The 185,392-nt window shown below is 43.8% G+C and carries 162 protein-coding genes and 1 riboswitch (1 of these 163 running past the window's edge); of the genes, 93 read left to right on the plus strand and 69 right to left on the minus strand.

Going from position 1 to position 185,392, the window contains the following annotated elements:
- Both K6Y31_RS07410 and K6Y31_RS07415 read right to left on the minus strand, forming a co-directional pair.
- Positions 1-531: the 5' portion of a PP2C family serine/threonine-protein phosphatase gene (locus K6Y31_RS07410; protein ID WP_233052171.1), read on the minus strand. Its footprint begins 249 nt before the window's first position; only the first 531 of its 780 coding nucleotides appear in the window; its start codon is at positions 529-531; the stop codon falls past the left edge of the window.
- Between the two features lies 1 nt (position 532).
- Positions 533-1,204, minus strand: coding sequence for a vWA domain-containing protein (locus tag K6Y31_RS07415; protein ID WP_232799846.1), 672 nt, complete (start codon positions 1,202-1,204; stop codon positions 533-535).
- 194 nt (positions 1,205-1,398) lie between these two features.
- Between K6Y31_RS07415 and K6Y31_RS07420 the strand changes: the two genes are divergently transcribed.
- Positions 1,399-2,133 (plus strand): substrate-binding periplasmic protein, encoded by a 735-nt coding sequence (locus tag K6Y31_RS07420; protein ID WP_233052172.1) that lies wholly within the window; start codon positions 1,399-1,401, stop codon positions 2,131-2,133.
- A 52-nt stretch (positions 2,134-2,185) separates the two neighbouring features.
- Here the strand turns inward: K6Y31_RS07420 and K6Y31_RS07425 are convergent, their stop codons facing one another.
- A complete protein-coding gene (locus tag K6Y31_RS07425; protein WP_233052173.1) occupies positions 2,186-2,872 on the minus strand; it encodes a type 1 glutamine amidotransferase domain-containing protein in 687 nt (228 codons plus the stop codon).
- 155 nt (positions 2,873-3,027) lie between these two features.
- On the opposite strand from K6Y31_RS07425, the gene K6Y31_RS07430 reads away from it, so the two are divergent.
- On the plus strand, positions 3,028-3,924 hold the full coding sequence (locus K6Y31_RS07430; protein ID WP_233052174.1) for a LysR family transcriptional regulator: 897 nt from the start codon (positions 3,028-3,030) through the stop codon (positions 3,922-3,924).
- 237 nt (positions 3,925-4,161) lie between these two features.
- Here the strand turns inward: K6Y31_RS07430 and K6Y31_RS07435 are convergent, their stop codons facing one another.
- The 3 genes from K6Y31_RS07435 to K6Y31_RS07445 all read right to left on the minus strand — a co-directional run bounded on the left by K6Y31_RS07435 (position 4,162) and on the right by K6Y31_RS07445 (position 8,660).
- Entirely contained in the window at positions 4,162-6,510 is a 2,349-nt protein-coding gene (locus K6Y31_RS07435; protein WP_233052175.1) for a glycosyl hydrolase family 18 protein, read from the minus strand.
- Between the two features lie 611 nt (positions 6,511-7,121).
- Complete coding sequence (locus tag K6Y31_RS07440; RefSeq protein WP_233052176.1) at positions 7,122-7,646, minus strand: RNA methyltransferase; 525 nt, start codon at positions 7,644-7,646, stop codon at positions 7,122-7,124.
- Positions 7,647-7,697: 51 nt separating this feature from the next.
- Complete coding sequence (locus K6Y31_RS07445) at positions 7,698-8,660, minus strand: alpha/beta hydrolase (RefSeq protein ID WP_233052177.1); 963 nt, start codon at positions 8,658-8,660, stop codon at positions 7,698-7,700.
- Positions 8,661-8,792: 132 nt separating this feature from the next.
- Here K6Y31_RS07445 and K6Y31_RS07450 point away from each other — a divergent pair, with 132 nt between their 5' ends.
- The 4 genes from K6Y31_RS07450 (at position 8,793) to K6Y31_RS07465 (ending at position 13,171) form a co-directional block, all read left to right on the plus strand.
- Positions 8,793-8,951, plus strand: coding sequence for a hypothetical protein (locus tag K6Y31_RS07450; protein ID WP_233052178.1), 159 nt, complete (start codon positions 8,793-8,795; stop codon positions 8,949-8,951).
- A complete protein-coding gene (locus tag K6Y31_RS07455; protein ID WP_233052179.1) occupies positions 8,952-9,608 on the plus strand; it encodes a cupredoxin domain-containing protein in 657 nt (218 codons plus the stop codon). It begins immediately after the preceding gene.
- Positions 9,609-9,610: 2 nt separating this feature from the next.
- The gene (locus tag K6Y31_RS07460) at positions 9,611-11,965 is read left to right on the plus strand and encodes a bifunctional diguanylate cyclase/phosphodiesterase (RefSeq protein ID WP_233052180.1); all 2,355 of its coding nucleotides are present in this window, start codon (positions 9,611-9,613) and stop codon (positions 11,963-11,965) included.
- A 78-nt stretch (positions 11,966-12,043) separates the two neighbouring features.
- Positions 12,044-13,171 carry a methyltransferase gene (locus K6Y31_RS07465; RefSeq protein ID WP_233052181.1) on the plus strand — a complete coding sequence of 376 codons (1,128 nt, stop codon included), beginning with the start codon at positions 12,044-12,046 and terminating at the stop codon, positions 13,169-13,171.
- 3 nt (positions 13,172-13,174) lie between these two features.
- Here the strand turns inward: K6Y31_RS07465 and K6Y31_RS07470 are convergent, their stop codons facing one another.
- Positions 13,175-13,702 carry a DUF1543 domain-containing protein gene (locus K6Y31_RS07470; RefSeq protein ID WP_233052182.1) on the minus strand — a complete coding sequence of 176 codons (528 nt, stop codon included), beginning with the start codon at positions 13,700-13,702 and terminating at the stop codon, positions 13,175-13,177.
- Positions 13,703-13,945: 243 nt separating this feature from the next.
- On the opposite strand from K6Y31_RS07470, the gene K6Y31_RS07475 reads away from it, so the two are divergent.
- The 3 genes from K6Y31_RS07475 to K6Y31_RS07485 all read left to right on the plus strand — a co-directional run bounded on the left by K6Y31_RS07475 (position 13,946) and on the right by K6Y31_RS07485 (position 16,197).
- Positions 13,946-15,073 (plus strand): immunoglobulin-like domain-containing protein, encoded by a 1,128-nt coding sequence (locus tag K6Y31_RS07475; RefSeq protein WP_233052183.1) that lies wholly within the window; start codon positions 13,946-13,948, stop codon positions 15,071-15,073.
- Positions 15,074-15,288: 215 nt separating this feature from the next.
- Complete coding sequence (locus tag K6Y31_RS07480; RefSeq protein ID WP_232799836.1) at positions 15,289-15,912, plus strand: bifunctional 4-hydroxy-2-oxoglutarate aldolase/2-dehydro-3-deoxy-phosphogluconate aldolase; 624 nt, start codon at positions 15,289-15,291, stop codon at positions 15,910-15,912.
- Positions 15,913-16,014: 102 nt separating this feature from the next.
- Positions 16,015-16,197, plus strand: coding sequence for a hypothetical protein (locus tag K6Y31_RS07485; RefSeq protein ID WP_233052184.1), 183 nt, complete (start codon positions 16,015-16,017; stop codon positions 16,195-16,197).
- Positions 16,198-16,274: 77 nt separating this feature from the next.
- On the opposite strand, the gene K6Y31_RS07490 is transcribed toward K6Y31_RS07485, so the two are convergent.
- On the minus strand, positions 16,275-18,194 hold the full coding sequence (locus K6Y31_RS07490) for an ABC transporter ATP-binding protein (RefSeq protein WP_233052185.1): 1,920 nt from the start codon (positions 18,192-18,194) through the stop codon (positions 16,275-16,277).
- Positions 18,195-18,302: 108 nt separating this feature from the next.
- On the opposite strand from K6Y31_RS07490, the gene K6Y31_RS07495 reads away from it, so the two are divergent.
- From K6Y31_RS07495 to K6Y31_RS07510, 4 genes are all read left to right on the plus strand, one after another.
- A complete protein-coding gene (locus tag K6Y31_RS07495) occupies positions 18,303-18,509 on the plus strand; it encodes a YheV family putative zinc ribbon protein (protein ID WP_233052186.1) in 207 nt (68 codons plus the stop codon).
- 12 nt (positions 18,510-18,521) lie between these two features.
- Complete coding sequence (gene slyD, locus K6Y31_RS07500; RefSeq protein WP_233052187.1) at positions 18,522-19,049, plus strand: peptidylprolyl isomerase; 528 nt, start codon at positions 18,522-18,524, stop codon at positions 19,047-19,049.
- 284 nt (positions 19,050-19,333) lie between these two features.
- Positions 19,334-20,005, plus strand: a complete 672-nt coding sequence (locus K6Y31_RS07505; protein ID WP_233052188.1) for a hypothetical protein — start codon at positions 19,334-19,336, stop codon at positions 20,003-20,005.
- Between the two features lie 203 nt (positions 20,006-20,208).
- The gene (locus tag K6Y31_RS07510) at positions 20,209-20,925 is read left to right on the plus strand and encodes a hypothetical protein (RefSeq protein WP_233052189.1); all 717 of its coding nucleotides are present in this window, start codon (positions 20,209-20,211) and stop codon (positions 20,923-20,925) included.
- 54 nt (positions 20,926-20,979) lie between these two features.
- Here the strand turns inward: K6Y31_RS07510 and K6Y31_RS07515 are convergent, their stop codons facing one another.
- The 4 genes from K6Y31_RS07515 to K6Y31_RS07530 all read right to left on the minus strand — a co-directional run bounded on the left by K6Y31_RS07515 (position 20,980) and on the right by K6Y31_RS07530 (position 25,742).
- A complete protein-coding gene (locus K6Y31_RS07515) occupies positions 20,980-22,410 on the minus strand; it encodes a metallopeptidase TldD-related protein (protein WP_233052190.1) in 1,431 nt (476 codons plus the stop codon).
- A 2-nt stretch (positions 22,411-22,412) separates the two neighbouring features.
- Positions 22,413-23,876 (minus strand): TldD/PmbA family protein, encoded by a 1,464-nt coding sequence (locus K6Y31_RS07520; RefSeq protein WP_233052191.1) that lies wholly within the window; start codon positions 23,874-23,876, stop codon positions 22,413-22,415.
- A 662-nt stretch (positions 23,877-24,538) separates the two neighbouring features.
- Entirely contained in the window at positions 24,539-24,760 is a 222-nt protein-coding gene (locus K6Y31_RS07525; RefSeq protein WP_233052192.1) for a SlyX family protein, read from the minus strand.
- Positions 24,753-25,742 carry a WD40 repeat domain-containing protein gene (locus K6Y31_RS07530; RefSeq protein WP_233052193.1) on the minus strand — a complete coding sequence of 330 codons (990 nt, stop codon included), beginning with the start codon at positions 25,740-25,742 and terminating at the stop codon, positions 24,753-24,755. The genes K6Y31_RS07525 and K6Y31_RS07530 overlap by 8 nt, the downstream gene beginning before the upstream one ends.
- 131 nt (positions 25,743-25,873) lie before the next feature.
- On the opposite strand from K6Y31_RS07530, the gene fkpA reads away from it, so the two are divergent.
- A complete protein-coding gene (gene fkpA / locus K6Y31_RS07535; RefSeq protein WP_233052194.1) occupies positions 25,874-26,701 on the plus strand; it encodes an FKBP-type peptidyl-prolyl cis-trans isomerase in 828 nt (275 codons plus the stop codon).
- Between the two features lie 86 nt (positions 26,702-26,787).
- Here the strand turns inward: fkpA and rsd are convergent, their stop codons facing one another.
- Positions 26,788-27,267, minus strand: coding sequence for a sigma D regulator (rsd, locus tag K6Y31_RS07540; RefSeq protein WP_233052195.1), 480 nt, complete (start codon positions 27,265-27,267; stop codon positions 26,788-26,790).
- A 138-nt stretch (positions 27,268-27,405) separates the two neighbouring features.
- On the opposite strand from rsd, the gene nudC reads away from it, so the two are divergent.
- The 3 genes from nudC (at position 27,406) to K6Y31_RS07555 (ending at position 30,092) form a co-directional block, all read left to right on the plus strand.
- On the plus strand, positions 27,406-28,221 hold the full coding sequence (gene nudC, locus K6Y31_RS07545) for an NAD(+) diphosphatase (RefSeq protein WP_233052196.1): 816 nt from the start codon (positions 27,406-27,408) through the stop codon (positions 28,219-28,221).
- 94 nt (positions 28,222-28,315) lie between these two features.
- Positions 28,316-29,380, plus strand: coding sequence for a uroporphyrinogen decarboxylase (hemE, locus tag K6Y31_RS07550; protein WP_233052197.1), 1,065 nt, complete (start codon positions 28,316-28,318; stop codon positions 29,378-29,380).
- 199 nt (positions 29,381-29,579) lie between these two features.
- A complete protein-coding gene (locus tag K6Y31_RS07555) occupies positions 29,580-30,092 on the plus strand; it encodes a GNAT family N-acetyltransferase (protein WP_233052198.1) in 513 nt (170 codons plus the stop codon).
- Between the two features lie 136 nt (positions 30,093-30,228).
- Here K6Y31_RS07555 and K6Y31_RS22305 read toward each other — a convergent pair whose 3' ends face one another.
- The 4 genes from K6Y31_RS22305 to K6Y31_RS07575 form a co-directional block, all read right to left on the minus strand.
- Positions 30,229-30,351 carry a hypothetical protein gene (locus K6Y31_RS22305; protein ID WP_282560156.1) on the minus strand — a complete coding sequence of 41 codons (123 nt, stop codon included), beginning with the start codon at positions 30,349-30,351 and terminating at the stop codon, positions 30,229-30,231.
- Between the two features lie 317 nt (positions 30,352-30,668).
- On the minus strand, positions 30,669-33,044 hold the full coding sequence (locus tag K6Y31_RS07560) for a glycosyl hydrolase family 18 protein (protein WP_233052199.1): 2,376 nt from the start codon (positions 33,042-33,044) through the stop codon (positions 30,669-30,671).
- Positions 33,045-33,536: 492 nt separating this feature from the next.
- The gene (locus tag K6Y31_RS22310; protein ID WP_282560157.1) at positions 33,537-35,912 is read right to left on the minus strand and encodes a glycosyl hydrolase family 18 protein; all 2,376 of its coding nucleotides are present in this window, start codon (positions 35,910-35,912) and stop codon (positions 33,537-33,539) included.
- A gap of 286 nt (positions 35,913-36,198) precedes the next feature.
- Positions 36,199-37,140 carry a D-2-hydroxyacid dehydrogenase gene (locus K6Y31_RS07575; RefSeq protein WP_233052200.1) on the minus strand — a complete coding sequence of 314 codons (942 nt, stop codon included), beginning with the start codon at positions 37,138-37,140 and terminating at the stop codon, positions 36,199-36,201.
- Positions 37,141-37,171: 31 nt separating this feature from the next.
- Between K6Y31_RS07575 and K6Y31_RS07580 the strand changes: the two genes are divergently transcribed.
- Positions 37,172-37,753 carry a YjaG family protein gene (locus K6Y31_RS07580; RefSeq protein ID WP_233052201.1) on the plus strand — a complete coding sequence of 194 codons (582 nt, stop codon included), beginning with the start codon at positions 37,172-37,174 and terminating at the stop codon, positions 37,751-37,753.
- Positions 37,754-37,799: 46 nt separating this feature from the next.
- Here the strand turns inward: K6Y31_RS07580 and K6Y31_RS07585 are convergent, their stop codons facing one another.
- Complete coding sequence (locus tag K6Y31_RS07585) at positions 37,800-38,858, minus strand: CNNM domain-containing protein (protein WP_427901895.1); 1,059 nt, start codon at positions 38,856-38,858, stop codon at positions 37,800-37,802.
- Positions 38,859-39,220: 362 nt separating this feature from the next.
- Between K6Y31_RS07585 and hupA the strand changes: the two genes are divergently transcribed.
- Positions 39,221-39,496 carry a nucleoid-associated protein HU-alpha gene (hupA, locus tag K6Y31_RS07590; RefSeq protein WP_119910462.1) on the plus strand — a complete coding sequence of 92 codons (276 nt, stop codon included), beginning with the start codon at positions 39,221-39,223 and terminating at the stop codon, positions 39,494-39,496.
- A gap of 462 nt (positions 39,497-39,958) precedes the next feature.
- Here hupA and purD read toward each other — a convergent pair whose 3' ends face one another.
- The gene (gene purD, locus K6Y31_RS07595; RefSeq protein WP_233052203.1) at positions 39,959-41,251 is read right to left on the minus strand and encodes a phosphoribosylamine--glycine ligase; all 1,293 of its coding nucleotides are present in this window, start codon (positions 41,249-41,251) and stop codon (positions 39,959-39,961) included.
- A gap of 114 nt (positions 41,252-41,365) precedes the next feature.
- Positions 41,366-42,958, minus strand: a complete 1,593-nt coding sequence (gene purH / locus K6Y31_RS07600; RefSeq protein WP_233052204.1) for a bifunctional phosphoribosylaminoimidazolecarboxamide formyltransferase/IMP cyclohydrolase — start codon at positions 42,956-42,958, stop codon at positions 41,366-41,368.
- A 300-nt stretch (positions 42,959-43,258) separates the two neighbouring features.
- Between purH and zntR the strand changes: the two genes are divergently transcribed.
- The 4 genes from zntR (at position 43,259) to arfA (ending at position 46,461) form a co-directional block, all read left to right on the plus strand.
- Positions 43,259-43,678: a Zn(2+)-responsive transcriptional regulator gene (gene zntR / locus K6Y31_RS07605; RefSeq protein WP_233052205.1), complete on the plus strand. Its 420-nt coding sequence runs from the start codon at positions 43,259-43,261 to the stop codon at positions 43,676-43,678.
- Positions 43,672-44,937, plus strand: a complete 1,266-nt coding sequence (locus tag K6Y31_RS07610; protein WP_233052206.1) for an SO_0444 family Cu/Zn efflux transporter — start codon at positions 43,672-43,674, stop codon at positions 44,935-44,937. The genes zntR and K6Y31_RS07610 overlap by 7 nt, the downstream gene beginning before the upstream one ends.
- A gap of 207 nt (positions 44,938-45,144) precedes the next feature.
- Positions 45,145-46,143 carry a DUF6929 family protein gene (locus K6Y31_RS07615; protein ID WP_233052207.1) on the plus strand — a complete coding sequence of 333 codons (999 nt, stop codon included), beginning with the start codon at positions 45,145-45,147 and terminating at the stop codon, positions 46,141-46,143.
- A gap of 87 nt (positions 46,144-46,230) precedes the next feature.
- Entirely contained in the window at positions 46,231-46,461 is a 231-nt protein-coding gene (gene arfA / locus K6Y31_RS07620; RefSeq protein ID WP_233052208.1) for an alternative ribosome rescue factor ArfA, read from the plus strand.
- 109 nt (positions 46,462-46,570) lie between these two features.
- On the opposite strand, the gene fis is transcribed toward arfA, so the two are convergent.
- From fis to K6Y31_RS07640, 4 genes are all read right to left on the minus strand, one after another.
- Positions 46,571-46,870, minus strand: a complete 300-nt coding sequence (gene fis, locus K6Y31_RS07625; RefSeq protein ID WP_232799810.1) for a DNA-binding transcriptional regulator Fis — start codon at positions 46,868-46,870, stop codon at positions 46,571-46,573.
- A 26-nt stretch (positions 46,871-46,896) separates the two neighbouring features.
- Complete coding sequence (gene dusB / locus K6Y31_RS07630) at positions 46,897-47,856, minus strand: tRNA dihydrouridine synthase DusB (RefSeq protein WP_233052209.1); 960 nt, start codon at positions 47,854-47,856, stop codon at positions 46,897-46,899.
- Between the two features lie 178 nt (positions 47,857-48,034).
- Entirely contained in the window at positions 48,035-48,916 is an 882-nt protein-coding gene (gene prmA, locus K6Y31_RS07635) for a 50S ribosomal protein L11 methyltransferase (RefSeq protein ID WP_233052210.1), read from the minus strand.
- A 256-nt stretch (positions 48,917-49,172) separates the two neighbouring features.
- Positions 49,173-49,595 carry a hypothetical protein gene (locus K6Y31_RS07640; RefSeq protein ID WP_233052211.1) on the minus strand — a complete coding sequence of 141 codons (423 nt, stop codon included), beginning with the start codon at positions 49,593-49,595 and terminating at the stop codon, positions 49,173-49,175.
- A gap of 320 nt (positions 49,596-49,915) precedes the next feature.
- On the opposite strand from K6Y31_RS07640, the gene K6Y31_RS07645 reads away from it, so the two are divergent.
- On the plus strand, positions 49,916-50,554 hold the full coding sequence (locus K6Y31_RS07645; protein WP_233052212.1) for a response regulator transcription factor: 639 nt from the start codon (positions 49,916-49,918) through the stop codon (positions 50,552-50,554).
- Here K6Y31_RS07645 and K6Y31_RS07650 read toward each other — a convergent pair.
- The 5 genes from K6Y31_RS07650 to K6Y31_RS07670 form a co-directional block, all read right to left on the minus strand.
- Positions 50,525-52,342, minus strand: coding sequence for an ATP-binding response regulator (locus K6Y31_RS07650; RefSeq protein WP_233052213.1), 1,818 nt, complete (start codon positions 52,340-52,342; stop codon positions 50,525-50,527). The genes K6Y31_RS07645 and K6Y31_RS07650 overlap by 30 nt on opposite strands.
- Before the next feature lie 194 nt (positions 52,343-52,536).
- Positions 52,537-52,989, minus strand: coding sequence for a type II 3-dehydroquinate dehydratase (gene aroQ / locus K6Y31_RS07655; protein ID WP_233052214.1), 453 nt, complete (start codon positions 52,987-52,989; stop codon positions 52,537-52,539).
- A 242-nt stretch (positions 52,990-53,231) separates the two neighbouring features.
- Entirely contained in the window at positions 53,232-55,181 is a 1,950-nt protein-coding gene (gene acs, locus K6Y31_RS07660; RefSeq protein WP_233052215.1) for an acetate--CoA ligase, read from the minus strand.
- Between the two features lie 314 nt (positions 55,182-55,495).
- Positions 55,496-56,119 (minus strand): 3'-5' exonuclease, encoded by a 624-nt coding sequence (locus K6Y31_RS07665; RefSeq protein ID WP_233052216.1) that lies wholly within the window; start codon positions 56,117-56,119, stop codon positions 55,496-55,498.
- 2 nt (positions 56,120-56,121) lie between these two features.
- Positions 56,122-57,927: a DUF294 nucleotidyltransferase-like domain-containing protein gene (locus tag K6Y31_RS07670; RefSeq protein ID WP_233052217.1), complete on the minus strand. Its 1,806-nt coding sequence runs from the start codon at positions 57,925-57,927 to the stop codon at positions 56,122-56,124.
- 220 nt (positions 57,928-58,147) lie between these two features.
- Here K6Y31_RS07670 and K6Y31_RS07675 point away from each other — a divergent pair, with 220 nt between their 5' ends.
- The 6 genes from K6Y31_RS07675 to K6Y31_RS07700 all read left to right on the plus strand — a co-directional run bounded on the left by K6Y31_RS07675 (position 58,148) and on the right by K6Y31_RS07700 (position 66,151).
- The gene (locus tag K6Y31_RS07675; RefSeq protein WP_233052218.1) at positions 58,148-58,714 is read left to right on the plus strand and encodes a GspH/FimT family pseudopilin; all 567 of its coding nucleotides are present in this window, start codon (positions 58,148-58,150) and stop codon (positions 58,712-58,714) included.
- Positions 58,705-59,403, plus strand: coding sequence for a prepilin-type N-terminal cleavage/methylation domain-containing protein (locus K6Y31_RS07680; RefSeq protein ID WP_233052219.1), 699 nt, complete (start codon positions 58,705-58,707; stop codon positions 59,401-59,403). Before K6Y31_RS07675 ends, K6Y31_RS07680 begins: the two co-directional genes overlap by 10 nt.
- Complete coding sequence (locus K6Y31_RS07685; RefSeq protein WP_233052220.1) at positions 59,400-60,530, plus strand: pilus assembly PilX N-terminal domain-containing protein; 1,131 nt, start codon at positions 59,400-59,402, stop codon at positions 60,528-60,530. Before K6Y31_RS07680 ends, K6Y31_RS07685 begins: the two co-directional genes overlap by 4 nt.
- Entirely contained in the window at positions 60,517-61,386 is an 870-nt protein-coding gene (locus tag K6Y31_RS07690; protein ID WP_233052221.1) for a type IV pilus modification PilV family protein, read from the plus strand. The genes K6Y31_RS07685 and K6Y31_RS07690 overlap by 14 nt, the downstream gene beginning before the upstream one ends.
- Before the next feature lie 86 nt (positions 61,387-61,472).
- Positions 61,473-62,612, plus strand: a complete 1,140-nt coding sequence (locus K6Y31_RS07695; RefSeq protein WP_233052222.1) for a 3-phenylpropionate MFS transporter — start codon at positions 61,473-61,475, stop codon at positions 62,610-62,612.
- A 74-nt stretch (positions 62,613-62,686) separates the two neighbouring features.
- A complete protein-coding gene (locus K6Y31_RS07700) occupies positions 62,687-66,151 on the plus strand; it encodes a hybrid sensor histidine kinase/response regulator (protein ID WP_233052223.1) in 3,465 nt (1,154 codons plus the stop codon).
- 52 nt (positions 66,152-66,203) lie between these two features.
- Here the strand turns inward: K6Y31_RS07700 and K6Y31_RS07705 are convergent, their stop codons facing one another.
- From K6Y31_RS07705 to K6Y31_RS07720, 4 genes are read right to left on the minus strand one after another with little or no spacing between them, the layout of a single operon-like run.
- Positions 66,204-67,814, minus strand: coding sequence for a glycoside hydrolase family 3 N-terminal domain-containing protein (locus tag K6Y31_RS07705; protein WP_233052224.1), 1,611 nt, complete (start codon positions 67,812-67,814; stop codon positions 66,204-66,206).
- A 27-nt stretch (positions 67,815-67,841) separates the two neighbouring features.
- On the minus strand, positions 67,842-68,825 hold the full coding sequence (locus K6Y31_RS07710) for an ABC transporter permease (protein ID WP_232799794.1): 984 nt from the start codon (positions 68,823-68,825) through the stop codon (positions 67,842-67,844).
- A 26-nt stretch (positions 68,826-68,851) separates the two neighbouring features.
- Positions 68,852-70,342 (minus strand): sugar ABC transporter ATP-binding protein, encoded by a 1,491-nt coding sequence (locus tag K6Y31_RS07715; protein ID WP_233052225.1) that lies wholly within the window; start codon positions 70,340-70,342, stop codon positions 68,852-68,854.
- A gap of 28 nt (positions 70,343-70,370) precedes the next feature.
- A complete protein-coding gene (locus tag K6Y31_RS07720; RefSeq protein ID WP_233052226.1) occupies positions 70,371-71,450 on the minus strand; it encodes a substrate-binding domain-containing protein in 1,080 nt (359 codons plus the stop codon).
- A gap of 381 nt (positions 71,451-71,831) precedes the next feature.
- Between K6Y31_RS07720 and K6Y31_RS07725 the strand changes: the two genes are divergently transcribed.
- On the plus strand, positions 71,832-72,614 hold the full coding sequence (locus tag K6Y31_RS07725) for a helix-turn-helix domain-containing protein (protein WP_233052227.1): 783 nt from the start codon (positions 71,832-71,834) through the stop codon (positions 72,612-72,614).
- A 127-nt stretch (positions 72,615-72,741) separates the two neighbouring features.
- Here the strand turns inward: K6Y31_RS07725 and K6Y31_RS07730 are convergent, their stop codons facing one another.
- From K6Y31_RS07730 to cutA, 6 genes are all read right to left on the minus strand, one after another.
- The gene (locus K6Y31_RS07730; RefSeq protein WP_233052228.1) at positions 72,742-73,539 is read right to left on the minus strand and encodes a hydratase; all 798 of its coding nucleotides are present in this window, start codon (positions 73,537-73,539) and stop codon (positions 72,742-72,744) included.
- 65 nt (positions 73,540-73,604) lie between these two features.
- On the minus strand, positions 73,605-74,243 hold the full coding sequence (locus K6Y31_RS07735) for a response regulator (RefSeq protein WP_233052229.1): 639 nt from the start codon (positions 74,241-74,243) through the stop codon (positions 73,605-73,607).
- 194 nt (positions 74,244-74,437) lie between these two features.
- Positions 74,438-75,049 (minus strand): LysE family translocator, encoded by a 612-nt coding sequence (locus K6Y31_RS07740; RefSeq protein ID WP_232799788.1) that lies wholly within the window; start codon positions 75,047-75,049, stop codon positions 74,438-74,440.
- A gap of 116 nt (positions 75,050-75,165) precedes the next feature.
- A complete protein-coding gene (locus K6Y31_RS07745; RefSeq protein WP_233052230.1) occupies positions 75,166-76,089 on the minus strand; it encodes a LysR family transcriptional regulator in 924 nt (307 codons plus the stop codon).
- A 14-nt stretch (positions 76,090-76,103) separates the two neighbouring features.
- Positions 76,104-77,897 carry a protein-disulfide reductase DsbD gene (locus tag K6Y31_RS07750; RefSeq protein WP_233052231.1) on the minus strand — a complete coding sequence of 598 codons (1,794 nt, stop codon included), beginning with the start codon at positions 77,895-77,897 and terminating at the stop codon, positions 76,104-76,106.
- Between the two features lie 79 nt (positions 77,898-77,976).
- Entirely contained in the window at positions 77,977-78,297 is a 321-nt protein-coding gene (gene cutA, locus K6Y31_RS07755; RefSeq protein WP_233052232.1) for a divalent-cation tolerance protein CutA, read from the minus strand.
- A 173-nt stretch (positions 78,298-78,470) separates the two neighbouring features.
- Here cutA and K6Y31_RS07760 point away from each other — a divergent pair, with 173 nt between their 5' ends.
- The 8 genes from K6Y31_RS07760 to wecC all read left to right on the plus strand — a co-directional run bounded on the left by K6Y31_RS07760 (position 78,471) and on the right by wecC (position 92,008).
- Positions 78,471-79,772, plus strand: coding sequence for an anaerobic C4-dicarboxylate transporter (locus K6Y31_RS07760; protein ID WP_233052233.1), 1,302 nt, complete (start codon positions 78,471-78,473; stop codon positions 79,770-79,772).
- Positions 79,773-80,164: 392 nt separating this feature from the next.
- Complete coding sequence (locus K6Y31_RS07765) at positions 80,165-80,683, plus strand: FxsA family protein (RefSeq protein WP_233052234.1); 519 nt, start codon at positions 80,165-80,167, stop codon at positions 80,681-80,683.
- 434 nt (positions 80,684-81,117) lie between these two features.
- The gene (locus K6Y31_RS07770) at positions 81,118-81,351 is read left to right on the plus strand and encodes a DUF1107 domain-containing protein (protein WP_232799783.1); all 234 of its coding nucleotides are present in this window, start codon (positions 81,118-81,120) and stop codon (positions 81,349-81,351) included.
- 229 nt (positions 81,352-81,580) lie between these two features.
- Positions 81,581-81,874, plus strand: a complete 294-nt coding sequence (locus tag K6Y31_RS07775; protein ID WP_232799782.1) for a co-chaperone GroES — start codon at positions 81,581-81,583, stop codon at positions 81,872-81,874.
- Positions 81,875-81,933: 59 nt separating this feature from the next.
- Complete coding sequence (groL, locus tag K6Y31_RS07780; RefSeq protein ID WP_232799781.1) at positions 81,934-83,571, plus strand: chaperonin GroEL; 1,638 nt, start codon at positions 81,934-81,936, stop codon at positions 83,569-83,571.
- Positions 83,572-83,945: 374 nt separating this feature from the next.
- Positions 83,946-87,284: a glycosyl hydrolase family 18 protein gene (locus K6Y31_RS07785; RefSeq protein ID WP_233052235.1), complete on the plus strand. Its 3,339-nt coding sequence runs from the start codon at positions 83,946-83,948 to the stop codon at positions 87,282-87,284.
- Between the two features lie 340 nt (positions 87,285-87,624).
- On the plus strand, positions 87,625-90,555 hold the full coding sequence (locus tag K6Y31_RS07790; protein ID WP_233052236.1) for a glycosyl hydrolase family 18 protein: 2,931 nt from the start codon (positions 87,625-87,627) through the stop codon (positions 90,553-90,555).
- Positions 90,556-90,769: 214 nt separating this feature from the next.
- Positions 90,770-92,008, plus strand: a complete 1,239-nt coding sequence (gene wecC, locus K6Y31_RS07795) for a UDP-N-acetyl-D-mannosamine dehydrogenase (RefSeq protein ID WP_233052237.1) — start codon at positions 90,770-90,772, stop codon at positions 92,006-92,008.
- A 77-nt stretch (positions 92,009-92,085) separates the two neighbouring features.
- On the opposite strand, the gene K6Y31_RS07800 is transcribed toward wecC, so the two are convergent.
- Positions 92,086-93,159 (minus strand): calcium-binding protein, encoded by a 1,074-nt coding sequence (locus K6Y31_RS07800; protein WP_233052238.1) that lies wholly within the window; start codon positions 93,157-93,159, stop codon positions 92,086-92,088.
- A gap of 497 nt (positions 93,160-93,656) precedes the next feature.
- Between K6Y31_RS07800 and wecB the strand changes: the two genes are divergently transcribed.
- The 11 genes from wecB (at position 93,657) to K6Y31_RS07855 (ending at position 105,891) form a co-directional block, all read left to right on the plus strand.
- On the plus strand, positions 93,657-94,796 hold the full coding sequence (wecB, locus tag K6Y31_RS07805; RefSeq protein WP_233052239.1) for a non-hydrolyzing UDP-N-acetylglucosamine 2-epimerase: 1,140 nt from the start codon (positions 93,657-93,659) through the stop codon (positions 94,794-94,796).
- A gap of 79 nt (positions 94,797-94,875) precedes the next feature.
- Positions 94,876-96,252: a UDP-glucose dehydrogenase family protein gene (locus K6Y31_RS07810; protein ID WP_233052240.1), complete on the plus strand. Its 1,377-nt coding sequence runs from the start codon at positions 94,876-94,878 to the stop codon at positions 96,250-96,252.
- Positions 96,252-97,256, plus strand: a complete 1,005-nt coding sequence (locus K6Y31_RS07815; RefSeq protein WP_233052241.1) for an NAD-dependent epimerase — start codon at positions 96,252-96,254, stop codon at positions 97,254-97,256. The genes K6Y31_RS07810 and K6Y31_RS07815 overlap by 1 nt, the downstream gene beginning before the upstream one ends.
- Before the next feature lie 21 nt (positions 97,257-97,277).
- Positions 97,278-98,366 (plus strand): glycosyltransferase, encoded by a 1,089-nt coding sequence (locus K6Y31_RS07820; protein WP_233052242.1) that lies wholly within the window; start codon positions 97,278-97,280, stop codon positions 98,364-98,366.
- Positions 98,366-99,472 carry a glycosyltransferase gene (locus tag K6Y31_RS07825; RefSeq protein WP_233052243.1) on the plus strand — a complete coding sequence of 369 codons (1,107 nt, stop codon included), beginning with the start codon at positions 98,366-98,368 and terminating at the stop codon, positions 99,470-99,472. The genes K6Y31_RS07820 and K6Y31_RS07825 overlap by 1 nt, the downstream gene beginning before the upstream one ends.
- A gap of 31 nt (positions 99,473-99,503) precedes the next feature.
- Positions 99,504-100,724: an O-antigen ligase family protein gene (locus K6Y31_RS07830; RefSeq protein WP_233052244.1), complete on the plus strand. Its 1,221-nt coding sequence runs from the start codon at positions 99,504-99,506 to the stop codon at positions 100,722-100,724.
- The gene (locus K6Y31_RS07835) at positions 100,714-101,643 is read left to right on the plus strand and encodes a glycosyltransferase family 2 protein (protein ID WP_233052245.1); all 930 of its coding nucleotides are present in this window, start codon (positions 100,714-100,716) and stop codon (positions 101,641-101,643) included. Before K6Y31_RS07830 ends, K6Y31_RS07835 begins: the two co-directional genes overlap by 11 nt.
- Positions 101,636-102,613 carry a glycosyltransferase family 2 protein gene (locus K6Y31_RS07840; protein WP_233052246.1) on the plus strand — a complete coding sequence of 326 codons (978 nt, stop codon included), beginning with the start codon at positions 101,636-101,638 and terminating at the stop codon, positions 102,611-102,613. Before K6Y31_RS07835 ends, K6Y31_RS07840 begins: the two co-directional genes overlap by 8 nt.
- Positions 102,613-104,112, plus strand: coding sequence for a lipopolysaccharide biosynthesis protein (locus tag K6Y31_RS07845; protein WP_233052247.1), 1,500 nt, complete (start codon positions 102,613-102,615; stop codon positions 104,110-104,112). Before K6Y31_RS07840 ends, K6Y31_RS07845 begins: the two co-directional genes overlap by 1 nt.
- A gap of 1 nt (position 104,113) precedes the next feature.
- Positions 104,114-105,181, plus strand: a complete 1,068-nt coding sequence (locus tag K6Y31_RS07850) for a polysaccharide pyruvyl transferase family protein (protein ID WP_233052248.1) — start codon at positions 104,114-104,116, stop codon at positions 105,179-105,181.
- 2 nt (positions 105,182-105,183) lie between these two features.
- Positions 105,184-105,891 carry a WecB/TagA/CpsF family glycosyltransferase gene (locus K6Y31_RS07855; RefSeq protein WP_233052249.1) on the plus strand — a complete coding sequence of 236 codons (708 nt, stop codon included), beginning with the start codon at positions 105,184-105,186 and terminating at the stop codon, positions 105,889-105,891.
- 37 nt (positions 105,892-105,928) lie between these two features.
- Here the strand turns inward: K6Y31_RS07855 and K6Y31_RS07860 are convergent, their stop codons facing one another.
- Positions 105,929-108,217 carry a LamG domain-containing protein gene (locus K6Y31_RS07860; protein ID WP_233052250.1) on the minus strand — a complete coding sequence of 763 codons (2,289 nt, stop codon included), beginning with the start codon at positions 108,215-108,217 and terminating at the stop codon, positions 105,929-105,931.
- A 217-nt stretch (positions 108,218-108,434) separates the two neighbouring features.
- Positions 108,435-108,513, plus strand: a riboswitch (cyclic di-GMP riboswitch).
- A gap of 37 nt (positions 108,514-108,550) precedes the next feature.
- On the opposite strand from K6Y31_RS07860, the gene K6Y31_RS07865 reads away from it, so the two are divergent.
- From K6Y31_RS07865 to K6Y31_RS07890, 6 genes are all read left to right on the plus strand, one after another.
- Positions 108,551-109,567 carry a calcium-binding protein gene (locus K6Y31_RS07865; protein WP_233052251.1) on the plus strand — a complete coding sequence of 339 codons (1,017 nt, stop codon included), beginning with the start codon at positions 108,551-108,553 and terminating at the stop codon, positions 109,565-109,567.
- 73 nt (positions 109,568-109,640) lie between these two features.
- Positions 109,641-111,338 carry a type I secretion system permease/ATPase gene (locus K6Y31_RS07870; RefSeq protein ID WP_233052252.1) on the plus strand — a complete coding sequence of 566 codons (1,698 nt, stop codon included), beginning with the start codon at positions 109,641-109,643 and terminating at the stop codon, positions 111,336-111,338.
- The gene (locus tag K6Y31_RS07875) at positions 111,331-112,659 is read left to right on the plus strand and encodes an HlyD family type I secretion periplasmic adaptor subunit (RefSeq protein WP_233052253.1); all 1,329 of its coding nucleotides are present in this window, start codon (positions 111,331-111,333) and stop codon (positions 112,657-112,659) included. Before K6Y31_RS07870 ends, K6Y31_RS07875 begins: the two co-directional genes overlap by 8 nt.
- Positions 112,660-112,751: 92 nt before the next feature.
- Positions 112,752-114,185: a mannose-1-phosphate guanylyltransferase/mannose-6-phosphate isomerase gene (locus tag K6Y31_RS07880; protein WP_233052254.1), complete on the plus strand. Its 1,434-nt coding sequence runs from the start codon at positions 112,752-112,754 to the stop codon at positions 114,183-114,185.
- Entirely contained in the window at positions 114,182-115,597 is a 1,416-nt protein-coding gene (locus K6Y31_RS07885; RefSeq protein WP_251080788.1) for a phosphomannomutase, read from the plus strand. Before K6Y31_RS07880 ends, K6Y31_RS07885 begins: the two co-directional genes overlap by 4 nt.
- 340 nt (positions 115,598-115,937) lie before the next feature.
- Complete coding sequence (locus K6Y31_RS07890) at positions 115,938-117,323, plus strand: MBL fold metallo-hydrolase RNA specificity domain-containing protein (RefSeq protein ID WP_233052255.1); 1,386 nt, start codon at positions 115,938-115,940, stop codon at positions 117,321-117,323.
- A gap of 57 nt (positions 117,324-117,380) precedes the next feature.
- On the opposite strand, the gene K6Y31_RS07895 is transcribed toward K6Y31_RS07890, so the two are convergent.
- Entirely contained in the window at positions 117,381-117,755 is a 375-nt protein-coding gene (locus K6Y31_RS07895; protein WP_232801676.1) for a hypothetical protein, read from the minus strand.
- 246 nt (positions 117,756-118,001) lie between these two features.
- Here K6Y31_RS07895 and dusA point away from each other — a divergent pair, with 246 nt between their 5' ends.
- The 4 genes from dusA to K6Y31_RS07910 all read left to right on the plus strand — a co-directional run bounded on the left by dusA (position 118,002) and on the right by K6Y31_RS07910 (position 120,493).
- A complete protein-coding gene (gene dusA / locus K6Y31_RS07900; RefSeq protein WP_233052256.1) occupies positions 118,002-118,994 on the plus strand; it encodes a tRNA dihydrouridine(20/20a) synthase DusA in 993 nt (330 codons plus the stop codon).
- 281 nt (positions 118,995-119,275) lie between these two features.
- Entirely contained in the window at positions 119,276-119,407 is a 132-nt protein-coding gene (locus tag K6Y31_RS22315; RefSeq protein WP_282560158.1) for a hypothetical protein, read from the plus strand.
- A gap of 98 nt (positions 119,408-119,505) precedes the next feature.
- Complete coding sequence (locus tag K6Y31_RS07905) at positions 119,506-120,096, plus strand: DUF4136 domain-containing protein (RefSeq protein WP_233052257.1); 591 nt, start codon at positions 119,506-119,508, stop codon at positions 120,094-120,096.
- 1 nt (position 120,097) lies between these two features.
- A complete protein-coding gene (locus K6Y31_RS07910) occupies positions 120,098-120,493 on the plus strand; it encodes a hypothetical protein (RefSeq protein ID WP_232801679.1) in 396 nt (131 codons plus the stop codon).
- A gap of 776 nt (positions 120,494-121,269) precedes the next feature.
- Here the strand turns inward: K6Y31_RS07910 and panM are convergent.
- Positions 121,270-121,683 (minus strand): aspartate 1-decarboxylase autocleavage activator PanM, encoded by a 414-nt coding sequence (gene panM, locus K6Y31_RS07915; protein ID WP_233052258.1) that lies wholly within the window; start codon positions 121,681-121,683, stop codon positions 121,270-121,272.
- 136 nt (positions 121,684-121,819) lie between these two features.
- Here panM and K6Y31_RS07920 point away from each other — a divergent pair, with 136 nt between their 5' ends.
- The gene (locus K6Y31_RS07920) at positions 121,820-122,068 is read left to right on the plus strand and encodes a YkgJ family cysteine cluster protein (RefSeq protein WP_233052259.1); all 249 of its coding nucleotides are present in this window, start codon (positions 121,820-121,822) and stop codon (positions 122,066-122,068) included.
- Here the strand turns inward: K6Y31_RS07920 and K6Y31_RS07925 are convergent.
- The 3 genes from K6Y31_RS07925 to gpmM are packed head-to-tail and all read right to left on the minus strand — an operon-like array spanning position 122,065 to position 125,563.
- Positions 122,065-122,856 (minus strand): divergent polysaccharide deacetylase family protein, encoded by a 792-nt coding sequence (locus K6Y31_RS07925; protein ID WP_233052260.1) that lies wholly within the window; start codon positions 122,854-122,856, stop codon positions 122,065-122,067. The genes K6Y31_RS07920 and K6Y31_RS07925 overlap by 4 nt on opposite strands.
- 1 nt (position 122,857) lies before the next feature.
- Positions 122,858-124,012, minus strand: a complete 1,155-nt coding sequence (locus K6Y31_RS07930; protein WP_233052261.1) for a murein hydrolase activator EnvC family protein — start codon at positions 124,010-124,012, stop codon at positions 122,858-122,860.
- Between the two features lie 24 nt (positions 124,013-124,036).
- Entirely contained in the window at positions 124,037-125,563 is a 1,527-nt protein-coding gene (gene gpmM, locus K6Y31_RS07935; protein ID WP_233052262.1) for a 2,3-bisphosphoglycerate-independent phosphoglycerate mutase, read from the minus strand.
- A 238-nt stretch (positions 125,564-125,801) separates the two neighbouring features.
- On the opposite strand from gpmM, the gene K6Y31_RS07940 reads away from it, so the two are divergent.
- The 3 genes from K6Y31_RS07940 (at position 125,802) to gpsA (ending at position 127,896) form a co-directional block, all read left to right on the plus strand.
- On the plus strand, positions 125,802-126,230 hold the full coding sequence (locus tag K6Y31_RS07940; protein ID WP_233052263.1) for a rhodanese-like domain-containing protein: 429 nt from the start codon (positions 125,802-125,804) through the stop codon (positions 126,228-126,230).
- A gap of 176 nt (positions 126,231-126,406) precedes the next feature.
- Positions 126,407-126,889: a protein-export chaperone SecB gene (gene secB, locus K6Y31_RS07945; protein WP_233052264.1), complete on the plus strand. Its 483-nt coding sequence runs from the start codon at positions 126,407-126,409 to the stop codon at positions 126,887-126,889.
- Positions 126,890-126,894: 5 nt separating this feature from the next.
- Entirely contained in the window at positions 126,895-127,896 is a 1,002-nt protein-coding gene (gpsA, locus tag K6Y31_RS07950; RefSeq protein ID WP_233052265.1) for an NAD(P)H-dependent glycerol-3-phosphate dehydrogenase, read from the plus strand.
- Between the two features lie 70 nt (positions 127,897-127,966).
- On the opposite strand, the gene nfuA is transcribed toward gpsA, so the two are convergent.
- Entirely contained in the window at positions 127,967-128,548 is a 582-nt protein-coding gene (nfuA, locus tag K6Y31_RS07955; protein ID WP_233052266.1) for a Fe-S biogenesis protein NfuA, read from the minus strand.
- Positions 128,549-128,640: 92 nt separating this feature from the next.
- Positions 128,641-129,411 (minus strand): ComF family protein, encoded by a 771-nt coding sequence (locus K6Y31_RS07960; RefSeq protein WP_233052267.1) that lies wholly within the window; start codon positions 129,409-129,411, stop codon positions 128,641-128,643.
- Positions 129,412-129,418: 7 nt separating this feature from the next.
- Here K6Y31_RS07960 and bioH point away from each other — a divergent pair, with 7 nt between their 5' ends.
- From bioH to K6Y31_RS07975, 3 genes are all read left to right on the plus strand, one after another.
- On the plus strand, positions 129,419-130,186 hold the full coding sequence (gene bioH, locus K6Y31_RS07965; RefSeq protein WP_233052268.1) for a pimeloyl-ACP methyl ester esterase BioH: 768 nt from the start codon (positions 129,419-129,421) through the stop codon (positions 130,184-130,186).
- Between the two features lie 73 nt (positions 130,187-130,259).
- Positions 130,260-130,562: a flagellar basal body rod C-terminal domain-containing protein gene (locus K6Y31_RS07970; protein ID WP_233052269.1), complete on the plus strand. Its 303-nt coding sequence runs from the start codon at positions 130,260-130,262 to the stop codon at positions 130,560-130,562.
- Between the two features lie 94 nt (positions 130,563-130,656).
- A complete protein-coding gene (locus K6Y31_RS07975; RefSeq protein ID WP_233052270.1) occupies positions 130,657-131,580 on the plus strand; it encodes a putative metalloprotease CJM1_0395 family protein in 924 nt (307 codons plus the stop codon).
- A 285-nt stretch (positions 131,581-131,865) separates the two neighbouring features.
- Here K6Y31_RS07975 and K6Y31_RS07980 read toward each other — a convergent pair whose 3' ends face one another.
- From K6Y31_RS07980 to hslR, 5 genes are all read right to left on the minus strand, one after another.
- The gene (locus K6Y31_RS07980; protein WP_233052271.1) at positions 131,866-134,190 is read right to left on the minus strand and encodes a Tex family protein; all 2,325 of its coding nucleotides are present in this window, start codon (positions 134,188-134,190) and stop codon (positions 131,866-131,868) included.
- A 42-nt stretch (positions 134,191-134,232) separates the two neighbouring features.
- Positions 134,233-134,706 carry a transcription elongation factor GreB gene (gene greB, locus K6Y31_RS07985; protein WP_232801694.1) on the minus strand — a complete coding sequence of 158 codons (474 nt, stop codon included), beginning with the start codon at positions 134,704-134,706 and terminating at the stop codon, positions 134,233-134,235.
- A gap of 177 nt (positions 134,707-134,883) precedes the next feature.
- Entirely contained in the window at positions 134,884-136,512 is a 1,629-nt protein-coding gene (pckA, locus tag K6Y31_RS07990; RefSeq protein ID WP_233052272.1) for a phosphoenolpyruvate carboxykinase (ATP), read from the minus strand.
- 137 nt (positions 136,513-136,649) lie between these two features.
- Positions 136,650-137,558, minus strand: coding sequence for an Hsp33 family molecular chaperone HslO (hslO, locus tag K6Y31_RS07995; protein WP_233052273.1), 909 nt, complete (start codon positions 137,556-137,558; stop codon positions 136,650-136,652).
- A gap of 15 nt (positions 137,559-137,573) precedes the next feature.
- Positions 137,574-137,972 carry a ribosome-associated heat shock protein Hsp15 gene (gene hslR, locus K6Y31_RS08000; RefSeq protein WP_233052274.1) on the minus strand — a complete coding sequence of 133 codons (399 nt, stop codon included), beginning with the start codon at positions 137,970-137,972 and terminating at the stop codon, positions 137,574-137,576.
- Positions 137,973-138,307: 335 nt separating this feature from the next.
- On the opposite strand from hslR, the gene gspC reads away from it, so the two are divergent.
- From gspC to K6Y31_RS08060, 12 genes are all read left to right on the plus strand, one after another.
- Positions 138,308-139,204 (plus strand): type II secretion system protein GspC, encoded by an 897-nt coding sequence (gene gspC / locus K6Y31_RS08005; RefSeq protein WP_233052275.1) that lies wholly within the window; start codon positions 138,308-138,310, stop codon positions 139,202-139,204.
- 26 nt (positions 139,205-139,230) lie between these two features.
- A complete protein-coding gene (gene gspD, locus K6Y31_RS08010) occupies positions 139,231-141,279 on the plus strand; it encodes a type II secretion system secretin GspD (RefSeq protein ID WP_233052276.1) in 2,049 nt (682 codons plus the stop codon).
- Between the two features lie 2 nt (positions 141,280-141,281).
- On the plus strand, positions 141,282-142,820 hold the full coding sequence (gene gspE, locus K6Y31_RS08015) for a type II secretion system ATPase GspE (RefSeq protein WP_233052277.1): 1,539 nt from the start codon (positions 141,282-141,284) through the stop codon (positions 142,818-142,820).
- A gap of 4 nt (positions 142,821-142,824) precedes the next feature.
- On the plus strand, positions 142,825-144,045 hold the full coding sequence (gene gspF, locus K6Y31_RS08020; protein WP_233052278.1) for a type II secretion system inner membrane protein GspF: 1,221 nt from the start codon (positions 142,825-142,827) through the stop codon (positions 144,043-144,045).
- Between the two features lie 87 nt (positions 144,046-144,132).
- A complete protein-coding gene (gene gspG / locus K6Y31_RS08025; protein ID WP_233052279.1) occupies positions 144,133-144,591 on the plus strand; it encodes a type II secretion system major pseudopilin GspG in 459 nt (152 codons plus the stop codon).
- Complete coding sequence (gene gspH, locus K6Y31_RS08030; protein ID WP_233052280.1) at positions 144,592-145,188, plus strand: type II secretion system minor pseudopilin GspH; 597 nt, start codon at positions 144,592-144,594, stop codon at positions 145,186-145,188.
- Positions 145,185-145,565, plus strand: a complete 381-nt coding sequence (gene gspI, locus K6Y31_RS08035) for a type II secretion system minor pseudopilin GspI (protein WP_233052281.1) — start codon at positions 145,185-145,187, stop codon at positions 145,563-145,565. Before gspH ends, gspI begins: the two co-directional genes overlap by 4 nt.
- A 1-nt stretch (position 145,566) precedes the next feature.
- The gene (gene gspJ / locus K6Y31_RS08040; RefSeq protein ID WP_233052282.1) at positions 145,567-146,337 is read left to right on the plus strand and encodes a type II secretion system minor pseudopilin GspJ; all 771 of its coding nucleotides are present in this window, start codon (positions 145,567-145,569) and stop codon (positions 146,335-146,337) included.
- Entirely contained in the window at positions 146,337-147,326 is a 990-nt protein-coding gene (gspK, locus tag K6Y31_RS08045; protein ID WP_233052283.1) for a type II secretion system minor pseudopilin GspK, read from the plus strand. The genes gspJ and gspK overlap by 1 nt, the downstream gene beginning before the upstream one ends.
- Positions 147,323-148,552, plus strand: a complete 1,230-nt coding sequence (gene gspL / locus K6Y31_RS08050; protein ID WP_233052284.1) for a type II secretion system protein GspL — start codon at positions 147,323-147,325, stop codon at positions 148,550-148,552. The genes gspK and gspL overlap by 4 nt, the downstream gene beginning before the upstream one ends.
- The gene (gene gspM / locus K6Y31_RS08055; protein WP_233052285.1) at positions 148,549-149,022 is read left to right on the plus strand and encodes a type II secretion system protein GspM; all 474 of its coding nucleotides are present in this window, start codon (positions 148,549-148,551) and stop codon (positions 149,020-149,022) included. Before gspL ends, gspM begins: the two co-directional genes overlap by 4 nt.
- Positions 149,019-149,774, plus strand: coding sequence for a type II secretion system protein N (locus tag K6Y31_RS08060; RefSeq protein ID WP_233052286.1), 756 nt, complete (start codon positions 149,019-149,021; stop codon positions 149,772-149,774). The genes gspM and K6Y31_RS08060 overlap by 4 nt, the downstream gene beginning before the upstream one ends.
- Before the next feature lie 293 nt (positions 149,775-150,067).
- On the opposite strand, the gene K6Y31_RS08065 is transcribed toward K6Y31_RS08060, so the two are convergent.
- The 3 genes from K6Y31_RS08065 to yrfG all read right to left on the minus strand — a co-directional run bounded on the left by K6Y31_RS08065 (position 150,068) and on the right by yrfG (position 152,921).
- Complete coding sequence (locus K6Y31_RS08065; protein ID WP_233052287.1) at positions 150,068-151,030, minus strand: MBL fold metallo-hydrolase; 963 nt, start codon at positions 151,028-151,030, stop codon at positions 150,068-150,070.
- Positions 151,031-151,121: 91 nt separating this feature from the next.
- Complete coding sequence (locus tag K6Y31_RS08070) at positions 151,122-152,183, minus strand: DKNYY domain-containing protein (RefSeq protein WP_233052288.1); 1,062 nt, start codon at positions 152,181-152,183, stop codon at positions 151,122-151,124.
- A gap of 84 nt (positions 152,184-152,267) precedes the next feature.
- Positions 152,268-152,921 carry a GMP/IMP nucleotidase gene (gene yrfG, locus K6Y31_RS08075; protein ID WP_233052289.1) on the minus strand — a complete coding sequence of 218 codons (654 nt, stop codon included), beginning with the start codon at positions 152,919-152,921 and terminating at the stop codon, positions 152,268-152,270.
- 79 nt (positions 152,922-153,000) lie between these two features.
- Between yrfG and nudE the strand changes: the two genes are divergently transcribed.
- Entirely contained in the window at positions 153,001-153,570 is a 570-nt protein-coding gene (nudE, locus tag K6Y31_RS08080; RefSeq protein WP_233052290.1) for an ADP compounds hydrolase NudE, read from the plus strand.
- Positions 153,571-153,598: 28 nt separating this feature from the next.
- Positions 153,599-154,405, plus strand: a complete 807-nt coding sequence (cysQ, locus tag K6Y31_RS08085; RefSeq protein ID WP_233052291.1) for a 3'(2'),5'-bisphosphate nucleotidase CysQ — start codon at positions 153,599-153,601, stop codon at positions 154,403-154,405.
- 231 nt (positions 154,406-154,636) lie between these two features.
- Here cysQ and K6Y31_RS08090 read toward each other — a convergent pair whose 3' ends face one another.
- The 4 genes from K6Y31_RS08090 to K6Y31_RS08105 form a co-directional block, all read right to left on the minus strand.
- Entirely contained in the window at positions 154,637-155,182 is a 546-nt protein-coding gene (locus tag K6Y31_RS08090; protein WP_233052292.1) for a TFIIB-type zinc ribbon-containing protein, read from the minus strand.
- Between the two features lie 114 nt (positions 155,183-155,296).
- Positions 155,297-156,649 (minus strand): sodium-dependent transporter, encoded by a 1,353-nt coding sequence (locus K6Y31_RS08095; RefSeq protein WP_233052293.1) that lies wholly within the window; start codon positions 156,647-156,649, stop codon positions 155,297-155,299.
- Between the two features lie 433 nt (positions 156,650-157,082).
- Positions 157,083-160,163: an efflux RND transporter permease subunit gene (locus tag K6Y31_RS08100; protein WP_233052294.1), complete on the minus strand. Its 3,081-nt coding sequence runs from the start codon at positions 160,161-160,163 to the stop codon at positions 157,083-157,085.
- Between the two features lie 191 nt (positions 160,164-160,354).
- Positions 160,355-161,452, minus strand: a complete 1,098-nt coding sequence (locus K6Y31_RS08105; RefSeq protein WP_233052295.1) for an efflux RND transporter periplasmic adaptor subunit — start codon at positions 161,450-161,452, stop codon at positions 160,355-160,357.
- 124 nt (positions 161,453-161,576) lie between these two features.
- On the opposite strand from K6Y31_RS08105, the gene K6Y31_RS08110 reads away from it, so the two are divergent.
- Positions 161,577-162,185, plus strand: coding sequence for a TetR/AcrR family transcriptional regulator (locus K6Y31_RS08110; protein ID WP_233052296.1), 609 nt, complete (start codon positions 161,577-161,579; stop codon positions 162,183-162,185).
- 242 nt (positions 162,186-162,427) lie between these two features.
- Here K6Y31_RS08110 and sthA read toward each other — a convergent pair whose 3' ends face one another.
- A complete protein-coding gene (sthA, locus tag K6Y31_RS08115) occupies positions 162,428-163,861 on the minus strand; it encodes a Si-specific NAD(P)(+) transhydrogenase (RefSeq protein ID WP_233052297.1) in 1,434 nt (477 codons plus the stop codon).
- Positions 163,862-164,290: 429 nt separating this feature from the next.
- Here sthA and K6Y31_RS08120 point away from each other — a divergent pair, with 429 nt between their 5' ends.
- Positions 164,291-164,668 carry a YijD family membrane protein gene (locus tag K6Y31_RS08120; RefSeq protein WP_233052298.1) on the plus strand — a complete coding sequence of 126 codons (378 nt, stop codon included), beginning with the start codon at positions 164,291-164,293 and terminating at the stop codon, positions 164,666-164,668.
- Between the two features lie 151 nt (positions 164,669-164,819).
- Positions 164,820-165,188 carry a sirohydrochlorin chelatase gene (locus tag K6Y31_RS08125; protein ID WP_233052299.1) on the plus strand — a complete coding sequence of 123 codons (369 nt, stop codon included), beginning with the start codon at positions 164,820-164,822 and terminating at the stop codon, positions 165,186-165,188.
- A 19-nt stretch (positions 165,189-165,207) separates the two neighbouring features.
- Here the strand turns inward: K6Y31_RS08125 and K6Y31_RS08130 are convergent, their stop codons facing one another.
- The gene (locus K6Y31_RS08130; protein WP_233052300.1) at positions 165,208-165,792 is read right to left on the minus strand and encodes a GreA/GreB family elongation factor; all 585 of its coding nucleotides are present in this window, start codon (positions 165,790-165,792) and stop codon (positions 165,208-165,210) included.
- A gap of 63 nt (positions 165,793-165,855) precedes the next feature.
- Here K6Y31_RS08130 and K6Y31_RS08135 point away from each other — a divergent pair, with 63 nt between their 5' ends.
- Positions 165,856-166,794 (plus strand): LysR family transcriptional regulator, encoded by a 939-nt coding sequence (locus tag K6Y31_RS08135; RefSeq protein WP_233052301.1) that lies wholly within the window; start codon positions 165,856-165,858, stop codon positions 166,792-166,794.
- A gap of 26 nt (positions 166,795-166,820) precedes the next feature.
- Here the strand turns inward: K6Y31_RS08135 and K6Y31_RS08140 are convergent, their stop codons facing one another.
- The 7 genes from K6Y31_RS08140 to yddG form a co-directional block, all read right to left on the minus strand.
- Positions 166,821-169,061, minus strand: a complete 2,241-nt coding sequence (locus tag K6Y31_RS08140; protein WP_233052302.1) for a S41 family peptidase — start codon at positions 169,059-169,061, stop codon at positions 166,821-166,823.
- 486 nt (positions 169,062-169,547) lie between these two features.
- Positions 169,548-170,573 (minus strand): L-threonine 3-dehydrogenase, encoded by a 1,026-nt coding sequence (gene tdh, locus K6Y31_RS08145; protein ID WP_233052317.1) that lies wholly within the window; start codon positions 170,571-170,573, stop codon positions 169,548-169,550.
- A gap of 2 nt (positions 170,574-170,575) precedes the next feature.
- Positions 170,576-171,772 (minus strand): glycine C-acetyltransferase, encoded by a 1,197-nt coding sequence (locus tag K6Y31_RS08150; RefSeq protein WP_233052303.1) that lies wholly within the window; start codon positions 171,770-171,772, stop codon positions 170,576-170,578.
- Between the two features lie 240 nt (positions 171,773-172,012).
- On the minus strand, positions 172,013-172,804 hold the full coding sequence (locus K6Y31_RS08155; protein ID WP_233052304.1) for an avidin/streptavidin family protein: 792 nt from the start codon (positions 172,802-172,804) through the stop codon (positions 172,013-172,015).
- A gap of 14 nt (positions 172,805-172,818) precedes the next feature.
- A complete protein-coding gene (locus K6Y31_RS08160) occupies positions 172,819-173,994 on the minus strand; it encodes a pepsin-like aspartic protease (protein ID WP_233052305.1) in 1,176 nt (391 codons plus the stop codon).
- A gap of 56 nt (positions 173,995-174,050) precedes the next feature.
- On the minus strand, positions 174,051-175,022 hold the full coding sequence (locus K6Y31_RS08165) for a sensor domain-containing diguanylate cyclase (RefSeq protein WP_233052306.1): 972 nt from the start codon (positions 175,020-175,022) through the stop codon (positions 174,051-174,053).
- A 228-nt stretch (positions 175,023-175,250) separates the two neighbouring features.
- Positions 175,251-176,186: an aromatic amino acid DMT transporter YddG gene (yddG, locus tag K6Y31_RS08170; RefSeq protein WP_233052307.1), complete on the minus strand. Its 936-nt coding sequence runs from the start codon at positions 176,184-176,186 to the stop codon at positions 175,251-175,253.
- A gap of 706 nt (positions 176,187-176,892) precedes the next feature.
- On the opposite strand from yddG, the gene K6Y31_RS08175 reads away from it, so the two are divergent.
- The 8 genes from K6Y31_RS08175 (at position 176,893) to K6Y31_RS08210 (ending at position 184,708) form a co-directional block, all read left to right on the plus strand.
- A complete protein-coding gene (locus tag K6Y31_RS08175; protein ID WP_233052308.1) occupies positions 176,893-178,128 on the plus strand; it encodes a site-specific integrase in 1,236 nt (411 codons plus the stop codon).
- A gap of 50 nt (positions 178,129-178,178) precedes the next feature.
- Complete coding sequence (locus K6Y31_RS08180) at positions 178,179-179,729, plus strand: AAA family ATPase (protein ID WP_233052309.1); 1,551 nt, start codon at positions 178,179-178,181, stop codon at positions 179,727-179,729.
- Positions 179,730-179,732: 3 nt separating this feature from the next.
- Positions 179,733-180,863 (plus strand): hypothetical protein, encoded by a 1,131-nt coding sequence (locus K6Y31_RS08185; protein WP_233052310.1) that lies wholly within the window; start codon positions 179,733-179,735, stop codon positions 180,861-180,863.
- Between the two features lie 168 nt (positions 180,864-181,031).
- Positions 181,032-181,448 carry a DUF6228 family protein gene (locus K6Y31_RS08190; protein WP_233052311.1) on the plus strand — a complete coding sequence of 139 codons (417 nt, stop codon included), beginning with the start codon at positions 181,032-181,034 and terminating at the stop codon, positions 181,446-181,448.
- Positions 181,449-181,591: 143 nt separating this feature from the next.
- Positions 181,592-182,539 (plus strand): hypothetical protein, encoded by a 948-nt coding sequence (locus tag K6Y31_RS08195; RefSeq protein WP_233052312.1) that lies wholly within the window; start codon positions 181,592-181,594, stop codon positions 182,537-182,539.
- A gap of 71 nt (positions 182,540-182,610) precedes the next feature.
- The gene (locus K6Y31_RS08200; protein ID WP_233052313.1) at positions 182,611-182,841 is read left to right on the plus strand and encodes a helix-turn-helix transcriptional regulator; all 231 of its coding nucleotides are present in this window, start codon (positions 182,611-182,613) and stop codon (positions 182,839-182,841) included.
- Complete coding sequence (locus K6Y31_RS08205; protein WP_233052314.1) at positions 182,841-183,110, plus strand: hypothetical protein; 270 nt, start codon at positions 182,841-182,843, stop codon at positions 183,108-183,110. The genes K6Y31_RS08200 and K6Y31_RS08205 overlap by 1 nt, the downstream gene beginning before the upstream one ends.
- On the plus strand, positions 183,101-184,708 hold the full coding sequence (locus tag K6Y31_RS08210; protein WP_233052315.1) for a replication endonuclease: 1,608 nt from the start codon (positions 183,101-183,103) through the stop codon (positions 184,706-184,708). The genes K6Y31_RS08205 and K6Y31_RS08210 overlap by 10 nt, the downstream gene beginning before the upstream one ends.
- The last annotated feature ends 684 nt before the right edge of the window (positions 184,709-185,392 follow it).

Consider the following 185,392-nt stretch of genomic DNA (forward strand, 5'->3'; position numbering starts at 1 on the left):
GACTCGCAGGTGAGACTGCCAATCGTCTAAGGTAAAGAAATACGTGGTTTCGGCAAAATCGCCATTTTCAGGCTCACTGACAATAAAGTCCTGCCAATCATCTGGGTTAATACCAATGATCAAGCCATCACCGAGATGAAATACTAAGTTTTGTTGTTGATGTTGCACTAAGCCACAAAGCGTCGCGTGATAGTCATTTAATGGACCTTGATTGGCTAGCGCTTTGCGACATTGTGCGAGGGTATCGCACAGTTGATTGACTAATTCTGGCTCTGCAATCACCGCCGAGGGTTGCGCCAATACATAATTTAGCAAGTTATCACAGACCATTTGGCTGAGTTTTTTTGCGCCTTGATCTGAGTGTTTAGCTGAGCCTGCACCATCGCAAACGCAGGCCACGGTTGCACCAGCCTCGCTGGCAACTTGCCAAGCATCTTGGCATGGTTGATTGGTTTTAAGGTGGCCCTGACCGCGCACTGCTGCGCCAACAAAGTGTACCGTTTGCGCTCGCTTACTGGTTGTTTGCGTCATGTTAGATTTCGACTTCGGCCCATTCATTGGTACTTGGTAGTTGTACTTTTTGTCCCGGTACACTTGAAGATACCGTGGTCATGCTGCGGCTGAGCCAAACAAAAAGTTCGTTAAAGGCAAGGCCCTTTAGTTTTTTCGGTGTTTTATTGGAAAATTGACCAAGAGCGTCAAAATCTGCGCCTTCAGTGCCGATGGGAAATATCACCGCGCGTTTGTTTTGCTCAGCTTCACGACAAGCTTGTGCGGCTTCTTCCCAGCCATAGTCATTGGGCGAGCCATCAGAAATCATGATGATCCAAGGGCGGGTGCTGGAGATACCATTGGCGTCGTATTGGGCTTTTTGGTTTTGTACTTCTTCAAGGGCGTATGACATGCCTTTGCCCAAGGGCGTTAGACCCGAAGCTATTATTTCTGGCGCTTTAAAGTCAATGGCATCGACCCATGGCTGCACCACAGTCACATCGTCGTGACCGCCTACGGTGATCACTAATACTTGGACGCGCATAGCGGTGGAAACATCGCCTTTAAGCTGCTCTTCAAATACGCGGAGGCCGTGGTTTAACTGTTCAATGGGAGCTCCATTCATCGAGCCCGATGCATCCAAAACCAAAACACAAGGAGTTCGCTGGTTGGTGTTATCGGCAAATTCTACCCCTGGAATAGCGTGTGACATGATATCTCCTTGTTGGCTATAGTTGATGTGTATTTGACATTTTATGGCATGTTAGCGTCTTTTATTTAAAAGGTAAAACCTAGAGGAAAAGGTGAGGGGGTAAATGAGCAGAAAAAGCATAGAACTGATAGCTAATAATGAGTATAAAAACGCGCTATAATTAGCTCATTCTTACTTGTTAGCAAGGCACTTCAATGAAGCTTGGGTTGGTTCTATTTATCTGCATCATTTGGTTTGAAACCGCGTTAGCTAAGCCGCAACTAGTGGTGAATTATGCGCCCAGCGATAATGCTCCCTATGTATTTTTAGGCCCGCGCGGGGCTGAATCTGGCATTATTGTTGAGCTAATGGACGAGCTTGCTCGGCGTGCAGACGTTGATGTGAGTTATCAACAAGTGGCGCGTAAGCGTTTAGAGTACAGCCTGCAGAACGGTAAAATTCATGTGGTGGTAACGTCAAACCCTAAGTGGTTGGCTGAGCCTGATAAGGTGGATTGGGCGCTGCCCATATTTGATGAAAAGAATGTGATAGTGATCCGTCGTGATTCTCCTAATATCATCAAGGTTGAAGATCTCATCGGCTTAACCTTAGGGACGGTGCTTGGCTACGCATACCCTGAAATAGATAATGAGTTAACCAATGGTTTGGTGGTACGTTCGGACTCACTTGAGGTAATGCATAATTTAACTCGGTTAAAGGCAGGGCGGTTGGATGCGGTAGTTACATCCGATATTCAGGGGGCTTGGCTGATAAAGGAAAGCGGTTATCAAAACGATCTTGTATTTGCTAGCTTTTTGGTGAGTGAACAAAAGATAACACCTGCGATTTCTAAGCTTAGCCCGGTGCCATTAGAGCAGGTAAATCAAATACTGCAAAGTATGTTGGATGATGGTTTTATTGCTAAGTTATTGCAGAAGTATTCGGATTAAAAAATGGGTGCAATTACCCTAGCAGGCAATGTTGCCTGCTAGTGACGTTAAATTATTGGTTTAAATGCGCCAATAGTTTTTCTGCAGCCAGTACTGAGCTGGCTGGGTTTTGTCCGGTAATAATTAAGCCATCTTGTACTGCAAAGGCGCTCCAGTCATCGCCTTTTTGATACTCGCCACCGCGCTTGATTAACTCGTCTTCCAGTAAGAATGGCACCACATCGGTTAACTGTACTGCTTCTTCTTCACTGTTGGTAAAACCGGTGACCGCTTTGCCTTTTATTGCATACTCACCCGATGCCTGTTTCGCATTAAGTAGCGCGGCACCAGCATGACATACCGCTGCTACGGCTTTGTTTGCTTTCAGTAAGTTTTCAATTAATGCAATTGAGGTTGGGTTATCCGTTAAATCCCAAAGTGGGCCGTGACCGCCGGGATAAAACACGGCATCAAAGTCGTCGGCATTGATATCCGCTAATTTAGCTGTGGTGGCAACGAGTTGTTGTGTGCTTTCGTCGGCGTCAAAGCGCTTGGTTGCTTCGGTTTGAAAGTCAGCTAATTCACTTTTAGGATCGATGGGCGCTTGGCCGCCTTTAGGACTTGCTAGTGTGACTTGTGCGCCCGCATCAATAAAGGCGTAGTAAGGTGCGGCAAATTCTTCGATCCAAAAACCGGTTTTTTCACCGGTGTCGCCAAGTTGATCGTGTGATGTTAAGACCATTAAGATTTTGTTAGACATGCTGGATCCCGTATTTATTAAAAGAATGAACGTTGAGAGCTTAGCTCATGGAATGAGTATAAGGAGAGGCGCTGTTGCTAACAATGCAGATAAAGTGAACTACATTGTTTCAATAGTTGATACAATAGGCGTGAGTTTTAGTAAAAGGTAAGTCAATGGACGTCTCATTTGAGCAGTTAAAGAGCATGGTGGTTTTTGCCAAGGTGGTAGAGCAAGGTAGCTTAAGCGGCGCGGCTAAGCAGATTGGTTTGTCGCGTGCGGTGGTTAGCTATCATCTGAAGAAGCTAGAAGCTCATCTTCAGGTTAAATTACTTAATCGTTCGACGCGCTCCATTAGTCTCACGGAAGCAGGCCGAGTGTACTATCAGTGCTGTCATGCTATTGCCGAGCAGGCCAGTCAGGCTAATCAACAAATTGAAAGTTTAAAAAATGAGCCCGAAGGTTTACTTAAAATAACCTGCCCCGTTAATGTCGGGTTACAGCTTATCGTGCCTGCGCTAAATGCATTTCGCGGCCTGTATCCGAAAATCGAGTTGGATGTAAAGTTGAGTGATGAAGTAGAAAATATTATTAAGGGCGGCTTTGATTTAGCCATTCGCGGTGCACCATTGCAAGACTCAGGATTACAGGCCAGCAAGCTTGCTACTTTACCGACTTGTATTTGCGGTGCGCCGAGTTATTTTGTCCGAAAGGGGTTGCCAACTACACCGAGCGAGCTATCGGGGCATGATTGGGTTATTTATCAGCAGACATCGCCGAACCTTAACCTTACTAAAGGAAGCCGTTCTTTTAGTATTATTACCACTGGCAGTGTAAGTACTAACAACGCTGCCGCGCGCACTGCGTTTGTTGAGGCGGGGCATGGGCTGGCGCGCATTCCTCTGTACGATGCGTTACCAAAAATTAATGCCGGGCGTTTGGTCAGGGTGCTAGAAGATTATCAGCTAGCGGATATTAATATTTTTGCAGTATTTCCACCGGGTACGGCTGATACCAAGAAATTGCGCTTGTTGATTACTTTTTTAAAAGATTTTTTTAAACGTCAACTTTGAGTCAGTATTGCTTCGCTAATGTAAAAAAGAGGCGCTAGGCGCCTCTTTGGGTCAAAGGAATGTTAATGACTTATTATACTAATCTAAATAACTATCTGGTCATTATTGTTGGTTAAAATGGCCGTTAACGTCGTTATAGTTTTTGTAGCTAGAACAACTAGCTAGCGTCAAACTATGCCTAGTTATCAACCATTTTTCCTGCACAAGTATCTGATCATCTAATTATCCAGATTGGTATTATTGTGCAGCCCAAGGGCCACCATCGGCAGGGTTATTGCCTTTGGTCCACCATTTAGCTTTGTAAGTTACGCCATTGAGGGTAACTAACTTACCACCGGTATAAACCTTGTCTGCGCGCCACTCTTGAGTTGAACCGTCATCAAATTCAGCCCAGACTGCAGAAGTGCCTGGTTTTTCGCCTTTAGTCCACCATTTCGCGGTGTACTTAACGCCATTTACCATTACAGAGTCACCTGTATTGTAAATTTTGTTAGCATCCCACTCGTTGCCAATAGGGGCTGGTTTAACGTTAACTAAAACAGTCTGTTTAACAGTATCAGTACCATCTGAAACTATCACCTCGATGCTAACCGTCGTGTCAGCGGTGACTTTTTCAGCGGTGTAATTGATTACCGCATTGTTGCCAGACTGAGTCAGCTCACCCATGTTACTAGTTATGGTGAGTGTATCTGCCGCGTCTTGGTCCGCAGCGCTAACATTAATCGCAACTGTGTTTCCAGCGACAACCTCAACACTTGCTGGCACAGTTAATGTAGGAGCATTGTTTTCGATAGTGCTGTCGCCGATAACCTTGATCACAACCGCTTTGCTATCTATTTTCTTACCATCACTGACTTTGATGTTAACCGTTAAGGTTTGATCTACTTTAGACGTTGGTGCGGTATAGCTTAGCGTCGCGGTTTTATCGCTCGTTGCTACAACTGTGCCCATATCAGCGCTAAATCTCAGCTTTTGCGTGTCAGCATCGGTAGCACTTAGCAATAATTCAATCGTTGCACCGCTATCGACCGTTTGTGCGCCGGGCACAGTTAATACGGGCGCTGCGCTTGGTGTTGTGTTGTTAAATACATTGTCTACCACGGTGGCTAATGGTAGCGATAGATTGGTACATTCTTTTAGGTAGCGGCCACGAGGTACGTAGCTGCCTTTACATTCAAGATCGCCTGCTACTTGCCAAACAATGACACCGCCTAGGTTGTTATCAACCACGTATTCTGCTTTTAGACCAACTGACTTTTCATTGTCGTAGCTAAGGAAGTAATTACCTTTGGTAAGGTAAGGTACTTTTGCGACATCATCCCAATGTTCAGTCCAGCCTGCCATTTTTTGCTTGATGTAAACATAGTTCGGCTGGCCTTCGTAGTTTTTCCAGTTAGTGAGATCGGCTGCAGATTGCAGCGGACCATCAACGGTAAAGGTCACTTGGCGTTTGTTGGTTTTAGCGCCAACGTCAGCTGGCTCAGACGTTTGTACACCGCGGCCATAGTAGGCAAGACCCATGTTGATTTTACTAGACGTCACATTCTTAGCGGCTAAGAATTGCGCCATTGAATGCCAGTTAAAGTCTTGCGCCGATGCCGTTGGATAAGCATAAAGTGGTGAGTTATGTCCCGCTTTTTCAGACCAGCCACCTTCGTAGTCGTAGGTCATCATGTTGAAGTAGTCCATGTACTGGTCTAGCTTCGGCCAATCAAATCCTTCCAGTTTGGCTGGACTGGCTGCAAACGCGGCAGAGATTTTCTTATCTGGGCCAATCACGCGGCGAATTTCTACTACTAAGTCTTCAAAGTTTTTAAAGTCATCAGGGCGACCATCGAAGTTCATACCACCAAAGCCTGGGTATTCCCAATCTAAGTCAATCCCGTCAAAGCCCATGTCCATTAGACGTTTAACGTCTTGTAGAAAGCGCTCTCGTTTTATGGGGTCGGCTGCCATTTCAGGGAAATGCTTAGACATACTCCAACCACCGATAGAGGCCATCACTGTTACGCCTTCTTGCTCTGCTTTATCAAGCAAACCTAGGGTGCCACCTTCTTTTTTCAGTGGAATAGGCATTTTGCCAGATAGACCCGTTGGTTCGTGAAGCCATTTACCATTAGCGGTTGGGTGTGGCACAAAGCCTTGCGCTGCAATGCGCGCTTTTACTTCTTTGTTACCCCACTCACCTGGGAAGTCGCTGATCATGTCCAGCTCACCCCATAAAATGTGGTAGTCCCAGCTGCTGTAAAGATCTTCGTGTAGTAATGGAGCAGGCTCTTGAACTGAATCTTTTTTATAGATGGCTTTGTTGCGGTAATCACCTGAGTGCAGCGAGCCATCTTTTGCCACGCCAAAGAATGAGAAGTTCAAGATTGAGTACTTGCTCATATCAACGTTTAAGTGAGTGGCTGCGCCTTTTTCAATGCCGTGGTTTGGCATGGTTTTCCAGGCTTCCCATTGGGTGATGTAACCAATGACGGTTTTGTCATGAGCGGGGGCTGCCGCTGCGTAATTAGCTGTTCCAACAATAGCGAGAGCTGCTAGTGCGCAGGCGATTTTTGATTTTTTAAAAACGGTGAAACTCATTAGTTCGTTCCTTGACCAATGTGATTGTTATTGCGAAATCAGCATGATGGCAAGAAAGGCGCAGGTGAGCAGGAAGGGCGCACGAGGTGAGCAAGCATCCGTTATCATCCTAATAAATTGTCGCCATTCCTTGGCATTGTTCGGCAATAAACAGCAGGTCTCCTTGACCACAAATTGCTTTGTTTTGATTTCGCTCTTTGTCCGTAATTTTCAGACAAACTCAATATAGTTAGGCTGAAACTGACATGCAATCAGTCTGAATGTGCTGTTTGAAAGTGGGAAATACTATTAAAGTTAAAATATCATGCTAACTTTAGTGTTAATGTTGGATGTTAGTGGTGGTTTGTTCATTTAACTTTGATGATTTTTATTTTGTTTGTTTTTTATGCTTTTTATTAAGAAATTATTGTTTGTTAAAAACGTTACACTTTTCATGGTTTTTAATGTTAACTATCTTAAATACAAGGTGTTGGCATGTTACTTGGCGAGTCTAAGACTTGATCTAAGACTGTTTGAGTTTAGGAATGAGCTGATTTAATAAACAAAGAAAAGTAGCGTCAGAAGAAAGTAGCAAGGTGGTTTAAAAATATCGTCCAGCCTTGCCAAAGTAGTTATTTATGTTGTATTGGTTTTACCTTGACCTTGTTGTTGCGGTCTCGGCTATTGTGTATTAACTCGTCACTGGCATTTAGCTGCGCCAATTTCGTGCTTCTGTCATACAAGAGCACATTAACTGAAGCGGCGAGATTTAAACAACCTATGGTGGGGATATAAACCACGGCATCGGCTTGATCGATCACTTGTTGACTAATGGTGCCATCTTCAGGGCCAAAAATATAAAGGGCTTTTTCAGGGTGTTCAAATTCGGGCAGTGGTGTTGCCCCCACGACTAAGTCAACACACACCAGTTTTACATCTGCAGGTTTATTGTCTAACAAGCAATTTTGCTGAGTGAGAGGAATACTTGAGCGGATTTTCTTGGTGTCGGTGTTAAGCTTTAAAGTGCGATCGTAACGCTCGCCACTGTAAAGTACGCGGTCAACTTGAAAGCAGCCGGCGGCGCGCATCACCGCGCCAACATTAGTCGCACTTTTTGGGTTGGTTAAACCGATGGTGACGTCTGTGTTTTTCGTCATATTAAGTAAATAGTAGTAAGTCGAGAATGGTGCTCAGTTTACCTGATTTTATCAATCTGTGCTTGTTAGCGCACGACTAAGCCAAGGTAAAACGTAAGCAAGGCTTTTTCCCATATGGTCGACGTGACCACCATCAAATTCAAACAGTTCAACGGCCACTCCCGACTGATTAAACTGTTTCACTAAATTGAGACAGCTTTGGTGAGTATCTTCTTGGCTGCCGATATCAATGGCTATGTTGACGTCTTTTAAATGTTGGCCGTGAGTGGGAATAACGCAATTAAAGGCGTGAGTAGCCAGTTGCTGCCAATCACTTTCTTGTTCAGGAAAGCGGCAATATAGCGGTGGGTTATTCACATCGGGCAGTGCATGTTGTAAGCGACAGATTATAAGGTGTTGCCAGACATCAAGCTGCTCTATGGCAAGCTCGCCTTGAGCGGCTTGCATTAAGGCCGCGTGGTTGTCGCTGAATAACTGTTTAAAAAAAACGGCGTCATCACTGTGTAGGTTGGCTGGGCTCATGGCAAAGGCGTGTTGGAAAAAGCCGGGTTTATAAAAAAGGGTTTTCAGTACGGCGTCTGCTCCTGAACTATGCCCCATCAGCGCGCGATGCTTGGCGCCGCCCAAACACCGATATTCCGTTTCAATGGCATTGACTAAATCATGACAAATAAAGTCAAGCCAGTGGCCCTGAACGTCATTGTTGTTATAGCCAGTGCAGGTAAAGCGAGTACTGTTTTCTGGCACGACTATAATCATCTCTTCAACTTGTTTTGTCGCTATTAGCTGCGCCATGGTCTGGTGCAAACTAGGCTCGCCCGGTTGTTCGGAAAACCAGCCTTTGGCCGTGCCACCAAAACCATGGAGTAAGTAAATCACTGGATAGCGTCGATCGGGTTCTGTTTGATAGCTAGAAGGCAAGTAAACAAGCGTCTCTCGTTCAGGCGTATCTTGCAGTAAGTTGTAGGCTAGCGACGGGCTATGTAAGTTGAAGTGTTGATAGGGTGAAGGCATGATTTTATCGCTCGAATAAATAACAAATAGATTAACTTACCAGCTGTGTTTTGTAATTGATTAATCTTTTATTTATCTGCCTTTGCGTTGGCGAAATAGCCATTCTTATCGCATAGTCTATGGACGAGTTTAATGAATTTTGACGCCGCTTTTTATCGCGCTGGTCGTGGTGGTTTTAGCGTAAGGTTTGGTTTAGAAAGATTTGTTAGGAAGGTATTGGACCACGAAAAATATCATTCCGAGTTAGAAAGCTTTAAATTCTTTGCAGCGGTTTTTTTATGGGAGTGTTAAATGCCTATTGTGTCGCGATATCTTGTTGCGCTTTTGATGGCTACTAGCGGTATTACTTTTAACGCTTATGCTGCCTCGTTGTCGGTGCAAGTGACGGATCAAACGGGGCAGCCACTAAAGGATGCGGTGGTTGAGTTGATTGCCCCTCAAGGCATTGACGTACCCGCGGCGGTTGAACTGAATTACAAGATGGTGCAGCAGAATAAATCCTTTGTGCCATTTGTATTAGCGGTGCCACGCAATGCCGTGGTTGATTTCCCCAATCTTGATGCAACTCGCCATCATGTTTATTCCTTTTCGCCGGCTAAAACCTTTGAAATAAAACTGTATAAGGGCAGGCCTCACGCACCTATTATCTTTCAAAATCCGGGCTTAGTGGCGCTTGGCTGTAATATTCATGACAGCATGCAGGGGCATATTTATGTTGCAGACTCAAGCTTAGTAGCCGTCACCGACAGTAAGGGACAGCTTCATTTTTCTGACATTAATACTGGGTCTTATCAGGTTAAGTTATGGCATCCATGGCAAAAAAAGCATCAGGATCGCGAGACGCTAAAGCTCACCGATAAAGCCGTTTCATTGCGTTTTATGTTACCGATTAATCTGCCTAAGCCGGTGACTAAGCCAGCCAGCTATCCCAATTATCAAGAGAGATAACTATGTTTAAAAGCTACCGAACGCGGTTAGTGGTGGTATTTATTTTGGTGTTAACGGTTGTGCAGTTAGGCACCGCTGTGTCGGTGTTAACGGCGATGCACGAGGATAGATTAAAGCAGCAACAAAAAAGTTTAGACGTGGGGATTAATGTATTTTTAGATGTATTAAAAAACCGCTCGAAAGAACTTAATAAAAGCTTATCGGTACTCGCGGCAGATTTTGGTTTTCGCCAAGCCATTGCAACGGGCGAGCAAGAAACCATTGCGTCGGTGCTGGAAAACCAAGGTAATCGGATTGATGCTGATATTGTGGTGTTGCTTTCTCCTAGCGGTGAGTTAATCAGTGCTAGCCTACCTAGGGTGGATGAGCCCGAAATTAAGGCGTTAAACACCTTAGCCGAAGGGGCAAATAACTTTAGTTCTTCGACTGTACTTGACGTTGATGGGGTGAGCTATCAATTTGTGTTACAGCCCGTTAAAGCGCCTCTGTTAATTGCTTGGGTCGGAATGGGGTTTGTCTTGGACCAAAAAGTTGCGCAAGATGCGCAAGCCATTACTGGGGTGGATGTGAGTTTTATTCATTTTTCACCTGACCAGTCGCCAAGTATTTCTTCTACGCTGGCGAAATCAGAGCAAGCAGACTTTTTGAACGGACTGGCTGAGCTACCGAATATGGCTAAGATGGCTAAAGAAGGCCTACCCAAAAACTACCTGTCGTACTCTATTTTACTTAATGAGAAAAGCAATGATCAGTGGGCAGTCTTGCATTTATCAAATTTGCCGTGGGAGTTGAGTTATATTCAACTGCGCAATAGTTTGTTGCTGATTTTTACTGTTACCTTATCTCTTGCGTTACTGGTTTCCCTTTGGTTGTCAGGCAGTTTAAGTCGCCCGATTATGAACTTAGTGCGCTATGCGCAGGAGATAGGTAAAGGCGAACACCCAGAGCCAATTGTTGACGCGCCCACCGAACTACAGAGTCTGGCTAGCAGCATGAATGAAATGCAAAGCCATGTGGCTTCGCGCGAGGCCGATCTCAAGTATCAATCTTGTCATGACAGTTTAACGGGGCTACACAATCGCGAGTCTGCTAAGCAAATGCTGCGTGAAGTTAATGGTGATTTAGCCGGGCATTTGGTGCTGCTAGACCTTCAGCGTTTTCGCCATATTAACGACATGATAGGTTTTGCTAACGCCGATGCTTTGTTAGTGCGCTTTGCTCGGCGCTTGGAAACGATTACTCCTGCAGCAGATTTTATTGCGCGTGTGGATGGAGATGCGTTTCTCTTGCTATACAAAAACGGAATAAATCGCGAGCAATTGTGCGACACCTTAGATGAGCTTGAGCAGCCATTTCCAGTACGAGGCTCTAATATTGTGCTTACTGTGCGCGCCGGTGTGCTGGACTTAATTCAACATGGCGGCTCGGTTGATGTGATCTTACGCCGCGTTGAAATTGCGCTGGCTAAAGCCTGTCTTGAAAATAAAGCTTTAGCGACTTATTTAGCTGGGGAAGATGAGCAGTATCAACGTGAATTAACGATTATTAGTGATTTGACTGCGGGGTTGGCACAGGGGCAATTTCATTTAGAGTTTCAACCTAAGGTCAATATTCAAACCAATGTTTGTCGCGATGCTGAAGCGTTGATCCGCTGGCAACATCCCGATTTAGGCTTTATTCCACCCGATGAGTTTATTCGTTTGGCCGAGCATTCTGGCAATATTGGCTTAGTCAGTGAGTGGGTATTGCAACAAGCTGTGGTGCAAATAGCTGATTGGCGTAAGCAGGGCTTAGAGCTGAAAGTTGCGGTGAATTTATCGGCTCATGATTTACTTAATTTACAGTTGCCAACCCTTATTCAAGATTTATTGCAACAGCATCAAGTGCCAGCTAGAGCGCTCGCCATTGAGGTGACAGAGGGCGCAGTAATGAAAGACCCACAAACGGTGATTGCAGTATTACAGGTATTTAAAAACCTTGGTATTTCAGTTGCCATTGATGACTTTGGTACGGGCCAATCATCCCTTGCCTATTTAAAAGTGTTGCCAGTGAACGAAGTTAAGATTGATCGCTGTTTTATACAAGACATGCTTTATAACCAAAACGATACCATGATAGTAGAAACGACCATCGCGCTGAGCCACGGCTTAGGTTACAGCGTGACAGCTGAGGGGGTTGAAGAGCAAGAAGGTATAGCTTACTTACGTGAGCGGGGTTGCGATGTGATCCAAGGTTATGTTTATTCTAAGCCGCTTAAAGCAAATGAGTTTTCGAATTGGTTACAGGCTTTTAATCAGGCAAATTCAAGCGCTCCAAACGAGAACCACTCCAAGCCACTGCACAGCTCGTTGTATTAATGTGATGGGTGTATTTCGATCTTGGCGTACTTCTGCGACAATGACCGACTTCACTCGGCCTGTCAGTATTTAGTAGTTATGATAAAACCTTCACTTACATTGCATCAGCGCACCCTGATCCTAGAGCGTTACCCCGTTCGCAACAATGAAACATTACAAGCGTGGGACGCTGCGGATGAATATCTAATTAATCACTGTGAAGAGATCGCATTAGATCCAGAGCGGCCAATATTGATTATTAATGATGGTTTTGGCGCGCTAAGTAATTGGTTTGCAGACAAGGGCAAGGTAAGTAGCGTGACCGACTCCTTTATTGCCAGACAAGCTTGTATTGAAAACCTTAAACAAAACCAATTACCCCATATCAGCATTCAAGACTGCTTGGCCGAGCTGCCGAACAATGTTCAATTGGTGCTGATTAAATTACCGAAAAACAACCGACTACTGACTTGGCACTTGCAGCAGTTGTGCCAATCTTTGCCGGCAGACTGCATAGTGATTGGGGCGGCAAAGGCAAAAGATATTCATAGCTCGACGTTGCGCTTGTTTGAAAAGCATTTAGGCGAAACCAAAACGTCGTTAGCGGTAAAAAAAGCGCGCTTGATATTCTGTTCGCCCAATGCAGATTTGGCGAAGCCTTTACCCCAGCCAATACAATGGTCAGTACCTGAGCATGGTTTAACCTTAAGTAATCATGCCAATGTGTTTTCTAGTGATAGCCTAGATATTGGCGCGCGCTTACTACTTGAGCATATCCCGCAAGACTCAAGCTTAGAGCAGATTATTGACTTAGGCTGTGGTAATGGTGTTATCGGCATCAAGGCGGCACAGTTGAACCCGCAGGCGCATATCACCAGTGTTGATGAAAGCTACATGGCGGCACAATCATGCCAAGAAAATGTGCTGTTAAATGGCTTGGCGGCTGAGCAATTTACCGTGATGGTTAACAACTGTTTAGACGGCCTTAGCGCTAATACTGCCGATTTGATTTTGTGTAATCCACCGTTTCATCAAGCTAATACCATTACCGACCACATAGCATGGCAAATGTTTAATGATTCTCGTCGCGTGCTAAAGCCTAAGCAGTCTCTGATCGTGATCGGTAATCGCCAGCTTGGCTACGGCGAGAAGCTGAAACGCCTATTTGGTAATGCCACCGTGGTGGCGCAAAACAACAAGTTTATTATATATAAATCTGTTAAATAAGCCCTACAGCTTGTGGTAGCCAAACCAATCTGGTTGTAACGGTTGAGATTGTGATAAATGTTCGCCCTCGTAACTCAAATGTATTTGCAATGGGCTGTCTATCAAAGAAACCGGAAAGCAGTCGTCAACGGCTATAAGGTCGTCTTTATGGGCTTGTTGCCATATTGGTTGCATCTTTTTCAGTAACTCATGCCAAGCTCGTTGCTTGGCCTGGTCTGGGCTGGTGGCGACAAATACTCCAAAGCAATGCTGTTCCGCCATGAGTTCTGGATGGTAGCCACCTAGATTCACAAAATACAATTTAAGATCATTACTTGGCTGCTGTGCTAATAATTGAATGCGGTAGCCATTGATGTGGTTAAGCAGTACATAGCTGTCGAGATGGACGCTGCCTTTGTCACCAATCCATTGCTGTTTAAGTTGTTCATAGGTGGCGGTAATATTTTCCCCGTGTACAAATCGCACATCATGAATTTCAATGTGCCCACCACTGATCCGCCCACCTAAATAAGCTAAAAATAGTCGATGCATTAATTCTTACCCACATAAATAAAAAATGTTACGAGAAAAGTGATGAGCTAGCTCTTATTGCTTCAAGTTATTTCATAGCAGGAGTGTGCTTGAAAAGACCGGTAAGGTCGAATAAAGGTTAATAAAAACATGGTCTTTATGTTTTTGTGACTTAAGTGGTTTTTTTTATTTAGATGATCGGCAAAATGAGAACAAATAGCTACCTAATTAGAGGTGTTATTTTTATCAAAGGAATGGATTGAGATGTCATTATTAGATCGAATCGTTATTTGTAGTTCGCTTGGATTATTGTTGTCGGGTTGCGGTGGTGGCTCATCGAGCTCTGAAATCGCGGCAGTGGGCAGCTCTGGAGACGTATGTCAGGTTGCATTGCCTACTTATGCTCAGCAAGCAGGTCAGCCGAGTATTCAATTACTGGGTGATAAAGTGATGTTGCTTAATGTGGGGGACCAGTATGTAGAGCCGGGTGTCGAGGCATTTGATAACGAAGATGGTGAGTTGTCTTCTGCTGTACAAGTACAAGGGTTAGATAAGCTAGACACAGGAAAAGTAGGGGATTATTTACTTAAATATAGTGTTGCAGATAGTGAGCAAAACCTTTCATTGAGTGAGTACCGCATGGTGCGGATCCTTGATGGCGATCGAGTGGCGAGATATAGTCCGCGCTTTTTTACTGAAATGGATGCTATTTGGGAGTTTTATGAACAGCTTCCCGCTAATTTTGGCGAGGATCCCAAAGCCCGCTATCCACTATTAATCAGTAATCATGGTTATGAGCATTCTAAAACCTTTGATACTGATGGCCGCAGTATGAGTGGAATGGATAAAACCAATGTGGTGAAAATGTTTAAAACGGATCAATGGGATAATCAATTGCCCTTTATTGTATTAGCACCACAACGCTGCCAGAGTGCTTTAGGGGATAGTGTAACGGCAAGGCTCAATAGTTTTGTTGAATGGGCAGAGCGCAATTACCCGATCGACAAAAGCCGGATCTACATGACAGGTTTTAGTAATGGCGGTTATATGACGTGGGATTATGCACAGAAGTATGGCCATAAACTTGCAGCTGCAGCGCCGTTGTCTATGGGGTATTGGCTCGATATCTGTCCGGTAAAAGAAGTCCCGATCTGGGCGTTCACTGCTGCTGATGATAACGTGATTCCTAGTGATAATGTCATTAGCGCAGTCGCTACCCTCAAAGCCTGTTCAGGCTCGGTCTCCGAAACCAAGTTAACGGTTTTCCCTAGTGGCGGCCATTTGATTGATGATGATGTTTATAGTCTAGGGTTTATGGGGGAAGGCGCTACAAATTACGATGTTTACGACCAAAGTCTGTTCCAGTGGTTATTACAACATCAAAAAATGTAGTCTTGTTTAGCTCTTATCTCGAAGGGCTTTAATTGAGCCTTTCGGGACCTATCGATAGACCTTCTTAGGTTGAGCTTCTTGGGTTAAACCTTTCGGGTCAACCTAATAGCAGCAGTTCACTATGAAATTGTTTACCATATTAAAGCAATACTGCTAGCAAGTCGGTACTATACGATTTGATAATGGTAAATATTTTAATTTTCATAGGAAGTGACATGAGCTCAATTAACGAAAGATTAAAACAGTTAAAAGTGGTACCAGTGATTGCGATTAATAACGCGGATGATGCCGTGCCACTGGGTAAAGTGTTAGTAGAAAATGGCCTGCCATGCGCTGAAATTACTTTTCGCACCCCCGCTGCAGCGCAAGCGATTAAAAATATGCGCGCAGCTTTTCCTGATATGTTAATTGGTGCGGGCACGGTATTAAACGCGGCCACTGTGGATGCGGCGATTGATGCGGGCGTCGATTTTATTGTCAGCCCTGGGTTTAACCCAACCACGGTGAAATATTGCCAGCAGCGCAATATGCCGATTATTCCTGGCGTAAACAATCCTTCATTGGTTGAGCAAGCTATGGAAATGGGGCTAGATACGTTAAAGTTTTTCCCTGCTGGCCCATCTGGCGGCGTGGGTATGTTGAAAGCGTTAACGGCGGTTTATCCCGTTAGCTTTATGCCGACGGGCGGCGTGTCGGCTGCCAATATTAATGATTACTTAGGCGTTAAAGCGGTATTGGCTTGCGGTGGTACTTGGATGGTGCCGGGCGATTTAATTGATAATCAACAGTGGGATGAGATTGCTCTTTTGGTAAAAGAAGCAGTCGCGGCATTGGCTTAATGTTTGGTGCGTTGATTTAATTAAAACGACTTAAAGTGTTAACTATTTTGTCATGCTTTCGGCTTAATCTTTGTTATATTCCCAACAAGAGATTAAGCCAAAATGAAAAAGCTATCCCACTTAAGCAAATTACCTTGGTTAGAAGTGACAGCGCTGTTATTAACCATCGTGTTTGTGTCTTATGTTAAAGCGTCATCTTTTTCGACTGACGAACGGCTAGAGTTAATGAAGCCTGCGGCAGAAAAGCAGGCTTGGTATATGTTAGGTGAGCGCAAAGCAGGCTAACTAACGTTAAATGTAAATTAAATGAGTAGGCTTGTTTTATTAGCAGCCTACTCATTTAGTCACGACTAAAAGGTGATTTAGGCCAAATTAAGTTCCGCCTCTAACGCTTCCAATTGCTCTTGGGCATCCATCCATTCCATCTCTGCATCTTCAATATCGGCTTTCAGTTGGCGTTGCTGCTCTAATACTTTGGTCAATTTAGCTTTTTGTGCGATGTCGTAAAGGGCACTGTCGTTAAGTTCTAGCTCTACTTCTGCCAGTTGCGCGCTTAACTTATCCATTTGTTTTTCCGCTTTTTCCATTGCTTTTCTGAACGGCTGGGTTTTCTTACGGATCTCGGCTTCTAAGCGCTTTTGCTCTTTGCGATTGACGGCGCTATTAGCGCTCTTTTCCCCGTTATCAGGCGCGGCTTTTTGTTTATCAATTTTCTGCTGTTCGCCAAGCCACTTATGATAATCCTCTAAATCACCATTAAACGGCTCCACTTGGCCATCATGCACTAGGTATAAATCATCTGTGGTGGTACGCAGTAAGTGACGATCGTGCGATACCACGACCATCGCGCCTTCAAAGCTTTGCAGCGCAACGGTTAACGCGTGGCGCATTTCTAAGTCTAAGTGGTTGGTTGGCTCATCGAGTAATAATAAGTTCGGTTTTTGCCATACGATCAGCGCTAATACTAATCGCGCTTTTTCACCGCCCGAGAACGGTGCAACGGGCTCTAGGGCTTTGTCGCCTTGGAAACCAAAGCTGCCTAAATAGTTACGTAATTCTTGTTCGGTTTTATCTTTAGCTAAACGCGCTAAGTGCTCAAGTGGCGTGTCGTCTAAGCGCAAAAATTCAAGTTGGTGCTGGGCAAAATAACCGACTTTGGCATTAGGGTTAAGCTCAAAGTTGCCGCCTTGGGCTTTGATTTCGCCTGCCAGTAGTTTGATTAAAGTGGATTTACCGGCGCCGTTGCGACCGAGTAAACCAATACGGCTGCCGGGCACAAGGTTAAATTTTATTTTTTCTAAAATCAGGGTATCACCGTAACCAGCATAAATCTCTTCCATGGTTATCAATGGCATTGGCAGTGCGTCAGGAGCAAAAAATGAGAAGTTAAATTGGCTGTCGGCGTGCGCTGGCATCGCCAGTTCCATTTTTTCTAGGGCTTTGATGCGGCTTTGTGCTTGGCGCGCTTTTGATGCTTTGTAGCGAAAGCGGTCAATGTAGCTTTGCATATGTGCCACTTGCTTTTGTTGTTTTTCATAAGTGGCTTGTTGTTGCATTAGTTTTTCGGCGCGCTGCCTTTCAAAGCTGGAATAATCACCTGTGTATTCGAAAAATTTATTTTGCTCGATGTGAATTATTTTACCCACGATGTCGTCGATAAAGTCACGGTCATGAGAAATCAGAATTAAGGTGCCAGGATAAGCGTTTAGCCATTTTCCTAACCAGATTACTGCGTCTAAGTCTAAGTGGTTGGTTGGCTCATCCAGTAGCAATAAATCTGAGCGGCAAAGCAGGGCTTGTGCCAAGTTTAGGCGCATACGCCAACCACCAGAAAAATCACTGACGGCGTGCTGCTGTTTTTCATTACTAAAGCCCAAGCCGGCTAATAGCTCAGCGGCGCGGGCTTTAATGGTGTAACCACCAATGGTTTCAATTTGGCCATGCAGGAGGGCGATTTTATGGCCATCTTCGGCGGCTTCTGCTGCGGCAAGCTCGGCTTCATGACGGCGAAACTCACGATCGCCATCAATCACGTATTCAATGGCGCTTTTATTTAATGCTGGAGTCTCCTGCGCCACACTGGCGAGTTGCCAGTTACTGGGAAAGCTTAACTCGCCATTATCGGCATGGAGTTCGCCTTTTAATAAAGCGAAGAAGCTGGATTTACCTGTGCCATTGGCACCCACTAATGCCACTTTTTGGCCGGGGTTGATACTGGCGGTGGCATTTTGTAGCAGCGGGCGTCCGCCGCGAATAAGTTCAATGGCACTGGCTGTGATCATAATTTACTTCAACATTAAAAAATAAGCCGCGATTCTAACACAGGTGTGATAGCAGAAGAAAAACCCTGTTTGATCGGTTACACTGTGGCAAAAATAAAGGGGAGCAATATGAGTAAGAGAAAACGTTTTATTGCTGGCGCAACCTGCCCATCGTGTAACGAGCAAGACACGATAGTGGTGTTTGTTGATCAAAACGTCGAGAAAGTGCAATGCGTTAAATGTGACTACTTGCAGTCCCAAGCCCCAGGTGAAGTAAGTGGCGCCACACGTCAGTTTGAACAAGTGATTGGCGTGTTTAACCCAGACGAAAACTAATTGGAAATTAAGATGAAAGTTGAAAATGATTTAGTAGTATCCATCCATTTTTCTGTACATGATGCAGACGGCGTTGAGCTCGGTACAACCGAAGGCGGTGCTCCTCTTGAATTTATTCAAGGCAGCATGTTTTTAGTACCGGGTCTTGAAGCTGAGCTTGATGGCAAAGACGTGGGTTACAAGTTTGATTTAACCTGTGCGCCAGAAGACGCTTATGGCGAGCATCAAGAAGGCCTAGTACAAGAAGTGCCACGCGAGCTGTTTGAAGCTGAAGGTGGTGTTGAAGTAGGCATGCGTTTTACCGCTGAAACCGACCAAGGCCCACGCCCAGTTGAAATTACTGATGTGAAAGAAAACACAGTAACCGTAGACGGCAACCATATGCTAGCGGGACAAACCTTGATCTTTAAAGGTGAAGTATTATCGGTGCGCGCTGCGACTGATGAAGAGCTCGCCCACGGCCACGTACACAGTGCGGGCGGTTGTGGTCACAACCACGGTGAAGAAGAGCACGTTCACGGGGAGCACTGCAAGCACTAAGTAGTGACCTAGCGTGAGTTAGTGTGAATCAAGAAACCAAGGCTGAGCCTTGGTTTTTTGCATTTAATATCCATGCTTATATGGCGCTTAAAAATGATTTTATGCAACAGCATGAAAAAATTAGCTATTGAGTGGTTTGGAAGCTAACCGATAAGAATAGCTGCCGCGCAGTCGACAGCTTATTTATTCGCTGAATGCGTCAATAACAGAAAGGAATTAGCAAGCCAAAGGATTTATCACAAGTGTTTAACTACAATACTAAAAAACATTTTTAGGTAAGTCTGATGCCGTTAATTTTCTTCGCCTTGTTAGCGTTGCTTTGCTTCTCCCGTCAAGTCACTGCTACTGAAAAGGTATCGGTGCTGGCGCTTGAGTACCCGCCTTATACCAGCCAGCAAAGTGAAGATCTTGGCATTTCATTTGTTGCGTTACGTAATAAGCTTGCGCCACTGGGTGTGGAGCCTGAGGCTATCTTTTTGCCACCAGCCCGAGCGGGTATGCATATGGAGTCGAATGAGTGGTGTTTTAGTTTTTATCCGCCGAAAATGAAAAGTGATAACTATCAGTTTATCCAGTTAGATACTAAGCCTATTGCGTTGTCATTTTATCGTTGGCGTCAGCCTGAGGTCTTTGATTGGCAAGCGTTAAATGAGTTGGTTGGGCTGCGTGTTGCCATGTTGCGCTCGTTTAATAAAGGAGGCTTGTATAAGGTGATTCAGGATGCGGGCTTAGAGGTAAGAGATGTTAATAGTTTAAGCCAAGGCTTTTCTTTACTGGCTAAACGAAGAGTTGATTTGGTGTTTGCTGATAAATATGGCGGCGCGTACATCATGGCGCAATTAGGTATGGATGTGAAAAAGGTTCAATTCGCGCAAACGCCCATTACTGAAACCTTCTTACATGCATGGGGGAATGTAAACTGCGCCGCAGCCAAGCGGCTCGCTTCTGCAGGTTAATTATTTGGCTTAGCTACCTCATCCATGCGGCTGGTATGCGTCTAATAACTTATCACTTGGTATTTGAAAAATGCTCACGATCTCACCCTGAGTTGTAGCCTGTGTGATATTACTCTCCTATTTAGCATTATCTAAGATTGATATGATTCCCAATCTATTGAATAATTTAGATGGTTATTTTTATATTTTTCAAAGGAATGAGTGTGAAAAAGTTGATTTTTATCCCCTTAGCGGCGAGCTTTTTATTTGGTTGTGAAACGCTGCCGAGTAAAGATGTTTCAATGGCTACCTTGTCAAATGATTTACCGCAGAAACAAATTGACGTGGTTTATACCAGAACGCAAATGATCACCACATTTCCTGAAGATGGCTTAGAGCAATTTGATGGTTTATTTGGCTTAGCATTACAGGCCATGGTGGGTAATCCTAAGTATGAGTTAAAAACGATTGAGGAAGCAAAAGACTTACCATTGTGGCAAAAAATACTCATAGTGCATGATAAACAGCCAATGCCAGATCGCATCATTCCGGTTTTGTTTAACCAAGACAATATACGTCTATCTGAAACGCCACTGAAACTTGCAAATAGTCGTGAAGAAACCTTAAACCAAGTGATCAAGGCTTCTCAGGCCGATTACATCGCCCTTGTTGAAAATAGTGGTATTTTTGGCCCAAGAATACTCAGTCCATTAACCCAATACATTACCTATGCCAGTGAAGTAAAACTCATAGAAACAGCCTCAGGTGCCGTAGTTTGGCAAGACAAGTGTCATATTGGCCCTGGTGAAGGGGACGGACAAGAAGTACATCGTGATGATGTTTTTAAAGGGGAAGGTAAGCAACTAGAGTCTGCGATGCAATTTGTCGCAGAGGCTTGTATTGCAGAGTTAAAACCTAAACTGGCAACGATTGGTTTGTGACATTTTTACTAAGAAAGCGGTATCAACCGCTTTCTTAGTTTAATTCGCTCTTTATTATCCCTTACCCGGCGCACTCGAGCCGGTTATTTTCACCTTGTTCACTTTTACAAACCGCGGGCAAGCTATGCTGCTGGCGCTGCGCATGCCATAAGTGCTCGACATGTTAACGTGATGGAGTTGACTCGATAACCATTCGATTTGATTAAAGATACGATGGTAAGAGTCATTGATACGTTGATTGTATAAGTGCGCTTTGATTTCGCCGTTTGCAATTAAAAAGGTGCCAAAGCGGCTGCTGCCGGTGAACTCACCCTTGGCGGCGTTGGTTAAATTCATGTAATGAATAAATGAAATAAATAAGGTTGGTTTAGCGCAGCTTTTTACCATGGCGGCAAAGTCAGCGGGGCCGTTGCCTGTGGCCACTTTAATGCTGGCCACATCCATATCATTATTGCGCGCAATGCCAAAGCGATCGCAGTCGTCTTTATCACTGTAAAACTGATTGCTTAATACGCCATTACTGATCAGGGGAAAGGGCTGACGCGCTATACCATTTTCGCCAACGGGACGAGCAAATAACACCTCGGGATCGGTTGGATCATCAGTGATAGTAAAATTATTGCCAAACAGCTGGCTGCCGATTTGATGTTTGTCTTGTTGTAACATGCCCATGCCGTATTGGTAAGTTTCACCGTGTAGCGCCATGTAACCGAGATAGTTAATGAGATCGCCAAAGGCATCGGCATGGAAGATGACATCATATTCACCGGGCTCGATATCTTGACGGGGCGTATTGGTGAGCAGTTGGTAGCTGGCATCTAGTTGTTTAATCAGCGAGTTAGCGTCGAACTGATTTAATGCCTCACCAACATCGGCGACGCGCAGTTCTTTTTTGTCGTGGTCTAGTAGTTGTAACACTAGCTCGACGTTGTAATCACTGCCTTGGTAAGCTACTGGCGCGTCGACTAAGGTGTTGATGATTGCGTAGCTGTAAACACCGGCAGAAAAGGCACCTGATACTTCAACGTTGCCATGGGCAAAGTGCTCACCGCAGCGTCTAAAGAGATCCACCATCACTTTTGAGTCGAGGTTAATCAGAGCCCCATCAGCATTAAAGCGGTTGAGGTCGCCTTGGACAATCGCCGCCATCGGGCTCATATGGGGTACTTCTGGCATCAGTTTAACCCGTTCATTCAGGGTTGATACCAGTGTTTTGAGTTTATCGCTGTCGTTGGCTTGGGCGGTGGTACTGCCTGAAATTTTACGCTTACCGGCTTGGATCTCGACAAAGTATTTCTCACCTTCTTCTGACACGTTAAGGGAGATTTGACTGCGGCCGCAGCGCACCATGTGTGAACTTTCTTGGCGGTACGTGATACTGCCAGTGATCCCCTCATTTTTCATAAAGGTGTTGATCTCTGTGAGTAACTTCAGCACAGGTTGCATGGTGGTGTGCATCGCTTTGTGGGTAGATTGTTTGCTCATGATTATTCTCCTACCTGAACGTTTTTAAAGCGGCAGGCGGGAATGCCGTGGGCTAAGCGCATTATTTGATTGGGCTGGCCTTTACCGCATTGAAACACCGGTTGCAGCTGCCAAGTTCGTTCATCACCTACCATATCGAGGGCGTTCCAGAAGCTCAGGCTATCACCGCGGTAGGTAGCATTGCGCACCATATGGGTGATCTTGCCGTGTTTAATTTTCCACGCAACTTCGGTAGCAAAATGGAAGTTTTCACGGTTAGAGCCAATCGACCATGAGCGCGGGGTTTCCATTAACAAGCCGTTTTCAGTGGCGGCAATGATATCGGCCAGACTGCCATCTTGGCCGGGATCGATGTTGATGTTGTTCATGCGCTCGATGGGCAGGTTACTGTAGTTTTGCGCACGGCTGGTGGCGCCTGACGCACTAAAAATAGTACGGCCAGCTTTGGCGTTGGCTTCCATGATCATTTGACGTGAGGTGATGGCATCTTGCAACACACCGTTTTTGATTAAGGTGACATTGCGCGCTTTAACGCCATCGTCATCATAACCAATAGAGCCGGGTGAGTTAGCCACCGTGCCATCGGCGCGCGCCGTGAGCTTGTGACTGCCAAACTGCAGTTGACCAAAGTCGGCTAAATCCACGTGTGAGCCGCCGGCATACGACAACTCATAGCCTAAGATGCGGTCGAGCTCTAAGGCGTGACCGATGGTTTCGTGGGTTTGCAGTGCCATCATCTCAGGCAATAAAATCACATCGCATACTTCTTTTTCACACTCAGGGGCATCGAGTAATGCCAGTAACTCTTCGCGGATGCGGGCGGTGTGATCAAATTGAGCATCGTTGATGATGTTTTCCCAGCCAGTAGTGCCGTTGGCGTCTTGTGGTAAGTTGAAGGTGCGACGACATTGCTCACCGTTTTGGTCTTTGGCGTAGGCAAATAGCTCGGCATCGAGTTCAATTAGGTGGCGACGAATCTCACTGCCTTCACTGTCAATATAGAGGATATCGCGCTTGTAGAAGCTGGCCGATACGCCCCAATAATCAAAGCGCTTATCAGCCAGCTGGCTATCGAGTTGTAATAAGCGTGCCAGTTTGTCTTGAGTAGAAACGGTAAAGGGATCGATTTGACAAGGTGAGGTGTAGCTATCTTGAATAACCGCTTTTGGCGCAAGGCTGACTTTTTGTTGGATATAGTCGCTAGCGGTTTTCGCCTTTGCAATGGCTTGCACGCCAGCTTGCTGCATCGCCGTTAAGGTCATCACTTCACTGGATGCAAAGCCCCATGCGCCATTAACTAATACGCGAATGCCATAGCCTTGCTTGCTGGCGAGGTTGTATTTGTCGATATCGCCTTTCATGGTAGAAATGCTTTCTTCTTCATCTTGTTGATGAATGCGAATATCGGCGTAGTCAGCGCCTTGGTCTTTTAGATAAGCGATGACCTGTCTAGCGTGATCGAACATATCACTGAGCCTCTTTATTTTTAGGTAGCGTGTCGGGCATAAATTAATCCATGCTAGCTACTTGTGAGTGGTAGGGTGAGAAACAGAGCATGGTTTTAACTATCTATACCCAATCAATCCGCTTTTATTTTAGATTTACGTTACTAGGCGTGCGGTTGAGCGCACTTAAAAACTTTCTCACTTGCTATGTCGATTGATTATACAGCAGTGATTTTTAGGTGGCTGATTTTTCATGGGTTAATACGCTAGGTTTGTTATTTCTAGGCAGTATTTGAGTCCGACAGTGTCAGTGTGCGAGACGATCGGGTTGTTAATTAACCCTGATCTTGGATAAGCGAAATAGTATGCTTTACTGCAAAAACGCGGTGAATAGACCCAAACAATATCCAGTAAATAACGTTGAGCGCTGTATCATGAGATTGTTTGGGTGTATGTCCCTATACGCTTTTTGTTTTCATCTCTGAAAACGAAATTTTGCCGTAAACCATACTTTATCTTTAAGAAGCCTTAAATCGGCATGGTGAAGTTATTTGGTTTTAGCCATTGATGGCCCAATATTTTTCGGTCTAGTTTCACTAGCGCGCAAATATTGATGCTGAGTGTCAGCGGTAACGCTGCTTTAAAAATCCATGACCGCTGTTCAGTTAAGTCTAGCGCTTGTGTTAATAGTGAGGAGGAGGGGTTTCGTCTTCTTCGCGAGCGATTTGTCCACTTTGTACATCTTTGACTTTATTGACTAGGTACTTCATTTGTTCGCGTTGTAATTCAAGGCGGTTTTGCATCGATGCGATTTCAGTGTTTAACGCCTCAATGGTATCGTCTTGAAACGCGACCTTGGTTTCTAAATATTCTAGTCGAGTAATCACTTCTTCAAGGTTATTCATGGGGTACGCTCTTGTCTAAAGTCCAAGTTTCAAAAAAACCAGCTGAGCTTTCACTGAGGATTTGCCCATCTGCTAAAGTGGCTGAGTATACAACAGCGCTTTTCGGTCGGCTGTTTTTTCTTGGACTAACATGCCATTTTTGTAATTGTTGGCCAGTTTGACTGTCCCATAATGCTAGCATGCGGGCTGGTGACCCTGTTAGTAGATATTTGCCTTGCTCAACAAAGCGTACGGTACTGAAAATTTCTTGGCGGGCGATAAATTTTAGTCGACTAACAGGCTGGCCCGTTTGCATGCTCCAGATATTGGCTTGTTTTTGGTTGTCAGCGGTAAAAATATACTTACCTTCGCGCTCTAGTTTAACCATGGTCACTCGGCTGGGATGAGAAAAGCGATGCAGTACTTGTGCGGTGCGGGTGTCCCAGAAGTAGGCGGTATAATCATTACCGCCAGTTAATGCATAATGTCCGTTGGCCGACATATCTACCGCGTTTATTTTTTCGGTATGGCCGAGAAACTCAATGCGTCTTCCTGTTTCTAAATCAATGTGTACCGCTTTGCCTGTTGCTAAGCCATACAGCACGTAACGTCCTTGTGCTGAGATCACTATGTCTCGAATATTAGATTCAGGAATTTTGTAATAGCCTTTGGCTTCACCTGTCGCAACGTCCCAGACCACGAATTCGTCGCTACTGGCGGTGACCACATGGCTGGCATCATCAGAAAATTTAGTCAAAAATACGCCATTTTGCGTATCATTTTGATGGCTCCATTGATATTTAAGCGCATTTTTTTTATTGTCCCATAGGCTAATGCCGTGGTGAATGGACGAAATAACGCTGTAATGTCCATCTGTTGAAATATCAGCGTCATACGCGCCTTCAGCCGCGTGTTCGATTTTTGTGGCTGACAGTTGCTCACCGCTGCATGCAGTTAACAAGACTGCCGAGATCACAGATAGAAAGATTGCACCTTTTGTCATCTTTATAGTCTACTAATTTTGTTTTGTTTGCTGCGTGATAGCGTTAGTATAAATGGATTTATTACGCTAAGCCCCTCTTTGTGTTTTGATTATGCGCGATGAGGCGATTTTTTTTTGGGAGAGTTATTTACATGAACAATATTTTTAAGATATCGCTACTTGCTGGTGCTGTACTCGCTGCTGCGGGTTGTAATGATAAGTCAGCAGAAACAGCCCCTAAAGTGGCTGAAGTTGAAGCGGTATCTGCAGCAGTTGAAACTGCCCCTTCAGCAGCACCTGCTGTAGAATTTGAGAATGAAAATGCAAAAGCAGCATATGCGATTGGTGCATCGGTTTCGCGTTACATTGAAAAGACGTTAGCTGAGCAAGAGCAACTAGGCGTGACATTAGATAAAGAGCAAATTATTGCGGGTATCTCAGATGCACTGCGTGGTGAGTTAAAGCTGAAAGACGAAGATGTGATTGCAACACTGCAAGCGTACGACAAAAAGCTAAGTGAAATTGCGCAAGCGAAACAAGCTGAAGCGACTGAGAAGGCTAAAACTGAAGCAACGGCTTACTTAGCTGAGAATGCTAAAAAAGAAGGCGTAACAACAACGGCTTCTGGTCTACAGTACCAAGTATTAACGGCTGCTGAAGGCGACAAGCCAAGTGCTGAAGATACAGTAACTGTTCATTACGAAGGTCGTTTGTTAAACGGCGAAGTATTTGATAGCTCTATCACTCGTGGTCAGCCAGCTACTTTCCCGCTTAACCGCGTTATTGCAGGTTGGACCGAAGGTGTTCAACTTATGTCTGTTGGCTCTAAATACCAGTTCACTATTCCTGCTGAACTAGCATATGGCGAGCAAGGTGCGGGTAATATTCCTCCTCACTCTGCGTTAATCTTTGATGTTGAGCTAATCTCAATTGAAAAGGCGGAAGCTGAATCTGCGGTTGCAGAAACGCCAGCTGAATAAGTTTCTTTGATAACAAAACAAAAGGGCGCTCAGTGAGCGCCCTTTTTTATTTATTAGCGGTAACGATTAACGTGTCTAGCTAAGTATTATGCTTCTGGCTGCAGGTGCTTTTGGTGCAATGTGGCTAATAGTTGGTCTTCTAGCTCGAATCGCTGTTCCATGATTTGTCCTAGTTGTGACAAGTCATGATCAAAGTCCTCGGCTGCCTCATCATCAATCTTATCAGCGTATTTATCGTTAAACTCAAGTGCTGAGTCGGTCGTATCTGAAATTCGCGGGTAAATGTCTTGGGCTAATTTGGCGCTTTGCTCGCCGTGACTTTCACATTCAGAAACCACTTGGTCATACACTTCAAAGTGGCCTGTTGACATGTAGTCAACTAAAGATTGGCAAAATGCTTGTATTTGCTCAAGGCTCGGCAGCGAATGCTGCTCTTTGTTATATGGCGGTAAGCCAGCCAGTTCGCAGTACTCAACTAATACTTTTTGGCGGTCATTTAACCAATTGTCAATAATATGAGATGTACCACCCCACTCCTGTTTTGCTTGTTCAAGTTTGGTTAGCATATTATGTCCTTGGTTTTTATTTTTATTGCCATATTGATATAAGTAATGAAAAGCACGCTTATCGTCAACTCTAATTTGGTTACTGAATCCCGCTTCATGTATAACTGTGAGCTATATGGAAATTGTGAGGACTTAATTTTGCAAAATAATCAAATCCATCTATCACCTGATTTGGTGGCATGGTGGTTCATTATCTGTGATGGTCAATTACTAGTGACCAATGGCCAACAGCCGGTGCCTTTTGGTTGTTTAAAAGAGTTACCGTTTCCCGATTTAGCCCTTGAGCAGTGTATTCATATTGGTCAGTTTGAAGAAACGCCGGCTTACTTGTTCCAGTTAACCGATGCCTCTACTGATATGGGATTAGGGGAATATCAAGGCTTGCGTTATTTGCTGGGTAAAGTTGATGATGATTTATTCAATTTGGCTGGCCGCGCGTTTCAAGTTGTAAACTTCCTTGATACCCATCGTTTTTGTGGCCAATGCGGTAAGCAGATGCACCGTATTGACTGGGAGCTGGCGATGAAATGCTATGACTGTGGTCATCGCTGCTATCCGCGCGTGTCGCCCTGTATTATCGTGGCAATCAGAAAGGGTAAGCAAGTATTGTTAGCCAACCATGTACGCCATAACAAGCCGGGCCAAGAAATTTATACTACCTTAGCTGGTTTTACTGAAGCAGGGGAAACTTTAGAGCAGTGCGTTGAGCGCGAGGTGTTTGAAGAGGCTGGGATCAAGGTTAAAAATATTAGCTATGTGAAAAGCCAACCTTGGCCATTTCCCCATTCGTTAATGATGGGCTTTATTGCTGACTATGACAGTGGTGAGCTAAACATTGATAAGCACGAGCTAAACGACGCTAACTGGTACGATTTTAATAACCTGCCTTTGTTACCGCCTCATGGCACGATTGCACGGCACTTAATTGAAAAAGTGCGTCAGCGTTGCCGTTAATCACGGTGAGTTGTCACGTTCGGCTGACATTTACTTTTCCCTTGATGGCGGGCTTTGCTACAATTCGCGACAGAATCAATGCAATGGAAGTTTTATGAACGAGTTAAAAAATGATCGTTACCTTAGAGCGCTGCTAAAACAGCCTGTCGACAAAACGCCGGTATGGATGATGCGTCAAGCAGGCCGCTATTTACCTGAATATAAAGCAACGCGCGCGCAGGCTGGCGATTTTATGTCGTTATGTAAAAATGCTGAACTTGCCTGTGAAGTGACACTACAGCCATTACGCCGTTTTCCTCTTGATGCTGCGATTTTGTTTTCGGATATTTTAACTATTCCCGATGCGATGGGGTTAGGTTTATATTTTGAAACGGGTGAGGGCCCTAAGTTTGAACGCCCAATCACTTGTAAGGCCGATGTTGATAAAATTGGTATCCCCGATCCTGAAGGTGAGTTGCAGTATGTGATGAATGCTGTGCGCACGATTCGCCGCGAGTTAAAAGGCGAAGTACCTCTCATTGGCTTCTCAGGAAGCCCTTGGACATTAGCGACTTATATGGTGGAAGGCGGCTCATCAAAAGCGTTCACTAAAATTAAGAAAATGGCATTTGCTGAGCCGAAGACTTTGCATCTGCTACTTGATAAAGTGGCCGATTCAGTGATCAGCTACCTTAATGCGCAAGTGGCTGCGGGTGCACAATCATTAATGATTTTTGATACTTGGGGCGGGGTGTTGTCACCGCGTGATTACCGCGAGTTTTCGCTGCAATATATGGCGAAAATTGTTGATGGTCTAACGCGTGAAAATGATGGCCGTAAGGTGCCTGTGACTCTCTTTACTAAAAACGGTGGCATGTGGCTTGAAGATATCGCAGCAACAGGTTGTGATGCCATAGGCTTAGATTGGACTATAGATATCGCCAATGCTAAAGCCCGTGTTGGCGATAAAGTTGCATTGCAAGGTAACATGGACCCTTCCATGCTATATGCTCCGCCACAGCGTATTCGTGAAGAAGTGGCGCACATACTGTCAGGCTTCGGTGAAGGCACGGGGCATGTGTTTAACTTGGGCCATGGTATTCACTTAGATGTCGATCCAGAGCACGCGGGCGTGTTTATTGATGCAGTACATGAGCTAAGTCAGCCTTACCACAAGTAACTTTAGCATCCCCTGCAACAGGCCGCTGACGCGAAAATCGTCTCAGCGGCCTTTTTGTGTCGGTAGGATTAATTTGATAGGGGCCTCTTCATCACCTAAGCTTAGCCTGCGCATTCACCGCCTTTATATCGTTTTCGTGTTAATATGGCGATAACCATTGGTATGATTAACTTCCCCTCGATGTTTGGAGCTAGATTGTATGCCGACTATTGCTGAAACCGATCGCTTGATACTGCGTTTTTTTGAATCAGATGATGTTGATGTTATCTATGAAATTATGTCAAATCGCCAAGTCATGAAATTCTCCATTAGCGGTCCGCTGAATCGTAAACAAGCCAATACATTTCTTGACAGTATTCTTGATACTTATACTAGTAAGGGGTTTAGTTTGTGGGCGGTGCACAGTAAAGAGGATGAGCGGGTGATAGGTTTTTGCGGTCATTTTTTTCATCGTCTTGAAGGTAAAGATGAAATTGAGTTGGTCTATCGTTTACTACCTGATTACTGGGGGCAAGGGTTAGCGAGTGAGGCTGCGCGAGCCGCAACAGACTATGCATTTAATCAATTAGGTCTGGATAGATTGATATCGTTTATTGCTGATAATAATGAAGCGTCTAAGCGGGTGGCAGAAAGTTCTGGTTTTAAGTTGGAGCGAGAAACCCACTTCTATGATAAGCCGGTGTTGGTTTATAGTTTGGAAAAAAAGGCTTAGCTTGTTGAATTTTTGAATGATTGGCGAGATGTATTTTGCTCCATGATTGGAGCTATTCTCTGTGGATGTCTTACTTTCTTTTTTCTTATTACAGTTACTGCTTTTTAATGCTTAGCGTTAAGCATTGGTAGGTTAATTATTTAACTTTTTTCTCTTTCTTTTTAGCGAAAAAGTTTAAGTTTAAACCTGCTTTACGTTGCGCTTCGCGTTCTTGAATCGTGGCACGTGTAAAGTCTAATGCTGAGCTACCTAATAACATAATATTACCTCTGTTTGATTTAAGTTGTTTATCTAAGATTTTCTTTTTTATCCCTTTCTTAAGGAACGCGTTCATCATACTGCGTCAGATCACACTTTTCAATGTTTTTCTGTAAAATAATTACGAAAAAATGTGATCTTTATCCTTTGGCTCATTTTAATGTGATTTCGATCAATTTAAATTCGGCATTTTTTGTAATAAGTGTAATTTTGTTACAGTTTGATGCCAATTAGATGGTGAATAGATGAAAAGTATTCAGGATCAAAAAAGGGATGCCGAAGCATCCCTTAAGGTGAGTTAGAAAATCTAACTAGCTATTATTTAGCCCATACACCCCATGGACCAGTAGTCGTTGGGTTTTCACCTGTTGTCCACCACTTAGCTGTGTAAGTTACGCCATCAACGATAACAGTATCGCCTTTGTTGTAGATTGCATCAGCTTTCCAAGTTGTGTTACCTGGTTCAGTAGTAGGCTCAACAGTTGGCTCAACAGTAGGTGCTACAGTTGGAGCAACAGTAGGCTCAGCTGTAGGTGCAACAGTAGGTGTTACGCCGCCTTCACATTGAACTTCAGTCCAGAACCAGTTACCGCCTGCAGCTGGAGTTTCCCATGAACCTGGGTTGTTCTTAGCTTCAAAACATAGGCCGCCGAATGTTACTAGGTCGCCGTTTTTAACTGTAGTTTGGCCAGGAACCCATACTGTTACGCCACCTGGTACAGGAGTCGGCTCAGCTGTAGGTACAGGAGTTGGCTCAGCTGTAGGTACAGGAGTTGGCTCAGCTGTAGGTACAGGAGTTGGCTCGGCTGTTGGTACAGGAGTCGGCTCAGCTGTAGGTACAGGAGTTGGCTCGGCTGTAGGTACAGGAGTTGGCTCAGCTGTTGGTACAGGAGTTGGCTCAGCTGTTGGAGTTGGAGTTGGTACAACGTAACCGTTTAGGCCTTCATGCATTGCATTTAGGATGTCACCGTTATCCGCATCGATTTCCCATGAGAACAGACCGGCTAGGCCTAAGTCACGAACGTAAGCGCCTTTAGCTTTAGTTGAGCGTTGGTCATCAAACGTGATTAGTTTACCAGTTGAACGGTTCCACACGTAAGGTGCTTGTGCTTGCTCATCGTAGCCGTATTCGAAACCGTTTACGCCAGTTTCGTTAGCACCAAGCATGTATTGCTTAATACCTTTGTAGTCGATTACGCCAGCTTCCCAAACGCCTTGAGCTTTAGTGCCCGTTAACTTGCCGTTACCTGTACCTGTCATTGGGTCATTTGGATCGGTTAGGCTAGATGGCATTACGCCGTCCCAACCACGACCGTACATAGCAGCACCAACAACTAGCTTGTTAGCTGGTACGTTTTGCGCTAATAGTAACTGGATCGCGTTATCAGTTGTGTAAGCTGGGCCTTTGAATGGTACGCCTTCAGCATCTACACCTGTGCCGTCACACTGGCCAGGCGCCATGAATGAACCACAGTATAGTGCAGTTTGGTGACCAGGTACGTTGTTCCAGCCGCCGTAGAAGTCATAAGTCATGGCGAAGATGTAGTCCATGTATTGAACTGCTTGGCCGTAATCTACGTCTTCAATTTTGTCGAAACCAACACCGATTGCAGAAGTTAGCTCGTATGGCTTGCCATTTTGCGCTTCTAGCTCATCTAGCATTGCACGTAGTTCTTGCATTAATGCAATGTAAGCTGGACCATCTTTAACAGGGTCACCTAGGTTTGCGTTCTCACCGCCGCCACCAGGGAATTCCCAGTCGATGTCCACACCGTCGAAGAATTTCCAAGTTGTTAGGAATTCTTTAACAGATGCAACAAAGATGTCTCGCTTAGATTTATCAGTGAAACTAAAGAATGGGTCAGATAGTGTCCAACCGCCAACAGAAGGTAGGATCTTCAGATCAGGATTACGCTGTTTAAGCGCCATCATCATCGCGAAGTTACCTTTGATTGGTGTGTTGAAGTCATGACCAGCTTGTTTGAAACTTTTTTGATAAGCTGCCCAAGGGTCATGGATAACTACTTCGTAATCTGGTACACCAGCACAAGCAGTTTTAAGTGCGTTAAAGCTGTTGCCGCCAACCGATTTCAAAGACTCGTTAGGACCACAAATTGGAATGAAGCCGTAAAGAATGTGAGTTAGGTTGTCAGCTGGGATGTTATCAACAGTATAGTTACGGTCGTAGATACCCCATTCAACGAAGTAAGTACCAACAACAGTATTCTTATCAGTATTGTAAGACTTGTTGTTAGGATCTACGTTCATTGTCAGTGGCGCTAGGTGAGAACCGTCAGTGTCAGCAACTGTTAGTTTTGCTGCTGCTCCTTGGGTACAACCTGTGGCGTCACAAGCTTCGATGACTACATCGTAAACACCGCCTTTCGCGTAACCAAAAGTTGCAGTTGTTTGGCTACCAGTGATTGGGCCAGTTGCAACTTCAACACCGTCAAAATAAATTTTGTAAGTGTCACCAGGAGTACCAGACCACTGGTTGAATTTGATTGCGATTTTCGCTTCTTCGTTGTACTTAACCATAGACTTGTACCCTGCGGTAGTGTCCATTGCTAGTTCAACTTTAGAAAATTGTAGGTTGTTAGAACCGTACATGTCGATGCTTGGTGCTGCTGGAGCAGCCATTACGCTACCGCTAATAGCAGCTAAAATAGATGCAGCTAAGATATTTCTCTTCATAAGTCCATTCCTTTGACTAGTCATTGAGAATTCAGAGTCAATTTGAAATTGATGCAAGAGATAGGAAGCAGGAGAGGGATGTAGGCAGCATGCTGACAATATCCGTATCTAATAGCTCGCCTATCCTTGGCAACATATAAATCAGTAATTTAAGTAGCCTCCTGGCCATACTGATTCATTTCAAAAAGTGTAGTCTTGTTCAGACTTAAGACAATATAGGAGTATCTGATGCTAAGGGCAAGATGGTGAAAGTGCTAAACGTGATACAGATAAAAAAAATGGCCAAAAAATCGTCGTAAATAATATGTTAACAGTGTTTATTTTAGATAGATGTTTTGTTTTTATATTTATTTTAGGTTTTTTGTGTTATTTAGCGAGAAGATTCGTTTATTGCTATAATTGTTAGCCGGATCAAACTGTGAAAATAAAAAAGGGGGAATGTGATCCATTCCCCGCATTGGTTAAAAGAGCTTTAAACTATTGAGTTAACAATTACACCTTTTTCCATACACCCCAATCGCCAGATTGCGCTGGGTTGTCACCTTGTGTCCACCATTTGGCTTCGTACTTCACGCCGTTTAACAGCACTTGATCACCGCCATTGTAAACTTTAGCGCTATCCCAAGTGGTGTCACCAGCTGGTGGCGCGGTTGGTTCAACCGTTGGTTCAACTGTTGGCTCTATTGTAGGCGCAACCGTTGGCTCTACACTTGGTTCAGTAGTTGGCTCTACTGAAGGTACAGTACCTGAGCCCACTTTAGTCCAAGCATTATCTGCTGCCCAGCCTGTTGCAGGAGTGTAAGCGCCACCAAGGTTACACCATCCCGCAACGCTACATTGGTAAATGCCACCGTCGCTAGCCAATACTTTTGTTCCTGCGGTGTAGCTACCTAGTCCATCAGGGTAAACGTAATCGTAAGCACCTGTTGGTGGTGTTGTTGGTTCAGCTGTTGGTTCAGCTGTTGGTTCAGCCGTTGGTTCAGCCGTTGGTTCAGCCGTTGGTTCAGCCGTTGGTTCAGCTGTTGGTTCAGCTGTTGGTTCAGCTGTTGGTTCAGCTGTTGGTTCAGCCGTTGGTTCAGCCGTTGGTTCTGTAGTTGGCACTGGTGTTACCACAACATGACCCGCTAAGCCTTCTTGCATGGCATTTAGGATGTCACCGTTATCGGCATCAATTTCCCATGAGAACAAGCCAGCAAAACCGTTTGATTTAACATATTCACCTTTGGCTAAAACTGAACGGCGGTTGTCGTAAGTGATCAAATCACCGGTTGCAGGGTTCCATGCATAAGGGGCTTCTGCCACTTCATCGTAGAATTTTTGCACGGATGGGTTATTGATGTAATCGCGAACGACATCTTTATAATCGATAACACCCGCTTCCCAAGAGCCTTTTACTTTACCATTACCCACACCTGTCATTGGGTTGCCAGGATCGGTCATTGACTCTTGTGTTACGCCAGTCCAACCACGCGCATACATAGCTGCGCCAACAACCAATTTGTTAGCTGGAACGCCTTTTTCTAGTAGTAGGTTAATCCCGTTAGCAGAGGTGTAAGCTGGGCCCTTGCGAGGGTTACCTTCTGCATCTAAACCTTTACCTTCACACTCATCCGCACTCATGTGACTGCCACAGTAAAGTGCAGTTTGATGGCCTACAACATTGTTCCAGCCACCGTAGTAGTCGTAAGTCATGGCAAAGATGTAGTCCATGTAAGGCACGGCATCAATGTAGTTTACGTCTTCAATCTTGTCATGACCGACACCAACAGCAGAGGTTAGTTGGTATTCACGTCCGGTTTCTGCTGATAATTCATCCAGCATAGCGCGTAACTCTTTCATTAAGTCGGCGTATGCTTGACCATCTAGATCAGGATTACCTTTGGTTGGGTGTGCACCTTGACCACCTGGGTATTCCCAGTCGATGTCGATACCGTCGAAGAATTTCCATGTTTGTAGGAATTTCTTAGCAGAAGCAACAAAGATGTCACGCTTAGACTTGTCTACGAAATCGTAGAATGGGTCAGATAGGGTCCAACCACCCACAGAAGGCAGAATTTTTAAGTCAGGGTAGCGTTGTTTTAACGCCATCATTTGACCGTAAGTTCCTTTGTAAGGCGTTGAGTGGATATCGCTGCCTTGTGGCATTTGAATAGCGGCCCACGGGTCGTGGATAACCATTTCATAATCAGGTGTACCGGCACAAGCACGGGCTAGCGCTGCTAAGCTGTTACCGTTTTCAATTTCACCTAATGACTCGTTTGGACCACAAATTGGCACAAAGCCGTAAATAATGTGGGTTAGGTTTTGCGCTGGGATCTGGTCTACAGAGAACTTACGACCATACACACCCCATTCAACAAAGTAAGTGCCGACAACCGTATTTTCTGGTGTGGTGTAATTACCGTTGTTTGGGTTAACTTTCATTGGCAGTGGGTCAAGGTGGCTACCATCGGTATCTGCAACCACAATATTTTTGGCTGCACTTTCAGTACAAGCGCCAGTGTCGTCACATAGTTTTACCGTAAGGGCGTATTGGCCGCCTTTTTTTACTTGTAAATCCACAATGCCTTTTTGCACTGGGGTTGCTGCAATCGTTGCTTCGTGTGCTACTTCACCATTTAGTAGCACTTGCCATTTGGTGCCTGGCTCGCCAGACCACATATCCCAAGTTACAGGCACAGTTGCAGCATCTTTTACTACAAACAGATCTTTATAAGCGGATGCGGCTTGGTTAACTTCAATGATGGAGTAGTTATCTTCCATCCATTGTACGATGGGAGTACCCGGTGCCGCCATGGCGGCACTGCTCATGCCCATCGCAACCGCGACAGCTAGTGAGCTTTTAACAAACATATTTGATTTCTTCATGAGTCGATTCCTTTGACTTTGACACGAGAAAACACAGATAAGATGACTGAATAACGTAGACAGGTCGTAACATTAGGCCGCTTGGCCTGATGGTAACGAAATAAGTATGCCTATCCTTGGCTTTTCAGTGGTTTTTACAACAGGTCTCCAGACCATCAAAACGCACTTATTTGTGTATAACTTTGCTCACATAAAGATTGAGCAGCAGTAAATTTAGCTTGAACTGTCTCATTCGCCAAATTTAATAATCATAAATGAGAGTTTAGTCATTTCTTTGGTCAGCCTTTCAGTAACCCTTAACTAAATCCACGGAGTATTTTAGTGGTTTACTTGATAAAAATAAGGATAGGTTGCCTAAAAATATCTCAGCAATTTGGTTTGGGAAACTCACTGCCGCATGGTGAGGAGTAATAGTCATGTGTGGGTTTTGCCACAGAGGTGACTCGACAGGTAAAGGCTCGATAGTAAACACGTCGCAGGCAGCATGAGCAATCAGGTTTTGTTCGAGCGCTTGATTTAAATCGACTTCGTTGACCGCTGATCCTCTACCAATATTAATAAAAATAGCGTGACTAGGCATTTGCTTGAAACGGTCTAAATTGAATAGTTGTTGTGTTTTTGTGGTAGCGGGTAGGGCGTTTACAACAATATCCCCTTGTGCCAATACTGTATCAAGTTGTTCTAAAGTGTAGCATTGGTCAAATTCACTCCATTGTTTGGCAAGGGTATTCACCCCCAGTACCTTAACGCCAAAACAACTTGCTGTTTTTGCAAGGTGGCGACCAATCGATCCGGTGCCTGTGATCACCATGGTTTTATTCTGTAGGCTAGTATAAGGATGAGCTTGCCAAATTTGCTGACGTTGCTGAGTATGATAAAGGTTAAATTGACGTAACAAAGCGATCCAGTGCCCCATCACATATTCGCTGATCAATGGACCAAAAATATCTTTCACACCCGTTAACAGATAATCACGCGGTAATGAGTCATCTTGCAGAGCGTCCACCCCAGCAAAGGTTGATTGTAACCACTTTAAATGAGGGAGTTTTGTGAGCGCGGGAGCGATTAATGCAGGCTCTGCCAATGCTAATGTAATTTGTTGCTGCATCTCCATCACAGACTCTATATTATCAGTCGCCAAAACGTGAATATCTGGCGGCAGCCTGCCACTCAGTAATTGTTGATAAACCTTGGCATCTTTACTAAGAATAAGCAGTGTATTTGTCATTTTCTTTCCCCAGCGTTAAACAGGTCTAACCGTGGTTAAAAACATTAATAAGCAACTTAATCAATTTGCTCCATGGCAACAAGTCTCATTTTGTATTGCCTTAGCTGAGCGTATGTATCCCAACTATGTGTTGTTTTGCGAAGGCACCGAGTTTCAAGGGCAAAAAACTTTCCGCAAAATGCTCGATTTATTTTGGGAAAAACTTACGGTGAAGGGCGCCAAAGTGAACTTTGAAATTCAAAGTGAGCATTTTGAAGCGGCCATTCCTAATATCGAAGATTACGACATGTATGGCGTCTACCCCGCGCTGGATGCTTGCGTAGTGATGACGTGTGCGTTTAACTCTATGCTGGTTAAGCAAGAGGATGCTGAAGAAGCAATTAACGCCAGCCAAACCTCTATTGCTACCGTTGCTAGCTTTATCGAAGCAACCAGCGAAGAGGAATTAACGGATGAGGATATTTTTGCTGATGAGCTAATGCAGCAGGAATTGGCTTTTCAAAACGAGTTACTTGAATTACTCGATGAAACGCGTAGCCCTGAGCTATTAAAAGCAGTGCGAAAGTTTGGCCGTAATGAAGGTATTAGTAACATTGGTATTAGTTTAGATTGATCGACTGTGGCGCGGTATGGCCGCGCCACAAAACTGGTGCGGCGGTTTATTCCGGTTTTTCTATAATCCCGTCGGTGTTTCTTTGATGACGGATCCAGCGCGCTTTTGCCAATCTTTGCATATCCGCTATTTTATCCTGCTCATCGACAATTTCTATTCCTAATAAGGTTTCGACCAAATCTTCCATGGTAACAATGCCTTGTACGTCACCGTATTCATCAACCACGAGTGAAATATGGTTTCGTTTTTCCAACAAACTTTGGAATAGTGCAGGGATAGCAGCTGTATCAGGCACTACGTAAAGGGGTTGCAACAATTGTCCTAGCTTAGTGTTATTACCATCTTGTTGATTCATCAAGATGTCGTGCTTGTGGACAAAGCCAATGACGTTATCTTTTTCTTTACTACTTAATAGTATGCGTGAAAAAGGTGCATCGGCATGTAAGCTTAAGTACTCATTCACAGTCATATTTTTATCGACACTGAACAGTACTGTTCGCGGGGTCATAATATTCTTTAATTTAGTATCTCGGGTACTGAGTAAGCTATTAATGATTTTACCTTCATTATCCGCCAGTTGCCCCGTTTCACTGCCTAAATGCGCCATGGCTGCGATTTCTTCGCGAATGTGCTCATGGCCATGATGTTGTTTGCCGATCAGCTTAGTGATCATATCAGACAACCAAATAAAGGGCTTAAGCAGTGAAATTAAAACGATGAGAATAGGTGCGATTAATAAACCGAGTTGGCGCCAGTAGGTTGCACCGATGGTTTTGGGCAATATTTCAGAAAACACCAAGATAATTAAGGTGAGTACCGCCGAAGTAACGCCAATGTATTGATTATTGAATAATACCGCTGCTTGTGCACCAACACCTGCCGCGCCGACAGTGTGGGCGATAGTATTAAGGGTGAGGATCGCGGCGAGAGGTTGGTCTATTTTTTGTTTTAGCATCTCTAATTGTGCACCACGTCTTGGGTGGTATACAGATTGCGCGCGAACATAACTTGGGGTCACGCTGAGTAGCACCGCCTCTAAAATTGAGCAGATGAAAGAGACACCGACAGCCAGCACTAAAAAGAAAATTAGAAGAAACAATGGCACTCCAAAGTATTTATCATTAAATAAACGAGACAGCCTCAGTTTACCTATTTCTTGGTGAAGGAAAACCTTTTTTGTTGTTAAAAATTTGCCTGTTTAGTTCCGCGATGTTAGCGGTTTATTGGCGGACACATTAGGTTTGTCCTGCTTTTGCTTGGTTTTATCCGCAATCTTTGCGATTGTTTTTCAATCTGCTAGACCAAGTTTAGCGTTATAAAGGGGTTAAATTGTGAGCTTACACGCAGAAGTTGGTTAAAGCGTCGGCAGTTAGCTGTTTTTCAGGGATAAACCCTTTGCGCATAGCCTGGTTTTTGAATACATTGAACCCGCTAATAAGTCCACAACGACCTTGGAAAGGAAGTCTCATGAACAAAACTCAACTGGTTGATGCCATCGCTGAAAAAGCCGATCTTTCTAAAGCACAAGCTAAAGCTGCATTAGAAGAAGTTTTAGCGGGTATTACCGAAAGCTTAAAAGACGGTGAGCCAGTACAGCTTATTGGTTTTGGTACATTTAAAGTGAACCATCGCGCAGCGCGTACAGGCCGTAATCCACAAACTGGTGCTGAAATTCAAATTGCTGCAGCAAACATCCCTGCGTTTGTTGCTGGTAAAGCACTAAAAGACGCCGTTAAAGCGTAGTTTTTTGAATAATAAGAATAAATAAAAAGCCAGGCGATGCCTGGCTTTTTTGTGTCTGCTGCATTTGAAATCACTGATTATTCGCGGAACAAGTTCCGCTCCTACGTCAGGAGTTAGCCCCCGTAGGAACGATATTTATATCGCGAAAGCTGCGATTATTCGCAGAACGAGTTCTGCTCCTACGTCAGGAGTTAGCCCCCGTAGGAACGATATTTATATCGCGAAAGCTGCGATTATTCGCAGAACAAGTTCTGCTCCTACGTCAGGAGTTAGCCCCCGTAGGAGCGATATTTATATCGCGAAAGATGCGATTATTCGCAGAACAAGTTCCGCTCCTACGTCAGGAGTTAGCCCCCGTAGGAACGTATTTATATCGCGAAAGCTGCGATTATTCGCAGAGCAGGTCCTGCTCCTACGTCAGGAGTTGGCCCCCGTAGGAGCGATATTTATATCGCGAAAGATCTACTTAGCTGCTTGCTCACGTGCAATGGCGCGGTAAGCAATGTCTGTACGGTAAAACGAGTCTTTCCAGCTGACTTGCTTGGTTAGCTCATAAGCACGTTGCTGCGCCTCTGTCACGGTGTTACCTAATGCAGTAGCACACAGTACACGACCACCGTTGGTCACCGTGTTACCGTCTTTCAAGCTCGTACCTGCATGGAAAACTTTCTCGCCTTCAACATCAACAGTTGGAATGCCAGAAATCACATCGCCTTTAGCGTAATCACCTGGATAACCGCCTGCGGCTAATACAATACCCACTGCTGCGCGAGGGTCAAACTCAGCGGTGACAGTATCTAGCTTTCCGGCTTCTGCTGCTAAACATAGTTCAACGATGTCAGATTGCATACGTAGCATGATAGGTTGTGTTTCTGGGTCACCAAAGCGACAGTTAAACTCAATCACTTTCGGCGTACCGTCGGCCATGATCATTAGACCCGCATAAAGGAAACCGGTGTAAGTGTTACCTTCTGCCGCCATGCCGTTCACTGTGGGGTAGATCACTTCGTTCATGATGCGATCGTGAATTTCTTGTGTGACCACAGGGGCTGGAGAATATGCGCCCATACCGCCAGTATTGGGACCGGTATCGCCATTGCCAACACGTTTATGGTCTTGGCTTGTCGCCATAGGTAGTACGTTTTTACCGTCAACCATTACGATGAAAGAGGCTTCTTCACCATCTAGGAATTCTTCGATGACTACGCGACTACCCGCTTCGCCAAAAGCGTTACCTGCTAGCATGTCGTTAACCGCATCAATGGCTTCTTGCTCGGTCATTGCGACAATCACGCCTTTACCCGCTGCTAGGCCGTCTGCTTTAACCACAATTGGCGCACCTTTCTCTTTGATGTAAGCCACTGCTGGCTCAATCTCAGTAAAGTTTTGGTACCAAGCGGTCGGAATATTTTGGCGTGCAAGGAAGTCTTTAGTAAACGCTTTAGAGCCTTCTAATTGCGCTGCGCCTTTCGTTGGGCCAAAGCATTTAAGGCCAGCAGTGCGAAACGCATCAACCACACCAATTACTAATGGCGCTTCTGGGCCAACAATGGTCAGCTCTACTTGGTTGTCTTGCGCAAACTTAACTAATGCGGCAATGTCTTCAACACCGATAGCTACGTTTTCAACTTTCGCTTCTAGGGCTGAGCCGGCATTACCCGGTGCAACAAAGATTGTTTCAACATTTGGGTTTTGCGCTGCTTTCCAGGCTAGGGCGTGTTCACGGCCGCCGCTACCAATGATTAATACTTTCATGTTTGATCCTTAATTAAAAAGACTCGCAGATAAATACGACGCTTTTTATTAGCAGAGAAATTAAAGAAAAATAAACAAAAACGGCTAACCTGAGTTAGCCGTTTAAAATTGGGATTAGTGGCGGAAGTGACGCATGCCAGTAAATACCATTGACATGCCGTGTTCGTCGGCTGCTGCAATCACTTCGTCATCGCGCATCGAGCCACCTGGTTGGATCACACAAGTGATGCCGGCCTCTGCTGCTGCGTCGATGCCGTCGCGGAATGGGAAGAATGCATCTGATGCCATAACGCTACCTGCCACTTCTAGGTTTTCGTCAGCGGCTTTAATGCCTGCAACTTTGGCGCTGTAAACGCGGCTCATTTGGCCTGCGCCAACACCGATAGTCCACTTGTCTTTAGCGTAAACTATGGCATTTGATTTCACGTATTTTGCTACTTTCCAGCAAAATAGTGCATCGCTTAGCTCTTGCTCAGAAGGTTGACGTTTAGTGACCACTTTAAGGTCGTCTAACGACACCATGCCTTGGTCACGATCTTGTACTAACAAGCCGCCATTAACGCGTTTAAAGTCAAAGCCTTTGGTTTTATCGCTCCACTCGCCACACTCTAATAAGCGTACGTTTTTCTTCGCTGCGACGATTTGCTCAGCGGCTGCGCTGATTTTCGGTGCGATGATTACTTCAACAAATTGACGAGACACAATTGCTTCTGCGGTGTCAGCATCTAGCTCACGGTTAAAGGCAATAATGCCGCCAAACGCTGAGGTTGGGTCCGTTTTGTAAGCGCGGTCGTAAGCGTCTAAAATATTGTCGCCTAATGCTACACCACAAGGGTTAGCGTGTTTAACGATAACACAAGCAGGTTCACTGAATTCTTTAACACATTCTAGTGCTGCGTCAGTATCAGCGATGTTGTTGTAAGACAGAGCCTTACCTTGGATTTGACGAGCGGTTGAAACAGATGCTTCATCAATGTCGTTTTCAACATAGAAGGCTGCAGCTTGATGGCTGTTTTCGCCGTAGCGCATGTCTTGTTTCTTTTGGAACTGTTGGTTGAAGGTACGTGGGAATTTAGATTCTTCATCGCCTTCTTTGTTTTCGCCGTAGCTTGGCACTTTAGTACCGAAGTAGTTAGCGATCATGCCATCGTATTGCGCTGTGTGCTCAAACGCGGCAATGGCTAGGTCAAAACGGGTTTGGTAAGTTAGGCTGCCGTTGTTGTCGTTGAGTTCGGCTAATACACGGCCGTAATCGCTGGCGTTAACCACAATAGTGACGTCCTTGTGGTTTTTCGCTGCTGAGCGAACCATGGTTGGGCCACCGATGTCGATGTTTTCAATCGCATCTTCAAGGCTACAGTTTGGGTTAGCCACCGTTGCTGCAAATGGGTAGAGGTTTACTACTACCATATCGATTGGCTGAATGTTGTTTTCGGCCATTACACCTTCATCAGTGCCACGACGGCCTAAAATGCCGCCGTGAATTTTTGGATGCAGTGTCTTAACGCGGCCATCCATTATTTCAGGGTGACCGGTGTAGTCGGATGCTTCGATTACTTTAATGCCGTTGTCAGCCAGTAACTTAAACGTGCCGCCGGTAGACAGAATTTCTACGCCTTTTTCTGCTAACTCACGCGCAAATTCCACAATACCTGTTTTGTCAGATACGCTGATTAGCGCACGTTTAATAGGTCGAGCTATGTCCATTTCTACTTTTTCCCGTTATTGATTTGAAGGTGGGTAAAACAATTTTTATCGTGCTATTGGTGTTTTTATTTGCACGTAAAAATTGGCGGCTATTCTACCCTAATTTGTCCTGCTTTTAACCAGAAAAAACGGAATAAAAATGGAATAAGTGGCGTTTTTCTGGATAAAAAAACATCAATATGGGGCTAAGTTGTGATCTGGATAGGGGTTTATTTAAGGTTATGCTGAAATTCGCCTTGACCTTGGAGTTAGGTCTAAGCTTTAGAATAGATGCATTCATTAAATAACGAGGAAAGCGTCATGTATCGAATTGGTGTGATGGCTGCGCGCTGCGGCTTAAAGGCTGACACTTTAAGATTCTATGAAAAATCGGGACTGTTGGTGCCCAGTTCCCGTAATGAAGCGGGCTATCGTTTATACAATGCAGCAGATGAAGCTAAGTTGAATTTTATTTTACGCGCAAAAAGTGTTGGCTTCTCATTAGAAGAAATTGCCGAGCTGTTATCGATTCGACTAGAAAGTGCCGAGCATAGTTGTGCTGAGCCTAAGTTAATAACAGACATGAAGTTACAACAGGTTGAAGCGAAAATTAAAGAGTTAGAAATTTTCCGCTCGTCACTGCAAAAATTAAGTGATTCTTGTTGTGGTGGCTCAGAATCTGCCAGCCATTGCTCTATTTTAGAAGCATTAGATGCCAGTGATAAGGAAGCGTTATGTTAAACAATTTTATCGATCTATTTATGGAGTCAGCACCATGGATGATGCTGGGCTTACTCATTGCGGGCTTGATTAAAGAGTGTATTCCCGCTGACTTTTTGGCGCGGCATTTAGGTGGTAAAGGTTTTAAAACGACGATTAAGGCGGCATTTATTGGTGCGCCTTTGCCTTTGTGCTCTTGTGGTGTGATCCCTGCTGCCCTAGGTTTGAGAAGAAACGGAGCTTCAAAAAGTGCCACCACCGCTTTTTTGGTGGCCACGCCTGAAACGGGTGTGGACTCAGTATCGGTGTCGTATGCATTATTAGGTCCCTTTATGGCGATTATTCGCCCCATTGCTGCTATTGTCAGTGCCATAGTGGCAGGCCTTCTAGTGGGTAAAGAAGAGCAATTATATGAGCAGCATAAAGCTAAAGAGCATGCTAATCAGTCGGGAAATGCTAGCTGTTGTGCTAGTGAAAAAGCACCTGTTGTAACAGAGTCGGTGAAGTCAAGTAGCTGCTGTGCTAGTGAAAAAGCAGCTGTTGCTACAGAGTCGGTGAAGTCAAGTAGCTGCTGTGCTAGTGAAAAAGCATCTGCTGCTACAGAGTCGGTGAAATCGAGTTGCTGCGCGGGTGAAAAAGCGTCATCAGCTTCTGACTCTGTGCTATCTAGCTGTTGTGAGAGCGAAAAAATCACGACCGCTGAACCCGTTGTTAAGCACAAATCCATATTATCTAAATTAAGCTCAGGTGTGACGTTTGCTGCCACTGACTTAGTACGTGACATCAGTGTTTGGTTGTTGATCGGCTTATTCTTTGCCGCGCTCGTTAAAACCTATGTTGCAACGGATTTTCTTGCGCAATGGGGGGACAGTATTTGGGCTATGTTAGCCATGGTGCTTATCAGTGTGCCTATGTATATTTGTGCCACGGCTTCAACGCCGATTGCGGCAGGGTTACTGATGTCTGGGATCAGCCCAGGTGCGGTGCTGGTATTTATGATGGCAGGGCCGGCGACTAACGTGGCTACACTCGGCGTTGTATATAAAGAGCTTGGTAATCGCGCACTAGCCGCTTATTTGGTTGGCGTGATTGGTATGTCATTGGTGTTTGGCGCATTAACTAACTATTTGGTTGCTGAGTATGGCTTTCAGGTGGCGCCGCTATCGGCGATGGATCATGCGTTGCTACCCAATTGGCTCACTATTGGTTCTAGTGTGTTATTGGCGGCTTTAATGGCGAAGGTGTTTTGGCAAAAAGCGCAACAGCGCTTATTTAGCTAGCTTACCCTCGGCCTTTAATTGTCGTGTCGGTACGTGTTTTTTCGCAGTAGTTCTTGTTTTCGCATCCGGATCTCGCTTTCTGGAGTTGCTTGGCGGTATTATTTTGGCTTTACTTGCCGAACAATAGATTTACTAGGCAATAACTTGTAAAGTTTGAGCGTATTTTTTAATACATTATTTATAACGATAAATATTGCGGGAGCGAGGATGTTAAATAAAGTAGTCATGGTGCTATTACTGGCATCAGTGATGGGGCAAGCCCAAGCGCGCACTGGACATAAATATGTGCTTGAATTAGGTGATGCCGTACACAGTGAAAAAGTCCCGGCGGCTTCCTCACTAGTGGGGATGGGCGATGATATTTTTGTTGTTAGTGATATGTCTCCTTTTCTATACAAACTTGATAAAGCATTTAACCTTGACTCTTTAACGACGATTAAACAGTTTCCAGCTGAAAGCTTAAATGAAAATGGCACCCTAGAAAGTAATATTAAACCCGACTATGAGTCGATGACGCTAGTGCCCTTTGAAGCAGGCAAAGCCTTCTTAATTTTAGGCTCTGGCTCTAAACCTATGGTGCGTGAATGGGGCTACTTGGTTAGCCAAGATCATTCAAAAGTCATTGAGCGTTCATTAAGTCCTCTTTATAGTCAGCTGCATAAAGCAGGTAACTTTACTGAAAAACAAGCGTTTAATATTGAAGGCTTAGCGGTTGCTAATGACCACACTTACATTCTTAATCGGGGTAACTTTGGTGATAACTTGATTTTTGAAGTGAAAACGGCTGAGTTGCTTGAGTATATGTTGGGTGAACGAGAGCAGGTTGAGCACTTAGTGGTTAAAAAGGTGATTCTACCTAAAATGCACGGTTTTGAAGCGGGCTTATCGGGTGCGACTTATTCAGAAAAGCTAGATAGCTTAGTATTTACCGCATCGATTGAAGCGGCTAGTAACATTAATAAGAAAGGCTATATCTTAGGGAGTTTTGTTGGTGTGCTGCCGATGGTGAAGTTTGCCACGGAAAATGACATCGATCTGACATTCTACTCCGCTATTATGCAAAAAGATGGCAAAGCGTTGTTGGCGAAAGCAGAGTCTTTAATGATTACAGAAGAAAACGAGAATTTCATTAAAGGTGCATTAGTGTGCGATAACGATGACGGCACCAGTGAATTCTTCCAATTCAACCTGAAAAGAAATCAATAGAATCAGTCAATTTCTATTGCGTAGTGATCGAATTAGGTTCAATAATATGCCGTGCTAGAGGGCTAGCACGGTTTTTTATAGGTGAAAATGATGAAAAAAAATAAAAGTAAGGCAGTTACTGTAATACCTCAAGGGCAAGGTCAAACAGACTTTTTGCTTAACAAAGGTACCATAGGTGAAAGTGCAGTAAAGGCGGTATTACATACCCCATTGTTTAAGCAGCGTATTGAAAAAGCGAAAAAAGGCAAGGGAAGCTACCAGCGCAAGGGGAAGTTTGGTAAGGGCATGGAGCCTAGCCTAAAGTTAATGGCAGCATAGCCCGTTAGTTTTAGCCTAGGTTTTATTGTTTAGACACAATCAGCTAACAAAAAAGGGTTTAGCCATAATAGCTAAACCCTTTTTATTACAAGCAATTAAGCTTGTTTGATTAGTTCATGCCGTATTTCTTCAACTTCTTGCGAAGTGTGCCACGGTTTATGCCCATCATGTTTGCTGCGCGTGTTTGGTTACCACGAGTGTACTGCATGATTACATCTAATAATGGCGCTTCTACTTCAGAAAGTACCAGGTCATACAATTCAGTTACATCTTGACCGTTTAACTGGGCAAAATAGTTCGTGATAGCCTGTTGCACAGAGTCACGAAGTGGGCGTTGAGTCGTCTGGCCTGTCGCTGGAACACTGGTAGTAGTGGTTAGCGCTTCAGAAGAAATGTTTTGTTCGAACATAAGATATCAGCTCTTCTTTGTTTAGTTTAATGCATGAAAAAATCTTCTAATACCTTAAGCTGTATCGAAGCAGACTCTAAGGTATTAAAATTTTTACGAAAATCTTCAGTATTCGGTTGCTCTTTTAGATACCAGCCCACATGCTTGCGAGCGATACGGGTACCTGTGTACTCCCCATAAAAATCATGTAATTGTGCAACATGATCTAATAAGTTCTCGGCAATTTCGTCCCGACTTGGCGGGGCAAGAAATTCTCCAGTACTTAAAAAATGGGCTATTTCTCGGAAAATCCAAGGTCGTCCTTGTGCTCCCCGTCCTATCATTACGGCATCGGCACCAGTATAAGCCAGTACTTCTTTCGCTTTTCTAGGGCAGGTAATATCCCCATTAGCCACCACAGGCAAGCTTACACTTTGCTTGATCGCTTTTATGGTGCTGTACTCGGCGTTGCCTTTATACATACACTGGCGAGTTCGACCATGAACCGCTAATGATTGAATGCCTGCAGCTTGCGCTAGCTGAGCTATTTCAATGCCGTTACGATTCTCGGGATCCCAGCCGGTGCGTATTTTCAACGTGACCGGTACATCAACCGCATCCACCACACTTTCTAATATGGCTTTTACTAAATCGGGCTCGCGCATCAGTGCAGAGCCGGCTAACTTTTTATTTACTTTTTTTGCTGGACAGCCCATGTTGATGTCAATAATTTGCGCGCCACGCATTACGTTTTCACGTGCTGCTGCGGCCATCAACTCAGGATCTGAACCGGCAATTTGTACAGAGCGTATGCCCGTTTCATTTTCATGATCCATCCGGTTTTTCGATTTCTCGGTAGACCAGACTAATGGATTACTGGACAACATTTCTGACACTGCCAAGGCGGCGCCATATTTTCTACACAGCTGACGAAATGGCCGATCGGTAATACCTGCCATAGGTGCTAAAATAACTGGGTTGTCTAATTTATAATCTGCAATCCGCATGAAACGCACTTACCTCTCACATGGGCGGCGTAGTGTACGCATTTTTGGCGCCGGAGGAAAGGTTAATAAATAGACATTTTGTAAAAAAAATACTTGCAAAACGGCCTGTATTTAGTGTTTGAGCTGCTTTGGATCACACTCCTTGGCGGTAGAGCCAGCAAGGAGTGTCGTTTTGATATTAGGCTTTTTGACCAGATAAACGAGCCCATTCATCTTTTATAGTCGGATTATCCATATTGAATTGTGCTTGGTAAACGGCGTTAAGTTCGTCCGCTTGTTGCTCTAAAATGCCTGATAAACCTAATAACCCTTGCGGTTTGACTAACGCGCTAATCGGTTGGAATAATTCACGAAGTGGACCTGCGAGAATATTGGCAACCACCACATCTGCTAATAACCCTTCAGGTTGGTCTTTGGCTAGGTATAGCTCTATTTTATCGGCCACGTTATTTCGACTCGCATTATCTAGGCTAGCGGTAATGGCTTGAGGGTCAATATCGATACCAATGACTTTGGCGGCGCCAAGTTTTAAGGCGGCAATGGCTAAAATACCTGAGCCACAGCCAAAGTCGATCACTGTTTTACCAGCTAAATCTAAGCTTTCTAGCCACTCAAGGCATAAGTGTGTGGTGGGGTGAGTGCCCGTGCCAAAGGCAAGGCCGGGATCAAGCATTACGTTTACCGCGCTTTCGTCTGGCACGTCACGCCAACTTGGACAAATCCATAATCGCTTGCCAAATTTCATTGGATGGAAGTTATCCATCCATTCGCGCTCCCAGTCTTTATCTTCAAGTTGCTCAACCTTCCAAGCAAAGTCGGGGGTCATAATAGGGTGTAACTTTAATGCTTCCACGATGGGAAATAAGTCTTGGTCGGCTTCATATAAAGCGACGATATCGGTATTACCCCAAAGACGGGTTTCGCCCGGTAATGGCTCAAAAATAGGGGTGTCATGGGCATCTAAAAACGTGACGGCTAATGCGCCAGAATCTTGCAGCAGTTCGCTAATAGGCTCAGCAGTTTCTGAGGTAGCGTTAAGTTTTAGTTGGATCCAAGGCATCGCGGTCTCTCATTGTTTGACATATAGACACTGATGAATACTTTCGGGGGTAATCATCCTTTGCCGCTAATGGTAACACTGGCTACTACTAGCGCAAAGAAATTGGGGGCTTGTGGATGTCATGTCAAAGACATGCTAAGCGAACGCGCTCCATGAAGTTGTTAGGGCATACTACATCTTGTATCGGCAACGGCTTAAGCGAATATTGTGGTATAGGCGTAAAAAATGACCCATTTTTACGCACTATGGGTTTATGCTATTGATCAATTTTGCGGTTCGATGAGCGTCGTGTGGGCGCATAAATACTGAGCTCTTGCCATTCGTGCTGGCGGTGCTGATAGCGCTGATACAGTTTGTGTAATGCGTAAAGCAAGATTAATGTTGCCGCTATCATAATGCCTGTTTGGTGGGCACTTTGTAATAACCAAGCAGCAGCACCTATCAGTATGAAAGGGGTGAATTCGTACAGCCACTCAGGCCAAATGAAGTATGACCGCGATGGTTTGCGGTGTTCATCTTTTCTGCGGTAGTTGGATCGCATTACCCAAATAAGGGCGCCGAGAGAATATAAGATGAAACCAGCAATAATGCCGTAGTAGGGTTCGAGCATCGAGATACTACCAATACCTGTCAGTAGGTAGGTGCTAGGGAGTACTTCGTAAGTCACCTTGCTAAGCATAAGACTTTCTCCAGATTGATGTTGAACCCTTTGTTAAAATGCTACTTTTGTTAACACATAACAGCTTTATTGCTTGTTACTTGGAGAGGTAAGTCCGATGCATTAGACAAAGGCATCCATTGTGCTTGCTCACAAAAATGACTTAACTTGTTAAAAAAATGTTGCATGTAATGCTAATTTTAGTACCAAAAATGTGATCTAGCCAAGATTTGTTCCGTAAATACACGACTAGGTATCAGGTTATATTATTGCGTCCTCATATCATTATGATTCTATAAAGATAAACGGATATGATGAGCGTTGGCTGTAGTGAGAGAAATATGAATATTAAAATCGCAGTGATAGATGATCATCATTTATTTTTACACGGTATGGAGCTGATTTTAAAAAATACCGGGGCAGAGGTCGTTATTTTTGAAAGTGCAGTCTCAGCATTAGAGGCGTTGTCTGAGGTTGCGCCCGATCTTATTTTAATGGATCTGTCGATGCCTGAGATGGACGGGTTTAGCATGATCCACGCCTTAGCGGCGCGTGATCTATTGTTCCCTATCGCGGTGGTGTCGGCCTCTGAAGATATTGCGCAAATATCTGATGCCCTTGATGCTGGCGCTATGGGCTTTATTCCTAAATCGTACCCGCCTGACGCCTTAGTGCGCGCCATTGACTCTATTATCGATGGCCATATTCATGTCCCAGACTCCATTGCATTAGGCATTAAGCAACATAAGCAAGCCTTAGCACAGGTACCCGAATGCACTTTATCACCGCGCCAGTTAGATGTGCTTAAGTTGCTCGCGAAGGGCTATCCCAATAAAAAAGTGGCGGATATTTTGAATATTTCAGAAGACACCGTGAAGTTTCATTTACGCGGGTTGTTTAAGATATTGGGCGTATCTAACCGCACTGAGTCAGTTACTCGTGCCAATGAGTTAGGTTTGTTGCCGCAAAGGCGGGCATAACTTTCTCATTGCCATTCTTAGCTGCGCGCCTTTCACCGGTTTATGCAGTAATAAATAGCCATGCTGCTGGATGGAGTGGCAAGGCGTTAAGCTAATATCACCCGTTAAGATAATAGCCGGCAAAGTAGCCTGATATTGCTGGTTGAGTTTGCTGAGTAAAGCTGGCCCGTTGTACGCGCCGGGTAGGTTATAGTCGGTGATCACTAGCTGCACGGTTTGTTGTTTGGCAAGTGTCATCGCTTGGTTACTGTTAGCCGCTTGGAGCACGTGATAGCCCCAGCTCTCTAACATGGCTGTCATGGCTTCTAAGACCATTTCATCATCGTCAATGAGCAACACCGCTTGGTTGGTTTGCTCCAAATTTTCGCCTTCGCTCCCTTGTAACGGAACCCGCTTGTTGGCGTCGCCTTTGGTTAACTCAAAACTAAAAACACACGAATGTTCAGGTTTTGACGTAACGGTTAAGTTTAATGTTAATAAATTACTTAACTTTTTGGCGAGGGCTAAGCCAAGACCTAAGCCCTTGTTGCGATTGCGTTCAGGATTATTGATCTGCTTAAACTCATCAAAGATAGTATCAATTTGATCGACCGGTATGCCTTTGCCTTGATCCAATACCTGCACTTGCCCTTTGTCTCCATGGTGGCGAACGCCTATTAGTACTTTTTTACTCCTGCTGTGTATCAGCGCATTTTTTACAAGTTGTTCCAGTACTTTTTTAACGAGATTAGGGTCGCTGTAGGCAATGAAGCTGGTGTTGACGAGTACTAATTGTATTTGGTTTTTTTTGGCGAGAGCTTGTTGCTCGTCAACCACGCTTTTGAGTACATCTTGTAACTGAAAATGGACTTTTTGTGAGAGTGCATTACCGGCATCCAGTCGTGAAATGTCGATAAGAGATTCAAAATATTGGCTTAGAGAGTCGATGGCAAGGCGCGACTTTTCGAGCAAGCTGACGCTAGGGGTGCCTTTTAGTTGTTGCATTAACAGCTCATTGTAAATATTCAGGCTGTGTAGCGGTTGGCGTAAATCGTGGCTGGTTGCGGCGATAAAGCGTGATTTATCTTGGCTAGCTTTTATTGCGAGTGATAAGGCGCTTTGTTGTTGCGCCTCATAGAGCAGCAATTGTCGTTGATCGCGGTGGCGCGTACGCATTAAGTGGTACGAATAATATACAAAGAATAGACAGGTGATCAGTTCAGTAATGTGGTATTCAAGCTTAGTCTCAGGAATGATATCGATAATGAAGATGTACATCATCACGGCCAACAAACTATGCCACAGAGAAACCCACAAACGAGTTGGAAAGACATAACAGGCCAGTAGGGGATAACTGATGAATAAAACCGTATAAAAGGTTTCCGAAATACTGGGTAAGGGATTGAGAAACCAGCGGTCATAAAAAATCGCAAAGAAGAAACACAGTATGTAAAACTGAAACACGCCTACTAGAGCATTAAAGTGGCGCGGCTTGTTGGTTTTGGTCGATTGCCAATAAATACTGCCCGCTAATCCAGCTAACAGTAAGCGCAAACTTAAAAAGACAAAGAAGTGTGACTCAAACTGGTATTGCACATAATCAAGATAGCTAGCGCAGACAATGAGAATACTAAAAATAATAAGGGGAACACGAATGGCTTTGGCTTGACTGGTCCAAAGTTGCTTTTGTGCCTGTGCTTCTTTTGCGTTATCAACAAAATAGCCGCTAAAAGCACTGATCTGATCACTTTGGTTTGCCGGCTGAGACATCAATAGTTTGAGCTCTGAAAAACTGGGAAGCGTTAGCATATCATAAGGCTACTAGTAAAAAAAAAGCCCGACATAGTCGGGCAATCGCCAATTAGCTCTCTCGTGTCAATGGCGTAAATAACGGATTACACAACCGCTCTCACACTGTTGTGTAACTGTAGACCGTAAGCACGAGATGAATAATGACAACTTTTTGATATTGATGTAACTACCCATATGGGTAGTTTTACTATTTATGTTTCATTTTTTAACTTGCTAGCAACCGCTCTCAAAGCAAATTCATACCCTTGAGTACCAAAACCACAAATCACGCCAGTTGCTTTATCGCTTAAGTAGGAATGGTGACGAAAACTTTCACGGGCATGAACGTTAGAAATATGCACTTCAAAGAAGGGAATATTAACACCTAATAACGCATCGCGAAGTGCAACGCTAGTGTGAGTAAAAGCGGCTGGGTTGATAATAATGTAGTCAACTTGGCCCATGGCTTGGTGGATCTTTTCGATTAACTCGTATTCACGGTTCGATTGCAGGTGATCGAGATCCAGTTCGAACGTTTCAGCTAAGCGAGTAAGATCTTCAACCACATCAGCGAGTGTCTGCGAACCATAGATTTCAGGTTCCCGCATTCCAAGCAAATTAAGGTTGGGGCCGTTTAATAATAAAACTTTGCAATTTTTTGACATTGATCCATTTCCCTTAACAAGATCCTTGCAGATATTCTGCCAAATTAAGCGGCAATTAGACAAAGATCAAGACATGTTTGAATTGATGAAACAAAACTTGAAAGCAGTCAGGTTTTGATGTTAACACTAGTTAAATCAGTTGATTACACTGATTTCTCTACTTTTTAGGTAAAAAAAAGCCGGCTAAAAAGCCGGCAAGCGAGTGTAGAATGGAATTTTTTCTTATGCTTTCAATAACCCTTTTATACTACCTTGGATTTTTCTTCAATCAGTTTATCAACCACTGAAGGATCCGCAAGTGTCGAAGTATCGCCTAATGTACCGGTATCGCCCGTTGCAATCTTACGTAAGATCCGACGCATAATTTTGCCTGAACGGGTTTTTGGTAGCGCTTCTGCCCAATGTAGAACATCAGGCGTGGCGATTGGACCTATCTCTTTACGCACCCATTGCTTCACTTCAGCGTGTAGCTCAGGGGTTGGCTCTTCGCCTGCATTTAGAGTGACGTAGGCGTAGATGCCTTGGCCTTTAATTTCGTGTGGTACGCCCACTACCGCAGCTTCTGCTATCAAAGGATGAGCAACCAGCGCACTTTCAATCTCAGCGGTACCCATACGGTGACCCGATACGTTTAATACATCATCAACACGGCCAGTGATCCAGTAGTAACCGTCTTCATCACGGCGTGCGCCATCGCCAGTGAAGTACATGCCTTTAAAGGTTGAGAAGTAAGTTTGCTCAAAGCGTTCATGATCGCCATAAACGGTGCGCATTTGGCCCGGCCAGCTGTCTAGCATCACCAAGTTACCTTCGGTAGCGCCATCTAAGATCAAGCCTTCGTTATCCACTAGTGCAGGTTGTACGCCAAAGAACGGACGTGTGGCTGAGCCTGGCTTAAGTGCAGTCGCACCAGGCAGTGGTGTAATTAAAATACCGCCAGTCTCTGTTTGCCACCAAGTATCCATAATCGGACAGCTTGCGTTACCAATCGCGCGGTAGTACCACTCCCATGCTTCTGGGTTAATGGGTTCACCCACAGAGCCCATCACGCGTAGCGAGGTGCGCTTGGTGCCTGCAGTTGCTTCATCGCCTTTCGCCATTAACGCGCGAATTGCTGTTGGCGCAGTGTAAAGAATAGTTACTTGATGTTTATCAACCACTTCACTCATGCGAGCCGTTGATGGATAGTTTGGCACACCCTCAAATAAAATAGTGGTTGCGCCATTGGCCAATGGACCGTAAACCAAATAAGTGTGACCGGTGATCCAACCGACATCGGCTGTACACCAGTACACATCACCCGGTTGGTAATCAAAAATATATTTGAAGGTCATGGCGGCATACACTAAATAACCACCTGTAGTGTGCAATACGCCCTTTGGTTGACCGGTTGAGCCAGAAGTGTAAAGAATGAATAGCGGGTCTTCCGCATTCATTGCTTCGGGCTCACATTCTACTGGCTGATTTTCAGTAATTTCATGCCACCACACATCGCGGCTATCATTCCATGCAACATCGCCACCGGTGCGCTTAAGTACGATGACTTTTTCAATACAAGTGACGTTTGGATTAGCGAGGGCTTCATCAACGTTTTTCTTCAGTGGCACCGCACGGCCGCCACGTAGACCTTCATCAGAAGTAATGACGATCTTAGAGTTAGAGTCAACAATACGACCTGCCAGTGCATCCGGTGAGAAACCACCAAATACAATAGAGTGAACTGCGCCGATACGAGTACAAGCTAACATCGCAATAGCTGCTTCAGGCACCATCGGCATGTATAAACACACCACGTCGCCTTTTTTCACGCCTTGCGCTTTTAAAGCGTTAGCAAATTGGCAGACTTCTTTGTGTAGCTCTTTGAAGGTTAATTTTTTGTCTTCGGCTGGGTTATCGCCTTCCCAAATAATGGCAATATCGTCACCACGTGTTGCTAAGTGACGGTCAATACAGTTAGCTGAAACATTCAGCTCACCATCTTCAAACCACTTGATGTTGACATGGCCTGGGTCGTAAGAAGTATTTTTAACCTTGGTATAAGGGGTGATCCAATCAACAATTTGACCTTGTTCACGCCAGAAGCCTTCTGGATTAACAACGGATTGCTGATACATCTTTTGATAACCTGCATCGTCAATTAATGCATTTTTAGCGATGTTTTCTTGTACTGGATAAACCTTTATATCACTCATTCTCACTCCTTGAAGGGAATCACTATCAGTTTTGCTATGCCACTGCTACAGGCTGGCGCTAGCCTGAAAAATATATAATTAAACTCGAATAAAACATGAGTTTTAACAATTAGACCTTTGGCTAACACTATATAAAACTGAGACTTAATATTTTGGTCAACATCATAGACGGGTAAAGGTTAAAGTAATGTGAACCGCTTCACCTAAATATTAATTTTTGTAACAAGCGGTGTATCTAACTAACCCGTGAGTAATGGGGGGATAGCGAAAATATTCTTTTTAGCTTTTGATATAAAAGTATTTTTTATTGTCTCTTACATTAGCTTGGGGCGCTTACCTTGTTGTAACTGTAAATACATTAACGCGACTGTGATCGCATCACCAAGAGCGCTGTGACGGCCAATAATTGGCACATTGAGAGTACTGGCTAAGGTTTCAAATTTGTGATCAAGCCATGCGTCGGGGTAATAAGTGTTCACCTTTTTATAGTACACATGGCATAGCTCGATGGGTTTATTCGGTAAATGAAAGCCGTAATACAGCTCGGTATAGCGGTTAATTAAGGTGATATCAAATTTCACGAAGTAGCCCAAAATAGGGCGATTACCGATAAAGTTTAATAAGATGGGTAATGCTTGCTCTAAGCTCATGGCGCCAGCTGTATCTTGGTTTCTTATGTGATGAACTGGAATTGAGTCTTGATTAATAGGTTTCGGAGGCTGGATTTTTAAACTCAGTTTTTGTGAGGTAAGCACTTGGTTACCACGAATTTTAACTGCACCTATGGTTAAAATGTCTGCGCTTTGTGGATCTAAACTGGTGGTTTCGCAATCAATTGAAACGACTTCATCTACGCTACATGGCGTAAATAACCCTGCAAATGGTCCCTTTGCTGCACGTATCTTATCAAAGGGTCTTAGAAACCGTTGAAAAAGCATGGTTAATAATCTCGAATCATAAAGTGGTGGGCTAAAAAGCTTTTAAATTTTTTCACCACATGTAGACCGTGGCGTAATAGATCGCGCTCATTGGGGGTAAGTTGAGTAATATCGAGTAAGTTCATACCTTGCTGGTGAGGTGTTAAATGTTGCTCTAATCGTAGCCAAAAAAACAGTTGCAGCGTTTCTTGCAGATCTTGTGACTGTTTTTGCTCTAACACCCGTAATTTGGCTAGCTCTCTAATGCGCGCCAAAGTATTGGTTGTAGCAATGCCTTGTTCAATCGCCAATGAGCGAATGCCATGAACAATAGTAAATATGCCGCCTTTTTTAATATCAAGCCCAGCATCATTAGATTTGATATGGCCAAAAAAATTCAAAGGTGAGCCAAACTGTAAGGCGATGCGGGCAAATTGTGACAGCATGACTTCTTTACCTTTACAGCCATCTATTATTTGTTGTTTTAATGGGGGCAAAAGCGTTTTATCACCTGCGACGGCATGGGCATCATTAATAATGGCTAATTGCATCAAGCTTTCGCTGTCGCCCGATTGCCCGTGTAATAACCATTGTTCAATTTGCTCATGCCATTGATTGCTGGTTTTTACCCAAAACGGGTTGTTTACCATCACTTGACCGGGGCAGGGCGGATAACCAAAGCTAAGTAAGTGCTGACTAAACTCTGCTAGTGTAGCTTGTTGCTCAGGCCAAATCAGATGTTCGCCTAAAATTAAACCGTTATCTTGGTCGGTTTTTAATATTTGTTCGCCACGTCCTTCGCTGCCCATGACCATCAAACAAACTTGGTTTTGCACCGACTCAGGGACTAATAGTTCAAACAGCTTCTTCATTATCTGACCATTCATGGTGGCCAGTAGCTCCATAATGAACACAATTTTAATGCCGTTGTTGGTGAGGTTTTCGACCAGATTATTTAAAGTTTGCGCGGCTTTTTTTAGCTCTTCAATATTCTTCGCGCGAGCAATACGTAGCGCAATCACATGAGAATGGGTGGAAAATAAACTCAGCACGTGGGCCATTTCCATAATGCCAACGATGCTGTCGCCGTTTTTAACCACTACCCGTTCTATTTGATGTTGGGTCATTGCCAACATGGCGTTAAACAAAAAGTCACCTTGATCAATACTAATTAAGCGGTAATTGGCGTAGTGGGCGACGGCGGAATCTAACGCTTGCTCGTCTAATACTGCCGCGCGCAACAAATCGGTACCTGTGAGCATGCCGTAAAGTCCGTCTTGCTCAACAATTAAGGTTTCCAGCTTTTGTTCTAACATCATTTTAGTGGCAGTTTTTAAGCTCACATCGCTACCAATAACCATGGCAGGTTGCACGTTAGAGTCATCAATACGGGTCAGAATAAACTCAGCTAAGTTTTTATTACCTTCACGGGCTTCAAGTTGTGCATATTTTTGTGCTAAATCCCGTTGAAAATAATCGGCAAAGGCAGCGTTGCTGTTGAGTAAATCACGAAATACTTCGGTCGGTAGGGTATGGCAAATGGTTTCTTCTATTGTTCGATAATCGTGTTTGCATGGACTGCCAAATTGGCTGCGAATATCAAAAAAGTCGTTATTGGTGTAGTGAGCGAAAATGGATTGGTTTGCTTCGCTGAACTCTTCCACCAATCCTTTTAGCACTATGTAAAGCAAGCTAGCGGTTTCACCTTGCTTTATGAAGTGATCTTGCTCGGGGAAATAGACAATATCTAAATGATCCAAAAATAGTTTTTGCTGGCTCTTGGTCAACAAATCAAATGGTGCATGAGTAAAGCTAAAGTGCTCTGCCACAACTAACTCCTCTAACGGTTTGAAATTGTTCAGTGCTTCTTTTGAGCTTAGCGAACCAGCAAAGATTAACTAGCCAGACTTTAGTCTGATCACACTATTAATAAAAATATCACTTAATTGCTTCTAAGTGATAAATCTATCGCTTAGTTGACTAAACTGTGATCTCGGTATCGAGGTTGTTTTTTGTTCATGTTAAAATGCCAGTGGCTAAGAAGGGAATATGTTAAAAAAGGTGAGGGGGTTTAGTTACGGATTTAACCGTAAATTTACCCAAGGATTTACCTTAATAGAGTTAATGATAGCGTTAGTGGTCATGGGAATTATCCTTGGCATTGGTTTGCCTTCCTATCAAACTTTAACTCAAGACCAAAACTTAAAAGGCGTCGCAGAAGCAACATACAGTCGCTTAATGCATGCCAAGAGCGAAGCGCTAAAGCGTAATCAAAACATCTACCTTCACTTTTGCCAGCAGGGTGATGTTTGGAAAACGGGCCTTACTGACTTAGCAAGTTGCGATTGTTTTACGGCTAACTCCTGTACACTAGATGGCCAAGACACCAGCGCGGAGTGGATTGACGGTGAGAAAATCACTTTAGCAACCGTTCAACCAGTTAGCTTTTACCACAATAAGGTACAATTTTCATCCGTGCGTTTAACTGCAAATGGCGGTACAATTCGGCTAGAAAATGCGCAGCATAAACAATTAAATGTGATCACTAGCCTACGCGGCAGGGTCAGAATCTGCCAAGTAGGCGATGTAGGATTAGGTTACAAGGAATGTATCTAAAAAAACAACACGGCTTCTCACTTGTCGAATTAATGATATCCCTAGTATTAGGCACTTTAGTGATCGCCATGATCTCCAGCCTATACGTCAGTGGTGTGGTTAATAACATCAACAGTATCAAATATTCCCGTATGAAAACCGACCTACAGGCGGTTATGCACCTGATGGAGTCTGATATTCGCCGTGCGGGGTATCGAGGGGATACCATTTCTTATGCGATGGGGACAGTATCCGGTGCTAATAAATTTATGTGGCTCGATACATTTACGCCTGCACCGCCTATAGCGGGTGTGAGTTTTGCTGAAAAATCAGCTCAGGTTTATACCCATACAGCGGGAGCGGGCGCTAATAATTGTATTTTATTTATGTATGACAAGGATAAGTCGGGTGGCGATCCTGCTTTAAATGAAGGCTTTGGCTTTCGCTTAAACAGCCAGAAAATTGAAATAGGCTCTCTCATTCCTAAAAGCAGTACTGATTGTTCTGGTGGTACGTGGCAAGCTATAACCGATGATAATTTCATTAAAATCACCGAACTTAAATTTATCCCTAAAGTAGAGCGGCCAGATAAATCACGGATGCGACTCATTCAGGTTGATTTGACTGCCAAAGTGTCAATTGCACAAGAAACTGTGACCGAAGAAATGTCTTCATTGATTCAAATTCGCAATATGGAAATGCTGAGATGATGAAGTTAAAACACAGACAAAATAAACAAGCTGGTTTAGCCATGCTAACGGTAACTCTCTTACTATTGATTTCTGCCACGAGTTTTACTTTTTTCTCGGTAAAGTCTCGGCTGATGGAAGCCAAAATTAGCAGTAACGATTACCGTTATCGCGAAACCTTTGTTAACGCAGAAGCGGGATTAGAGCACGCGATGAGCTTTTTGAGTAGTAAGGATTGGCAATTATCAACGCCTGGTTTAGCGGGGGCTGCAAACGCATCGGGCAAAACTGTGTACAGCTTAAGCAAAGCTAATACTTATGATGTTGAAATTATCGATGAATGCGCAGGCTGTGGTTTAGTAACGGTTAATTCAACGGGTAAGGGTGATAGTGGCCTCTTAACGAGACAAATTTCTAGAGTTGCAATATTTCCTCCTCCGCTTGAAGGGATTAAATCACCTGTTGTTGCAGCTGGTTCAAGTATGTTAACAGGCTCTATTAATATACATGCTGCGCCAACAACGCCGATTGGCCTTACAGCAGGCGATTCCGCTATTTCTGCCGGAGGCACACAGGTTGTGGTTGATGGCTCATTACAACTTAATGGTAAGCCTATTGAAACTCATCAAACTAAGTTGAGGGGTGACAATTTAATACGTTACTTAGGGGAGCCTGAGTTAGACTGGCAGGCCTATTCTAACGACAGCTCAAAAGTTATTAAAATTACCGGTTGCACCAATCTTGCTACTGCAGTCACACAAGCAACACTCGCTTCAAATGCAGAGGATTGGAAAACAGTTTGGGTGGAGGGTGATTGTGTAGCAGCAGGAAGTATTGGTAGTGAGACTAAACCTGTTCGTTTGGTGGTGCAAGATGGTAATGTAACAGGCACATTGGGCAGTTTTTATGGCTTATTCTATGCCTTTAACACTGATGCTACCAACCCCTCGCGTAAACGAGCTCGATTTTTGTTTGATATTAACACCAATATTCATGGCGCGATTATAGTGGACTACAAGTATACATTTTCTTTTAATTCTTCATTAACCGTAACTTACCGAAAGGATTTACTGGATAGGATTCTAGATCCTTTGGAAGGTAAAAATAAAGCGTATTGGGTCCCAGGGGGGTGGAATGATTTTTCGTAAACATTATGGCTTTGGCTTATTAGAGGTTCTCATCTCTCTGTTGGTTATCAGCGTAGGTGTCGCTGGTATTGTTGGCTTGCAAAAACATATGCGTCAAAAGAGTGCAGAAGCGGAAGAGTATTTAATTTCAGCTCGCATGGCTCAACAGTCTTTAGAGGATGCGAAGGGGTTTACGAAAACGTCATTTGCAACTGTCGTTTCAGCTGGAACGCTTAATTTTTTAAGCGGAGCTTCAAATTCGCAAGCGTCAATCGCTGGGATCAGCTTTAAGCGAACAGTGGATGTGACCGACGTTGCATTAGTCACATCTGGCGGGCTTACCACTGAAACACAACTTAAACAAATGGAAATAAAATATGATTGGAAAACATTAAACGGTGCCAGTAAAGCGCAATCATTAATCATGCCAATCAGTCCGGTAAGCCCTTTTGAAACCGATCGCTATTTTAGTATTTCTAAAACAGGAGTTGGTTTAACCCCAGGAGGCACGGTCGTATCATCTGCTCCTGCTACTGAAATGGACCCATACAATAAAGATCACATCCCACCAACTTATGCTCCAAATTATACATACAGTGCAAATGATCAAGTGATTATTTCAGGTGTTAAGTATTCTTGTGTATCTGCAGCTTGGTGCAGAGATGACACCACATATGGTCCAAGTGCTGCAGTGGGGAACTTTCAAACGGCTTGGAATATTTGTCGTGATGTGAATTTAGAAGCGATCAAGTGTCCTGTTTGCTATGATGCTGGCGGTAATCCTACACACTGTCCACAGTGTACAACGGGTGCTGGTAAGCAATACTATTGCCCTCCAACTCCTGCTCCGTCGCCAGCGCCTTCTCCGGCACCTTGATTTTTATCTACTCTTGATTGCTTTCAAGTGACATGACTGACAGTTATTCGCTACAATAGGCACTTATCCTCTACGGAGTTCAATAAGTGCCTTTTTTATCTTCTCCCCTTTGGCTTGCCAGTTTTTTCTCCTTATTTTTCTTTGCTTGGGGCATCTTCCTGCCTTTTTGGGCGCTATGGCTAGAAGGTGAGGGGTTAAGCGCAGGGCAAATCGGTTTGGTATTAGGCACAGGGCTTTTTTTGCGCTGTATTGCTAGCTTATTGATCGTGCCGCGGGTAAAAAAAGAAAGCCAGCTGCTACCCGTCATCCGTTATTTGTGTTTCCTTACGCTAGCTTGTTTTGCACTATTTCTATTTCTACAAGGCTTTGTGTTACTGGCGCTGGGCACCTTACTCGCCAACTTTATTATCTCGCCGTTAATGCCATTGGGTGATGCCCTTGCATCAAAATGGGTTAGTCAAATTCGCCTTGATTATGGCAAGGTGCGCTTATGGGGCTCGGTGAGCTTTATCGTGTCATCCAGTATTATGGGTGGATTGATCACCCGTTTTGACCACAACATTATTCTCTATGCCATGCTGGCGAGTTTATTGGCATTAGTGCTAATGAGCTTAATCAAGCCCGTTACCCTGCCTAAAGATACTCAAGTACAAAACACCGTTCGCACGCCGCTGTGGCAAGTGCTGAAAAAACCAAGTGTGATCCGCTTTATTATCATTACTAGCTGTATTCAAGGCAGTCACGCGGCGTATTACAGCTTTAGCTCTATCTATTGGAAAAGCGTGGGCTATAGCGAAACCAGTATCGGTTATCTATGGGGCTTTTCGGTATTGGCCGAAGTGTGTTTTATGGCCTTTGCCAGCAAATGGTTTGGTCAATGGCGCGCCAGTCAGCTGTTTTTATTGGCAGCCGTAGGGGTGGCCGTGCGCTGGAGTTTACTGGCAAGTACCACCGAAATTAGCGTTATAGTGCTGGCGCAAGCCATGCACGCAATTACCTTTGCCGCTGCGCAAATTGCCGCCATTCGTTACATTTCAGAAGAAGCCTCTGCGGAATATGCCATTCAACTGCAAGCCCTGTATGCCGCGATTGCCCTTGGTTTAACCACCGCGGTACTTACCTTAATCTCAGGCTATTTTTACCCAACTTGGCAAGCCAATATATTTTGGCTGATGGCAATGTTTGCAATCCCAGTGTTTTACTTGGCACGGCAGCGCCAGATCTAACTCTGCGATGTTTTTGCTTGTGTTGATTTAACGCTTTAATAACAATAGCGAAAATGTCTTAATCTGGGTTTGCCATGGATCTTGGCTGGTTAGTCGCGCCGGTATCGGTTGTTTATCTTAGTGTATTGTTTTTGATTGCTTGGTTGGGCGATCGAATCAAGGCTAAGCGCTTAAAATGGCAACCTTTGGTGTACAGCCTCTCTATTGGTGTGTACTGCACTTCCTGGTCATTTTATGGCACCGTGGGGCAGGCCAGTACCGACTTTTGGTCGTTTATTCCCATCTATCTTGGCCCAATTCTCGTTTTTACCCTTGGCTGGAAGTTACTGGGCCGTATCATCTTAATTTCCAAACGTGAGCATATTACCTCCATTGCCGATTTCATTGCCGCGCGCTATGGTAAATCACAAAAGCTGGCGATGGTGATCACCTTCATCGCTATTATTGGTATTTTGCCTTACATTGCACTGCAGCTGCGCGCCATTGTCATGGGGCTTGAGCTACTTGGCACCCCAACAGTCGCAGCGGTGGAAAATGCAGATAACGCAGGCTTGATGGCGCTGTTGGTGAGCCTTGCTCTTGCCATGTTCACTATCTTGTTTGGTACTCGTAAAATTGATATTACCGAACATCATCGCGGCATGATGATCGCTGTGGCGTTTGAATCCTTACTTAAGTTGATCGCTTTTGTCGCGGTGGGAGTGTTTGCTCTTTATGTTTTTTATACTGCACCTGATGCTATTACCGCGCCCATTGCAGATAAATTCAGTGCCAGAGCGGGAGCGTTTAATTGGGCGCAAGGGCTAGAGATGTTAGTGCTTACTTTGCTTTCGGCATGTGCGATGATTTGTTTACCGCGCCAGTTTCACGTTACCGTGGTAGAGAATAATCAAGGCCAAGATTTGCACTGGGCGCGCTGGTTGTTTCCGTTTTACCTATTAGCCATGGCCGCGTTTGTATTGCCTCTGGCGATGGCTGGAGACTTATGGCTAGGCGAACACGTTAGTCCCGATCATTATGTGATCAGTTTGCCAATGGCTTTTGACCACTCTTATCTTGCCATTGCCGCTTACCTTGGTGGTATGTCAGCGGCCAGTGGCATGGTGATAGTTTCCACTATAGCTTTGTCTATTATGATCAGTAACGACATTGTCTTACCCTTATTGCTACGCCGACAAAATTTTGAAAAGAACAGTTTTGTTGAGTTTAAAGATCTGCTGATCAAGGTTCGTCGCACCGCGATCATCATTATATTATTGCTGGCGTGGGGCGCGCACTTACTGTTTAGTCAGCTCGAGTCGTTAGCGGCAATTGGCGTGCTGTCATTTGCCGCCATTGCCCTGTTTGCGCCAGCGTTAATTTTAGGGCTGTTTTGGCGCAGCGGTAATCGCAAGGGGGTTTACATTGGGTTAACCTTAGGGTTTGGTTTTTGGTTGTTAACCCTATGCCACGAACTAAACTGGTTACCCGGTGATATTAATAGCAACTCGTTGATTTGGTTAATCACGCCGCCACAGTTTGGTTTATTTACCGACCTCAGCCCAGCTTATTGGGGTATTTTACTCAGTATTGTGTCTAATTTACTGGGCTACTTAATTGGCTCAAGCTTAACCTCATCAGCCCTAAGTGAGCGCATGCAAGCATCAGGCTTTGTTGGCAATATAGATAAAGATCCGGTGGCATTTTACCAAGCGAAAGTGCGGGTAGAAGAGTTAGAAATGCTAGCTACACGGTTTTTAGGCCGTCGCCGCGTCAAGTTACATTACACCCGTTATTCACGCATTAATGATTTAGAGTTGAAGCCTGAGATGCAAGCGCCGGGGTCACTGATAGAGCTGACCGAACGACTGCTGGCAGGGGTGTTTGGCGCGTCTTCAGCGAGGTTGGTGTTGTCTTCTGCCTTGCAAGGCCGCGATATGCAGCTGGACGAATTGGCCACCATAGTGGATGAAGCCTCCGAGCTGTTTCAATTTAACCGCGGCCTACTACAAGGGGCGATTGAGCACATCAACCAAGGGATTTCGGTGGTCGACAGCCAGTTACAATTAGTGGCATGGAATCGCCGTTATATTGAGTTATTTTCTTTTCCCAAAGAGCTGATCCAAGTGGGGCGGCCCATCGAAGACATTATGCGCTACAACGCGCAGCAGGGGTTACTTGGGTTAGGTGACATTGAATCGCAAATAAGTCGCCGCCTTGAGCATATGCGCAATGGCACGCCCCATGAATCATCGCGTACTCGGCTCGATGGCCGTGAAATTCAAATGCAGGGCAACCCGATGCCGGGCGGCGGCTTTGTCATGACCTTCTATGACATTACGCCCTTTCGTGAGGCCGAAAAAGCCCTTAAAGAAGCTAATGAAAACCTTGAAGCGCGAGTCGCAGAGCGCACCGAAGCCTTATCTCATTTAAATGCGCAATTAATGTATGCCACTGAACTTTCAGAAATGGCTAATCACTCTAAAACCCGTTTTTTAGCGGCAGTCAGCCACGACTTAATGCAGCCATTAAACGCGGCGAAGTTGTTTACCTCATCATTAAGAGAAATGGCCAATACGCCGGAAACATCCACCCTGGCTAAACACATTGATGATTCACTGACCTCAGCAGAAGAGTTAATTGGCGATTTGTTGGATATGTCGCGCTTAGAGGCGGGCAAGCTAACGCCTAAGCCAAAGCATTTTTACATTACCGACGTGCTCAATCAGTTGGATGCCGAGTTTAGTGTACTCGGCAAAGAATACGGCGTCAGCTTTCATACCTTGCACGCCAATATCCCAGTGTATTCCGATCCTAAGTTACTGCGCCGGATCTTGCAGAACTTTCTCACCAATGCTTTTCGCTACAATCCAAAGGGCAAGGTGTTATTGGGCGTGCGCCGCACGAAGCGCCATGTAGAAATTCAAGTTTGGGACAATGGACCGGGTATTCCAGAGCACAAGTTGGCGGATATTTTTGAAGAGTTTTTGCGCCTTGATCATTCCAAAACCGCGCAAGAGCAAGGCCTAGGTTTAGGCTTGGCCATTGCAAAAGGACTCGCCAAATTATTAGGGCATCAGCTGCTAGTGCGATCTTGGCCCAATAAAGGCACGGTATTTAGTGTGTTGATTGAGCGCTCAGCGCCGCAGCAAGTGCTGGTGGTTAATCCAGTGACTCAGCCAAGTGTTGGCGTGACGGGCACACGAATTTTATGTATCGACAATGAAGTGGATATTCTCTCTGGCATGAGTGCTTTGCTAAGCCGCTGGGGCTGTGAAGTGGTAGTGGCTGAAAGTCTTGATATTGCGATAGAAAAACTTTCAAAAGGCTGGTTGCCACAAATTATATTAAGTGACTACCATCTTGGTGGCGGCAAAACCGGTCTGCAAGCCCTGCACATGCTACGTTTGCAATATGGCGATATTCCCGGCGTGGTGATCAGCGCCGATCGCCAAGATGAGATGATGCAAAAAATCAAACAGCACGGTTACCATTATTTGAGCAAGCCAGTGAAGCCGTTAAAACTCAAAGCTTTGATCCGTTCTTTATTGGATAATTAGAGTGAGCTAAACGCAAGGGAGGCTCACGGCTGAATACCGTGAGCGGTTTTCTTTACCTCACGAGACTGACGGCGCAGCCTTGTGCGGCAGTTACTTCATTGGCTAATACTTGCGCTGCAGCAGTTGCACTCTCTGGCCGTGCCGAATGGGCGCATAAGTAGTGTTTAAGATCTGGATATTGGCATAAATCGTAAGGACTACGCAGTGCCACCACCACTAAATTGTCAAAATCGCGACTGCATTGTTGTACTAGCTGCTGCGCAGCTTGTTGTTCAAAATCTTCTCCGGGAAGGGGGTGGTTCTCTGTAACCAGCACAATATAGCCTTGCTTTGCCAGCTCAGAAAGTTGTTCTAAGCTGGTTTCTTGCCAATTCAGCTGAGTGTGTTTCAGCGCGTTGATAAAGTGCGAGTATGCAGATTGTGCTTGATTGGGGCCTATCCCTCTTGGGTTGATTAAATTGCTGTAACTGGATGCTGGCGTTGCATTGATTACGTAGAGGGGTTGCTCTTGTCCATTGATGCCTCCTCGGATCCAAGTTACCCCCCCTTGCGCTGCTTGCTTGGCGACCAATGATCCTTGCGAAAAATCCGCTTCTTGATATAGCGCCATTGGCGTTAGCTTCGCCAGTTTTAAGCGCACCACGCGGCGTAGTGCTTGTTCAATAATACTTTCTGCAAGCTCGCCAGACTCCACCGCTTCAACTAGGCCGTGGATCATTGCTAACTGTTTATCCAAGTAGGCGTGGCTATGATCGTAATGCTCTTCAGATAGCATGATCATAGTGATCCCGGCTTGCATGGCCTTAATCGCCGCCTCGACCGGATCATAGTGATGGACAATGGCTCCCATATTCATACTGTCTGAAATGATAATGCCGTCAAAGCCCATATCATGGCGTAATACCTGTTGCAGTATTGTGGGTGACAGCGTTGCAGGATGCTGAGTATCTAACTTGGGATAAAGAATGTGGCTAGTCATCACCACATCAACGCCTGCGTTAATCGCGGCTTGAAATGGAGCCAGATCGTTAGCTTTTAACTCGTCGTAAGACTTATTAACCTGTGGAATATCTCGGTGGGTATCACCTTGGGTGTCACCGTGGCCGGGAAAATGTTTAGCACAAGCAATAATGTTGCCTTGATGTAAGCCTCTTACGGCTCCAGCCGCATGGGCACTCACTTTATGAACTTGATCGCCAAACGAGCGAGTATCAATAATAGGAGAAGCTAAGTTAAAATTCACATCACAGCACGGCCCCAATATGCAGTTAAAACCGGCATAGCGCATTTCGTCGCCAAATATATGATACATTTGCTCGGTGTTTTTTACCGAGTCGGCCACGCCAAGGGCTAAGTTACCTGGGCCTGTGCTTGATTCTCCCACCAGCACGCCCCAGGCACCTTCTTGGTCTACACCCAGTAACAGCGGCAGGCGCTGATGTTGATGTAATATTCCCTCTAGCCCTTTATTAAGCTGATGAGCTTCGGCAAACGTCGTCGCGTTGTCTTGACTTAAATAGCAGCCACCTAAGTTGTATTCGGCAATCATGTTTCTGGCTTGCTCTGCGTCTTTACCGGGAAACGCTAAGATAAAGAGCTGACCTATTTTTTCTTTTAACGACCATTGCTTGATGATGGCGCTGATTTGGCTATCGGCAATCATGATTTTCTCCTAAGTTAATATATTTAATTATTTTTTGCGTAATTGGCGTAGCTGACCCATGGTAAAAGTCACAGCGACAATGACGATGATGCCGCGCAAGATCAGCTGTTGGTCTACATTCAGCCCCATTAAAATCAAGCCGTTATTAACCATGCCCATAATCAATGCGCCGATCACAGATCCGACAACAGTGCCTTTACCACCGAATAAGCTAGTGCCGCCAATGATTACCGCTGCAATCACTAACATCAGGTCGTTTTCGCCCAAGGTGTAGCGTGCGCTGTAGAGGCGGCCTGAATATAAAATGCCTGCTAATGCCGCGAGAAAGCCATTAATCATCAATACATAAAGCTTTATGCGATTAATATTGATCCCAGAATACATGGCCGAGACTTTATTACCGCCCGTGGCTAAAACATGCTTACCAAAGGTGGTATTACGCAGTACAAATGCGCCAATCACAGTCACCACTAAAATCCATACAAATAAGATAGAAAAGGGGCCGATATCGCCAGAGCCAAAAATAAACGCATAAGTGTCGTTATCAATGGGAATCGACTGCAAAGACGTAGACCAACGTGCGATCCCCGTGATAATGCCTGTGGTGCCTAAGGTCACGAGAAAGGAGGGAATGCCAACCATAGTGACAAAAATACCATTGATAAAACCAATCATGGTGCCTACTAATAACGCCGCAGACACCGCAAGGAAAATACTGTCGGTTTCTTGTAATGTCAGCGCGGCCACTATTGCGGCCAGTGCTAAAGTGGCGCCGAAGGAAAGATCTATCTCGGCTGCGCTTAACACAAAGGTCATGCCCACCGCCATGATTGCGATGGTGGCGGTTTGGCGGGCGATATTCATTAAGTTAGTGGATGATAAAAAGCCTTTATCGTGGAGTGCTACCGAGAAAAAGACAAAAATACCAATAAAAACAAAGTAAATAATATAATCACGCCAGGCGATGTTGAACTTAGGTTGGCTGCTTGCCACCAGTGTTTTTTCATTCATGCTTAATATCCTTTTTATTTGTTCGGCTATTGCACTGCCGCCAGTAACTGCTCTTCGCTCATGGGCTGTTCACTAAATTGCCGCACAATACGTCCTTTATTAACCACATAAATGACATCGCAAAAACTACCAACTTCAGCGTACTCACTCGACACAAAAATAACCCCGTTACCTTGCGCGACATATTGATTTACAATTTTCATAATTTCGTATTTGGCATTGATATCAATACCAAAAGTGGGATCGTCCAGCAGTAACACTTTGGCATCAGTTGAAAGGCACTTACCAATCACCACTTTTTGTTGATTACCGCCGGATAAGAAACGAACCGATTGCTCCATTCCCGTGGTTTTGACGCCTAACTTTTTAATCGTATCGTTAACAATAGACGCACCTTTGGATTTATTTAAAAACAATGAGTTAGATATTCTTTCAAACGAAGCCATTAACACGTTATCAGACACAGAAAAATCCAGCACGAGTCCTTGTGAGCGTCGTTCTTCGGGTACCATATTGATGCCCTTCTCGATGGCAGACCGAGGAGAAGCGATGGAGACTGGTTTTCCGTTAACGAAAATTTCTCCCCCTGTCAGCGGCGTAAGCCCATATATGGCTTCCAGAATTTCGGTGCGCCCGCTACCGAGTAATCCGGCTAAACCTATTACTTGGCCAGGCATCACTTTAAGTGAAACATGGCTAAGCATCGCGGTGCTCACGTCACGTAACTCTAATAAAGGCACTTGGGCTGCATTAGCGGGCGCTACTTGGCGAGCCCATGTCAGTTGAGTATTTGCTTTTTTACCTAGCATGGCCTCAACTAACACATCAATTGAAGTATCTGCAGTCGCCGTTTCAAGTACGGTATAACCATCGCGCAGTACCGTGACCGCATCACAAATTCTCATGATGTCACTGAGATAATGGGTGATATAAATAATGGCAATGCCTTGTGACTTGAGTTTATTGACCACCTTAAACAGTTCGTTAATTTCATTGTTAGATAAAGAAGCCGTTGGCTCATCAAGCACTAATACTTTCGCTTTCATGGCCAAGGCTTTGGCTATTTCAACAAATTGTTGTTCGCCAACACTTAGGCTCTCTACCTTTTGCCGAGGATCGATGTTCACTCCTAAGGCCGTTAAAAAAGGGGCGGCTTGACGTTCGCGTTCGCGATTTGAAATTAACGGGTTACCATGCTCACTTTGGGTTAAAAAAATATTATCAGCAATGCTTAAACTGGGGATCAAACTGAGATCTTGATACACCATTGCAATGCCTTTCGCCTGGGCTTCACGAGGGCTTGAAAAGTGGCAAGGCTCACCAAACAACTGAACCGTGCCGCCATCGCGTTGATGATAACCATTGAGCAGTTTGACTAAGGTCGATTTTCCCGCACCGTTTTGGCCAACAAGCGCATGCACTTCACCCGCTTTTAGGGTGAAATTTACCCCTTTTAATACTGGATTATTATCAAACCCTTTTTGTAAATTACGTGCTTCAATGACGTGCTGAGCCATATTACCTCCTTGCCTAATTGCAGCTCGTTTAATTATTAAGGGCTTTACTGACCGCTTTTGGTAGCTCTCTACGCAGCGCATGTTGCCAAGCTTGAGCTAAATTTTCGCGGGTAACGCCACTGGCGCTGACAGTCACAAACGGTGGTGTTGGCTCACCTAACTTAGCAAGGGCGCCCATATGAGCCAGAGTTTGGCCTAGGTCATAGGGTAAATCCGTCACAATGCCGGCAACATTACGCTGCTTCGCCATGTCTAAGGCATTCGCTGCGCCGAGATCCATGGTCACCACCTTGATATCACTGCGTCCTGCTGCGCGAGTGGCCGACACCACGCCTTCTGCAATGCTGTCCCATGGTGCATAAATGGCTTTAATGTCGTTAAACTGGGTGATTAATGCCGATGCGATCACCTCACCATCGTTGGCGTTTGCAATGCCTCGTTTCGCGACTATCTCAATATCAGGATAATTTTTGGCTAGGTGAGTCAGTACTGCTTGGTCTCTTTGGTTGGTGACGTAGTAGTTAGCCTCGTGGTAAATAAAGCCTATTTTTCCTTTTCCTCCTACGGATTTAGCAATCAGGTCGGCGGCAATTTTGCCCATTTGAAATAAGTCATCAGTGACAATGCCTGCGTAGTCTTTACCATGTACAAAGCCTTTTGGTAGATTACTGATCAGCACTAACTTGCTGCCTTGCTCTACCGCGGGTTTAAAGGCTGCGGCACCGGAAACAGGATCAACAACTAAAGCAATTAATATATCGGGCTTCATGGCCATAATCGTTTCAACATCGGTTCGCTGTTTGTTGGCATCAAACTCGGCATCGGTAACAGCGACGACTTCTATATTAAGTTGCCCAAAGCTATCTTTTGCGCCTGCAATTAATGCACTGGACCAGTCTGAGGTGCTATGCATCAAGATTGCAGCGGTATAAGCTTTCGTTTTTAGGCTCTCTTGTTGTTCAGTGGTTAGCTTGATATCGGTAAAGGGAGTGGCTGTTTCACCATTTGGCCCCAGCGTCGCACTCGATTCTGCTTGTGTAAATGCACTCAGTGTTAGCAATGCGGTTAAGCTTAAAGATTGGCAAATAGATCGTATTGTTTTCATCATGCATACCTTCTGTCTTAATAGTGGGGTGTATTTCTCTCGGTGCAAGAAACGCCCTGTTGTAAAATTCGTTTCACGTTAGCTATGGGTTGAGTATTTAATAGGTATTTATTCTAGGTGTTTTATGGGTGTTTTGTGCGATCGGGATCGCATCCCACCATTTTAACAAGGTGATAACAATCACAGTTTGACTTTTAAATGAGCAATATTTTGATGAGATAGTGGCGCTATGATGTAAAACCATCACGTTGTCATTTTACCTAAGTGCGAAGTTCACCACCGTTTGTAACGGGGGATAAAGTGATAAACAGGTAAAATATAGGTATTATACAGTCTGAGTGTTGGCTTATTGATAGCAAACACAGCGAGGAGATAAAGAGGTTAATGAGTCATCATCAACACCCGATAGTTACGGCGCAAATGTATCAGCAGTTATTAGCCAATAATGACATTTATTTTGTTGCTTTTGATCAAGCTGAACAAATATTAGCGACTAATTATCCGGTTTCTTCGCTACAGCTTAAGTGCTTGGATGATTTGGTTTTTTTAATTGGTCACACCAACATTGAAGGGCTTCGTGCGTATATTTTAAATCCCACCAGTGCGTTATCCTTTACCGTGGCTAATTTAGTGTTTGAGGTAATAAGGCTAAGTGATCCGCAGGAGCCTGCTGTGTTTGCACTGCAAATTCAGTCACGCGATGCGTTAGCGGATGAGCCGAAACTTTCAGTGATTGAGCAGGATTATAAAATTATTAATGAACTGGCGAGTTCGTTGAGCATGCTAACGTCCGCTCCGCAAAGTCAAATGCCAGAGTCGCTGCAACAAGAGGTACGTAATAAACACTTGCCTGAGGTAGAAAAGCGGTTGCAACAACTGCAAGATCCGATGCTGAGAATGTGCTTAGAAATTGTCAAATCGAGCATGACATCATTAATTAACGATGCGCCGAGTATGAACGCTCAGTTGCTGCAAGTGCTTACCCCATCAGAGTTGCAAGTGGCTGAGTTCATTCGTGGAGGTATGTCGAGTAAGGATATTGCTAGCACCTTGAATGTGGCGCGAAAAACAGTTGAAAACCATCGCAATAGTTTACGCAATAAACTAGGTATTACTAATCGTGGTGTTAATCTCAAGAACTATCTACTGGGATTGCAGCAAAAGTAATAGCCGCGGCATCAATTATATAGAAGCCGCAGCTATGCGGTGAAACAAGTGGGAGCGCAATTCATTGCGCGAAAATGGCGCGCGATGTATCGCAGAATAAATTCTGCTCCTACACTAAGTGTATGATTTAATTAGTATGAGCGATCTTTATATCGCGAAATTCCAACTGAAACTCCCCTAACTTGCCATATTGAAAATGGATAATTTTGTCGAATGGTAAGCTGATGACACCCGCATATGAACCGGTGATCACTTGTTGGCCTTTGCTTAGGCCTATGCCTCGCTGCGATAAAAAATTCACCAGCCAATATAAACCGGCACGAGCGTGGCCATCTTGATGTTTACCCGCTAGCACTTGAATAGGCTCACCTTGTACTGCAATAGTGAGTTCAAACTCGCTGTAACTTACATCGGTGGCGGGTTTGATCTCAGGCCCTAACCATACTCCTTGATTTAATAAACCATCGGCTAAGGCGTCAAAAAAGCTCCCTTGCTTAGGCGCCTCATAGCGACTTTGAATTAACTCAAGAGCTAAGCGAGTACTGCCAATTGCATCATCAATTTCGGTTTGGCTATAGGCGCCAGCGCGCGGCGGTAAATCGCTTTTGAGGGTAAAACATAACTCGGGTTCAATCAGCGCCTTGCCGTCTGTGCTTGCTAATGGGCAGATGGTTGTTTGGTGTTGTATTTCACTTTCAAACAAAGCGCCAATAATGGTTTTATCGCCATTGGGTTGCGCGCATTTCCAGCCAATTTGTGCCGTGCTCGCTAGTTGGCTGTAATGTTTGGCGCAGGCTTGTTGAATGGCAAATGCTTGATTAAAGTTGTTTGGCCGTTGCGCTTGAGGGAGAAAAGGGCCAACTTGCTGGTGAAAACGACGTGATGCGAGTACTTGAGCGGCTTGCTCAATATCTGGATTTAGCATAGAAGACCTTAAAAACGAGTGACAATAATTGAGGAAATGCCGAGCCCTTGTGCAGGGCTCTGTGATTAATCAACTTCCATTTGTTGCAGTGCGATCACGGCTTGGGTGCGGTTGCTTACATCTAGTTTACGAAATATTGCAGTAACGTGGGCTTTTACGGTTGCTTCTGAAACGCCAAGTTCGTAAGCAATTTGTTTGTTTAGCAAACCCTCATTAAGCATCACTAATACTCGGTATTGCTGCGGGGTGAGCAATGCGAGTTTATCGGCAAAGTCAGACTGCTCAGGATCAACGTAATCTAAATCGATACCTTCAGGTAACCAAGGGTCGCCAGCTAAGGTTTGGTTTAAGGCGGTAACCAGTTGCTTCATTGGTGACGATTTGGGAATAAAGCCCATGGCGCCTAATTTTATCGCCTTGCGGATCACTGCTTCATCTTCACTGGCAGATACCACCACTATAGGTAGGTCAGGGTATAAACCTCGTAAATGAGTTAGGCCAGAAAAGCCGTTTGCGCCAGGCATTTTTAAATCGAGTAACAGTAAATCGACGTCTTCAGTTTGTTCTAGTAAAGCCAATAAGCCATCAATGGTATCGGCTTCGAGTAAGTTTGCGTTGTTCACCGCCATATGCACCGCTTGATACAAAGCGTTTCTAAATAGGGGGTGATCATCAGCTATAACAATAGTGTAGGGCGTGTCCATGGGATCATATCCATGTTAATAGATGGGGCTAATTTTTTACCTCAAGCTAACACCATCATGACTTTCGGTCAATTGATGCCCCCTTAGTAAGACTTTAGTATAGATCCCAGCTCACACAAATGGGCAGATGTTGTTATGAAAACTCGATCCCCGTAGCCAGTGCAACGGGGTTTTCAGGATATTTTTTGAATCGGTTAAGACATTTGAATGCCAATGATGCTGCCCAAGCCGACTAAAATAACACCTGAGAGTTTGTTAATACGTTGTTGGTTTTTTTGGAGCCAGGTATTAAGCCAGCCCGAATAGATAAAACGGACTAGCAGTGCCCAAACCACAATGGCTTCAATGGCGATGGTTGCGGCAAAAAAGAGTTTATTGCTGGTGGAGGTTTCTGGCGACACAATTTGCGTAAAAGTGGCAACTAAGAACATTAACACTTTAGGGTTAAGCAAATTACAAAGTAGTCCCTCTAAGTAAGCATAACGTGCTTTGATCGGGCCCTTACAGGTAGACTCAAGGCTTTTTTTATTACTGCGCCATGCTTTTATGCCCAAATAAACTAGATAAGCCGCGCCGAGGTATTTCACCGTGGTAAACACCATGGGGGCTTGAGCTATCAGCATTGATACGCCAAAAATAGCCAATAACAAGTGAGCACAAAATCCGGTCATGATGCCAAGAATACAACATAATGTGGTGCGTTTAGCGCCTGTGCTGCCATAGCGGATCACCATGATCATATCGGGACCGGGGCTTAACATCCCCAGTAAATTAATCACCAGTAACGTAAACAAGACTTCAGTCATAACGGTAAGAATCTAAACAAATATTAATATTTGTTTAGTGTAGTGCTGAATCGGTTATTACCTAAGTGACTTTTAAGAATTTACAGTATTCTAAAATGGAATGTGTATTTAAAAGATTAAATCGGATCCAGCTCTTGGGCTTGGATCAGTTCCGCCAAACGCGTTCTAAACCAGCGATGGGCCGGATCTTGATGGTTGCGATGATGCCACTGTAAGGTGCAATCAAATTCGTCGATTTCGATGGGTAAGGGTTTAATGGTAACCGGGTGATCTTCTGATAAGCGCTTGGCGATATGCGACGGCAAAGTCAGTAATAAATTAGATTGCGCCACCATATTCACCGCAGACGGATAAGAGCTGACGCGCAGGCGTACCTTTCGCGTCACGCCTTTTTCGGCCAGGGCTCTGTCGATAGCGGTGGTTTTGTCTGTGCCTACAGTGATCACGGCATGGTGATAGTCGGCAAAATCTTGCAATGACAAGCTGGATTTTGCGCTTAACGGGTGATCTTGACGCATGATACACACAAAGTAATCACGGTTGATCAAACTGGCATGCATGTCTTTGGCGTTGGGATCTTGGATCGTCGTACCTAAATCGACCTTACCTTCTTTTAATAGTTGATAGGTTTGCTTGTCCCAGTTTTGGACGTTGATACTAATATGTGGCGCCGCGCGATAAATGTCAGCCAGCGCCTTGGGCAGAATGTATTCACTGACATAATCCGTTGAGGCAATGGTGAACTCTTTGCGACATTCCATTGGGTCAAACTCTTGCGAGCTAAATAGCCCATCCATGGCTTGCACTAATTTGGCGACTTCAGGTGCCAGTTGCATGGCTTTATTGGTCGGGGTTAACTCAGGGCCCGCTTTAATTAACAGTGGATCATTAAACAACTCGCGCAGCTTCGCTAAGTTCTTACTCATGGCTGATTGGCTTATAAACTGCCGCTGAGCGGCTTTCGTCACGCTCAGCTCTTGCAGCAGCAAATGTAAACTCACTATCAGGTTTAAGTTGATCCGACTGATCTTTTTAATCATCTCGATGATCTCATTTATTTTATCTCATGGCGTTGCAGGTGCTGTAAAAATTGCTCACCAGCCATAAAGCCTGTGACACGCGCTTGGGTTAAACGCTCACCTTGCTGGTTATAAAACAAAATGCTGGGCAGGCCCAAAATATTTAGTTCACTGAGCATGCCTTGATCATCGGCATTGTTTTTAGTGACATCGGCTTGGATCAACAGCACGTTATCGAGCTGCTCAATCACGCCATTATGAGTGAATGTCGCTTTTTCAAAGTCCTTACAAGCCACGCACCAATCCGCATAAAAATCGACCATTACCGCCTGATTATTTTGCTTGGCAATAGCCAATTGGTTTTGCAACTCAGATAAGTTGGTGACATAAATAAAGCGTGATTTTAAACCTTGCTTTATACTTTGCTGCTCGCTGATTTGCGCAGCGGTTAAGCCCATGACGCTCGCGCCAGCTAATGCAATACAAACCAGTCCTAGCGCTTTTAAGCGATGGGCGCTGCGCCACATTGCATGGGCTAAATAAGCCAGTAAAGCTAAACCTAGAAGAGCAAATAACACGCTGCTTATTGTAGCGCTAATAAAGCGCTCTAACATCACTACAGCAACACTCAATAATAAGAAACCAAACACCACTTTAATGTGTACCATCCACATCCCAGCTTTCGGTAAAAACTTACCGCCTGAGGTACCTAAAATAAGCAAAGGTAAGCCCATACCAAGGCTAAGGGCGTAAAGTACCGCGCCGCCAAGTACTAAATCGCCGGTGCCTGCCACATATAATAAAGCGCCTGACAAAGGCGCAGTGGTGCAAGGCGAGCAAACTAAGCCAGAGATCAAGCCCATTAAAAACACGCCTTTGACGCTGCCACCTTGCTGCTGATTGCTGACCTTATTTAAGCGCTCACTGATAAAGCTGGGTAATTGCAGGTTAAACAAGCCAAACATCGACAAAGAGAGCATTGTAAAAAGCATCGCTAATGAAATCAGGATCACCGGATGTTGCAACGCAGCTTGGTATTTCAGTCCTGCCATCGCCACCACTAAGCCCAGTAAGGTGTAAGTTAGCGCCATGCCTTGCACATAAGTAAACGACAGTAAAAAGCTACGTTTTGTGCTTAAGGATTTTTGCCCAACAATAATACCGGACAAAATCGGGTACATAGGAAACACACAAGGGGTAAAGGCAAGGCCAATACCAAGGAGAAAAAATAATCCCAAACTAATGAGTAAGCTTTGCTGAGACAGAATATCGGCTAAGCCACTGGAGCTTTGCTGATCTAATTTTTGCTGCGCGATGCCTGTTGTTGCCGATGACGTGTTGCTTTGGCTTGCTGTATTGGCTTGTCCCTCTAGCGGGCTAAGATAAATCACTTTGGTTTCAGGTGGGTAGCATAAACCCGCATCGGCGCAGCCTTGATAAGTCACGCTGATTTGCGCATCGTTGGCGATGTTTTTCACATTCAAAACAATTTCTGTGTCTTGGCGATAAATCACCACATCACCAAAGTAGTCATCGTGATAAGCAATGCCTTCAGGCAAGGTAGGGGGCAATATCTCAACGCCTTGCGCCTTAAAACTAAATTGATGCTGATACAGGTAATATTCAGGTGTAACCGCCCAGTTTAAATACACTTCATCGTCTTGCTGTTGATAGGCAAACTGAAATGCTTGATCGACTGGCAAAAAATCAGACTGCTGGCTAAAAGGACTACTGCTATTGGTACTGCTTTGGCTAAAAGGAGAGTTACCCGCAGCCGATGCCATATTTATTAAGCAAATACTAAAAATTAATGCCAAAAAACGTGTCATTTTACTACCCTGAAAATGCATAAAGTAAAGCCACTGGGCGAGTAACATTGCCCAGTTATTTGGTTGGATAACTTGGTTGTTATTGTGTCACTTGATCAATCCAGTTTAAGTATCGCGGCTCACCTTGCGTGATAGGTAGCGCGATAATTTCCGGTGTATCATAACTGTGCAGACTTTTAATAGCTTCAGACAACTTATCAAACAAGCCTGCCGTGGTTTTAATCATCATTAATACTTCGCGATCTTGCTGTATTTCACCTTGCCAATGATACAAGGAATACACATTAGGCTGCATGGTAATACAAGCCGCAAGTTTTTCTCGCAATATTTCCCCTGCAATTTTATCGGCTTCCGTGCTATCGGGGGCTGAGCAAAGCACCATAATGTATGTTTGTTGCATCAATACACGCTCCTTGAGTTAGGCTTAAGGTTCAATGATACGGGTATCTCGATATATAAACGAATAGATATTTTTTGTAGTGTGGGCTGCGCCATTAAACCCGCATTAGTTCTAAGCCAATCATGCTAATGATTGAGTATGGATTTATAACGAAACTCAATAGGAACAAGATCATGGTATTAGTAGAACTCTTGATTGTGTTGAGCGCCATTTTTTTAGGTGCTCGGCTAGGTAGTATAGGTATTGGTTTTGCTGGTGGTCTCGGAGTACTGATTCTGACCTTAGGCTTTGGCATGAAGCCAGGTACCATTCCTATCGATGTTATTCTTATTATCATGTCGGTGATCGCAGCAATAGCGGCAATGCAAGTGGCGGGCGGGTTAGATTATCTGGTCTCGTTAGCTGAGCGTGTACTGCGTAAAAATCCGAAACAGGTCACTTTTTTAGCCCCCATAGTGACCTACGTGATGACCTTGTTTGCCGGAACAGGCCACACCGCTTTTGCGACTTTACCTGTGATTGCAGAAGTGGCTAAGGAGCAGGGCATTAGGCCTTCGCGTCCTTTAAGTATTGCCGTGGTCGCCTCGCAAATTGCGATTACGGCGTCACCTATCTCAGCAGCGCTCGTGTTAATGAGCGGCATGTTAGAAAAATACAACGTGAGCTATTTGCAAATTTTACTCATTTGTATACCCACCACGTTTATTGCCTGCATGACCGGGGCATTTGTGGCGCAGTTTATGGGCAAAGATTTAGCAGAGGATGAAATATACCAAGAGCGCTTAGCTAAAGGCTTGGTTTCACTGCATCGAGGAGAAGCGAGGGCGCTTAAGTCTGGCGCTAAATTGTCGGTGCTGATTTTCTTATTCGCTATTATTGCCGTAGTGACTTACGCCACCGCCATCAGTGATACGGTGGCTTGGATAGATAACCCGGCTTTGCCTCGTAATGAAGCGATTATGGTGTTTATGTTGACAGCCGCCACCCTTATTGCCCTGATCACTAAAATTGACACCTCCGAAGTGCTTAATGCCGCCACCTTTAAGTCGGGCATGAGTGCGTGTATTTGTGTGCTGGGCGTAGCATGGTTAGGGGATACCTTTGTATCTAATCACCTTAACGATATCAAAGATATTTCTGGAGTGGTGCTAACCGAGCAACCTTGGATGCTCGCGGTGGTATTGTTTTTTGCCAGCATGCTGCTTTACTCTCAAGCGGCAACAACCGCAGCGTTAATCCCATCGGCACTGATGCTAGGGGTGAGCCCTGAAGCTGCCATTGCCTCTTTTGCCGCAGTGAGCGCATTGTTTGTGTTACCCACTTATCCAACTTTGCTTGCCGCCGTTGAAATGGATGACACTGGCTCAACCCGCATTGGTAAGGCCGTTTTTAACCATCCGTTTGTTATTCCGGGTGTGGTGACGATTACCTCTTCTGTTGCACTGGGCTTTGTTGTAGCTAATTTAGTTTTGTAAGTTATGAAGGCTAAACAGTTTTACTACTAGATCGGAAATACTTAGTTGTTGGTTCGGTATATACAGCGAGTGCTGCTTTTGTGGCGAAGTAAGAGTTCAGGTAAGCTAGGCAGACTTTATCGCAAAAACATTTTTTCGCGGAATAAATTCCGCTCCTTGTATGTTAAATTTGTTGATTCGTGTTTTTTTGTAGGACCTGAGCTTGCTCAGGGAATTTGCGATGTTCGCTGAGCAAGCTCAGCTCCTACAGGTGGCGATATAGGCTTTTGTAGGAACGATATTTACATCGCGAAATAGCATTGTTAACCCTAAGCCAGATAAGGGCATTTAGGTTTAGTGATTTACTGCATGCTTGTTATGCTTATGAAATGGAACTCAAGGTTGAGGTTATTATGTTTGCGAAATTATTTTTACTGTTTACCGCTACCTCATTATTGGAAATTTTTATTCTCGTTAAAGTCGGTGGCTTCTTAGGTGCTTGGCCCACCGTTGGCTTAGTGGTCGTCACCGCATTCGTCGGCTCTGCGTTAGTGCGTAGCCAAGGCATACAAACCATGTTTAAGGTGCAAGAGCGCATGAACCAAGGTGAAATGCCAGGGCAGCAACTGATAGAAGGCATGATGTTAGTGATTGCCGGGGTATTATTAGTGACACCCGGTTTTGTTACCGATTTTTGCGGCTTAATGTTATTACAACCGAATATTCGCGCCAAATTAGCCAAAGCGGCGATGAATAAGTTTCAGCTGCAAATGGTTGCGGGTGGGCAAGGAGGTCATGCTGGTTTTCATGGCGGCTTCACCGGTGGCCAGCCTTTTACACCGCCACCTCAAGGGCCAAACCAACAAGGTCCAGCCGACAACAAAGTGAACGACGGCAACACCATTGAAGGTGAATACGAGCGTAAAGAATAACGACCTCAGTTCAGTCATTCAATAAACACTCTCTCACCTAAACAGCACGCTTCAAACGTGCTGTTTTAGCTCTGCTGCTGATGACTTTTCCAGCTAAGAGCCCCCCATCACACTATTCTATTATTCATTCTCTCGTGCCTTGAAAAGCAAAAAATAACCCTGTATTTTACATCGCGTCGAAATCGAAACTAAAAAAAATAATATGAACTTTGGTGAACCAAACGCGTCTAACCTAAGTAAAACTCGACACAATAATTAATTTCACCAGCTTGGTGGGCCTTATTGAAGTATGCATTAAACCGATGGATAGGTTTAATTCTAAATAAAGCATTGGTGGCATGGAGCTTGCGATTTAGCTGAACAATCAGCTAGTTTGGTCCTCTTCATTACCTTGAACTGTAATGTTAGGGGCATCATCAAGGGAGATTTTCCAAATGAATGTTGCTGTATCTTTAAAAACGTTTAAAAAGTACCATCCTCGTCAAGTCGCTAAACATATAAAAGCCTTTTTCAATGGCCGAATCTATATTGTCGGAGTCGGTCGCTTTCGTGTAGTTAATGGCAAATTAGTGGCCTATAAAGATGCTGACAGAAAAGCGCTTTCAGTCATGAGTGAAGTCAATCGCATCATCAAAGAGATGCAAATACAGCAAAGTGTTGCTGCTTAGCATCCAGTTTTGACGACGTAAAAAAGGAGCATTTGGCTCCTTTTTTTGTATCTGAGTGTAAGAAAGCCCACAACCGCGTAAAAAACGCAGAAATTTTCTGATTTTTTTTATCTTTCCCCTTGAGAAAATCTGTAGCAACCCCATCTAGTGAGCATGGATTTGACCAAAAGCATTTTGCTCAAGGTCTTTTATAGCAACAACATAAACTTAAACTCTCAGGAGAACTTCAATGAATATTCGTCCTTTACACGATCGCGTTATCGTTAGACGTCAAGAACAAGAATCTAAGTCTGCTGGCGGTATCGTTTTAACTGGCTCAGCTGCAACCAAGTCAACTCGCGGTGAGATTATCGCAGTGGGTAATGGCCGCATTCTAGAAAATGGCGACGTTAAAGCATTGGATGTAAAAGTAGGCGACACAATCATTTTTAGTGAAGGTTACGGCGTTAAAACAGAAAAACTAAACGGCGAAGAAGTATTGATCATGAGCGAAGGTGACATCCTTGCCGTGGTTGAAGCTTAATTAACGCATTGAATGTAATTTAACTTTCTCAATTATTTAAAGAATTTAAGGAAACAACAATGGCTGCAAAAGACGTATTGTTTGGTAGTGACGCTCGCGAAAAAATGTTAGCGGGTGTAAATATTTTAGCTGACGCAGTAAAAGTAACGTTAGGTCCTAAAGGTCGTAATGTCGTACTAGACAAAAGCTTTGGCGCTCCAACCATCACCAAAGATGGTGTATCGGTAGCAAAAGAAATCGAACTAGAAGATAAGTTCGAGAACATGGGCGCGCAAATGGTGAAAGAAGTTGCTTCTCAAGCCAATGATGCAGCGGGTGACGGTACAACAACTGCAACCGTACTGGCACAATCAATTATCACCGAAGGTCTAAAAGCTGTTGCTGCGGGTATGAACCCAATGGACCTTAAGCGTGGTATCGACAAAGCAGTCATCGCTGCGGTTGAAGAGCTGAAAGCTTTATCTGTACCTTGTGCCGACGCGAATGCTATTGCACAAGTAGGTACGATTTCTGCTAACTCTGACAGTGCAGTAGGCGACATCATTGCTGAAGCCATGGGCAAAGTAGGTAAAGAAGGCGTTATCACCGTTGAAGAAGGTCAAGGCCTACAAAACGAATTAGACGTAGTAGAAGGTATGCAGTTTGACCGCGGTTACCTATCTCCTTACTTCATCAACAACCAAGAAGCGGGTACGGTTGAACTAGAAAGCCCATACATTCTATTGGTTGATAAGAAAATCTCTAACATCCGTGAATTGCTACCAACCCTTGAAGGTGTAGCGAAAGCAGGTAAACCACTGCTTATCATCGCTGAAGATGTTGAAGGCGAAGCACTAGCGACATTAGTTGTGAACAACATGCGCGGCATCGTTAAAGTAGCTGCAGTTAAAGCGCCTGGTTTTGGTGACCGTCGTAAAGCCATGCTACAAGACATTGCTATCCTAACTGCAGGTACTGTGATTTCTGAAGAAGTGGGTTTAGATCTTGAAAAAGTACAACTTGAAGATCTTGGTCAAGCGAAACGCATCATCATCAACAAAGATGAAACAACCATCATTGATGGTATTGGTGAGCAAGCACAAATTGAAGGGCGCGTAGCGCAAATTCGTGGCCAAATTGAAGAGTCTTCTTCTGACTACGATAAAGAAAAACTGCAAGAGCGTGTAGCTAAACTAGCTGGCGGTGTAGCGGTAATCAAAGTTGGCGCTGCAACTGAAGTTGAAATGAAAGAGAAAAAAGCACGCGTTGAAGATGCATTACATGCAACTCGCGCTGCCGTTGAAGAAGGTGTAGTTGCGGGTGGTGGTGTTGCACTAGTACGCGTTGCTGCAAAACTTGCTGATTTAACTGGCGACAACGAAGACCAAAATGTTGGTATTCGCGTAGCACTGCGTGCGATGGAAGCGCCACTGCGTCAAATCGTAACGAATGCGGGTGAAGAAGCGTCAGTGGTTGCTAACAACGTTCGCGCGGGTGAAGGTAGCTACGGTTACAACGCGGCAACAGAAGAATACGGCGATATGATTGCCATGGGTATTCTTGACCCAACTAAAGTAACACGTAGTGCCATTCAGTTTGCATCGTCTGTTGCGGGTCTAATGATCACCACTGAAGCGATGATCACTGATAAGCCACAAAAAGACGCTCCTGCAATGCCTGATATGGGCGGTATGGGTGGAATGGGCGGCATGATGTGATAAGCCTTTAGCAGTAAGCTATTGATTTAATAGCTTACAAAGTAAAATGGTCAGCATTTGCTGGCCATTTTTTTTAGCCTCAGATTTTAGTAGGAACGGTTTTTTTGTGGGAGCGGTTTTTAAACCGCGAATAAGTTGCGTAATAACTTCCCTCCCATAAAACAATGCACCTCCAAATTTTATGAGCTTTTTCTAATCAATTATGAGGTTTGTTACTACTTTTGACTGATTAAATATCCCTTATCAAGTGTGGTTTTTTTACACAGTTTTAGGAATGTGATCTATTTTATGAAATTTGTTTCATATATCGTTTATGCTGTGCGCAACTTAGTCAAAGTTGCATCACAATCTAACGCTCGTTTAAGGATAAACGTATGAGACATTCAACCAAGGCCTCTTTGGCCAAGGGCGCTTTTGCGCTTAGTACCCTCACTTCAGCTTGCCTGCTGGCATTCAATGCTCAAGCCGCTAACTATGATTGTAGCGACATTCAAACCTGGGATTCATCGGCTGTATACGCAGCAAAAGGAACATTAGTTCAAGACCAAGGATCTGTTTTTGAAAACAAGTGGTATGCCGGCAGTTGGGATAAACCTGCCGTAGATGCATCGCCTTGGGCTAATTGGCAATTCAAGGGCGAGTGTGGTGATAATACTACTGTAAATATCATTCCAACGGTGGCTTTAATCAACGTTGGCAAGCTTACCGCAGGTCAATCTGCTCGCTTTAGTGCAACCGCAAACGATGAAGATGGTCAGATAAGTAAAGTGGACTTCTTTATTAACGGTAGCCTGATTGGCTCGGCGGCCAGCGCGCCTTACCAAGTCAACTGGAATACAGTGGTCGGCCCACATGAGCTAAGCGCGATTGCTTATGACGATAAAGGGGCAATGAGTCAAACCGCTATCCAACAGATAGTGGTGGATGCCGAGCCCGTTGATAACCTCAAACCAACACTGTCGCTATCGGGTGTGACCGATGGCGCTGAGCTATTGATAGGTGAATTGGTTGCACTGCAAGTGGTTGCGCAAGATAGCGATGGCAGCATTGCCAACGTGCAAGTGGTGGTTAATGGCGTCAGCGTGGATCTGGTGCCTGCGCCAGATAATGGTACGAGTAACAAGGTGACTTACTTAGCCAATTTCGAGATCGCTAACGGCGTCAACAGCATCCTAGTAAAAGCGGAAGATGACAAGGGCGCCTTGGTTGAGCAAGGCTTGACGGTTAATGGTAAAGAGGCTGTTAACTTAGCGCCACAAGTATCAATGAGCTTAAGCACCACGCAAGCTCAGCCGGGCGACACGGTTACCATCAATGCCACTGCTAGCGACAGCGATGATGGCTTAGAAAAAGTTGAATTTTTAATTGATGGCGTAACGATTGCTCGATTCACGGCTGACACGGTTTCAGATTTCGACAGTGGCAAGTATACCTTTGATTTTGTAGCGACTAAAAGCGCGAAAGTCACCGTGGTGGCAACTGATATGAAGGGGCTAAGCAAGCAGCAAAGCGCCTTTTTAACACTGAACGATGGCGTGGTGGGCAATGATTGCCGCCCAGATGGTTTATACCAAACACCGGGTGTAAAAGTGCCATATTGTAGTGTTTACGATGATCAAGGCCGTGAAAAAATGGGCGCAGATCATCCTCGTCGCGTGATTGGTTATTTCACCAGCTGGCGTAATAAAGGAAATGTTGATCAAGACTACTTGGTTGATGATATTCCTTGGGAAAACTTAACCCACATTAACTATGCCTTTGCCCATGTGGGTAAAGATCAAGGCGTGGGCTTAGGTCAAGCGCAACAAGATCAGCTAGCGCGTTTAGTGGAACGCAAAATGCAACATGATGTAAAAGTGCTGATCTCTGTTGGTGGCTGGGCCGAAACCGGTGGCATTAATGGCCCTGATGGTCGCGAGCAAACCGGTGGGTTCTATAAACTAACCACTAATATGGACGGCTCAATCAACCATGCTGGTATCGCCAAGTTTGCCAAATCCTCGGTTGACTTTATTCGTAAACACAAGATAGACGGTATCGATATCGACTACGAATATGCCTCTGCGATGAAAGGCGCGGGCCACCCTGGCGATTTTTGGATTTCAGACAAGCTACGTCCTCATCTCATGGCCTCCTATGTTGAGCTAATGAAAGTGATGCGTGAAGAGTTAGATAAAGCGTCGGCCCAAGATGGCCAGCATTATCTATTAACGGTTGCGGCACCGGCTTCAGGTTGGTTGCTACGTGGTATGGAGCGTTATGAGGCTAACGCATATTTAGATTACATCAACATCATGTCGTATGACTTACACGGCGCGTGGAATGAGTATGTAGGCCACAATGCTGCGCTTTACGATACCGGTAAAGACGGTGAGTTAGCGCAAGTATACGCGGCGCAGCAATACGGCAAACTGGGTTACTTAAATACCGATTGGGCGGCGCATTACTATCGCGGCGGCATGCCAGCAGGGCGTATCAATATAGGTGTTCCCTATTACACCCGAGGTTGGGAAAAAGTATCAGGTGGCGAAGCGGGCCTATGGGGTAAATCGAAAGGCAGTAATTGTCCTGCGGGTACCCATGGTAAATGTGGTGCGGGTGCAAAAGGCTTAGACAATTTATGGCACGACTTGGAGAAAAACCAAGAAGTACCAGCAGGCTCTAACCCAATGTGGCATGCTAAAAACCTGCAAAACAATATGCTGGGATCATACTTAGAAACTTACGCTAACTCGCCAGACTATAAAGGCGATAAAGCTGAATATGAAAAAATTGTCGGTCAGTATGAATATTATTACGATAATCAGGCCGTAGCACCTTGGCTATGGAACCCAAGCACGCAAACGTTCCTATCAATGGAAGATAAAGCGTCAATCTTAACTAAAGCCGACTACGTCAAAGATCAAGGTATCGGTGGCATCATGTTCTGGGAGCTAGCAGGCGATTACTCATGTTACCCCTATGATGCACAAGGCAAACGCACCACAGTAGCCGATAAGTCGGAAGCGGCATGTGCTTCAGGTAATGGTGAATATCACATGGGTAATACCATGACTGAGACCATTTACGAAGAGTTCAAGTCTGCTACGCCATACGGAAACAAAACCATTGAAGGTAGTATTCCTGCGCAGGCAGTAGATCTGAAGGTAACACTGGATAAACAGCGTGCTGATTACCCGATTACGACAGATCTTATCATTGAAAATAACGCGGGTGTGGCCATTGATGACCTCGTTGAAATTTCATTTGATTATCCAACATCGGCTCCGGCTAATGCGGTTGCAGGTAATGCTAGTACGGTTAGTATTGTGTCGGGTCATGATGGTGACAATATCGGCGGTCTGAAAGGAGATTTCCATCGCATTAGCTTTAGCGTACCTAAGTACCAAGCGATTGCAGATGGTGCAACGGGCAAAATCAAATTCACTTATAACCTACCGATAACAGGGCCGGTTAATTACACAGTGAAAATTGATGGTGTGGAGTATGCCCTTGCCCAAGAGCATCCTGACTTACCATTAGCGGATCTTTGTCGTCCAGAAGGTTTAAGTGTTTATCCTGATTTTGTGCATCAAGATGGCTGGAAACCTTATAACGCCAAAGGCGAAAAAATGGTTCATAACGGCGCGATTTGGGTACCAAGTTGGGGGCAAGCTAATACTGAGCCTTCTGCCAGTGATTCGTCATGGACTAAGGTGTGTACGTTAAAATAATGAATGTACTATAACCATGGGTTCACGTCGCTTGATTTAAAGCGGCGTGAGCTCTCTTTTAAAAGCGATTAAAAAGCTATAGCCATATCTTTTCTGTGGTTAAAAGGCAGAAGGTTAGTGAAATCGGCTTCAAAAAGTGTTTTTAAAAGTAAATTAATTATCAACTAGGGCTTGCGGTGTAACAATTTCGACTGAAATAAGTGGGATTTGATCACGTTTTGTTTAATTCCATTTCTCCAAATCAATTTTTGAACGTATATTAACTGTACTAGTTAGGATAGCTAGCACAGGAAGCAGGACGCGTCCTGCATTAAGATTGATTAGTTTAAGGAAGAACAAGATGAGCATTTCTCCTCTTGCGAAGCGTGGTTTTACGCTTAGCACCCTTTCCGCTGCATGTTTAATGGCGTTTAACGCTCAAGCAGCTGATTGTTCAAACCTAGAAGAGTGGACCGCACAAGGTGTTTTCACTGGCGGTACTCAAGTTCAATTCGACGGTTCTGCTTACCAAGCTAGCTGGTGGACTCAAAACAATAACCCTGCTGAACGCTCTGGCCCTTGGCAAGAATGGAAACTTCTTGGTCAATGTGAAGGCGTAGTACCAACGGTTGAACCGACCGCAGAGCCGACTCCAGTACCAACAGCTGAGCCAACGCCAGTACCAACAGCTGAGCCAACGCCAGTACCAACAGCTGAGCCAACGCCAGTACCAACAGCTGAGCCAACGCCAGTACCAACAGCTGAGCCAACGCCAGTACCAACGGCTGAGCCAACGCCAGTACCAACGGCTGAGCCAACGCCAGTACCAACGGCTGAGCCAACGCCAGTACCAACAGCTGAGCCAACGCCAGTACCAACAGTAGAGCCAACATTACCACCAGTAGGCGATGCAAGCTGTAAACCAGCGGGTCTATACCAAACTCCAGGTGTTAACACGCCTTACTGTACGATTTACGATGCAGACGGCCGTGAAGACATGGGCGCAGATCACCCTCGTCGTATTATCGGTTACTTCACATCATGGCGTAATGGTGCAAACGGTCAACCATCATTCCTCGCGTCTGACGTGCCATGGGATAGCCTAACGCACATCAACTACGCATTTGCGCACATCAATAAGCAAGGTGAAGTTTCTGTTGGTGACGTAAACGATCCAAACAACCCAGCTACAGGTATGACATGGGACGGCGCTGAAAATGCGATGGACCCATCTCTACCATACAAAGGTCACTTCAACCTACTAAACCAATACGCTAAAAAGCATGACGTTAAACTGCTTCTATCTGTTGGTGGTTGGGCTGAAACAGGCGCACACTTTGATGATAAAGGCCGTTACATGGATGGCGGTTTCTACAGCCTAACTATCAAGCCTGACGGTTCTATCAACCACGAAGCGATTGCTAAATTTGCTAAATCGGCTGCTAAATTCGTAGACACTTACGACTTTGACGGTATCGATATCGATTACGAATACCCATCATCTATGTCAGATGCGGGTCACCCTGAAGACTGGTCTATTTCTAACCAACACCGTGGCAAGCTATGGGGCGGTTACATGGCGCTGATGGAAGCGTTACGTGCTGAACTAGACAAGCAAGGTGAAAAAGACGCACAACATTACATGTTGACGATTGCATCACCATCTTCTGGTTACCTACTACGTGGTTTTGAAGGCTTCCAAGCACTTAAATACCTAGATTATGTAAACATCATGTCTTACGACTTACACGGCGCATGGAACCACTTTGTTGGTCACAACGCGGCGCTGTACGACAATGGCGTAGATAACGAAATCGCAGATGCAGGTATCTACTCAGGCAACGATGCGAAATACTACAACAGCCAAGGTTACTTAAACATTGACTGGTCTTACAAGTACTTCCGTAATGCGCTAGCTGGCGGCCGTATTAACATCGGTCTACCATACTACACACGTGGTTGGCAGCAAGTTCAAGGTGGTACTAACGGTTACAATGGTCTAGCAGCACTTGCTAACCAAAAAGAATGTTACTTAGGTACCGGTGGTAACTTAGGTCCTGACGCGCTAAGTCCTAAAGCGGGCGCGCCATGTGGTTTAGGTGCTCAAGGTATTGAGAACTTATGGTACGACTTAGGTCCAGATGGCAAAGAAATGTTTGCGGGTGTAAACCCAATCTGGCACGTAGAAAACTTAAAACAAGGTCTACCAACGCCGTACGTAAGCATTTACGGTCACGATACTAGCAAGCCTGAAGGCCAAGCTTCTGGTAACTACGTTGAGCATTACGACGAAGTTGCACAAGCTTCTTGGTTATGGAACGAAGAGAAAGGTGTATTCCTTTCTACTGAAAACATGAAGTCTTACCAAGCTAAGGTTCAATACGCAATTGACCAAGGCGCGGGTGGTATCATGTTCTGGGAAATGGCGGGTGACTACTCAACGCCTGAGCAAAACGGTCTAGGTCACTACTACTTCGGTAGCACCCTAACTGACAAAGCTTACGAAATGATCAAAACTGCTGCGCCTTACGGCATCGAAGCAGGTGATGAGAACTTCCCAGCAGCAACTGAAACAGTTGACGTAGATGTGGATTTAGTGGGTTACTTACCAAAAGGTGAAGATAACTACCCAATCCAAATCGCTCTGAAACTAACTAACAACTCGAACGTTGACCTATCTGGTGCGAAAATTGCGTTTAACGCATCACCAGCAGTGCCAATGAACGCACAAATTAGCGATACGCTTAAGCCATACGCTGTTCCAGCTGGCCCAGGTATCACTAACCTAGTTGATATGTACTCAGGTGCTAAATGGTCTGTTGAGAAAATCGCAACATCTGGTCTAACTCCGGGTAACGCGGGTGGTCTATCTGACGACTTCCACCGTTTCGCCGTACAGCTTAAAGCTGAAGGTTGGGGCTCGGTAGAATGGAAACCAGGTCAAACAATTGACGTGGCAATGCGTATCTACATGCCAATGCCTGTACCAACTAACTTCACATTTGAAGTGGGTGGTAAAACATACGGTCGTACAGCTGAGCAACCAAATGTTCCAGTAGCAGGCGGTGATAACGGTACTACACCAACACCATCAGGTGAGCCTACTCCAGCACCATCTGGTGAGCCAACTGTACCAAGCGATGTAACACCATTCGTTCCTGGTACTGCAGTTAAAAACGGCGCAGTAGTAAGTTACAACGGTGCTTGTTACCAAGCTAAAAACAACCCAGGTGCATGGGAAACACCAGCAGCCGGTGGTAACTGGTTCTGGGACGTGGTTACTTGTCCTTAATAGGCAACTAAACACAAATGACATAGCATGCTAATTAAAGCATGAAGCAGAAAGGCCAACGTAAGTTGGCCTTTTTTTGTGGCCTAAAAATTAATCGTAGGAGCTGAGCTTGCTCAGCGAATAACACACTCTGTTTGAAAATTGCGACTAAACTGAACGTTAGGCAAATAAGCTGTATGCCAATAACTCATTTAGGCTGCAAAGGGATTTGATTATGTCGATAAAAAGAGTGTGCATCGTTGGTTTAGGCTATATAGGTTTACCGACTGCGGCAGTAATAGCTTCAAGAGGCTTAGAGGTGATAGGGCTCGACGTAAACCAACATTCCGTGGATACTATCAATGCTGGCAATATTTATATCGCTGAGCCCGATCTCGATATTATTGTGCGTGGCGTGGTCAGCACAGGTAACTTACGAGCTACCACAGAAGCAGAGCCTGCTGATGTATTCATGATTGCCGTCCCCACACCTTTCACCAAAGGGCATCAGCCCGATCTTTCCTTTATTAAACAAGCTGCAGAAGAAATTGCTCCGGTTTTAGCGCTGGGCAATCTAGTGATCTTGGAATCCACTTCACCGGTAGGCACTACAGAAAAACTAGCCAATTGGCTAAAAGAATTGCGGCCTGATTTAACATTTCCACAAGATCAAGGTGAACTAGCCGATATCAACGTGGCCCATTGCCCCGAGCGCGTGTTACCCGGCTATATATTGCAAGAGCTAGTATCAAATGATCGCGTGATTGGCGGTCTATCGAAAACCTGCGCCGAAAAAGCCATGGCGCTATACAAAGTGTTTGTCCGCGGTGAATGTATTCTAACTACAGCAAGAACCGCTGAAATGGCCAAGTTAACCGAAAACTCATTTCGCGACGTTAACATCGCTTTCGCTAACGAATTATCAGTGATTTGCGACAAACTAAAAATCAACGTTTGGGAATTGATCCGCCTTGCTAACCGCCACCCTCGGGTAAATATATTAAAACCTGGCCCCGGTGTCGGCGGCCATTGTATCGCGGTAGACCCTTGGTTTATTGTCGATAGTTGCCCAGAAGAAGCCAAGCTGATTCGTCAGGCGCGTGAAACTAATGATGCTAAGCCTTTCTATGTCCTTGATAAAATTTGTGCCGCAGCCGATGAGTTTAAGCGGCCGATTATAGCTTGCTTGGGCATTACCTTTAAGCCAGATATAGACGACATTCGCGAAAGTCCGGCACTGCACATAGTAGAAGAATTAGCAGCGAGACAAGTAGGGCAGGTATTAGTGGTAGAGCCAAACCTAAAACATGTGCCAAAAGAATTAGTCGAGGCCGGGTTAGAGTTTTGCAGTTTAGAAGCGGCATTTGAACAAGCTAATGTCATCGCGGTGCTGGTTGATCACAAAGAATTTCGTGAAACAGATAAGTCGGAATTTGCTAGTAAAGTAGTTATCGATACGCGGGGGATTTTCTAGCTAGTTAACCTGTTAAGTGATTGGGCCGACCATCAGCCCAATCACTTTCAAAGCATACTATTTCAAGTTAAGTTAACTTAAAAAACAGCACTTAAATCTAAATCAGTCCAAACAGTTTTTTGCTGACCATCTAGTTGATAAACATAAGCTTGAAGTTCAGCTGTATTGGCGCCAGCTTGACTTAAAATATTAAGATGAGCCGCAGTTAGCTCAGTAATTTCACCTGTTTCAACACGTTGCCAACCGCCAGTAATCTCTAACGTATCGCCCGTATTATTTCCAAGTGCTGCAACAAAAACATCATCAACACTATTTAGAGAAACGCTGACGTTATCAACCAATGCTTCGCTACCAACAACCGCCTCAAAACCCGCTACATTGCCTGCTAATTCAACATCACTATGGCCAAGCTGGGTCACTAGTGCATCAAATCCTTTACCACCTTGAACTAAGGCATCCGTGGCATCAAACAACACCGTATCATTACCATTGCCAGCTTGAATGGTATCAACACCTTCACCGCCATTGATCACATCATCACCTTGAGAAGCAATAATTGTATCATCGCCGTCGCCAAGCAATATATTTCTAAATGTTTGATTCACATTAGCTTGCGCATCTACAAGAGATAGATCTACTTGGTCGTCTCCTTTACCCATATCAATATTGAAGGCGGTGAACTTTGAGTTTTGTAAATTGTCTAAAGTCAGTCTGTCATTGCCGGCATAGGTATTGATTGCGTACTGGTTAGTCCAACCTGCGTCATTTGTAAAAATTGAGAGATGTACGGTATCGTCACCTGAGCCAGTGTCAATTTCGCCACGCTTGCAATGAGTCACTTGAACGGTTAACCCGTTAGTGCTGTCTTGCGCATTGATGTCAACATCAACAAAGTTATGTACCAATATGTTTTTATCACTGGCATCAATTTTAATTTCTTTTGTACCGCGGTCATTCCATTGCACAAAAGAGGTCGCGTTAACGCCGTAATAATCATTTATTACTAGGGCATTTAACGTACCGCCTTGGTAATTTTCATTAGCGTAGTATATCTCACCTTCTTGAATTACTTTTGCAGCGTTAGACTCGTTCAAATTAGTTGCAGAGCCAGCCGAATTCAAGTTAGTTGTACCGATATAAACATTTTCCATAAACCATTCCTTTAGGTTAAGTGATGCAACGGGCGCGAGTCTGACCAACAAAATAGCAGGTTGCAAATGAAATTATTAAAATAAGCAAAAGGTATGAGAATTTTTTTCAGTGATAGATATCTCATTTATGAATATTCTATAAAGCAGGAAATCTTATGGTGTTGATAGATAATAATTTTATTCTTATCTGTGAATGTTTTTATTGTGAGAGCAGGCTTTGTAAGGTTTGTAAGACTAATTCCATACTGAGACAGTAATAAAAAATCAGATTTAAACTTGATAAAATGTACACAATCAATACAATGTGCCGGCACATAAATTAGATCAAGCTCTCATTTTTATAATCAAAATCAGTCTCACGCAAGGATGTGTGAAGCGACTCTGTTGACGCAGTCCTCGTTCCAGCCTAGAGACAATAAAAGCAATGTAGCAAAAATAATCACTTAGTGAATATTGAGCTAATTTCAGCGCTTAAATCTTCGGTAAGGAATGAGTTAATGATAAAAATTCTATCTGTATTTGGTACTCGACCAGAAGCGATCAAAATGGCACCTTTGGTGCACGCTCTCGCGAATGAAAAAAACATTGAGGCGCGCGTCTGTGTTACTGCCCAGCACCGAGAAATGTTAGATCAAGTGCTCAGCCTGTTCGAGATTCAGCCAGACTACGATTTAAACATCATGTCTCCAGGGCAAACCCTAACGGAAGTTACAACTCATATTTTGACCGCACTTAAACCCGTGCTGGAAGATTTTAAACCTGACTTAGTGCTAGTACACGGCGATACCACGACCACCTTTTCGACCGCGTTAGCCGCCTTTTACCAACAAATAGCCATTGGTCATGTTGAAGCAGGCCTGCGCACTGGCAATCTTTACTCTCCTTGGCCAGAAGAAGCTAATCGCTCATTAACCGGCGTGCTAACCGCACTGCATTTCGCCCCCACTGAACAAGCGCAACAAAACTTAGTCACAGAGAATATCAATGAAGATAAAATTGATATTACAGGCAATACCGTTGTTGATGCGCTATTAATGGTGCAACAAAAGCTGGCGAGTAATACTGAATTATCCAGCCGCCTAGCAGCAACATTCCCAATGTTAGATGAGAGTAAAAAACTTATTTTAGTCACAGGGCATAGACGTGAAAGCTTTGGCGACGGTTTTGAGCGAATTTGTTTAGCGTTAGCAGAGATAGCCAAAGCGCATCCAGACGTGCAAATTTTGTATCCGATGCACCTAAACCCTCAAGTGCGTGAACCCGTGCAGCGTATTTTATCCGGTATAGATAATGTGCTTTTAATCGAGCCACAAGAGTATCTACCATTTGTTTATTTGATGACACGTGCTCATCTCATTTTAACGGATTCTGGCGGCATTCAAGAAGAAGCGCCGTCGCTAGGTAAACCAGTATTGGTGATGCGCGACACAACGGAAAGACCTGAAGCGGTTACTGCGGGCACGGTTAAACTAGTGGGCACCAACACCCAAGTGATGATTGATGCGGTTAACCTATTGTTAACAGATCAAGACGAGTATCAAGCCATGTCGCTAGCTCATAACCCTTATGGCGACGGTAAAGCCTGTGAGCGAATTATTGATTCAATAAAACAGCATTTTGCGTCGCGTTTGTCATAAAACCGCATCGCAGTTCAAATATGATGGCGTAAATCAGCCATAAATAGATTTTAATTTAAGAAATGACGGTAATAAAAACATGAAAGTAACAGTATTTGGTATTGGATATGTCGGTTTAGTACAAGCAGCAGTATTGGCTGACGCTGGTCATAGCGTGTGTTGCGTTGATATTGATAGCAACAAAATTGAAAACCTCAAAAAAGGCATTATCCCAATTTACGAGCCAGGCTTAACGCCATTAGTTGAAAGTAATTACCAAGCTGGTCGCTTGCTATTCACTACTGACGCTGCAGAAGGCGTGAACTTCGGTGAGTTGCAATTTATTGCCGTGGGTACACCGCCAGATGAAGATGGCTCAGCTGACCTTAAATACGTGTTAAAAGTAGCAGAAACCATCGCTACCCATATGCAAGCGCCAAAAGTGGTTATCGACAAATCAACCGTACCTGTAGGCACGGCGGATAAAGTATCAGCCAAAATGGCACAAGTGCTAGCCGAGCGTAATGTTACTATCGACTTCTCAGTAGTATCAAACCCTGAATTCTTGAAAGAAGGCGCAGCGGTTAACGACTGTAAACGCCCTGACCGCATTGTAATCGGTACTGACTCAAAAGAAGCCGAAGAGCTAATGCGTGAGTTATACGCGCCATTTAACCGTAATCACGACAAAATAGTGATCATGGATATTAAAAGTGCGGAGCTAACTAAATACGCAGCTAACTGTATGCTGGCGACTAAAATCAGCTTCATGAATGAAATGTCGAACCTTGCTGAGAAGCTAGGTGCAGATATTGAAATGGTACGCCAAGGTATCGGCTCTGATGAGCGTATTGGCTACCACTTTATTTATCCTGGTTGTGGCTACGGCGGTTCATGTTTCCCTAAAGACGTACAAGCCTTGATCCGTACAGCTGAATCGATTGGTTACAACTCTGAAATTTTAAAAGCGGTTGAGTCAATCAACTACAAACAAAAAGAAAAACTGTTCGAATACATCTGTAAGCATTACCAAGTGTGGGACCAAGCGCAAACAGGCAATATTGAAGGCCTATTAGCCGGTAAAACCATTGCACTTTGGGGTCTATCATTTAAACCCAACACCGATGATATGCGCGATGCATCGAGCCGCCGCTTAATGGAAACCTTATGGCAAGCGGGCGCTAAAGTACAAGCGTATGACCCAGAAGCCATGGAAGAAACGCAGCGTATCTACGGCAGTCGCAGTGATTTATCACTAATGGGAACCAAAGAGTCGGCGCTAAATGGCGCAGATGCGCTTGTTATCTGTACCGAATGGCAAAGCTTCAGAGCGCCAGATTTTGACCTTATCAAAAACGCACTGAGTGAAAGCGTTATATTTGATGGCCGCAATATGTTCGAACCAGAGCGTATGAATAAAAAAGGGTTTGCGTATTACTGTATTGGCCGAGCCTTATCTGTTGAGGGCGCGAAATAATGAAATACTTAGTCACTGGCGCCGCAGGCTTTATCGGCAACTTTGTTGCAGAACGTTTATGTGAACAAGGCCATGAAGTAGTTGGCTTGGATAATTTAAATGATTATTACGATCCAAATTTAAAGCTAGCAAGGCTTAAACGTATTGAGCATTTAACATCATTTCGCTTTGTTAAAATGGACTTAGCTGATCGCGATGGCATAGCAATGTTATTTGCCGATGAGCAATTTGATCGCGTGATCCATTTAGCCGCGCAAGCGGGGGTACGCTATTCAATTGAAAACCCAATGGCCTATATAGATTCTAACTTGGTTGGCATGGCAACCATTCTAGAAGGCTGTCGCCATAACAAAGTGAAACATTTAGTGTATGCGTCGTCTAGCTCGGTATATGGTATGAATGAGAAAATGCCATTCTCTACCGAAGATGCCGTTGATCACCCTGTTTCATTATACGCAGCGACCAAAAAATCAAATGAGCTGATGGCGCACAGTTATAGCCATCTATATGATTTACCAACCACTGGCTTACGCTTTTTTACGGTTTACGGACCATGGGGACGCCCAGACATGGCGCCTTTCCTATTTACCGATGCGATTTTAAATGATCGTGAAATTAAAGTGTTTAACCACGGCAAAATGAAGCGTGACTTTACCTATATTGACGACATCGTTGAAGGCATTATTCGTATTCAAGATGTAGTGCCAGTGCGTGACGCTGAAAACCCAAATACATCGCCATCATCGAGTAAAGCCCCTTATAAAGTGTTCAATATTGGTAATAACGAACCCATCGCGTTAATGACATTTATTGAAGCGATTGAAAAAGCTGCGGGTAAAACGGCAGAGAAAAACTACATGCCAATGCAAGCGGGTGATGTTCCTGCCACCTTTGCAGATATAGACAGTTTACAAGCAGCGGTGGGCTTTAAACCTGACACCAAGATCGAATACGGTATGCAGCAGTTTGTAGATTGGTATTCTAGTTTTTATCTAAATAAATAATATAACTTCAATGTAGGCATCATGAACATACAGTTTGTTTTGAAAGACTTTGCTAAATCCGGTGGGGTTGAGCGCATACAATATAATTTAGCAAAGAAATTTAAATCAGATGGTCATGATGTTAGCTTTTATATACTCAATGGGGATTCGATAGATTTAGATCCTAGTAAAGAGTTTAAAACATATAAAGGAAGTAAAACTGGTCTTTTTTCATTTTTTTTAGAGATTTTAAAGCTCAGGAAAAATATTATTGATAATGAATTAGACGTTGTTATTGGTGCTAAAGAACAAGCTAATTTAGCTATTTTCTTCTCTTCTTTATTCACTAAAATTAGCGCTATATATACTCGGCATTCTGCTTTGAACGTGTCAGAGCAAAAAATAAATGAAAGGTCTGTCTTACTTATTTATAGCCTCCTAACACTTGGTAAAGGCAAAGTTGTAACTGTATCTCACGCACTTAAAGATTCATTAGTGGAGGGATTACCATGGGGCAAGAAAAAAATTCATGTTTGTCCTAATCCAGTAATAACGGCATCAATTTTTGAAAAAGCAAAGATACCGCTGCCCGGTATAACGCTCCCTGATTCTTATATCTGTACAGCCGGTCGATTAACAAGAACAAAAGGTTATGACTTATTAATACAAGCTTATAGTAAGTGCATTAAAAAGAATTCAAATTTCCCTGATCTTGTTATCGCGGGAGCGGGTGAAGAGCAAGACACATTAACGAGCTTAGTAAAAGAACTAAATATTGAGAAAAAAGTTCATTTTTTAGGTCATGTTAATAACCCTTACTTTGTAATGAAAAACAGTAGTGGTTTCGTATTAAGCTCTCGAAATGAAGGCTTGCCTACAGTGCTTATAGAGGCAATCGCGCTCGGTGTTAACGTGGTCTCGGTTGACTGCCCCACAGGACCAAGTGAAATATTGGACGGGGGCCGAATTGGGCAGTTAGTTCCAGTAGAAGATATCCAGGCTCTAGCTGATGCGATGCAAATAATGCCTTTTAAGAAGTTAAGTCTGTCTGATATCGCTGAAATGGATCGCTATTCTTTAGAGCAGTCATCTATATCGTATTCCAAATTATTTAGACAAAAGAGTTGTTAATGAAAGTCGCAATTGTAATTCATGATTTGAGAGGCGGCGGTGCAGAAAAAATGATGATGCGCCTAGCTAATGCCATTAGTAAACACCAACATCACGTGGATCTAGTTTTATTAACAGATGGTGGTGTTAATAAGAGCAGCTTAAGTACAGGCGTAAATTTAATCGAATTAAAGTCATCACGAACAGCTAGCGCAGTACCGCGATTGAGAGAGTATTTGAAAAGTAATCAACCTGATCAAGTGCTGTCAGCATTGACGCATGTGAATGTGATTGCATTTTTTGCTTGTTTATCTCTTGGTTGGCTATCTCGATTGCACTGTAGTGAAAGAAACGCTTTTTCATTTGATAAGCATGTTAACAACAGCCCTTTAATAAAGTTTGCATATTTTTTGGCTCCATTTATATATCGTTCAATGCCGAACCCTGTGATAGCTGTTTCTAAAGGCGTTGGGCTTGATTTAATTGAAACCACAGTCGTAGCTGAAAAAAATGTTATAAATTTACCTAACCCTACTTTAGATGATGACTTTAGATTGCGAGAGTTTTCAATGCCTACCCATCCTTGGTTATTGGAAAAAACAAAACCTGTGATTGTTGGATTAGGTCGCCTTGCACCGCAAAAGGGGTTTTCAGATCTTATTAGCGCTTTTGCGATACTTAAGCAAACAATAGATGCCCGTCTTGTTATTTTTGGAGAGGGCGATCTACGTATGAGCTTACAGCTCCAAATCGATGAGCTCAACTTAACTGAAGATGTCTGTTTGCATGGTTATGTAAGCTCACCAATGGATGAAATTCATCATGCAGATTTATTTGTACTGTCCTCATTATTCGAAGGCAGTCCAAATGCTTTAGTTGAGGCCATGGCTTCAAGATGTAAAGTTGTCTCAACACGCTGTCCATGTGGCCCCGATGAGATATTAGCTGAAGGAGCAGTTGGTAAGTTGGTTCCTGTTAGCTCCCCTAGAGAGTTAGCTGATGCTATGAGTGATAGCTTGTCCAATACCCAGTATGATTTTGACAATCAACTTGATCATATAGAACGCTATACGGCTAACAACTCCGCGATTTCATATTTAAATGCGATGGTAAATAAACGTGCTTAAACTGAATTTCGAAATTAGATTCAGCACTATAATGACAATGCTGTTAGTTTTAGGTGTGTTATATTATTTTAAAGTTCTAGGTTTTATTTACGGAGTTGCTTTTTCAGGAGGGGGTAATCTTTTAGATGCGTCTCTGGAAGGGAATCCTGTGAATAAATTCTCCGGAATTTTAATCATAATGATGAGTTTATTTTGTTTACTATATACTAACTCGATTCAAAAAATTAGCTTTTGGAAAAAAACAAGTTTAATGTGGATTATTCCACTTTTTTGTTTTTTATCGATCTTCTGGTCGGTTGAGCCAAGCTACACTCTGAAAAGAAGTATTGCATTATTCGCATTATTCCTATTTTCATTGCACTTGACACATTTTTATAAAGAAATTGATTTACTGTATTTCCTCGGGTGTACTATCAGCGCTTGTGCTGTTGCTGGCCTAGTAATTGGCTTGCTTGCTCCTTCTTTGGTTTTTTTACAAGGCGGTATAAGAGGAGGGGCATTTATTGGTATTTTAGCCGATAAAAATGCCGGAGCCAGGCTATATGCAATTGGTATAACGATTCTATTTCCATACCTACTTCAAGGGAATCGAAAGGTCTTATTTATTATAATGCCGATCATTCTAGCCCTACTTCTTTCTAAGTCTGCTTCTGGTGTTGCTCTTTGCGGGATAGGAGTGTTAACGATTCTCTATTTTAACCTCTTTCCTTTTAATAGAAACTCATCCAACTATATTGGCCAGGTATTACTGTCACTGATTGGGTATGTTCTACTTGGAGTTGCTCTGTATCTTGTTAAAGAAGTAGTATTTATTCTATTAGAAAGGGATAGCGATTTAACCGACAGGAAGGTGATATGGGATATTATTACACCATATGTAGAGCAAAAGCATTGGTTAGGTTACGGATTTGGTGCGTTTTGGACGAGTGGAAGCGCGCTGGATTTCATTGAGCGTTGGGGATTTATAGGAAATGCACATAACGGTTATATAGAAACAAAATTAGACGGCGGTGTTGTCTTTTTATATTTGACCAATGGACTCATTTTTCTTTCTATGCTTAAAAGTCTTGTATATATTCCCAAAGAAAGTCGAAGTAATGAATGCTCTGTATCTCTAGCTATTATGGTAATTGTACTCGTTGCTAATTCAATTGCCCATGTTATACCTAATTATTATGCTGCTGACTTCTTTCTTCTAATTATAGTTATGTTCTTATCTTTGAGCTTTAGGGGGCAAGAAAGTGAAGCATAGTGATATTGTCGTTATCATACCAATGTATAATTCAAAAGATACAATACTAAGAGCGCTTAACTCGATTGACGCTCAAACAATAATCCCAAATAGAGTTGTTGTTGTTGATGATGGCTCCGTAGATGAGTCTGTTAGTATTGTCAAAGACTACGCTAAAAACTCCAAGTTACTCATAAATGTTTTGTTACAACCAAATTCAGGCCCTGCAGCTGCTCGAAATAAAGGAATAACTTATTCGACTGAAAATTTAATTTGTTTCTTAGATTCTGATGATGAATGGTGTAATACGAAACTAGAAGAGCAGCTCTGCTTATATAATAAACTAACCGATGAAGGTCGAAATGTTGGTCTGATCGATTGCTTTATGGTGGATATTAAAGGTGATAAAGAAGTTGAGCAACATAACTTTGTTTTAAAGGGGAATCATTTTAAAGATTTTCTTACGATGAATGTTGTTAAAGGTACTCCGTGCGTAATGGTTAGAAAGGATGTTGTTGAAGAATGTGGTGGTTTCGATGAAGAGCTTAAGTTTGCTGAAGATAGATTGCTCTGGTCTAAAATTTCTCATCGCTATGAAATGCATACGGTGACCAAGGTGTTAGTTAAACGCTACTTTGGCAATGAAGGTAATATTACTTTTTATCCTGAAAAAAATTATGTTCATAAAATGTTGTTTGTTGAGAAATTCTTAAACGAGTTCTCATGTTATTTAGATTCTGAACAAAAAATTAAGTTTCGATTGAGTAATATATATGATTTCTTAACCGTTTTTTACGCTAATAAAAACTACAACTGGGTTAAAGTTAGTTATAAAGATATGATGAGTGTTTCATTGAAATCTTTTTATTATAATAATTACTTTGCAACGTTAAAGTTCATAGCTTCTTGTGTTAAAGATAAAAGAAAAAGTGATGTCTGAAAATTTTATTTCAATGGATGAGCGACCGCTTATCTCAATCATAACACCGACATATAATCGTGATACGCTTATTGGAAGAGCAATAGAGAGTATACTAAATCAAACTTATGATAATTTTGAGTTAATTATTATTGATGATGGCTCCACTGATAGTACTGAATTGGTTGTTAATAATTACATTAATGATGATCGTGTGAATTATTACAAGCAAAAAAATAGTGGAAAGCCTTCTTTAGCAAGAAATGCAGCTTTAAAATATGTAACTGGAGAATGGGTTGCTTTTCTTGATTCTGATGACACTTGGTATAAAGATAAACTTCAAAAACAAGTTGATGTTATTAAATTCGCACAAAAAAATGAAATAGAACTAGCAATTGTATCTGGTGATTACGATGAAATTGTTAGTGGTGTTAAATCATCAAATACTTTTTTCCAAAAGTATAGTGTTAGAAAGCTTCTAGAAAAAGAGATTCTAATTTCATTACCCAATGGAGCCATATATAACCAGGAAGGGTTTCTAAAACAGTTATACTCAAGAGGTTTTTTATCGACACAGGCTAATCTAGTTAAAGCAAACTATATTCTTGAGGAAGAAGGATTTCGTGAGGATCTTCATTTTTTTGAAGATACTGATCTTTGGTTAAAAATTGCTAAGAAGTCAAATGTAGGATTGATTTATTCACCAGTTGCAACGTATCACCTTCATGGGAATAATATAACGAGTGGGCAGCCGAAAAGGCTTCTCACTGATACCATAAAGGGATTAAGTGACCACTTGCAATTAGTTAACCAATCCAAAGAAGTTTGTAATATTATAAATGAGCGTATTTGCTACTATAAACTTAATCTTTTTAGCTCTGATAATGAAGAAAAAATTACTATGTCAGACTTTGTATATAGTAGGCGAAACATGAAACAGTTTATTAAAGCCTTAATAATAAAAACAATAACAATGGGTAAGGCTAGATAATGAGTGTATTGAAAAAAGCTCTATCTGGATCCGCTATACAGATGCTTGCATTGGGCGTGAATGTATTGTCTGTTTTCTTTATTATGCCATATACAATTATGACTATTGGCCAAGAAACTTATGGCCTTTGGGTTCTGATTGCGTCTTTTACAGGGTATTATTTTGTTCTTGATTTCGGGCTTAGTCAAACTGTTGTAAAGTACATGGCTGAAGCTATATCTAAAGGAAAGAAGAGAAGACAAGACTTTCTATTAACAAATTTCATTGCTTTATTTACATTGATCTCATTCGTTGGGCTTATTCCTGTCTCTCTTGTAGTCATGCTAGTTTATTTGTTTTCCCCAGTTCATTTGGCTGAAATTGCATTGATTTTGACACTGTTAGCTGCGATTGAGTTTTTAGTATCTTTTCCATTTAGAGCTTTCCAAGGAACCGTCCAAGCTCATATGGATTTTCATATCACTGCTGGTATGGATATAGTAAAAGTAACACTTAGGACTATGTTGCTTTATTTTCTGCTTGACGCTGGCAAAGGTGCCATCTCATTAGGAATTGTCAGTTTAGTTAGTAGTGCTGTTTATTTTCTAGGCCTGGTAGTATATTCCATTTACAAATATAATCCCTCATTTAGGCTCGTATACATATCTAAAAGGCAGTTTTTTAGTCTTTTTGGGTTTAGTAAACACATATTCCTTGCACAACTAGCAGATTTGCTTCGATTTAGAATTGATTATGTCGTTATTACAATGTTTACTAGTTTAGAAGCTGTTGCTCTCTATTCTATAGCTTCAAAAATTGCTGAGTATTTCAAACTGCTAAATGAGAAAATTGTGCAAGTATTTAGTCCTTACATGTTTAGAGTTATTTATGACGACAAACTGGGGGATAAGCAAAGCCTTTATATTTCTTTTTTCAAATATTCGATGTTTTTCTCTTTTTTATCAGCATGCTCTGGTGTTCTATTAGTTCCATTTTTTATTGATAATTGGATGGGGAGTGAGTTTGTTGAGGCGTCGTTCTTTTCTTCTCTTTTAATCGTAGCTATTTCCGTGGCAGTATCACAGCTACCTAGTTACATTATGCTCCAATCTATTAATAAGCATAAATACTTCAGTTACTTAGCATTGCTAGAGGGGTTGGGAAATCTAATAATATCTTTGGTGTTAGTAAAGTATTTAGGTGTTCTCGGTGTGGTTTTAGGGACATTTATCCCAATGGTATTAATAAAGATAACGATGCTCCCTTGGTTTATACATAAGTATTTGGGTGTTAATCTTAAAAGCTATTATTGGCTTTTATCAAAGAATTTTATGTATTCGTTGGTGTTTTTTATGTTGGGAGAGTCTGTTGTTGATTATTTCAATATAGTTCACCTTAGCTATTTTGAATTGTTTATCTCGCTTGTTCCATTTCTATTTGTTTATATTCTTGTTTCACTTTTTATTATTTTCAGTAAAAATGAAAGGCGGAATCTGATTAATATTATTACTAGGAAGTAGTATGTCAAAGTATCAAACGTTAAAACATTATTTAAATATTAACAATGAGTCAAATAAATCTTGTTATATAGGTTGGGTAGGTTATAAAAATTTGGGTGATGAGATATTGTTTGATGCCCATAATGAGCTTTTCCCCAATGAGAATTTTAAACTCTACTTAAGAAGTAAAATATTAGATAATTTTTTTCCAAATGCTCATACTTACAAGTCGGCATTCCTTGGTGGTGGAACTTTAATTAATCAAGCAAATATCTGGCTCGAGTTGCTGGAGGACTTCCACAAAAAATCTGTTCCTCTATTTTGTTTTGGTACCGGTGTTGTCTCTCCTGATTTCTGGAACAGCAATGTTTCATGGGGCTGGCAAAATAGGATTCAAGAATGGGCTGATATGCTTAAAAAATTTGAATATGTTGGTGTTCGAGGTCCAATCTCTTGTAAACAGTTAACAGATCTAGGCGTTAAAGCCGAAATTATTGGTGATACAGCTATCAGTTTAGCTCCTAACTCAGTCGAAAGAAAATTGATTAAAGGGAAGCCTGTTGTTGGCATAAATATTGGTTTCACTAAAGGGAAAATGTGGGGAGAAGAAAAATCTTTCCTTTCTGAAATTGATAAAACCATTAAAAAGTTGCTGGATACTGGTCACTCGATTAAACTTTTACCTGTCTGGGATGCCGATATACCTGTAAATAAAGCAATAATGGAACGATTTCCTGGTAAAGATATTGACTTAGTTTTAAGCTACGAAAATTATGAAGGTTACACTAATCAGCTAAAGCAGTGTGATGTGTTTGTTGGCGAAAAGCTTCATGCGACTGTTATTGCAACATTGCATAGAGTACCGTCAATAATGATTGAGTATAGGCCGAAGTGTTTAGAGTACATGATGTCTATTGAAATGGAACGGTACTGTATGAACACGTCCACCTTCAAGGCTGAGGACTGCATTGATAAGGTGAATTTTTTACTATCCAATGCTAACCAAGTATCAACTGAATTGGAAGAAAGAATCTTACACTACAAAAATATTCAATTTTCAAAATCAAAGCAAATTTCTCTTGGTCTTTAATTATGAATATGTTCCAGCTATTAAAACTTCGTATTAAAGGGCGCTATGAACCAAGAACCCAAGGCATAGTAACCTTCTTTAACCCTTATTCATATTATTTGGCTAGGAGGGAGCAAAAAATATTCTCTCAAATGGATGAATTTTATATAGATGGGCAGTTATTAGTTAGGATTCTAACCGCTTTAGGTATTCCTGGTATTAAGCGGTTTAGCTTTGATAATACTTCCTTGGCACCAATCGTTTTCAAAGATTGTATCAAAGGGAAAAAATCTATTTACTTCATTGGTGCAAAAGAGGAAGAGATATCAACTTCAGTTAAAATAATAGCTGAAAATTATCCTGGTTTGGAAATTTTAGGGTATCGCAATGGCTATTTTAATTCTAAGCTAGAAAGAGGCGAAGTACTTGAGAATATAAAAAAAATATCTCCTGATGTGGTTGTTAGTGGAATGGGCACGCCATATCAGGAAGAATTTTTAGTAGACTTAAGATCCCATGGCTGGTCTGGTGTAGGTTATACTTGCGGAGGGTTTTTCCATCAAAGTACAACGGGGTTGAATTATTATCCAAAATGGATGGATAAGCTAAATATTCGTTGGGTTTATCGAATTTACGATGAACCTAAATTAGTTAAGCGCTATTTCATACAGTACCCAATAGCAATTTCCTATATACTGTTTGACTTCGTTAAGTATAAGTTAACTTCCTGATTGCTCACTACTCTGGTACAGCTGCTATGTTGTACCACTAATCTCTCTTAATTTCGCTTTCTACTTGATAGAGACTGGAAATTTCTTTTTCGTCTAATCCTTTATTATAAAACCTATAATTATCCAACCCAATATTGCCAGCTGACACAATAAGTTTTTTACTAAGAAACTCTCCCTTTCTATTGTCTAACATTGATGATTTAAGTTTTCCGTTGATCCAAATCGACTTGACGCCATACTTTCTAACCGCGACCAAGTGATACCACTCGTTACTTTTTAGCTTTTCTTTTGCGGTTATTTTTTTAAAAAAACTACCTGATGGTCTAGAAGAAAAGCTAACTAGCAAGTCTGTTGAAATACTGACATATGCATAATTTTCAGCCCCCTCAATAAGTGCAAGAATGGTTGCTTTTGAATTAGGTGAGCTACTTTTGAACCAGCCTGAGAAGGAAAACTCCTCTTTTATTTTTTCTGGTGCGATTCCTAAATATAGTTTAGTGTCCAATTTTGATTCTAAAAATTGATTGCTACTTTCGATTGAGTAAATTATTGCACCTTCAGACTCAGACTCATTTTGGTAACTACTTTTATCATTAATACTACCATTAAAGTCCCACAACCCAATTAGATTTTTATAAATGGAATCTAACGTACTACTTTCTATTGCCCCTATGTCAGGCGCCAGGCCATTGTATTCTTCGCTGATGTTTGGGATTGTGTGAGCACTATCAATCAGTGTTGAATTTGATGTTGGGGAAAATGTTACAATAATATCTTTGGTAACACTTTCTGAAGATACTAATTTATTTTCTTCACTCCCTTTGTTGATTTCGTTTGAGCCTACTTCATGGTTGGAAGTTGATAGTGATTCTGCTGTATTTTCCATATAGGCATTGTTTTCAAACTTGACGCTGCTACCAAAGTTGGTAATGGTTTCATCAGCTACAATAATAGCGTTATTTATAGCAACTACATTTTTTATTTCGTTCCCACTCCCGGTTAATCCAATGTTGGCCCCTTCTTGAATACTTTTATCCAAGTATTGTGTGTTGTGATAAATATGAATTTTTCCGGCAGTTTCATCAACTGTTTTAAGTTTAAATGTTGTTCCAACCATCATTGAGTGCTCGTCGCTATATTGATGGCGATTCGCAACATTTCTAAATAGGTATACGGGTCCAAAGTATGCTGGAGAGACGGCATAGCTAATGTAGTTTAAATCTGTGTAATTGTTCCAAACTCTAACATTAGCGTTACCTCCTTCTATTTCAAATGCGTCATCTCTTGCGTAGCTTATTGAATTTTCATAAATGTCAGAGTCTGATCCTGGAAAGCCATAAGGGCGATCATTATCACCCTGTGCGCCCATTCCATCATTAAAATAATTGCCATTTGTACTAAAAATATTATTTCTGCGAATTACATTGTTACCAAGCGTATTGGAAAGTGTAATCCCTTGTGGGCCTTCGGGATGGTATATGGAACCATCAACTTTTCCTGTTTGTGGGTTTTGATTCCAGCTGTTTGATGAGTAGTTTGGATTGAATATATTGTTATCTTGTATGATTATTTTTTCTTGTGTGTAAGCTTTATCGTAATTATTTGTAATAGCAGAGTGAAAGTTTTTACCAACATACCTATTCTCAATTTTACTTCCCCAATTGCTTATATTATTTTTTTCAATAATAATGTTTTTGTTATTCTTACCTTGAATGAAAATGGCATGTACTGCAGCATTAGTGAAGTTGAAGTTTCTGATAATTATATATGAAGCATCAATTTCTACATTGTATAACTCACCTATATCCAGTGTGTGCTCTTTATTTTGGCCATCGTATACCACATAACCAACTTCCTCATTCCCAGATTCTGTGATGGCCAGTGTTTTTTGCGTAGGATCAACATAGATTGTTTTAGCTATTTTAAGCTGTTCACTCCAAGTTCTTACGCTAGATGTGGCGTAAGTATTAGTGCTTTCTAGGTAAGCTATTACGTCATATTCTGTATCTGGGTCCAGTCGGACAATGCTTCCTCTAAATTGATTTGAGTATTTCTTAAAGTGACTTTCTAGTTCGTTGAACTCTCGAGTTTCATAATCCAGTTCTACTGCCTCTTTCCATTCGTAACCTGCTGATTCTTTGTAAAATAGTCGGGCTTTTTCTTGTTCATTATTTATTGGTACCAACCAATAAACACTAAGTGAGTTAAAGGTTGGTATGATGGAAATTTGCCCCGTGACTGTAGCGTCATTATTAATAGGGGTTGCATCAACCTTACTAGAAGCAATAAGCATTAAAAGTACTACTAAAATAATGTGTTTTTGCATGCTTGGCCTTAATGTGATTAGAAAAGTATGATAACTCTTAATTCTAGACTAACCTTAGCATTTTACCTATTTCTTAAGGTGTTGATTTTAATGTTATAAGTCATTATTCACAAAAGGTTAACACTTTTTCTCGCTTGACTTGTTGTTTGCCGCTTGATGATTATTTATTTATGTGGACAATACCCATGCAACTCACTTCACTTGAGTTTGCTGTAATACCGAGTAACGCCAAACCTTATGCGAATATGGGACGGAAAACTGCGGGTCTCTGCTTTGGAGATAGCCGGGTTGCCTCAGAATTAATCTTGAGATTAACTTAATTAGGGGCTTAACATGTCTACAGTAAAAATTCCTACAGTAAAAATTGCTACAACAAACACAGATGGAACCGGTTCTGCTAACAATTTAACTGATGACCACACAGTACTCACTGGTGTTGGTGTTATAGACGAGTCAGAATACGAAGCGTCAAATAACAATGACATCATTGATGTTGAAGCTGCTTATTGGAATGCTAAAGGCAGTAAAGAAGTTAAAATTGATGCAGAAAACGTAAATGTAGTAACAAAAGATTTTGTTGACGTTGACCTAAATCTTGCAAACAGCACTAATGATGTCATCGTTAATGTCATCAACTCTAAGCGCGGCCAAATCGAAACTGGCTCGGGTGATGATTCAATCGCATTATCTGTTCAAACTAACAACGGTGGTTGGAGTAACTTATTCCAAATCGACACTGGCGATGGTGTTGATTCAGTTACTATTTCTGATGCGCAAAACTCACAATTCACTTCTCTTGATATCAAAACGGGTAATGGCGGTGATTCTGTTAACTTATCAGCGATGAAAGCTTCTGCTGATGCTTCTGTATTCAGAATTATTGATACAGGTGCTGGTGATGATACTATCGCTGGTTCAAAAGGCGCAGATGCTATCAATGGTGGTGAAGGTGTTGATATCATTTTTGCTGGTGGCGGCGATGATGTCGTTACATTTGATGCAGCTGATCGTTTTGTAGATGGCGGTCAAGGTTTTGATGCGCTAGTTATCCAAGGTCGCACTACTGCTGATATTGGACCTCAGTTTACTGGTTTTGAAGCGATAATCGGCGAAGCTGGCTCAGCTCAAAACATCCGCATTGATCTGCAAGATGGCTTAGTTATTCGCTTGGGTGGTGATGCTGGTGATAACGTATCGTTCAATGAGCTATCTAGCTTCACGGCGTTAAGCACTGAAGATTCAGATGCGCTATCTGGTCGTTTTGATGTAGACACTTCAGGCTTACAAGCTTACCAAACTGAGAATGACGGCAATACTGTTACAATTTGGTCTGATACAGACTTAGTATAATTGTCCATTAGTTCATAAATGCGCCTATTGGCGCATTTTTTGTTTCTGATTTTTAATATTTCACTAAGGTCACATGATGTTGCAGTGGAAGCCGTTCCTCAAAATAAGGCAGCAGCAGTTAGTTTTTATTGGCTTGTTTTCAATATTTATTAACCTACTGATGTTGGTTTTACCGATTTACAGTTTACAGATTTTCGATCGGGTACTTTCTTCTCGCAGCGCTGAAACCTTGGTGTTACTCGCGGTGCTTGCCCTTGGTTTATTACTATTGCAAGCCTCGCTTGAGTTTATTCGTTCACGCTTATTACATGTTGGCGCGGTCTATTTCGAACACCACTGCGCACCCACTTTAGTATCACGTGCGCTACATATTGCTGGCCATAGCCCAGATCTTTCCCGGCGTGGTTTATTAGACATTAATGAGTTAAAGGCTGGACTTAGTTCGCCCATGGTGGCCTTGTTGTTCGATTTGCCTTGGACGCCTATTTTTATTCTCGTTATTTTCTCACTGCATCCGCTGTTAGGCTGGTTTGCATTGGCGGCAACGCTTGTGTTGATAGGTTTAACTTGGCTTAACTTGCACTTAACACGTAAAAATGCCGATGATATTGCGCAAAAGTCTTTTGATTCCGGCGCTTTTTTACAGCGGCAAATTGGTTTGGGCCGCTCGATTGCGTTGTTTAACGTGGCTGATAACTTAGCTCAAAGCTGGCATCAGCAAAATAGTGAAGTCCTCGCGCTGCAAAATAAAGCCAACTTGCGTATGCAGGTGTTACAGTCATTTATTAAATACGCGCGGATGACGCTGCAAGTGGGGGTGTTGGGATTAGGGGCTTGGCTAGTTATTACTAATCAAGCGGTAGCTGGCGTGATGTTAGCGGCCTCTATTTTACTTGGTCGTGTATTGGCCCCGCTGGATCAAAGCGTTAACTTATGGAAGCCTTGGCGTCAAAGTCGCCAAGCTTTTACTCGTGTGGCAGAGGTGTTTGCAGATCAACAAGATGAAAACCGTATTGCGATGCCAATTGATGCGATCCGACTAAATGTTGAGGCACTGAGTGTGAAAGATTCATTTGACCGTTTGATTTTAAAAAATGTGCAGTTTGAATTAAAAGCAGGACATGCCTTAGCGATAGTGGGTAGCAGTGGCTCAGGTAAGTCAACCTTGCTTAATGCCATTGCTGGCGGTCCTCTCAGTCAGCAGGGCTTTATTCGCATCAACGATATTGCTATTAATGAAATGTTGCCGCAGCAACGCCATGAACTGATTGGCTACTTGCCGCAGCAGGTAGAGTTATTTGAGACCTCGTTATTTAATAATATTTGTTGTTTTGAAACTGGCGAAGGGGTTGATGAGAAAGTATTTGCCGCGGCTAAATTGGCGGGTATTCATGAGTTCATTAGTAAACAACCGAATGCTTACCAAACGGAGTTTGGCCGTAAAGGGGTGCAATTATCGGGCGGTGAAATGCAGTTGTTAGGACTGGCGCGCGCTTTGTACCATCAACCCAAACTACTATTACTGGATGAGCCAGATTCCAACCTTGATTTGCAATCTGAGCAACGCTTGTTACTCACTCTGCATCAATTAAAGCAACAAGGCGTCACTATTATTTTGATTAGCCACCGCGGCACGTTAATTAAAGTGGCCGACTGGCTGGTTTGTTTAGATAAAGGCAGCATTACGGATGCTGGCAAAAAAGATGATGTATTAGCACGATTACAGAAAAAAGCGCCAACTCAAATCAATCGCGAGGGCAGTCATGGATAAGTTACAGATGAAGGATGATATGCCTGAGTTGTCCCTTAACCCGCGGCGATACATTATTGCTGGTTTACTTGTGCTGTTATTTGGCGGTGGCTTTAGTGTTTATTGGCTGTGTTTTACCTATTTAGACTCTGCTGCTATTGCTCCCGGTACTATCACGGTTGAAGGTAAGCGTAAATCGATTGAGCACTTTGAAGGCGGCATTGTTGAACGAGTGTTGGTAAAAGAAGGAGACATGGTGGAAGCGGGTGAGCCTTTGATTGAGCTTTCGTCTATTTCAGCTAAGACCCGTTTTAGTCAATTGCAGCAAAAACTCTATAGCTCTCTCGCGCAAAAGCAGCGTTTAGAAAGTGAGCGCAATGGTGCAGAAACGTTAGAATTTAGCCAAGATTTACTCGTGGCGGCGGAATCTCACCCCGCGTTATTATCGGTGATGAAAACCCAGCAGTTGCTATTTTCCGGCAGGCAAAAGCTGATGCAAAGTGAGCTGGCGGTATTAGATGCGCGCTTAGAGCGAGTAGCCAGTGATCGCGTAGCTCTGGAGCAAAAGCTTAAACAAGAAAAGCGAGCGTTTGAGTATCTGCGCCAAGAGGCTGCCATGCATGAAGAGTTATTACCAGCAGGCTATACATCAAAGCTAAAAGCATTAGAAATTCAGCGCACTAAAGCGCGGCTCTCGGGTGATTTAATGGATCTTGAAGGGCGTTTGCGTAATCGCGAGATGGCGCAACTCGAAATCCATCAGCAACGCCTATCAATGAAGCACCAAAATATCAGCCAAATTGAGCAAGAATTGCAAGAATTGGCCAAAGTAATGGATGACACCGTTGAGCAGTTAACCCAAGCCAAAGATGTTTTATCGCGCGTGGTATTAAGTAGCCCAAGTACTGGGCGAGTGGTTGGCTTAAGTGTGTTTAACCGCGGTGATGTGATTAGCCCCGGTGAAACCTTAATGCAAGTTGTGCCAGAAAACGATCGTTTGATTGTTGAAGCTAGCCTTAAGCCCGAAGACATTGACGTGATCACTAAAGGTCAAAAGGCGATGGTGCGCTTGGCTGCCTATAGCTTTAGAACGACTCCTCCCATAGAAGGTGAGATCATCCACGTTGCAGCTGATCGCTTGGTGAGTAAAGACAAATCTCACGAGGAAGGCTTTGTGATTAAAGTGGCTATCAATCCTGACGATTTGGCCCATTTAAAAAATGTGAAACTCCATCCGGGCATGCCCGCCGAGGTGTTTGTGGTGTTAAATAAACGTCGCCCGATTGATTATTTACTTGAGCCATTGCAGCTTGATTTATATCGCGCATTTCGGGAGATGTGATAACTCCCCAGCCTAGTTATGCCAGCGTGGTTTCATTCTGCGCCATACTAGGCTTTAATTAACACATAAATCCAATGGATCTGGAGTGTGTTATGTTACTTCCTGTGATCATGGCTGGCGGCTCGGGCACTCGCTTGTGGCCGCTTTCTCGTAAGTTATTTCCTAAACAATTCCTATCGTTATACGGTCAAGCGACGATGTTGCAGGCTACCGCTGGGCGGCTGGCTTGCGTTGAGCATTATGCACCGCTGATTATTTGTAATGAAGAGCACCGTTTTACGGTGGCAGAGCAAATGCGCCAAGTGGATTTGCCTCATAGTGGTATTTTGTTAGAGCCAGAAGCGAAAAATACTGCGCCGGCGTTGGCGCTGGCGGCGTTTCAATCCTTGGCTCAGCATCCTGATGACGATCCTTTACTACTGGTTTTAGCGGCAGATCATGTGGTTAAAGATGAGGCGGCGTTTTGCGTGGCAGTGAACAATGCCATTAGCGCGGCGCAGGCTGGCAACTTGGTCACCTTTGGCATTGTGCCGGATCACCCTGAAACGGGCTATGGCTATATTAAGCGGGGTCAGCCTTTGGCGTTGTCGGATGGCCAAGGTGAGCTGTTTGAGGTGGCCCAATTTGTTGAAAAACCAGATTTAAACACTGCAAAGGCGTATATTGATAGCGGTGAATACTCGTGGAATAGCGGCATCTTTTTGTTTAAAGCCAGTGTGTTTTTGGCTGAGTTGAAACAACACAGTCCTGATATTTACCATGCTTGCCAAGCGGCCACGCGCGCGTTTAATCCTGATTTAGACTTTATTCGCATTGATGCAGCGGCCTTTGCTACTAGCCCTGAAGATTCCATTGATTACGCGGTGATGGAAAAAACCAACCAAGCAGTGGTGATCCCAATGGATTGTGGTTGGAGTGACGTGGGCGGTTGGTCGGCGCTTTGGGAAGTGTCTGACAAGGACGAGCAGGGCAATGTGTTTCGTGGTGATGTGTTAGATATCGACTCGCATAACTCGTATGTTTATGCCCAGGATACGCTGGTTGCCAGCATTGGCTTAAAAGACATCATAGTGGTGAAAACCAAAGATGCGGTGTTAGTGGCGGATAAGTCTCGGGTGCAAGAGGTGAAGCACTTAGTTGAGAGTTTAAAAGCCAGTGATCGCAGTGAAGTGTTGCATCATCGTGATGTACAGCGCCCTTGGGGTAAGTATGACTCGATTGATACCGGCAACCGTTTTCAGGTAAAGCATATTACGGTGAAGCCGGGGGCTAAGTTGTCGGTGCAAATGCATCATCATCGCGCCGAGCATTGGGTGGTGGTGTCGGGCACGGCCAAGGTGACTAATGGCGAGCGCATCTTTTTACTCAGTGAAAATGAGTCCACTTATATTCCTATCGGCACCACTCACGCCCTTGAAAACCCTGGTAAGGTGCCCCTTGAGCTAATTGAAGTGCAGTCAGGCTCGTATTTAGGTGAAGACGACATAGTGCGCTTTGAAGACAGATACGGCAGGACAGAATCATGAGTGTGGCGAATATCATTAAGAGCAGCGGCATTGCGTTTGGCACCAGTGGTGCGCGTGGCTTGGTGGTGGATTTTACTGCTGAAGTTTGCGCTGCCTTTGCCTTGGCCTTTATTGAGGTGATGCGCGAGCGGTTTTGTTTTTCACGTTTGGCGATTGCCATTGATAATCGCCCAAGTAGCCCGGAAATGGCGTTGGCTTGTATTGCTGCGGCTAAGGCGGCAGGTTTAGAGACTGATTATTATGGTGTGCTGCCAACGCCCGCTTTGGCGGTCACTTCTATGGCTGATGGCGTGCCTGCGATCATGGTGACGGGCAGTCATATTCCTTTTGATCGCAATGGTTTAAAGTTTTATCGCCCCGATGGTGAAATCACTAAGATAGACGAGCTGGCAATTTTAAGTGCGCAGAGTGAGCTGGTAGAGTTAGCTTTAAATGGCTTGCCGCAAGCGTCAACGCGCGCGGCTGATACTTATATGGCGCGCTATCTGGATATTTTCCCCAGTGATTTATTAGCGGGTAAGCGTATTGGGATTTATGAGCATTCCAGCTCGGGTCGCGATCTTTATGGCGATTTGTTTACACAGTTAGGCGCCGAGGTGATTAGCCTTGGCCGCAGTGACAGCTTTGTGCCCATTGATACCGAAGCGGTGGGCTTGGCTGACATTGAACAAGCGCAAGATTGGCAGCGTGAATTTGAGTTAGATGCGCTGTTTTCTACCGACGGTGATGGCGATAGGCCGCTGTTATCTGATGAAACGGGCACCTATTTACGCGGTGATATTCTATGTTTACTGGCCGCGCAGTATTTAAGTATTGATGCGTTAGCGGTGCCGGTAAGTTGTAATTCTGCTATCGAAGCATGTGGTGCGTTTAAGTATGTAGCGCGCACGCAAATTGGCTCACCTTATGTGATTGCAGAGTTTACCTTGCTGCAAAGTCAGTTTGGCCACATTGCGGGTTTTGAAGCCAATGGCGGTTTTTTATTGGGCTCGGACATTGAGGTGAATGGCGCTGCGCTGAGTGCGCTACCCACTCGTGATGCGGTGTTACCTGTTTTGGCGGTGTTGGCGATGGCGGGTGGTGAACCTATATCTGACTTAGTGAAGCAGTTACCTGAGATATATACTGCGAGTGACCGCATTCAAAACTTCCCTAGGGAACAAAGTTTAGCAATTATTAAGCGTGGATTGGCCGAGCCAAAAGCGTTGTTAGTAAGCTTGGGATTGGGTGAGTTTGATGCTACTAGTGTTGATACCACCGATGGTTTGCGTATGACATTGAGTAATGGCGAAGTGGTGCATTTGCGTCCTTCGGGTAATGCGCCGGAGCTGCGTTGTTATGCCGAGGCGAGTTCATCTGTTCGCGCGATGCAGTTGGTGGTGCAGAGTTTGGGCGCGCTTAATCAGGCTTGATGGGGCGTTTTATTCGCACAATGAACGAGTGAGCCACGCTGAGTAGGAGCAGAATTTATTCTGCGAATCAAAGAATATTGTCGATGAATAGCCCTTTAATAAGGGCCTTACGGGCGGGTAGTATGATTTTTCTCTTGAGTAAGGTGGGCGCTGTTTTCGCGGAATGAATTCCGCTCCTACGTGTGGGGAATACGCTTTTTGTTGGGGGCATATCGTTCAACAGGTGGGCGCTGTTTTTCGCGGAATAAATTCCGCTCCTACGTGGGGGTAACACGCTTTTGTAGGAGCAGAATTTATTCTGCGAAGCATGCTTTGATACATAGATATATATGGAGACTTAATGGATATAAAACATTGGGGCGCGGTTGATGGGGTAACAGGCTCTTGTCATCAGTTGATACTAAATGAACATAACAGCATTTTAATTGATTGCGGTTTGTTTCAAGGGGCTGAAACAGCCGGTAAAGCAGGCGCTGAGTCGTTGGCTATTGAGTTTGACCTCTCAACTGTTAAAGCCCTTGTTGTTACTCATTGCCATATTGACCACGTTGGCCGCATTCCATATTTATTAGCCGCTGGCTTTAATGGTCCCATTTATGCTACCCAAGCTACGGTGGCGATGTTGCCGATGATTTTGCGCGATGCCCTTAAGCTTGGCGTCACTCAAGATCAGCGCTTAATCGATGCTTGTATTCGCAAACTCAAAAGCCAGATGATTGCGGTGGACTATAAAGTCTGGCAAAGCTTGCCGGTTGATGGCTTGGCTAAGGTGAAGTTTAAACCGGCGGGGCATATTTTAGGCTCTGCCTATTTAGAGTTTGATTGTGGTAAAGGTAAGCGCGTGGTGTTCTCGGGGGATTTAGGCGCACCTTACACGCCGTTACTCGCCGCGCCGAAGAGTCCTTATCAAGCCGATGTATTAGTGATTGAAAGTACCTATGGCGATCATTGCCATCAAGGACGTAAAGCGCGCTCTGCTTTATTGAAAACCACCATTGAAAAAGCAGTGGCAGATAACGGTGTGGTGTTGATCCCTGCTTTTAGTATTGGTCGCACTCAAGAGCTGTTATATGAGCTTGAGTCTATCGCTTATGCTGAATCGAAAAAGAACCCCGCGGCCATGTGGGCCAATTTAGAGGTGATTATCGACTCGCCAATGGCGGCAGGCTTTACGGATTTTTATTGTGAGTTTAGCGAGCTGTGGGATGCCGAAGCGCGCCGGAAAACCCAATCTGGTCGTCATCCACTCGACTTTGAAACGTTATATACAGTTAGTAGCCATAAAGAGCACATCCAAGTGCTCAATTATCTTGCCAAGCGCAATAAGCCTGCGGTGGTGATTGCTGCCAGTGGCATGTGTAGCGGTGGCCGTATTGTCAGTTATTTAGAGCAGTTTTTACCCGATGCAACTGCCGATGTGCTGTTTGTCGGTTATCAAGCCCGTGGTAGTTTAGGGCGTGATATTCAACAATATGGTCCAACGGGCGGTTACGTATTTATTGACGATAAACGCATTGATATTAAAGCTGGCGTACACACTTTAAGTGGTTATTCGGCCCACGCCGATCAAAAAGATTTGCTGAACTTTGTGAAACGGATGCGTAAACCGCCAAAGCTAATTAAGATTGTGCATGGTGACGAAGAGGCGAAAGCAGAGCTTGCACGTTTGTATCGTGATTTACTGCCTGAGTGTGACGTGGTGATTGCTGGTTATGGCCTTGAGTGATACAAGTAGCTAGCCGAACATAATGCGATTGAGCGCAAAGGCTCAATCGCAGCATCATTATTCTTCTTCGTTAGCGTCTTCCAATAACCATTGGGCTAGCTCGGTTTTCTTTTGTTTGATCACGTCATTCACTTGCTGCTCAAGATCTTCAGCGTTGATGTCCTGTACTGCGGCCAGTGGTTCACCAATGGTTTGCTCAACCACGCCGTCAATATGCTCAAGGGCAGCTTGCTTGCCTTCTTCAATTGAGTTGACGCCTAGCTCTTTTTTCGCTTCGAGTAATTCGTCAACGTTAATGCCTGTACTTTCTTCTAATAAGCTTTTACTCGCCGCTTTGGCTTCTTTTTTTGTTTCTTCATACGCTTCTGAGATTGGCCCACATCCCGCTAATAAGGTGAAAGAAAAGGCAGCTATGATAGGTAATGCTTTCATATTATGGGTCCTTCTAATTTAAGAATGTGTGACATAAAATGTCATGATGACTATACCTAATATTTATTAATTAGCTACAGAATATCGAGACTTGATAGCTTAATTTTTTATCAACTTGGCTTGCAGTCAGGTGATGAATTTGAAGCCATGACAGTGGAGCGCTATAATCGGCGCTGTTTTTAAATGCGCCGCTAACTCATCGTGCGTTATATTTCCATCCTATTGTTATTTAAGGAATATGTAGTCATGTCGCACAATGTGTCGCACCTTCAGCGCTTCTCCGTTGCCCCGATGTTGGATTGGACGGACCGTCATTGTCGCTACTTTCATCGCTTGATGTCACAGCACACTTTGCTTTATACCGAAATGGTGACAACGGGCGCGATCTTGTTTGGTAAGGGCGATTACTTGGCATTTAACGAAGAAGAGCAACCCGTTTCATTGCAGCTCGGAGGTAGTGATCCGAAGGCGTTAGCTGAGTGCGCAAAAATTGCCCAGCAACGTGGTTATAATGAAATTAATTTGAATGTAGGTTGCCCCTCAGATCGGGTGCAAAGCGGTCGTTTTGGTGCGTGCTTAATGGCTGAGCCAGCGCTGGTGGCGGATGCCGTTAAAGCGATGCAAGACGCCTGTGATTTACCTGTTACGGTGAAAACACGCATTGGTATTGACGAACAAGATAGCTATGCCTTTTTAACCACGTTTATTGATCAAGTGGCGCAGGCTGGCTGTGATACTTTCATTGTGCATGCGCGCAAGGCATGGTTGAGCGGCTTAAGTCCAAAAGAAAATCGCGATATTCCGCCGCTGGATTACGAGCGTGTGTATCAGCTTAAACAGGATTTTCCTGGGCTGGTGATTGCCATTAACGGTGGCATAAAAACTTATGAGCAATGTGATGAGCATTTACAGCATTTAGATGGGGTGATGTTAGGCCGTGAAGTGTATAGCAATCCTTATTTGTTGGCTGAGGTTGACCAACATTATTTTGGTTCGACGCGCCCTGTGCTGAGCCGCGTCGAAGTGATTGAAGCGATGTTTCCGTATGTTGAAAAGCATTTGGCATCGGGGGCTAAGCTGTCTCACGTTACGCGCCACATGTTGGGCATGTTTCAAGGTTTGCCCAATGGCCGTGCTTATCGCCGTCATTTAAGTGAGCTGTCACCGCGGGGGGATGCGACGTTAAAAGTGCTAGAAGATGCGCTAAAACTGGTGACGGAGTTTACGCCTGCAGAATAAATGTGAATAACAAAGTGCTTGTTTAGATTATTTTTGAACAAGCGCTTGCTGTAAAAGTAAGGCCTTTTATTTTTAATAATTAAGGTCAAGTTGTTAGTGGTTGTTTTTATTTCCTTTCTATTTATTGCTACGACTTTGGTTGTAATGCTGAGCGCTGTTGGCTTTTCTTCCGATATTCAATATAACGTTTTCAACTAAATACATGGTTTTTGCTTCTACGACTTTAGTCTAATATGTCGCTACTTTTTAATAACAGCGACGTGTTTTAAGTGGGTAGTAAAATGGCCAAATTAGCCTTAGTTAGAGTGATGTTTGGGTTAACAACGTTATTAGGTTTTCATGTTAGTGCTTTGTACTTTTTTTTGGCGCTGCTTATTTACTGCACCCATCACCGTGAAGTGTTTGGCTGGTAGGGTAGGTCTGTCTCACGCTTTTCGGCTTTAATTTTAAGCATCTCGTGTTATATTCTTTTTAGATTTATGCGGTTAGCGTATTTAAAAAGGATAAGTGTGTGTTGAGAAAAATTTCAAGTTATTTAATACTCCCCGTACTTGTAGTGCTGTCTGCTTGCTCTAAAGATGAGCCGGTGACAGAGCAAGCTGTCGAGAAACCGATGCAGCGCACTACGATAGTAAGCGATGCAACACCTGGTCAAACTATTCCTGCGTCTAAAACTTACACTTTTGTTGACGCGGTGAATGTGGTGATTGAAGACTCCCGCTTGGATAGTACAGCTGTGCAAGGTGAGCTTCGCAATGCGATAGCTTCGGTAATGCAGGCAAAGGGCTATGGCTATGAGCCTGATGTGACGAAAGCTGATTTGGTTATGGGCTTTTTGTTCTCTCTTGAATCTGGGTTACCGGACGCTGAGTTGATTAAAATATTTGGTTTGTCGCCAGGACTAATGAGTATTAACAGTGATGGCCGTTATGAAAAAGCGACGCTAGTACTCGGCGCGATGTCTAGTGACACCAAGCAAGTTTATTGGAAAACCATGTTGCAGGGTTTTGCTGATTTTGAACGACCACGTGATGAGGCGACGAAACGCGCTGATCGTCTAGTGGGTGAAATGCTGGCTAATATTCCGACGGCGGAGCAATAATATGCGTGGTGCAGGTGGCAGTGAAGGTGGCGTTGGCCAGTTTTTTATTGGTTTGATTATGATGGTTGCTGGTGGCTATTTGTTACTTAATGCCATTATGGTGACTAATCATTTTCATATGGGTTATAGCTTATACCGAGTTGGCGGGTTTTCATTAACCAGCGGCATGGTCATGGTGCCTTTTATTTTTGGTGTTGGCTTGGTGTTTTATAACAGCCGAAATATTTTAGGCTGGATTTTGGCTATTGGCGCGTTAGTGATGCTGATATTCGGCGTGATCACGTCCATTAATTTTCAATTACGTCATATGTCAGCATTCGATTTAATTGTGATTTTGGTGTTGTTGGTTGGCGGTATCGGGTTGTTTTTACGCTCGTTAAGAAATTTGAGTAGTTAGGCTTTAATATCACATCACGTTTATTTTTGGTTAATTCGCCGAGCAAGCTCAGCTCCTACGTGAACGATTTTATCGAGTAGGAGCAGAACTTGTTCTGCGAACAAGGACAGTTTAACTATAATTAGAAGATGATTACTGTCGCGATATTGCTATGAATTATCATGCTAACCATCTGCGCTTTGGTCGCGTTTCACAAGCAAACCAAGCATATTCTCTTACATCAACCACGTTTCAGCGTCGGCCTATTTTTCATTCGTTTAGCTCTGCGAGGTTGTTGATAAATTCAATGGCGAAAGCCGATCATGAACGATTGTGTTCAACGTTAGCTTTTGTTGTCATGCCTGACCATTTTCACTGGGTTATTCAGTTGGCTGATTTAAGCACACTTAGTTAGTTGGTAGGGTGAAGCGGGAAACTAGCTATCTTTTGCATCAGCGAGGCTTATGCAGGGGAAGTATTTGGCAGCATGGGTTTTACGATCACGCGATTCGCAATGAGAATGATCTTTTACCAATTTGTCGATATGTGGTGGCGAATCCACTTCGCGCAGGGCTGGTTAAGAGTGTGAAGGATTATCCATATTGGGATTGCGTTTATTTGTAGGTTTGTTCGCCGAGCGAGCTCAGCTCCTACGTGGTAGGTGTTAACGATTATGAATTTTATTTATGGTCAATTCGCCGAGCAAGCTCAGCTCCTACGTGAACTATTTTATCGCGTAGGAGCAGAACTTGTTCTGCGAATGGTCGCTAGCAATGATTCAAATAGCGTTATTTTATTTATAAGGTTTTACACCACTTTCCATGCTGTTCTTGGTATCCCATCGCCACTAAAAAACCACTAAAGGGTTGCTCTTGTTCGTTTAGGGTTGTCGCTATTGTGGTTGCTCCCTGCGCTTTGGCAATTAGCTCTAGTTGGGTTAATAAATACTTACCCACACCGCGGCGGCGGGTTAAGTCTCTCACCGTAAACTGACTTAAGTTTGCGGTGTTTCCCTCTATGCTCAGTAATGCCGCTGCGATATGGCGTTCGTTGAACATGGCGACATATAGGCTTGGGGATTTTTGTGCAATTAATGAATTTAATGCTAGATCGGTTAGCTGTAGTTCAGGCCAAGCAGAGGCATAAATTTTCTTTAAATCAATTAGTAATTGAGGCTCGACTTGCTGCGGGTGAAAAACGCTTAAGCGCATGGTGGCTCCTAAGAAATGACAAGCGGTATGCTTATGACGTCATGCAGGTTAGAATTATAAGTCATTATAAAAGTTTCGTGTTTTATGGAAAAGAGCTTATCTGATCTTATGTCGGGTGAATGAAAGAGGATTTATTATGGAATGTCGCTTAGGTTGCGGTGCTTGCTGTATCGCGCCAAGTATTAGCTCCGCCATTCCAGGGATGGAGCAGGGCAAGCCAGCGGGCGTTCGCTGTGTTCAACTTAATGAGCATAATTTATGTCGTTTATTTGGTAAACCAGAGCGGCCCAAGGTGTGTGCTGATTTTAAGCCTTGTCCTTCTGTTTGTGGCAGCACTGACCAGCAGGCGATGATTAATATTGATGAGTTAGAAAGGCTGACTTAATTAACCGCTTCACTGCCGCTTTCATTAGCCGCTTTGGCTATTGCTGCCTCAGCAAGGGGCATGAGTTCAGTAATGTTTACTAAATTAACTGGGGCGATAGGCTGATTAAGCCTTTGCTGTAAAAAGCTTAACGTTTCTGGGTAAGGGTGGCCAATTATGACCACATCGCGTCCTGAGCTGGCAAGTTTTAAGGCGAGATTAAATTGCTTTTCAATGGCCGCTCGGCTGCGCAAATTATCTAAAAATATATGGCGACGTAGCACGGGCACGCCTAATGACTGGGCGGTGCTTTCGGCTAAGGTATTTTTACTGGTGCGACTATCGAGAAAAAATAACTCATGATGACGCAGGGTTTCCATGGTCCAGCGCATTTGTTCGGCCATGGTGGTGAGCTTGCTGCCCATGTGATTGTTTATGCCTTGGATGAAGGGCAAAGCGACAATGGCTTGTTCTAGTTTATGTTTAAGCTCTTGCTCGCTCATATTTGCGCGTAGCGCTCCCGGCCCAAGAAATTCATTATTTGCCACCGCCTCCATTGGAATATGCAGCAACATATCTCGGTTTTGTGCCCATGCTTGTTGGCCGATGGTCAGCGCTTGCGGGGTAAAGGGTAGCAGTGAAAATGCAACTTCACTAGGGAGCTTAAGGGCTTGAAAGTCATGTTCGCTATTGCCGATATCATCGATGATAATGGCTAGGTTGGCAGCACTGCAAAAGCTTGAAAGCAGTAATAAAAATGCGCTTAATAACCGTGTTGTTACGGTAGTACCGCGTTGATGTAAGGGCATATTATTTTCTGCTTAGCCATTTCCGTGGATCTTGCGGTTTGCCTTGATAACGGATCTCAAAGTACAAACCACTGCGCTTTTGTCCACCACTGCGTCCTGCAAGGGCGATAACTTCATCATTTCTTACGGTATCACCAACGCTTTTTAATAAGGCTTGGTTGTGACCATAAAGGCTCATAAAGCCTTTGCCATGGTCAATCACCATCACCATGCCGTAGCCCTTTAAATATTCAGAGTAGACGACTTGACCATGAGATAAGGCTTTTATTTCCGCCCCTTCTTTGGCAGCAATAAGCATGCCTTTCCAGCGTAACTGGCCGCTACGGTGACCACCGAACCGGTGCAACACTCGCCCTTTAATTGGCCAGCTAAGCTTACCTTTATATTTTTGTAGCCCATCGAGCACGGGCTTTTTAATGTTTTCTAGCTCTTGTTCGATTTTTTGCTGCTCAATACTTTCGGCAAGTTGTTGCGATAGATGTTTTTCTGCATCTTCTAACTGTTTTATTTGTTGTTGCTCTGAGGTGATGGTCTGATTTAAGGCGGCCATCGCATCTTCACGGCCCGCTTGTTGTGCTGTCAGTTTTTTCTGTTGCTCGCCGTGTTCGAGTTTGAGTCTTGCCAATTGTTCAATTTTAGCTGTTTGTTGCTGTTGGTTTTCATTGAGCTCGGCTAAGGTGTTTTGCATTTTTTGTAAGCTTTTGATGCGTGCTTTGTTCAGGTATTGATAATAGCTGATCGCTCGGTCAATTCTGGTTGGGTCCTCTTGATTGAGTAACACTTTTAAATAATCGTGTTGACCGGTTCGATAGGCGCTAGCAATTTGATTCGCTAATAGCTTTTGCTGTTTTAGTCTGTTCTGTTCTAGTTTTTCAGCGGAGATCTTGAGTTTGTCGAGGTTTTTTTGCGCTTCACGCGTGGCTTCTGCATTGGCCTGTAGTTTACCGGCAAATTTGGCGATTTCTTTTTCAGCACTCTCTAGTTCTTGTTGCAGTCGGGCAATAGCCTTACTTTGTTTTTGAATATTTTCTTGGTGGGATTTTATTTGCTGTTTTACGTTGTCCAGCTCAGATTGCTCAGCGTGCGCCGAGTTAAAAAATAAAAAAAGCAAAACGGCGGCAATGATGCCGGCCGTTTTGCTTATCTGCTTGAACAATTCATTCCCCTTCATGGGGAAAGATTATTTCAAAATCATCAGAGGCTTACCAGTCATTTCAGCTGGAATTTCCATGCCCATCAAATTTAGCATCGTTGGTGCTAAGTCACTTAGCTTACCGTCTTCTAATGCAGTTGCTTCTCGGCCAACATAGATAAGTGGCACTGGCAGGCTAGTGTGTGCGGTGTGAACGCCACCTGTTTCTGGGTCGATCATTTGCTCTGCGTTACCGTGGTCTGCGGTGATTAAACACTCGCCGCCGACTTCTTTTAGGGCTGCAACGACTTCACCTATGCTGCTGTCTACGGCTTCACAAGCTTTAACCGCTGCATCGTAAACGCCAGTGTGACCAACCATGTCACCATTTGGATAGTTACAAATGATGACGTCGTACTTGTCGCTCTTAATGGCGCCAACTAGCTTTTCAGTCAGTTCAGCTGAGCTCATTTCCGGCTGTAGATCGTAAGTGGCCACTGCTGGAGATGAAATTAATGAACGCTCTTCGCCCTTAAATTCTTCTTCTACGCCACCGTTAAAGAAGAACGTAACGTGAGCATATTTTTCAGTTTCAGAGATACGCAGTTGCGTTTTACCGTGATCAGATAACCATTCACCAAGGGTGTTGGTTAGTGACTCTGATGGGTAAGCGCAAGCTGTATCAATATCGGCAGCGTATTCTGTGATCATCACAAAATCAGCAAGTTTTGGTTCAACTTGACGTTTGAAGCCATCAAAGCCTGCATCGGTAAATGAACGGGTGATTTCACGCGCACGGTCAGCACGGAAGTTCATGAAAATAACCGCATCGCCATCTTCGATTGGCGCTGCTTCACCGATCACGGTCGCTTTCACGAATTCATCGTTTTCTTCACGAGCGTAAGCGGCTGCTAATGCGTCAGAGGCGCTGTCGTATTTGTATTCAGCTTGGCTTTGCGTAAGTAGGTTGTAAGCTTGCTCAACGCGATCCCAGCGGTTATCGCGGTCCATTGCAAAATAACGACCAATCACTGTGGCAAAACGGCCTTTGCCTAAGGCTTTGAATTTCTCTTCAAATAGCTCGATTGAACCTTGTGCGCTACGTGGTGGCGTATCTCGGCCATCAGTGATTGCGTGTAGGTAGATTTTTTCTGCACCACGTTTAGCTGCAAGTTCAACGGCTGCCAGCATGTGGTCTTCGTGGCTGTGAACGCCGCCTGGAGAAAGTAGACCCATGATGTGAACTGCTTTACCTGCATTAGTCGCCTTATCAATTGCGCCTGTTAATACGGGGTTTTCATCAAATGTGCCATCAAGGATGTCTTTAGTGATGCGGGTTAAATTTTGGTAAACCACGCGGCCTGCACCTATGTTGGTGTGGCCCACTTCAGAGTTGCCCATTTGACCATCGGGTAAACCTACATCCATACCAGAAGCAGAGATTAGGGTGTTGGCGTATTCTTTACATAGGCCGTCAAGTACTGGCGTATTGGCATTTGATACTGCGTTGTCTGGCATATCTGCACGATATCCCCAGCCATCCATAATGATAAGTACTAAGGGCTTCTTAGCCATATGTTGAACCTCTTTTGGTTAGATTTGTGAAAATAAAATTAGCGTAATTTTACTACATTTAGATGCTATGTTGTAGATCTGGCTCAATCCTTTCGTATTATTTCAGACCTTTTCCCTTAGTTTGGCTCACTTTTATCCCAACACGAGAAAAAGTATCGTATTTCGGTTTTGGCAAGGCTGATCTTCTGGCTCGGCACAGGTATACTCAGCTTTTTTCAGGCTAACGAAGTATTACATTATGCAAGAATATATGGATTTTGCTGCAGCTAACCCGATGCTGGTCATTGCGTGGTTTGGTTTAGCGGGCGCGTTAATTTTTACCACAGTAAAGAGTCGCTTTTCAGCGGTAAAGAGTGTCACCCATCAGCAAGCAACCTTGATGATGAACAAAGAAGATGCTGTTGTGGTTGACGTGCGTAGCTTAGATGAATTCAAAAAAGGCCACATTGTTGGTGCAAAACATTTAACTGAGTCACAAATTAACGCAGGAACCTTCACCGGTGTTGAAAATCTAAAAGAGAGCCCCATTATAGTGGTATGTGCCACGGGAATGCGCTCTTCTGGAGCTGCCAATAAACTTGTGAAAGCAGGTTTTACGCAAGTGAATAACTTGACGGGCGGTTTAGCGGAATGGAAAAACGCCAACCTGCCACTAACAAAGAAATAATCGCCGTCTAGTTATTGTCAGTTGATTCAGCCATTTTTGCGCGAAACACTGAAACTATTTTTTGCGGCGTTGTTATTCATATAAATGCAAACGGAATGCATTAAGTTTGGATGACGTGGTTTTTTATTTGGGGGATTCCCCCCTTGAAGTTTTTTTATTATTAAGGATTTTTTAAGATGGCCGAAGAACAACAAAATGCGCAAGAACAACAACAAATTGATTTCAACATTCAGCGCATTTTCCTAAAAGATATTTCTTTTGAATGTCCAAACTCTCCAGCAATATTCCAAAAAGAATGGCAGCCAGAAGTTAAGCTAGATCTCGATACTAAAAGCGCAAAATTAGCTGATAACGTATTTGAAGTTGTACTATCTCTGACAGTAACAGCAACGATTGCTGACGAAACTGCGTTCCTATGTGAAGTGCAGCAAGCAGGTATTTTCACTGTTGGTGAAATGCCGGATCCACAGCTTGCACATTGTTTAGGTGCATTCTGTCCAAATATTCTTTTCCCATATGCGCGTGAAGCGGTAACAAGCATGGTTACGCGTGGTACATTCCCACAACTTAACCTTGCGCCAGTTAACTTTGACGCACTTTTCGCCCAAGCTATGCAACAACGTGCAGCTGAAGCGCAGCCGGAACAATTGGATTCATAATTCTTATGGCTAAATCTGCAGCCATTTCTGTATTGGGGGCGGGGTCTTACGGCACCGCCCTTGCTATTTCTTTAGCCAGAAACGGACATCAAACTTTGCTTTGGGGCCATGAGCCCGTGCACATGGCAAAGCTCAAGCAAGAACGTTGCAATCAAGCGTTTTTACCCGATTGCCCTTTTCCTGACACGCTAGACATTGAAGCTGATTTAGCAACCTGTATTGCCGCTTCTCGTAATATCTTAGTAGTGGTGCCAAGTCATGCTTTTGGCATTGTATTAAAGCAAATAAAGCCGCTGTTAACGCCAGAACATCGTGTGGTGTGGGCGACTAAAGGCCTTGAGCCAGACACTGGCAGATTACTTCAAGACGTCGCTATTGATGTATTGGGTCGCGATATTTCCCTTGCTGTGATTTCAGGGCCAACCTTTGCTAAAGAATTAGCGGCCGGTTTGCCTACGGCAATCTCGTTATCTTCTACAGATCCCGTTTTTGTTAACGATTTATCTGACCTATTACACAGTGAACATTTTCGTGTTTATACCAATGAAGACTTTATTGGTGTGCAATTAGGTGGCGCAGTGAAGAACGTCATCGCTATCGGCGCGGGTTTGGCTGACGGTTTGGGGTTTGGCGCAAATGCTAGAACAGCGTTAATTACCCGTGGCTTAGCTGAGCTAACGCGATTGGGTGCAGCGTTAAATGCTGATCCTAAAACCTTTATGGGCATGGCTGGACTGGGTGATTTAGTGCTGACGTGTACTGATAACCAATCTCGAAATCGACGTTTTGGATTAGCGTTAGGTCGAGGGTTATCGATGGCTGATGCGCAAACTGAAATAGGTCAAGTGGTAGAAGGGTATCGCAATACAAAAGAGGTGTTTATGTTGTCGCAACGGCTAAATGTCGAGATGCCGATAACGGAACAAATCTACCAAGTATTATACCAAGGAAAAGACCCAAAATTGGCTGCGATTGCTTTATTAGCACGTAGTAAAAAAGACGAATAATATCGCTTTACCTTGCTCTGAATATAAAAAACCGCTTATTGTTAAGCGGTTTTTTAGTTATCAAATAAGCTTACTTATAGTAAGAGTGCTCACCACTTTCATGGTCAGTAATGTCACGTACACCTTTTAATTCGCCTTCAAAGGTCACTAGCATTTGTTTTTCAATGCCGTCTTTCAGTGTTACGTCAACCATTGAGCAGCCATTACAACCGCCACCAAATTGAACGATAGCAAAACCGTCTTCGGTAATTTCGATTAACTTCACATTACCGCCATGGCTAGCTAGGCCGGGATTCACTTCCGATTGAATAAAATATTCAATTCGCTCGATCAACGGAGCATCATCTGCAACTCGTTTCATCTTCGCATTAGGCGCTTTTAGCGTTAACTGAGTGCCGGTTTCTTCGGTCACTAGGTCAATGGTGGCGTCTTCTAAAAATGGCGCACTCACCTCATCAACTAAAGCATCAAAACCATCAAAAGGTAAGAACACATCGGTACGTTCAACCGCTTCAGGTGGGCAATAAGAAACACCACACTCAGCGTTAGGTGTGCCAGGGTTAACTACAAATACGCGAATATTGGTGCCTTCTGGCTGCGAACTTAGCAGCTTTACAAAGTGTTGCTGCGCGTCACTGGAAATACTGATCATCACTATCCTCAAAAAACCTGACTAAATCACTCAGGCATTATAGCGTCAATAACAGGGTATTTAGTATCAAAAAAAGCACATTTATGATGATTTTATGGCCTTGTTGTGGGCGTTCGGCAAATACACCATATTTCTATTTGTTTAACACCTGCTTTTTGCAGCCCTTTACATAAGCTATTAATAGTCGCGCCAGTAGTGACGATGTCATCGATAATGGCGACATGATCAAGCTGCGCAGGTAGCGCTGCGACTTTGAAGGCTTGGTGCATATTGCGCTTACGTTGTTTGATATTCAACTGGGTTTGGCTAGTGGTATTTTTGACTCTTTTGACCCAGTGACTGTGCCAAGGAATAGCTAATGTCTTCGCGCAGTGCTCGGCAATTAATTGGGCTTGGTTAAAACCACGCTGGCGTTCTTTACGAGGGTGAAGCGGGACTGGTATTAAGGCTTGGGGTAAATTTATTGTCACTGATTCTGCTGCATGTGTATGGATTCTTTCAGCCATTAATTGACCTAATACACAGCTGTAGGTGGTTTGCTTTTGATATTTGAGGTGATAAACCAACTGATTGAGTGGCGGCTCAAATAAGCCACATGCATGCAGTTTAGTAAATTTTGGTGGCGTGCGGACGCATTGACCGCACATGGATTCAGTGGTTGGTAAAGGTAAGCCACAACGCAAGCAGTGAGGGTAAGTTTGTTTTAGATCTTGATAGCAAGTGTGACAGACCAGTCCCGTTGCAATGCCTTGCTGGCAAAGTAAGCAACTCAATGGCAACAGGCATTGGGCGTACTGGCCAAGTTTCTTCCTTGCAAGTGTTAATGCATGGGGTAACATGGGCGCTTTTTGAAGGCTGAGCATAGGCACCATGACAAAAAAATTGAATATAACCAGTGTAGGACAGGGACGCGATCTTGTGTTGTTGCACGGCTGGGGGTTAAACAGTGCGGCGTGGCAGGGCGTGCTACCACTACTTGAAAGCTATTTTACGGTGCACTTAATTGACTTACCTGGCTTTGGTGAGAGTGAGCCCTTTGCATTGCATACATTGCAGAATATGGCGCAAGCTGTACTCGACCAAGCGCCAACTGAGGCGGTCTGGGTTGGATGGTCTTTAGGTGGTTTAGTGGCCACACAAGCCGCATTAATGTCTCCTGATAGAGTCAGACGCTTGGTAACCGTCGCTTCTAGTCCTAAATTTTCACAAGACCAAGATTGGCCAGGCATTCAACCTAGGGTGCTACAACAGTTTATTGATTCATTAGCGGGCGACTTTAAAACCACCATAGAGCGCTTTTTGGCGGTTCAAGCAATGGGAAGCGAATCGGCGCGACAGGATATTAAGGCATTGAAAACGTGGCTGGCAGAAAAACCGTTACCTGACCCTAAGGCATTAGCAGATGGCCTGACTATTTTGCAACAAGATGATTTACGAACCCAGTTAGGGGGATTAGAGATGCCATTTTTAGCAATGTTTGGAAAATTAGACCGTCTCGTTCCTATTGATGTGGCGCAACAAGTGACGTTATTAGCGCCGGACAGTGAAATCTATGTCTTTGAAAAGGCGTCACATGCGCCGTTTGTAACCGATAAAGAGCAGTTCTCGGCGCAGCTTATTCACTTTTGTTTGGTGTAAATAAGTAATAATTGCTGTAAAAATAGCCGATTTTGAGCGATAATTAGCTCAGATATTAGGCGAGAATTTAGCCATGAACATACAGTCCGCATTTAGCATTGGTGTTGAAGGATTTCAACGAGCGCAGCAGCAGGTAACGCAAAGTGCGTCTAACATTGCTCAGCAAACGATTGATAGCGCCAACGCGAACGGTAATGCTGGTATTGTGCAAGACGCGCAAACAAGTGCGACATTGCTGCCGGCAGATCGCACCCAACAATCTGTGGTGACTGAGCTCGTTAATTTAACCGTGGCGGAACATCAAGCCAAAGCATCCGCTAAGACTATTTCAGCCGCGGATGAGATGATAGGAAGTATTATTGACATAAAAGTGTAGTAAACGTTTTGCGAGCAGGGGTTTAACTCAGATTTTCGGGTTAAGCATAACGAATTTAGTTACATCTAGGAGCAGTGGACATGAGGAAATTATCATGAATATGAATGTTCAATTGCCCCCTATGGTGCCGATGTCGTTGCAGCCGCAGCAAAATGTGACACGCCATGAAAACCGCTATCGCGAGCTGGTTCCGCAATTATCTAAAACCGAGCCGTACAAAGCCGAAACGGAAGTAGGCTCGGAAAAAGACAAATCTAAAGTTAGCCAGCAGCAAGCTGGTAGTACCCATTCAACTGAAGCGCAAAATTCTGATATTCGTACCGTTCAAGGTAAAGAGCAGGGTGAAGGACAAGGCTCAGAGCAGCAGCCTAATCAGCAGCAGGCTTCTGATCAGCAAGATAATAAAGGCGAAGGCAATCAGGCAGCTGGTCAACTAACACCACAAGAGCAAAAGATAGTTGACTCTCTTGAAAGCCGTCATAATGAAGTTGTCATTCATGAACGTGCGCATGCCAGCGTCGGTGGGCAACATGCCGGCCAACCTAACTATGGTTATGAAAATGGTCCCGATGGCAAACGCTATGCGGTATCTGGTGAAGTACCAATCAGTGTATCGCCAATCGCAGGTGATCCTCAAGCGACGATTCAAAAAATGCGTCAAGTTCGCTCTGCAGCGTTAGCACCGCAAAGTCCTTCTGTTGCCGACAGAAGAATTGCAGCCGAAGCGACTCGTCAGCTTAATGCTGCTTATTCAGAGTTGGCGGCTAGTCAAAAAGTAAAAAGCACAAGTACGGATGCTGGCGAAGGTGATAACGAGAGTCAACCTTCACGTGTTGGCTCGAGTGCAGCAGATACTCAAACGTTAAAAAGTGAAGATATTTACTCATTTAATCCGAGTAACAAATACGGCCCTATTGCTCGCTCTGAGCAAGCCATGCAAACCGATAGGGCAATAGAGCAACGCTATTTTGGCTCTGTTGTGGCAAATGAGCGTCCCGCACTGCGCGCTTCCATTTAGCCGCTACTTCCTCGCGCGACTAAACAGCCCATACATGATCTCCCCATGACCGAGGATCCTATTCAAGTAGGAGCTGAGCTTGCTCAGCGAACATCACAAATTCCCTGAGCAAGCTCAGCTCCTACAAAAACACGAAGCAACAAGTTCAACCTACAAGGAGAATAAGTGATTCTGCGATAAATTTTTTGCGATGAATCACTTTAGGTAAATCGCCCTGTGATCAGGGCTCATAAGGCTTACACCACATCGAGTAGGAGCAGAATTTATGCTGCGAATCAGCTGTCGCTAGCGTTTTTGTTTGGCCTTGCTAAACGCATCAGCAAAAGCATTGTTTAATGGCGCAGCCGGTTTTTGTGGCTGACGAGCCTTTGGTGCGCTCGCTTTAGGTTGATGATTGTTGTTTTTAGCAGAACGACTCCCTGTTGAGTTGTTGTTTTGCTCTACGGCTTGGTCTAGCTTCATGGTTAAGGCAATGCGCTTGCGTTGCACGTCTACTTCAACCACTTTTACTTTGACGATTTGTCCTGCCTTTACTACTTCACGAGGATCTGAAACAAACTTATTGCTCAAGGCTGAAATGTGTACCAAACCATCTTGATGGACACCAACATCAACAAAAGCGCCAAAGTTGGCCACGTTGGTCACCACGCCTTCTAAGATCATTTCAGGCTTTAAGTCATTAATGGTGTTTACGCCGTCTTTGAAGGTGGCGGTTTTAAACTCGGGGCGCGGATCGCGTCCAGGCTTATCGAGCTCTTTGATAATATCCGTCACCGTGGGTACACCGAACTCTTCACTGGCATAGGCTTGCGGTTGAATGGTGCTTAACAGTGCGCTATTACCCATTAAGTTTGTGATATCCTGCTTGATATCTTTAAGCATCGCTTTAACTACTGGGTAGGCTTCGGGGTGCACCGCTGAGGCATCAAGTGGGTTTTTACCACCGCGAATGCGTAAGAAACCAGCACATTGCTGAAACGCTTTTGGCCCTAAACGTGCGACTTTTTTCAGCTGTGAACGGTCAACAAAAATGCCATTCTCATCCCGGTAGTCGACAATGTTTTGCGCCAGAGTGGGGTTTAACCCTGCCACATGGGTAAGTAACGCGGCAGACGCACTATTCACATCAACGCCAACAGCGTTCACACAATCTTCGACCACACCATCCAGTTTTTTCGCTAATAATGATTGGTTTACATCGTGCTGATATTGGCCAACCCCAATGGCTTTTGCTTCAATTTTCACTAATTCGGCCAAAGGGTCTTGTAAACGACGGGCAATGGAAACGGCGCCGCGGATAGACACATCAAGTTCGGGGAATTCTTTTGCGGCCAGTTCAGATGCAGAGTAAACCGATGCACCGGCTTCACTCACCATAATTTTGGTGAGCTTCAGTTCCGGCTTCGCTTTGATTAACTCTGCGACCAGTTGGTCGGTTTCGCGTGATGCGGTGCCGTTACCTATACTGATCAGTTCAACTTTATATTGCTGACATAATTTAGCTAATTCACTGAGCGAACCTTGCCAATCTTTACGTGGCGCATGAGGATAAATAGTACTGTATGCTAATAATTTACCTGTGCCATCCACCACTGCAACTTTAACCCCTGTACGCAAGCCTGGGTCTAACGCAAGCGTGACTTTCGGGCCACCGGGAGCGGCCATTAATAAATCATTTAGATTTTTGGCAAACACATTGATAGCTTCAATTTCTGCCGCTTCACGTAGATTCGAAATCAATTCATTCTCTAACTGCATCAATAGTTTAATGCGCCAAGTCCATTGCACCACGGTTTTTAACCAAGGGTTGCAAGTGAGTTGATTCACTTGCATGTAGCGGGCAATCAAGGTTTCCCCTGTGCTGGGCAAGGTTTTATCTTCACGCTCTGGGTCGGCGTTTAAACTGAGTTGCAGTATTCCCTCATTGCGTCCACGTAAAATAGCGAGAGCGCGGTGTGATGGGATCTGGCTGATTTTTTCACTGTAAGCAAAATAATCTTTAAATTTGATGCCTTCTTGTTCTTTGCCTGCAATCACTTGGGCGTCTAAGGTTGCGTTATGTTGCAAATAAGAGCGCACTTGGCTGATCAGTTCGGCATCTTGTGAATAACGCTCCATAAGAATGTATTTTGCGCCCTCTAACACGGCTTTGGTATCGGGGTAGTTTTTTTCGGGGTTAAGATAAGCGCTTGCTTGGTTTTCTGGATCAAGTGAAGGCTGTGTTAATAGCATATCTGCAAGGGGCTCTATACCTGCCTCAATCGCCATTTGACCTTTAGTGACACGCTTTTGCTTGTAGGGTAAGTACAAGTCTTCAAGGCGAGTTTTGGTATCCGCATCAAGCAGCAGCTGATGTAGCGCATCACTTAGCTTACCTTGCTCTTTTATGGTGCTAATAATACTGCTGCGTCTATCTTCTAGCTCGCGTAAATAAGTCAGCCTTTGCTCAAGAGTACGTAGCTGGCCATCATCAAGGCCGCCGGTGACTTCTTTACGGTAACGCGAGATAAAAGGCACGGTTGCGCCTTCATCTAATAGTTGTACGGCGGCGTTGATTTGTGCGGTGCTAGCACCAATTTCTTGAGCGATTGTATTATGAATAGAATGCATTGTTTTCTCAGCGTTTAAAATTTGGGAAAGCGAGGGGATTCATCAAAGATCGTAATCTATTTTATTGATATACCAAGTCTTCTCACCCGAAGGGGTGTGGACTATGGCTTCGTCATCAACGGATTTTTTTAGCAGCGCTCGCGCCATTGGCGAGTCGATGGAAATGTAGTCTTTGCGGCCATAAATTTCATCGGGGCCGACTATTTTAAAGTTCAGCGTTTCACCTGCATCGTTTTCAATATTAACGATGGCACCAAAAAATACTTTTCCTTGCTGCTGAGGTGATGGGGTAACGATGGTGAGCTCTTCGATGCGCTTGCGCAGGAACCGGACTCGTTTATCAATTTGCCTTAAAACGCGTTTATTTTCTTTATAGTCGGCGTTTTCAGAACGATCGCCCAAGCTGGCTGCCCATGCTACTTTTTGCGTGATTTCTGGGCGGTATTCGCGCCATAGATGATCGAGTTCGGCTTCTAACTTTTTCATGCCTTCTGGCGTAATGAGATTTGTCTTCAATCTTGTAATTCACCATGCTGTCGATTGCTTGCGCTCTTTATAGCGTCTATGGCTAGTTTTTTAAAGTCTAGCGATGCAAATAAGCGAGGGGTGAACGACTATGTGTTGCGCAGGATTGATGAAAGGCATGAAAAGCGGGACTCATGGTCCCGCATTCATTTGCTGATTAAGTGAAGCTTAAAGTTGTGGTCCGGCGGCTACCAGTGCTTTTCCTTCCTCGTTGTCAGTGTACTGCGCAAAATTATTGATAAACAGTTGTGCCAAATTCTCTGCTTTAGCGGTCCATTGTTCTGCTGATTCATAAGTGTCTCTAGGATCTAAAATCGCAGGATCTACGCCGGGCAAAGCGGTTGGCACCGCCAAGTTAAAGATTGGAATCGTTTTCGTTTCCGCTTTGTCAATCGAGCCGTCTAAGATGGCATCGATGATGGCGCGGGTATCTTGAATCGAAATTCGCTTACCTGTGCCATTCCAGCCTGTATTAACTAAATATGCTTCCGCGCCTGCCGCTTCCATTCGTTTCACTAGCTCTTGGCCGTATTTGGTTGGGTGCAGCGTTAAAAACGCCGCGCCAAAACAAGCCGAGAAAGTCGGAGTTGGTTCGGTAATGCCGCGCTCTGTACCGGCTAACTTGGCGGTAAAACCAGATAAGAAATGATATTTAGTCTGCTCTTTGGTGAGTTTAGACACCGGCGGTAGTACGCCAAAGGCATCTGCCGTTAAAAATATCACTTTGTTAGCGTGGCCCGCTTTAGATACCGGCTTAACAATGTTATCTATGTGGTAAATGGGGTAGCTAACACGGGTGTTTTCGGTTTTACTGCCATCATCATAATCGACTGTTTTATCGTCGCGCACGGTTACATTTTCAAGTAATGCGTCACGTTTAATGGCTTTGTAAATATCCGGCTCGGCTTCTAAACAAAGGCGGATGGTCTTGGCATAACAACCACCCTCAAAGTTAAACACGCCTGAGTCATCCCAACCGTGCTCATCGTCACCAATTAAGGCGCGTTTAGGATCCGTTGATAAGGTGGTTTTACCGGTGCCTGAAAGACCAAAGAATATAGCTGTGTCGCCATTCGTGCCTACGTTGGCAGAGCAATGCATTGATGCCATGCCGCGCAGTGGCAGCAGGTAATTCATCATGGCAAACATGCCTTTTTTCATTTCACCGCCGTACCAAGTACCGCCGATAATTTGCATTTTTTCGGTGAGGTTAAAGGCGATAAAGTTTTCAGAATTGAGGCCGTGTTGTTGCCAATTTGGGTTGGTGGTTTCCGAACCATTTAACACCACAAAATCGGGTTCAAACTCAGCCAACTCATCAGCGCTAGGGCGGATAAACATATTGGTTACGAAGTGTGCCTGCCATGCGACTTCCACAATAAAGCGCACTGCAAGGCGGGAATCTTTGTTAGCGCCACAGAAGGCATCAACAACAAACAAGCGTTTATTTGATAGCTCTTTGACTACTAAGGATTTTAGATCTTGCCAGACTGCTGGGGTGATGGGCTTGTTATCGTTCTTTCCTTGATCGGACCACCAAATCGTATCGCGAGTAACATCATCTTTAACGATATATTTGTCTTTTGGTGATCGCCCTGTAAAAATCCCTGTGTCCACCGCGACAGCACCTGACTCGGTTACAACTCCACGTTCAAAGCCTACTAGGTCGGGCTTCGTTTCTTCGACAAACAAGGTTTCGTAAGAAGGGTTATGCAACACTTCTTTTACACCTTGAATGCCGTATTTAACTAAATCTTGCGCACTTAATAGAGTTCTTTCCGCGTCGATAACTGTCATATTTATCTCCAAGGTTACTTTTTAGTTTGTTCATTAATTATTCTATTACTTTAAAAATAGAATAATGGGATAAGCTTCAAACTTAAGAGTAAAGTGTTGTGATAAATACAAATGCCTGTTAATTTTTTCGGTTTTACCTAGTGTTTTGTTTCATTGTTCTGTGTTGATGGGGCTTTGGTGGTGAATAATGCTTCCACGTCTACAGCATCGAAATGGTAAGCAGTGCGACAATATTCGCAATCCATATCGATTTGACCTTTCTCTTGCAGAATATCAAGCAGCTCACTTTTCTCGACCGATAACAAGGCTCCTTCACACTTTTCTCTTGAGCATCCACATTCAAAAACAATGGCTTGCGGTTCAAAAATACGAACTGTTTCTTGGTGATATAAGCGGTATAGCAAGGTTTCCGCGTCTAGGCCAAATAGCTCATCGTCTTTTAAAGTCTCAGCCAACGTTGTGACATGGCTAAATTCAGCTTCATGTTCTTCTTTCGCTGTCGGCAGCTTTTGTAATAATAGACCAGCTGCCATTTTTTGGTCGTTATAAACGCCTGTTTTTAAGATAAGTTTGGTGGCTAATTGTTCTGACTGGGCAAAGTAGTTTTCTAAGCTGTCGGTTAATGAGTTGCCAACCAATTCAACCACGCCTTGATAGCGCTCTCCCTCATTTGGCGTGATGGTGATCAATAGGAAGCCTTTACCGACCATCTCGGTTAGATTGGCATCGTCTGCGGGAGTGGATTTATAGCGTGCTACGCCACGTAAGGCTTGATTATGATCACCGTTAATGGCTGCTAAATGCACCGGACCATCACCTTGCAATTGCACGTTGATATGACCTTCAAATTTAAGTGTGGCGGTTAATAAGCTGGTGGCAACAAATAATTCACCAACCAAGCGTTCAATTGCGGCTGGATAGTGGTGGTTACGCAGTACATCTTGGTAGCTCTGGCTAAGTTGTACGAGTTCGCCACGTACATCGTAATCTTCAAATAAGAAACGGTGTAGGTGGTCTAATAACGGTTGTGTTGGTGCTTGGTCCATGGGAACTCCAAAAAATTAGTTATCACTGCGCTGTGATTTTACTTTTATTAATTCTCTGCGCTGCTTTTTGTCCGGCCGGCGATCTGGGTGCGGGGCATGCAGTGCACTTAGCTTTCTTAGCTCAGCATGCTGAGCCCTTAAGGCGATACTGGCCTCGGTTTCTTCGTATAGTAGTTGTGCTTGAGGCGCACTTTTACGTTGGCCTTCAACTTTTAGCACCACAACTTCCTTATTATCATGACCTTGGCGAACGGTAATCGTTGCGCCAACCTCAACCAATCTACTCGGTTTGGTGCGTTGGCCATTATACTGCACTTTTCCGCCTTGGATCACGTCTCTGGCAAGGCCGCGAGTTTTAAAAAACCGAGCCGCCCATAACCATTTATCAAGGCGCACGGCATCTTGTTCTGACATTGGAGTATCTCGTTGTCGTTAAACTTATTATGTTTAAGATATGGTGGCGGTAACAGTTTTTATCAAGTCTCATCGTTGTGGCTGTTTTTTGCTTTCGTCATCGTGTTACACTCGCCACCATTAAATAGTGCATTGTATTTACTGTAATGTGATGCGTGTAGCTTATATATTTGGACTTAACAAGGCAGAATCGAGTATTTAGTATGTATAGTGAGGGCTAAGAATATTGCCCATCTCTCATAACCCGGTTTTTATACTTGAGTGAGACACTCGCCGCGGGCTAGTATGCCCTTTATCGGCAGGATGCTGTGTTGTTATAAATTAGGAATGTAGTAATGGATAAGTTCTCCGGTGTACTGATGCGCCTGAGCGGCTTGCCCCAGCAAAAGCTTTCATCTATCGCTTTTTATTCTTTGCTGGTGCTGCTCTGTTATCAGTTAGCCAATTTAACCTGGATGGTGATGCCTTCAGGTTCTACAAAATCGACGCCTTGGCGTCCAGCCCCAGTTGCACAGCAGGGGAGTAGTCATCAAGGTATTAACTTGACTGCTATTACTGCGTTGCATTTATTCGGTGAATTTAATAAAAAAGTCGCCCCTCCACCGGTTGCTGCTAAGCCAAAGGTTGCCCCTAAAACTAAGCTCAATGTTAAGTTGACCGGCGTGCTCGCTTCTACCGTGCCGCAAAATGCTATTGCGATTATTGAAGATCGCGGCAGGCAAGATACCTACTTCATCGGTAATAGCATTGGTAATACTGGTGCAGTGTTAAAAGAAATCAAATTTGACCGGGTTATTTTAGAGTATCGCGGAGATTTACAAACCTTGATGCTTGATGGTGAGACTTATGTGACCAATCAAAATTCGTCAAGTCAGCCGTCAGCGCCGAGAGCTGAATCTCAAACGGTGCGAGAAGCCCCTGTAAAGCTCGATCTCAACCGGGCAGAATTATTGGCTAACCCAAGTAAAATTACTGATTTTATCTCTATCTCGCCGGTACGAAACCAAGGCGCTCTTATTGGCTATCGTATTAACCCTGGCCGAGACGCCACTATATTCCAAAGCGCGGGGTTACAAGCAAACGATCTCGCCGTTAGCCTCAATGGCATTGACTTAACTGACATGCAGCAGTCGATGAGTTTAATGCAAGAGTTTCCTACTATGCGTGAAATGACGCTATCGGTAGAGCGCGATGGCCAAATTCACGATTTATATTTTAGTCTGCCCGAATAATAAGAAAGTTGGAGCAAGTAAGAATTATGAGAATTTCAGGGACCCGGCGTAAACTAAGCGCCCTTTGTGCAGGATTGCTATTAGCCGTAAGCGCTAACATTTCTGCTGCTGAATATTCAGCCAGCTTTAAGGGCACAGACATCAACGAGTTTATTAATATCGTTGGTAAAAACCTCAATAAAACCATCATTATCGAGCCCTCAGTTCGCGGTAAAATAAACGTCCGTAGTTACGATCTGCTTAATGATGAACAATATTATCAATTCTTCCTTAACGTACTTGATGTGTACGGTTTTGCTGTTGTCGAAATGGACAATGGGGTAATGAAAGTGATCAAGGCTAAGGATGCCAAAGTATCTGCTATCCCAGTGGTTGACGGTGCCAATCCGGGCAAGGGCGATGAGATGGTCACGCGGGTGGTGCCAGTACGTAACGTATCGGTACGAGAGCTCGCTCCTTTACTGCGTCAGCTAAATGACAACGCCGGTGGTGGTAACGTGGTTCATTACGACCCTTCTAACGTTATTATGATCACGGGCCGTGCCGCGGTTGTTAATCGTTTAGTGGAAATTGTACGTCGCGTTGACAAAGCAGGTGATGAAGAGGTTGATATTGTCCGCCTTAAATTTGCTAGTGCTGCAGAAATGGTGCGCATTTTAGAGTCTATTCAAAAGCCTGGCGATGGTAAAACCAACATGCCAAACATGCTTAAGCCACGAATGGTCGCGGATGAACGTACTAACTCCATTATTATCAGCGGTGAGCCGCAAGCGCGTAAACGCGCGGTGCACTTAGTTAAGCAGCTTGATAGTGAATTAGAAACCAGTGGTAACACGCGCGTTTTCTATCTTAAGTATGCTAAAGCTAAAGAAATGGTCGATGTGCTCAACGGCGTTAGTAAATCCATTGAAGGTGAAGTGAAGAGTGCTAATGGCGCAGCTGCTGGTGGCTCAAATAATAAGCAATCGAACTTGAATATCGAAGCCCATGAAGGCACTAACGCGATTGTTATTACGGCGCAGCCTGATGTGATGGGCTCGTTAGAAGCGGTTATTCGTCAACTCGATATTCGCCGTGCCCAAGTGTTGGTTGAAGCCATTATTGTGGAAGTGGCAGAAGGTGACGGAATTGGCCTTAGCGTGCAATGGGCAACCCTTGCGGGTGGTGGTACGCAATTTAATACCAATGGCGCGTCATTAAGTGAAATTGCGGCTGGAGCTTATCAAGCGAGGCCAGAAAAAGGCTCGACCATCATTGATGGTGATAAAACGACAGTTAACCCTGAAACTAAAGGTGATGTAACATCATTAGCGAGCGTACTGAGCAAAGTGAGCGGCATGGCGGTAGGTTATGCGTCTAATGATTGGGGCGTAGTGCTACAAGCTTTAGCTAGTTCAAAAGGCTCGAATATTCTTGCCACGCCAAGTATCACCACGCTGGATAACCAAGAAGCCAGCTTTATTGTCGGTGATGAAGTACCCGTTAAAACAGGCTCTGCGGCCAGTGGTAACAACGACAACCCGTTTACTACCATTGAACGTAAAAAAGTGGGTATTCAGCTAAAAGTAACGCCACAAATCAACGAAGGTGATGCAGTACAGTTGGTTATTGAACAAGAAGTCTCTAACGTAAACGGTAATACTGGCGTCGATATTACGTTCGCGACCCGTGCCGTTAAAACAACGGTACTTGCAGATAGCGGCGATACCATTGTTATCGGTGGTTTAATCGATGAGAAAGTAGATGAATCAGTCGAGAAAGTGCCATTACTGGGTGACATTCCTTACCTTGGTAATTTATTTAAATCGACCAGTAGCAGCACCTCAAAGCGTAACTTGATGATCTTTATTCGTCCGACCATTATTCGTGACAGTAATAAAATGGCGAGCTTAAGCTCTCGTAAGTACAGCCTAATGCGTGCTGTACAACTACAGCAGCAAGCACAAGGTGTTAATTTAATGCCTAATACCGATGTGCCGGTGTTGCCTGAATGGGGCCAAAGTCCAGAGATTAACCCTGAAGTGTTCGACTTCACCAAGAAAAAACGTCGTGCGCCAGAAGCCAGCAGTAATTAAGGATGCAGTCGATGGAAACGCCGCTTATAGATGAAAAAGCCATTGCTGACGAAGTGCCTCATTTCGATGAGCTTGACTCTTCGTCTAAGCTACTGCCTTTTGCCTTTGCAAAAAATCATGGGGTCGTTTTTTGTCAAACTAATGGCCAAGCTAAGGTGTTTTGCAAAGCGGACGCTAAGCCTGAGATTTTCCTCGAAATTCGTAGGCAAATGGGAAAACGTTTTAGCATTAACATCTTAGCTGATGATCTGTTTGAGCAAACATTAACGCAAACCTATCAGCGCGATTCTTCGCAAGCACGCCAGCTGATGGAAGACATAGGTAACGAAGACTTTTTTACTTTGGCAGAAGAGTTACCGGATAACGAAGACTTACTTGAAGCAGACGACGATGCACCGATCATCAAGTTGATCAACGCCATGCTCAGCGAAGCGATTAAAGAAGGCGCGTCGGATATTCATATTGAGACATTTGAAAAAACCCTCATTATTCGTTTTCGTATTGATGGTGTTTTACGCGAAATTCTTAAGCCGCAACGTAAACTGGCATCACTGCTAGTGTCACGTATTAAAGTCATGGCGAAGTTAGATATTGCTGAAAAGCGGATCCCGCAAGATGGCCGTATTGCCCTGCGTATCGGTGGTCGTGCGGTCGACGTGCGTGTGTCTACGATGCCGTCAAGTCATGGTGAACGTGTGGTATTGCGTTTATTAGATAAAAACGCGGTTAAGCGTATGTCTGAATTAAACATGACGGCGAAAAACAGTGAAATCTTGACAGATTTACTGCGCAAACCTCACGGTATTATCTTAGTTACTGGCCCTACGGGCTCGGGTAAAAGTACGACTTTGTATGCTGGTTTATCCGACATAAACTCAAAAGACCGTAACATTCTGACGGTTGAAGACCCGATTGAATACCTACTAGAAGGTATCGGTCAAACCCAAGTAAATACTAAGGTTGATATGACCTTTGCGCGAGGTTTACGTGCTATTTTACGTCAAGATCCTGATGTGGTGATGATAGGTGAAATACGTGACTTAGAAACGGCGCAAATTGCGGTTCAAGCCAGTTTAACGGGTCACTTAGTATTATCAACTTTGCATACCAATACGGCCATCGGCGCATTAACTCGGATGCAAGACATGGGGGTAGAGCCCTTCTTATTATCTTCTTCTTTATTGGGCGTGTTGGCTCAGCGACTGGTGCGAACCTTATGTCCAGATTGCCGCGAACCACATTTAATGACAGATAAAGAAAAGTCCATGCTCAACATGCCGATTGAAGATCCCATTCAAGTGTTCAGAGCCAATGGTTGTGAAGCGTGTAACTTCTCAGGCTATAAAGGTCGAACCGGCATTTACGAGTTGTTAGTGATGGATGATGACGTGCGCAATGCTATCCACGATGGCGCGAGCGAACAACAAATTGAAAAAATTGTGCGCCAGCACACCCCAAGCATTCGCAGTGATGGCTTGTCGAAAGTTCGCGAAGGTATCACCACGATAGAAGAAGTGCTTCGTGTGACCAGAGAGGGCTAGCAAAGTGGCAACGTTTGAATATAAAGCGCTAGACAAAAAAGGCAAACAAAAGAAAGGCTTGCAAGAAGCTGATACGGCCCGCCAAGTACGCCAAATTTTGCGCGACCGAGGCTTAACCCCTATCGAGGTGGTGGCTGCTGCAGAGCAAGCTAAAAAAGAGAGCAAAGGTGGGTTTTCGTTTAAGCGTAAAATTTCTACGCCAGAGCTCGCCCTGATGACCCGTCAGCTATCTACCTTAGTCGCATCCTCCATGCCGATTGAAGAATGTCTTAAAGCCGTGGTAGAGCAAACCGATAAGCCGAAAGTAAAATCCATGCTATCGTCAGTGCGTAGTCGCGTGTTAGAAGGCTACACCTTGGCGGGCAGTATGGCTGAGTTTCCGCATATTTTTGATGACCTATTTTGTGCCATGGTTGCAGCCGGTGAAAAAGCGGGGCATTTAGAATTAGTATTGGATCGTCTGGCCGATTACACCGAACAACGCCAGCAAATGCGCAGCAAATTAATGCAGGCGATGATTTATCCGTTGATGTTGACCTTGGTTGCAGTTGGCGTGGTGTCAATCTTACTGACCTCAGTAGTGCCGCAAGTGGTGGGGCAGTTTGAGCATATGGGGCAAGATCTTCCTGCCTCGACCTTATTCCTTATTGCCAGTAGTGACTTTTTACGCGACTACGGTTTATTTATTGTGAGTGGCATCGCCTTAAGTCTGTTTGGCCTGAAGCAATATCTTAAAAATCCTAATAACCAGCTTAAGTTTGATCGCATGTTATTAAAGGTGCCTGTTGTCGGCAAGGTGAGTCGAGATTTAAACACGGCTCGTTTTGCACGTACCTTAAGTATTCTTAATGCCAGTGCGGTGCCGCTATTAGAGGGGATGAAGATAGCGGGTGAAGTACTCAGTAATTTATATGCCCGCGCTAAAGTGGGTGAAGCCACTGAATTTGTGCGTGAAGGTACCAGTTTGGGCGCGGCATTAGAAAACACCAAATTGTTCCCACCGATGATGTTACATATGATTGCCAGCGGTGAGCGCAGTGGTGAATTAGATCAAATGCTGGAGCGCTCAGCAGATAACCAAGATAAGCAATTTGCAGCTCAGGTAAATATGGCGTTAGGCGTATTTGAGCCAGCACTAGTCGTTAGCATGGCGGGAGTGGTATTGTTTATTGTGGCTGCGATATTACAGCCAATGTTAGCGCTTAATAATATGGTGGGAGGGTAACCTCGCATCTATTTTAATCGCTGTTTTTGATTTAGTTTCGTTTAACCCTTAGCTGGCATTAATGCCATTTTTATAGAGAGTGTTGTCATGAGAGTACAGAACAAGCAGCAAGGTTCCCAACCAGGTTCACAACAAGGTTTTACTTTACTTGAGGTGATGGTTGTTATCGTTATTTTGGGCGTGTTGTCAGCCATGATTGTACCTAACTTGCTAGGTAATAAAGAGAAAGCAGACCAGCAAAAAGTTGTGTCAGACATTGTTGCGCTAGAAAACTCACTGGATATGTACAAGCTGGACAACAGCCGCTACCCAACCACAGATCAAGGCTTAGAAGCGCTAGTCAGCAAACCAGCCGGCTCTCCTGAGCCACGTAACTACCGCGATGGTGGTTACCTTAAACGTTTACCTAACGATCCTTGGGGTAGCCCTTACTTGCTAACTAGCCCAGGTGAAAAAGGCAATATTGATGTTTTCTCTGTTGGTCCTGATGGTGAAGAAGGTACCGATGATGATATCGGTAACTGGAACATGGACGACTTAAACTAAATGAAACCGGGTTACCAAGCACCTTTAGCAAGACCGCTAAAGTCAGCCATGGCTGGCTTTACTTTGCTGGAAATAATGTTGGTAATCATGTTAATGGGCTTGGCATCTACCGCGGTTGTGATGACCATGCCCAGTAACTCAGGGTATAAGTCCCTTAAATTAGAAGCGCAGCGTTTAGCTGGGTTTATTGAAGTGATGAGCGACCAAGCGTTAATGACATCTCGCGAGCTGGGCATAGTGGTTGAAGAACAACGTTATCAGTTTGTCTTTTATGATGTTGCTAAAAAACGTTGGTTTCCGTTACCGCCGGGTAAATTTAATACTGAGGTAGCACTGCCTGAAGACATGAAGGTGGCGCTCACGCTTTCTGGTTTTGTTTGGGATGATAGGGATGAGCAAGAAGAGCTATTTGAAGACGAAAGCGTGTTTGATGAGCCCGAGGAAATTATCATCCCACAAATTCATATCATGTCGAGTGGTGAGATAACGCCATTTGTGATGCGCTTTAGTCCAACTGATGAAGACAATAAGTTGTGGATTGAACTGCAAGTGAAAATGACAGGTGAGCTGGCTATTAATGAGGCGCCTGAAGAATGAATAAACATATCTCTTTAACCAAACAAGCGGGTATGACGTTACTTGAAGTGATGGTCGCCTTAGGTGTTTTCGCCTCGGCCGGTCTGGCGGTGATGAATACTGCCAGTGAGCATGTGCGCAGTTTGAGTTATTTACAGGAAAAAACTTTTGCTACTTGGGTTGCTAGTAATCAATTGACCCAAGTAACCCTTGAAAAGCGCTGGCCGGGGGCTTCTTGGGTGAAAGGATCAGAAGAAATGGCTGGACAAACTTGGTACTGGCAATGGAAAGGGGTGGAAACCGCGGATCCAAATTTTAAGGCCCTCGACATCGAAGTGTCTCTGGACGACAAAATGGATGTCGCTATTGCAACCGCTCGAACTTACGTTGGCCGTTAAGATGAGATTAACGCAGCGTGGCTTTACTTTACTTGAGATCCTGATCGCCATCGCGGTGTTTTCAGTACTGAGTTTAGCGGCATATCAAGTGTTACAAGGTGTGATGCGTAGCGATAAAATTTCATCAGAGCACACTGAAAAATTAAAACAAATGCAGCGTGCGATGCTAATTATCGAGCGCGATATGACGCAAATGGTGGCTCGTACCACGCGTAATGGCGCTGAGCCCAATGGGGCTTTGCTCCGTGCGGGTAAGTATATTGCTGAATCAGAAAGTGATGGCATTGATTTTGTGCGCTTAGGTTGGTCAAATCCTCAGGGACAGTTGCCCCGATCTAACTTAGTGCGCGTTGCCTATCGAATTAAAGAGAACAACTTAGAGCGACTGTACTTTTTATATCCAGACGCTGTGTCAGGGCAAGAGCCTGAAGTGCAAGTGCTAATAAAAGGTGTGAATAACTTAACGTTGCGTTATTGGGATAAGAGTTGGCAGGCCAGCTGGACTAATAAAGATAAATTACCTGCGGGCATCGCCATGGAATTCGACTTTGAAGATTACGGCGTGATTTCAAGGCTGTTTTTGACGCCAGAAGGCGAGGCGGTGAAAGCCAAGGTGCCACAAAACCCAGCACGTAATTCATCATCTAATAATACTAACTCAGCGAGTGGGGCTAATTCGACAACAGGTGGCAACTCGACCACAACAGGTGGTAACTCGACCACAGGTACAAACGGCCCTAATGGCGGTCCTGTCAATGGCGGGAGATCATAATGAAGCAGCTAACACAGATAAAACCTTCAGCTCAGCAGGGCGTTGCTCTGATCACAGTATTGCTGATCTTATCTGTGATGGTCGTCGTGGCGACTAATATGACCTCTCGGTTGCAAATGGAGTTGATGCGCACTCAAGGGCAGGTAATGAGTCAACGTGCCTATTGGTACGGCCATGCGGCCGAGGCGTTGGTTAAAATGACCCTAAAGAACGCCTTGAAAGATGATGATGTAGTGAGTTTAGATCAAGCCTGGGCCATGACGGGCATGAGCTTTCCCCTTGATGGCGGTACTATTTCTGGTGAAATTAAAGACCGACAAGGCTGCTTTAATCTTAATGCCTTAGATGCGCCTAACAAGCCTGATGGCCAACGGCCATTAATTGCTAACCAGTTTCAGGCGTTACTTGAAATTGTCGGCGTTGACGGTTATTACGCCGAGCAAATGACCGATTCGACTCGTGATTGGCTTGATGCCGATGATATTGCCATTAGTAGCCAGGGCGCCGAAGACAGTTTTTATCAAGGGCGCGGTGTTCCGCATTTGACCGCCAATGCCCCGATGGTTGATGTTTCTGAATTCAGAGCTATTCAGGCTGTGAGTGCCGGGGTGTATAAAAAATTAAAACCTTATTTATGTGTAGTACCCGATAAAAGTTGGTTGCTCAATGTTAATACTGTGCCAGCTGACCAACCACAGATTTTCCAAGCACTATTTACCCCGATGCTTAGTGAAGATCAGGCACAAACGTTACTTGATGATCGGCCACAAAATGGCTGGGAGAATAAGGAAGAGTTCTTAGCCTCATCATCCCTCGCTGGCTTAACTATCAGCGATGAAGTGAAAGCACAAATTGATGTGAAAAGTCAGTATTTTGAATTAGAAGGCATCGCCGAATTTGATGAAACACAAGTCGCCTTACAGGCCTTGTTTCAAGCCAGTAAAAAAGAAGTTAAGACGCTTAGACGTCAATATGGAGGCGTTCAGTGAGTGAACGATTAGTAGTTCGATTAGGCAGTGAAGCCAACCACGGAATTGACTGGCTTGTTTGGTCGAGTAGTGAGCAAGAAATCATCGCATCTGGGCAACTTAATAATGCCCAGCAGCTGTCGCAGTTAAACGAAAAAGCCGGTGGCCGGCCGGTGATTGTATTATTGCCGGTTGCCGATGTATTACTCACCCAGGTAGAAGTACCCGGTAAGTTAACGCGGCAGCTGCAGCAAGCCTTGCCTTACATGGTAGAGGAAGAGCTCGCAACCGACGTCGACAAATTGCATTTTACGGTGCTTAATTGCAGTGATGGCATGGCGCAATTAGCCGTGGTTGAAAAAGCTAAAATGGATAACTGGCTAGAATGGCTAGAAACTGCTCAACTTAAATGCCGTCAATTTTTGCCTGACGTATTAATGCTGCCTGCTCACGAAGATCAGTGGTCTGCGGTGCAAATGGGAGATGACTGGTTGATTCGTCAGGGACCATACCAAGGCTTTAGTGCTGACGAAAGCTTGTTGCCATTTTTAATGGAGAAATGGTTAGCACAGGATGAGCCAGTCACTGACGGCGATGCCGAAACTGGCGCGCAAGTGATCCAAGCTTATACACCGTTACCTGAAAACGTGGCGGGTAATTGGCAGTTAAATACGCCAGAGTTGCCGATGCAATTACTCGCACAAGGTGCCTTGGCGAGTAACATTAACTTGTTAGTTGGCGAATATCAGCCACAAAAAGAATACTCTAAGAACTGGTTGTTATGGAAACGAGTTGGTATTGCCGCAGCGGCATGTTTACTGTTGGCGGTTGTGTCTGCGGTATTATCGTTACAGCAACTAAAGCAAGAAAATGAACAACTCACTGCAGAAATTAAAGACATCTATGTCACTTTGTTTCCCGATGAGCAAAATATTCGTGAAGCCCGCATTAAAGCGCAGCTAAAGCGTCACTTGGCCAAATTAGAAAACCAAACCCAAGGTACCAACTTATTATCTATGTTGGCTCAAATCCAACCTGCCTTCAAGCAAGTGCCGGGTTTTAAACCAATGTCGCTGAAATATGAAGGTAAAGACAGTGAGATTAGGTTACAAATTAAAGCAAATACCTATGCTGAGTTTGAGAAATTTCAAAGCTTGCTTGATCCTAGCCTCAAGGTGCAACAAGGCGCGATGAGTAATCAAGATAATAAAGTGACAGGTACGTTAACTATCAGGGGGCAAGGATGAAAGATTGGTGGGAGAATCTGGCAACCCGTGAGCGTAACTTAGCTATTTTATCTGCGCTAGTGATCGTTGTGGGGGCTTTATATTGGGGCGTATTTCAGCCATTAAGCAATGCGTTGGCCAATGAGCAAACTCGGCTTAAAAGTAATCAGCAAACCTTGGTTTGGATGAAGTCAAAGGGTCAGGATATTGTTAACTTTCAGGCGCAAAATGCCAGTCAGGTGGGCAACGTAAATCTTAACCAGTTAATTGGTAATAGTGCGAGACAAAGCGGTATTACCATTAGCCGAATTCAGCCTAAGGGTGATGAGCTAGAAGTGTGGATTGACAATATTGAGTTCAATAAACTACTGAGTTGGCTTAAGCAACTGCAAGAGCGTCATGGGGTTGTTACCTTAAATACCGATTTAGCTGTAGGTGATGCGCCCGGCACCGTGAAAGTAAGACGTTTGCATTTAGGAGTTGCTGGATGAAAATTAAATTAAAGCCAGTTGTGATTTGCTTATTTCTGTATGGCTTGTTTTTGGTTTGTTTAATGCCAGCGAAGTGGGCGAGTCAGTTTATTCCACTTACTGCTGGCGTTGAGTTATCGGGCGTCTCTGGCACGGTTTGGCAAGGTCAAGCAGAGCAAGTGATGGTACGCGGTGAAAACATTGAAAAGCTGCAATGGCAGGTTAAGCCTTGGTCTTTATTTACCGCACGCTTAGCGGCCGACATTAAATTTGGTCGAGGTAAAGGTTTAGCTGGTAAAGGTGAGTTAGCTTATGGCTTAGATGGCGGTGAAGCCTCTGACTTAACTGTCACTTTGCCCGTACAACGGGTGCTTAAATACTTGCCCTTACCAATGCCGGTAGAAGCGCAAGGCTTACTGGATTTAAAAATTAAAACAGCCAGCCAAGGTCAGCCTTTTTGTCAGCAGTTAGATGGCTTTTTGTTTTGGACCGATGCCAGTGTTACAACGCCAATGGGTGAAGTGATTTTAGGCGATCCTAAAGTAAAATTAGAGTGTGAAAACGGTGGCTTGGCTGCGATCTTAGATCAGCAATCGGATCATCTAACCATCAGCATGAAGTCGTGGTTGCCCAACCAACAACAGTATCGTGTTGAAGGTGAAATTAAAGGCGGTAAATCTTTAGCGCCGGCGATTAGCCAAGCGTTAGATTGGATTGGCCCACAACAAGAAAATGGCAGCTACCGAATTAGCTTGTCGAATATTCCTAACTAGTTATCTCGGATAGCCGCTTCACAGCGGCTTTTTCGCGGCTTAAAAGCCGCTCCTACAAAAGCTCGATAACTTTACGCAGGGGCGGAATTTATTCTGCGAAAACGGCGGTTACCGTATTCGAGATATCAATATTGTTCTCACAAAAAATATGTTCTCACGTAGGAGCAGAGCTTGCTCTGCGAATATCACAAATTCCCTGAGTAAGCTCAGGTCCTACAAAAAATACGAATCAACAAGTACAACATACAAGTAACGAAATTTATTAAGTAAAAACAAGGCTCTATAAGCGCTCATTAAGGTTTAAGTTTGCTTAGCTCACCCTTGCTATTAAGCTGATAAGTGGTGAGGTCCTCCGCTAAGAACAACTCGCCGTGATAAAACCGCTTCGCTTCCTGCTGCAGGGTTCTAATTGAAAACTTCCCTTCACCGCCAAATCGCGCGCTAAAATGTGTCATCACTAGATTGGGCAAGGCGACTTGTTGGGCAAATTTAGCCAGCTGCATTGCACTACTGTGCATCGGTTCCGGCCCCACTTTATCGGCGATGGCTTGGGTATAGGTTGCTTCGTGGATCAACACATTCGCATTAGCAGCGGCTTGTTGCAGTAACTCGGGTTGATCGTTATCACCGGCGACAATAATGCTCCGCGCCTCATTGTCTAAACGCCAAAAGTCTCGGCCATTGATTAAGCTGCCATCGGCTAAGCACACCTGCTCGCCTTGTTGAATTTTTCCCCACAGAGGGCCTTTTTCGATACCGGCTTGGCATAGCTTCTCTTGGTCAAGTTGGTGAGCAATATTACGTTCAACAAAGTGCCAGGCATGGCAGGGTACGCGATGTGATAGTCTAATGGTTGAGACGGCAAAACCGGCGACCTCGATGTCTTGGTCGAGGCTTTCAACATCAACAAATTCAATTGGGTAGCACAAGTACGTATCGGTTAATTCAAGGGTTAACGGGATAAATTTAGCTAATGCAGCGGGTCCATAAATAGTAAGGGGCGCTTTGCGCCCAGTTAGCGATGCACTGGCCAGTAAGCCGACCAACCCAAAACAGTGATCGCCATGAACATGAGTGATAAATACAGCGGCCAAATTTGCCAGTGAGTAGGGCGCATGCAGTAATTGGTGCTGTGTGCCTTCGCCACAGTCAATTAAGCACCAGTTTTTTTCTCGCTTTAAACGTAATGCCAAGGCCGTTACATTACGTGCTTTCGTTGGTGTACCGGCACTGGTGCCGAAAAAGGTAAATTCCATCTCGTTGCTCACTTCTTTTGTTTACATCAACCCGAGTCCTGGATCAGCAAAATAGTTATTTTGCCTGCGTTTTTGCAGCACAAAATTTATGCTAATCAGCGGTTAAGCGCTGACCATTGAGTAAATAGCCATGTTTGTCGTAGGCGTCTGAGCCTGTTTTATCATCATAGTCTGTCACAACTAGGCTCTCGCGGTCGACATCTGCTAATACAATCGTAGGTGCATATTGTTGGCTCAGGTAAACGCGATGTTTATCTTTCATATAGCTGCGGCCCAAAAACTCAAAGCTAGCAGGATCTGAATCAGCTATCTTTTGTGAGTTATCAGCAATTAAGTCGTACACGCTGTTTTTATCAAAAGCGTAGTATTGTTCATTTTCATAAAGGGTAAAGCTGGCAATATCTGCCTCAGGTAAAATAATGGCATCTTCATAGTAAATATGGTGCTTGTCTTTGGCGACGGGGCCAAATAATACTGTAAAGCTTGCAAGATCAGCGCCAGCAACCAGCATGCTTTCACAATAGAGCCTCTCGCCATCGGTTAAATACGTTGCATGGCTGTCTTGGTGAAAAACTTTGGTCGTGCTTGGGTTAAGATTGAGAGGTGTGGCGTGATAAAAAACCTGATCTTTATCAGCCCAATAGTCATCGTTGTCGGCAAATAAGAGTTTAAAGCTCATCGCGTCGGCATCAGGTAGCGGTTGACCATGATAATAAACCCGCTCAGCATCGCGAGCATATTGTGAGCTGCGATAACTCGGCTCGTTATCAAATACACTAAACGACTCCGCGAGCGCGTCTGGAATAAGCTTGCCAGCGTAATAAACGTTTTGCTCTGTCACGCTGTACCCTGAATTTGATATGCCTTTCATTGTATTGATGACTAAGGTGCCATAGCTGGCATAAACCAGCACGAGGTTAAGAGGTATACCGATAATCATTAAATACTTAGACGGAATAAAAAACAGCGGCCAACCCATCAAACCATAAAGTAAAAATAGCGCACAAGGGTAGAGCAGTAAGCCAACCGTGCTATAGACGGTATTCGGATTATCGGTCGCACCAGGGCCGCCGAACAACATCACGCTGCTTATCCACATCATTGGCCAAAACAGCAGAGCCAGCGTGGTGAGTATTTGAAACGTGGTTAACATATTACTTCCTAGTATCGATTATCTATTTGAGAATCGTTAACACCCTTATTGAGCCTGCTGGGTTAAAGCGCTTTTGTTAGCTGCTTATTTCGGCATTATTTCACTAAAGTGGCTGATGGCTTGATGACGATGAAAGGTTTTCTGGCCTAATTGAGAGTCGGGTAAATCAATGGCGATTAAGTGTTTGATGCCAAAAGTCTTGGCGGCATCTAGAATTAATTCATTATCGTCAATAAACAAGGTGCGGGCTGGGTCAAAGCCAATACGCTGTTGCACTTGATGCCAGAGCTGTTGCTCTTCTTTAGGCTGGCCATATTCATGTGTTGAAATACAAGAGTCAAAAAATGCTACTAACCCGGTGTATTCATTTTTAAGGCGTACACCTTCTGGGTGTGCATTGGTTAATATATGACGCGCCTTATTGGCCTTAATGAGTTGCTTGAGAAACAGTTGCGCATCTTGTCGCCAGTTGATTTTATCGGCCACTTGGTGCTGCAGTTGGTAAATATCAAGCTCTAGGGCTTGGGTCCAAAAGTCGTAACAATACCAATGCATGCTATCGGCAACGTCTTGGTATTTTTGTGCCATTATTTGCTTAGCTTGTGGCAGTGAAATTTGCTGGTGGTCGGCATACGCTTGCGGAACAATATGATTCCAAAGCTGATTGTCATAGTGTAAATCCAACAAGGTGCCGTCCATATCCAGTAGTACTGTGTCTATCTCTTGCCAGTTGAGCATGGTGTTCCTTATAAATATCTGATATTAATGTTCTGTTATGGACAGCAGTGTAACTTTTCTTTTTCTAACAGGCGAGAAGATGGCGAAATCGGCAGAAAAACCTAAGATTATCAATGCAGAGATTGTTGCGCAAAGCCGCTTTTTTAAAGTGGAAGCATTGGATTTATGCTTTAGCAATGGCGAGCAACGCCGCTATGAGCGCATGAAAAGCAGCGGTCGTGGTGCGGTGATGATGGTGCCGATCCATAACAATGAAAGTCTGATTTTGGTGCGAGAATATGCCGCCGGCACTCATAGTTATGAATTAGGGTTTCCTAAAGGCCTAATTGATGAAGGTGAGCAAGCCGAGGTTGCCGCCAATCGAGAGCTAATGGAAGAAGCAGGCTTTGGGGCTAAACAATTTTACCCACTGAAGTCGTTGCAACTGGCGCCGGCCTATTTTGCCAATGCCATGTCTGTTTTCATTGCCGATGACTTATATCCGCAAACATTGCCTGGTGATGAGCCCGAGCCATTAGAAGTGGTGTACTGGCCAATTAAAGATGCATTGCAGTTATTAAACGAGCCTGACTTTAATGAGGCGCGCAGTGTTTGCGCACTTATGTTGGCATTAAAATGGTTAGAAACCGACCCCCGGAAGGGCGTTTAATCGGCGCTAACCTAGCCTAGGAGTGAATATGCAACCAATAGATTATTTAGACTCTGCTTGTCAATTTGCCCGCGAAGCAGGGGCGATTATTAAAAAAATTTACGACTCAAAAGACTACGAAGCCTGCACAAAGGGAGACGACACCCCTGTCACCAGTGCTGATATTGCCGCCCACCAATTCCTTGTAAAAGCGTTTCATGAGCTGACGCCTGAGATCCCGATGTTGTCAGAAGAAGCGGCCGATATTCCATTGGCCAGAAGATCAAATTGGTCTACTTATTGGCTGGTTGATCCCCTTGATGGCACCCAAGAGTTTATTTCTCGCAGTGGTGATTTTGCGACCATTATTGCGTTAGTTCACGATAACAAGCCCGTATTAGGGGTGATTTATGCACCGATAGCGGACGTGTGTTATTACGCGGTGAGTGGTCATGGCGCGTTTAAGCAAGTGGCCGATCAAGCGCCGGTGGCTATTTCTAGTATGCAATACGACGTACAAACCAAACAGCTTAACGTGGCTGTGAGTAAAGTGCAGTCCCTTTCAAAAATCACTAACTTATTGGCCCCCGATTATAACTACAATATGATCCCATTAGGCTCTAGCTCACTGAAAAGCTGCTTAGTGGCAGAAGGCAGTGCTGATTGTTATGTGCGAGTGGGACCAACGGGTGAGTGGGATACGGCGGGGGCACAATGTATTGTTGAAGAAGCCGGTGGCAAAATTCAAAGCTTAAAATTGGAAGCGTTAAGTTACAACGAACGTGAAAGCTTAGAAAACCCTAACTTTATTGTGGTTGGTGATAATCAACTGCCTTGGCAGCGAATTATTCTGTAACTAATCCAAATTTTGGATAAGCGAAATAGTATGCTTTCCTGCAAAAACGCGGTAAATATGTCCCTATACGCTTTACGCTTTCATCCCTGAAAACGAAATTTTGCCGTAAAACATACTTTATCTGGCTACGATAGGATTCAGCAAAACTGAGGTTAACTATTCTTGACCATGAAAAAAAGCCTTCAGGATCAATCTGAAGGCTTTTTATTTAAATTTAAACTAGAGATACGGTTAGACCTTGTAAGGATCGTCAGCAACCAAGTAAGCTAACATTTCAGCTTTATATTCTGAGTCTTTTAACCAAGCTTTTACTTGCTGTAGCTTCTCATAATCGGCATCGCCAAAACGATTTTCATATTGCGCTTTCAGTACATCTGCGGTTTTTTCTAGACGTATATTACGCTGCCACGGGTCGGTGAAAATCTTGTTGAGTTGGTTACTCAAACCAGACTTAACTAACAGTTCCCACTCGCCCTTATCTAGCCAAATGCCATTAACCGCAACACTTAAATCTACTTTATGCTGATGCTCGCTCGACATGCGGTATTTGCGCATCAAGCGGCCTGTAATAGGGCAGATAATCGCCTTAGTTGTTTCACTTGGTTCAATATCAGTAATATCTGTTTCTTGTAGTGGCTCTGGATTTGTTTCTTTCCAACGCAAGTAGTCGGCTAGATAGAAAAAGTGGCCACCGCAATGATCACAAGTCAAAGAGGGCAGTAGCTGGGCTAGGTTTCCTTGGTGTAATTTACCGGTTTCACAGCTGGTACATTGCATTAAAATCGACTCCTTAAAGATGATGTCGCTATTATAAAGGTGAAGGCGCAGCTGAACAGATCTAAATAAAAAAAAGGTGAAGTAGATACTTCACCTTTTAATTTACTAGGTCGATTAAGCGGTAATCGAGCGAACCACTAATAAACCCACTAACACCGGGCAGACAAACTTAACGTATGCCGGCCATATCTTCCAAAACAGGCTATTTTCAATATCGTCATCACCTTGCCTAATTTCAGCCAATACCTTGTTTCGGTGCCATACCCAGCCAGCAAAAATACACACGGCTAAGCTTGAAAGAGGCTGCGCATATTGCGTTGAAATCTGAATAATGACTTCAAATAACGTATTAAAGTTAAAGACGATCAAGTTACTAAAACCAATCGCGGTTAAGCCCACAATCCATACCGCTTTACTGCGATCGATGCGGGTTAACTCACAAACAAAAGCCACTGGCGTTTCTAACATAGCGATAGATGAAGTCAGCGCAGCAATCACTAATAGAAAGAAAAAGCCGGTACTAACGATATATTTTGCTGAGCCCATGGTGTCAAACAAAGCAGGTAAAACTTTAAAAACTAAGTTACTACTTGCGATCAGGTCACCATTGGCATCAAAAATTTCTACTCCTTGGTTCATGGCAACATACATGGCAGGTACGATTAACAAACCGGCTAAAAAAGCCACCCCTGTATCCACTAAGGTAACTTGTGCCGCCAGCTTTGGCACGCTGTCTTGTTTGCTTAAATACGAGCCGTACACCATCATGGCGCCAGAGCCCAATGAAAGCGAAAAGAAGGTTTGGCCTAACGCATTGGCCAGTAAAGTGGCATTAAACACTTGGCTAAAGTCAGGCACCAAATAAGCTTTAAGGCCTTCCATAGCACCGTCTTGGGTCATCATGTAAATGGCACTGGCGATTAACAATAAAAATAGCAGCGGCATTAAACGGGTTGACCACTTTTCAATACCATCCTTAATGCCTTTTTTCACCACTAAAATGGTGATCAAGCCAAACAAGGTGGTAAACACTAAGTTACGAGACAGAGAAAAGTCTGTTAGCCAGATGCTCTTTTCCGTGTCCCCGACTAATTCAACGGCTGGCGCTAAGGTAAAACTAATAAACCAGCCAGAGATAATACTGTAAAAAGTAAAGATCAAAGTGACGACGAGAATGGATACGATACCCGCTGTCGCGCCAATCTGGCGAGTAAGGGGAGAGCTTGCCACACTTTGCATTGACTTCATTGGGTTGGCTTGACCAGCTCGGCCAATTAACAGCTCGGCCACCAACATGGGGTAGCCCAGCATAAAAATAAGCACAAGATAGACCAGTAAAAATGCGCCACCGCCATTACTCGCTGCTTGAGTTGGGAACCCCCAAATATTACCTACGCCGACAGCACAGCCTGCTGCCGCTAATACGAAACCCAGCCGAGAGCTGAATTGTCCTCTGGTTTGTGCCATTTTATCCTCAATTAATGTTGTTGTTTGCTGTTGTTTACGCGCTTTTTATTATTGGCGATGAGAGTTGAGGGGGAAATCCCTCTCTAATTAAATATTCGTTTATTGATACGGGTAAAAAATAAGTGTGCTTTCGTGATTAATTCATAATTAGAATAATAAGTTATGTAATTAACACTTTTCTCACAACTGTTTTTCCTGCGCCTAAACAGATTACTTGCTTACTCAGAGCGTATAAAGCGTCATCTAAAACGGAGCATAGTGTGACCTGAACGAGAAAGTTGTCAAACCTAATCCATGAAAAATGTGAACATTAAAGAGCGAATAATTGTTTTATTGGATTTAATTAGGTTGTTGTACTGTTAATTTAATGTAAGTTGATGGTTTTGTTTGTCAGAGCCAATATGGCCCTGACAATCTACTTATCTTTAGCCGCTTAGGCAGGTTGAGGTGCAGGTACTGCGTGAGTTTTTGTTTTTCCGCGCAGCAGTAGAAAACCCGCTGGCACAAAATAGAAAGAAACCAGTGTCGTTAGCGCGGTGCCACCTGCAATAGCAACGGCAAAAGGAGGCCAGAAGCCGCCGCCTGCTAAGATCAGTGGCAAAAAGCCGCCCACAGTGGTGATGGTGGTAGACGTGATATGGCGAGTACAGCTCATTACACAGGCTAATGCTGCCTCTTTGTTGCCAGCCATGGCATAGGGGTTAGATTTCAGCTCGGCTAAAATAACAATGGCCGCGTTAATCGCTAAGCCAATTAAGCCGAGTAAGCCAATAATCACCGTAAAGCCAAATGGGAATTGACCTAGGTAAACACTGAGCAAACCCAAACCAGCCGCTTGCATGGCCGTCAGCATAATCAATATGCTTAGACGAAATGAATTAAATGAGAGCACCACCACGGTAACCAGCAGGGTCATAACCAAGCCCAAGCTCGCCAATAGATTTCCCACGGCGTCATTACGTTTAGCAGACTCGCCGCCAAACTCTAAACGGTAACCAGATGGTAACGTGAATTGACTCTCCTCTAACTTCTGTTTGAGCTGAGACAGTACGCTCGCCGGTAAAACCCCCTGAGTTAAGTAGGCTTCAATCACATTAACTCGTTCACCATCTCGCCTCGGGATAGCGCCGCGGCTTGGCGCTAATTCAAATTCTGAAATCCCTGACAGTGGGATCATGCCTTGTTGGTTGGAAGTGACATTGAGAGAATTTAAATCAGACAACTCTTGCCTGGCGTCGGGTGCAATGCGGATCCTGATCGGAATGGACTCAGTGGACTCGATAACACGGCTGCCGACTTTTCCCTGAGTCGTACTTTCTAACTGATCGGCTATTTGGGTTAAGCCTAAGCCCATCACTCGGCTGGCCTCTTCATTGACGTTTAGCCACACCTTCGGCGTTCCCGCTAATAAAGTGCCGCGGGTATGCAATACATCAGGAATGGTAAACAAAAGGGCCCGCACTTCGTCGCCAAAGGCTTTCAATTGGTCTAAATTTTGACCGTATAAACGCACCTCAATCGGGGCATTAAACGGGGGGCCTTGTTCTAATTGTCGCACCAAAATTTGCGCTTCAGGCACCGCTTTATCTAATTCAGCTTGTAGTTCATGAATCAAGCGATTGGCAGTGCTAAAGTGATCCGCTGTGATCATAGCTTGAGCATAGTTTTGTGCGCCTTGTTGGCGCATTAACAAGTTGTAGTAAAAGGTTGGCGCGTTGTTACCAATAAACCAATGTACCGATTCAATACCTTGATATTTCGCCAGTATATTATCTACTTCGGCAGTGACGGCGCGGGTGCGCTCGATGCTGGTTTGCGGTGCCAAAAACATTTCAATATGAAACATATCGCGATCAGAGGGGGGAAAGAATTGCTCTGTTAACTGGCCCGCGCCGTAAAAGCCGCTAACGGGAACCAAAAACACTAAGATCACACTGATTTTTGGGTAGTTAAGTGAAAGGCGAACGGTTTTCTTAAATAGATTCGCTAGACCGGGCAGTTGGATCCCATTTTGATACCAGCGGTGATTAGTTTCTTTTTGGCGTAAAAAGCGCCCAGCGATACTGGCCAAAATAGTATGAGAAATAAGGTATGAGCCGATCAACGAAAAGATCACGCTTAAGGCGATACCGCCAACAAATTCACCAGCGGGTCCCGGCATTAAAATGATTGGCATAAACGCCAAAATAGTGGTCAAAGTGGAGCCAAGTAACGGCAGCCATAAATGTTTTAATGAACGCTGCACCGCAAACAAAGCAGACATGCCTTGATGTCGCTTTTGCCCGATAGAGTCCACCATGACAATGGCGTTATCGACCATGATCCCCAAGGCGACCACCAGTCCAGTCACTGACATTTGGTGAATGGGCAGGCCAAAATACTTCATGCAGCTTAAGGTGAACAGCACAGTGACAGGTAGCGATAGCGCCACGATCAAAGCAGATCGCCAACCTAATGTGAGTAATAGCACCACTGATATAATGGCAAAACCAAACAATACGTTGCCCATTAATTCAGACAAGCGTGTTTGTGTGTAGCCATTTTGGTCAAAGATAACCTTACTGCGGATATTACTGGGCAGTTGTTGGTTAAATTCAGTCAGGCTACGGTCTAATGAGGCTGACCAATTATCAATACGCAAATCAGGCAACATGCGGGCCGACACCACAATGCCTTGCTGACCATTAATAATGGCGAGGCTGCTCTCAGGGGTTTTAATGCTACGTTTCACGTCTGCAAGATCGCCAACACGATAAACAAAGCCTTTGTTATCACTCAGTAGAGGAATTTGCCGGATCCGCTCTAACGAGTCTAACTCGCCTCGTAGCTCCAGCTGCATGGTATTGTCATTATTGTGCAATTCACCGGCAGACACTTTGGCATCGGCGGTATTTATGAGTTGGGCAACTTGCGCGCCAGTGAGCCTAAGAGCGGAAGCGGCATTTACATCAAGCTCCACTAGGATTTCTTCTTCAGGGGCTCCTTGCACCTCAACAAAGTCAGTACCGGGCACTAATCTTAAGCGGTTTTGTAACTCACGGCCGTAGCGTCCTAATATGGCCAAGTCATGCTCAGTGCCACCTTGCCAAGTTAGAGCGATAATTCGGGTAAATGCATAGCCGCGATCATCATCTAAGTGTGGTACCGAGCTACCTTGTGGTAACTCCGGCGTAATATCACTTAATAAATCGCGGATCCGAGACCAAACGGGAGCACCTTGAGTGATGTGATCTTTTAATTCAGCTTGGATCACCGAAATGCCCGGACGAGAGGTGGACGTGAGCACTTTTATTTCAGGGAGCTTACGAATTTTACTTTCTATTTTTTCACTAATTAACGCCTCGACGCGCTCGGCAGAGGCGCCGGGATAGTGAGTGATTACTGTAGCGAAGCGGTTCGATATTCTAGGGTCTTCCATGCGCGGCAAGGTATGAATAGCGCCAAGGCCTGATACGATTAACACCACTAACGCCAGCAACAGTAGGCGTGTATTTTGAACCAACATCTTGATCATCTTCGTTGCCCCAGTTGCTCCAGTTGCTGTCTTGTTTGGTGACTTGTCGCCCTGGCACTAGCTTGTGTCAATTGAACTAACATTATCTTGATCATCTTCGTAGCTCCAGTTGCTCCAGTCGCTGTCTTGTTTGGTGACTTGTCGCCCTGGCACTAGCTTGTGTCAATTGAACTAACATTATCTTGATCATCTTAGTGGCTCCAGTCGCTATCTTGCGTAGTGACATGTTGCCCGGGCACTAACTTGTGTAAACCGGTACTAATCACACGCTCGCTATCCTTAAGGGCGCCGTAAACGTAAGCCGATTGTTGATTGGCATGGGCAATGCGCACATCGCGGCGCTCAATCGTAAAGGTGTTATTTTTCCCTTCAACCAAAGCAAAGACATTCCAAGTGCCCCGTAAACCGTCTGTCAGCGCACTCAAGGGCACCCAAAATCCGGCCTGATCTTGTTGTTCTTTTAGGTTTAAATAGGCCAGTTGGCCGGGGATAAAGGTATATTCAGGGGGGATGAGAAAGCGTAATTGAACGGTACGAGTGGCAGGCTCAACAGATGCCCCCTTGGTAATTAAGCTAATGGGGATAGTTTGCCCAGCGATAGTGGCGTTTACTTGTTGGTTAAGGCTTTTATCGAGTTTACTGAGTAGCCGCACCGGTAAACCTATTTTGATCTCTTGTTCTGATAGTTGTAATAACTCAAACACGGGGCTGCCAGCACTAACAACTTGGCCCTGCGCGACTAAGCGCTGGCCTATTTGTGCGGCAAAGGGGGCGTGAAGTGTGGATTTGTTGATTCGCGTTTGATTGGCTTCCAGTGACGCGTTGATACGAGCTTTGTTGGCCCGCAGCGATGCTTGCTTAGCCTTTAATTCATCGACACTCTGCTCTGAGGTATAGCCCTTTTTTTGCAGTGAATATAGGCGAGCTAAATTGGCTTTTACTAAAGCTGTATCGGCTTCTGTTTGCGCAAGTTGCGCAAACAGCTCATTTCGTTCTATCTGCAATAGTTCGGTATCAAGGGTAGCTAAAATAGCGCCTTTTTTAACTTGCTCACCGGTGTTACTGAATAGGCTGGCTATCTTGCCGGAGAGTTCAAAACCGATATTAGCATTTTGCTGCGCAAATACACTGCCGACAAATTGCCGCTCGATGATAAAGCTATCTTGCTGTTTAAGCTTAGTACTTTCGGTATGATGTAACGACGGCTCGGCTTGACTTGAAACGCTGAAGCAGCCGATTAGGCAAAAACAGAAGAAAGTAGATTTGATAGTTGAAAAATATTGGCCCATTTTGCATTCCATGATTATTCTGGACTAGTGGGTCTAGTTTAATTTTAATTAGACCAATAAGTCCAGTTTAAAAGTATAGCTTGGCTGTTTCACTGCAGAAGCGCTCATTCAACACAGTGTAGGTATGATGATTAAGAATAGAACAAAAAGTGAAGACAAGCGGCGCTTGATCCTGCAAGCGGCAGTGCGTTTATTTGTTGAACATGGCTTTACCCAAATCACCATGGTTAAAGTGGCAGAGCATGCTGGTGTGTCAAAGCAAACGGTATACAGCCATTTTGGCAACAAAGAAGACTTGTTCGCCGCAGCCATTGAACATAAGTGCCTGAGCTTAGGCTTAGCCGATAGCCTACATTTAGAAGGAGAGCTAAAAACTTGTTTAACCTTGTTTGCTTTACGTTTTGGTAGCTTTATTACCGAGGATGAAACCCTCAAAACCCATAAATTATGCGCATTTGAAGCGAATCATTTACCACAACTTGCGGAGATTTTTTTCCGTCTCGGGCCTGATGTGGTGATCAGTGAGTTAAGTAGATACTTTGCTTATAAAACCGAGAAAGGTAAATTGAATACTCCCGAACCACGTTGGGCCGCTAGCCAGTTTTTAGGCATGGTAATGGGCGAGGCAAGATTACGTGCCGAATTAAATCAAATGGATGAACGAACACTGGTGGAGCGAGAGCAATATTTACTAAATTGCGTGGATATGTTTCTTAGAGCTTATCAAGCGTAAAGCTTGGTGTTTTCGCGGAATAAATCCGCTCCTTGTATGTTGAACTTGTTGATTCGTGTTTTTTGTAGACCTGAGCTTGCTCAGGGAATTTGTGATATTCGCAGAGCAAGCTCTGCTCCTACATGAGGGTTTCAAGCTTTTGTAGGAGAAGAATTTATTCTGCGATAATAGGGGGGTTACGTGATATGTTGCTTCTCACATCTATCGCCGCATTAATGCGGCTCTTGCAATACCATCCAATTTTAAAACAGACGGTTAAGGCCGTTTAATGCCGCCACCCGATAGGCTTCTGCCATGGTTGGGTAGTTAAACGTCGTGTGTACAAAATACTCGATGTTATTACCGCCGTTTTTTTGCTCCATAATGGCTTGGCCGATATGAATAATCTCAGAGGCGCGTTCACCAAAACAATGAATGCCTAAAATTTCTTTGGTTTCACGATGGAACAAGATCTTTAAGCTGCCAACATCAGAGCCCAAAATTTGCGAACGAGCCAAATGTTTAAACTGCGCTCGACCCACTTCATACGGCACTTTTAGCGCAGTTAGCTCTTGCTCAGTTTTGCCCACGGAGCTGATTTCTGGAATGGTATAAATACCCGTTGGAATGTCTAAAATCAGTTTCTTGCGAGTATCTTTACCACTAACGATGGAGCCCGCTGCAATACGGCCTTGATCGTACGCCGCGCTGGCTAAGCTGGGGTAACCAATCACATCGCCTACGGCATAGATATTTTCAACTTCCGTCTGATAATTATCGTTTACTTTTAGCTGACCACGCCCATCAGGCGTCAGGCCAACTGCTGTTAAATTTAACTTATCGGTGTTACCAGTACGACCATTGGCAAAGAGTAAACAGTTCGCTCTCATCTTCTTGCCCGACTGCATGTGCATGATCACGCCGTCAGGTGTGGCTTCTACACTCTTATACTGCTCGTCATGGCGAATGATAATGCCTGAGTTTCTAAAGTGATAAGACAACGAGTCAGACATTTCTGCGTCTAAAAACGAAAGTAAGCGATCACGGTTGTTGATTAAATCTGTTTTAACATCGAGGCCACGAAAAATAGAAGCGTATTCAGAGCCGATCACACCCGCGCCATAAATAATGATGCTAGAAGGGTGGTAATCAAGAGATAAAATGGTATCACTGTCATAAACATGAGGATGAGCAAAATCGATATCTGCTGGGCGGTAAGGGCGTGAGCCGGTAGCAATAATGATATTGTCAGCGCTTAAGTAATCCAGTGAGCCATCGTTTTTGCGAATTTGTAAGGTGTGGTTATCAACAAACGATGCTTCACCAAAAAATAAGTCGCACTCATTGCGATCGTAAAAGCCTTTACGCAAGTTTACTTGCTTACGAATAACCGATTGGGCATGGCTTAATATTTCAGCAAAAGTCAGTTGCTTGCGCGCTTGGTCTTCGCCGAATAGGGGGTTACTGTTAAATTCAATTAAGCGGCTAACGGAGTGACGCAGTGCTTTAGAAGGAATGGTGCCCCAATGGGTACAACCGCCGCCTACCGAGTGCGCTTTTTCAATAATGGCTACTTTCTTGCCGCGCTTGGCCAGCTTCATTGCTGCGCCTTCACCGCCAGGTCCGGTTCCGATAACAATGGCATCATAATGCGCCGCAATTTTAAACGGGGTGGCTGTATTCGGTTTTTTACTCACGGGTATTCCTTTTTTATTTTTATCGAGCGCAGTGGACGGATCTAATCTTATTCATTTACTTGGCCAACCAAATATACGAGGTTAAAACACTTAACCTCCCGCTGTAATAAGTTAAACACTCGCTAGCCTGTGCAAAATAACAAATTTTGGCCTGTATTGCCCAATGTTGTCGTTATTTTGAGATCAGTTTAACAAGCTGTTAAGTTGAAGTTAATCGATCTATACCCAAGTAACGTCAAGATGCTTGTTCAGCGAGAGTTTGTTTGGTTATAAAAGCCGTGGTACTAAAACGGCGATTGTCATATTATGGTTGATGCTAATTTTATGCGGATCTCAGAGGCAAGTTATGCTGTATGGGTTTATTCTCAATAGTACTGCCTTGGTTCGCCTTTGCTTAAATTAATGTGCCATTACTTCAGGATATTCCTTATGACCAACAACATTGAACGTAAGCCTTTGTTACTCGCTTTTTTAACTGGGTTATGTGGTAACGCAACGTTAGCGGCGTTAACTTCAGCTCATGTTTCCTTTTCTATCTTCCCAATTATTGCCTTTGCGTTTGCATTGTCGGCACTGTGGCAGGCTTATGTGGCTGGCCCTATGGAAGGTGACACACCGCGTTGCACGTTAGCGATGTTTTTTGTTGGCGCGCTAGGTTATTCATCATTTTTACGTGCTGAGTTCCCCGATATTGGCCAAAACATCATTCAAATTTTCCTTTGTTTGGGTTTAGTGTTTTATGTCGCCATTAAGCTTGGCCTTGGTAAAAATAAACCAACTAAGCCTGCTGCAGAAGTGACCAGTTAACGCTAAAAGCCTCTGCGCCAAAAGCTCCCGCGGGAGCTTTTGGCGCAAAAACACTTCAAACAACCGCTTCACTCGATCTAAACACTTGCTTATAACGTAGCAAGTGAACGTGTATAAATTAATTTTAACTTAGAAGAATTGGATAATAAAAATGAAAGCCCTTGTTGTGATAGCCCATGGCAGTAGAAACCCTTTGGCCAATGAAGAGTTACAGAAAATGGTGCAGCACTTAAGTCAGCAACCTGAGAACAGTCACTTTGATTTTTTAAAGGCTGGTTACTTAGAGTTGGCAAGCCCATCGATCAACGATTGTTTGGATGAGTTGCTTGAAAAAGGCGTGACCGAGTTTGTGATTTTTCCCTACTTCTTAAACTCAGGTGTCCACGTGCTTAAAGATATCCCAAAGGCCATTACGCATTATCAAACTACTTACCCTGACCATCAATTTACGCTGCTTACTCACTTTGGCGCAGCGCCGGGTATTTTAGATTTAGTGACTCAGCTGGTGGGCAACAAATAAAATTTTAGCTCGTTTGGTGTTAGCTTAGATCAAGCACCTCATAAGTAACCTGTTTTCCAGCCAAGGTTAAGCTAACCTCATCACCCACTTGTTGTTGGTTTAGCCCTTTACCTATGGGCGATGAAGGTGTTATCACCACGACCTCTTGCCCATCTATTGTTACTTTCAAGCCACCTGCTGATGGGCCCATAAACAAGGTCTTTTTATTTCCTTGCTCATCAATGATGGATACTAGCGCGCCAACGGTGACCTTGTTGTAGCTAATCGAACTATCTAATTGCCGAAAATCTTGCACGTCTGCTGCGCATTGCGCTACACGAACCGATTGACCATGTGCCAAATAAGCCGCCTCTAGGGCTAAGGTGTCATATTTATTCTCGGCAATATTTTCGTCGTCGGTGGCCGTATCGTGAGCGCGCTTAGCCGCGGCTCTGGCATTTTGATGAATGGATTCGAGAGCGGTAATCATTGCAGCTAATAGTCGCGCTTTATTCATGATAGGTAGAGAGTAGTGGACAAGGGGGCAAATACTAGAGAGCAGCAAGGCCAATGTAAAGTCGATCGCTCTCTTTGTATCGATGCTTGCCATTCGTTGAATTGACAAACTGACCGCCGTTTTGAGACAGTGACGGTCATCTGACCCATCGTCCTTGTTACAGTTGAGTTTATGCTGAATCACAAACTGATCGCACTGCTACCTGATCTTGCCACTTATATTGTTGTCGTGAACGAAGGCAGCTTTACCGCTGCAGCGAAAACCTTGGGGGTGACACCATCGGCACTCAGCAAACTGATCACTCGTCTTGAAGCGGCGCTGTCGGTGAAATTGTTTGAGCGCACCACTCGCAAATTGCTCATTACGCAAGCGGGCACTCGGGTGTATGAACAAAGCTTGGTGATGGTAAATGCAGCGCAGCAAGCCGTTGAGCTTTCTACATCCGATCACACCGAAGCCGCTGGCTCATTAACGGTGGCCGCGCCTGAGGCATTTTTAAACTCAGTATTACAACCCTTAGTGGTGCCTTTTCTAACCCGTTACCCGAACATTCAGTTAAAACTGCGCGCGGCAGATGGCGCAATTGATCTGTTTAAACACAATATTGATGTCGCTTTTCGGCTCACTGACAAGCCCGATGAGAACTTGGTATTGCGCGAGATTTGTCAAACTAATCTGGTCTTGTGCGCCAGCCCTGACTACCTTGCCCGCAGCGGCATACCTACCCATCCCACACAGTTAAGTGAGCATGATTGCCTCTATTTAGCCGAAACCGAACGTGACAACATTTGGGACTTTCTTAAAGATGATGAATTTCACACAGTGGCGGTAACAGGGCGCTATGCCGTGAACCATTCACAAATGCGCTTAACTGGGGTGAAAGAAGGTTTGGGCATTGGCATCTTTCATGATTTTGTTATCCAAGATGCACTGGCGAAAGGTGAAGTGGCACAAGTACTTAATGATTGGACCATCAAAAGTAATTACCATGGCGCTGTTGCTATGCAATACCCGCAAACCAAATACATGCCAGCACGGCTGCGGGTGTTTATTGATTTTGTGATGGCCCATTTAAGCCCAAGGCTTAATCGGCCGCTGACATCTCTGTGATGCAACGGCCGATAAGGTAAGACGTATTAGATTTGGATTTTACTCGGGGTTTTTTGCAAAAACTCAGGTGATTGGATCCATTTAACCGCCTCATTTAACTGAGTATCATCCTGAGTAGCAAGATCTTCGATCTTTTGTTCTACCACGACATCGGGAATGATCCCCACTTTTTGTACTTGCGCCCCTTCTGGGCCAGTAACCTCAAGGCCGGTAATATCAGTAGACCAACCAGCGTAAGGCAAAGCTAATGAGATAGCCTCACCGTCCGTTCCTGCTGTTTGGCTTCCCAAAATTAACGTCTTGGGCAATCTTCTTAATGCCATTGCCGTAAACTCCGCTCTGCTTTGCGTTTTTTCATCAACTAACACGATCACTCTGCCCTTGAAAACGGTATTGCCATAAATTGGAGTAAAATAACCATCATTTGAGTTGATAGGGCTAAATGTTGATGGGGTATTCCAAGTGGGGACATTGAAATTAGCAAAACGATACGGTGATGTTGAAAGTTTATTTAATAACGTCGAGGGCATAAAAACAGGATAGTTTCTTAAGTCCAAAACTATGCCATCAAACTTACTGAATTTTGCAAAAATGTCATTGAGATTTTCACCATTCGCCTTGGCAAGATTAATGTAGCCCACGCGGTTATCGAATGTTAGGGTTAGTGGGTGGTCATAAAGTGAAGTCGGCTCTTGATTGTAAGTCAATTGCTGAAGTTCTGCGCCAGACAAGGCTTGTTCAGTTAACTTTTTACTGCCATTAATTTCAATTTCGATACTTTTTGTCTTAACCCTGTTAACAAAATAACTCAGTTGCCTAAATTTAACAGCATCATTTGATGCCGACATATAAGGAAACAGCGTTTGAGTTGTAGCTTCAAGATCTACACCGCCAATAGCCGTGATGATATCGCCCGTTTTTACCTTTGATTGCTTATCTATTACCTCATTAACAACCCATTTATCATCAATTCTTTCCATGACGAAAGGGAGGAAAAAACCACCGAAAGCGCTTTCATAAAATGATAGGTGAACATTGTTAAGCTGGGTGTGGCTATCTTCGTTTGCTGCAAGTAAGTAATGAGTGGCTAAGAAAAACTGCTCATGGGTCTTGGCCTTAGCTAATTTTACAATCAAGTCGGGCAGTTTCTGTTGCCATGGCTTGGACATAAGATCGTTGTATGGCGAGAAATAATGAACCGTATTCCAAAATCGAGCAAGGGTTAACAACCTCATTCTTAGGTCACCACTTTGTTGGTCTAAGTAACTTACCTCATTTACGAACAAAGTCATATTTCCTGCTCTCTCTAAATAAAAATGCTCTTTAAAGAAACGGTTTTTGTAAATGTGAAGGAGTTTATCCGCAAGCTCTGTGCCCATTTTTTCTTGATCGATAGCCCAAGCTAACGCCGGCTCGGATAACGCTTTTTCTGCATCGCTAATGCATTTATCTTTACAGGGGTTAATTGTTCCTAGGGTATCTAACCAGCTGGCCATTAACTCGTTGGCTTCTGAGGTCGATGTCGCAGTTAAGATGCTAGGTAGCAGGGTGATAAATTCTTTATCCATATTGATGTTGCCGGCAGCAACCTGATTGTGGTTATATTTTATCAAGCCCCAGATTTTAATAAATGTTTCAGTATTAGTGAGTTGGAGCTGACTTAAGTCTGATTGGTCTATGGGCTTACCAAAATGAAAGGCATACTCTTGCTCAGCTGGTTTTATCTCATGGTTGAAAATGTGTTTTGAGCTAATTACCTCATCATCAATAGAGAGCTTAAGGTCATCGAACCACGCCTTTCCTGTGCCGATAACTAATCCGCCAAAGTAAATGCTTTTAGTTCGATTGTTGAGGGGTAAGGTGACTGAAATTTCTTGCCACTCTTGGCTGCCCTTGATCGGCTTTTGGATCATGTTGTCAAATTCAAGATTGCCGGTACTGCCATCGAGCCTTAACCACAAGCCGGCATGCTCAGATACATCTTGGGTTTTAATTTTTCCGGAAAGTGTGATGCGATTACCTTTAATACGCTGATACAAACTTTGGTGAAAAGCAATAAAGTCTTGGTTTGGTGTTGCGTTTGCATCCAATACTGCGACTTGTTTACCTTCTAAGTCGACGGTTTTAAACCCTTCAATTGAGCCTGGCGTGAACGGCTGCCATGGCGAATGATCACTGCCGACTGTTTTCCAGCTGTAATCAATAATTTCGTTAGAGTGAACCGAAGCGGAGAACAAAAAAATAAATAAATAGAGTAATTTAACCATGTAGCTACCTTGCTTTCTAGGGTGTCATTTACATGAAAGAGCGGGCCTCATTTGGGCTTTGATGAACTCGTCCCGCTAGCCTTAAATAGGTCAATGGAGCTTTTCAATGACCCGTGCAACAGAGTAAATATTAATGTGATTAAAATATCAACTTGTTATCACATTAAAAGCGGTTTATTGAGGAAATGTGTTAATCGGAACTCTGTAAAATCTTACTGGCCATCCCCGAGATATAAAGCTTCCTAACGGCTATGAAATTACCCTCTATTGGCAATTTAAATAATAACTTAACTATCTGAATATAATCTATTTTAATGAGATCTTGCCCCGAAGTGGCTTGGGGCAAATTGCATTTGGGGTTTGGGGCAAAATTGGGGCAAATTGAATACTAAAATATGCCAAACTATACCCCAAAAATACCACTTTACGAGTTTTCTAGGTATGACGTGCTAGAGTTTTTAGTTTTACGTTTTTTTCTTAATTATCTTACTGCCAATCAAGGATAACCTTGCCCGAAGCCCCGCTGCGCATGGCGTCGAAGCCTTTTTGGAAGTCATTCACCTTGAAGTGATGGGTGATGATTGGGGTCAGATCTAAGCCTGATTGGATCAATGATGCCATCTTGTACCAAGTTTCAAACATTTCACGACCATAAATGCCCTTGATCACTAAGCCTTTAAAGATCACTTGGCTCCAATCAATGGCCATATCAGAGGGTGGAATACCCAGTAGCGCGACGCGACCGCCGTGGTTCATGGTTTTAAGCATGGAGCAAAACGCACTGGGCACGCCTGACATTTCAAGGCCAACGTCAAAGCCTTCTGTCATTCCTAGCTCACTCATTACCTGCTCGAGATTTTGTTCACTTACGTTTACTGCACGAGTTACGCCCATTTTTCGAGCCAGTTCAAGGCGATATTCATTCACATCGGTGATCACCACATGACGTGCGCCAACGTGTTTGGCCACGGCTGCGGCCATAATACCAATCGGGCCAGCGCCAGTGATCAATACATCTTCACCGACTAAATCAAATGACAGCGCAGTATGAACGGCGTTACCAAAAGGGTCGAAGATAGATGCTAAATCATCTGAAATACCATCAGGGATCTTAAAGGCGTTAAACGCTGGGATCACTAGGTACTCAGAAAAGGCACCAGTGCGGTTGACGCCCACGCCAACAGTATTACGACATAAATGAGTGCGACCACCGCGACAGTTACGGCAATGACCACAAGTGATGTGACCTTCACCAGAAACGCGATCGCCCATTGCAAAGCCTCGCACTTCTTGACCAATACCGACCACTTCGCCCACGTATTCGTGGCCAATCACCATAGGCACGGGAATGGTGTTTTGTGACCATTCGTCCCAGTTATAGATATGAATATCGGTGCCGCAAATGGCGGTTTTTCTTATCTTGATTAGCAAGTCGTTATGACCCAATTCAGGCATATCAACTTGTGTCATCCACACGCCTTGTTCGGGTTTTAATTTTGCCAGCGCTTTAATTTTCATTTGATTAACCCCATGTCTTGGCCCACTGCAATAAACGCATCAATGGCTTTATCTAGCTGTTCACGGCTATGGGCCGCTGACATCTGCGTGCGAATACGCGCTTGGCCTTTTGGCACGACAGGGAACGAGAATCCGATGACATAAATGCCTTTAGCCAAGGCGCGCTCAGCAAATTCAGCCGCTACTTTGGCATCACCAAGCATAATAGGAATAATTGCGTGATCGGCGCCGCCCATGGTGAAGCCAGCCGCTTCCATGCGCGCGCGAAAATGCGTCGAGTTAGCCCATAGTTGGTCACGTAGCGCATCACTTTCTACTAGTAAATCAAGTACTCGGATTGACGCGGCAACAATGGCGGGGGCCACTGAATTTGAGAACAAATAAGGACGCGAGCGTTGACGTAACCAGTCAATCACCTCTTTTTTACCTGCGGTATAACCACCTGAGGCGCCGCCCATGGCTTTGCCTAAAGTGCCGGTAATGATGTCGATACGGTCAATCACGTTGTGGTATTCATGAGTGCCACGACCATTTTTGCCCATAAAGCCCACCGCGTGTGAGTCATCCACCATCACCAAGGCGTCATATTTATCGGCTAAATCACAAATTGCGGGTAAGTTAGCCACCACGCCATCCATTGAAAATACGCCATCAGTGACAATCAATTTAGTGCGGGCGCCGGCGGCATCGGCAGCAATCAATTGTGCTTCTAGCTCTTGCATATTGTTATTGGCATAGCGGTAACGCATGGCTTTACATAAACGCACTCCGTCAATAATGGAGGCGTGATTGAGAGCGTCGGAGATGATGGCGTCTTCTTTGCCTAAAATCGTTTCAAACAAACCGGTGTTAGCATCAAAGCATGAGGTATATAAAATGGTGTCTTCTTTACCCAAAAAGGCAGATAGCTTTTGCTCAAGGGTTTTGTGAATGTCTTGGGTGCCGCAAATAAAACGCACCGACGCCATGCCAAAACCATGACTAGCCATGCCTTCACGACCAGCTTCAATAAGGGCTGGGTGGTTGGCAAGGCCTAGGTAGTTATTGGCACAAAAATTTAATACTTGCTCGCCGCTGGCAATAGCAATTGCCGCTTGTTGCTGCGAGGTAATCACCCGCTCCGATTTATAAAGACCTTCGCTTTTCAACTCTGCTAATTGCTGTTGGACTTGCTGATAAAATGCCGCAGACATAACCGATTCCTTATCGCCTCAGCGTTGCCAAAATGGCAAGGGGAGGCTGGCTTGATGAAACCCTAGTAACGATTCAAATAGGCGTTACTAACATGATAAAGATAGTGTAATTCAAGCCACAGCATCGGATTATCCCCTAAAAGGGAAAAGCATTTGTGAATATCAGGCATAAATCAAAGAGTAACACCTAAGTCACTCCTACTTAGGGTTGCAAGATAATATGTTGGCAAAGACTTACATTCATTTTCTTGTGAGGTTGATACTTGCTAAGTTTGTTTGCATAAAGCTGTTTTCTGGTGCAGTGGGTTGTGACGCCCAAGAGTAGATCATTAGTGCATCGCTTCCTGCTTCAAGTTGCCCTGAAAGAGATAATGTTTGACTCGTTTTCTGATTGTAGCCTGCCAATGAAAAGCTTTGTGCTTCGGAGTCATTTGCATCAATATCAGTAAAACCAAGAAGCTCAATTTCGTTACCTGATATGGTTAAGATTGCTTTTGTTAGCCCTGATAAGGCATTTGCAGGAAGAATTTTAATGCTGGTTTGCATCGGGTTATTATCCCAGGTCCCAGTTAAGCGTGTAGGCAAAGTGGGTGTATCTTTACCGCTAGTTTGATGGCTTAAAAAGTGTTTATTGATGGCTTCTTTCTGAGGTTGGCTCAACTCTTTTGACCGAGTAAACTCCAATTCGTCGATATAGTTACTTTTTTGGTAAGTCTCAAAGGGAACTGACACGACGATTGAATTGGTTAACACCATGCTGCCATTAATTTGGAGCTGGCCACACATTGAGCCAGACCAGTGCCAGCTAGGATCGGCTTCTCCTGGCAAAATATTTCTCCAGTAAATTGAGAACGCGACACTTTGTCCCAATTGGTCTGATGGGCTATTGTTTGAGCAATTTCCGACAAGTAAATATTCACCAGTTGAGCCTGTATGTGATGAATAGATCCCAATTATGCGTTCATCTTGAGCATAAAGGGACATTGTTGAACCAAATTTGTTGCCCCATGTTCCGGTTAGCGATTGCTGCATATACTGACATTTCCTTATCGTAAAAAAATTGACGCAGGAGTCGGTTGTTGACCAATAATAATTTTTGGTCCGTTTGGCTTATTAAATATCCATATTCCTTTAGGTCGAATTTCGCTTTCAGAAACAGCCTCATACTCATAAACAGTGTAAAGGTGATCCATCAGCACCGAGCCTACTAATAGAATATTCTCCGCCCCTTCGAGCCCTTGAAACTGAGAAATTGTTTTACCAGCTTGCGTGCCGGCCTCAATCCTACATTTATAAATGTCACTGCTTATTTCAAGCCGACCGTAATGCGTGTCCCCTGGGTTACCAATGGTAATAGTGACAACTGGCGAACCATTGTCAGTTAATTGGAATACTCGGGATAACACTCTGTTGTCGCCTTTAAATTGAGATGAACCGGTATCTAAGGCAAAAAACATATTGGTTCCAATAGGTTCTCCGCCAACAGAAATAGTTGCTTCAGGTGTTGTCCATAAATAGCTCGCCTCCTGTTGGTAGCATGACCAAGGCAAGAATAGATATTCAAGAGAGGATGCATAAGTGTTGTCTAAGGTGCCAAAACCAATATAGCTTGTTGAGCTATTGTCATTAGCGCCAGCTGTTAGAATGGATATATAAGGATTATCTTTACTGACCAAGCCTTTTTGCATCAGGTTTAAAAAGAAATGGAATGGTTCGCTTTCATTGCTATTAAACGCTTTTCGCCTAAATGGGGTTGGGGTATTTGTGTTAGTTGCTGTTGTAGATTGACGACTGGGTAAGCCAATACCGCCATCCCAATCTAATTCTTCAAACTGTTGACCTGAGTAATTTTTGGCAAGGTAAATATCGTTGAAAATGGTTAGGGTAGGGTTGTTATTTGATAGTGTTAATTTGTCGTTGCCTGTCTCAACACTCATCGTGCCCCATGGGCCAAAACTAACTGATTGGGTTGTTTGGCTACGCCAAGTGAAAGTGTTAGATACTTGATAATCGAATCGCTTGTTTGCGTAATGTTTACAGCTGTTTTTGGCGCAGAGGCTAGACGTTATCCAGTTGAAGTCACTACCAGTATCGAAGCATATTTTTAACGTTTGTTTTGGTGAGCCTATACCAATATCACAATACCAAGGGGTTGCACCGTTACTTTGAAATGGCCCCCTCTTTAGAGGTAAATTGAAGCCGTGATTAGTGATTACAGTCATTATCATCCTCGCTTTATATCATGGGATATCGATACCTATATCTTGTTAAATATTTACTAGATGAGCTTTGAAATAAAGTTAATGCTGTCAATTGAGCGTGCATTATCCCGCTCAATATCCTCTGAATATTGGCTAACGTTATCTCTGCCTTTACTTTTGGAGTAATACATTGCCGTATCGGCGCGATGTAAAATATCTTTTATATCAGTATCATCTTTATTAATAGAGGTTACACCTATGCTGATGGTAGGCTTAACTATATAATCACCAGCGATACAAGGCGTATCTTTTACTTTGACTCTTAATTGTTCTGCAAACTTGGTTGCTTCGGAAAGAGTCATACCACTGAGTAGAATCGCAAACTCCTCACCACCGATACGACCTATATAACTTGTTCCGCTTAATTGCTGCTGAATAACAAACGCTATGTGTTTTATAATTGCATCACCCGCGACGTGGCCGATTGAGTCGTTGATTAGTTTAAATCTATCAATATCAACCATTAATAAAGAGTGATTTTGTTGATGTGGGTGGTCAGGCAGTAGTGTATGAGACAGGGTGCTGGTAAAAGATCTTCGGTTGAAAACACCGGTGAGCTCATCGATTTCAGATAGCTCTTTTAGACGTTGCTCTAAATAATGGCGTTCGGTGATATTTTTTGCCATCCAAACAACAGTTCTTTCGCCATTTTCAACTAGAGGAAGTGGTTTAATAATACCTTCAAACCAGATTTCTTGCGGGACGGGAACATCAGCAGGCAAGTCAATCATGTCTTGCTTGTCGAACTTATAAGTTACGGTTTGAGTCTGGTTTGTTTCTAGTGCAGCGGTGATGTATGAGAGAAAATCGTGTGCCATCTCCGGTGGTGCGACATCGAAAAGTGATTGTCCGATAAATGGCTTGCAATCGAACCCCGTGGCATTTTCAGCTCCGCCATACACATCAACATAAATACCAGATTCAGAGAATACAAAGACATGATCCGGCAGGGAATCTAAAACAGTAAAATATCGTTCACTCAATTCCATTTGTTATGCTCAAGCTGGATAGGTACGAAGATTGCGCTGAAACTATAGGTAACACCGTATAGCCAAGTCAATTAGATTGATACGGGAGTGTTCATTTTCATGACACTTGGCATATTAAATGGGCTATTTTGTTGCAATATTTGAAGTAATACGGTTGAAAAAAAAAACGTGAATTATTAACTTTGCAGCACTGCTTTTGTATTTTGAATGCACTGAGCGTAATACAAGCTAGGTTTCAGTTTTCACTGGTGATTTAACATTATCACTCGACGTGGTCTTTTCTCTGGTGACAAAAAAACAAATTATTGAACCGAGTGTAACAAGGGCAACACCTTGCCAAAATGACGGCCCGAGCGTGACAGATAAATAGACCGAAGAAAAAAGCGTAGCAAAGACCGGAGTAAAATAAGAAATGGTACCCAAAAGCATGATATTGCCACCAATAACAGCTCTATTCCATAACGCGTACCCTGACCCCATCACAACACCAGACAGCAACAGTGTTGCAAAAGTGCTAAGTGTGAAGTGAAAACCAGACTCGTCGCTGAACGCATATTTAATCCATAGGGTAGCAGCGGTCGCAATAAAAAATAACGCAATAGGGTTTTTTCCATCACTCATTTTTTTTGTGATTGTACAATAGGTCGCCCAAATCATGGCTGCTGAAAAAGCCAGAAAGTAAGTTAACGGGTTTTCGGCAATATTACTCATTAATATGTTAATGGAAATGCCGTTATCGCCAGAGATGCACCAAGCCACGCCAATAAACGCGATAATCACACTGGGATAAACCAATACATTCACTTTACGCTGCCCAGTTATAACGGTTAACAGTATGGTAATGGCTGGCCACAAGTAATTAATCACGGCCATTTCCATTGACTGGTGCCTGTCATTAGCCATCCCTAAAGACAGCGCAAAACACACCTCATAGGACACGAACAGCAACCCCCCGATGACAAGGTAACGCTTAGGGAAGCTGTTGATTTTGGGCACACCCATAACCGACACTAAAAAAATCGAACTAATGGTGTACAACATAGCTGCGCCACCTATGGCGCCAAAAAGCTCCGACACATCCCTGATCAGCGCGGTTAAGCTGCTCCAAAGCAGGATCGCAACCACCCCAAATAATGTATATTTGTGCTTAATAAATAAAGACATAGTAAATCCTAACAGAGACAAGGCTAGCTGGCGCTACGCCAAGATAACAACACTTAGGCTCTAGCACAAGATACTGCAAAATGGCGTTTACCAAAGGGAATTGCTCTAGGCGAAGTAAAGCGCTTAGATCTGGCTAACTGGCAGAAAGGTAAACACTTTTACAGAATAAAAAATATTATGAAGCATATAACCTTTTACTTCTGCCTACTGCTCACCATCACGTTAGCCTTTACACTAAATGAATCCATTGCGTCAATTGGACAACGATTTTGAGGTCGCGTTGGCGCTGCAAAAAGGAGTCATTACTTTGTTGTGAAATATTCCCGTTAACGAATGAAAAAGTATTTATTGCTTGGCTAGAGTCAAATGAGAAAGGGAAAGGTGATTTTGACTTGCGCTTAACCCGACCTATTAACAGACCTTCAAAATCCAGAAAAGAAAAAGCACCTAACATCAATGATATTAAGTGCTTATAAATTTGGTGGTCCCTCGCAGACTTGAACTGCGGACCTACCGATTATGAGAGAGATTTTTCAGTGTTTTTTGCATATCTATGCACGAACGCCAATGAACGATGATGAACTTTAAATGTCTAATATTCAGTTGCTTATGATTTAATCTCTTGTTCGTTGTTGTTCATTACTTAACCTTAATGCATACTTATGAAGCTACAAACCTGCTACATATTGCATTTTGGGGTGAAAAAATGGCAAAACGAGAAAAGATAACGATCAGCTGTATCAAGCGCCTTGTTCCAGCCGATCAGCGGGTCAACGATACCGAGATAGCAGGTTTTCACGCCCGCATCTCAGCAGCGGGTAAAATCGTTTATTACCTCTACTATCGCCTTAATGGTAAGCAGGTAAATTTCAAGCTGGGCGTTCATGGTTTTATCACGCCAACCCAAGCGCGCGACATGGCAAAAGCCAAAGCGGGCGAGGTTGCCAATGGGGTAGATGTTCAAGCCGAGAAGAAACAAGCCAAACGCGAAGTTGAGCGCGGCAAGCAAAATAAACTCGCGGTATTTTTGGATGAGCACTATTTACCTTGGTTGCAAACCCGCAACGCGAAAACGGCTGAAAAAACCATTAAGACGATCAAATCTGGTTTTCCCGATTTATTAGACAAGCAACTATCCGATATTAATGCGTGGGTGTTAGAGCAGTGGCGCAATGAAAAACGTAAAACAGGGGCAAAGCCCGCCACTATCAACAGTTACATAAACCCGTTGAAAGGCGCGATTAGCCGCGCTTGTGAATGGGGGCTACTGGAAAGCCACGACTTATCAAAAGTGAAAACCCTCAAATCGGATAACAGTATTGTGCGCTACCTTGATGCCACCGAAGAGCAAGAGCTATTAATGGCACTCGCAGCGCGAAACCAGCGCATAAAAGATGAAAGGGATAGTGGCAACTTATACCGCTACCAGCGCGGCTACCCCTTATTGCCCGAGTTAAGAGATAAACACTTTGCTGACCACTTAATGCCCATTGTTATTTTGGCAATGAACACAGGGATGCGCCGTGGTGAAATACTAAACCTAAGCTGGAGCGCAGTACATTTCGATGAAAATTATTTAACTGTGATCGCGGATAATGCAAAATCAGGCAAATCAAGGCATATTCCCTTGAATAAGAAAGCAAAAGACGCTTTGCAGCAATGGCAACAAGATACCAAAACTAGCGGTTATGTATTTGAAGGGGAAGAGGGCAAACCCTTAACCGACCTGAAAAAGCCGTGGGCTAACTTGCTGAAAGCCGCTGGCATTACCGATTTTAGATTTCACGACCTGCGCCACCACTTTGCTAGTAAATTGGTGATGGCAGGCGTAGACCTCAACACAGTGCGCGAGTTACTAGGCCATGCTGACCTAAAAATGACCCTGCGTTATGCCCACTTAGCGCCAGAGCATAAAGCGGCGGCAGTGGGGTTGATTGGATAGTTTATAGTCCATTTTTTGCATACGTTTTTTCATTAACCGAGATTAATACTGTGTATAGCTACCGAGTAAGAAATTTAAGAAGTTTTAGCGATGATCCTAACTCTGAATATATTGAAATATGTCCGTTGACTATATTTATTGGAACAAATAGTTGTGGAAAAAGCTCTTTACTAAGAACTTTTCCTTTACTTAGACAATCAATCGAGTCACACACGAGTGGCCCTATTCTTTGGTATGGTAAATATGTCGACTATGGTGCATTTTCTGAAGCCAAGAATAAATCTTCTTCTAGCGAGATTATATTCTTTGATTACAAATTTGATTTGAGAGGGGACTCATCTCTTTCATTTAGCCAAAATGAAGATCTCTCTGTTGATTTAAGCCTAGGTGTTACAGGAATAGAGAAAAGCACCGTTTTTGATTCGTTAACTGTGAAAGCTTTAGGGGTTGAAGTTAGTGTTAAATATAATGAGGATGGAGCTTTTAATGTTTACGTGAATGGTGAAATTACTGATGCGATCTTAACTGTTAACAATAAGAAATCTCAAGGTTTTATACCAAGTATTTCTTTGTTAGGCTGGCGTGGTGGCGCTGAGGGATGTGATTTGGGGGATGTAGAGAATTCAGAGGATATTGAATTAAATTATTATGAGTTGATAGATAAATACAATTATTACCAAGCTATTAGTCGGGATGGTGTTAAAAGGTTATATGAGACTCTTAGCTCAAAGTTGCAAGGTGATTATGAAAACTTTTATGATTTTGAAAGAGAGTTTTTGAATGGGTTTTATTTTGATGGGATAGAGTCTGTTTCAGAATTCGATTCGTTTTCTTTATTGTCAAAAGAAGAGCTTTTTAATGTGCAGAAGGAATTGTTGGTAGCATATTTCCCCACTTTTATCGATGAGGTTAATCACTATTTTGAATGCTATTTTCAACGGGTTAAGTATATAGCTCCATTAAGATCTACAGCGGAAAGGTTTTATAGATTTCAAGATTTACATATTGATGAAGTAGACCATACTGGCTCAAACTTGGCTATGGTCTTGAGGAATTTATCTAACCATCAAATGCGTCTATTCAAAGATTGGAGTCTAAATAATTTTGGTTTTGAGGTGTATGTACCAGTTAGTGATAGTTTGCATTATGAAATACTTATTAATATTGATGGTCAGGAAACTAATATAAGTGATATGGGGTTTGGGTTTTCACAAATCTTACCTATAATAACTTCAATATGGCTAACTGAATACTCAAAGTCAAATCCATTGAGTATAAGAGGGAGAATTCCCATAACGTATGTTATTGAGCAGCCAGAACTTCATTTACACCCAAAGATGCAGGCAACATTAGCAAAAGTATTTGCAAAAGTTGCGATGTTTAAAAGAAATATTGGTTCACCAATAAATATTATTTTTGAAACGCATAGTAAGACTATGATTGATGCGTTAGGTGATGTTGTTGAAGAATATGGGGGGAGAGAGTCTATTAATATTGTTATTTTGGAGAAGGAAAATAATATAACAAAAGTAACTCAAACTGGTTTTGATGATGAAGGTGATTTATTGAAGTGGCCTATTGGTTTCTTCTCAGGTAGATGAATTATGTATATAACGGTTAAAAACTGTATTCCTGAAGATTATAAGAATAATTTATCGAAACTTGAGGCTGTAGATAGGATATTGGAGTTTCATGGTAAAAGGTTGCATGTGGTATATTCGCCTAAGACAATGTTATTATCTATACTGAAATCTTCATTGTATGGGGAAAGGCAAAAGAAATACGCAAGTGATCTTTTAGAGAATAAAAGAGAGATAGGTTCAGTTAAAAACAATATTAATCTAAAGTTCGTTTTTGATTTTGATTGCGAAAGTGAAGATGTTTTTGTGTCTGATGAATTTGGTGTTAAAACTGTTTATTTATCTTATTCTTATGCAAGTTGTCCCTCTATAAGTCACGGTGTGTTCCTTTTATGTGAGGATTTGAGTGATTGTCATTTTTATAGATTTACAGGTGAACTTTATGCCTATAAAAATATTGGTCGCTCTGTAAAGACAAAGTTTAATTTTATTGATGGGGGGGGATCTCGAACCTATAAAAAATATAAAAAAATTTTTGATTGTAAGGAATTTGCTCTTTGTATTGTTGATAGTGATAAAGCTCATCCAAAGGGAGCTGAGGGCGATACATCAAAAAGTTTCTCTCCATTTCGAGGGCATCGAGGGTTTGCTAAAAACCAAGAGTGCATTGTTGCTGATTTTCATGAAGTTGAATGTTTAATTCCTGAGGTTTTACTTCAGGATGTCTTACCAAATAAAATTGATGCTATTGATGAGATTCGAAATCTGGATAAGTTTAGTAATTATGAATTCAGAAAATATTTCGATCATAAAAATGGATTGAAGTTATCGGAAGCTTTGTCTTTAGATAATATGTATAAAAGTAATTTTTGGAGCAATGTTTTCTCTAGTTATGATTTAGTAAATAGTAAGCCATGTTGGAAAGAAAAGATTTGTATAAATAATGAAAAAAGTAAAGAGTGTAATAGTTGCATTAAGATTGATGGGCTTGGTGAGCATTCTTTAGTTAAAAGTATAGAATATTTAGAAAGAACTAATCTGTGTGATTTTCAAAAAAACTTTTCGCCTTACATCAAGGAGCAATGGTCGATTTTAGGAAAATCAGTTTTTAGTTGGGGTTGTGTAATTGGACTACCTAAAGCTAGAGCTACTTAGTTTTGATAATCAGAGGGCTTCTAAATTACTTCCTGTGTCAGCAGTAAGTAGGCGAGAGGCTTTTATAACAGTTTGAAATGTTTTTTCTTGGGTTGAATTAACAGGATCCCTTGCTAAGTTGGGGGATCTTTTGCCTCACTACCTTAACCGTTATTAAAGTTCATTTGTATGTACCACTTCACCATCAAGTCATCAAATACATCAGCCTCACTGACCTTTTGTGAGCGAGATGGTGACTATTATTCGGTTATTTATGACAGCCCTGCAATCAAGCTTAAAAAACGAGTTTGGGGCTATTCGGATGGCGGACTTTTGGTGGATCTTTTTGCGTATATTGCTAAACAATGGAAGGGGTGGGATGGGCTTCAAACTTGGGGTTCAATAGAGGAAGATTTCGGTTTGTCGGCATCATGTGATCATTTAGGCCATGTCATGCTACATCTATCATTTATCGAAAATGATGGCCCTGAAGTTTGGCAAGCAAAGGTTGATATAGGGTTAGATTCTGGTCAAATGGATGAAGTAGCCGATAACGTCCGTCATTTTTTTCGTGATAAATGCCTAAACATGCTGTCTATCAAATAGAGCTACCTCCTGTGAACCGCAATGCACAGCTCTCAATAATGCTAAATAATGAGAGCCAGAGGGCGTAAACCGTACTTCTTAGTTGAGCTGGGCTAATCTGAATCATATCCTAGTGCTACGTTTGTCATCATAAGTGATTGTTTATGAAGTCTCGCTGCTTTTATTTACCCTCTGAAATATCTAATGTGACCAGCTTGTTAGCAGGTGATTTGCTTGATGCGGTCGCTCGGGAAAATCTGACGCTGTGTGCTTGGGTTGAAGACAGAAACTTAGGCCTGATTGGTAAAGGTAAGTTGTTACTCGGTACGTTTGATTATTGTGGTTGTATTGGCTTGAATGCTGAGCAAAGTAAGCAATTACTTTGCTATAACAAAAAGGTGCAGCTTGAATCATTTATGGTGCTTGAGCCTGAGTTAATCACTGGTATTGATGATTGTCGATCGCAATTTTCCCACCTAAATAGCACACAATTTTCAGGTGTTGATTATCAACCCAAAGTACCAAAACAGCCTTTTTTGGCAACGCCAAGTGTGGCTGAAATTAGCGACTTTACGCGTGGCAATCAAACCGCTTTTAACCAAATGAAAGCCGCGCAAGAAGCAGGTGATCATTCAGGTGCATTTAACTCATTTCTTAACGCCTTTACTCCAAAAGAAACCAAATTAGGTTATGTCAGCTTAACCATTAAACCCGATCAGTTGCGCTTTGATATTCGTGATATTGAGCATGTGTTTGGTTCAGAATGTTTAAATGCAGAGGTTTTACGTAATCTAGGATTATCTACCGATAACAAACCCGCTCAAGCGTTATCCAAAGAGCCAAGAATTGAAATAAATGAAATCAAAATAATCATTTCTCGTATTATAAAGGCTTATCCGAACTTAGGTTCTCGTGCTGTTTGGAATTTACTGCGAAAAGACGTGATGTTAGATGATCCTATCTATGATACAGACGATGTTATTAGGGTGATGAGCGGCGATAGCATTAGTTGGTTTGGCTTAAGCCAAGATTCCGTTCGCGAAATGACCTATAAAACTTTCCAGAATTATGTTTATGTCGTTAAAAATGGTTTGAAAAAGATCCCCAACTAGTTGCCCAACTAGCTGCCCAAGCCCCTTGGGTAAATTATGGTGTCTCTCAGTCAACCACTGGAGATACCAAGATGAACATATCTAACAAACGCGCCCTTAATGAACAAGAAACCGCTTTATACATCGGCATGAGCCGATCTTTTTTGCGTCAATCGCGCATGGACGGCGAGCGCGCAAACCGCACCATTGCCCCGCCATTTATAAAAATTGGTCGTGCGGTGCGTTACTTAAGAGAAGATTTAGATAATTGGCTAAACAGTCAGCGTAAGTTGGTTCACCTTAGTCAAGCGGGAGAAATGTAATGACCAACTCTCAAGTAACATTAACCCCTGAACAATTAACTATTTTAGCTTGGCTTGCCAAGGGCAACTTTATTGAAATTTGCTCGGATTACTGTGCCAATCAAGGCGATATATATTTGTCTGCTCCGCTTGAGGTGAGGGTATTTGATAAGACGGTGCGCAAGTTGTTGCGTGAAGGCCTGATTGAATTTCAAAGCGTGACTTATTTTGGCGTGCGCTGGGATAAGTTTGTGATCACTGCAAAAGGGGAGGGGCGTGTATGTGGTTAATTGAAAATAAATTGAAGCTGGTGGACTGGGATGATCGCCAGTTTGTTAACGGCATTATTAGCCATTTACCCTATGACCTTCAGCGCACTGTGTTTGAATTCTACATGGGCATTGATGGCAAGCGTCAGCGCAATATTTGGTTACGTGAAACCAAGAGTGAATTAGTTAAACGCTTGCCTATTTCGTTTGAACGGTTGAATTTGAACTGTGATGAAGATGAAATAAAGATTGAAGCCAAAAAGCATAGTCGGGCGGTGCTGGATATTTTAGGGTCAGTTGGGCATGATTATCCTGAGCTTTACCCTATGCTAGAGGGTTACGTTAAACCTTTAGGTATTAAGCCGCCTAGCTTAGATGCCTATAGCTTAGAAGGTTGTGTCTCAAGGCTAAAAGATATTAGTTGGTGGATGCGGCGTTTGCGCCGTTTTCACATGCGGGCAATTGAAACCGTGTTCCATGCTATAGGCCAAGTTAACCGTAAGTTAGGCATATACTGTTCGCATCATACGGTTAATGTACGCATTAATCAGAAGCATAAAAGCCGTGAATGGCTTGAAGCCACGATTGCCACTAATGATGAAGGGCAATCGTTTAGCTTGTTAGAGCTAAGCCAAATGGGCGTAGCTGATCCTAAAATCCGTAAAACTGAATTGATGGTGCGCGCGCGTGGCTTTGAAGATTTATCACTTGAGTTAAACCATGTTTCCGCCTTCTTAACCATTACTTGCCCGTCTAAATATCATCGCTGCTATGCGAAAACAGGGCAGAAGAACCCGAACTGGCAAGGCTATACACCCCTAGATGGACAGGCCTATTTAAACCGTCTTTGGGTTAAAGTACGGTCTAAGTTGCAACGCGAAGGCGTAAGATTTTACGGCTTTCGGGTTGCTGAGCCGCAACATGACGGTACACCCCATTGGCACTTGTTATTATTTGTTGAGCCTGATAAGTACGATGTGATGGTTCAAGTCATGCGCACTTATGCCTTACAAGAAGATGGTGATGAACATGGCGCGCAGCAACACCGCTTTACTGAGGTGAAAATTGACCCTGAAAAAGGTTCGGCCACGGGTTACATTGCTAAGTACATTTCTAAAAATATTGATGGTGAGAATTTAGATTCAGGCATTTACGGCGAAGACCCAAAAGAAGCCGCTGTGCGCGTTGAAGCGTGGGCGTCATGTTGGGGCATTCGTCAGTTTCAACAATTAGGCGGTTGTTCGGTAACGGTATGGCGCGAGCTACGTAGGCTTAAAGCCTTAACCGATGATGCAGACCCTAAGCTAGTCGATATTCTCAACGCCGCTGACGATGGCGACTGGATGCGTTACACCCAATTAATGGGCGGGGTATTTTGCCCTAGAGCTAAACAAGCCTTTAGACCACATTATGACATTACCTTTGACAAACAAACGGGTGAGATAAACCACAGCCAGTATTCAGCCAATGAACTGATCCAAAGCCTAAAAGGCATAGTCGCTGATGGCAAAGTGTTTATCTCACGCATTTTTCGTTGGAAGCTTGAAACAAAGTACACCTTTGTTGACTATGCCAAGCTTCACCCCGCTGCTGCTCCTAACTTGGAGTTCTGTGAATAAGTGTATTTAGTTTTGGGTATTCACAAAGTCGATTATAAAATTGACCCGTTTTAGAATTGTATATAGATATTCGACCTTTACCGATAAAAGCTACTCTTTCATTAAACGCTTTGGTATTTATTTCATCTAAATTATTCGGATTAAATTTTTTCATGTGCTCTAGCTTCTCATTTGAGTCGATATGGTTGACGCATGGTGAATTTTTAAAGTATTCGGAGTGAATTACTAACTCCTTTGTAAATGATTGGCTTGTCTCGCTATTTTTTATTACTCCAGCAATTATGAAGCAAAAAGTGGCTGTACTAATTAAGCCTATAGCTCGAAATACATTAGCCACATTTGGCCTGCTTTTCTTGAAGTTGGACCTGAATTCATTAATGAAAGGGTACACAGATCCAATGCTAACAATGAAGGATAAAATGAGGAAAAAGAACATTATACTGTAGATCATTGAGACGATATCTAGGGCATCAGGTATGAGTGCCGGATCAATTCCTGTAAGGGTGTTCACTTTTTCAGATGCGACTAAAAAAGTGATTTTATATATAAATATAGATCCGTCATTCCGCAGCTAATTCCAGATTTAAAATAGTGTGATCGCGTGATCATTTCTGCGCAATTTTGCAAACACCCTATTGACCGCGATCCCCTATTTTGATCTATTACTGCTATTTAACGGTCGCT

This window comes from Motilimonas cestriensis (assembly GCF_021295315.1).
In the GTDB taxonomy this organism is placed as follows: Bacteria; Pseudomonadota; Gammaproteobacteria; order Enterobacterales; family CBDFNC01; genus Motilimonas; species Motilimonas cestriensis.

What these genes read in the sequence shown, in the direction of transcription:
- K6Y31_RS07720 (WP_233052226.1), bottom strand. Translation starts at nt 71,450, where the DNA reads ATGATGAAAACAATACGATCTATTTGCCAATCTTTAAGCTTAACCGCA.
- K6Y31_RS07700 (WP_233052223.1), top strand. Translation starts at nt 62,687, where the DNA reads ATGGATCTTGGCTGGTTAGTCGCGCCGGTATCGGTTGTTTATCTTAGT.
- K6Y31_RS07910 (WP_232801679.1), top strand. Translation starts at nt 120,098, where the DNA reads ATGCGTGGTGCAGGTGGCAGTGAAGGTGGCGTTGGCCAGTTTTTTATT.
- K6Y31_RS08150 (WP_233052303.1), bottom strand. Translation starts at nt 171,772, where the DNA reads ATGTCTGCGGCATTTTATCAGCAAGTCCAACAGCAATTAGCAGAGTTG.
- K6Y31_RS07505 (WP_233052188.1), top strand. Translation starts at nt 19,334, where the DNA reads ATGCCGTTAATTTTCTTCGCCTTGTTAGCGTTGCTTTGCTTCTCCCGT.
- purD (WP_233052203.1), bottom strand. Translation starts at nt 41,251, where the DNA reads ATGAAAGTATTAATCATTGGTAGCGGCGGCCGTGAACACGCCCTAGCC.
- K6Y31_RS07525 (WP_233052192.1), bottom strand. Translation starts at nt 24,760, where the DNA reads ATGAATAACCTTGAAGAAGTGATTACTCGACTAGAATATTTAGAAACC.
- K6Y31_RS07850 (WP_233052248.1), top strand. Translation starts at nt 104,114, where the DNA reads ATGTCAAAGTATCAAACGTTAAAACATTATTTAAATATTAACAATGAG.
- wecB (WP_233052239.1), top strand. Translation starts at nt 93,657, where the DNA reads ATGATAAAAATTCTATCTGTATTTGGTACTCGACCAGAAGCGATCAAA.
- aroQ (WP_233052214.1), bottom strand. Translation starts at nt 52,989, where the DNA reads ATGTCAAAAAATTGCAAAGTTTTATTATTAAACGGCCCCAACCTTAAT.
- K6Y31_RS07615 (WP_233052207.1), top strand. Translation starts at nt 45,145, where the DNA reads ATGTTAAATAAAGTAGTCATGGTGCTATTACTGGCATCAGTGATGGGG.
- K6Y31_RS08095 (WP_233052293.1), bottom strand. Translation starts at nt 156,649, where the DNA reads ATGGCACAAACCAGAGGACAATTCAGCTCTCGGCTGGGTTTCGTATTA.
- K6Y31_RS07840 (WP_233052246.1), top strand. Translation starts at nt 101,636, where the DNA reads ATGTCTGAAAATTTTATTTCAATGGATGAGCGACCGCTTATCTCAATC.
- K6Y31_RS07490 (WP_233052185.1), bottom strand. Translation starts at nt 18,194, where the DNA reads ATGATCACAGCCAGTGCCATTGAACTTATTCGCGGCGGACGCCCGCTG.
- gspJ (WP_233052282.1), top strand. Translation starts at nt 145,567, where the DNA reads ATGAGATTAACGCAGCGTGGCTTTACTTTACTTGAGATCCTGATCGCC.
- K6Y31_RS07455 (WP_233052179.1), top strand. Translation starts at nt 8,952, where the DNA reads ATGCCTATTGTGTCGCGATATCTTGTTGCGCTTTTGATGGCTACTAGC.
- K6Y31_RS07790 (WP_233052236.1), top strand. Translation starts at nt 87,625, where the DNA reads ATGAGCATTTCTCCTCTTGCGAAGCGTGGTTTTACGCTTAGCACCCTT.
- K6Y31_RS07845 (WP_233052247.1), top strand. Translation starts at nt 102,613, where the DNA reads ATGAGTGTATTGAAAAAAGCTCTATCTGGATCCGCTATACAGATGCTT.
- gspM (WP_233052285.1), top strand. Translation starts at nt 148,549, where the DNA reads ATGAAAGATTGGTGGGAGAATCTGGCAACCCGTGAGCGTAACTTAGCT.
- K6Y31_RS07480 (WP_232799836.1), top strand. Translation starts at nt 15,289, where the DNA reads ATGAGCTCAATTAACGAAAGATTAAAACAGTTAAAAGTGGTACCAGTG.
- K6Y31_RS08205 (WP_233052314.1), top strand. Translation starts at nt 182,841, where the DNA reads ATGACCAACTCTCAAGTAACATTAACCCCTGAACAATTAACTATTTTA.
- panM (WP_233052258.1), bottom strand. Translation starts at nt 121,683, where the DNA reads ATGCGCTTAAGCGTTTTTCACCCGCAGCAAGTCGAGCCTCAATTACTA.
- K6Y31_RS07725 (WP_233052227.1), top strand. Translation starts at nt 71,832, where the DNA reads ATGAGTCATCATCAACACCCGATAGTTACGGCGCAAATGTATCAGCAG.
- K6Y31_RS22315 (WP_282560158.1), top strand. Translation starts at nt 119,276, where the DNA reads ATGGCCAAATTAGCCTTAGTTAGAGTGATGTTTGGGTTAACAACGTTA.
- K6Y31_RS08105 (WP_233052295.1), bottom strand. Translation starts at nt 161,452, where the DNA reads ATGGGCCAATATTTTTCAACTATCAAATCTACTTTCTTCTGTTTTTGC.
- K6Y31_RS07960 (WP_233052267.1), bottom strand. Translation starts at nt 129,411, where the DNA reads ATGCTCAGCCTTCAAAAAGCGCCCATGTTACCCCATGCATTAACACTT.
- gspD (WP_233052276.1), top strand. Translation starts at nt 139,231, where the DNA reads ATGAGAATTTCAGGGACCCGGCGTAAACTAAGCGCCCTTTGTGCAGGA.
- gspH (WP_233052280.1), top strand. Translation starts at nt 144,592, where the DNA reads ATGAAACCGGGTTACCAAGCACCTTTAGCAAGACCGCTAAAGTCAGCC.
- K6Y31_RS07445 (WP_233052177.1), bottom strand. Translation starts at nt 8,660, where the DNA reads ATGCCTTCACCCTATCAACACTTCAACTTACATAGCCCGTCGCTAGCC.
- yrfG (WP_233052289.1), bottom strand. Translation starts at nt 152,921, where the DNA reads ATGCTCAACTGGCAAGAGATAGACACAGTACTACTGGATATGGACGGC.
- K6Y31_RS08135 (WP_233052301.1), top strand. Translation starts at nt 165,856, where the DNA reads ATGCTGAATCACAAACTGATCGCACTGCTACCTGATCTTGCCACTTAT.
- gspI (WP_233052281.1), top strand. Translation starts at nt 145,185, where the DNA reads ATGAATAAACATATCTCTTTAACCAAACAAGCGGGTATGACGTTACTT.
- K6Y31_RS07710 (WP_232799794.1), bottom strand. Translation starts at nt 68,825, where the DNA reads ATGAATGAAAAAACACTGGTGGCAAGCAGCCAACCTAAGTTCAACATC.
- K6Y31_RS07675 (WP_233052218.1), top strand. Translation starts at nt 58,148, where the DNA reads ATGTTAAAAAAGGTGAGGGGGTTTAGTTACGGATTTAACCGTAAATTT.
- purH (WP_233052204.1), bottom strand. Translation starts at nt 42,958, where the DNA reads ATGGACATAGCTCGACCTATTAAACGTGCGCTAATCAGCGTATCTGAC.
- K6Y31_RS08060 (WP_233052286.1), top strand. Translation starts at nt 149,019, where the DNA reads ATGAAAATTAAATTAAAGCCAGTTGTGATTTGCTTATTTCTGTATGGC.
- K6Y31_RS08065 (WP_233052287.1), bottom strand. Translation starts at nt 151,030, where the DNA reads ATGGAATTTACCTTTTTCGGCACCAGTGCCGGTACACCAACGAAAGCA.
- K6Y31_RS08185 (WP_233052310.1), top strand. Translation starts at nt 179,733, where the DNA reads ATGTATATAACGGTTAAAAACTGTATTCCTGAAGATTATAAGAATAAT.
- K6Y31_RS07665 (WP_233052216.1), bottom strand. Translation starts at nt 56,119, where the DNA reads ATGCTTTTTCAACGGTTTCTAAGACCCTTTGATAAGATACGTGCAGCA.
- fkpA (WP_233052194.1), top strand. Translation starts at nt 25,874, where the DNA reads ATGAACAATATTTTTAAGATATCGCTACTTGCTGGTGCTGTACTCGCT.
- wecC (WP_233052237.1), top strand. Translation starts at nt 90,770, where the DNA reads ATGTCGATAAAAAGAGTGTGCATCGTTGGTTTAGGCTATATAGGTTTA.
- K6Y31_RS07485 (WP_233052184.1), top strand. Translation starts at nt 16,015, where the DNA reads ATGAAAAAGCTATCCCACTTAAGCAAATTACCTTGGTTAGAAGTGACA.
- K6Y31_RS07475 (WP_233052183.1), top strand. Translation starts at nt 13,946, where the DNA reads ATGTCATTATTAGATCGAATCGTTATTTGTAGTTCGCTTGGATTATTG.
- K6Y31_RS07705 (WP_233052224.1), bottom strand. Translation starts at nt 67,814, where the DNA reads ATGATTGCCGATAGCCAAATCAGCGCCATCATCAAGCAATGGTCGTTA.
- hupA (WP_119910462.1), top strand. Translation starts at nt 39,221, where the DNA reads ATGAACAAAACTCAACTGGTTGATGCCATCGCTGAAAAAGCCGATCTT.
- hslR (WP_233052274.1), bottom strand. Translation starts at nt 137,972, where the DNA reads ATGTCAGAACAAGATGCCGTGCGCCTTGATAAATGGTTATGGGCGGCT.
- K6Y31_RS07800 (WP_233052238.1), bottom strand. Translation starts at nt 93,159, where the DNA reads ATGGAAAATGTTTATATCGGTACAACTAACTTGAATTCGGCTGGCTCT.
- K6Y31_RS07730 (WP_233052228.1), bottom strand. Translation starts at nt 73,539, where the DNA reads ATGCTAAATCCAGATATTGAGCAAGCCGCTCAAGTACTCGCATCACGT.
- K6Y31_RS07465 (WP_233052181.1), top strand. Translation starts at nt 12,044, where the DNA reads ATGATAAAACCTTCACTTACATTGCATCAGCGCACCCTGATCCTAGAG.
- K6Y31_RS08155 (WP_233052304.1), bottom strand. Translation starts at nt 172,804, where the DNA reads ATGCAGCAATCGCTAACCGGAACATGGGGCAACAAATTTGGTTCAACA.
- K6Y31_RS07495 (WP_233052186.1), top strand. Translation starts at nt 18,303, where the DNA reads ATGAGTAAGAGAAAACGTTTTATTGCTGGCGCAACCTGCCCATCGTGT.
- K6Y31_RS07610 (WP_233052206.1), top strand. Translation starts at nt 43,672, where the DNA reads ATGTTAAACAATTTTATCGATCTATTTATGGAGTCAGCACCATGGATG.
- K6Y31_RS07745 (WP_233052230.1), bottom strand. Translation starts at nt 76,089, where the DNA reads ATGATTAAAAAGATCAGTCGGATCAACTTAAACCTGATAGTGAGTTTA.
- pckA (WP_233052272.1), bottom strand. Translation starts at nt 136,512, where the DNA reads ATGACAGTTATCGACGCGGAAAGAACTCTATTAAGTGCGCAAGATTTA.
- secB (WP_233052264.1), top strand. Translation starts at nt 126,407, where the DNA reads ATGGCCGAAGAACAACAAAATGCGCAAGAACAACAACAAATTGATTTC.
- hemE (WP_233052197.1), top strand. Translation starts at nt 28,316, where the DNA reads ATGAACGAGTTAAAAAATGATCGTTACCTTAGAGCGCTGCTAAAACAG.
- acs (WP_233052215.1), bottom strand. Translation starts at nt 55,181, where the DNA reads ATGAGTGATATAAAGGTTTATCCAGTACAAGAAAACATCGCTAAAAAT.
- dusA (WP_233052256.1), top strand. Translation starts at nt 118,002, where the DNA reads ATGTCGCACAATGTGTCGCACCTTCAGCGCTTCTCCGTTGCCCCGATG.
- K6Y31_RS08200 (WP_233052313.1), top strand. Translation starts at nt 182,611, where the DNA reads ATGAACATATCTAACAAACGCGCCCTTAATGAACAAGAAACCGCTTTA.
- slyD (WP_233052187.1), top strand. Translation starts at nt 18,522, where the DNA reads ATGAAAGTTGAAAATGATTTAGTAGTATCCATCCATTTTTCTGTACAT.
- nfuA (WP_233052266.1), bottom strand. Translation starts at nt 128,548, where the DNA reads ATGATCAGTATTTCCAGTGACGCGCAGCAACACTTTGTAAAGCTGCTA.
- K6Y31_RS07640 (WP_233052211.1), bottom strand. Translation starts at nt 49,595, where the DNA reads ATGCTTAGCAAGGTGACTTACGAAGTACTCCCTAGCACCTACCTACTG.
- bioH (WP_233052268.1), top strand. Translation starts at nt 129,419, where the DNA reads ATGACAAAAAAATTGAATATAACCAGTGTAGGACAGGGACGCGATCTT.
- cutA (WP_233052232.1), bottom strand. Translation starts at nt 78,297, where the DNA reads ATGCAACAAACATACATTATGGTGCTTTGCTCAGCCCCCGATAGCACG.
- K6Y31_RS07885 (WP_251080788.1), top strand. Translation starts at nt 114,182, where the DNA reads ATGAGTGTGGCGAATATCATTAAGAGCAGCGGCATTGCGTTTGGCACC.
- K6Y31_RS07530 (WP_233052193.1), bottom strand. Translation starts at nt 25,742, where the DNA reads ATGACAAAAGGTGCAATCTTTCTATCTGTGATCTCGGCAGTCTTGTTA.
- K6Y31_RS08070 (WP_233052288.1), bottom strand. Translation starts at nt 152,183, where the DNA reads ATGTTAACCACGTTTCAAATACTCACCACGCTGGCTCTGCTGTTTTGG.
- gspE (WP_233052277.1), top strand. Translation starts at nt 141,282, where the DNA reads ATGCAGTCGATGGAAACGCCGCTTATAGATGAAAAAGCCATTGCTGAC.
- K6Y31_RS07775 (WP_232799782.1), top strand. Translation starts at nt 81,581, where the DNA reads ATGAATATTCGTCCTTTACACGATCGCGTTATCGTTAGACGTCAAGAA.
- K6Y31_RS07870 (WP_233052252.1), top strand. Translation starts at nt 109,641, where the DNA reads ATGATGTTGCAGTGGAAGCCGTTCCTCAAAATAAGGCAGCAGCAGTTA.
- hslO (WP_233052273.1), bottom strand. Translation starts at nt 137,558, where the DNA reads ATGGACCAAGCACCAACACAACCGTTATTAGACCACCTACACCGTTTC.
- K6Y31_RS07875 (WP_233052253.1), top strand. Translation starts at nt 111,331, where the DNA reads ATGGATAAGTTACAGATGAAGGATGATATGCCTGAGTTGTCCCTTAAC.
- cysQ (WP_233052291.1), top strand. Translation starts at nt 153,599, where the DNA reads ATGCAACCAATAGATTATTTAGACTCTGCTTGTCAATTTGCCCGCGAA.
- K6Y31_RS07560 (WP_233052199.1), bottom strand. Translation starts at nt 33,044, where the DNA reads ATGAAGAGAAATATCTTAGCTGCATCTATTTTAGCTGCTATTAGCGGT.
- K6Y31_RS07820 (WP_233052242.1), top strand. Translation starts at nt 97,278, where the DNA reads ATGAACATACAGTTTGTTTTGAAAGACTTTGCTAAATCCGGTGGGGTT.
- K6Y31_RS07920 (WP_233052259.1), top strand. Translation starts at nt 121,820, where the DNA reads ATGGAATGTCGCTTAGGTTGCGGTGCTTGCTGTATCGCGCCAAGTATT.
- K6Y31_RS07770 (WP_232799783.1), top strand. Translation starts at nt 81,118, where the DNA reads ATGAATGTTGCTGTATCTTTAAAAACGTTTAAAAAGTACCATCCTCGT.
- K6Y31_RS07470 (WP_233052182.1), bottom strand. Translation starts at nt 13,702, where the DNA reads ATGCATCGACTATTTTTAGCTTATTTAGGTGGGCGGATCAGTGGTGGG.
- K6Y31_RS07810 (WP_233052240.1), top strand. Translation starts at nt 94,876, where the DNA reads ATGAAAGTAACAGTATTTGGTATTGGATATGTCGGTTTAGTACAAGCA.
- groL (WP_232799781.1), top strand. Translation starts at nt 81,934, where the DNA reads ATGGCTGCAAAAGACGTATTGTTTGGTAGTGACGCTCGCGAAAAAATG.
- K6Y31_RS08165 (WP_233052306.1), bottom strand. Translation starts at nt 175,022, where the DNA reads ATGGAATTGAGTGAACGATATTTTACTGTTTTAGATTCCCTGCCGGAT.
- K6Y31_RS07575 (WP_233052200.1), bottom strand. Translation starts at nt 37,140, where the DNA reads ATGACAAATACACTGCTTATTCTTAGTAAAGATGCCAAGGTTTATCAA.
- nudE (WP_233052290.1), top strand. Translation starts at nt 153,001, where the DNA reads ATGGCGAAATCGGCAGAAAAACCTAAGATTATCAATGCAGAGATTGTT.
- K6Y31_RS07925 (WP_233052260.1), bottom strand. Translation starts at nt 122,856, where the DNA reads ATGCCCTTACATCAACGCGGTACTACCGTAACAACACGGTTATTAAGC.
- dusB (WP_233052209.1), bottom strand. Translation starts at nt 47,856, where the DNA reads ATGCGGATTGCAGATTATAAATTAGACAACCCAGTTATTTTAGCACCT.
- K6Y31_RS08195 (WP_233052312.1), top strand. Translation starts at nt 181,592, where the DNA reads ATGAAGTCTCGCTGCTTTTATTTACCCTCTGAAATATCTAATGTGACC.
- K6Y31_RS07855 (WP_233052249.1), top strand. Translation starts at nt 105,184, where the DNA reads ATGAATATGTTCCAGCTATTAAAACTTCGTATTAAAGGGCGCTATGAA.
- K6Y31_RS07975 (WP_233052270.1), top strand. Translation starts at nt 130,657, where the DNA reads ATGAATATGAATGTTCAATTGCCCCCTATGGTGCCGATGTCGTTGCAG.
- K6Y31_RS07830 (WP_233052244.1), top strand. Translation starts at nt 99,504, where the DNA reads ATGACAATGCTGTTAGTTTTAGGTGTGTTATATTATTTTAAAGTTCTA.
- K6Y31_RS07785 (WP_233052235.1), top strand. Translation starts at nt 83,946, where the DNA reads ATGAGACATTCAACCAAGGCCTCTTTGGCCAAGGGCGCTTTTGCGCTT.
- K6Y31_RS07760 (WP_233052233.1), top strand. Translation starts at nt 78,471, where the DNA reads ATGGTATTAGTAGAACTCTTGATTGTGTTGAGCGCCATTTTTTTAGGT.
- K6Y31_RS07520 (WP_233052191.1), bottom strand. Translation starts at nt 23,876, where the DNA reads ATGTTCGATCACGCTAGACAGGTCATCGCTTATCTAAAAGACCAAGGC.
- K6Y31_RS07825 (WP_233052243.1), top strand. Translation starts at nt 98,366, where the DNA reads ATGAAAGTCGCAATTGTAATTCATGATTTGAGAGGCGGCGGTGCAGAA.
- K6Y31_RS07880 (WP_233052254.1), top strand. Translation starts at nt 112,752, where the DNA reads ATGTTACTTCCTGTGATCATGGCTGGCGGCTCGGGCACTCGCTTGTGG.
- K6Y31_RS07415 (WP_232799846.1), bottom strand. Translation starts at nt 1,204, where the DNA reads ATGTCACACGCTATTCCAGGGGTAGAATTTGCCGATAACACCAACCAG.
- K6Y31_RS07440 (WP_233052176.1), bottom strand. Translation starts at nt 7,646, where the DNA reads ATGACGAAAAACACAGACGTCACCATCGGTTTAACCAACCCAAAAAGT.
- K6Y31_RS08120 (WP_233052298.1), top strand. Translation starts at nt 164,291, where the DNA reads ATGACCAACAACATTGAACGTAAGCCTTTGTTACTCGCTTTTTTAACT.
- gspK (WP_233052283.1), top strand. Translation starts at nt 146,337, where the DNA reads ATGAAGCAGCTAACACAGATAAAACCTTCAGCTCAGCAGGGCGTTGCT.
- K6Y31_RS07430 (WP_233052174.1), top strand. Translation starts at nt 3,028, where the DNA reads ATGGACGTCTCATTTGAGCAGTTAAAGAGCATGGTGGTTTTTGCCAAG.
- prmA (WP_233052210.1), bottom strand. Translation starts at nt 48,916, where the DNA reads ATGCCTTGGATCCAACTAAAACTTAACGCTACCTCAGAAACTGCTGAG.
- K6Y31_RS07940 (WP_233052263.1), top strand. Translation starts at nt 125,802, where the DNA reads ATGCAAGAATATATGGATTTTGCTGCAGCTAACCCGATGCTGGTCATT.
- K6Y31_RS07815 (WP_233052241.1), top strand. Translation starts at nt 96,252, where the DNA reads ATGAAATACTTAGTCACTGGCGCCGCAGGCTTTATCGGCAACTTTGTT.
- K6Y31_RS08090 (WP_233052292.1), bottom strand. Translation starts at nt 155,182, where the DNA reads ATGCAATGTACCAGCTGTGAAACCGGTAAATTACACCAAGGAAACCTA.
- fis (WP_232799810.1), bottom strand. Translation starts at nt 46,870, where the DNA reads ATGTTCGAACAAAACATTTCTTCTGAAGCGCTAACCACTACTACCAGT.
- zntR (WP_233052205.1), top strand. Translation starts at nt 43,259, where the DNA reads ATGTATCGAATTGGTGTGATGGCTGCGCGCTGCGGCTTAAAGGCTGAC.
- K6Y31_RS07715 (WP_233052225.1), bottom strand. Translation starts at nt 70,342, where the DNA reads ATGGCTCAGCACGTCATTGAAGCACGTAATTTACAAAAAGGGTTTGAT.
- K6Y31_RS22310 (WP_282560157.1), bottom strand. Translation starts at nt 35,912, where the DNA reads ATGAAGAAATCAAATATGTTTGTTAAAAGCTCACTAGCTGTCGCGGTT.
- K6Y31_RS08175 (WP_233052308.1), top strand. Translation starts at nt 176,893, where the DNA reads ATGGCAAAACGAGAAAAGATAACGATCAGCTGTATCAAGCGCCTTGTT.
- K6Y31_RS08100 (WP_233052294.1), bottom strand. Translation starts at nt 160,163, where the DNA reads ATGATCAAGATGTTGGTTCAAAATACACGCCTACTGTTGCTGGCGTTA.
- K6Y31_RS08110 (WP_233052296.1), top strand. Translation starts at nt 161,577, where the DNA reads ATGATGATTAAGAATAGAACAAAAAGTGAAGACAAGCGGCGCTTGATC.
- K6Y31_RS07460 (WP_233052180.1), top strand. Translation starts at nt 9,611, where the DNA reads ATGTTTAAAAGCTACCGAACGCGGTTAGTGGTGGTATTTATTTTGGTG.
- K6Y31_RS08160 (WP_233052305.1), bottom strand. Translation starts at nt 173,994, where the DNA reads ATGACTGTAATCACTAATCACGGCTTCAATTTACCTCTAAAGAGGGGG.
- K6Y31_RS07450 (WP_233052178.1), top strand. Translation starts at nt 8,793, where the DNA reads ATGAATTTTGACGCCGCTTTTTATCGCGCTGGTCGTGGTGGTTTTAGC.
- arfA (WP_233052208.1), top strand. Translation starts at nt 46,231, where the DNA reads ATGATGAAAAAAAATAAAAGTAAGGCAGTTACTGTAATACCTCAAGGG.
- K6Y31_RS07435 (WP_233052175.1), bottom strand. Translation starts at nt 6,510, where the DNA reads ATGAGTTTCACCGTTTTTAAAAAATCAAAAATCGCCTGCGCACTAGCA.
- K6Y31_RS08125 (WP_233052299.1), top strand. Translation starts at nt 164,820, where the DNA reads ATGAAAGCCCTTGTTGTGATAGCCCATGGCAGTAGAAACCCTTTGGCC.
- K6Y31_RS07740 (WP_232799788.1), bottom strand. Translation starts at nt 75,049, where the DNA reads ATGACTGAAGTCTTGTTTACGTTACTGGTGATTAATTTACTGGGGATG.
- K6Y31_RS07420 (WP_233052172.1), top strand. Translation starts at nt 1,399, where the DNA reads ATGAAGCTTGGGTTGGTTCTATTTATCTGCATCATTTGGTTTGAAACC.
- K6Y31_RS07895 (WP_232801676.1), bottom strand. Translation starts at nt 117,755, where the DNA reads ATGAAAGCATTACCTATCATAGCTGCCTTTTCTTTCACCTTATTAGCG.
- K6Y31_RS07425 (WP_233052173.1), bottom strand. Translation starts at nt 2,872, where the DNA reads ATGTCTAACAAAATCTTAATGGTCTTAACATCACACGATCAACTTGGC.
- K6Y31_RS07645 (WP_233052212.1), top strand. Translation starts at nt 49,916, where the DNA reads ATGAATATTAAAATCGCAGTGATAGATGATCATCATTTATTTTTACAC.
- gpmM (WP_233052262.1), bottom strand. Translation starts at nt 125,563, where the DNA reads ATGGCTAAGAAGCCCTTAGTACTTATCATTATGGATGGCTGGGGATAT.
- yddG (WP_233052307.1), bottom strand. Translation starts at nt 176,186, where the DNA reads ATGTCTTTATTTATTAAGCACAAATATACATTATTTGGGGTGGTTGCG.
- K6Y31_RS22305 (WP_282560156.1), bottom strand. Translation starts at nt 30,351, where the DNA reads ATGTTATTAGGTAGCTCAGCATTAGACTTTACACGTGCCACGATTCAA.
- K6Y31_RS07970 (WP_233052269.1), top strand. Translation starts at nt 130,260, where the DNA reads ATGAACATACAGTCCGCATTTAGCATTGGTGTTGAAGGATTTCAACGA.
- rsd (WP_233052195.1), bottom strand. Translation starts at nt 27,267, where the DNA reads ATGCTAACCAAACTTGAACAAGCAAAACAGGAGTGGGGTGGTACATCT.
- K6Y31_RS07865 (WP_233052251.1), top strand. Translation starts at nt 108,551, where the DNA reads ATGTCTACAGTAAAAATTCCTACAGTAAAAATTGCTACAACAAACACA.
- K6Y31_RS07860 (WP_233052250.1), bottom strand. Translation starts at nt 108,217, where the DNA reads ATGCAAAAACACATTATTTTAGTAGTACTTTTAATGCTTATTGCTTCT.
- K6Y31_RS08190 (WP_233052311.1), top strand. Translation starts at nt 181,032, where the DNA reads ATGTACCACTTCACCATCAAGTCATCAAATACATCAGCCTCACTGACC.
- gpsA (WP_233052265.1), top strand. Translation starts at nt 126,895, where the DNA reads ATGGCTAAATCTGCAGCCATTTCTGTATTGGGGGCGGGGTCTTACGGC.
- K6Y31_RS07690 (WP_233052221.1), top strand. Translation starts at nt 60,517, where the DNA reads ATGATTTTTCGTAAACATTATGGCTTTGGCTTATTAGAGGTTCTCATC.
- K6Y31_RS07750 (WP_233052231.1), bottom strand. Translation starts at nt 77,897, where the DNA reads ATGACACGTTTTTTGGCATTAATTTTTAGTATTTGCTTAATAAATATG.
- K6Y31_RS07765 (WP_233052234.1), top strand. Translation starts at nt 80,165, where the DNA reads ATGTTTGCGAAATTATTTTTACTGTTTACCGCTACCTCATTATTGGAA.
- K6Y31_RS07980 (WP_233052271.1), bottom strand. Translation starts at nt 134,190, where the DNA reads ATGCATTCTATTCATAATACAATCGCTCAAGAAATTGGTGCTAGCACC.
- K6Y31_RS07650 (WP_233052213.1), bottom strand. Translation starts at nt 52,342, where the DNA reads ATGCTAACGCTTCCCAGTTTTTCAGAGCTCAAACTATTGATGTCTCAG.
- K6Y31_RS08210 (WP_233052315.1), top strand. Translation starts at nt 183,101, where the DNA reads ATGTGGTTAATTGAAAATAAATTGAAGCTGGTGGACTGGGATGATCGC.
- gspC (WP_233052275.1), top strand. Translation starts at nt 138,308, where the DNA reads ATGGATAAGTTCTCCGGTGTACTGATGCGCCTGAGCGGCTTGCCCCAG.
- gspG (WP_233052279.1), top strand. Translation starts at nt 144,133, where the DNA reads ATGAGAGTACAGAACAAGCAGCAAGGTTCCCAACCAGGTTCACAACAA.
- K6Y31_RS08140 (WP_233052302.1), bottom strand. Translation starts at nt 169,061, where the DNA reads ATGGTTAAATTACTCTATTTATTTATTTTTTTGTTCTCCGCTTCGGTT.
- K6Y31_RS07515 (WP_233052190.1), bottom strand. Translation starts at nt 22,410, where the DNA reads ATGAGCAAACAATCTACCCACAAAGCGATGCACACCACCATGCAACCT.
- K6Y31_RS07685 (WP_233052220.1), top strand. Translation starts at nt 59,400, where the DNA reads ATGATGAAGTTAAAACACAGACAAAATAAACAAGCTGGTTTAGCCATG.
- K6Y31_RS07735 (WP_233052229.1), bottom strand. Translation starts at nt 74,243, where the DNA reads ATGGACACGCCCTACACTATTGTTATAGCTGATGATCACCCCCTATTT.
- K6Y31_RS07890 (WP_233052255.1), top strand. Translation starts at nt 115,938, where the DNA reads ATGGATATAAAACATTGGGGCGCGGTTGATGGGGTAACAGGCTCTTGT.
- K6Y31_RS07555 (WP_233052198.1), top strand. Translation starts at nt 29,580, where the DNA reads ATGCCGACTATTGCTGAAACCGATCGCTTGATACTGCGTTTTTTTGAA.
- K6Y31_RS07680 (WP_233052219.1), top strand. Translation starts at nt 58,705, where the DNA reads ATGTATCTAAAAAAACAACACGGCTTCTCACTTGTCGAATTAATGATA.